The following is a 230,686-nucleotide window of genomic DNA, read 5'->3' on the forward strand; positions in this document are numbered from 1 at the left end:
GCATGGCCATACTGGCCCGCGGGGAAAACCCGAGCATCGATGCCCTGCGCGTCGAGCTGGGCAACACCGGCTCCAAGACCACCATCCATCGCTACCTGAAGGAGCTGGAAGCCGAGGCCGGCGGCACGGCCGGGCATCCCCTCGCCTTCAGCGAAGAGTTGGGCAACCTGGTGGCGCAGCTGGCCGAGCGCCTGCAACAGGAAGCCCGCGACTCGGTGGCCGAGGACCGCGCCCGGCTGTCCCGCGAGCGCCTGGACTACCAGCAGCAGGTCCGCGGCGCCCAGGCGCGCATCGAACAGCTACAGGCGCAGAACCAGGCGCTGGAGGCGCAACTGCGGGAAACCCGCGAGCAGTTGGAACAGACGCGCCAGCAGAAGCATCAGGGCGAGCTGACCAGCGCGCGCCTGCGCCAGGCCGCCGGCGACCTGGAAACCCGCCTGCGCGAGCGTGACGCGCAGATCGCCTCGCTGGAGGAAAAGCACAACCACGCCCGCTTCGCCTTGGAGCAGCAGCGCCAGGCCACGAAGGAACAGCAGGAACAGGAGCAACGCCAGCACCAGGCCCAGTTGCAGCAGCTGACGGAAGAACTGCGCCAGTCCCAGCAGCACCTGGCCGCGCGCCAGGACGAGCTGACGCGGCTGAACCGCGACAACGAGCGCCTGCTCACCGAGGCGCGCCTGCTGCGCGACCAGCAGCAGGAACAGCAGCAACAACTGGCCCGCCACGCCCTGGCGATGGAAGCCCTGCGCCAGGAGCGGGCCCAGGCCGAAGGCGCCCGCTCGGTGCTGGAGCAGCGCAACCTGGCCCAGGGCGAGGAACTGGCGCGCCTGGAACAGCACGGCCGTGAACAGTCCCGGCAACTGCAGGCCCTGCAACAGCGCCTGCAGGAGCTGAGCCTGGCGCTGCGCGACGAAGCGCCGGGCGCGTCCTGAAGGGCCTTCTGCGACTTATTGCCGGTGGCGCCCCGCGTCTTGCCAGCTAGGCTATAGCGACCACCCGGGTTTCTTTCGCAGCGACCAGCAGCCTCCCGCAAGCCGGGACGTCGGCCCTGCCGGCGATTGGTCCAGCGGCTTTCCGGCCCCTTCGGCCGGGGGATTGCCCGGGGCGCTGAACAAGCGTGGACCTATCGCAACCGGCAAGGTATTCCGCAATGCACGATATCGATCCCGTTGAAACCCAGGAGTGGCTGGACGCCCTGGAGTCGGTGCTCGACCGCGAAGGCGAAGAGCGCGCCCACTACCTGATGACGCGCATGGGCGAGCTGGCCAGCCGCACCGGCACCCAGTTGCCCTACGCCATCACCACCCCGTACCGCAACACCATCCCGGTGACCCACGAAGCACGCATGCCCGGCGACCTGTTCATGGAACGGCGCATCCGCTCGCTGGTGCGCTGGAACGCCCTGGCCATGGTGATGCGCGCCAACCACAAGGACCCGTCCCTGGGTGGGCACATCTCCACCTTCGCCTCCTCGGCGACGCTCTACGACATCGGCTTCAACTACTTCTTCCGCGCCCCCACCGAGGAACACGGCGGCGACCTCATCTACTTCCAGGGCCACGCCTCCCCCGGCATCTACGCCCGCGCCTTCATCGAGGGGCGCCTGAGCGAGGAACAGCTGGAGAACTTCCGCCAGGAGGTGGACGGCCACGGCCTGTCGTCCTACCCGCACCCCTGGCTGATGCCGGACTTCTGGCAATTCCCCACGGTGTCCATGGGCCTGGGGCCGATCCAGGCGATCTACCAGGCGCGCTTCATGAAGTACCTGGAAAGCCGCGGCTTCATCCCTGCGGGCCAGCAGCGCGTGTGGTGTTTCCTCGGCGACGGCGAGACCGACGAGCCCGAGTCCCTCGGCGCCATCTCCCTGGCCGGGCGCGAGAAGCTGGACAACCTGATCTTCGTGGTCAACTGCAACCTGCAGCGCCTCGACGGCCCGGTGCGCGGCAACGGCAAGATCATCCAGGAACTGGAAGGCGTGTTCCGCGGCGCCAGCTGGAACGTCATCAAGGTCATCTGGGGCCGCTTCTGGGACCCGCTGTTCGCCAAGGACACCGCCGGCCTGCTGCAGGCGCGCATGGACGAGGCCGTGGATGGCGACTACCAGAACTACAAGGCCAAGGATGGCGCCTACGTGCGCGAACACTTCTTCGGCGCCCGCCCGGAGCTGCTGGAGATGGTCAAGGACCTCTCCGACGAGGAAATCTGGAACCTCAATCGCGGCGGCCACGACCCCTACAAGGTCTACGCGGCCTACCACGCGGCGGTGAACCACAAGGGCCAGCCGAGCGTGATCCTGGCCAAGACCATCAAGGGCTACGGCACCGGCACCGGCGAGGCGAAGAACATCGCCCACAACATCCACGAGATAGACGTGGCCAGCCTGCGCGCCTTCCGCGACCGCTTCGACATCCCGGTCAAGGATGCCGACCTTGAGAAAGTGCCCTTCTACCGGCCCGAACCCGGCAGCGCCGAGGCCAAGTACCTGTCCGAACGCCGCGCCACGCTCGGCGGTTCGGTGCCGCACCGTCCGGGTAACGCCTTCAGCGTGCCGGTGCCGCCGCTGGACACCCTCAAGGCCCTGCTCGACAGCACCGGCGACCGCGAAATCTCCACCACCATGGCCTTCGTGCGGATCATCTCGCAGCTGATCAAGGACAAGGAGATGGGCTCGCGCATCGTCCCCATCATCCCCGACGAGGCACGCACCTTCGGCATGGAGGGCATGTTCCGCCAGCTCGGCATCTACTCCTCGGTGGGCCAGCTGTACGAGCCGGTCGACAAGGAACAGCTGATGTTCTACCGCGAGGACAAGAAGGGCCAGATACTCGAGGAAGGCATCACCGAGGCCGGCGCCATGTCCTCGTTCATCGCCGCCGGCAACGCCTACAGCAACTACCGCCAGCCGATGCTGCCGTTCTACATCTTCTATTCGATGTTCGGCTTCCAGCGCATCGGCGACCTGGCCTGGGCCGCCGGCGACGCCATGGTCCGCGGCTTCCTGCTCGGCGGCACGGCCGGGCGCACCACCCTGAACGGCGAAGGCCTGCAGCACGAGGACGGGCAGAGCCACGTGCTCGCCGGGGTGATCCCGAACATCCGCACCTACGACCCGACCTACGCCTACGAGCTGGCGGTGATCATCCACGATGGCGCGCGGCGCATGCTGCAGGAGCAGGAAAACATCTTCTACTACATCACCGTGATGAACGAGAACTACCCGCACCCGGCGATGCCCGCCGGCGCGGAGGAAGGCATCATCCGCGGCATGTACCTGCTGGAGGAGGACAGGAAGGACGCCGCTCACCATGTGCAACTGCTGGGCTCGGGCACCATCCTGCGCGAGGTGGAAGCCGCGGCGAAGATTTTGCGCGAGGACTTCGGCATCGGCGCCGACGTCTGGTCGGTGCCCAGCTTCAACGAGCTGCGCCGCGACGGCCTGGCCACCGAGCGCTGGAACCGCCTGCACCCGGAGCAGAAGCCCAGGTTGAGCTACGTCGAGCAATGCCTGGAAGGCCGCAAGGGCCCGGTCATCGCCTCCACCGACTACATGAAGCTGTACGCCGAGCAGATCCGCCAGTGGGTGCCGGGCAAGGAATACAAGGTGCTGGGCACCGACGGCTTCGGCCGCAGCGACAGCCGTCGCAAGCTGCGCGACTTCTTCGAGGTGGACCGCCGCTGGATCGTCCTGGCCGCGCTGGAGTCCCTGGCCGACCGCGGCGACATCGAGCCCAAGGTGGTCGCCGAGACCATCGTCAAGCTCGGCCTCGACCCGAACAAGCGCAACCCCCTGGACTGCTGAGGAGAAGCATCGTGAGTGAGCTGATCCGCGTACCCGACATCGGCAACGGCCAGGGTGAAGTCATCGAGTTGCTGGTCAAGGTCGGCGACAAGGTCGAGGCCGAGCAGAGCCTGCTGACCCTCGAATCCGACAAGGCCAGCATGGAAATCCCCGCGCCCAAGGCCGGGGTGGTGAAAAGCATCAAGGTCAAGGTGGGCGACACCCTGAAGGAAGGCGACGAAATCCTCGAACTGGAGGCCGAGGGAGGCGCCGCCGAAACCCAGGCCGAGGCCCCCGCCCCTGCCGCCGAGGAACCCAAGGCAGCGCCGGCCGCAGCGCCCGAGCCGGCGCCCCGGGCAAGCGGCGGTGGCGGCGTGCAGACGGTGCGCGTGCCGGACATCGGCAACGGCCAGGGCGAGATCATCGAGCTGATGGTCAAGGTGGGCGAGCGTATCGAGGCCGACCAGAGCCTGCTGACCCTGGAATCCGACAAGGCCAGCATGGAAATCCCCTCGCCCGCCGCTGGCGTGGTCAAGGCCCTCAAGGTGAAGCTCGGCGACACCCTGAAGGAAGGCGATGAAATCCTCGAACTGGAGGCTGAGGGCGATGCGGCTCCGGCGCCAGCACCCTCGACACCGGCAGCGACGGAAGCACCTGCGGCGGAAGCCAAGCCCGCCGCCGCGCCGGCGAAGGCTGAGGCGCCACCGCCGGTGGGCGCGCCCAGCCGCGACGGTACCAAGGTCCATGCCGGCCCGGCCGTGCGCATGCTGGCCCGCGAGTTCGGCGTCGAGCTGGCCGAAGTGCAGGCCACCGGTCCGAAAGGCCGCATCCTCAAGGAAGACGTGCAGCTCTTCGTCAAGCAGCAGCTGCAACGGCCGAAAGGCGCGGTGGCGGCAGGCGCGGGCATCCCGCCGATCCCGGAAGTCGACTTCAGCAAGTTCGGCGAAGTGGAAGAAGTGGCCATGACCCGCCTGATGCAGGTCGGCGCCGCCAACCTGCACCGCAGTTGGCTGAACGTGCCCCACGTGACCCAGTTCGAGTCGGCCGACATCACCGAGGTGGAAGCCTTCCGCGTGGCGCAGAAGGCAGCGGCGGAAAAGGCCGGCACCAAGCTGACCATCCTGCCGATCCTGCTCAAGGCCTGCGCGCACCTGCTCAGGGAACTGCCGGACTTCAACAGCTCCCTGGCCCCCAGCGGCAAGGCGCTGATCCGCAAGAAGTACGTGCACCTCGGCTTCGCCGTGGACACCCCGGACGGCCTGCTGGTGCCGGTGATCCGCGACGTCGACCAGAAGAGCCTGCTGCAGCTGGCCGCCGAAGCCGCCGAACTGGCGGAGAAGGCCCGCACCAAGAAGCTCTCGGCCGACGCCATGCAGGGCGCCTGCTTCACCATCTCCAGCCTCGGCCACATCGGCGGCACCGGCTTCACGCCGATCGTCAATGCGCCGGAAGTGGCGATCCTGGGCGTGAGCAAGGCCACCCTGCAGCCGGTGTGGGACGGCAAGGCCTTCCAGCCGCGCCTGATGCTGCCGCTGTCGCTGTCCTACGACCACCGCGTGATCAACGGCGCCGCGGCGGCGCGCTTCACCAAACGCCTGGGCGAATTGCTGGGGGACATCCGAACGCTGCTGCTGTGATCCGCGCTGCCGGCTATCAACGCTTTTCGTAGGAGCGAGCTTGCTCGCGAACCGCATGGCAGCGCGTTTGTTCGCGAGCAAGCTCGCTCCTACGAAGAGCCCCCCCGGTGCGGCCTGCGAATCGCGCGCAGGGCGCGCTCCTACATGGGAATGGTGCCCCGCAGGGCGCACAGGCGCCCCAGGACAACTCCGTCCTCGCCAGCCACTCCGAACGGCTCCCTCTCCCTCCGGGAGAGGGCTGGGGTGAGGGCAACGGACTCCGCCGACACACCACTGCCAAACCTCTACTCCGCTCCCCCACCCTAACCCTCCCCTGCAAGCGGGAGAGGGAACCGTTCAGCGTGAAGCGCAATCACCAAACTCCCTGAACCCACGTGCAAAGCACTGGGTTATTTCCCTTCGGGCCAGCGCAAGCGCTGTTGGTGATGGAGCCGCGCCCCGCGTTCGCGGGAATGGCGGGGGTAGTGAGGAGTAGCAGGACAACTCCGAACTCACCCCCCGCTCCAAACGGCCCCCTCTCCCTCCGGGAGAGGGCTGGGGTGAGGGCAACGGACTCCACCAACACACCACTGCCGAACCCGCCCCCTGAACCCCCATGCACCGAGCGAACCGCCCCCATCGACTATGCTTCCCGATAACGAGGCCCCACCGTCATCCGTGCGCGCCACCTGAGCGGGCCGCAAGCCTCAGCCGGAGCCTGTCGACGCCGTGTTAGCCAGCCCTGCCCTGACCGCCTTCATCGCCCCCAGCGGCCCTGCCCTGCGCTTCGCCGGCAAGACACTGCTGGCCGGCGGCATCGCCCTCTGGTTGTCCTTCCGCCTGGACCTGGAACAGCCGCAATGGGCGCTGATGACGGTGTTCATCGTGTCCCAGCCGCTGTCCGGGATGGTCGTCGCCAAGGGCCTGTTCCGCCTGCTCGGCACTTTGGTCGGGACCAGCATGGCGGTGCTCATCATGGCCCTGTTCGCCCAGACGCCCTGGCTGTTCCTGCTGGTGGTCGCGCTATGGATGGGCCTGTGCACCGCCGCCTCGACCCTGCTGCGCAACCACGTTTCCTACGCCTTCGTGCTGTCCGGCTACACGGTGGCGATCATCGCCCTGCCGGCGATCAACGTGCCGCTGCAGGTGTTCGACCAGGCCGTGGCGCGCTGCACGGAAATCTGCCTGGGCATCGTCTGCGCCTCGGTGGTCAGCGCCACCCTGTGGCCGCAGCGGGTCGAGGAAAACCTCGCGCGGGTCGCCCGCGAAACCCTCGACGCCGCTCTGCAGGCGGCGGCCAACGCGCTGCGCGGCCAGGCGCGCGAGCCGGAAGGCATCCTCCAATTGCTCGGCCGGATCGTCGCCGCCGACGCCCAGCGCGACCATGCCTGGTTCGAAGGCCACCAGGGCCAGCGCCGTGCCCTGGCCTTGCGCACCCTGTCACGCGACGTGCTGAGCCTGCTGCGCACCGCCCGCGGGGCGTCGCGCCAGCGGCAGGTGCTATCGCCCGAAGCGCAAGCGCAACTGCAACCCTGGCTCGACGAGCTGCTGGCGCTGCTGCCGCGCCACACCCCCGAACAGTTGCAGGCGTTGCGCGACCGCCTGCTGCAGGCCAGCGCCGACGAGGCCCTGGACAACGACCTGCGCTATTGCCTGGCGCGCTGCGCGGTGCTGCTGATCAAGGTCGAAGCCGCCGAAACGGCCGCCGCCGGGGTGGCCAGCGGCGAGTTCAGCGGCGCCGCCAGCAGCGGCCTGTCCTGGCACCGCGACTGGCTGATGGCGCTGTTCTATGGCCTGCGCAGCGCCCTGGCGCTGCTGGGCATCGCCGCCTTCTGGCTGGCCAGCGCCTGGCCGGCGGCGGTGGGCGGCATGCTCATGGCCGGCATCCTCTGCAGCCTGTTCGCCAACCGCGACAACGCCGTGGAGCTGAGCATGAGCTTCCTGCGCGGCATCCTCTACGCGCTGCTGGCCGCCATAGTGGTGGACCAGTGGCTGCTGCCGCAGTGGAACGGCTTCCCCCTGCTGTGCATGGCCCTGGGCGTGCCGCTGTTCTTCGCCGCCCTGGGCATGGCCGGGCCGCCGGCGCTGATCGGCACCGCCACCACCTTCGCCATCCAGTTCATCACCTTCATCGCGCCGCGCAACGACATGCACTACGACTTCGCCAGCCTGCTCAACTCGGGCCAGGCCACGGTCATCGGCGTGGGCTTCGCCGCCATGGTGTTCCGCCTGCTGGCGCTGCCGCCGGACTGGGTGATCCGCCGTCTGGGCCAGGCCATGGCGCTGGACCTGGGACGCCTCACCCGCTACCCGCTGGAGCAGGCGGAAAGCTGGTTCGGCGGGCGCATGGCCGACCGCCTGATCCGCCTGGCGCGGCACTACGCGCTGCTGCCCCAGGCCATGCAGCGGCGCTGGCTCGACGGCCTGCTGGCGCTGGACATGGGCAGCGAACTGCTGCACCTGCGCCACTGCCTGGCCGGCGCCCGCGGCGTGCTGCGCAAGCGCCGGCAGGCCTTCCTCGGCAGCCTGGGCGACCTCTTCCAGGCCGGCCCGGCCCCGGGGCGCGAGGCGCGCCTTGAAGAACTCTGCGCCGAACTGGACGCCGCCTTGCGCAGCGACCCCAGCCACCTGGCCGAGAACAACCGCCTGGCCCGCGCCGCGCTGCGCCATCTGAGCAACACCTGGCGCACCTGGTGCCACCTGGAGGACGAGCATGGACCTGGTTGAGCTGCCCCTGGGCGGCGTCTACATCAGCCCGATGTTCCTCTACGCGCTGCTCGCCCTGGCCCTGACCATCGTGCTGCGCAAGCTGTTGCAGGCCACGCCAGCGGGGCGCTGGATCTGGCACGAGGCGCTGTTCGACTGCGCGCTGTTCACCCTGCTGCTGGCCGCCGTCACCTGGTGCGCCGGCGTCGTCAACGGATAAAGAGGAGCGTTGCGTGCGAGGCTTCCTGCGAGTGCTGACCACCCTGCTGGTGGTCGCCGCCGCCGTGCTGGCGGGGCTCTGGCTGTGGCGCTACTACATGCTCTCGCCCTGGACGCGGGACGCCCGGGTGCGCGCCGACGTGGTGGTGATTGCCCCGGACGTGTCCGGCTGGGTCACCGAGCTGCCCATCGTCGACAACCAGAAGGTCAAGGCCGGCGACCTGTTGATGCGCATCGACCGCGACCGCTACCAGGCCAACCTCGACCAGGCCCGCGCCCTGGCCGAGACGCGCAAGCAGGAATACCTGCTGCGGCAGAGCGAGGCCAACCGCCGCAAGCGCCTGACCAGCGCGGCGATCAGCGCCGAGGACCGCGAGACCGCGCAGCTCAACGCCAACATTGCCAACAGCCAGTACCAGGAAGCCCTGGCCGCGGCGCACCTGGCCGAGATCAACCTGCAGCGCAGCGAGGTGCGCGCCCCGCGCGACGGCCAGGTGACCAACCTGCGCCTGGCCCAGGGCAACTACGCGCAGACCGGCCAGGCCGCCATGGCCCTGGTGGACCAGGGCTCGTTCTACGTCACCGCCTACTTCGAGGAGACCAAGCTGCCCGGCATCCACGTCGGCCAGCGCGCGCGGGTGACGCTGATGAGCGGCGAACGCATGCTGAAAGGCCGGGTGCAGAGCATCAGCAGCGGCATCACCGACCGCAACGCCCTGCCCGACACCCAGCTGCTGGCCAACGTCGAGCCGACCTTCAACTGGGTGCGCCTGGCCCAGCGCATCCCGGTGCGCATCGAGCTGCTGGAAGTACCGAAGGACATCCACCTCAGCGCCGGCATGACCGCCACGGTCAATATCGAGGCCAGCCCTTAGAGCATCGCGGACGGAGTCCGCTCCTACGGTTCCAGGGAAGCATGATCGTAGGAGACTCTGTCCGCGATAGCCGGAGATTCCGGTGCGATTCGCGGATGAGATCCGCTCCTACGCCGCCCCGCCCGCACCATTCCCTGTAGGAGCGGGCCCTGCCCGCGAATCGCGCGCAGGGCGCGCTCCTACAGTTGTCGTGAGGCATGCGCAGAAGCGGACTCCGTCCGCGATCGAACCCACACGATCAACGCCGCCAGGCACAGCCCAGGGCGCTGAGCGCCAGCACCGCCGCGGCGCCGGCGTAGGCCCAGAAGGCCGGCACCACGGGCAGCAGCACGCCGGCCAGCATCGGCCCCAGGCCTGCGCCTATGTCGCGCCAGATGGCGTTGCCGGCCAGGGCCTGGATGCGGTTCTGCGGGTTGCGCTGGGCCACCAGGGTCATCACCAGCGGCAGTTGCAGGGCGCGCAGCAGCAGGACCAGGAAGGCGCCGGCGAACAGCCAGTGGCTGCCGAAGATCAGCAGCGCCGCCGAGGTCGCCAGGGACAGCGTCACCAGCATGCGCAGCGCGCCGAAGTGGTCGGCCAGGCGGCCGCCGAAGGGGCTGAAGAGCATCTCGCTGAGGTAGCGCACCGCCATCAGGATGCCCGCCACCAGCACGCCGGTGCCGCCCAGGTGGCTTTCCGCGTACAGCGACAGGCCGAAGATGAACAGGCCGTCGAGGGTCACGCCCTCGATGAAGGACCAGGTGGCGATGCTGTCCGGCAGGCGCAGGCGGCGCCCGCTCGGGGTATGCAGGTCGTGCCCCTGGGCCGGTAGCGAGCGCGCCCGCCACAGGCCCAGCAATGCGCTGGCGAAGAGCACGAAGAACACGCTGCGCGGCCCCCAGGCCTGGGCCATCACCGCCGCCAGCGGCAACGCCAGCATCGGCCCGATGGAGATGGTCGCCCGCGAACGCCCGGCGCGGCGCGCGGCGCCCTGGGCCTCGGCGGTGGCCAGGGTCTGGGTGCTGAGGTTGAAGCTGGCGTAGCTCAGGCCCCACATCAGGCGCAGCACCAGCAACGCGGCGACGCCGGAGAGCGTCGCATAGCCCAGCGCGCACAACGCCGAGGCGCAGGCCGCCAGGCTGCAGGTGGCGCGGTCGCCGTGGCGGGCGTAGAAGCGCACCACCCAGCCGTAGCCGACAATGCGCACCAGGCGGTTGGCCGCCAGCAGGATGCCCGCCTGGGCCAGGCTGACGCCGAAGTCGGCGGCGTACATCGGCAGCAGCAGGTAGAGCACCACGTCGCCGGGCAGGCACAGGCCGAGGACCTGGGCGGCGCGGCGGGAATCGTTATCGGCGCGGCGCAGGCGCGGCTGCGCGGGGTCTGACGACATGGTCCCTCCCGGACGACAAGGCGAGCGCGCACCTTACCCGATGCGCGCCCGCCTGCCGAGGGGGAAGTGCCCGGCTCAGCCCGCCGCGGTCGCCTGGGCCTGGCCCTGGGCCGGGCTCGACGAGCGCTCCAGGCCGATGAAGCGCATCACCCGCTCGCCGCATTCGCCGTTGCGGATGGCCGCGGGCGCCGCGTCCACCTGCACCTGGCCGTGCTCCATGAACACCACGCGGTCGGAGATCGACAGGGCGAAGTCCATCTCGTGGGTGACGATGACCATGGTCATGCCCTCCTTCGCCAGGTCGCGGATGACGTTGAGCACGTCGCCCACCAGCTCCGGGTCGAGCGCCGAGGTGGGTTCGTCGAACAGCATGATGTCCGGCTCCATGGCCAGCGCGCGGGCGATGGCCACGCGCTGCTGCTGGCCGCCGGAGAGCTGGTGCGGGTACTTGTGCGCGTGGGCCAGCAGGCCGACCTTGTCGAGCAGCGCCAGGGCCCGCTGCTCGCAGACCTCGGGGCCGTCCAGGCCATGGAAGCGCGGCGCCAGGGTGACGTTGTCGAGGATGGTCCGGTGCGGGAACAGGTTGAAGCCCTGGAACACCATGCCGATGTGCCGCACGCCGCGGCGCAGGCGCGCCGGGTCCGGCTGGCCGGCCTTGATGTAGGACTCGCCGAACAGCACGACCTCGCCGCCGTCGATGCCTTCCAGGCCGTTGACCGTGCGGATCAGCGAGGTCTTGCCGGAGCCCGAGGGGCCGATGATCGACACCACCTCGCCGCTGGCCACCTGGAGGAACACGCCCTTGAGCACCGGGTGGGCACCGTAGCTCTTGCGGATGTCGCGCAGGTGCAGCGCCGGCGGCATGCCCGGCGCGGGTGCCTCGCGGCGCGCGGCGGCCGGCTGCGCCAGGCTGGCGCGCAGTCGCCCGACGGCGGCCTCGCCCAGGGTTTCCGGCTTGCGCGCGTTGAGGTCCAGGCGGTGCTCCAGGTACTGCAGCAGCCAGCCGAACAGGGTGACGATCAGCACGTAGTAGATGGCCACCGCCGAGAGGGTTTCCATCACCAGGAAGTTCTGCGCGTAGAGCTTCTGCCCGACCATCAGCAGCTCGGTGAGGGAGATCACCGAGACCAGCGAGGTCAGCTTGACCACCGTGACGTATTCGTTGATCAGCGTCGGCAGGGCGATGCGGAAGGCCTGGGGAATCACGATCAGGCGCTGGATGCCGAGGGCGCCGACGGCCAGCGCGCGACCGGCCTCTTTCTGCCCCTTGCTCACCGAAAGCAGGCCGCCGCGGTGGATCTCGGCCATGTACGCGGCCTCGGTCAGTACCAGGGCCAGCAGCCCGGAAATGAACGGGTTGGACAGCAGCGCCCCAGTGCTGGGGAACAGTTGCGGCAGGTTGTAGACGAACACCACCAGCACCAGCAGCGGCACGCTGCGGAAGAACCAGATGTACAGCCCCGCCGGCACCCGCAGCCAGCGCGATTCGGCGAGCTTGGCGCTGGCCAGGAGAAAGCCCAGGAGCATGCCGATCAGCCAGGCCAGGGCGCTCAGCTCGACCACCGTGACGCAGGCCTTCCAGAAATCCGGGAGGGAGAACAGGGAAAAGAAATAGGACCAGTCGAACTGCATGGGCACCTCGGCGGACGGGCCCGGCGCCGGGCCCGTCTCTCATCTTGCGTTGAAACGGATTACTCGGCCGCGGCTTCTTCCAGGGCGTACTTCTGCAGGATGGCGGCGAACTCGCCGCTGTCCCTGGTCTTCTGGAAGGCGACCTTGAGCGCGTCGTACAGCGCCTGGTTGCCCTTCTTCACGTACATGCCCAGGGTCTGCTTGTAGATCAGCTCCTTGGAAGTGACCACCACGCGGCCCTTGGAGCGCTCGGCGATCATGTGCGCGGCGCCGGAAATCTCCACCTGGGCCTGCACGTGCCGGGACAGCAGGGCCTGGGTCACTTCCGGGGCGGACGGGTATTCGCTCACCGTGATGGCGCCCTTGCCGTTGGGTTCGCAGTAGCTCTTCGACAGCTCGGCGAACTTGGCCACCCAGGTAGTGCCCTGCTCCAGGCCGACCTTCAGGCCGCAGAGGTCCTCGGGCTTCTCCGGCTTCAGCTCGCTGCCGGCCGGCACCATGATCGCCGCGCCGGTCTGCGCGTAGGGGATGGCCATGGCCTGGGCGGTGCGCTCGGGGGTGATGTACATGCCGGAGATCACCGCGTCGAAGTGCCCGGCGTTGAGCCCGAGGATCAGCCCGGAGAACTTGGTGTTCAGGTAGCTGGGCTCCAGGTCCATGTGCCGGGCCAGGGCCGCGGCCAGCTCGGGGTCGGAACCCACCACCTTGTCGCCGTCGTAGGACTCGAACGGCGGGTAGGTGATTTCCATGCCGATCTTCAGTTGGCCGGGCGTGGCGGTGACGGCGGCGCAGGCACCGTGCACGGTGCCCAGCAGGGCCGCGCCGAGCGCGCCGGCGGCCAGGAGGGTGCGGGTGGTTTTCATCGTGATTGCTCCAGGGTCGAGTGGGAATGCGCAGTTCAGGAAGGCTGCGTCTGCTTTTTCAGGTGGCCGAAGCTGGACGGCTTGCGCGCCCGCTCCGGCAGTTTCAGCTCGCCGTCGGCCACCTTGCGGCGCAGGTAGCTGTAGGTCTGCAATGCCTGGCTCCACATGTGCTCGCCGATGGCGATGGTTTCGTAGCCCTGGCCGCCGTCGTCGAACTGCGGCAGCGGGCGGATCTGCGTGTGGTAGTCGCAGGCGTAGAACAGCGGGAAGGAGTAGCGCTCCTCGCGCACCGTGCGCACGCGATGGGCGGTGGCGACGAAGGCGCCGTTGCTCATCACCTCCAGCATGTCGCCGATGTTCACCACGAAAGCGCCCGGCACCGGCGGCGCGTCGATCCACTGGCCGTCCTCGTTCATCACTTCCAGGCCCGGCTCGGTGGCGTGGAGGATGGTGAAGCACTCGTAGTCGGTGTGCGCGCCTATGCCCGGGGCGTCCTGGGCCTGCCCGTCGAACGGGTAGTGGATCAGCCGCAGCTTGGACGGCGGGCGGCTCACCAGCGGGTCGAAGTAGCCCTCCTCCAGGCCCAGGGCCAGGGCGAAGCCGTCGAACAGCTTGCGGCCGAGGGCGAACACCGCCTGGTAGTAGGCGCTGACCCGCGCCTGGAAGCCGGGCACCTCGGGCCAGCGGTTGGGCCCCAGTAGCGGCGTGCCGGCCAGCACCAGCGGGTCGTCGGCAGGCACTTCGAAACCGACGTCGAAGGCTTCCTTGTGGTCCGGCTTGCCCTTGGAATAGACCTCCTCGCCTTCCGGGACGAAGCCCTTGTGGCTTTCCGAGGCGCCGATGTAGTGGCGCATCTTGGCTTCCAGCGGCTGGGCGAAGTAGTCCCGCGCGGCGGCCTGCAGGCCCTCGATGAGCTCCGGGTCCAGGCCGTGGTTGCGGATGTACAGGAAGCCCACCTCGCGGGCCGCCTTGCCCAGTTCGGCGGCCACCGCCCGGCGGTCCTCCAGCCTGGCGCTGAACAGCCCGGCGATGTCGACGACGGGGATGGATTGGAAGGCCTTGCTTGCATGCTCCTGCATGGGTCGTGCTCCGGCTCAGGATTCGAGGAAGGTCTGGAAATGGCGGCGTTCTTCCGTGGCCATCCAGCGGTTGAGGTCCCACAGGTCGGCGATCGGCGCCCCGGTGAAGGGAAGCCGATGCAAATAGCCGTCCGGGCCGAACTCCGGGGTCAGGGTGGTCACCTGCAGGCCGCGCGCCTGCTGGGCGCGCCACACGGCTTCCCAGTGGCGCTGGTGGAAGGCCAGCGCGGCGGCGTATTCCGGCGCGCCCGGGTGCGGCACCTGCGGGCCCTGGTCGTAGCCGACGCGTGCCTGGATGTGGTGCACGCGCTCGACGAAGGGGCCGAGGTCATCGGCCGCGTCGTCCAGCAGGCGCTCGCAGACCACCACCCAGTGGCTGATGTCGCTGGTGAAGCGCAGCCCGGGCACCTGGCGGATCAGCTCCAGGGTCACCCAGGGGCTGTACAGCGAGCGGGCCCGGTGGATTTCGAAGCAGCAGGTCAGCGCCTGGCCGGCGGCCAGTTCCAGGGCGCGGCCGAAGAAGTCCACCTGCGCCGCCAGCGGCCAGCGGTCGTTGCCGCCGAGCACGTTGACGAAACGCGGCGCCAGCTCCGCGGCCAGGCCCAGCTTGCGCTGCAGGTCGTCGAGGTGGACCTGCGGCGTGGCCGCCTGGTCGGGCAGCACGTCGTGGGCGGTGAACAGGGTGCAGATGTAGGGCACGCCCTCCTCCGCCAGCAGCCGCGCGTAGTCGGCGCGCACGGCGGGGTCGAGCGGCAGGCGCGCCTCCAGGCCGTCGAAACCGGCCTCGCGCAGTTCGGCGATGGCCTGCGGCCAACCATGGGCGTAGCCCCACAGGGTGCGGAAGATATCGAGTCGCATGGACGAACTCCGGGCAGGATGAGCCGCGCCGTCGGGCACGGCGAAAGGCGAGCCGCGTCTTAGCGCGACAGGACGGAATTCAGGGGTATGGAGACGGTTGCCGGTCCAGGGAGTGGCGGCGAAGCGGGGAAGCGGGAAAAGCGCGCAAGCATGGACACGGTGGTATTCCTCTGACAGACCGGCAGCATTGACGGGCTGGTGCCCGCCGATTGTTGTTGTGCGCCTGGCCTGGGGCCGGGCGTGCTTGGGCAGTAAGGAACAGCGCGGCGCGCGGATGTTGTGGGGGCTCCGCTGCGCCGGCGCCAGGGCTGGCCTGGCGTCGGTGCAGTTGTCGCAGGTAGGGGGCGGGGGAAAAATAGCGGCGGGCAAATAATCAGTTCAGAGATTCGTGAACTATCGGAGGGGCGGGTTCGCGAACAGGCTGCTCCTGTAAGAACGGCTAACCCCTTTTCTGGTGCGGGAAGGTTGCCAGGACGCTCAAAAGTGCGATCCGCTCACGCTGGCGAGGCATGAATAAAGGGTTACAAATTTCTCTTGCATCCTATCCATGCGAGCTAGAGGGGAAGCGCGCAAGAAGTTGCGCACTTTAGCTTTGTTACTTTCGCACTCCCTATATTTGCGCACGAAAGTGCGCTCGCCCCACAGGAAGGATGTGTCGTGAATTACACCGTAGAGGAAGCACAACGCCTGGTTTCCGAGTCCATGGCGAAGCTCGCCGCACGGCCCGTGAAGGCCACCTATGACCTTGCCACGCTGGGAGCCCGTACCCGTTTGGGCGGTGAAGTCGCTACGGCCAGCACCAGCGTGAAAATCCATGGCTACCCGATTGCCTGCGTGGGCGACCTGGTGCGCTATCCGGACAACAGCGAAAGCAGGATCGTCTCCGGTGCCGGTGCGGCGCTCTCTCACAACGGCCAACCGATGGCCATCGTGGGTAGCGCCACCGACAACGGCGACACCATCGTCAGCAGCTTGCAAAGCTCCGGGCAGATTCGCGAATACGCCGACGATAACGGCATCCCCGGCCTGCTTCAGCCGGACTACCAGGCTGTAAAGCCCGACTAGCCGACAGCGTTTCACCCTCCATCTCTGGCTATTGCAAGGAATCGCACATGAGTGGGAAACCCGCAGCCCGCGTCACCGATCCAACGGCCTGTCCACTACCAGGCCACGGCACCAACCCCATCGTCAGCGGCTCGCCTGACGTTATCTTCGACGGCCTGTCCGCGGCGCGACAAGGCGATGTCACCGCCTGCGGCAGCCCGATCGTCTCCGGCGTTTCATCGAGCGTGTTCATCAATGGCCAGCCCGCCGCCACACTGGGCAGCCTGGGTGCGCACGGCAACGTCATCATCGGAGGCTCGGGCACCGTCATCATCGGCGATACGTTCACCCCCGCGCCGGTTACTCCCGTGGCGCCGTTCCCTGGCAGCACCGCGCCGTACTCCGGGCGCTTTCAGCTGATCGACCAGGAAACGGGCAAGCCCGTCGCCGGCCGCAGGGTCAAGCTCTGGTCCAGCGCCGGCTGGTCCGCCATCGACACCACGGATGCCGAAGGCATGACGTCATGGGTCAGGCACGAGACGGCGGAAAACATCTACATCGACCTGCTGCCAGGGGGCGAAGCATGAGCGATCAGCCCAGCCTCGCCCAGGGCGGCATGAGCCCGGAAGGCCAGAACAATCCGCTGAACATCCTGGAACCCAAACTCGCCCCGCAGGACAAGAAGGTATTGTGCTCGGCGATCTGCTATTGCAGCAGCACGCCCAACGTCAGCCAGGATGGCAAGAACCTCAAGCAGGCCTGCGTGGCCCAGCGCCTGGGCGAGTTGGACGAAATCCTGCAAGGCCGTAGCCCGTACAAGCCCGAGGTCAGTTACGACATGACCAAGAACCCGCCGCAGCCGATTCTCGACAGTCAGACCGGCAACAGTCCGCATGGCTGGATTCCCGGCTGGATCAGTAAATACTGGGACGAAGACCCGGAGCATCCGCCGTTCAAGCCAGGCCGAGGCATGATTCGTCGGCCTGACGTGGTGATCGTCCAAGACCCGACCAAGCCGCCGTCCCAGGACAATATCAAGCAGGTGGTCGAGATGAAGTTTCCACCGGATCCGCACAACGAAACCCAGGTACTTGCCTACGAGAAGATCGCTGGAGATGAGCGCAAGGTCGTTGAGATGAAGTCCACTGACTGCGACTGTGGCCAGGAAAATCAGCAGTCCAAGGTTCCGGTGGAGCAACTGGGGTGGGCCGCAGCTATCGCCAGTGGCGTGATGCTTATCCTGACCCGCGGCCGCTCTCCTCGACCAATGATTCCAGCCTACTGATTCGGAGAAACATCTTATGGAACCAGAATTCAACCTGGCTGATGAATTGGCCAAGCAGCCGCATCTGCTGGAGGTGCCCGGCAACCTGCTAATGAAGGGTGGCCCCGAGGATTATATCGGCGCCGTGCTCTGCCTGCGGGGCACGCTCTACTTCAAGGAGGCCCATACCCCTTTGGTGCGCGAGGCGCTGTGTCAGTGCTTTGACGAGTTCAAGCGTTTGGCCGAGCCCCATCTCACCTGGCTCTGGCGCGAGGAACCGCCAGAGGGCAAGCCGCTGACTGCGTACAGTGATGCAAAGCCATTGCGTGTGATGCTGGCGGGTATGGATGAGGACTATCCACTGAGCTTCTACTACATCAGCGGTAAGCAACCTAACGATGCTAGCTCTTGGCTTTTCAAGATTTTTGGAAGATCAGCTTGGGAGGCAAGAATAGGAGATGACCTGAGTGTGTTGGAGTTTTCCGTACCACTGCTGTACCAGGAGCAGAACCCTCTGAACTTCCTACGCCTGTTCCTCGACTTCGCACGTCGACTGATTCCGGAGCAGGGCTATGCAGGACATGCCTTCAACCTTTCGGTAACGAGCCGGGACGACAACGAGCCGACCGAAGCCTTTATGGCTGCGCGTATGCCAGGTTTGGATGTGGGAACGGCTGGTTTGCTGGCTAACCGCCCGAAGTTCAAACACGTCAAGATCAAGACCGTCAGTTGGCTGACCTTGCTCGATCAGCAGCGCCTGGACCTGGCCGGAGGCCTGGAGGCTTTGCGTTCGCGATTACCACCCAGTCATTTCGCTTTCTACGACTACGATGGCGGCGTAGTGATCCAGGCCGGTGCCTACCCCTATCTCGGCGGTGATGCCGAAGACCCAAAACCCGCCACCTACGTGCTGCTCAATCACCTGATCAAAGGCATCCGCTACGAAACCGTGGGTTCGCTGCACGGCGGCTCCCATGATGGCGAGTTGCGCCTGGTCGGCTGGTCCGCCGATCAATGGCTCAAGCGCCTGGATGTCGAGGACAGCGAGATACCCGCCTGGCGTGCCAAGTTGCTGGCCAACGAACCCGCTCTGAGCGCGGCCAACACCTTGCCGGAGCGTCTATGAACGAGCGGCAGCGTTTGGCGGATCAACTGCTTGAGTGCCTTGCAAGGCAAGGTGAGAGCATGCAGGCAAAGTACGTAGAGCCGCCGCCGGTGCCCGGCAATCTGCTGATGAAAGGCGGCCCCGAGGACTATATCGGCGCCGTGCTCTGCCTGCGCGGCACGCTCTACTTCAAGGAGGCCCATACCCCTCTGGTACGCGAAGCGCTGTGTCAGTGTTTCGACGAGTTCAGGCGCTGCGCCGAGCCACACTTGACTTGGCTATGGCGTGAAGAGCCTCCGCAAGGAAAGCCACTGACGGCCTACGGTGATGCAAAGTCATTGCGTGAAATGCTGGCCAGCATGGATGAGGATGACCTACTCAGCTTTTGCTACACCAACGGGGCAAAACCTAATGACGCTAGCCCCTGGTTCTTCGATATTTATGGCCCGCGGGCCTGGCAAGCCAACATGGGTGACTCAGTTGGGACACTAGACTTTTCTGTTCCCTTACTCTTTCAAGAACAGAACCCACTGAGTTTCCTCCGCCTATTTCTAGACTTCGCACGTCGATTGGCTCCCGAGCAAGGTTATGCCGGGCATGCCTACAACCTGTCGCCGACCAGCCGGGATGATAACGAGCCCACCGAGGCATTTATGGCTGCGCGCATGCCGGGATTGGATGTGGGGACCGCCGGCCTATTGGCCAATATCCCTGAGTTCAAACATCCTAAGATCAAGACCGTCAGTTGGCTGACCGTGCTCGATCAGCAGCGACTGAACTTGGTTGGCGGGCTGGATACCCTGCGCGACCGACTGCCGTCCAGCCATTTCGCCTTCTACGACTACGGTGCTGGCGTGGTAATCCAGGCTGGTGCCTATCCGTCAGGGGGCGACGGCGACGACCCGAAGCCGGCCGCCTACGTGCTGCTCAATCACCTGCTCAAAGGTATCCGCTACGAAACCGTGGGTTCGCTGCACGGCGGTTCGCACGACGGCGAACTACGCCTGATCGGCTGGTCCGCCGATCAGTGGCTCAAGCGCCTGGATGTCGAGGACAGCGAGATACCGGTCTGGCGCGCCAAGTTGCTGGCCAACGAACCCGCTCTGAGCGCGGCCAACACCCTGGAAGAGCGCCTATAGCCCGGGATGGAGCCTGAAGTCCGGGGAAGACGCACTTAGCTTCCCGGCCAGTCCAAGTGCAGGAAATCGCCGCCCGACTACGCAATCAGCCCATCCCCTGCTCGTACACCGCCAGGTGCACGAAGGCCGCCTGCAGCAGCGGCAGGTCCAACCCGGCCGCCTGGCCGCGGCCGAGCAGGTCGCCGATGATCTGCTCGGCTTCCACCGGGCGGCCGCCGACCAGGTCGCGGTACATCGACGAGGTCTGCGGCGAGCCGTGCAGGGTCAGCTGCCGGCGCGCCTCGGCGAGGAAGGCTTCGCGCGGCTCCAGGCCCACCGCGCGGACCACCGCCACCACCTCGTCCAGCAAGCGGTTGACGAAGGCCTCGCCCTGGGGCGCGGCGGCCACCGAGCCGACGTTGCCGCGCATCAGGCAGGTGATGCCGCCCAGGGCGGCCAGCAGCACCCACTTCTCCCACATCTCGCGGTGGATGTCGGGGCTCAGCCGGGCGTCGAAGCCGGCGTCCTGCAGCAGCGCGTCCAGGCGCAGGATGCGCTCGCTGCGGGCGCCGTCCATTTCGCCGTAGGAGAGTTCGTTGAGGGTGCCGTACTGGACGATGCGGCCGCGCTCGTCCAGGGTGCTGGCGATCTTGCACACGCCGCCCAGCAGCGGCCCGCGGCCGAAGTGATCGACGATGGCGTCGACCTGGTGCATGCCGTTGAGCACCGGCAGGATCATCGTGCCCGGCCCCACCGCCGGGGCGATGTCGCGCAGCGCCGCCTCCAGGGCGTAGGCCTTCACCGTCAGCAGGATGAGGTCGTAGGGCCCGTCCAGGTGCCCGGCGCCGACCAGTTGCGGCGTCAGCACGAAATCGCCGTGGGGGCTGAGCACCTGCAGGCCTTCCTGCTGCAACTGGTGCGCCCGCCCGGCGCGCACCAGGAAGGTCACGTCGCGCCCGGCCCGGGCCAGGCTCGCGCCGAAGAACCCACCCGTGGAACCCGCCCCGACCACCAGAATGCGCATGGCCCACCCTCCTCGGCTGCCCGGCACGATGGCGCCGGCTCATTGCCTGTATATAGACGCAGTGCCGGGAAAATGCATGGCCTAGCCCGCCCGCCGGCGGTACAGGCTGCGCGCCAGGGCGTCGAGGGCGAAGCCCAGGGCGCCGATCAGCAGGACCATGGCCATCAGTTCCGAGTAGGCCAGGCGGTCGCGGGTGTCGAGGATGTAGTAGCCCAGCCCGGCGCTGACGCCGAGCATCTCGCAGGGCACCAGGACGATCCAGAGGATACCGATGGCCAGGCGCACGCCGGTCAGCACGTGGCCGAGCACGCCGGGCAGGATCACCTTGCGCAGCGTCTCCCAGGGCGTGGCGCTGAGGCTGCGGGAGAGCTGCAGCCAGCGCGGGTCGAGCTGGCGCACGCCGGCGGCGGTGTTGAGCAGGATCGGCCAGACCGCGGCGAAGGCCAGCAGGAAGTAGATCGGCTGGTCGCCCACGCCCATCAGCATCACCGCGATGGGCATCCACGACAGCGGCGAGATCATCCGCAGGAACTGGAAGGCCGGCGTGGTGGCCGCCTCCAAATTGCGCGAGGCGCCCACCAGCAGGCCCAGGGGCACGCCCACCGCCAGCGCCAGGAGCAGGCCGAGCAGCACGCGCCTGAGGCTCACCAGCACGTGCTGGTACAGCTCCGCGCGGCCCAGCAGCTCGCCCAGGCTGGCCAGGGTGGCCTGGGGCGAGAACAGCTGCCCCAGGCCGTCGCCGCCGAACAGGCGCACGCTGCTCCACCACAGGCCGAGCAGCGCCAGCAGCCCAGCCAGGCCCAGCAGCCAGTGGCGACGGCCGGAGAGTGCCGGCGCCGTCACGTGGTGATCTCCTCGCTGCGCGCGAAGCCCTCGGGCAGGCCGAAGGCGCCGAGGCCGCCGACCTGGGCCAGGGCGTTGCGCACGAAGCGGTCGTCCACCAGGTCCTGCGCGGTGTGCGCCGGGTCCAGCGCGGCGAGGAAGCCCTTGTCGCCCTGGATCAGGGTGTCCTTCAGGCGCCTGACCAGTTCCTCGGTGTAGCTGGGGAACGGGTACGGCTGGAAGTCGATGCGCTCCTCGTGCCAGTCGGCATGGCGGATGGCGCCGTCGGCCAGGTACTTCTCGCGCTCGCCGGGCGCCGGTGCCAGCACCCTGCCGAGCACTTCCGGCGCGTGCGGGGTGTAGCGGTTGGCGCCGTCCTTGGACAGCAGCTTCGCCGCCTCGGCGCGGTTGTCGCGGGTCCACAGCTGGGCCTTGACGATGGCGTTGACCACCTTCTGCGACCACTCCGGGCGGCCGTTCAGGTCGTGCTCGTGCATGAACACCACGCAGCAGGCGTGGTTGCGCCAGACGTCGCCGGTGAAGCGCTGGATGCGCCCGACCTTGAGGTTCTCCGCCAGGGCGTTGAACGGCTCGGCGACTATGTAGCCGGCGATGCGCCCGCTGGCCAGGGCCGGCGGCATGTCCGAGGGCGGCAGCACCACCAGGTTGACCTCGTTGGCAGCCAGTGCCGCGTCGGCCGGCTTGCTCACCGCCGCCAGGCCGTTGTCGCGCAGCAACTGCTGCAGCACCACGTTGTGGATCGAGTACCAGAACGGGATGGCCAGGGTGCGCCCGCCCAGCTGCTTCACCTCGGTCACGTCCGGCGCCACGGTCAGGCCGGAGCCGCCGACGTGGTTCCAGGCCACCACCTTGGCCGGCACCTTGCTGCCGTAGCGGGCCCAGACGGTCATCGGCGACAGCAGGTGGATGACGTTGACCTGCCCGGAAATGAACGCCTCGATCACCTGCGCCCAGCTGCGCAGCAGCACTGGGCGCTCGGCCTTGATGCCCTCGGCCTCGAACAGGCCGTTGGCGTGGGCCACCAGCAGCGGCGTGGCGTCGGTGATCGGCAGGTAGCCGATGCGCACCGGGGCGTCCGGCTCGCTGGCGGCGCGAGCGCGCAGGCTGGTCAGCAGCGGCAGCGCGCCGGCTGCGGTGAGCAGCGCGCCGAGTTTGAGAATGTCACGTCGAGAATGAGTGGGATCGTCCAGGCACATGGGCAGCCTCCGGCGCAGGGTGGGAATTCGCGTGGGATCGGCTCGCCCGCCGTAGGGTTTTGAGGATCTCGACCCGCAGCGCGCCCAGTTCCTCGACCAGCTCCGCGCGGGGTTGCGGCAGGTCGATGCGCCATTCGCCCAACGTCCGCGCCGGGGTGTCGCCCAGTAGCAGGATGCGTTCGGAGAGCAGCAGGGCCTCGTCGATGTCGTGGGTGATGAGCACGGCGGCGGTGCGCCGTTCGTGGATCACCTGCAGCAGCAGTTGCTGCATGTCGGCGCGGGTCACTTCGTCCAGCGCGCCGAAGGGTTCGTCCAGCAGCAGCACCTGCGGCTGGCGCGCCAGGCAGCGGGCCAGCGCGGCGCGCTGGGCCATGCCGCCGGAAAGCTGCGCCGGCAGGTAGCCGCGCGCCTGTTGCAGGCCGACCGCGGCGATCGCCTGGTCGACGCGCTGGTGCAGCGTGGCCTTGTCCAGCTTCGGCTGGCGGGCGAAGTCCAGGCCGAATGCGACGTTCTTCTCCAGGCTCAGCCAGGGCAGCAGGCTCGGGTCCTGGAAGGCCACGGCGACGCGCGGGTGCGGGCCGTCGATGGCCTCGCCGAGCAGGCGCACGCTGCCCGCCGCCGGCTTCTGCAACCCGGCCAGCACGCGCAGCAGGCTGGACTTGCCGACGCCGCTGGGGCCGAGGATGGACACCACCTCCCCCGGCGCCAGGCTCAGTTCGAAGCCTTCCAGCACGCTGCGCCAGCCCTTGCCCTCGGGGTAGCCCAGGGCGACGCCGGCGGCCTGCAGCAGCACCTCGCTCATGCCCGCGCCTCCTGGCGCTGCAGCTCGGCGCGCAGTTGCACCAGGCTGGGCGTGACGATGGGCACGAAGGCCGACTCGCGCCAGCGCCGGGCGAAGGCCGCGCCGTGCCGGCTGAGGTAGGCCTTGCCGCCGCTGGCCTGCAGCTCCAGCTGCACCGCCGCGGCGGCGCCTTCGGCCAGGCCGATGCGGATGCGGAACAGCCGCGCCGGTTCGGCGCTGAACTCGCCGCTGGAAAGCCCCGCGCGCAGGCGCTCGACCAGGCCGTCCAGTTCGCCGCGCAGGCGTTCCTCTTCCTCGCGCAGCACCGAGCGGCTGCCGCCCAGGTGCTCGCGCACCGCTTCCAGGGCCCGGCGCGCGAGGCCGATGGTCATGGCGCACTGCAGGCCGAGGAAGGCCGGGCGCACCTGCGGCAGGTAGCGCCGGGCGTCGTCGTGCAGCAACCACTCGCGGGGCAGCGCCACGCCGTCGAAGTCCAGGGCGGCGGTGTTGCTCGACTGCAGGCCGAGCAGTTGCAGGTCGTCGGAGCGTTCCAGGCCGGCGCTGGCCGAAGGAATGGCCGCCACCAGCGGCGCCGCGCCCTCGCGCTCGATGGCCGCGGCCACCACGAAGTGGCCCTTGCGCAGGTTGGTCACCCAGGGCAGGCGGCCGTCCAGGGTCCAGCCGTCGCCGGCCGGGGTGGCCCGCACCTGCAGGCTCTCGATGCCGGAGAGGAACTTCATGGCGTTGGACAACCCGGTGGCGCCGGCCAGGCGGCCGTCCAGCAGCTCGCCGAGCAGGCGCTCGCCCAGCGCCTGGTTGGGGCTCTGCAGCAGGTATTCGATGAAGGCGCGCTGGCCCCAGAAGACGAAGGCGGCGGTCAGCGAATGGCCGGCCACCGCGGCGATGGCCTCCACCGCGTCGAGCAGGCTGCCGCCGGCGCCGCCGCGCGCCTCGGGCACGCCGATGCCGAACAGCCCGGCGCTGGCCAGTTGCGGCAGCACCGACTGCGGGTCGGCATGGCCGAGGTCGAGGGCCTCGGCCTGGGCGTCGAGCCAGTGGCTCAGGGTCGGATCGAGCATGGTCGCTCTCCTTTTGGCGGGCAGCCGCGGGGCAGCCACCCGGTCATGCGCAACTCAGGCCTTTTCCCAGCGGTACTTGCCCAGCTCGGGGTTGAGCGGCGTTTGCGCCAGCACGTTGGCGAAGTTGCAGAGGGTCGCCAGGCTGATGCCCAGCAGCACTTCCAGGGCATTGCCGTCGCTGAAGCCGGCGGCGCGGAAGGCCGCGAGCCCCGCGTCGCTGACCGCGCCGCGGCTGGCGATGGCCTCGCGGGCGAAGGCGGCCAGGGCTTCCAGGCGCGGCTCCGGCAGTTCGCGTTGTTCGCGCAGGGCGGCTATCACTTCCTCAGGGAGCTTGGCCTTGTTGGCCGCCACCGCGGTGTGCCCGGCCACGCAGAAGTCGCAGCCGTGGGTGGTGGCGGCGATCAGCTGGACCACCTCGCGCTCGGCCAGGCCCAGCTCGGCCTTGCCGTTGAGGCCGGAGACGGTGACGTAGGTCTCCAGCGCGGCCGGGGCGTTGGCCAGCACGCCGAGCAGGTTGGGAATGAAGCCGGAGTTCTTCAGCGCGTTCTGCAGGAACGGCTTTGCCGCTTCCGGGGCGCTGTCGAGGGTCTGGATGGGCAGGCGGGACATGGGTTCGACTCCGTGTGCGGTAGGTGTCGAAAAAGTCTGTTGGTAATAAGAAAACCGTTCAATATTCTAAAGTCGCTATCACTTGCTCCTGAGTCTTTTCATTAGATGATTTCGTCGAGCCCCCTTGTCGATTGGTTATTAGACAGCCTGGAGCTGGACGCCAGCCTGTTCCACGTGGGCCGCTACTGCGGCGGCTGGCACGCCTCCACCCAGGGCCTGGCCCGGGCCAGCTTCCACCTGGTGGTGCAGGGCCATTGCTGGCTGCACCTGGAGGGCGAGGCGCCGGTGCGCCTGGAGGGCGGCGACGCCGTGTTCCTGCTGCGCGACCTGCCCTACCGGCTGTCCGACGCCGCCAGCGCCGAGGCTGCCGCCTGCCAGCCGCGCCAGGCCATGACCGCCCTGGAGCTGCAGGCCGAGGACGGCGTCGGCCTGGTCTGCGGCTTCTTCCACTTCCACTCCGGGCTCTCGGCGCTGATCATCGAGGCGCTGCCCGCCTATCTGGTGCTGCGCGCCGAGGAACCCTCGCAACGCGCCGCGCGCAGCCTGTTCGAACTCATCCTGGAGGAATGCGCGCGCCAGCCGGCGCCCTCGCAGCAGTTGCTGGAGCGCCTGAGCCACCTGCTGTTCCTCTACGTGCTGCGCCAGCAGGTGCTGGACAACCCCGGCCTCGGCGGCCTGGTGGCGCTGGCCCGGCAGCCGCAGTTCGCCGGCCTGCTGGAAAGGATGATCGAGCAACCGCAACTGCCCTGGACGCTGGAGGACATGGCGGCCTGCGCCGGGCTGTCGCGCTCGGCCTTCTTCAAGCGCTTCAACGAAACCTGCGGGCAGTCCCCCGGCCAGGTGCTGCTGGCCTTGCGCATGGGCCAGGCCTGCCGCCTGCTCAAGGCCGACCAGAGCGTGGCCGAGGTGGCCGCGGCGGTCGGCTACCAGTCGGTGGCGGCCTTCACCCGCGCCTTCCACAAGAGCACCGGGCAGCAGCCGGGGGCGTACCGGCGCAGCCGCGACGGCGGCCAGGGGCGCTGACAGGCCCAACAAACGAGAACAATTCTCATCGCCGTGCTAGCCTTGCGCCTTCCCTCACCCCAAGGAGCCCGCTGTGTCCGATTCCACCGAAGCCGCGCAGCCCGGTACCGCCGACGCCCGTTTCGACCTGCGCCCGCTGCTGTTCTCCACCATGGCCGGGACCATGGCGATGATGGCCTTCGTCTCGCTGGTCGGGCCCATCGCCCGGCTGCTCGGCCTGCAGGCCTGGCAGGCCGGCGCGGCGGTCACCGTGTCCGGCGTGCTCTGGCTGCTGCTGGCACGGCCCTGGGGCAATGCCAGCGACCGCCTGGGGCGACGGCGCATCCTGCTGCTGGGCAGCGCCGGGGTGACCTTGTCCTACGTGCTGTTGGCGGTCTTCGTCGATACCGCGCTGCGCTTGCAGCCTATCGCCGCGCTGTCGTTCCTCGGCCTGCTGCTCGGCCGCGGCGCGGTGGGCGCCTTCTACGCCGCGCTGCCGGCCGCCGGGCAGGCGCTGATCGCCGACAACTACCCGCCGCGCCAGCGCGCCGCCGCCCTGGCCAGCCTGGGCGCTGCCAATGCCGTGGGCATGGTGCTCGGCCCGGCCATCGCCGCCCTGCTCGCCCGGCACAGCCTGAGCCTGCCGCTGTACGCCATGAGCGTGCTGCCGCTGCTGGGGTTCCTGGCGCTGCTCACCCGCCTGCAGCGCCAGGAGCACCACCTGCAGCGCGTCGCGCAGAGCATCCGCCTGGGCGATGCGCGCCTGCGCCGGCCGATGCTGGTGGCCTTCGTCGCCATGTTCTGCGTGGCGGTGGCGCAGATCACCGTGGGCTTCTTCGCCCTCGACCGCCTGGGCCTGGCGCCGGGCGCGGCGGCCCAGGCCGCCGGGGTGGCGCTGACTACCGTGGGCGTGGCGCTGATCCTCGCCCAGTTGCTGGTGCGCCGCCTGGACTGGGCGCCGCAGCGGCTGATCCGCGTTGGCGCGCTGGTGGCCGGCATCGGCTTCGCCGGCACCAGCCTGGCGCTGCAGGCCTGGCAGTTGTGGCTGGCCTTCTTCGTCGCCGCGGCGGGCATGGGCTGGGTGTTCCCGGCCTTCTCGGCGCTGGCGGCCAACGCGGTGAACGCCGACGAGCAAGGCTCCACCGCCGGCTCCATGGGCGCAGCCCAGGGCCTGGGCGTGGTGCTCGGGCCGCTGGCCGGCAGCCTGCTCTATGGCGTCGAGCCGCGCCTGCCGTACCTGTTGGTCGGCGCCCTGCTGGTGCTGGTGGCGCTGTGGCCGGAGCCCGCCGCCGACACCGTTCAGGCCGGGTAGCGGCGCGCCAGGAAGTCCAGCAGCAAGGCGTTGACCTCGGCCGGGCGCTCGTTCTGGACCCAGTGGCCGCAGCCTTCCAGGCGGTGCTGTTCGAGGTCCGCCACCACCTCGGGCATGCGCTTGAGGGTATAGGCCTCCAGGCTCGCCACCGGGTCGCGGTCGCCCACCAGGAACAGCGTCGGCTGGCCGACCTGGCGGCCGGCCAGGGGCTCGCTGAAGCGCCAGTTGCGCTCGAAGTTGCGGTACCAGTTGAGCGCCCCGCGGAAGCCGCGGCCGGCGAAGGTCTCGATGTAGTAGGCCAGGTCCGCCTCGCTGCACCAGGCCGGCAGTTGCCGGGGCGTGGGCTGGCCTTCGAACAGACGGGCGTCAGCGGGCTTGTCCTGGAGGAAGGGGTCGTTGTCGCCGGCATCGCGGAAGAACAGGCGCAGGCTGCGCTCGATGTCGGCGTCCAGTTCGGCCTCGGCCACGCCGGGCTGCTGGAAGTAGAGGATGTAGTTGAAGCGCCCGGCGAAGACCTCGCGGAGGATCTCCGTGGCCGGCCGCTTGGGCCGCCCGGCATAGGGCACCGACAGCGTGGCCAGGGCCGCCACCCGCTCCGGGGCCAGCAGCGCCAGGTGCCAGGCCACCAGGGCGCCCCAGTCGTGCCCGAGCACCGCCGCGCGGCCCTGGCCGAGGGCGTCCATGGCGCCGAGAACGTCGCCGCACAGGCTCTGCAGGTCGTAGGCCTCGATGGGCTCGGGCGCGTCGCTGCGGCCGTAGCCGCGCATCTCCGGCACGTGCACGCGGTAGCCGGCCTGCACCAGCGCCGGAATCTGCGCGCGCCAGGAGTGCCAGCATTCGGGGAAACCGTGCAGCAGCCAGACCGGGCGGCCATCGGCGGGGCCGGCGATGTGTACGCACAGGTGGATGCCGTTGACCGGCAGCAGGCGTCGCTCGATGGAGGGCATGGGGAATCTCCGGGGTTTTGTCGGGACGCTAGCAGTACGGGTGTGACGACGTCATTTCCATTCGTTGGACGAATAGTGGGGCATGGCGCCAAGACGCCCTACTCTCCTGCGCCGAGGCGCTTTTTGTAGGAGCGAGCTTGCTCGCGAATGAACCCCGCTGCGAAATCCGTTCGCGAGCAAGCTCGCTCCTACAGTTCTGGGACACCGGTGTTCCGGCCAACGGTTGAGCCCCGTAGGATGGGTTGAGCGAAGCGATACCCATCCTACGACCGTGCTTCCCTGAAGCCGTAGGAGCAACTGTCTTGCCGGCTGCGCCGGGGCGCTGCTCTTCGTAGGAGCGAGCTTGCTCGCGAACAAGCCCCGCTGCGAAATCCGTTCGCGAGCAAGCTCGCTCCTACGAGAAGCCGTGCCCGCCGGTATGCTGGGAGCGCCCCCATGCCCCGCGCATATCCATATGCAAATCCGGTCTTTCCCACCCGGATTCTTATTCCCCTATAGTCGCCCCACAACTCGTCATAACAAGTCATAGCCATGACCGAACTGCTCCCCCTCTCCCCCGTCCCGCTGTACAGCCAGCTCAAGGAGCTGCTGCGCACGCGCATCCTCGACGGCAGCTACCCGCCGCTCAGCCGCATGCCCTCCGAGGCCGAGCTGGGCAAGGCCCATGGCGTCAGCCGCATCACCGTGCGCCAGGCTCTGGGCGACCTGCAGAAGGAAGGCCTGATCTTCAAGATCCACGGCAAGGGCACCTTCGTCGCCCGGCCCAAGGCGTTCCAGAACGTCAGCACCCTGCAGGGCCTGGCCGAGTCCATGGGCGAGCGCGGTTACGAGGTGATCAACCGCCTGCGCAGCTTCCGCTTCGTGCCGGCCGACGCCCAGGTGGCCGCGCGCCTGCGGGTGGCCGAGGGCGACAGCGTGGCGCAGATCAAGCGCGCGCGCCTGGTCAACCGCGAGCTGGTGTCGCTGGAGGTCACCTACCTGCCCGAGGCCGTCGGCCGCCGGCTGGAGAAGGCCGACCTGGTGAGCCGCGACATCTTCCTGATCCTCGAGAACGACTGCGGCCTGCCCCTGGGGCATGCCGACCTGGCCATCGACGCCATCCTCGCCGACGCCGAGCTGGCCGCCGCCCTGGAGGTGGAGGAAGGCTCGCCGGTGATGCGCATCGAACGCCTCACCCACGGCGCCGACGGCCAGCCGCTGGACTACGAACACCTCTACTACCGCGGCGACGCCTTCCAGTACCGCCTGCGCATCGACCGTCACAAGGGCCCCCGAGCATGAGCCACAGCGACCTCCCCGAAGACAAGCAAAGCGCCTACGACATCGTCGTCATCGGCGGCGGCACCGCCGGCCCCATGGCGGCGATCAAGGCCAAGGAAGCCAACCGCGAGCTGCGCGTGCTGCTGCTGGACAAGGCCAACGTCAAGCGCAGCGGCGCCATCAGCATGGGCATGGACGGCCTGAACAACGCCGTCATCCCCGGCCACGCCACGCCCGAGCAGTACACCAAGGAAATCACCGTGGCCAACGACGGCATCGTCAACCAGGCTGCCGTCTACGCCTACGCCACCCACAGTTTCGAGACCATCGAGCAGCTCGACCGCTGGGGCGTGAAGTTCGAGAAGGACGAGGTGGGCGACTACGCGGTGAAGAAGGTCCACCACATGGGCGCCTACGTGCTGCCGATGCCCGAGGGCCACGACATCAAGAAGGTGCTCTACCGCCAGCTCAAGCGCGCGCGGGTGGAGATCACCAATCGCCTGGTGGCCACCCGGCTGCTCACCGACGCCGAGGGCGCGGTCAACGGCGTGCTCGGCTTCGACTGCCGCACCGCGCAGTTCCAGGTGATCCGCGCCAAGGCGGTGATCCTCGCCTGCGGCGCCGCCGGGCGCCTGGGCTTGCCCGCCTCCGGCTACCTGATGGGCACCTACGAGAACCCGACCAACGCCGGCGACGGCTACGCCATGGCCTACCACGCCGGTGCGGAGCTTTCGAACCTGGAATGCTTCCAGATCAACCCGCTGATCAAGGACTACAACGGCCCGGCCTGCGCCTACGTCACCGGGCCACTGGGCGGCTACACCGCCAACTCCAAGGGCGAGCGCTTCATCGAGTGCGACTACTGGAGCGGGCAGATGATGTGGGAGTTCCACCAGGAGCTGGAAGGCGGCAACGGCCCGGTGTTCCTCAAGCTGGACCACCTGGCCGAGGAGACCATCCAGACCATCGAGGAAATCCTCCACGGCAACGAGCGCCCCAGCCGCGGCCAGTTCCACGCCAACCGCGGCACCGACTACCGCAGCCAGATGGTCGAGATGCACATCTCCGAGATCGGCTTCTGCTCCGGCCATTCGGCCTCGGGGGTGTGGGTCAACGAAAAGGCCGAGACCAGCGTCAAGGGCCTGTACGCCGCCGGCGACATGGCCGCGGTGCCGCACAACTACATGCTCGGCGCCTTCACCTACGGCTGGTTCGCCGGGCAGAACGCCGCGCGGTACGTGGCCGAGCGCGACTTCAGCGAAGTCGACCGCGCCCAGGTGGAGCGCGAGCGTGAACGCGTCTTCGCCCCGCTCAAGCGCGAGCACGGCCTGCCTCCGGCCCAGGTGGAGTACAAGCTGCGGCGCATGGTCAACGACTACCTGCAGCCGCCGAAGGTGACCAAAAAGATGGAGATCGGCCTGCAGCGCTTCGCCGAGATCGGCCGCGACCTGGAGCAGCTGAAGGCGAACAACCCCCACGAGCTGATGCGCGCCATGGAAGTCAGCGTGATCCGCGACTGCGCCGAGATGGCCGCCCGCGCCTCGCTGTTCCGCACCGAGAGCCGCTGGGGCCTGTACCACCACCGCGTGGACTATCCGCAGCGCAACGATGCCGAGTGGTTCTGCCATGCGCATCTGAAGAAGGACGGGAACGGCGAGATGACCAGTTTCAAGAAGCCGGTGGAGCCGTACCTGATCGCCCTGGATGACGAGGAGCAGAAGGCCTATGAGCGGTTGCGGGTGAAGAACGAGGCGGCCTAGGAGCCCTAGGAGCCCCTCTCCCCCCGCCCTCTCCCGCAAGCGGGAGAGGGAGCTGTCCGTGCAGCGGGAACCCACAGCTTTCCGGATGACGCCAAGTTACCAGGCACCTCCGAACGGCCCCCTCTCCCTTCAGGGCGGGGCGCGCAGCCGAGGGCTGGGGAGAGGGTGGTGAGCCGAGCGCCATATCCCGACAGAAACACCGAGCCCGCCGCCATGAAAGCGGGCGGAACCGAACCACGAGGAACCGTGCCATGCCCCACCAACCCCAGGAAATCTTCTTCCGCTCCAGCGCCCCGGTCACCGTGGACGAGGACAAGTGCATCGCCGACAAGGGCTGCACCGTCTGCGTCGAGGTCTGCCCGATGGACCTGCTGGCGATCAACCCGGCCACCCAGAAGGCCTACATGGCCTTCGACGAATGCTGGTACTGCATGCCCTGCGAGAAGGACTGCCCGACCGGCGCGGTGAAGGTGGAGATTCCCTACCTGCTGCGTTGAACCGCTGAAGTCGCTGGTTCCCCGCGTTCGCGGGGATGACGATCAACACACCGAATTTCATCCCGTCACTCCCGCGAACGCGGGAGCCCAGTGCCTTGACTACGACAGCTTCCTGTAGGAACGGGCCCTGCCCGCGATTCGCGAGCAAGCTCGCTCCTACGAAAAGCCACCGGACACGCCACCGGACGCCTGATGCAACGCCCCCTCGTTTCCCACCGCACACCGGCGGCGGAGACGATTCCAACACTCATGATTCGAGGGGAACACCCATGACCTTGCGCACCACCCTGGCCGGCCTCGCGCTGGCCATCGCCAGCCTTTCCGCCCACTCGGAGACCCTCCGCGTCGCCATCGGCACCCAGGACACCACCATCAACTGCGCCGCCGGCGGTCTGCTGGTCCGCGAGCTGAACCTGCTGCCCAAGTACCTGCCCCACGACGGCAAGTACCAGGGCGCGCAGTACGACATCCAGTGGAAGAACTTCACCAGCGGCGCGCCGCTGACCAACGAGATGGTCGCCGGCAAGCTGGACTTCGGCGCCATGGCCGACTTCCCCGGCTCGCTCAACGGCGTGGCCCATGAAGCCGCCGGCAAGCGCAGCCTGTTCATCAGCGTGCTCTCCGGCAGCATCGAGGGCAGCGGCAACGGTATCGTGGTGCCGGCCTCTTCCAAGGTGCAGTCACTGGCCGAGCTGAAGGGCCAGACCATCTCCGTGCCCTTCGCCTCCACCGCCCACGGCCTGCTGCTGCGCGCCATCGCCGCCCAGGGCTGGGACCCGGACAAGGACGTCACCATCATCGCGCAGCCGCCGGAGGTCGCTGGCTCCGCGCTGCAGGCCAACAAGATCGCCGCCCACGCCGACTTCGTGCCCTTCGCCGAGCTGTTCGAGAGCCGCGGCATCGCCCGCAAGATCTACGACGGCTCGCAGGCCAAGGCGCCGACCTTCCACGGCGCCCTGGTGGAGGCGGACTACGCGCAGAAGTACCCGGAGATCGTCGAGGCCTACCTGCGCGCCACCTACGAGGCCAACCAGCTGCTGGCCGCGGAACCGGAGAAGTACAGCGAGTTGATCGAGAAGGTCGCCGGCATCCCCGCCGAGGTGAACTACCTGTTCCACGGCCCGCTCGGCCTGCAGACCCGCGACCTGACCTGGAAGCCGGAGTACCGCCAGGCCGTCACCACCGCCATCGACACCCTGAAGCTGCTGAAGAAGGCCGACCGCGGGCTGAACGTCGAGCAGTTCGTCGACGACCGCTACATCCGCGCCGCCTTCAAGGCCGCCGGCGCCGACTACGACGCCGCATTGAAAAACTATGCCCAGCAGCCGCTAACGGCCACGGACGCGCTGACCGGCAAGGCCATCGCCGACCCGCGCCACGTGGCGCAGGTCTGGGTGCGCGGCGAACCCAAGGTGCGCAGCTACGCCTCGGCGCGGGAAGCCCTGGGCGAAACGGCCAAGCTGAAGCAGCAGGGCAAGGACATCCGCGCCGTCTACGCCCAGGCCAGCGACAGCGGCATCAAGCTGCTGGCCAGCCAGGCCTGGTTCGTCCAGGGCAAGGACGGCGCGCTGGACGCCTTCCTGCTCAAGGAGCAGGCCGAGCGCTACGCGCAGAGCAACGGCGGCGAAGTGCGCGACTTCGCCGGTGCCAGCCAGCAGGCCGTCGCCAGCCGCTGACGTCCACGCCCGGCGCCCTGCGCGCCGGGCCCTTGCGGAGCCACGAAAATGAACCTCACAACCCTGTCCCGCTGGAGCCTGCGCCTGGCCTCGCTGCTGGCCTGCCTGGCGCTCTGGCAGCTGGCCAGCGCCCGGCACCTGAACCTCGGCCTGGTCACCTTCGCCAACGTCCCCGGCCCCGGCGAGGTGCTGGACGCCGCCGTGCAACTGGCACAGTCCAGCAAGCTCGGCCGGCACCTGGGCGCAAGCCTGGCGCGGGTGCTCGCCGGCTACCTGCTGGCCGCCGTCGCCGGCGTGCTCCTGGGCCTGGCCATCGGCCGCGGCCGCTGGGCCCGCGACGGCCTGCTGCCGCCGCTGGAAGTGCTGCGGCCGATCCCGGCGGTGGCCTGGATCCCGCTGGCTATCCTGATGTTCCCCAGCGCCGAGCTGTCGATGATCTTCATCACCTTCACCGGCGCGCTGTTCCCCATCCTGCTCAACACCATCCATGGCGTCGAGGCGGTGGACCCGCGCCTGCTCGCCTCGGCCCGCAGCCTCGGCGCCAACCGCCTGGCGCTGCTGCGCGAGGTGGTGCTGCCCGGCGCCCTGCCGAGCATCGTCACCGGCCTTGCCATCGGCATGGGCACCTCGTGGTTCTGCCTGGTGACCGCCGAGATGATCTCCGGGCAATGGGGCATCGGCTACTACACCTGGGAGTCCTACACCTTGCAGAACTACCCCGACATCGTCGTCGGCATGCTGCTCATCGGCGTGCTCGGCATGGCCAGCAGCCTGCTGGTGCGCCAGCTCGGCGCCCTGGCCACGCCCTGGCAGCGCCAGGCCGGAGGCAAGCCATGAGCCTGCCCGAACAATTGCCCGCCGGGCACGTGCGCGTCGAGGGCCTGTCGATCCACCTGGGCAGCGGCCGCGACGCCTTCGAAGCGGTGCACTCGCTGAGCTTCGCCATCGAGCCGGGGGAATTCGTCTGCGTGCTCGGCCCCTCCGGCTGCGGCAAGTCCACCCTGCTCGGCGCCCTGGCCGGGCACCTGCGCCCCAGCGGCGGGCGCCTGGAAGTGGACGGCCAGCCGGTGGGCGGCCCCTCGCCGCAGCGCGGCATGGTGTTCCAGCAGCACACCCTGCTGCCCTGGCGGCGGGTGCGCGACAACGTCGCCTTCGGCCTGAAGATGCGCGGCGTGCCGCGCGCCGAACGCCACGCCCGGGCCGAGGAAATGCTCCAGCTGGTGGGCCTGCAAGGCTTCGCCAACCGCTGGCCGTCGCAGCTTTCCGGCGGCATGCAGCAGCGCGTGGAGATCGCCCGGGTGCTGATCAACCAGCCGCGCCTGCTGCTGATGGACGAACCCTTCGGCGCCCTCGACGCGCAGACGCGGATGATGATGCAGGAGCTGCTGCTGGACATCTGGACGCGCCTGCGCACCAGCGTGCTGTTCATCACCCATGACATCGACGAGGCGCTGTTCCTCGCCGACCGCATCCTGGTGATGAGCCCGCGGCCGGGACGCATCCTCGAGGAAATCCGCCTGGACTTCCCCCGCCCGCGCCATGCCGAGCTGCTGACCAGCGCCGGCTTCACCCGCCTCAAACGCCACTGCCTGGAACTGCTGCGTCACGAAGACGGCCGCCAACTGCCGCGCCTGACGCCCCTGGGCCTGCCGAACGACGAACACAACCGACCGCGATTCGCCATATGACCGAACTCAGCACAGACAACCCCGACATCCTCGACCTGCAACCGCGCCTGCAGCACGCCGACCCCGGCGTGCGCCGCATCGCCCTGATCGAACTGGCCGACCTGGAGGAGCCCGAGGCCCTGCCCTGGCTGGCCCGGGCGCTGACCATTGATCCGGCCGCCGCCGTGCGGGCCGAGGCCGCGCGCCTGCTGGAAGCCTGGGAGGAACCCGAAGTGGTCCAGACCCTGTGCCAGGCCCTGGCCGACAGCGACGAAACGGTGCGCGAAGCCGCCGCGCAAAGCCTCAGCGAACTGAAGACCGCCGAAGCCGGACGCTTGCTGCTGCCCTGGGCGGCGCACGCCGACACCTTCGTGCGCCGCAGCGCATTGCGCGCCCTGCGCGAACTGCGCCTGGAAGAAAGCGTGACCCCGGCCCTGGCCGCCCTGGACGACGCCGACGCCGGTGTGCGCCGCGAGGCGGTGGGCATCCTCGGCTGGCTCAAGCGCATCGAGGCCCTGCCGCGCCTGGCCGCCCTGGCCAGCGACGATGCCGACAGCGAAGTGCGCCGCGCCGCCGCCGGCGCCCTCGGCCTGGCCAGCGACGCCAGCGTGCTGCCGGCGCTGGGCGCGGCATTGCGCGACAAGGCCTGGAAGGTCCGCGAGGAAGCCGCCGGCACCCTCGGCAAGCTGGGCCTGCAGGAGGCCGGCGAGGCGTTGCTGCAAGCGCTGGAAGACGACTTCTGGCAGGTGCGCCTGCGCGCCGCGCGGGCCCTCGGCAACCTGCGCTACCAGGCTGCCCGCGAAGCCTTGCAGGGCCTGCTCGGCCACGCCATCAGCAACCTGCGCAAGGAAGCCGCCCTGGCCCTGGGCGAGCTGGGCGACATCCGCGCCCTGCCCGCGCTCCAGGCAGCCCAGGCCGACGGCGACCCGGAAGTGCGCAAGGCCGTGCGCATCGCCCTCACCCAACTGGGCGCGCCGGCGTGAACGCGCCCCACGCCCTGCACCGCTGCGGCGGCGAGCGTGAGTTGCGCATCGACTGGGGCGAAGGCGAAGTGCAGCGCATCGCCTTCGCCCGCCTGCGCGGCGCCTGCCCCTGCTCGCAGTGCCGCGCGGCGCGCCTGCAGGGGCACATCACGGTGGTCGGCGCCGAGGTCGGGCTGCGCGCCGTGAACCCCCAGGGCTACGGCGTGCAGCTGGTGTTCGACGACGGCCACGAGCGCGGCATCTATCCCTGGAGCTACCTGCGCGAACTGGGTTGAGCCGCTACCACTCGCCGATGCGCACCAGCTTGCCGCCTTCCGGCTCGCCATAGCGGAAGGCCTGGCCGCGCAGGTCGATCTCCTCGTTGCTGATGGTGGTGCGCCGCTTCAGGCCGCGCAGCCAGTCGAACAGGTAGCGCTGGTGCTGCTCGCGCACGTCCGCGTAGGCCGGCTCGGCGCCCAGGTCGCGTAGCTCGCCCGGGTCCGCCTGCAGGTCGAACAGCTGCGGGCGGAAGCCGTCGTAGGCCAGGTACTTCCAGCGCTCGCTGCGCACCATGTACATGCGGCAGGCGTCGATGGGCCGGCCCAGGCGCTCGCGGGCCGGGGCCTGGAAGGCGTAGTCGTATTCGGCGATGGCGTAGTCGCGCCAGTCCGCCGGCCTTTGCCCATGCAGCAGCGGCTGCAGCGAGCGGCCCTCGACGCGGTGCGCCGCCAGCGGTACCGCGAAGGCGTCGAGCAGGGTCGGCAGCACGTCGATGGATTGCACCAGGGCCTGCTCCACCGTGCCGCGGCTGGCGTCGGCCGCCGCGCGCGGGTCGCGGATCAGCAGCGGCACGCCCACCGCCGGTTCCAGCAGGAACTCCTTCTCGCCCAGGCCGTGGTCGCCCAGGTAGTCGCCATGGTCGCTGGTGAAGACGATCAGGGTGTCGTCCCAGCGGCCGCTGGACTGCATGTGCTCGAACAGCCGGCCGAGCTGGTCGTCGATCTGCCTGATGAGCCCCATGTAGGTGGGGATCACGGTGTTGCGCACCTCCTCGCGGGAGAAGTTCAGGCTCTCCTGGTGCTGCTGGAAGGCCTTGTACACCGGGTGTTCGCTCTCCTCCCCCGGCGCCGCGCGCAGGGCCGGCAGCACCTGCCCGGGGCCGTACAGCGCGTGGTACGGGGCGGGCGCGATATAGGGCCAGTGCGGCTTGATGTACGACAGGTGCAGGCACCAGGGCTCGTCGCCCTGCTCGCGCATGAAGTCGATGGCGCGGCTGGTGGCGTAGACCGTTTCGCTGTGCGGCTCCGGCAGGCGCGTGGGCAGCCCGGCGTTGCGCATCTGCCAGCCGCTGAGCACCTCGCCGTTGGCGCCTTCGGCGGCGTTGGCCCAGTCGTGCCAGGGGTTGTCGCCGGTATAGCCGAGGCCGCGCAGGTAATGGGTGTAGGGCGCGCTTTCGCGCTTGTCGGCGAACGGCTCGCCGTCGGGGTAGATGCCGTCGTTGCGGTCATAGGGCTCGAAGCCGGCCTCGGCCAGCTGCTGGCCGCGCTCGCTTTGCGGGTCCACCCCGAGCGCCTGCATGCCTTCGAGGTTGGCGGTGGCGTGGGTCTTGCCCACCAGCACGGTGCGGATGCCGGCCGGGCGCAGGTAGTCGCCGAGGGTCAGCTCCTCCAGCGGCAGCGGCACGGCGTTCCAGCTCACCTGGTGGCTGCTGACGTAGCGCCCGGTGTACGAGGACATGCGCGACGGCCCGCAGATGGTGCCCTGGGTATAGGCCCGGGCGAAACGCACGCCCTCGGCGGCCAGGCGGTCGATGTTCGGCGTGTGCAGGTGCGGGTGGCCGTAGCAGGACAGGTAATCGCGACGCAGCTGGTCGCACATGATGTAGAGGACGTTGCGGATGGGCTGGGGCTGGCTCATGGGGCGTTCGGGGATGACGGATGGAGCGGTCATTTCGCGGGGCGCGGGGGCGTTCTGGCAAACGCATTTGCAGCAAGATTTGCATGCGTGGAATGCATGGGGTGGGGTAGGGGCGGGCTTGCTCGCGAATGGAGTTCACCGGGAGTTGTGGGTACTGGGGTTGAGAGCGCCCTCTCCCTAGCCCTCTCCCTGAAGGGAGAGGGGACCGTTCGGCGCGGTTTGGTTTTCCTGAGTTAGCCGGCAAGCACGGCGGTTTCCGGCTGGAACCATTCCTTATCTCGGCACGGACAAACCCCCTCTCCCTTCAGGGAGAGGGCTGGGGAGAGGGGGCGGAGTAACCCCGAAACACCGTAGCCAAAGGGAGGCGCCCTTCGCGAGCAAGCTCGCTCCTACGAAAAGAAGAAAGCCCCCCTAAACCGTCTCCTCATCGATCCGCCGCAACTCCCCGATCATCGCCTCCGCCAGCGGCGACAGGCTGTACCCCGCGCGGTGCACGATGCCGTAGCGGGTATGCAGCTCCTCCAGGTCCTCCGGCAGCTCCGCCACCGTCAGCGCCACCAGCGGCTCGCCGGCGCCCTGCCCCGGGCCGCTGGCGATGCCGATGGCGTTGGAGGCCAGCACCACGGCGTTCAGGCCGTGGCCGTTCTCGCATTCGATGTCCGGGCGGAAGTCGGGGCGGCCGCTGAGGTCCACCAGCACCTTGCGGATGTTCGGCGGGCTGAGGTTGGTGGCGATGGGGTAGCTCAGCAGCTGCGCCGCGCTCACCTGCCCCTGGCCGGCCAGCGGGTGGCCGGGGCGGCAGCAGAAGTGCCACTTGCGCGGCTTCAGGCGCAGGGTGCGGTACTCGGGGTTGGCCTCGAAATGGCGGGTGTCGGCGACGAAGAATTCGAAATCCTCGGCCTGCAGGCGCTTGCCCAGCACCTGCCAGTGCTCCACCTGGAAGGCCACCCGCGCCTTGGGGTAGCGCCCGTTGAACGCGGCGATGGCCCGCGGCACCAGCCAGGCCGCCGGCGCGGGGCCCGCGCCGAAGCGCAGTTCGCCCGCCTCCAGGCCGTTGAACAGGGCGATCTCGTTGGCCAGCTTGTGCGCGCCGCTGACCAGCCGGCGCGCGTGCTCCAGGACGATCAGGCCCTGCTTGGTGGGGTTGAGTTCCTTGCTCGCGCGGTCCACCAGGCGGCAGCCGGCGCTGTGCTCCAGGGCCTGGATGCTGCGGCTGAAGGCCGATTGCGACAGGCACACGGCGTCGGCCGCGGCGACGAAGCTGCGGTGCTCGGCAAGGGCGATGAAGTGGCGGAGCTGGCGAAGGTCTATATGCATTTTCTACATAAAAAATATTGGGCAAATGCAATTGTCCGAAGGTGGACGGCCTTCTTATAAAGGCAATCTCTTATTCCGTAAATAAATCGAAATACATAAATAAAGATCGATACGGAATAAAAAGATTGCAGGCCAACCGGTCCTGCGCGACACGACCTCTTCTCCAGGACCTTTCCATGCACCACCGAGATTCCGCGCCCCGTTTCCGCCGCCGGCTGTTGCCGCTGTCCATCCTGCTGGCCACCGGCGGCCTGGCCATGGGCGCCCTGCACGCCGAGGAAGCCACCCCGCAGGAGGCCGCCGCCCAGGCCCGGGGCGAGGCCAGCACCCTGGGCACCGTCACCGTGACCTCGCGGCGCCGCGAGGAGAACTCCCAGGACGTGCCCACCGCCATGAGCGTGCTCGGCGGCGAGACACTGGAAAGCCAGCGCATCTACCGCGTGCAGGACCTGCAGCAGCTGGTGCCCAGCACCAACGTCGCCTACGTCCACGCGCGGCAGTCCAGCGTGTCCATCCGCGGCCTGGGCAACAACCCGGCCAGCGACGGCCTGGAAGGCAGCGTCGGGCTGTACCTGGACAACGTCTACCTGGGCCGCCCCGGCATGGCCTCCTTCGACCTGCTGGACATCGAGCAGCTGGAAGTGCTGCGCGGGCCCCAGGGCACGCTGTTCGGCAAGAACACCACCGCCGGGGTGATCAACATCTCCACCCGCCTACCCAGCTTCACCCCCGAGCGCAGCGTCGAGGTGTCCGGCGGCGAGGACGGCTACTTCCAGGGCAAGGCCACGGTCTCCGGGCCGCTCACCGACGCGCTGGCCGGGCGCTTCTCGGCCTACCGCACCCGCGACGACGGCTACGTGAAGAACGTCTTCGACGGCAACACCCTCAACGGCGGCGCCCGCCAGGGCTTCCGCGGCCAGCTGCTGTACAAGCCCGACGAGGACTTCAGCCTGCGCTGGATCGGCGACTACAACGAGGAGAACTCCAGCAACGGCATCCTCACCCTGTTCAGCACCGGGCCGACCATCAACGGCGTCAACCGCTACGAGCAGCGCGCCCGCGCCGCCGGCGCCACGCTGGTGTACGGCGACGACCGCAAGGTCAACTTCGACGCCGCCCAGCGCGTCACCGTGTTCCAGGGCGGCACTTCGCTGGAGGCCAACTGGAAGCTGGCCAACGACTTCTCGCTGACCTCCATCAGTTCCTACCGCTGGTGGGACTTCACCCCGCGCAACGACGACGGCCTGAACGTGGCGGCGTCCTACAACGCCGGCGTCTCGGTGCGCGACAAGCAGTGGTCGCAGGAGCTGCGCCTGGCCTCGCCCACCGGCGGCTTCTTCGACTACGTGCTGGGCGCCTACTACTTCGGCCAGGACCTGGACAACCACTCCTTCAACCTCTATGGCCCCCAGGCGGACATCTGGAACGGCACCGCCACGGGCGCGCTGGCCAACGTCACCAGCCTGGGCGACGGCCACATCGACACCGACAGCTACGCGCTGTTCGCCCAGGGCACCTGGCACCTCACCGACAGGCTCGACTTCACCGCCGGCCTGCGCGGCACCTACGAGGAGAAATCCGCCTGGGTCAGCCGCGACGCGCCCGTCGGCGGGGCCGCCGTCAGCGGCGCGGCCCTGGCCGCGCGCAACGGCCGGGCCGGCGCCTACGACTCCGGCGACCTCTCGGTGTACAGCTTCTCGCCCTCGGGCCTGCTCAGCCTGAACTACCACTTCAACGACAACCTGATGGGCTACGCCTCGCTGTCCCACGGCGAGAAGTCCGGCGGGGTGAACCTGACCGTGGCCAGCGCCCCCACCGCCGGCGCCGATTCCCTGCTGGTGGGCAGCGAGCGGGCCAACGACGCCGAACTGGGGATCAAGAGCACGCTGTTCGACCACCGCCTGATCCTCAACGCCAACCTGTTCGCCACCGTGGTCCACGGCTACCAGGCCAACGCCTACGACGAGGCCACCCGCACCCAGTACCTGACCAACGCCGGCGACGTGCGCTCGCGCGGGGTGGAGTTCGAGGCCACCGCCCTGCCCGTCCGCGGGCTGACGCTGAACCTCAACGGCTCGTACAACGACGTGCGCTACCTGTCGTACAAGAACGCGCCCTGCCCGCCGGAAGTCTCCTTCCAGAGCGGCGCGCCGGCCTCCTGCGACCTCAGCGGGCACCAGGTGGTGGGCGCCTCCAAGTACATCTTCAACGCCAACGGCGAATACAAGTGGCGCCTGGAAGACAACCTGGAGCCCTACGTCACCGCCAGCTACGCCTTCCGCTCCAAGGCGGTGGGCACCATCGACGACTCCGACTACGGGCAGATCCCCAGCTACGCCATCGTCAACACCGCCCTGGGCCTGCGCGGCGACTACGGCGACGGCCGCTGGGACCTGTCGCTGTGGCTGAAGAACGCCTTCGACAAGACCTACTACACCAGCCTGTGGAACTCGGCCAACGGCGGCTACGCCGGCGTGCTGGGCACCCCGCGCACCCTGGGCGTGACCGCCCGCTACGACTTCTGACCCGAGGACCACTGCCATGAAGCATGCCCGCGCCACCGCCCTGCTCGCCTTCTCCGCCCCGCTGCTGGCCGCCGCCGTCAGCGCCGCGCCCAGCGTCTACCCCACCGGGGTGACGCGCTACGACCCGCAGAAGGCCTTCAACCAGTACGTGATCTTCAGCGGCGCCGACAACAGGACGCACCTGATCGACATGAACGGCAACGAGGTCAAGGGCTGGGACCGCCCCGGCTTCCCCTCGGCCATCCTCGACCCGAAACTCGCCAATGGCGAGCGCGGCCACGTGCTGCTGCAGACCGCCGACCTGGCCGAGCCGGGTAAGCTGTCCTCCGCCGGCAACGGCCTGCGCAACCAGGCCGTGGGCGAGCTGGACTGGGCCGGCAAGACCGTCTGGCAATGGGGCGACCAGGCCCCCGGCGGCGCCGCCCGCCAGCACCACGACCTGCGCCGGCTGGCCAACGGCAACACCCTGGTGCTGGCCAACCGCGTGCATGCGGTGAAGGGCTTCCAGGTGCCGGAAGTGATCGACGACGTGATCTACGAGGTCACTCCGCAGGGCCAGGTGGCCTGGCGCTGGACCGCCTCCGAGCACCTGCACGAGTTCGGCTTCGGCGCCGAGCAGCTCAAGCTGGTGCACGCGACCAAGAACCCGGACTACCTGCACATCAACAACCTGGCGCCGCTGGGCGCGAACCGCTGGCACGCCGCCGGCGACCAGCGCTTCGCCCCGGACAACCTGCTGTTCGATTCGCGCAACGCCAACTTCATCGCCATCATCGACAAGGCCAGCGGCAAGGTGGTCTGGCGCCTGGGCCCGAACCTGCCGCCGATCGACCCGCGCAACGCGCAGAAGCTGCCGCGCCCGGTGGACCAGATCAGCGGCCAGCACGACGCGCACATCATCCCCGAGGGCCTTCCCGGCGCCGGCAACCTGCTGGTGTTCGACAACCAGGGCGACGCCGGCTACCCCTCGGTGCAGCGCGGGGTGATCTCCGGCTCGCGGGTGCTGGAGATCGATCCGCAGAAGAAGCAGATCGTCTGGCAGTACACCGCGGAAAGCTCGAAGCAGCCGGGCTGGGCCTTCTTCAGCTCGTTCATCAGCAGCGCCCGGCGCCTGCCCAACGGCAACACCCTGATCGACGAGGGACAGAACGGCCGCTTCTTCCAGGTCACCCCGGGCGGCGAGATCGTCTGGGAATACGTCAGCCCCTACTTCGGCAAGGCGCCGCTGGGCGACGCCGTGAGCAACTGGGTATACCGCGCCCTGCCGGTGGACTACAGCTGGGTACCGGAAGGCACCCCGCGCGAGGAAAAGGCCGTACAGGCCGCGGTGCCGGGCGCGCAACCGGTGACCGCGGCGCGCTGAACCGCCCATTGCCACCTGTAGGAGCGCGCCCTGCGCGCGATTCGCGGGCAGGGCCCGCTCCTACAAGGGGAATCCTGTGGCGTCACGGAACACCCCGTAGGATGGCGTTGAGCGAAGCGATACCCATCACCCCCGGCTTTTGTAGGAGCGAGCTTGCTCGCGAACGGGCCCCGCTGCGGACTTCGTTCGCGAGCAAGCTCGCTCCTACAAGAGAAGGCAGGCCCTGCTCTCAACCCCGGCTCGCCAGGCGGTACTGCTCCGGCGTGGTGCCGGCCTGGCGGCGGAACATGGCGATGAAGGCCGAGGCGCTGCTGTAGCCCAGGTCGAAGGCGATTTCCTGCACCCCGCGCCCGGCTTCCAGCGCCTCGATGGCGGCGAGGAAGCGCAGGCGCTGGCGCCATTCGCCGAAGCTCATGCCCAGCTCGCGCTGGCACATGCGCGCCAGGGTGCGCTCGGTGCTGTGCACCTGCCTGGCCCAGTCGGCGAGGGAACGGTTGTCGCCGGGCTCGGCCTGCAGCGCGGCGAGCAGTTCGCCCAGCAGCGCACTCTGGGCGAACGGCAGGTAGTCCTCGTGGCGCGGCGAGGCTTGCAGCTGGTCCAGCACCACCTGGGCCAGGCGCTTGTCGGCCGCGCTCTCGGGGATGTTCACCCCGCGCGCGGCGAAGTCCGAGAGGATGGCCTTGAGGATGTCGCCGATCTGCAGCGTGCAGGGCGCCGCCGGCAGCTGGCGGGACAACTCGGCGCTGACGTACAGCGAGCGGTAGACGATGGCCTCGCGGTTGTAGCAGCCGTGCTCCACGCCCGGCGGCACCCACACCGCGTACTGCGGCGGCGAGAGGAAGCGCTGGCCGCCGACGTCCAGCTGCATCACCCCGTGGGAGGCATAGTTGAGCTGGCCCCAGGGGTGGCTGTGGGGCGCCGAATGGGTGTCGGCGCCGAACTCGTCGTAGCGGAAGTACAGCGGCGCCGGCAGGGCCGCATGGTCCGGCAGCGGCAGGGGGATGTATTTCTTCGTGGGCATGTCCGGATGGCGTGGCGAGTTGTCCGGAATGAAGTATAAGCGCCATTCCGGACGGCGGGACAATGGCGCCCGTCCTTCACAGATGTCCGCTGCAATGACCTATTTCTTCCCGCTCTTCGCCGTGCTCGTCTGGGGCGGCAACACCGTGGTCAACAAGCTCGCCGTGGGCCGCATCGCCCCGGCCGAGATCGGCTTCTTCCGCTGGCTGGCGGTGGCCGTGCTGCTCAGCCCCTTGGTGCTGCGCCCGCTGCTGGCCCGGCGCGCGCAGATCGCCCCGCTGCTGCCGAAGATCGTGGTGCTCGGCCTGCTGGGCATGGCCGTGTACCAGAGCCTGGCCTACTACGCCGCGTCCCTGACCAGCGCCACCAACATGGGCATCATCCTCGCGCTGATGCCGCTGATGTCCCTGGGCCTGGCCAGCGCCCTGCTCGGCCAGCGGCTCAACGCCGGCGGCGTGCTCGGCTCGCTGCTGTCGCTGCTGGGCGTGCTGCTGGTGATCGCCCACGGCGACCTGGCCAGCCTGCTGCACCAGGGCATCGGCCTGGGCGACGGCATGATGCTCGTGGCCACCCTCGCCTACGGCCTCTACGGCGTGCTGCTGAAGAAATGGCAGATCCGCCTGCCGGGGCTGCAGCTGCTGTACCTGCAGGTGCTGGTGGCGGTGCTGGCGATGCTGCCGATGTACCTGCTCTCACCGCACCACGGCCTGGACGCCGGCAACCTGCCGCTGGTGGCCTATGCGGGCCTCTTGGCCTCCATCGCCGCGCCCCTGGCGTGGATGCGCGGGGTGCAGGAGATGGGCCCGAACCGCATGGCGCTGTTCTTCAACCTGCTGCCGCTGGTCACCGCGGCCATCGCCGCCGTGCTGCTGGACGAGCGCCTGGGCGTGCACCACCTATACGGCGGCGCGCTGACCCTCGCCGGGGTGCTTCTTGCCGAACGTTGGCGGCCTCGGCCGGCGGCGGGTCTGGCTGCCGACTGAGGCCTATCGCGGATGAATCCGCTCCTACAGGTGCCTCCCGGAAACCTGTAGGAGCGGGCCCTGCCCGCGATTTCGCGCGCAGGGCGCGCTCCTACACGAGGGTTCGGAGTAGGGGCAACTATCTTGCGCGGGGTGCTCTTCGTAGGAGCGAGCTTGCTCGCGAACAGATTCCGCAGCGGGGCTGGTTCGCGAGCAAGCTCGCTCCTACAGGTTGGCCTCCGACACCAACTTGGCTACCAGCTCCGCCGCCGGCAGCTCGCGAGCCAGGGGCGCGCCCTGGCCGGCCCATTGCACGGCGAAGTCGGGGTTGCCCTTGGCCGCGGCGACCAGGGCCTTGGTGGCGTCGTAGACCATGGGGTAGTCCGGCAGCGCCGGGGCGTCGGCGCGCTGCAGGTCGCTGAACAGGCGGTTGGGCAGGCCGCGCGCCGGGCGCCCGGAGATGGCCGCGGTCACTTCGGTGTGCCAGGCCCGCTCGCTGCGCAGCGCCGCGCGGTAGGCGGCGTTGGCCGAGGACTCCGGGCAGGCGACGAAGGCCGTGCCCATCTGCACCGCCTGCGCGCCCAGGGCGAAGGCGGCGCGGATGCCGCGGCCGTCCATGATGCCGCCGGCGGCGATCACCGGCACCTTCAGCGCCGGCGCCAGGCTGCCGACCAGGGCCAGGGTGCCGATGCGCTCATCGTGATCACGCTCGAAGATGCCGCGGTGCCCACCCGCCTCGTAGCCCTGGGCGACCACCGCGTGCAGCCCGGCGGCCTCAACCGCGCGGGCCTCCGCCAGGTTGGTGGCGCAGCCGAGCAGGACGATGCCGGCGGCCTTCAGCCGGTCGATCCAGCCCCGCGCGGGCAGGCCGAAGTGGAAGCTGACCACCGCCGGGCGCTCTTCCAGCAGCACCTCCAGCATCTGCGGATCATCGACGAAGCTGCGGTAGATCTCCCGCAGCGCCGCCGGCGGCTCGCCGCCCAGTTCCTCGAACAGCGGCCGCAGGTGTTCCACCCAGGCGGCCTCGCGGGCGGCTTCGGCCTGCCCCGGGCGGTGGCAGAACAGGTTGAAGTTCACCGGCCTCGCCGTCAGCGCGCGAACCTGGGCGATCAGCTCGCGGGCCTGAGCCGGGCTGCTCGCGCCCAGGCCGATGGAGCCCAGGGCGCCGGCCTCGGACACGGCGGCGGCCAGCGCCGGGGTGGAGACCCCGACCATGGGCGCCTGGATGATGGGGTGTTCGATGCCGAGCAGTTGGCGGAGGGACATGGCGATGATCTCTTGGGCTGATCGATGGTTGACTTAAAATCTCATACAGAGAATATTCTACGCAACACATTCTCCAACAGAGATCATCGATGGACCTGTCCAGCCTGGAAATCTTCCGCTGCGTCGCCGAGGAGCAGAGCGTGACCCGCGCCGCCGCGCGCCTGCAGCGGGTGCAGTCGAACGTCACCACGCGCATCCGCCAGTTGGAGGAAGACCTGGGCGTGGCGCTGTTCCTGCGCGACGGCAAGCGCATGGCGCTGACCGACCAGGGCCGCGAGTTCCTCGCCTACGCCGAGAAGCTCCTGGCCCTGGCCGCCGAGGCGCGGCAGTCGCTGCACCCCCACGAGGCCAGCGGCAGCCTGCGCCTGGGCAGCATGGAGAGCACCGCCGCCAGCCGCCTGCCCGGCCCGCTGGCGGCCTACCACCGCGCCTGCCCGCAGGTGCAGCTGGAAGTCAGCACCGGCACCAGCCAGGCGCTGGTGGACGGCGTGCTGTCGCGGCGCCTGGATTGCGCACTGGTGGCCCATCCGGATGCGCTGCGCGCCGAGCCCGGCTTCGAGGCGGCCCTGGAGCGCGGCCTGCTGGGCCAGGCGGTGTTCCGCGAGGAACTGCTGCTGGCCCTGCCCGGCAACCACCCGCCAGTGCGCGGGCCGGGCGACGTGCAGGTGCGCACCCTGGCCGGCTTCGCCCGCGGCTGCACCTACCGGCAGATCGCCGAGGACTGGCTGAACGCCGAGGGCCCGCGCGTGCAGGTGCAGGAAGTGGGCTCCTACCACGGCATCCTGGCCTGCGTCGCCGCCGGCGCCTGCGTGGGCATCCTGCCGCGCTCGCTGCTCGACCTGCAGCGCGAGCCGCCGGCGCTGCAGTTGCTGCCGATCATGAGCGTGGACATCCTCCTGGTCTGGCGCGAAGGCTACGCCACCGGCGCCTTCGAACGCTTCCGCGAAACCCTGGGGGCCGCCGCGTGAACCAGCGCAGGGAACTCGCCCTGGCGCTGAGCGCCGCCCTCATCCTGGCCATCGGCATGGGCTTCGGCCGTTTCGCCTTCACCGGGCTCTACCCGCTGATGGTCGGCGAAGGCGTGCTCAGCGTGAACGGCGGTTCGCTGGCCGCCTCGGCCAACTACGCCGGCTACCTGCTCGGTGCGCTGGCCCTGGCGCGCTGCCCGGAACGCCTGGCAGCGAGCCTGTGCCGGGTGGCCCTGGTGGGCACCCTGCTGGGGCTGGCGGCCATGGCCGTGCCGGCGTCGGCCGGGTTCGCCATCGGCGTGCGCCTGCTGGCCGGGGTGCTCAGCGCGGTGGCGCTGGTGGGCGCCTCGGGGTGGCTGCTGCACGTGATGCAACGCCACGGCGGCGCGCCGCTGATGTTTTCCGGGGTGGGCCTGGGCATCCTGATTTCCGCCGAGCTGATCGCCGGCGGCCATGGCGCGGGCCTGGGCAGCCCGGCGATCTGGCTGCTGCTGGCCGGCGCCGGGAGCGTTCTCGCCCTGCTGGCCTGGCCGGCGCTGGGCCGTCCCGCGCCCGCACCCGCCAAGACGGCGACGCACGCAGCGCCCGCCGTGCCCATGGCGCCGGCGAGCCTGCTGCTGATCTACGGCCTGGCCGGCTTCGGCTACATCATCACCGCCACCTACCTGCCGCTGCTGATGCGCGGCGGCGCGCTGTCGCCGCTGCAGGCCTGGGCGGTATTCGGCCTGGCGGCGGCGCCGTCGTGCTTCTTCTGGCACTGGCTGCACGGGCGCCTGGGCACGCGCCGGGCGCTGGCGGCGAACCTGCTGGTGCAGGCGCTGGGCGTGATCCTGCCGGTGCTGCAGCACAGCGCCCCGGCCTACCTGGCCAGCGCCCTGCTGGTGGGCGGGACCTTCATGGGCACGCCGACCATCGCCCTGCCCGCCGCGCGCCTGGCGGCGGCGAAAGTGCGCTTCAACATGCTGGCGGCCATGACCGCGGTGTACGGCGTGGGGCAGATCGTCGGGCCGCTGGCCTCCAGCGCGCTCTATCACCTGGACGGCAGCTTCAGCCCGGCGCTGCTGGCGGCCGGCGCCGCCCTGCTGCTGGGAGCGGCCGGCACCTGGCAGCCGGCGCGGGCCGCCGCAAGCTGCCCGCGCTGAGCCTCAGGCGTCGCCCTGGCGCTGGCGCTTGCGGTGTTCGGCGACCTTGTGGCGGTTGCCGCACAGGGCCATGCTGCACCAGCGCCGGCGGTGCGACTTGGTGCGGTCGTAGAACCACAGGGTGCAGTCCGGGTGTTCGCACACGCGGACCAGATCGAAATCCCCCTCGGCGAGCAACTGCGCGCCCTGCTCCGCCAGCGGCGCCAGCAGCCATTCGGCGCCGGGCTTGACGGCCTGGTGGCGCAGATGCGCGCCCTGCCCATCCCAATCCAGCTGCGGGTAGCTCGCGACCTTGCGCAGGAAGGCGTTGAAGCGCGCCGGGTCGGCCGCCTCGCCGCGCTTGCGCTTGCTCACCAGCTCGCGCAGGGTCTCGCGCAATTCGATGGCGGCGGCCAGCAGCTCGCCCTCGGCGAAATCCGCGCCTTCCGCCGGCAAGCCCAGCAGGCGCAGCCAGTGCAGCACGTCGGCGTCGCTGTGCCAGGCATCGGAGACCGACAGGGCCGCGGCATCGGCGCGGCTCAGGCTGTTGAGCAAGTCCAGCACCGGGTGGTCGGCGAGGATGTAGGGCGGCTGGGGGGTGGTTTCGCGCATGCTCGCTCCGGGGTCGTGGGTGTCGAGCCCATGGTAACCCTCGTCCAGGCGTTTTCAAGTTACAGCATCGGGCGACTGGCGAGCCGCGCCAGCCTGGCCAAGACTGTTCAGTCCCCTTCCCTGATCAGGAGCCCTGCCATGTCCATCGACAACGTGCTGTACCGCGCCTACGCCGAAGCCACCGGTGGCCGCGAGGGACGCGCCATTTCCTCCGACGGCGTGCTCGACGTGGAGCTGACCACGCCCAAGGAACTGGGCGGCAACGGCGCCCGCGGCACCAACCCGGAGCAACTGTTCGCCGCCGGCTACTCGGCGTGCTTCCTCGGCGCCATGAAGTTCGTCGCCGCCCGCGACAAGCTGGCGATTCCCAAGGACCCGTCCATCGAGGGCGTGGTCGGCATCGGCCCGGTGCCCACCGGCTTCGCCATCGAGGTGGAGCTGCGCATCTCCCTGCCCGGTCTGCCGCGCGACCAGGCGCAGACCCTGGTGGACCGCGCGCACATCGTCTGCCCGTACTCCAACGCCACCCGCGGCAACATCGACGTCACCCTGACCATCCTCGACTGAGCCCCGTCCCGGCTGCGGCGCCCGCCGCAGCCGACTTTTCCCCTTCCCCGCCAAGGCCTATCCCGGATGCCGGGCTGCGCCTGCCCGGACGAATGGCGCAGTAACTCTTTAAACAGTTATTGACAGGTTACAAGGCGAGCGCAGAATACAATCTTGAGTAACCGTATAAACACACTTAAAGAGTTACAAAGGTGACCGCCATGTTCGCCCGACTGCTGCGCCGACTCTTCCCGCACCCCGCCGAAAAAGACCTGGACCGCTGGGCCGACGACCTCGCCGCCGAACGCCGCTGGCGCGCCAGCCCGGCCGCGCGGGCCCGCTACTACGCCCTGCCCGGCAGCCTGCCGCGGCAACCGCGGCGGCGCTAGAGCGCCGGCAGCTGGCGGAAGCTCACCGCCAGGCGGTTCCAGCAGTTGATGGCGGAAATGGCCACGGTCAGGTCCACCGCCTCGCGCTCGTCGAACTGGCTGCGCAACTGCTGGTAGACCTCGTCGGGCACGTTGGACTGCGACAGCAGCGTGACCGCCTCGCACCAGGCCAGCGCGGCCCGCTCGCGGTCGCTGAAGAAGGGCGAGTCGCGCCATACCGCCACGGCGTACAGGCGCCGCTCGGACTCGCCGCTGCGCCGCGCCTCCAGCGCATGCATGTCGGCGCAGAACGCGCAGTTGTTGACCTGCGAGACGCGCACCTTGACCAGCTCCAGCAGCGGCTTCTCGATGGACAGGTCGAAGGTCGCCGCCTCCAGCGCCAGGATCGCCTTGAGCGCTTCCGGCGAGGCCGTGTAGTAGTCCAGGCGTGGTTCCATGGCGAAGTTCCTCGAAGGTAGATGAAGGCCATTCTGCCGGGCGCGCCATCGCGCCAGGGTGGCCAATCCTACGAAAAACCGCTACGCAACTTCGCGCCCGGCCCGGCCGCTGGCTAATCTTCCGCCAATACACAGCGAGCGCGGAGAGGCATTCATGGAGTTGCACATCGTCATCCAGGGCCAGAAGGACCTTGGCGGGCAACTCTACGCGCAGCTGCGCGAGGCCATCGACAGCGGGCGCCTGGCCGCCGGCGCGCGGCTGCCGCCCAGTCGCCTGCTGGCCGAGCAGTTGGGCCTGTCGCGCAAGACGGTGTCGGACATCTACGCCCAGCTCACCTACGAGGGCGTGCTGGTCGGCCGCGTCGGCAGCGGCACCTTCGTCAACGCCCGGGTGCCGCGCCACGAGCAGCGCCCGCAGGCCATCCGCTACGCCGCCCAGGAGGCCATCGACACCTGGGAGGCGCTGCAGACGCGCATCGTCCACCCCCACGCCGGCGTCACCCTGCGCGCCGACTTCCTCGGCGGCGCCAGCAGCCTCGCCACCTTCCCCCACGAGGACTGGCGCCGCTGCGTGCACTTCGCCCTGCGCCAGATGCAGGGCCCGCGGGCGGTCTACGCGCAGCCCGAGGGCCTGCCCAGCCTGCGCGACGCCATTGCCCGGCACATCGCCTACAGCCGCGGCGTGCAGTGCCGCGACGAGGACGTCATCGTCTGCAACGGCGCGCAACAGGCCCTCGACCTGCTGGCGCGGGTGCTGGTGCGCCCCGGCACCCGGGTGGCCATGGAAGACCCCGGCTACCCGCCGGCGCGCCTGCAGTTCGCCATGCAGGGCGCGGAAATCGTCAGCGTGCCGGTGGACGCCGAGGGTCTGTGCGTGGAGCGCATCCCCGACGGCACCCAACTGATCTACTGCACCCCGGCGCACCAGTTCCCCCTCGGCATGCCGATGAGCGAGGCGCGCCGCCAGGCCCTGCTGGCGCGGGCCGCGGAGCTGGGCGCGGTGATCGTCGAAGACGACTACGACAGCGAATTCCGCTACGAAGGCCGCCCCCACGAGACGCTGCACAGCCTCGACCGCCTGGGCCTGGTGGCCTACGTCGGGACCTTCTCCAAGACGCTGCTGCCGGAGTTGCGCCTGGGCTACCTGGTGGTGCCGCCGGGCCTGCGCCCGGCCCTGCTGCGCGCGCGGCAGCTGAACGACTGGCACAGCTCGACCCTGGCGCAGTGGGCGCTGGCCAAGTTCATCGCCGACGGCTGCCTGCTCAAGCACATCCGCCGCTGCCACGGCATCTACGCCACGCGCCGCGAACGCATCCTGGCGCGCGTCGAGGGCGACCTCTCGCCCTGGCTGCAGGCGGTGCCGTCCAACGCCGGCTTCCACCTGGCGCTGCTGTTCAAGGTGCCGGTGAAGCTGCCGCTGCTGGTGGAGCTGGCGCGCAAGCTGGAAGTCGGCATCTATCCGCTGGACGGCTTCTACGACCGCGAGCCGGTGCGCCAGGGGCTGCTGATGGGCTTCGGCGCCATCGAGAAGCTGGATATCGACCCGGCCCTGGACAAGCTGCGCGACCTGCTCCGGCAGATCGCCTGAAGCCGCGCACCTCAGAAGGCCGAACGGACCACCCCGCCGTCGGCGCGCAGGGCCGCGCCATTGGTGGCCGAGGACGCCTCGGAGCAGACGTACACCACCAGGTTGGCCACCTCCTCCGGCGTGGTGAAGCGCTTGAGCAGCGAGCTGGGCCGCGCGCTGCGGAAGAACTCCGCCTCGAACTCGGCGAACGGCTGGCCGCCGGAGAGCTTGCCGACGAACTCGTCGACGCCCTCGGAATGCGTCGGCCCCGGCAGCACCGCGTTGACCGTCACCCCGGTGCCCGCGCAGTCCTCCGCCAGCCCGCGGGACAGGCCGAGCTGGGCGGTCTTGGTGACGCCGTAGTGGATCATCTCCACCGGAATCTGCACGCCGCTCTCGCTGCTGATGAACACCACCCGCCCCCAGTTGCGCTGCTTCATGCCCGGCAGATAGGCGCGGCTGAGGCGCACGCCGGACAGCAGGTTGACCTGCAGGAAGCGCTCCCAGTCCTCGTCGGGAATCTCCGCGAAGGGCTTGGGATCGAAGATACCCAGGTTGTTCACCAGCACGTCCACCTGCGGGTAGCGGCCCACCAGTTCGGCGATGGCCGAAGGCTGCGACAGGTCGCCGGCGAAACCCTCGACGCGGGCATCGGGCTGCTGCTCGCGCAGCTTGGCCAGGGCGGCGTCCACCGAAGCCTGGCTGCGGCCGTTGAGGACCACCCGCGCGCCCTCGCGCGCCAGGCCCTGAACGATGGCGAAACCGATGCCCTTGGTGGAACCGCTGACCAGGGCGAGCTTGTCTTGCAGATTGAAATTCATGGCACTGCTCTCGGTTGTTTTCGGTTTTCGATTTTCGTAGGAGCGAGCTTGCTCGCGAACGGATTCCGCTGCGGGGTTACACGAACAAGGGCTGGGCGACGATGTGCTGAGTGGACCCAAAGCAGCCTAGGCGCTACCGGCAGCCACGTCCAAGCACTCGGAGGATTGGACTGCCGGTTTTCGCCAGGATTGTCCGTTATTCCCCGCCCGCCGAACGCCTAGTATCCCCTTCACGAATTTTCCCTTCCCAGGAGTCACGCCATGCAACAACGCATCCTCGTCATCGGTTCCGGTTTCGCCGGCATGTGGGCCGCGCTGGGCGCCGCCCGCGTCCTCGACCAGCACGGCCGCGGCGACGTCGAAGTCGCGCTGGTCGCCCCCGAGCCGCTGCTGCACCTGCGCCCGCGCCTGCACGAGGCCGCCCCGCACGCCATGACCACGCCGCTGCTGCCGCTGTTCGAAGCCGCCGGGGTGCGCTACGTGCAGGGCAGCGTCGAGCGCATCCATACCGGCGAGCGCAGCGTCGAAGCCGTGAACGAGCGCGGCGAACGCTTCAGCCTCGCCTACGACCGCCTGGTGCTGACCGCCGGCAGCCGCCTGTTCCGCCCGGCCATCCCCGGCCTGGCCGAGCACGCCTTCAGCATCGACCAGACCGACGAAGCCAGCGCCCTGGACGTGCACCTGGCGCGCCTGGCCGACCTGCCGCCGAGCGACGCGCGCAACACGGTGGTGGTGGCCGGCGGCGGCTTCACCGGCATCGAGATCGCCTGCGAGCTGCCCGCGCGGGTACGCCGCGTGCTGGGCGAAGATGCCGAGGTGCGGGTGGTGATAGTCGAGCGCAGCCACGTCATCGGCCCCGACCTGGGCCCCGGCCCGCGCCCGCAGATCGAGCAGGCCCTGGACGAACTGGGCGTGGTGCGCTTCCTCGGCGCCGCGGTCAACGCCATCGACGCCGACGGTCTGAGCACCACCACCGGCGAGCGCATAGAAGCCAAGACAGTGATCTGGACCGCCGGCATGCAGGCCAGCCCGCTGACCGCCCAGGTGCCCGGCGAACGCGACGCCCTCGGCCGCCTGCACGTGACGCGCGACCTGCGGGTGAAGGGCGTGGACGCGGTATTCGCCGCCGGCGACGTGGCCCTGGCGCAGGTGGACGATGCGGGCAACCACGCGCTGATGTCCTGCCAGCACGCGATGAACATGGGCCGCAGCGCCGGCTACAACGTCGCCGCCGACCTCCTCGGCCTGCCCACCCAGGCCTACGCCCAGCCGGTCTACGTCACCTGCCTCGACCTGGGCCCCTGGGGCGCGGTCTACACCGAGGGCTGGGAACGCCAGGTCAAGCTGCAGGGCGCCGAGGCCAAGGCCCTCAAGCGGCAGATCAACACCCAGTGGATCTACCCGCCCCAACCCAGCCGCAAGGCCGCCCGCGAAGCCGCCGACCCGCAACGGGTGGTGGTGGCGTAACCGTTCACGGTTCTCCGCCGCTACACCTGTGTCATTCCCCAACGCCATGGTCGAACCGGGCTTTGCCTCCGGCCATGGCGATGGGTATCGCTTCGCTCCACCCATCCTACGGGCTGGCCGTCGCAACGGTGTTCCGGGCCAACGGCGTATAACCGCGAACGGTTATACGCCCTACGCTACTGTCTTACAGGCCGCGCCGGGGCGCTCTTCGTAGGAGCGAGCTTGCTCGCGAATGAGCCCCGCAGCGGAGTCTGTTCGCGAGCAAGCTCGCTCCTACGAGAAGCCATCTTTGCGATTGCCGGAACCTCCGGCGGGCCGCCCATGAAAAAACCCGGGCACCTCGCGGTGCCCGGGCTTCTGCCGTTGGCAGCCGTCTGCGTGGTTACGGCATGACCGGCGGCAGGTACTGCAGGGTGGTGCCCAGGGCCCAGAGCAGGAACAGCACCAGGGGCACGTGGACCAGCAGCTGGACGAAGGAGAAGCCGATCAGGTCGCGGGCCTTCAGGCCCAGCACGCCGAGCAGCGGCAGCATGTAGAAGGGGTTGATCAGGTTCGGCAGCGCCTCGGCGGCGTTGTAGATCTGCACCGCCCAGCCCAGGTGGTACTTCAGCTCGGTCGCCACCTGCATCACGTAGGGCGCCTCGATGATCCACTTGCCGCCGCCGGAGGGGATGAAGAAGCCCAGCACCGCGGAATACACGCCCATCAGCAACGCGTAGGTGTCGTGGGAGGCGATCTGCACGAAGAAGGTGGAGATGTGGTGCGCCACGGTGGCGCCGTCGGTGCCTTTCACGGTGGTCATGATGGCGGCGATGGAGCCGTACAGCGGGAACTGGATCAGCACCCCGGTGGTGGTCGGCACCGCGCGGGCCACGGCGTCGAGGAAGTTGCGCGGGCGCCAGTGCAGCAGCGCGCCGACCATCAGGAACAGCAGGTTGTAGGTATTCAGCCCGGAGATGGCGAGGATCGCCGGCTTGGTGGCGAACTCGTGGAACAGCCAGCCGGCGGCCAGGGCCACCAGCAGCAGGATCAGCAGCGGGCTGTGCTCCAGCCACTCGCCGGGGCGGCTGGGCTTGCTCATGTGCGGCGGGGTGAAGCTGACGTCCACGCCACAGGCATCGGCGTCGCGGGCGCTGGATTCGCCCGGCGCGGTCATGTAGGCGATCACCACCGACACCACCACCAGGGCCAGCAGCATCAGGCCGGACTGCCAGAGGAAGATGGTCTCGGTGAAGGGGATCACCCCGGTGATGGCGAGGATCGACGGCGGCAGGCTGCCGGGGTTGGCCTGCAACTGCGCGGCGGAGGACGACAGGCCCAGCGCCCAGACCGCGCCCAGGCCCAGGTAGGCCGCGGCGCCGGCGGCGCGGTAGTCCATCTTCAGGTCCGTGCGGCGGGCCAGGGCGCGCACCAGCAGGCCGCCGAAGACCAGGCTCAGGCCCCAGTTGAGCAGCGAGGCGAGCATCGACACCACGGCCACCCAGGCCACCGCCGAGCGGCCGTTCTTCGGCACCCGCGCCAGCAGCGCGATCAGCCGCGAGGCCGGGCCGGAGCTGGCCACCACGTAGCCGCCGATGACCACGAAGGCCATCTGCATGGTGAAGGGGATCAGGCTCCAGAAGCCGTCGCCGAAGGCCTTGGCGGTGTCGCCGGGGGACGCGCCCATGGCCAGGGTGGCCACGGCCACGATCAGCACCGCCAGGGTGGCGAACACCCAGGAGTCCGGGAACCAGCGCTCGGCCCAGGCCGAGCAGGCCATGGCGAAGCGCGCGGAACGGCTTTCCTGCAGTTGCAGTTTCGCGTTCATTTTTCCTACCTCGATTTCTTGGAGTTATTTTTCTTTGTAACGCCGAACGCCCCGGAGTTCGTCCGGGGCGTCCGTCACACGGGCACGCAGGGCTCGATCAGTCGCGGACCAGGGCCAGGGCCACGCCCTGGCCACCGCCGATGCACAGGGTGGCAAGTCCCTTCTTCGCATCGCGGCGGAGCATTTCATGCAGCAGGCTGACCAGCACGCGGCAGCCGGAGGCGCCGATGGGGTGGCCCAGGGCGATGGCGCCGCCGTTGACGTTGACCTTGGCGGCGTCCCAGCCCAGTTCCTTGCCCACCGCCAGGGACTGCGCGGCGAAGGCTTCGTTGGCCTCGACCAGGTCCAGCTCGGCCAGTTGCCAGCCGGCCTTGTCCAGGCAGCGGCGGGTGGCGGATACCGGGCCGATGCCCATGATCGCCGGGTCGACGCCGGCGCTGGCGTAGGCGGCGATGCGGGCCAGAACCGGCAGGCCCAGTGCCTTGGCCTTGGCGGCGCTCATCAGCAGCACGGCGGCGGCGCCGTCGTTGAGGCTGGAGGCGTTGCCGGCGGTGACGCTGCCGTCCTTCCTGAACGCCGGCTTGAGCTTGGCCAGGGACTCGGCGGTGGTGCCGGCGCGCGGCTGCTCGTCGGTGTCGAAGCTCAGTGCCTCGCCCTTGCGCTGCGGGATGCTCACCGGGACGATCTCGTCACGGAAGCGCCCGGCCTCGATGGCGGCCACGGCCTTCTGCTGCGAGGCGGCGGCGAAGGCGTCCTGCGCCTCGCGGGTGATGCCGTACTTGTCCACCAGGTTCTCGGCGGTGATGCCCATGTGGTAGTCGTTGAAGGCGTCCCACAGACCGTCGACGATCATGCTGTCGACCAGTTGCGCATGGCCCATGCGCAGGCCGGTGCGGGCCTTGGGCAGCACGTAGGGCGACAGGCTCATGTTCTCCTGGCCGCCGGCGATCACCACCTCGGCGTCGCCGCAGCGGATGGCCTGGGCGGCCAGGTGCAGGGCCTTGAGGCCCGAGCCGCAGACCTTGTTCAGCGTCAGCGCCGGCACCGCATGGGGCAGCCCGGCGGCGATGGCGGCCTGGCGCGCGGGGTTCTGCCCGGAGCCGGCAGTGAGCACCTGGCCGAGGATCACCTCGTCCACCTGCTCGGGTTTCACGCCGCTGCGCTGCAGCAGCTCGCGGATGACGATGGCGCCCAGCTCGTGGGCGGGGATGTTCGCCAGGCTGCCCTGGAAGGCGCCGATGGCGGTGCGGGTGGCGGCGACTATCACTACGTCTTGCATGTCTTTCTCCCAAGCGGCTGTTCGTTGGAGCAACTGCCTTGCCGGCTGCGCCGAGGTGCTTTTCGTAGGATGGGTTGAGCTTGCGAAACCCATGCTGTCGGGGTGATGGGTATCGCTTCGCTCAACGCCATCCTACGGGTGCTACTCCTGCGCGCGATCGCGGGCAGGGCCCGCTCCTACAGGGGGTGTCAGAAGGTCATTTCCTTCACGTCATCCGGCACGATCAGCCGCCCGGCGGTCTTCTCGGCGATCTCGGCGACGCTCACCCCCGGCGCGGTCTCGCGCAGGACGAAGGCGCCGTCGATGATCTCCAGGTAGGCCAGGTCGGTGAGCACCTTGCGGATGCAGCCGGCGCCGGTCAGCGGCAGGCTGCAGCGGTCGAGCAGCTTGGACTCGCCGTCCTTGGAGGCGTGGGTCATGGTGACGATGATGTTGTCGGCGCCGGCCACCAGGTCCATCGCGCCGCCCATGCCTTTCACCAGCTTGCCGGGGATCATCCAGGAGGCGATGTTGCCCTGCACGTCCACCTCGAAGGCGCCGAGCACGGTGAGGTCGACGTGGCCGCCGCGGATCATCGCGAAGGATTCGGCGGAGGAGAAGATCGACGCGCCCTTCACGGCGGTCACGGTCTGCTTGCCGGCGTTGATCATGTCGGCGTCGAGGGTTTCCTCGGTGGGGAAGGCGCCCATGCCGAGCAGGCCGTTCTCCGATTGCAGCATCACTTCCATGCCCTCGGGCACGTAGTTGGCCACCAGGGTCGGGATGCCGATGCCGAGGTTCACGTAGTAGCCGTCCTGCAGTTCGCGCGCCACGCGCTGGGCCATCTGTTCGCGGGTCAGTGCCATCTTCTTGTCTCTCTTGTCCGGTGGGCTCAGGAACGCACGGTGCGCTTTTCGATGCGCTTCTCGAAGGTCCCCTGGATGATGCGGTCGACGTAGATGCCGGGGGTGTGGATCTGGGTGGGGTCCAGCTCGCCCGGCTCGACGATCTCTTCCACCTCGACCACGGTGATGCGCCCCGCGGTGGCCACCACCGGGTTGAAGTTCTGCGCGGTGTGGCGGTAGATGACGTTGCCGTAGTGGTCGGCCTTCCAGCCCTTGACGATGGCGAAGTCGCCGGTGATGGCCTGTTCCATGATGTGCGGGCGGCCGTTGAACTCGCGCACTTCCTTGCCCTCGGCGACCGGAGTGCCGTAGCCGGTGGCGGTGAAGAAGGCCGGGATGCCGGCGCCGCCGGCGCGCAGTTTCTCGGCCAGGGTGCCTTGCGGGGTGAGTTCCACTTCCAGTTCGCCGGACAGCAGCTGGCGCTCGAACAGTTCGTTCTCGCCGACGTAGGAGGCGATCATCTTGCGGATCTGCCGGTCCTCCAGCAGCACGCCGAGGCCGAAGCCGTCGACGCCGCAGTTGTTCGACACCACCGTCAGGCCCTTCACGCCCAGGCGGCGGATCTCGGCGATGAGGTTCTCGGGGATGCCGCACAGGCCGAAGCCGCCCGCCAGTACCGTCATGCCGTCGGTGAGCCCGGCCAGGGCCTCCGCGTAACTGCCAACCCGCTTGTCGAGTCCTGCCATCTGCTGCTGCCTCTCTTGTAGTTTGGGTTTCCGACCGGCCGGTCGGAGAGCGTCTGCAGCTTCACCGCTGGGGACTGATTTGTTAAGTTTGTTTTTCCAATCGATTATTCGGCTTTACTTATCAATGACCGTCAAGCAACTGCGCGCCTTCCTCGCCGTGGCGCAGAGCCTGAGCTTCGCCCAGGCCGGCGAGCGCCTGCACCTGTCGCAGCCGGCCCTGAGCCTGGCGATCAAGAACCTGGAGGAATCCCTCGGCGGGCAGTTGCTGGTGCGCACCACCCGCAGCGTAGCCCTCACCCCCGAGGGCGAGACCCTGCTGCCCATCGCCCGGCGCCTGCTGGCCGACTGGGACAACGCCGAGGAGCTGCTGCGCCAGCACTTCACCCTGCAGCTGGGCAAGGTCTCCATCGCCGCCATGCCCTCCTTCGCCGGCAACCTGCTGCCGGGCGCGCTCATGGCCTTCCGCCAGCGCCACCCGAAGGTGAACGTGGCGGTGCACGACGTGATCAACGAACAGGTGCTGGAGATGGTGCGCAACCGCCGCGTCGAGCTGGGCATCGCCTTCGAGCCGGACAGCCTCGACGGCCTGAGCTTCCAGGCCTTCTACAGCGACCGCTTCGTCGCCGTGCTGCCGGCCGGCTCGCCCCTGGCCGGGCAGCGCCGGCTGACCTGGGCGCAGCTGCTGCAGCAGCCCTTCATCACCCTGCAGCGGCCCTCGGCGGTGCGTCTGCTGCTGGAAGACAGCGTGGCGGCCAGCCACGGCAAGCTGGCGGTGGCCTTCGAGAGCCACCAGTTGGTCACCGTCGGGCGCATGGTCGCCCAGGGGCTGGGAGTGAGCGCGGTGCCGCGCCTGTGCGTGAAGCAGATGGAGGAGTTGGGCGCGCGCTGCGTGGACCTCTACGAACCCACGGTGGAACGCCGCGTGGGCCTGTTCAGCCTGGCCGAGCACAAGCTCTCCAGCGCCGCCCAGGCGCTGAGCGACGTGCTCTTGCAGATAGCCGACTGGCCGCGGTTGCAGAAGGAAGGTTGCGAGGAAGGTCGAGCAGAGTGAGGCAGAGTCGCGCGGCGCGGGCGGCGGAAGAACGCCGCCCGTTGCGCTGGGAGGGTCAGATGTCGCTGCACATCTCGGTCTGGCGCAGGTATTCGAGCACGTGGACCTGGCCCTTGGAGTCGGCGTAGGTCATTTTCGCCGGGGCGACTTCGCAACGGTCGTTGGCTTGCTCGATGCTGATCACCTTGGCCACGTCGAGCTGCATGCCGTAGTGGTAGACCACGGGCGCGGCATCGGCGGCATTGGCGGCCAGGGCGGCGCCCATCAGGGGGATGGCGAACAGGCTGAACAGGGTGCGTTTCATGGTGGGATTCTCCGATTTCCGGCGTGCTGGCCATTTGGCCTTGCCGTGTATACAAATTTAGTTGAACGGCCGTTCCGGACACAGAGGCAATACGACAAGGGATTACTGCGCAACACGTAACAATAAGGGCTTGCCAACCCAGCTGAATGGATTGACCGGCCTTTCACTCGCGGTAAAAAGCGTCCGCACTGGCAGGATTCAATTCATTTCCCACTTTGCTGCCACTCGATCAGGGCGTCACAATGGCAAGCCCATTCGTCGCCAGGAATCCGCCATGAAACGCGTGGCCATGCTGCTGTTCCCCGGCGTGCAGGCGCTGGACATCGCCGGCCCGCTGGACGTCTTCGCCGAAGCCAATGCCTTCGTCGCGCCGGGCAGCGGCTACCAGGTGCTGACGCTGGCCGAACGCGGCTTCCCCATCCCCGCCTCCAACGGCCAGTTGCTGGGCGCGCAGCACGAGCTGGACGGCGCCGTCGGTGGCTTCGACATCCTGCTGGTGCCCGGCGGCCCGCAATTGCCCGCCGAGACACCTTCCACCGCCCTCCTCGCCTGGCTGCGTCGGGCCTGCGCCGAGACGCCGCGCTACGGCTCGATCTGCACCGGCGCCTTCCTCCTCGGCCATGCCGGCTTGCTGGACGGCAAGCGCGTCACCACCCACTGGGGCGACGCCGCGCGCCTGGCGCAGCTGTTTCCGCAGGCAAGGGTGGAGCCCGACAGCATCCACGTGCGCGACGGCGCGCTGGTGACCTCCGCCGGCGTGACCGCCGGCATCGACCTGGCCCTGGCGCTGCTGGCCGAGGACCACGGCCCGGCGGTGGCGCTGAGCGTGGCCAAGCGCCTGCTGGTGGTGGCCCAGCGCCAGGGTGGGCAATCGCAGTTCAGCCCCTATCTACAGGCGCCAGCGGATGGCGATTCGCCCATCGCCCGGGTACAGCGCCACGTGCAGGCCCATCTCACCGACGCGCTGTCGGTGACGGAACTGGCGGCGGTGACGACCATGAGCGAACGCACCTTCGCCCGGGTGTTCGTCCGCGAGGCGGGCATCACCCCGGCGGAGTTCGTCCAGCGCGCCCGGCTGGACGCGGCGCGGGGGTTGCTGGAAGGCAGCGGGCTGCCGCTGAAGGTGGTGGCCTGGCGCTGCGGCTTCGGCAGCGCGGCGCGGATGCGGCTGGTGTTCGTGCAGAGGCTGGGGGTGACGCCGACGGAGTATCGGGGGCGGTTTCGGGGGGATGGGTAGGGTTCGAGGTGTCGAGGGTTCGTAGGAGCGAGCTTGCTCGCGAATGGAGTTCGTCGGCAACGCAGGTGCCTGGGCCTGGCTCCGTCCCCTCTCCCCAGCCCTCTCCCTGAAGGGAGAGGGGGCTTATCCGTGCAGAGAAAGGTGATGGTTTCAGTCGGAAACCTTCGGTGCTGCCGGCTGACTCCAGAACATCCAAGCACACCGAACGGTCCCCTCTCCCTTCAGGGAGAGGGTTAGGGAGAGGGCGCTCTTTACAGGCTCCGCGCAATCACCAACCGCTGCACATCGCTGGTGCCCTCATAGATCTGGCACACCCGCACATCCCGATAGATACGCTCCACCGGGTAATCCTGCAGGTAACCATACCCCCCCAGCGTCTGAATCGCCGCCGAGCACACCCGCTCGGCCATCTCCGAGGCGAACAGCTTGGCCATGGAGGCTTCCGTCAGACACGGCAGGCCCGCCTCACGCAGGCTCGCCGCGTGGTGGACCATCTGCCGGGCCACGGCTATCTCGGTGGCCATGTCGCTGAGGCGGAAGGCCACCGCCTGGTGCTGGATGATCGGCTTGCCGAAGGTCTCGCGCTCGTGGGCGTAGTCGCGGGCGTATTCGAAGGCGGCGCGGGCCATGCCCACCGCCTGGGAGGCGATGCCGATACGCCCGCCCTCCAGGTTGGCCAGGGCGATGGCGTAGCCCTGGCCCTCCTCGCCCAGCCGGTAGCTGGCCGGGATGCGCAGGTCATCGAAGGCGATCTGGCAGGTGTCCGAGGCGTGCTGGCCGAGCTTGTCTTCCACCCGCACCACGCGGTAGCCGGGGGTGTCGGTGGGCACGATGAAGGCGCTGATGCCCTTCTTGCCGGCCGCCGCGTCGGTGACGGCGAAGACGATCACCAGTCCGGCGTGGCTGCCGGAAGTGATGAACTGCTTGCTGCCGTTCAGCACGTAGTGGTCGCCGTCGCGGCGTGCGCGGGTCTTCAGGAAGCTGGCGTCGGAGCCGGCCTGGGGCTCGGTGAGGGCGAAGGCGCCGATCATCTCGCCGCGGGCCAGGGGCACCAGGAACTGGCGCTTCTGCTCGTCCGTGCCGAACTTGGCGATGGGCATGCAGCCCACCGAGTTGTGCACGCTCATGATGGTGGAGCAGGCGCCGTCGCCTGCGGCGATTTCCTCCAGGGCCATGGCGTAGGCCAGGTGCCCGGTCTGCGCGCCGCCCCACTCCTCGGCCACCAGCATGCCGAGGAAGCCGAGGTCGGCCATTTCCTTCAGCGCCTCGGCCGGGAAGCGGTGCTCGCGGTCCCACTCGGCGGCGAAGGGTTTCAGCCGCTCCTGGGCGAACTGGCGGGCGACATCACGGATCTGCAGGTCTTCTTCGCTGGGAATCATGCTTCGCTCCTTACAGGCGCTCGACGGCGATGGCCGTGGCTTCGCCGCCGCCGATGCACACCGAGGCGATGCCGCGCTTCAGGTCGTACTGCTGCAGCGCCGAGAGCAGGGTCACCAGGATGCGCGCCGCCGAGGCGCCGATCGGGTGGCCCAGGGCGCAGGCGCCGCCGTGGACGTTGAGCTTGGCGTGGGGGATGTCCAGCTCGCGCATGGCGGCCATGGCCACCACGGCGAAGGCTTCGTTGACCTCGAACAGGTCCACCTCGCCCAGGCCCCAGCCGCTGCGCTGCAGCAGGCGCTGGATGGCGCCCACCGGCGCGGTGGGGAACAGGTTCGGCGCGGCGGCGTAGGACGAGTGTGCGCGGATCGCCGCCAGGGGCTCCAGGCCGCGTTTCTCGGCCTCGGACAGGCGCATCAGCACCAGCGCGGCGGCGCCGTCGGAGATGGAGCTGGAGTTGGCCGCGGTGACGGTGCCGCCCTCGCGGAACGCCGGTTTCAGCGTCGGAATCTTGTCCAGCCTGGCCTTCGGCGGCTGCTCGTCCTGGCTGACCTCGCGGGTTTCCTTGCCGGCCTTGACCGTCACCGGGACGATCTCGGCGGCGAAGCGGCCGTCGCGCATGGCCTGCTGGGCGCGGGTCAGCGAGGCGATGGCGTAGTCGTCCTGCTGCTGGCGGGTGAAGCCGTAGCCCTGCGCGCAGTCCTCGGCGAAGGTGCCCATCAGCCGGCCCCTGTCGTAGGCGTCTTCGAGGCCGTCGAGGAACATGTGGTCGAGCACCTTGCCGTGGCCCATGCGGTAGCCCGTGCGAGCGCGCTCCAGCAGGTAAGGCGCGTTGGACATGCTCTCCATGCCGCCGGCCAGCACCACGCCGGCGCTGCCGGCCAGCAGCGCGTCGTGGCCCTGCATCACGGCCTTCATGCCCGAGCCGCACATCTTGTTGATGGTGGTGCAGGGCGTGCCGCGGTCCAGCCCGGCGCCGAGCACCGCCTGGCGCGCCGGAGCCTGGCCCTGGCCGGCGGAAAGCACGCAGCCGAGGATGGCTTCGTCGATCTGGTCGGCGCCCAGCTGCGCGCGCTCGATGGCGGCGCGCACGGCGGCGGCGCCGAGGGTGGCGGCGCTGGTGTCCTTGAAGTCGCCGAGGAAGCCGCCCATGGGCGTGCGGACGGCGCTGACGATGACTACGGGATCGTTCATTTTCGTTACTCCTGTCACTTGGCGGCCATGCGGATGGCGCCGTCGAGGCGGATCACCTCGCCGTTGAGCATGCTGTTCTCGACGATGTGGCGGACCAGCGCGGCGAATTCGTCGGGGCGGCCCAGGCGCGGCGGGAAGGGCACGCTGGCGCCGAGGGAGTCGCGGACTTCCTGGGGCATGCCGGCCATCATCGGCGTTTCGAAGATGCCGGGGGCGATGGTCATCACGCGGATGCCGTGGCGCGCCAGTTCGCGGGCGATGGGCAGGGTCATGCCGACCACCCCGGCCTTGGACGCCGAATACGCGGCCTGGCCGATCTGCCCGTCGAAGGCCGCCACCGAGGCGGTGTTGACGATGACGCCGCGCTCGCCGCCGGCGTCCGGCTCGTTGCGGGCCATGGCCTCGGCGGCCAGGCGCAGCATGTTGAAGCTGCCCACCAGGTTGATGTTGATGGCCCGGGCGAAGCTGTCCAGGCCGTGCGGGCCATTGCGCCCTAGGACTTTTTCGGCCGGCGCCACGCCGGCGCAGTTGGCCAGCCCGTGCAGCGCGCCGAAGCTTTCCAGCGCGGCTTCCACGGCGGCGCGGCCGTCGGCCTCGCTGGTCACGTCGGTGCGCACGAAGCGCGCCCTGCCCTCGCCCAGCTCGGCCACGCGGGCGGCGCCGGCCTCGGCGTTGACGTCAGCCAGCAGCACGCGGGCGCCGGCCTCCACCAGGGTTTTCGCGGTGGCCGCGCCGAGCCCGGAGCCGCCGCCGGTGATGAGGAATACCTTGTCCTGAATCTGCATGGAATCTCTCCGAATCAGTGCTGCGCGGCCGCGCGTTCGGCCGCCTCTTGTTGCCGGGCTATCTCCTGGTTGCGCAGGAGGAAGCGCTGGATCTTGCCGCTGGGGGTCTTCGGCAGTTCGGCGATGAACTCCACTTCCCGCGGGTAGCTGTGGGCCGACAGGCGCTTGCGCACGTACTGCTGCAGCTCCTCGGCCAGCTCCGGGCTGGGCTGGTGCTGCGGGCAGAGCACCACGTAGGCCTTGACCAGTTCGGTGCGCTCCGGGTCGGGCTTGCCGATCACCGCGGCTTCCATCACCGCCGGGTGCTCGATCAGCGCGCTTTCCACGTCGAACGGGCCGACGCGGTAGCCGGAGGTGGTGATGAGGTCGTCGGAGCGGCCGACGAAGCTGATGCTGCCGTCGGCGTTCAGCTCCACGGTATCGCCACTGAGATAGTAGTCGCCGACGAAGGCCCTGGTTTCCATGCCCTGGTAGCCGGCGAACCACATCAGCGGCGAGCGCTTGCGGTCCATGGCCAGGATGCCGGGCTGGCCGGCGGGCAGTTCCTCGCCGTTCTCGCCCAGCACCACCACGCGGTGGCCGGGGATGGAGTAGCCGGCCGAGCCCAGGTGCACCGGGTGCTGCAGCCCATGGTGGTTGGCCAGGACCATGCCCAGCTCGGTCTGCCCGTAGTGGTCGTGGATGGTCGCCCCCAGGCCCTCGGCGAACCAGCGGATCACCTCCGGGGTCAGCGCCTCGCCAGCGCTGCTCACCGCGCGCAGGCGGCCCTTGAGCTCACGCTCCACCTCGGCGGCCGAGGCCTTGAGCATGCGGTAGGCGGTGGGCGAGCCGGCCAGGTTGGTGATGCCGTACTGGCGGATGATCCGGCAGGTGCTCTCCACCGTGAAGGCGCCTTCGTAGAAGGTGGTGGCGTGGCCCAGGGCCAGCGGGCCGGTGACGGCGTAGTAAAGGCCGTAGGCCCAGCCCGGGTCGGCCAGGTTCCAGAAGCGGTCCTCGGGGCGCAGGTCCACGGCGTCGCGCAGGTAGCCGGTGAACGCCAGGATGGCCTTGAGCGGCACGGCCAGCGGCTTGGCCAGGCCGGTGGTGCCGGAGGTGAACATCAGCAGGAAGGGGTCTTCGCCCGTGCGCAGGACCGGTTCGAATTGCTCGGAGCGGCCTTCCAGGGCACTCCAGAAGTCGAGGTCGCCGGTCGGGATCGCCTGGCCGCCGCTGACGGTGATGATCTGCGGGGCGTTGGGCACTTCGTCGAGCTTGGCGCGGTTGCCGGCGTCGGTGACCAGCACGCGGCTGCCGGCGATGCCCAGGCGGTGCTCGATGGCCTTGGGCCCGAAGGCGGTGAACAGCGGCTGGTAGACCGCGCCGAGGCGCCAGGTGCCGAGGATGGTGACCAGCAGTTCCGGGGTGCGCGGCAGCATGCCGGAGACGCGATCGCCGGGGCGCACGCCCAGGCCATGCAGCAGGTTGGCGAACTGCGCGGACAGGGCCTGCAGCTGGGCGAAGCTGTACTCGGCGCGTTCGCCGTTGCGGCCTTCCCAGTACAGGGCGACGCGCCCGGACGGGGCATGGCGGTCGCAGCATTCGACGCAGGCGTTGAGGGCGTCGAGGCTGCCGGTGAGGGTGTCTCGGGCGGTGGCCGCGTAATCGAATTCGGCAGCGGCGGCGGCATAGGGGCGCATCGCGGAACTCCTGGCTTGTTCTTGTAGGGAGTAGCGGGATGTTCGCGCCGGGCGGTTGCTGCGGCAATGTCGAAAGGGACTTATGTGGATGAGCGGATTGGACAGCGGGGGGATGGGGAGTGGCCGGGGGTGGCGGTGCCTGGGGTTGGCTCCGCCCCCTCACCCCAGCCCTCTCCCGGAGGGAGAGGGAGCCAGTTCGGCGCAAGCTGGAAGTTCTATGTCTGCCGGCCACTCTGGCGCTGCCGGCGAACACCATTCTCACCAACGGCACGGACGGCCCCCTCTCCCTCTGGGAGAGGGCTGGGGTGAGGGAAAGGAATTCCCTCAGCGCCAAAGTTACCGGCAAACACCAAAGCGCCGTTGGAATCAACGCAACCCAGCAACGATCTCCAACGAACGCAAGCGCAGGTCATGGTCGTAGATATCACTAGTGAAGATGATCTCATCCGCCCCAGTCTGCTCGACAAGGATCTCCAGGCGGCTGCGCACCTTCTCCGGGCCGCCGATCACCGCCAGGCCGAAGAAGTTGCCCACCGCCTCCTGCTCGTGGGGCAGCCACAGGCCGGCCATGCGCTCCACCGGCGGCTTCTGCTTCAGGCTTTCGCCGCGGATCAGCGCCAGCACGCGCTGGAACGCGGTGGTCGCCAGGTACTCGGCCTCTTCGTCGGTGGGCGCGGCGATCAGCGGCACGCCGATCATCGCGTAGGGCTGTTCGAGGATGGCCGAGGGCTTGAAGTTCTGCCGGTAGATGCGCAACGCGTCGTGCAGGTAGCGCGGCGCGAAGTGCGAGGCGAAGGCGTAGGGCAGGCCCTTCTCGGCCGCCAGGCGGGCGCTGAACAGGCTGGAACCGAGCAGCCAGATCGGCACCCGCGTGCCCTCGCCGGGGATGGCCAGCAGGCTCTGCTGCGGGCGGCGCGGGCCGAGGAGCATTTCCAGCTCGGCGACCTGCTCGGGGAAGTCTTCGCCGTCGCCGAGCATGCGGTCGCGGCGCAGGGCGCGCATGGTCGCCTGGTCGGCGCCGGGAGCGCGGCCCAGGCCCAGGTCGATGCGCCCCGGGTAGAGGCTGGCGAGGGTGCCGAACTGCTCGGCGATCACCAGCGGCGGGTGGTTGGGCAGCATCACCCCGCCGGAGCCGACGCGGATGCGCGCGGTCTTGCCGGCGATGTGACCGATCAGCACGGCGGTCGCCGAGCTGGCGATGCCGTCCATGTTGTGGTGCTCGGCCAGCCAGTAGCGGGTGAAGCCGAGGCGCTCGACGTGACGAGCCACCTCGACGGCATTGTTCAGCGCTTCGCTGACGGTGCCCTGGTCGCGGATGGGCACCAGGTCGAGCATGGAAAAGGCGGTTTCGGACAGGGACTTCATGGAGGCTCCGGTCAGGGCCCGCGCGGCAGATGCGCGGGCGTGGCTTTGAGCCGGACTCTAACCACATGCCTGGCGCATGACCACGCGTCGGCGTCGATAGTCATCATGCCGCGCAGTGATGAAAGCCCCCTGCCCCGCCCTTCAGGCCGCCGCCGACACGCCGTCCAGGCGGTGGAACAGGCGGTTGAAGTACACCAGGCTGTCGCCCTGCTCGCGCACCGCGGCGCGCTCCAGCTCGACGAACAGCACCGAGTGCGAGCCGACTTCCTTGCACTCGCTGATGCGCCCTTCCAGGGTGACCAGGGCGTCGCGCAGCACCGGCACGCCGGCGCAGCCCTCTTCCCACAGGGCCGAGGCGAAGCGCTCCGCCATCGGCACCTGTGTCATGCCGGCGAAGTGCCGGGCCAGTTCCTCCTGCTCGCCACGCAGCACGTTGATGCACAGGTGGCCGTTGGCGCGGAAGGGTTCGTGGCTGGCGCTGCCGCGGTTGATGCACACCAGCACCGTGGGCGGCGAGTCGGTGACCGAGCAGACCGCGCTGGCGGTGATGCCGCAGCGCCCGCCGGGGCCGTCGCTGGTGATGATGTTCACCGCGGCGGGCAGCCGCGCCATGGCGTTGCGGAAGTCGATCTGGGTCTGGCTCAGGTTGTTCATGGCACGCCCTTGTGGCCGGTTGTCGATGCTTGCCAATCTACGGCGCCGCGGCCAGGCGCGGTATCCAGGCGAATCCCATGGCGGCGGTGGCTGGCCTTTAGTCGACTAGGGGGTTTCTTTATCGCCAGCCCGGCGCCGCCTGGGTATGCTGGCCCCTGGGCGCCTGCGCGCCCGCCCGTGCGTGCCGCAGCGAAGACTGCGAGCCAGACCTAATAAGAAGAACCGTGGCAGTGCCCTGATGGATACCCGCAAACCCGTTGTTTACATCGTCGACGACGACAAGGACCTGCGCACCTCGCTGGCCTGGCTCCTGGAGTCGGTCAGCATCCAGGCGCAGTGCTTCGCCGGCGCCGAGGAATTCCTCGCCCACTACGACCCCGGCAGCCCCGCCTGCCTCGTGCTCGACGTGCGCATGCCGGAAACCAGCGGCTTCCAGCTGCAGGCCATGCTCAACGAGCGCGGCGCGGCGCTGCCGATCATCTTCGTCTCGGCCCACGGCGACATTCCCATGTCGGTGCAGGCGATGAAGAACGGCGCGCTGGATTTCGTCGAGAAGCCCTACAACCCGCAGCAGATGCTGGAGCGCATCCAGGCCGCGCTGAAAGCCGCGGTGCAGGTGCACGCCGGCGCCGAGCAGAAGCGCCAGCTGCAGCAGCGCCTGGACCTGCTCACCGGGCGCGAGCGCGAGGTGCTGGGCATGGTGATCGACGGTAAGGCCAGCAAGGTGATCGCCCGCGAGCTGAACATCAGCGTGAAGACGGTGGATGTGCACCGCACCAAGATCAAGGAGAAGATGGGGGTTTCCAGTATTGCGCTATTGGTGCGGGAGGTTTTGGATCTGGGGGTGCCGTAGGGGGCTTCGGGGCTTTTCCTGTAGGAGCGAGCTTGCTCGCGAACGGGAGGCTGCCGGCGGCATTGGTGCTTTGGGTTGACTCCGCCCCTCTCCCCAGCCCTCTCCCTGAAGGGAGAGGGGGCTAGTCCGTGCCGAGAAAGATGATGGTTTCCGCCGGAAGCCACCGCGCTAGCCGGCTGACTCCAGAACATCCAAGCACACCGAACAGCCCCCTCTCCCTTCAGGGAGAGGGGGCTTGTCCGTGCCGAGAAAGATGATGGTTTCCGGCGGAAATCTCTGCGCTAGCCGGCTAACGCCATAACTTCAAACCCTGCCCAACGGTCCCCTCTCCCTTCAGGGAGAGGGTTAGGGAGAGGGCGCTCTGCGGGACAAACACCATAGGCCCGGTTGAAGCACCGTTCGCGAGCAAGCTCGCTCCTACGAAGAGAAGAGCAGGTGTCAGAGGTCGAGCACCAACCGCGCCGACCTGGCCCGCGAAACGCAGGCGCAAATCTGCCTGTTCGAAGCCTTCTCCTTGCTCGACAGGCAGTTGTCCCGATGCTCCGGCTCGCCTTCCAGCACTTCCACGATGCAGGTGCCGCAGATGCCTTCGCGGCATTCGGTGTCGATGTCGCAGCCGTGGGCCTGGAGCACGTCTACCAGGCTGGCGTCGGCCGGCACTTGCAGCACCACTCCGCTGCTGGCCAGCTCCACCTCGAAGCCGCCAGCCGGGGCGGCGTTGGCAGCCGGGTCGGCCTGGAAGTGTTCCAGGTGGATGGCGTCTTCGCTGCGGCTGCGCTTGGCGACGTCCACCACCTTGTTCATGAACGGCGCCGGGCCGCAGGTGTAGACGTGGGCCGCTGCCGGGGCGCGTGCCAGGCTGGCGGCCAGCTCGGCTTCGAGGTCGGCCGGCTCCACGCCGTAGTGGAATTCCACCTTGCCGGTGAACACCGGGCTGGACAGCAGTTCGACGAAGGCCGCGTGCTCCGGCGAGCGGGCGAAATAGTGCAGCACGTAGGGCTCGCCCCGGGCGTTGAGCTTGTAGGCCATGCTCAGCAGCGGCGTCACGCCGATGCCGGCGGCGAACATCACGTGCTCGCGGGCTTCCGCGGCCAGGCGGAACAGGTTGCGCGGGGCGCCCATTTCCAGCTCCATGCCCTCTTCGACCTGCTCGTGCAGGGCCGCGGAGCCACCGCGGGAGGCGGCTTCCTTCTTCACCGCCACCAGGTAGGCGGCGCGGTCTTCCGGCGGGCTGCACAGGGAGTACTGGCGGGTCACCCCGGTGGGGCCGGTGACGTCGACGTGGGCGCCCGGCTCGTAGGCGTCGAACGGCTGGCCGTCGCTGCGTACGAGGCGGAAGGAACGGATGTCCAGGGCTTCGTCGACGATCCTTTCGATTCTTACCTTCATCATTGTTGTTACCTGCAAGGCGTGGTGTATTGATGGGCTCGGCACCCTCTCCCCGGCCCTCGCCTACGCGGCCTGCCCTGAAGGGAGAGGGGGTTGTACGGTGTGTACTGGGAGTCCTGCGTAAACCTCAGCGCATGAACAGGCCGCCGTTGATGTCCCAGCAGGCGCCGGTCACCGAACTGGCGTTGTCGGCGACCAGCAGCAGCACACTGTCGGCGACGTAGTCCGGATCGCCCAGGCGGCCCACCGGGATGGTCTTGAGGATCTGCTCCAGGCGCTCCGGGGCCACCGTCTCGCGCACCACCGGCAGGTCCAGCGGGCCCGGGGAGATGCTGTTGACGGTGACGCCGGCCGGCGCCAGCTCGCGGGCGAAGACCTTGGTCAGCGTCGCCACGCCGCCCTTGGCCGCGGCGTAGTGGCCGCCGGTGGCGGTGCCGCCGTTCTGCCCGGCCAGCGAGGCGATGTTGACGATGCGGCCGAAGCCGCGCGCGGCAAAGTGCGCGCCGAACACCTGGCAGGCGACGAAGGTGCCGCGCAGGTTCACCGCCAGCGAGGCGTCGAACTCCTCCGGGGTGATATCCATCAGCGCGGCGACCCTGGACACCCCGGCGTTGTTCACCAGGATGTCGCAGCCGCCCCACTTGGCCTGCAACAAGTCGCGGGCGCGTTCGAAGTCGGCCTTCTCGCGCACGTCCAGTTCCACCGCCAGCACGCTGGCGCCGCTGGGGTCGAGTTCATCGGCCAGGCGCTGGGCGTCGCCCAGGCGCACGTCGGCCAGGGCCACGCGGTAGCCGGCGCCGTGCAGGCGCCGGGCGATGCATTCGCCGAGGCCGCGCGAGGCCCCGGTGACGAGTGCGGTACGGGTCATGGCTGCATCCTCAGAGCAGGAAGCCGATGGCGCCCAGGGCGTCCTGGGCGTTGATCAGGCGCACCACCTTGCGCTCCAGGCGCGGGCCTTCGGCGGCGAAGCGGATGCGGTGCTCCAGGTCGGCGACGAAGGGCGTGTGCACGCCGCGCTTATAGGCGTAGAGGATCTGCGCCGAATGCACTTCGACGAGATCGCCGGCGGCCTCCACCAGGCGGAAGCGCGACACCGTGCGCACGGTCTTCGCCGAATCCACCGCCGAGGGCGAGAAACCGGCGCTCAGGCGCTCGATGCGCAGGGCGCGCATGCGCGCGTCGTCGAAGGCGTAGTTGAGGCTGGCAGCGAAGTCGTCGCCCTCGGCGTCGATGGGTACCACGTAGATGCCCTCCTCGCTCCACAATCCGCTCCACTGCGCGTAGTCCTTGCGGTCGAGCAGCTCGGCCTCGCGCCAGATGAATTCGATGGCCTTGGCCAGCGGGCCGGAGAAGCCGTTCAGGGTGTCGTTGCTCATTGGCTCATCATCCTCTTCCACATTTGGTAGGCTTCGCGCATGCCACCTTCGTCAGTGGCGTGGGAAACCTTGTCGCCGTTCTCGGCCACGACTTCGCGGTTCAGCCCGCGGTTGACCAGGATCGGCGCCTCGGGGCCGGCGTAGGAGCCGCGCTGCACGCGGTCCCAGGCCTCGGCGTCGTCCGGGCTGCCGAAGCCGAACGGGCCCTGGAAGTGCTCGTGGATGCGCAGGCGCTCGCGGTTGGCGATCTCCGGGCCGCCGTCCATCCCCAAGGCGACGTGGCGGATTTCCGTCTCGGTGACCGAGACCGGGCGCAGCACGCGGAAGAACGACATGGACATGGCCACGTTGGGGAACAGGTTGAGGTTGAAGCCGGCGCCGTGCAGCGAGCGGACGATGCGCCGTACCTGTGCAGGCTCCATGGTCTTCGACAGTTCCTCGGTGACGTGGGCGAAGCGCTCCTGCAGCTGCTCGGTGCCATCGTCGTGGTCGAGGTCGACGTGCTCGGGGACCATCACCATCACGCTGTGGCCGTTGCCCAGGGCGTGGGTCACCGCCTGCGGGTCGGTCATGAACGAGAGCATCTCGCTGGTCTCGTCGTCCACCGAGGACATCCACGACTTGTGCACGATGGGGAAGTGGTAGCCGTCGGTGGTGTTCTCCAGCTGGATCTTCCAGTTGCCCTTGAAGGTGAACTTGTGTTCGCCCTGGACCTTGATCGGGAAGCCGGCGCCCTGCTTCATGAACAGGTCCATCCAGTGCTTCGCCCCGCCGAGGAAGTCCTCCAGCGGCTCGATGTCGGCGTCGTAGCTGGCGAAGATCATGCCGGCGTAGCTTTCCACCCGCAGGCTGGTCAGCGGCAGCTCGGCCTTGTCGAGGATGTCCTCGTAGCCGTCCGGGTACGGCAGCGCGCGCAGCTTGCCGTCCAGCCCGTAGGACCAGCTGTGGTACGGGCAGGTGAAGCCGGTGGCGTTGCCCTTGTGCTTTTCGCAGACGGTGGCGCCGCGGTGGCGGCAGCGGTTTTCCAGGACGTTGACCTGGCCCTTCTTGTCGCGCACCACGATGACCGGGCGGCGGCCGATCATCGTGGTCTTGAAGTCGCCGGGGTTGCGCACTTCGCTGTCGTGGGCGACCCACACCCAGGTGCGGTAGAAGATTTTCTCCAGCTCGGCCTCGAACAGCGCCGGGTCGTGGTACAGCGATACGTCGACGCGGTCGGATTGGACCAGTTGCTCGGGGCTGCCCGTCTTGGCGATCAGCCGGTATTCAGGGGCGCTCATGGGTGTCTCCTCATGCCATTTTCTTGTTCGTCGGCCGCTCGGCGGCCAATGCCTGTTCCAGCTGCGCGCCGAAGGCGCAGACGCGTTCGTCGTCGCCCTTGCGGCCGACGATCTGCAGGCCGACCTTGAGGCCGCCGTGCTCCAGCTCCACCGGCACGCTCAGCGCCGGGTGGCCGCTGAGGTTGAAGGGGCGGACCAGGGAGGTCAGCGCCGCCACGCTCTTGCCGCTGCGCGCATCGCTGAGCAGCGGCGGCAGGCTGGCCAGGGTCGGCAGCAGCAGGATTTCGTAATCGTCCAGGGCGGAGTCGATGGCGCGGGTGAAGCTCGCGCGCACGCCTTCGGCCTCGGCCAGCTGCGCGGCGCTGGTGCGCCCGGCGGCGAGCAGGCGCTGCTCGACGTCGGCGCCCAGCAGGCCCTTGCCGGTGAATTGCCCCAGCGCCGCCCAGTTCTCGTGGTTGATGACGACGAGGCCGGCCTCGAAGGCCGCCTCGAACTCGCCCAGGTAGAGGCTCGCCCGGCGCCAGCCGGCGCGGTCGGCGGCGGCGCCCAGGCAGGCCTGGATGTGCGGGTCGGCGGGCACTTCGAGGAAGGCCACGCGGGCGTTGGCGCCGGGCAGGTTCACGGCGCCGAAGCCGGGGCAGAGCACCTGCATGGCGGCGACGAGGTCGGCCATGTTCGCGGCGAACGGCCCGACGCAATCCAGGCTGCTGTGTTCCGGGTGTACGCCCGCGCGGCTGACGCGGCCGAAGCTCGGCTTGAGCCCGGCCACGCCGCAGCAGGCCGCCGGCACCCGCACCGAGCCGCCGGTGTCGGTGCCCAGGGCGATATCGGCCAGGCCCGCGCCGACCGCCGCGGCAGAGCCGCTGGACGAGCCGCCGGGCACGCGCTCCGGCGCCTGCGGATTGCGCGGCGTGCCGCTCCAGTCGTTGATGCCGGTGACGCCGAAGGCCAGCTCGTGCAGGTTGGTCTTGCCGACGATGCGCCAGCCGGCGTCCAGCACCCGCTGCACCACTTCGGCGTGGTGTTGCGCGGGCGCGCTGTCGGCCAATGCGCGGCTGCCGCAGCGCGTCGGATGGCCGGCGATGTCGATGGTGTCCTTGACGGCGACGCGCTTGCCGGCGCCGCCCAGCTCGAATTCACTGACGAAGATGCTCATGCCTCGCCCTCCGCGAGTGCGCCCAGCGGCATGGCCAGCAGCCGCCGGGTACGGAAATGGGTGATCTGCCAGGCCTCGCCGACGCGGCGGAAGTCCAGGTTCAGGCGGGTGCCGAACAGCTCGCTGCGGCCGTCGACATAGGTCGACAGTTGCTGCATCAGCCACTGGCCGCGCGCGGTGTCGCCGCCCTCCCCGACCTCGATCGACTCGCTGCCGAGGAAGTGCAGGTTGAGCGCGAAGTGCTCGGCCGGCGGCAGGTAGCCGGCGACGAACGCCGCCACCGCCGCACGCCCTTCATGGCGGCCGAAGCTCTGCCCGGCGCGGGCGCCCAGGCCTTCCCAGACGGCGTCCTCGGCGAACAGACCGGCCAGCTCGGCTTGCAGCGCCAGGCTGTCGCGCGGGACGTCGCAGAGGTCCATGTAGCGCGCCATCAAACGGCGCACCGCAGCCTCGCCTTCAAGGCGCGCCAGGCGTGCTTGCAACTGCTCCAGGGCCTGGCCCATGGCTCAGCTCCGCGCCGCTTCGGGGATGCTCAGCGGGCGGCCGACGCGGGCCTCGATCCGGGCGTACTTCCACAGGCTGTACTGGCCGACCTGCACGGTGCGGAACAGGTTGCAGGCGTCGACCACGGTCTGGTGGCAGTCGACGTCGGCCATGATGTAGACGGTCCAGGGCGCGGTGTTGGAGGCGCCGACCATCAGGCGGTCGTCGTCGAGCACGCCGAGCACGTTCATGCCGGGCAGCGCGCCCAGTTCGCCCAGCATCTGGCTGAAGCCCTTCCAGACGCTGATGCCTTCGCCGGTGGGCAGGTCGAAGAAGTTCTGCGTGATGCCGATGCAGAACAGCACGCGCATGGGTTCGGCGGTGGGTCGGGTCATGGTTTCTTGTCCTTGTGGTCGATCAGAGGTAGCCGGGGAACGGCGGCACATCGAGCAGCACGGAGCCTGCGCCGTCGTACATGCCGTCGCTGAGGAAGGCGTGCTGGGTCACCACCATGGCGTCGCGCAGGTAGCGCTGCAGCGGGTGGCGCAGGTAGATGGCGGTGGTGCCGGCCAGGGCGTAGGCGCGCTGCACCACCTCGGCGCCGGCGCGGGACACGTGCACGGCGGACAGGCGCAGCAGGCTGACCTGCTCGGGCGTCACGGCATTGCCGGCGAGGATCGATTCCCAGACCTGCCCGGTGGCGTCGTAGAAGAAGCCGCGCGCGGCGTGCAGCTGCGCCTCGGCCTTGCCCAGCTCGATGCGCACGTAGGCGCGGTCGGCCAGTCTGGGCGCGCCGGTCACGCCGCTGCCGGAGGCCATGCGGGCGATCTCGTCGAGGGCGGCGCGGGCCAGGCCGAGGTTGACCACCGCCAGCACCTGGGCGGCGTAGGCGATGGTCGGGTAGCGGTACAGCGGCTCGTCGATGCTGCTCTGGCCGCCGCGGATGAAGGTCCAGGCGTCGGGCACGAAGGCCTTGTCCAGGCGCAGATCGTGGCTGCCGGTGCCCTTCAGGCCGACCACCTCCCAGTTCTCGACGATTTCCACGTCGCGGGCCCGCAGCAGCGCGGTGCGCGGCTTGCCGCCGGGGCCGCCGAGGCCGATGCCGACGCCGAGCACGTCGGCGCCCTTGCAGCCGCTGGCGAACTTCCAGGTGCCGCTGACGCGCCAGCCGCCTTCCACCTGCTCGGCCGGCTGGATCGGGAACAGGCCGCCGGCGAACACCAGGTCCGGGCCGTCGGCGTACAGCTCGGCCAGGGTCTCGCGCGGCAGCGCGGTGAGGTAGGTGCTGGCGCTGCCGAAGCTGGCCACCCAGCCGGCGGAGCCGTCGGCCTCGGCGATGCGCTCGATCAGGCGCAGGAACTCGGCCGGCGGCAGCGCGTCGCCGCCGAAGCAGCGCGGGGTGGCGGAGCGGTAGATGCCGGCTTCGATGAAGCGCTCGATCATGTCGCGCGGCACGTGGGAGCGGGCATCGAACTCGTCGCGGCGCTGGCGGACCTCGTCGAGCACCTGCTCGAACAGGCTGGCACGGCTGGCGAGGGGCGAATCTGTGGCGGCGGCGGCTGAACGCGGCATGGGCGTCTCCCTGTGTTCTTGTGGGCCGGCCGTCCGGTGGGAGCCGGCGGCCGTCGATGGGGCCCAGTGTAGGGAGCGTGCCGAGCGGGCCTCTATTGGGGCGTGCCGCCCGCGCGCTAAAGGAATCCCCTAGTGCCCGCCGGGTTGTTTCCTAGCGCCGACGCGCTAGGCTGCGCGCTATAAAAGCCGTGCCCCGCGTCCGGGAACGCGCATCGCCAAGAGTTGCCCGCCATGTTCCAGCCTGCCGAAACCGACTTCCACGCGCTCATCGAGGCCATGCCGCTGTGCATCCTGCTGCACGACGCGCAGACCAAGGAGATCCTCTGGGCCAACAGCGCCGCGCTGCAGGCCCTGGGCTTCAGCCTGGAGGAACTGGTGCCGCTGAAGGCCCCGGACATGACCAACCCGGCGCCCAAGTACCGCCGTTCCATCGGCCTGCGCTGGCTGGAGGGCGCGGCGCGCACCGGGCAGCGCGCCATCGAGTGGTGCTACCGCTCCAAGCAGGGCGTGGACATCCTTTCCGAGGCGACCGCCACCCTGGTCCACCTGGCCGAGCGCGACGTGCTGATGGTGCAGTTCCGCGACATTTCCAAGGAAGACAAGGTCAAGCGCGAGCTGAAGCGCACCGAAAGCCGGCTGAAGGCCTTCATGCAGGACCTGGCCGAAGGCGTGGCGGTGCTCGGCCCCGACGGCGACATCCGCTTCATCAGCGATTCCGCCCTGGCCCTGCTGGGCGCCGCGGACCGCCGTCACCTGGGGCGCAACTTCCTCGACGCCTGCGACGAGAAATCCCGCCAGCGCCTGCTCCAGCACCTCTCGCGCACGCCGCCCAGCCGTGAGCCCTACAGCGTCGGCTACCACCTGCGCCGTTGCGACGGCGACTGGCGCTGGCACCACGCCACCTGCCGCTACATCGAGATCGAGGACGACCTCAAGGGCCACCTGCTGCTGTTCCGTGACGTCAGCGAGCAGGTGCACGCCGAGGAGGCCCGCCGGCAGAGCGAGCAGAAGCTGGAATACCTGGCGCGCTACAACGCCATGGGCGAGATGGCCGTGGCCATCGCCCACGAGCTGAGCCAGCCGCTGGCGGCCACGCGCAACTTCATCGAGGGCTCGGTGATCCGCCTCGGCCAGCAGGGCGAGGTCGAGCCGAACGTGGCCTGGGGCCTGGACAGCGCGGTGCGGCAGATCGAGCACGCCTCTGAGATCATCAAGAGCGTGCGCGAGTACGTGGTGCGCCTGGAGCAGGCCGAGCAGTGCGTCGACCTCAACGAGCTGCTGGCCGACGCCCGCTACTTCATCGACCTCAAGGGCCAGCCGGCCGGCGTGCGCCTGGAGCTGGCGCCCTGCGCCGAGGCGCTGCCGGTGAGCTGCGAGAAGGTGCTGATCGGCCAGGTGATCCTCAACCTGGCCTTCAACGCCATCGAGGAGATGGCCGAGCTGCCCGCCGAGCGCCGCCGGCTGCGCATCCACACCCGCCGCGAGGGCGACAGCGCCCTGCTCTGCGTCGAGGACCGCGGCCGCGGCATCGACGCCGGCGCGCGTGAGCGGCTGTTCGACGGCTTCTTCAGTTCCAAGGTCAGCGGCAACGGCATCGGCCTTGCGCTGTGCCGCAACATCGTCTCGCGCCACCGCGGCGACATCTGGGCGCAGAACGTCGAGCCCCACGGCGCCATGTTCTGCATCGCCCTGCCCTGCGTGAAGCCCGCCGACCAACGGTAGGGCGCGCCGCGCGAATCCCGCCGATGCTTGCCCTGGCACGCCGGCACAAGCCCTGTCAGGGACAGACAAGGGCTTGGCACGCAGAACAAGGCAGCACCGGGCAACGCCGGGCAGACTAGGGCTGCAGTCTTCTGTCCACACCGGTCCGCGGTCCGACCATCCAATAAAATCGAGGGAGCCACCCCCCATGCGAATAACCAGGATCCTTGCTCGTACCACGCTGGCGCTAGGCGTCTCGCTGGCCGCCGTCGGCGGCGCATTCGCCGACCTGCCGCCGGAGACCGTCGGCCAGACGACCCTGCCGTTCCCGCCGGACCCGCACCGCGCCTACGTCGTCGACGTGGAGTTCGACAGCTTCGTGACCGGCCGCGTGACCGTGGTGGACCCGGCGCAGAAGAAGATGCTCGGCATGGTCAGCACCGGCTTCGCCGCGCCCTCGACCCTCAGCCACGACCAGCGCACCCTGTACACCGCCGACCTGTACTACTCGCGCGGCACCCGCGGCACCCGCACCGACGTGCTGACCGCCTGGGACACCTCCACCCTGTCGCCGTCCTGGGAAGTGGTGATCCCCAGCAAGCGTTCCGAATCCCTGACCCAGCGCTACGGCCTGGCGGTCAGCGGCGACGACCGCTTCGCCTACGTCTACAACTTCACCCCGTCCACCTCGGTGACCGTGGTCGACACCCAGGCCAAGGCGGTGACCGCCGAGATCGCCATCCCCGGCTGCGTGCTCAACTACCCGGTGGGCAAGCGCGCCTTCGCCTCGCTGTGCGGCGACGGCAGCGTGCAGCTGGTGACCCTCGGCGAAGACGGCAAGGAAACCGCCCGCAGCCGCACGCCGTTCTTCGACCCGAACAAAGAGAAGCTGGTGGAGCGCGCCATCAACGATGGCGAGACCTACTACTTCACCACCACCGAGGGCGTCATCCACGCCATCGATTTCGCAGGCCCGCAGCCCAAGGTGCTGCCGACCTGGTCGCTGGTCACCGACGCCGAACGCAAGGCCGGCTGGGCCCCCGGCGGCTGGCAGGAACTGGCCCTGGCGCCGAAGCTGAACCGCCTGTACGTGCTGATGCACGACCAGCACGAGCCGATGAAGTGGGAAGACCCGAGCACCGACATCTGGGTCTACGATCTGAAGACGCAGAAGAAGATCGGCACCCTCAGCGCCCCGGCCCCGGTCTGGAGCATGACCGCCACCAGCGACGACGCCCCGCTGCTGTACGGCGCCAACGTCGAAGGCGGCCTGGAGATCTTCGACCTGAAGGCCGGCAAGCACACCGGCACCGTGGAAAAGATCGCCAAGACCGCCACCCAGGTCCTGACCCACTGACAGAGGCACGACCATGCAAGCCGATCCCATCTACGTGATCGCCGGCGCCGTCTCGGTGGCGGTGATCCTGGCCAGCGCCGCCAGCCACAAGTGGCGCGCGCCGGGGCGCTTCGCGCGGCAGCTGGAGGACTACCAGCTGCTGCCGCAGGCCCTGCTCAAGCCGGCCGCCCGCGTGTTGCCGCTGGTAGAAGGCGCCGTCGCCTTCGCCCTGCTGGTGCCGGCCAGCCGTTCGCTGGCGGCCCTGGCCGCCGCCCTGCTGCTGGCGCTGTACGCCGCGGCCATCGGCGTCAACCTGTGGCGCGGCCGCCGCGACATCGACTGCGGCTGCGCCGGGCCCGACCAGGCCCAGCCGCTACGCCCGGTGCTGCTGGCGCGCAACGCCGTGCTCATCGCCCTGGCCCTGCTCGCCAGCCTGCAGCCGCAGGCCCGCGAGCTGGGCCTGTTCGACGGCTTCGTGACGCTGGCCGCCAGCGCCGTCGCCCTGCTCCTCTACGTCTCCGCCGACGGCCTGCTGGCCAACGGCCCCCGTCTGCTCAAACTCATTGGAAGGTGAACCATGGAAGCCATGATCGTTTCCAACATCCTGCTCTGGTGCCTGCTGCTGGCACTGGCATTCGTCGTCATGGGCCTGGTGCGCCAGATCGGCGTGCTGCACGGGCGCATCGCCCCGGCCGGCGCGCTGATGGTCGACAAGGGCGTCGCCGTGAATGAGCCGGCCCCGCAGGTCACCGCCGCCGACCGCCACGGCCGCCCGGTGAACTTCGGCTACGCCGGCGAGAAGGCCCAGCTGCTGTTCTTCCTCTCGCCCACCTGCCCGATCTGCAAGTCGCTGCTGCCGGCGATCAAGTCCATCGCCAAGGAACAGGCGCAGCGCCTGGACGTGGTCTTCGTCAGCGACGGCGAGCCGGCCGCGCAGCAGGCGCTGATCGCCGAGCACAAGCTCGAAGGCGCCACCTACGTGGTCGGCCCGGAAGTGGGCATGACCTACCAGATCGGCAAGCTGCCCTACGCGGCGCTGATCGACCAGAACGGCGTCCTGCGCGCCAAGGGCCTGGTCAACTCCCGCGAGCACCTGGACAGCCTGTTCGAGGCCGAGCACCTGGGCAGCGCCACCCTGCAGCAGTACCTGCAGGCCCAGCAGCCTCAGGTTCACAGCCACGAGCCCGGCCACGCGCACTCGCACAGCGCCCACTGAACAATAAAAAGGGATAACCGATGAAATTCCTCGACCAGCTCTTCGAGCGCTCCTCCCGTCGCATCGCCGACACCACCTCGCGGCGCAAGCTGCTCTCGCGCATGGGTTCGTTGCTGGTGGCCGGCGCCGCCCTGCCGGTGCTGCTGCCCATCGACCGCACCGGCAAGGCCCTGGCCGCCGACAAGCCGATGGCCGGCGACCCGGGCGACCCCAACAGCTGCGACTACTGGCGCTACTGCTCCATCGACGGCTTCCTCTGCTCCTGCTGCGGCGGCAGCGTGTCCAGCTGCCCGCCGGGCACCGAGGTGTCGCAGGTGGCCTGGGTCGGCACCTGCCACAACCCGGCCGACGGCAAGAACTACATCATTTCCTATAACGACTGCTGCGGTAAGCACAGCTGCAACCAGTGCGCCTGCACCCGCAACGACAGCGAGGAGCCGGCCTACCGTCCGTTCAACAACAACGACGTGAACTGGTGCCTGGCGGCCAAGTCGCACATCTACCACTGCACCGTCTCGGTCATCCGCGGCGTCGCGGTATAAGGCAGATGAAGCACTCGCTGCCGACCCTCGCGCTGCTGTGCCTGCTGGCCGCCTCGGCGGCCCAGGCCCGCAGCATCCCCGACCCGCACCAGAAACACGCGCCGGGCAACGAGGCGCCGCAGACGCCGATCGCCGAGGCCGGCTACAGCAACGCCACCAACTACCAACTGCAGTGCGCGGGCTGCCACCTGTCCAACGGCGCCGGCTCCAAGGCCAACGACGTGCCGAGGATGCTCGGCTTCGTCGGCAACTTCCTCAAGGTCGAGGGTGGCCGCCAGTTCCTGGTGCGGGTGCCGGGCATGTCGATGTCGGCGCTCAACGATGCGCAACTGGCGGACATGCTCAACTGGCTGCTGCGCAAGGACGGCATGGCCGGCAACAGCATGCCGGCCAGCTACCAGCCGTACAGCGCGGAGGAAGTAGCGGGGATTCGCCACGAAACCATGCTCAACCTGCCGGGAACCCGCGCCCAGCTGATCGCCGAGATGCGCAAGCAGGGCATCGCCATCGAGGATGGCATGGGCAACTGAAAGACTCCTTTGGTTCCGCTTCGGCCCGCCGTATGGCGGGCTTTTTTTGGGTTGGCTTTTCGTAGGAGCGAGCTTGCTCGCGAACGGTATTCGCCGGCGGCCATGGTGTTTCCGGTTGACTCCGAACCCTCTCCCCAGCCCTCTCCCTGTGTATGGACCGGAGACATGGTAGACACCTGTTCGGAGACAAGGTGAACAGATTAGGGAAGCCGTTTGCCAGCGATGCATAGCTGCTCGCGCAGGTCGATCCTGGCAATACGGTGCGTGCTCCAGTACACGTTGTACTGTCCCTCTTCGGTAGTCGGCCGTATCGCGACCGACTCACCGATGAATGCCTTGCCTACCTGGTACGGCCGCCCCTGACAGTAAATTTCACCTTTGCCCTGGACCTTGCGCACCAGGTCCAGCTCATCGTACTGCGGAGCGGGTGGATGCTCCTGATATTCAAGCGGGCTCGGTTGATAACGCTGTTGCGGAACCTGCATGTCCAGTGCCTGGTGCGGACGCTGCTGATTGTAAAGCCCGCGCCAACGATCAAACGCCGCCTGGGCGTGGATCAAGTCATCAAAAACTCGTCCTTGCAGCAATTCGACCTTGAGCGTGCGGTGGAAGCGCTCGTCCTTGCCTTGGGTTTGCGGGTGGTAAGGGCTGGAGTGGCTGGTCCGGATACCCTGGCGCATCAACCAGACCTCCAGGGCCGTGTAATGGGCTTCGGTATCACCCCAGGGGCTGCCATTGTCCATGGTCATACGCCGCGGTAGCCCATAGCGCCTGAAGGTCGCGATGAGGTGGGCCTGCACGGTTTCCCGTCGCTCATCGCTACAACCCTGTAGGCATAGGGCATAGCGGGAGTGGTCATCAAGGATCGTCAGGGGATAGCAACGCCCTTTGGCGAGGGGAAAGTGCCCCTTGAAGTCCATCTGCCACAGATCGTTCGGGGCAACATGTTCGAAGCGTTGCCACGGCTGGCAGCGCTCGCCAGCCTCCGGTTGAATGCAGCCATGGCGGAGCAGGATCGCATGCACAGTGCTTACCGCTGGAGCATCCACCCCCTGATTGAGCAAGAGCTGCCGCAACTTGCGTGCGCCCCAGCTCGGATGCTCCTGGCGCAGAGCCACGACGTGCGCTTCGAGATCTTCCGGCGAACGGCCCGGAGAGCGCTTTGGACGTCGTGAGCGATCCTCCAGCCCCTCGCCCGCCTGACCTCGCTTCAGCCATTTGTAACCGGTATTCGGACTGATTCCGAAGCGCCGGCAAAGCTGGCGGAGGTTGGCACCCGGCGTGCTGGCCAAGGCAACGAATTCCTCGCGTACCTGCATTTTGGACACCTCCTGCCAGGGCATCTCACGCTCCTCATGCGTTTCGATGCCTCAGCATGATGTGTTCGCCATGTCTCCGAACACCTGTTCACCATGTCTCCGGTCCATACACCCTGAAGGGAGAGGGGGCCAGTCCGTGCCGAGATGAGGAATGGTTTCAGCTGGAAACCGCCGTGCTTGCCGGCTGACTCGGGAAAACCAGACTGCGCCGAACGGTCCCCTCTCCCTTCAGGGAGAGGGTTAGGGAGAGGGCGCTCTCAACCCCTGCACCAGCGCAACCGGCAAACTCCGTTCGCGAGCAAGCTCGCTCCTACAAAAAAACCAGCCCCCTGCTCTACCGCAAGCCTTTACGCACCAAGCGTGAAACCTCCCCAACGGCGTGCGACAATGCCTACATTTTGCGGAACCCATGCTGCTGGAGAACCTATGCAGATCCTCGATAATCAGAACGACCTCGCGGGCTACCTCGGCCAACAGCGCGACAAGAAGATCACGGTCGTCACCGCCTTCGCCGCCGGCACCGAACCCCTGGTGGAAAGCCTGCGCGCCAACGGCAACCGTCTGGACATAGTGGTCGGGACCATCAACTCCTTCACCTCGCCGGACTTCATCGAGTACTGCATCGGCGAGAGCGGCGACGACCTGGCGCTGTCCGTCGACTTCCGCTACCAGCAGAGCATCCACTGGAAGCTCTACCTGATCGAGCCGGACATCGTCATCCTCGGCAGCGCCAACTTCACCGAGATCGGCGTCAGCCTGACCCGCGACAACGCCGTGGTCATCCAGGACGCCGCGCTCTACCAGCAGCACCTGGCCCGCGTCGAACAACTCAAGGCCACCGAGGGCGTGCTGCCCAGCGCCGACAACGAGGCCTTCGACGAGGCCCTGGAAACCTACCGCTGGAACCACCGCCGCATGCAGGCGGGCCTGGCGCGCACCGCGCAGTACCTGGACGGCGAGAGCTGGCTGGGCGAGGAGTCCAACCAGAGCATTCCGCTGTTCATCTGGTACAGCGACCACTCCGAGGACTCCGAGACCACCGCCGAGGGCTTCCTGCGCGCCAGCAGCGGCGTGGACTGGGACGACGTGCGCGAGTTCTTCACCTACGAATGCGCCGAGGGCGCCCTGCCCTACGAGGAAGGCGACGTGGTGCTGACCGCGCGCTGCAACGGCTCGCACATCGGCTTCTACACCTTCGACCGCATCCTCTACCGCGACGGCACCTACTACATCTATTCCTACCGCAAGAAGCGCTACCCGGCGCCGTTCAACCTGGACGACACCAAGGAAGGCCTGAAGGACGTCATCCCGCGCTGGTACGAGGAAGGTCGCACCGAGATGAACCGGGCGGACATCCTGCGCTTCATGATCTGAAGCTCCTCCCCGCCCCTGCGAAAACGCCGCGAACGGTTCCCCGTCGCGGCGTTTTTCATTTGCGCGCCCGCATTCCGTGAAGCCGGGCGTAGGCGGCACCATATTGAGGCCGCGGCGCCCGACTTCCGTGCACTTCTTCCCTCTGGCCACCTCGCTCCATGGCCGCCGCGATGGTCGGGCCCTCGCGCCACGCGGGCCGTGCCGACCAGCGACACCCCTGTATCCAAAAATCCTGACGACCTGGCCAGGTTCTTGCTTCGCTCCGGACAGCGTGCAGGCGGTCGCTTGCGCATTTCTCGGAAGATTATTTTCTCTTTCGAATCAGATAGTTCAGAGTGTCGAAAAAGATTTTGTATACAAGGTAGTAGCCAAACAGGAACAACCGTGTTTACAGTGCTCGGCACAACAAAAACAAGCGAGTCCTCCAGCCATGAATGACCGTTCAGCTGTAGCGTCCTCCAGCTCCCGCCCGGAAGACGAGAACCTCGGTGTCGGCGCCAACCTGGCGTACGGCCTGCAACACGTTCTGACCATGTATGGCGGCATCGTCGCCGTGCCGCTGATCCTCGGCCAGGCCGCCGGCCTGTCGCCCGCCGAGATCGGCACCCTGATCGCCGCGTCGCTGTTCGCCGGCGGCCTTGCCACGCTGCTGCAGACCCTCGGCCTGCCCTTCTTCGGCAGCCAGCTGCCGCTGGTGCAGGGCGTGTCCTTCGCCGGGGTGGCGACCATGCTCGCCATCCTCACCACCGGCTACGAAGGTGGCGGCATCCCCGCGGTGCTGGGGGCAGTGATGGCGGCCTCAGCCATCGGCCTGCTGATCACTCCGGTGTTCTCGCGCATCACCAAGTTCTTCCCGCCGCTGGTCACCGGCGTGGTCATCACCACCATCGGCCTGACGCTGATGCCGGTGGCCGCGCGCTGGGCCATGGGCGGCAACCCCAAGGCGGCGGAATTCGGCAGCACGGCGAACATCGGCCTGGCCGCGGTGACCCTGGTCATCGTGCTATTGCTGAGCAAGCTGGGCAGCGCCGCCATCTCGCGCCTGTCGATCCTGCTGGCCATGGTGATCGGCACCGGCATCGCCTACGCCCTGGGCATGACCGACTTCTCCAAGGTCACCGAAGGCCCGATGCTGGCCATGCCGGAAATCTTCCACTTCGGCATGCCGACCTTCCACCTGGCGGCGATCATCTCCATGTGCATCGTGATCCTGGTGACCCTGGTGGAAACCTCGGCGGACATCCTCGCCGTGGGCGAGATCATCGGCACCAAGGTGGACTCCAAGCGCCTGGGCAACGGCCTGCGCGCCGACATGCTGTCGAGCATCCTGGCGCCGATCTTCGGTTCCTTCACCCAGAGCGCCTTCGCCCAGAACGTCGGCCTGGTGGCCGTGACCGGCGTGAAGAGCCGCTACGTGGTGGCCACCGGCGGGCTGATCCTGGTGACCCTCGGCCTGCTGCCGGTGGTCGGCCGGGTGGTGGCCGCGGTGCCCCCGGCGGTGCTCGGCGGCGCCGGCCTGGTGCTGTTCGGCACCGTGGCGGCCAGCGGCATCCGCACCCTGTCGAAGGTGGACTACCACAACAACATGAACCTGGTGATAGTCGCCACCGCCCTGGGCTTCGGCATGCTGCCGATCGCGGCGCCGAACTTCTACCACAACTTCCCGGGCTGGGTGGAAACCATCTTCCACTCCGGCATCAGCTCCTCGGCCATCATGGCCATTGCCCTGAACCTGCTGTTCAACCACTTCAAGACCGGCAACTCGGACCAGCAGTCGGTGTTCGTCGCCGCCGAGGAGCGCACCCTGCGCTACCGCGACATCGCCGCGCTGAACGAGGGCGACTACTTCCTCAACGGCAAGCTGCACGACAAGGACGGCAACGAGGTGCCGGTGATCGACGAGGAGAACGAGCATGCAGAGCACGCGCCGCCAAGGACGGTGAAGGCTGCGGCGCATTGATGATGGAAACGGCCCCGGTAGGGGTCGTTTTCATTTAGCAGGGGTCGCCATACCTGTAGGAGCGAGCTTGCTCGCGAACAGGATTTCCCGGCGGCTGCGGTGTTGGATGCAAGAGCGCCCTCTCCCCAGCCCTCTCCCGCAAGCGGGAGAGGGGGCTGTCCGGAGCGGCGTCAGACTCGGGCGCAGTCCTCACACCCCGTCATTCCCGCGAACGCGGGACGCGGCTCCATCGCGAACAGCGCTTGCGCTGGCCCGAAGGGGAATAACCCAATGAACAGCACCGTAGGGCGTATAACCGTTCGCGGTTATACGCCGCTTGACCTCACCCCAAGCTCACGCCAAACCCCGCAACGAAGCCCCGCCGCAGAGCGCTCCGGACCCAGCCACGTCGCCCGGGACAGGCCTTGGTGTATCGGCGTACAACCGCGAACGGTTGTACGCCCTACGCCGCCTCGCGCCTTTCCGGTTCCAGCAGGCCGATGAAGGCGCGCAATGCCGGGGTGTCGGTGCCGCGGCGCCAGAACAGCCAGGTAGTGGCTTCGGCATGGCTGGGGGCCAGGTGGTGGATGGTCACGTTGCGCCCGCCGGCCAGGCTGTCGAACATCGCCTTGGGGATGATCGCCACCCCGCCGCCGGCGGCGATGCAGGCCAGCATGCCGTGGTAGGACTCCATCTCCATGATCTTGCCCGGCACCACGCGCTGCTCGGCGAACCAGCCCTCCAGGCGCTTGCGGTAGGAGCAGGTGTCGCGGAAGGCGAACACCGTCTCCCCCGCCACGTCGCGGGCGTCGCGCACCGGCGGGTGGCCCTGGGCGCTCATCAGCACCAGCTCCTCCTGGAACACCGGGCGGCCGTCCAACTGCGGGTGGTTGGCCGGGCCATCGGCGAAGGCGGCGATGAAGCGCCCGGAGAGCACGCCGTCGATCATCTCGCCCGACGGGCCGGTGGACAGGTCCAGCTGCACCTTGGGGAAGCGCTGGTGGTAGCGCGCCAGCAGTTCGGGGATGCGCACCGCCGCGGTGCTTTCCATCGAACCCAGGGAGAAGCTGCCGTGGGGCTCGGCGCCGCTGGCCACCTGGCGCGCCTCCTCCACCAGGTCGAGGATGCGCTCGGCGTAGTCGAGGAAGCTGCGCCCGGTGGGCGACAGGCGCAGGCGCGACTTCTCGCGGATGAACAGCTCGGCGCCCAGCTCGCTTTCCAGCTGCTTGATGCGCGTGGTCAGGTTCGACGGCACGCGGTGCAGACGGCCCGCGGCGGCGGTGATGCTGCCGTCCTGGGCGACGGCGCGGAAGAACTCCAGCTGGGTCAGGTCCACGTTTCTCTCCTGGAGAATGATTCTTTCTGAATTATTCATTTGTCATGAATGAAGCGCCACCTTACTTTCTTCCCCATGCCGGCGCCAGTGACGCCGGCCGGACAACCGACGCCGCCGACCGACGGCGGCCAGCCCCACTGCCGTGCAAGGACCTTCCATGAACCAGATCGCCGCCATCCCCGCTGCCATCTCGCGCAGCCCCGCCACCGGCCAGGAACTGGCCCGCTACCCCTTCGAAGACGCCGCCCAGCTGGAAAGCACCCTGGCCCGCACCGACGCCGCCTTCCGCCAGTGGCGCGAAACCCCGGTGGCCGAACGCGTCGCCGTGCTGCGCAGGATGGCCGAGGTGCTGCGCGCCAGCGTCGAGCCCATGGCCCGCATGGAAGCCCGGGAAATGGGCATGCCGGTCACCCAGGCGCGCGGCGAGATCAACAAGTGCGCCAACCTCTGCGACTGGTACGCCGAGCACGGCCCGGCCATGCTGGAAGACGAGAAGACCAGCATCGAAGGCGCGTACATCTCCTACCTGCCGCTGGGCCCGGTGCTGGCCGTGATGCCGTGGAACTTCCCCACCTGGCAGGTCATGCGCGGCGCGGTGAGCATCATCCTCGGCGGCAACACCTACGTGCTCAAGCACGCGCCGAACGTCATGGGCTGCGCCTACCAGTTGCGCGATGCCTGGCTCCAGGCCGGCCTGCCCGAGGGCGTGTTCGACGTGCTGAACGTGGAGCCACCGCTGGTCTCCAAGGCCATCGCCGATGAGCGCATCGCTTCCATCGCCGTGACCGGCAGCGTGGGCGCGGGCGCGGCCATCGCATCCCAGGCCGGCGCCGCGCTGAAGAAGTGCGTGCTGGAGCTGGGCGGTTCCGACGCCTTCATCGTGCTGGCCGACGCCGACCTGGACGCCGCCGTGAAAGCCGCCGTGGCCAGCCGCTTCGGCAACTGCGGCCAGGTGTGCATCGCCGCCAAGCGCATGATCGTCGAAGAGTCCATCGCCCCGGCCTTCACCGAAAAACTGCTGGCCGCGGTCAAGGCGCTGAAGATCGGCGATCCGCTGGCGGACGACACCTTCGTCGGCCCGATGGCCCGCTTCGACCTGCGCGACGAGCTGCACGGCCAGGTGCAACAGGCCATCGCCGACGGCGCCAGCCTGCTGCTGGGCGGCCACAAGCTGGAAGGCGAAGGCAACTACTACGCGCCGACCGTGCTGGCCGACGTTAAGCCGGGCAACACCGCCTTCGCCAAGGAAATCTTCGGCCCGGTGGCTTCGGTCATAGTCGCGCGCGACGCCGAGCACGCCCTGGAACTGGCCAACGACAGCGAGTTCGGCCTGTCCGGCGCCATCTGGAGCGCCGACAAGGCCAAGGCCCAGCACATGGCGCGGCGCCTGGTCAGCGGCGGCGTGTTCATCAACGGCTTCTCCGCCTCCGATCCGCGCGTGCCGATCGGCGGCGTGAAGAAGAGCGGTTTCGGCCGCGAGCTGTCGCACTTCGGCCTGCGCGAGTTCCTCAACCCGCAGACCGTCTGGATCGACCGCAAGTAAAGCTATAGTCTTGGCTTTTAGCCCGCGCCGCTCTCCTGGGCGCGGGCGTTGCACGCCCCGGCACGGTGCCGGGGCGTCGCCATTTCAGGAGGTCCCATGATCGAGCTGTACTACTGGCCCACCCCCAACGGCCACAAGATCACCCTGTTCCTCGAAGAGGCGGGGCTCGACTACCGCATCCACCCCGTCGATATCAGCGCCGGCGACCAGTTCAAGCCGGAATTCCTCGCCTTCTCGCCGAACAACCGCATGCCTGCCATCATCGACACCGCCCCGGCGGACGGCGGCGAGCCGATCAGCGTGTTCGAGTCCGGCGCCATCCTCGTCTACCTCGCGGAGAAGACCGGCAACTTCATGCCCAGCGACGTGCGCGGGCGCAAGACGGTGCTGGAATGGCTGTTCTGGCAGGTCGGCGGCCTGGGCCCGATGGCCGGGCAGAACCACCACTTCGTGCAATACGCGCCGGAAAAGCTGCCCTACGCCATGCAGCGCTACGTCAACGAGACCAACCGCCTGTACGGCGTGATGGACAAGCGCCTGGCGAAAGTGCCCTATCTCGCCGGCGAGCACTACAGCATCGCCGACATGGCCAGCTACCCCTGGGTGGTGCCGTGGCAGCGCCAGCAGCAGGACCTGGACGATTTCCCCCACCTCAAGCGCTGGTTCGAAGGCATAGCCGCCCGGCCGGCGACCGTGCGCGCCTACGAGAAGGGCCAGCCGTTCGCCTCGCGGCCGTCGGTGACCGAGGAAGGCAAGAAGATCCTCTTCGGGCAGACCGCCGCCAGCGTGAGCAAGGGCTGACGCAGAGGTGCTTTCGTAGGATGGGTTGAGTTTGCGAAACCCATGGGGTGGTGATGATGGGTATCGCTTCGCTCAACGCCATCCTACGGGGGTTGTGTGTGCCGGAGGGCAACGGCGCATAACCGCGAACGGTTATGCGCCCTACGTCGCTGGGTTCCCGCGTTCGCGGGAATGACGAGGTGTGAGGACTGCGCCTGAGTCTGACGCCGCTCAGGACAGCCCCCTCTCCCTTCAGGGAGAGGGTTGGGGAGAGGGCGCTCTTGCATCCAACGCCTCAGCCGCCGGGAAATCCTGTTCGCGAGCAAGCTCGCTCCTTGTATGTCGACGACCCGCCATAACGGCGGGTAGTCTCCGGCTGATCACCGGAAGGAAGACCAGGAAGACGTGTCCGCTCCTAGGCTACGAGCCTGCACTGTAGATAGTCTCCTGCCTTCCCAATCCACTCGTGAGTCCGAACGGTATCTGGAGCCCCACCCCGGTGGTAGCTCGTATAGGCAAGGTTGGATGGAGTGGAGTGCTGATGATGTAAAGCTGTAAGAGGTAGCAGGAGTTATGGCCATCGTAGTTGGCGTGGATATCGCCAAGAAAACTTTCGACATTGCGGTTCTGCAGAGCAATGGCAAATACCGCACCAAAGGCAATCTGAGCAACGATCAGTCGGGCTTCAGCGTCTTTGACCAGTGGCTGCAAAAACATGCCGAGCCAGGGGCGTGGGTGGTGATGGAAGCCACCAACATCTATCACGAAGCTCTGGGCGATTATCTGTTGGCCCGGGGATATCGTGTCTGCGTGATGAATCCGGCACGTATCGCCAGCTATGCGCAAAGCCAGTTGCAACGGGTCAAGACCGACAAGGTCGACGCCAAGTTGATCGCCCTCTACGGCGCTCGGCATGCCGAGGATCTCCAGCTCTGGCAGCCGGACCCGGTGAGCGTGCGGCAACTCCGTGCGCTGGTACGGCGCTACGAAGAGCTCAAGGAGCTGTTCCAGATGGAAATCAACCGCCTGGAAACCGCCAAGAGCGACGTGGTGAAAGAGTCGATCCTGTCGGTCTCGGCCCATCTGGAACAGCAGATTGAACAGACGCTGGAAGCGATTCGCCAACATATCGACAACGATCCTGACTTGCGGGGCAAGCGCGATCTGCTGACGAGTATCGAGGGTATCAGCGACAAAACTGCAGCCCTGTTGCTGGCCGAACTTGGATCAATCAGCCGCTTCGAGAGTGCCCGGGCGGTCGTGGCTTTTGCAGGACTCAATCCGAGGCTCAGGGAATCCGGCCAACACAAGGGCCAGGTGAGGATCTCAAAGATCGGCTCACGCCTCTTGCGGGCAGGCCTGTTCATGCCAGCCATCTGTGCCATGAGCCATAACCAGGCGATACGGGCACTGCGTTTACGGCTCGAGGAGAAAGGCAAAGCGGGTAAACAGATCATCTGTGCTGCCATGCGCAAGCTGCTGCAGATCGCCTATGGCGTCCTCAAGTCGGGCCAGCCATACAATGTGGAACTGGCCCTTGCTCGAGGCTAGGTGACACGGTATCTACAGGGAGGCGCCTTCCACGGTCACACGCGGAACTGCCCCATCAACCCCTGCTGGTGATTCGCCAGGTCATTCAGCGATTGGCTGATCTGCGCCGACTCCTGGGCCTGGCCGGACAGCGATTCGGTCACGTCGCGGATGCCCGCCACGTTGCGGTTGATCTCTTCGGCTACCGCGCTCTGTTCCTCGGCGGCGCTGGCGATCTGCAGGTTCATGTCGTTGATCACCCCCACCGCCTCGCCGATGCGCTGCAGCGCGGCCACTGCCTGCTCGACCTGACTGACGCTGCCCTGGGCCTGCTGGTGGCTGCTGTGCATGGCATGGACCACCTCGCGGGTGCCGTTCTGCAGGCCTTCGATCACCTGGCGGATTTCTTCCACCGAGTCCTGGGTGCGCTTGGCCAGGTTGCGCACTTCGTCGGCCACCACCGCGAAGCCACGGCCGGCCTCGCCGGCACGGGCTGCCTCGATGGCGGCATTGAGCGCCAGCAGGTTGGTCTGCTCGGCGATGGCGCGGATCACCTCCAGCACCGAGCCGATCTGCTCGCTGCTGGCGGCCAGGCCTTCGACCTGGGTCATCGCCTGGCTCATGTCGCGGGCTAGTTCGTCGATGGCGCGGGTGGTCTGGTCGATCACCGCCAGGCCGTCGCGGGTGGCGCCGTCGGCCCCGCGGGCGGCGTCGGCGGCCATGGCCGCGCTGTTGGCCACGTCGTGGGCGGTGGCGCTCATTTCCTGGGAGGCGGTGGCCACCTGCTCGATCTCGCGGAACTGCTGCTGCATGCCGGCGCTGGTCTGGGTCGACAGCGCGGCGGACTGGTCGGCGGTGGCGCGGGCGTCCTGCACCGAGGCTTTCACGTCGCGGATGATCGGCTGCAGCTTGTCGAGGAAGCGGTTGAACCAGCCGGCCAGCTCGCCGAGTTCGTCCTGGCCCTGGTACTTCAGGCGCTGGGTCAGGTCGCCCTCGCCGCTGGCGATGTCGCGCAGCATGCCGGCCACGCCGAGGATGGGGCGCGTTACGCCGCGCGCGGTCAGCCACAGCAGGACCAGCACCACCAGCGCCAGGCCGACGCCGAAGGCGGTTTCCCAGAGCGCGCCGCTGAGGTTGCGCGCATCCAGCTCGCCCTGCAGCTTCAGCGACGGCTCCAGCAGCACCGGGCGCGGCACTTCCAGCAGCACGCCCCAGTTCTTCGAATCGGGGATGGCCTGCAGCGGCTCGACCACCTGCAGCTTGTCCTCGCCCATCAGCGCCCTGGGCGCGCCGGCGGCCTGCACGGCGAGCAGTTCGGCGGCGTTGGCCACCGACTTGGCCAGCGGCTGGCCGAGCTGGTTGGCGTCCTGGCTGTCGCCGGCCAGCAGCCCGGCCGGGCTGAGGATGCGGATGGCGCCCTGGCCGTCGTAGAGCGCGCGGTCACCGTCCAGGGCCAGTTGCTGCAGGCGGCTCAGGCTGATGTCGGCGCCGACCACGGCCAGCAGCTTGCCGTTCTCCATCAGTGGGAACACCAGGGTGGTCATCAGCACGCGCTGGCCGGAGGCGTCGTCGAAGTACGGGTTGAGCACGCAGGGCCGCAGGTTCTGCTTCGGGCACTGGTACCAGGTGTTGAACGGGGTGCCGTCGAGCATCGCGGTGGTGTCGGCGATCATCGCCTCGGTCACCGCCAGGCTGCTGTCGCCGCTGGCCTTCTGCGCCCAGTAGGCGCCGAAGCGGCCCTTCTCGTTGCTGCCCAGGGCCTCCTGGCCGGCGAAGCGGGCGTCCTGGCCGTCGAGGGCCTCGGGCTCGAACACCACGTAGAGGCTGAGCAGCGTCGGGTTGGACTTCAGGCCATCGTGAACCAGCTTCACCAGGTCCTCGCGCAGCACCTGCGCATCGACGCCGTGCCGCGCGCTCTGGGCGCGCAGCTGGGCGACCTGGCGGCTGAACTGGTCGCCGAAGTGGTAGACATCGGTGAAGAAGCGCTGGATGGTCTCCGCCTGCTGCTCGGCCCGCGCCTGCATGCGCGCCTGGGCCGCGTCTTCGAGCATCTGCGCGTTGGCCGTCTTCACCAGTTGCAGGTTGTGGTTCATGCGCAGCAGCGAGCTGCCCACCAGCAAGGCCACGGTGCACAGCAGGCAGAGGCCGGCCAGCAGGGTGATCTTCCACTGGATCGAAAGGCGCGTCAGGAACATGGGCGGAGGTCCTTGGAACGTGGGAGTGCCCCAGGCTATCGGCCTGGCGGGGGATTTCTGGAGGCGTCGGGCCAGTCGTTTTCCTGCTGCATCAGCGCGCGGTACTGGCCGGGTGTGGAGCCGGTCCACTTGCGGAAGGCCTTGTAGAAGGCGCTGGTGTCGGCGAAGCCGAGTTCCTCGGCCAGTTCGGCGAAGTTGCCTTCGCCGGCGTCCAGGCGGGCGATGGCCAGGTCGCGGCGCAGCTGGTCCTTCAGCGCCTGGTACGACTGGCCCTCGGCGGCGAGCTTGCGGCGCAGCGTCGAGGACGCCATGTAGAAGTGGCTGCCCAGCGCCTCCAGGTCCGGCCAGCGCTCGCAGCGCTGGCTGCGCAGGTAGGCCTTGATGCGCGCCGCCAGGCTCTGCGGGTCGCGGTAGCGCACCAGGATGTTGGCCGGGGCGCCGACCAGGAAGCGCCGCAGCTCGCGCTCGTCGCGGCGCACCGGCAGGGCCAGGGCTTCGGCGTTGAACAGCAGGCGCGTCTGCCGACGGGCGAAGCGCAGGTTGTCGCTGAACATCACCCGGTAGTCCTCGATGTAGTCCGGCTGCGGGCTGCGCAGGTCGATGGCGAGGATCGGGATGCGCCGGCCCACCAGCCAGCAGGCCAGGCCGTGGACCATCAGGTACAGGGTGAAGTAGCAGAAGGCCCGTTGCGCCGGCGCCGCGCCCTCGTCGAGCTGGATGGCGGCCACCCCGTCCTGGCTCACCAGGCGTGGCTGCAGGCCGTCGAAGACTAGGCCTAGGAAGGCCAGGGCACGCTCCAGTGCAGCCTCCAGGGTCGCTTCGTGGATCGCCGTGCGGGCCATGAAGTTGAAGCTGCCGGACTTCATTCGCCGCCGGTTCATGGCGAAGAATTCGTCGTCCAGCGCCTTCGCCAAACGCAGCCAGAGCCGCGAATAGGCCTGGATCGGCACCCGCGCGTAGGGCTTGCCGACGAGTTCGCCGGCGATGCCCGCCGCGGCCAGCAGCGCGGACGCGTCGAGGCCCTGGCGAACGGGTTCGGCCAGGGCCTCGTTGACCAGGCGGATGGAGATGGTGCCCTTCTCTACCGGCATGGCGCCTCGCGTCCGTCAGCCACGCAGTTCCTCGATGCTGATCTCGCGCATGCGGAACTTCTGGATCTTGCCGGTCACCGTCATCGGGAACTCGTCGCAGAAGCGGAAGTGCCGGGGCACCTTGAAGTGGGCGATGCGCGCCTTGCAGAAGGCCCGCAGCTCTTCCTCCTCGACGCTGTGGCCGGGGTGGAACTTGACCCAGGCCACCAGCTCCTCGCCGTACTTGGCGTCGGGGATGCCGATCACCTGGGCGTCGGCCACGGCGTGGTGGGTGTAGAGGAATTCCTCGATCTCGCGCGGATAGATGTTCTCGCCGCCGCGGATGATCATGTCCTTGCTGCGCCCGACGATGCGCACGTTGCCCGCCTCGTCCATCAGCGCCAGGTCGCCGGTGAGCATCCAGCGCGCCGGGCTGATGGCCTCGGCCGTGGCCTGGGGGTTGTTCCAGTAGCCGAGCATCACGCTGTAGCCGCGGGTGCACAGCTCGCCGATGGTGCCGCGCGGGACGATGCGGCCGTCGCCGTCGATGATCTTGCTCTCCAGCTGCGGCTGGGTGCGGCCGACGGTGGTCACGCGGATTTCCAGCTCGTCGTCCGGGCCGGTCTGCAGCGACACCGGGCTGGTCTCGGTCATGCCGTAGGCGATCTGCACCTGCGCCATGTGCATCTCGCTGATGACCCGCCGCATCACCTCGATCGGGCAGGTGGCGCCAGCCATGATCCCGGTGCGCAGGCTGGACAGGTCGAATTCGGCGCGGCGCGGGTGGTCCAGCTCGGCGATGAACATGGTGGGCACGCCGTAGAGCGCGGTGGCGCGCTCCTCGGCCACGGCGGCCAGGGTCGCCTCCGGCTCGAAGCTGGGCGCCGGGTAGATCATGGCGGCGCCGTGGGTCATGCAGCCGAGGTTGCCCATCACCATGCCGAAGCAGTGGTACAGCGGCACCGGGATCACCAGGCGGTCGTGCTCGGTGAGGCCGATGCTCTCGCCGACCATGTAGCCGTTGTTGAGGATGTTGTAGTGGCTTAGGGTGGCGCCCTTGGGGAAGCCGGTGGTGCCGGAGGTGTACTGGATGTTGATCGGCTCGTCGAATTGCAGCAGGGCCTGGCGCTGCGCCAGTTCCTCGGCGGATACCGAGGCGCCTATGCCCTCCAACTGGTCCCAGCGGAGGAACCCGGCCGGGACCTGGGCGGCCAGGCTGACCACCCCGCTCAGCTCCGGCAGGCGCGCGCTGTTCAGCTCGCCCGGGCGGCAGTCGCGCAGCTCCGGCAGCAGCTCGGCGAGCATGCCGTGGTAGTCGGAGGTTTTGAAGGCGTCGGCGCACACCAGCCAGCGGCAGCCGGACTGCTTCAGCGCGTACTCCAGCTCGTTGGCGCGGTAGGCCGGGTTGATGTTGACCAGCACCGCGCCGATCTTGGCGCTGGCGAACTGGGTGATGCACCACTGCGCGCAGTTCGGCGCCCAGATGCCCAGGCGGTCGCCCTGGCGCAGGCCCAGGGCGAGGAAGGCGCGGGCCGTGGCGTCCACCGCCTCGGCCAGCTGGGCCCAGGTGTAGCGCAGGTTCTGGTGCCGCACCACCAGCGCCTCGCGGTCGGCGAAACGGCTGGCGGTGTCGTCGAAGGCAGCGCCTATGGTCATGGCCAGCAGCGGCTTGTCCTGGCGGCCACGGGTATAGCTCGGGTGGTTCATGGCGTTCCCTTGTTGTGCTTGTTCTGGGACTGGGCTCACGACCGGGCCCACAGGCATGGGCATGACCGGCCGGTCGGCGGCTCGCGGAGCATCTTTACGTTAACGTAAAGGTAAACGCAACCCCGCGATCCGCCTCGTTCTCTACAGCTTAGCCAGTCAAGCTTCATGCCACAGAAGTACAACACCTTGAGAATCAGACACTTGGAATAATCCGACAGCCGACACCCAGGCCCGGGATTCGCATTTCGCAACACTTGGCGAGACACTTTCTCATTCCCGCCGTTGCGCTTTCAAAGTGATACACGCACTTGTGCCTGCAAGCCCTTGAAATTCTTTCCTCCAGGCCGCTGCCGGGCTGATGCACGGGCCCCGGTCATGGATTAGAATTCTGGGAAATTGCCTACATGGATGTAGACCCTTCCACTTGTGCGAATCACATCCATGAACACTCGTCGTTCGATCCTGGGCCTTTTCTTCACCTGTACCCTTGCCTTCGCCCTGCCCTCCCTCGCCGCCAGCAAGGCGGAAGTCACCCCCGGCCAACTGGTCCTGGCCTCCGGCAGCGCCCTGGTGGTGGACCTGAACTCCGACAAGGTGGTGTATTCCAGCAACCCCGAGGTGGTCCGCCCGATCGCCTCGGTGACCAAGCTGATGACCGCCATGGTGGTGCTCGACGCCAAGCTGCCGCTGGACGAGCAGATCGACGTGGACATCTCCGAGACCGCCGAGATGAAGGGCGTGTTCTCCCGCGTGCACCTGGGCAGCCGCATCGACCGCCGGCAGATGCTGCTGCTGGCGCTGATGTCCTCGGAAAACCGCGCCGCCGCCAGCCTGGCCCACCACTACCCGGGCGGCAGCGTGGCCTTCGTCAAGGCGATGAACGCCAAGGCGAAGTCCCTGGGCATGCTGCACACCCACTACGTGGAACCCACCGGCCTGTCGATCGACAACACCTCCACCGCCCATGACCTGATCCGCCTGGTCAAGGCCGCCTACCAGTACCCGCTGATCCGCGAGCTGAGCACCACGCCGACCAAGGACGCGCGCTTCAGCCACCCGAACTACGCGCTGAGCTTCTTCAACACCAACCCGCTGGTGCGCGCCGGCAAGTGGGACATCCGCCTGACCAAGACCGGCTTCACCAACCAGGCCGGGCACTGCCTGGTGATGGTCACGGTGATGAACGGCCGCCCGGTGGCCCTGGCCCTGCTCGACGCCTTCGGCAAGCGCACCCACGTGGCCGACGCCGCGCGCATCCGCCGCTGGGTGGAAACCGGCAAGGCCTCGCCGGTGCCGGCGGTGGCGCTGCGTTACAAGCAGGCGAAGCAGACGCAGGGGATGCAGGCGGCGGAGTGATGGTGTTTCCCGGGGGCTTGGGTGTTCGGGGTTGAGAGCGCCCTCTCCCTGAAGGGAGAGGGGACTGTTCGGTGTGCTTGGATGCTCATGAGTCAGTCGGCAATCACTGAAGAGTGCAGGCACGGACTGGCTTGGTGTAGGAGCGAGCTTGCTCGCGAACGGGGTTTCCCGATTGTGCTGGGGCTGGGGTTGAGAGCGCCCTCTCCCTAACCCTCTCCCTGAAGGGAGAGGGGACCGTTCGGCGTGCGTTGGTATTTCGGCGTTAGCCGGCTAGCACAGAGACTGCCGGCTGAAACCTGGCCTTCTCTCGGCACGGACTAGCCCCCTCTCCCTTCAGGGAGAGGGCTGGGGAGAGGGTTGCGGGCTCCCCCGTCACACCAGCGCCCAACCCATACTCCGCCCTTCCCTACTGACCCACCCCCCACATCCCGGTACAGTGCCCGCTCAAAGCCCCCAAGCACCAGGCCGCCCATGCACGACAACTCCCCCCTCACGGACTACCAGAGCGTCCGCCAGTTGGCGATCCGTTCGCTGTTCGAGATCTTCGAGCAGTTCAGCGAGGGCACCGTGATCGTCGACCGCGACGCCAATATCGTCTGGATCAACCAGCGCTATGCCCAGCGCTTCGGCCTGGACGAGGCCGAGCAGGCCGTCGGCCGGCCGGTGGAGAGCGTGATCCCCGGCAGCCTGATGCGCGAAGTGGTGCGCAGCGGCCGGCCGATGCTGCTGGACATCCTCGACATGCCGCGCGACCCGCTGGTGGTGATGCGCATGCCGATCCGCGACGACGCCGGGCAGGTCATCGGCGCCATCGGCTTCGCCCTGTTCGACGAGCTGCGCTCGCTGTCGCCGCTGCTCAGCCGCTACCAGCGCATGCGCCAGGAGCTGGCCTCCACCCGCTCGCTGCTGCAGGCGCGCCAGGCCAAGTACAGCCTGGCGCACTTCATCGGCAACGGCAGCGCCAGCCTGGAGGTCAAGCGCCGCGCCCGCCGCGCCGCCACCAGCGAGGCGCCGGTGCTGCTGCTGGGCGAGACCGGCACCGGCAAGGAGCTGCTCGCCCACGCCATCCACAGCGCCTCGGCGCGGGCCGGCAAGGCCTTCGTCAGCATCAACGCCGCGGCCATTCCGGAAACCCTGCTGGAGGCGGAGTTCTTCGGCACCGCGCCGGGCGCCTTCACCGGCGCCGACCGCAAGGGCCGCCCGGGCAAGCTGCAGATCGCCCAGGGCGGCACCCTGTTCCTCGACGAGATCGGCGACATGCCCCTGCCGTTGCAGAGCAAGCTGCTGCGCGTGCTGCAGGAGAAGGAATTCGAGCCGGTGGGCTCCAACGAGGTGCTGCGCAGCGACGTGCGGCTGATCGCGGCCACCTCCATCGACCTGGACAAGGCCGTGCGCGAGGGCCGCTTCCGCGCCGACCTGTACTACCGCATCAACGTGGTGCCCATCGGGATCCCGCCGCTGCGCGCGCGCCTGGAGGACCTGCCGGCGCTGTGCGAGGCGATCCTCGACGACCTGCGCGAGGACAACCACGCCCTCTACGAACTGGACGCCGACGCCCTCGCCCTACTGCGCCGCCACGCCTGGCCGGGCAACGTGCGCGAGCTGCGCAACCTGCTGGAGCGCACCGTGCTGCTCAACGACCGGGCGCAACTGGACGCCCAGGCCCTGCACGCCGCCCTCGGCCCGCTGCAGGCGCCGCCGGCGCAAACGGAGGGCAACCGCGCCAGCCTGGCCGAGGGCCAGGACTTCTACGCCGCGCGCGAGGCCTTCGAACGCGAGCTGATCGGCAACGTGCTGGCCGAACAGGCCGGCAACGTCGAGGCGGCCGCACGGCGCCTGGGGCTGGGCCGCTCGACGCTGTACAAGAAGATGGCCGCCCTCGGCCTTTCGTCCTGAAACAGAGACTTTTCTACGTTTAGAGACAAACCGAATTCCAGGTGCCTTCAGGCACATGGCAATCGCCTTTGTCCACGAATGGAGACAAAGCCCGGCGCACGCTTTCCGCAAATCCAAATAAATCACTTTAAAATCAGCTAGTTAAACATCTGGCACGGTTCTCGCTATCCGGCCCGGGCGGCCATCCGCCGCACGCCGACATAACAACAACCAACGCCGTCCGCGCACGAACGTTACCCACGGGGCCCACGGCCCGCCCCGGTTCGCCGCCGCGCCGTGCCAGGAGTACTAGCAAACATGAGCAGAACCCCGCTCAACCATGCCGTCGCCCTCGCCACCCTGGGCTCCACCCTCGGCATCGCGCTCCCCGTCCAGGCCGATTTCCTCGCCGACAGCAAGGCCAGCCTCGAACTGCGCAACTTCTACTTCAACCGTGACTTCCGCCAGGACGCCGCGCCCCAGTCGAAACAGGAGGAATGGGCGCAGGGCTTCCTGCTGCGCTACGAATCCGGCTTCACCGAGGGGACCATCGGCGTGGGCGTCGACGCCATCGGCCTGCTCGGAGTGAAGCTCGACTCCAGCCCCGACCGCGCCGGCTCCGGCCTGCTGCCGCGCGACCGCGAGAAGGTCCACGGCGCCCAGGACGACTACAGCGAACTGGGCCTGACCGCCAAGCTGCGCGCCTCCCACAGCGTGCTCAAGGTCGGCACCCTGCTGCCCAAGCTGCCCAGCGTGCTGGCCAACGACTCGCGCCTGCTGCCGCAGACCTTCCAGGGCGCGCACCTGAACTCCACGGAGTTCGCCGGCCTGACCTTCGACGCCGGCCGCCTGCGCCAGGTCAGCCAGCGCGATTCCGCCGACAGCGAGGACATGACGCTCACCACCGGCAACGCCCGCGGCATCGTCGCCAGCGCCGACAGCGACCGCTTCGACTTCGCCGGCCTGAGCTACAAGTGGACGCCGCAGCTGACCACCGGCTACAACTACGCCAAGCTCGACGGCCTGTACGACCAGCACATCGTCAACCTGCTGCACGTGCTGCCCATCGCCGACGGCCAATCGCTGAAGACCGACCTGCGCTTCGCCCGCTCCAAGGACGACGGCCACAGCAACGTCGACAACCGCGCCTTCGGCGCCATGCTCACCTACAGCCTCGGCGGCCATGCCTTCGGCGCCGGCTACCAGGTCATGAACGGCGACACCGGCTTCGCCTACATCGGCGGCACCGACGCCTTCCTGGTCAACTTCGTGCAGATCGGCGACTTCGCCAACCGCGACGAAAAGTCCTGGCAGCTACGCTACGACTACGACTTCGCCGCCCTGGGCGTGCCCGGCCTGACCTTCATGACGCGCTACCTGTCCGGCGACGACATCGAGCTGGGCGCCGGCAAGCCGGAGGGCAAGGAGTGGGAGCGCAACACGGACATCGGCTACGTGGTGCAGAGCGGCCCGCTGAAGAACTTCGGCGTCAAATGGCGCAACGCTAGCGTGCGTTCCAGCCACTTCGGCAACGACCTGGACGAGAACCGGCTGATCCTCAGCTACGTGCTGCCGCTCTGGTAACCGCCGGCATTCGCGCCACCATCACAATAATCACGCGCGGCCACGGCGCCGCGCGGCTCCAGGAGAACTGCCCATGAGCGTGGTCATCGCCCTCGCCGCCCTCGTCCTGCTGATGCTGGCCGCCTACCGCGGCTACAGCGTCATCCTCTTCGCCCCCATCGCGGCGCTGCTCGCCGTGTTCCTCACCGACCCGTCGGCGGTGGCGCCGGCCTTCACCGGCGTGTTCATGGAGAAGATGGTCGGCTTCGTCAAACTGTACTTCCCGGTGTTCCTGCTCGGCGCCGTGTTCGGCAAGCTCATCGAGCTGTCGGGCTTCTCGCGCTCCATAGTCGCGGCGGCCATCCGCCTGCTCGGCACCCGCCAGGCCATGCTGGTGATAGTGCTGGTGTGCGCCCTGCTCACCTACGGCGGCGTGTCGCTGTTCGTGGTGGTGTTCGCGGTGTATCCCTTCGCCGCCGAGATGTTCCGCCAGAGCGACATCCCCAAGCGGCTGATCCCGGCGACCATCGCCCTGGGCGCCTTCAGCTTCACCATGGACGCCCTGCCCGGCACCCCGCAGATCCAGAACATCATCCCCACCGCCTTCTTCGGCACCAACGGCTGGGCCGCGCCCTGGCTGGGGCTGATCGGCAGCCTGTTCGTGTTCTTCGTCGGCATGCTGTTCCTGCGCCGCCAGGCCGGGCGCGCCCGCGCCGCCGGCGAGGGCTACGGCCGCGAGCTGCGCAACGAGCCGGAAACCGCCAGCGACATCGCCCTGCCCCACCCGCTGCTGGCGCTGTCGCCGCTGGTGCTGGTGGGCGTGGCCAACCTGCTGTTCACCCACTGGATTCCGCAGCTCTACGGCAAGACCCACAGCCTGCAGCTGGCCGGCATGGCCGCGCCGGTGGCCAGCGACGTGAGCAAGCTCACCGGCATCTGGGCGGTGCAGGCGGCGCTGCTGCTGGGCATCCTGCTGGTGCTGGTCAGCAGCTACCGGGCGATCCGCAGCCGCCTCGCCGAGGGCAGCAAGACCGCGGTGTCCGGCGCCCTGCTGGCGGCCATGAACACCGCCTCGGAATACGGTTTCGGCGCGGTCATCGCCTCGCTGCCGGGCTTCCTGGTGCTGGCCGATGCGCTCAAGAGCATCCCCAACCCGCTGGTCAACGAGGCCATCACCGTCACCACCCTGGCCGGCATCACCGGCTCGGCCTCCGGCGGCATGAGCATCGCCCTGGCGGCCATGTCCGAACAGTTCATCGCCGCCGCCCACGCCGCCAACATCCCCCTGGAGGTGCTGCACCGCGTCGCCGCCATGGCCAGCGGCGGGATGGACACGCTGCCGCACAACGGCGCGGTCATCACCCTGCTGGCGGTCACCGGGCTGACCCACCGCGAGGCCTACAAGGACATCTTCGCCATCACCCTGATCAAGACCCTGGCGGTCTTCGTGGTGATCGCTACCTTCTACGCAACCGGCATCGTTTGATGCCGCGTACCACCCGGTGGCCCGCTGAGGGCCGCCACAGGCAGGAGAAACGACCATGAACCTCAAAGGCAAGATCGCGCTGGTCACCGGCGCCACCAGCGGCATCGGCCTGGGCATCGCCCACAGCCTGGCCGCGGCCGGCGCCCAGGTGGTGATCAACGGCTTCGGCGATGTCGAGGGCGCCCTGACCGAGCTGGGCCGCCACGGCACGCGGATCGGCCACCACCCGGCGGACATGGCCGAGCCGGCGCAGATCGCCGAGATGATCGCCTACGTCGAGCGCGAGTTCGGCGCGCTGGACATCCTGGTCAACAACGCCGGCATCCAGCACGTGGACGCCGTGGAAGACTTCCCGGTGGAACGCTGGAACGCGATCATCGCCATCAACCTCTCCGCGGTGTTCCACAGCACCCGCCTGGCGCTGCCGGGCATGCGCCGGCGCAACTGGGGGCGCATCGTCAACGTCGCCTCCACCCACGGCCTGGTGGCCTCCGCCGGCAAGAGCGCCTACGTCGCCGCCAAGCACGGGGTGATCGGCCTGACCAAGAGCATCGCCCTGGAAACCGCCACCACCCCCATCACCTGCAACGCCATCTGCCCCGGCTGGGTGCTGACGCCGCTGGTGCAGAAGCAGATAGACGCGCGCATAGCCGAGGGCGCCAGCCCAGAGCAGGCGCGCCACGACCTGCTGGCGGAAAAGCAGCCGTCGCTGGAGTTCGTCACCCCCGAACAACTGGGCGAGCTGGCGCTGTTCCTCTGCAGCGAGGCCGCCGCCCAGGTGCGCGGCGCCGCCTGGAACATGGACGGTGGCTGGGTCGCCCAGTGAGCGCCCGCCCCCGCCGCCAGCCGGCGGGGGCCATCGCAGGTTCATCGCTGGGCGGAAGGCGTCGCCATCCCGTGCCACACTGACAGGACAAGCAGTGGATGGACGGACGCCGCTATGAAGCCCTTGTGGACCCCTTCCGCCGAACGCATCACCGCCAGCCGGATGGATGCCTTCCGCCGCCAGGTCAACCAGCGCCACGGCCTGGAACTGGCCGACTACCCCGCCCTGCATGCCTGGAGCATCGAGCACCGCGAGGCCTTCTGGCAGGCCATCGTCGACAGCTTCGACGTGCGCTTCCACAGCCCGCCGCGCACGGTGCTGGAGGAAGGCCCGCGGATGCCCGACGCGCGCTGGTTCCCCGGCGCCACCCTGAACTTCGCCGAGCACCTGCTGCGCCACCGTGACGAGGCCACGGCGGTGGTGGCCATCGGCGAAGACGGCAGCCGCGAAAGCCTCAGCCATGCCGAGCTGGCCGCCCAGGTCGCCGGCCTGCAACGCAGCCTGCGCGCTGCCGGGGTGGGCGTGGGCGACCGCGTGGCGGCCTTCATGCCCAACACCTGGCAGACGCTGGTGGGCATGCTCGCCGCCACCAGCCTGGGCGCCACCTGGTCGAGCTGCTCGCCGGACTTCGGCACCCAGGGGGTGATCGACCGCTTCGGCCAGATCGAGCCCAAGGTGCTGATCGCCTGCGCCGGCTACCGCTACGCCGGCAAGGTGCTGGACCTGACCGACAAGCTCAACGAGATACTGGCGCAGTTACCCTCTCTGCAAGAGCTGGTGCTGGTGCCTTATGCGCGCCCGGAGATCCGTGCGACGGATTGCAAATCCGTTGCGCGAATCACCCTGTGGAACGACTTCTACCAGAGCGGCGGCGAACCCGAATTCACTCCGGTGCCCTTCGCCCATCCGCTGTACATCCTCTACTCCAGCGGCACCACCGGCGTGCCCAAGTGCATCGTCCATTCCACCGGCGGCGTGCTGCTGCAGCACCTCAAGGAACACGCGCTGCACACCGACCTGCACTCCGGCGACGTGCTGTTCTACTACACCACCTGCGGCTGGATGATGTGGAACTGGCTGGTCTCGGGCCTGGCGGTGGGCGCCAGCCTGGTGCTCTACGACGGCTCGCCCTTCCACCCCGGCCCGGAGCGGCTGATGGACCTGGTCGACGCCGAGGCCATCAAGGTCTTCGGCACCAGCGCCAAGTACATCGCAGCGCTGGAAAAAGCCGGCGTGAAGCCAGCGCAGACGCATAGCCTGGACAGCCTGCAAACGCTGCTCTCCACCGGCTCGCCGCTGGCCCACGAGAGCTTCGACTACGTGTACCGCGACATCAAGGCCGACCTGTGCCTGTCGTCCATCTCCGGCGGCACCGACATCGTCTCCTGCTTCGCCTTGGGCAATCCCACGGCGCCGGTGTGGCGCGGCGAGCTGCAATGCAAGGGCCTGGGCATGGCGGTGGAAGTCTGGGACGACGACGGCAGGCGCCTGCGCAGCGGCAAGGGCGAGCTGGTCTGCACCCGGCATTTCCCATCAATCCCGGTGGGCTTCTGGAACGATCCGCAGGGCGAGAAATTCCACGACGCCTACTTCGCCACCTTCCCCGGCATCTGGGCCCACGGCGACTATGCCGAAGAAACCGCCCACGGCGGCCTGGTGATCCACGGCCGCTCCGACGCCGTGCTCAACCCCGGCGGCGTGCGCATCGGCACGGCGGAAATCTACCGCCAGGTGGAAAAGGTCGACGAGGTGCTGGAATCCATCGCCATCGGCCAGGACTGGCAAGGCGACGTGCGCGTGGTGCTGTTCGTGCGCCTGCGCGAAGGCGTGCAGCTGGACGAGGCGCTACAGGAGAAAATCCGCCGGACCATCCGCGCCAACACCACCCCGCGCCACGTGCCAGCGAAGATCATCGCGGTGGCCGACATCCCCCGCACCCTCAGCGGCAAGATAGTCGAGCTGGCGGTACGCAACGTGGTGCACGGCAGGCCGGTGAAGAACACCGACGCCCTGGCCAACCCGCAGGCGCTGGAGTTGTATCGGGAGCTGGAGGCGTTGAAATCCTGAGGCGAGCAATCGACGGTGTTGGCCGGGGCCGCTGAGGTTCGGGGTGATTCCGTTCCCTCACCCCAGCCCTCTCCCAGAGGGAGAGGGGGCCGTTCGGCGCGAACGGAAAACTCGGCGTCAACCTGTAGGAGCGGGCCCTGCCCGCGAATCGCGCGCAGGGCGCGCTCCTACATAGAACCACCGCGGCTGGCACCCCGTAGGATGGGTTGAGCGAAGCGATACCCATCACCAGGGTCCGATGGGTATCGCAAGCTCAACCCATCCTACGAAAAACACCTCGGCGCAGTCGGCAAGACAGTTGCGCCGCCGGAACATCAAGCGCGGAGGAAGGCCAGCACCTTGTCGCTGAAGGCGTCGCCGGCCTGGACGTTGGACAGGTGCGCGGCGTGGAATTCCACCAGCTCGGCGCCCTGGATGCGTTCCTGCATGAAGCGGCCGTGCTCGGTGGTGGTCACCGGGTCGCCGCTGCCGCAGACGACCAGGGTCGGCGCGCGGATGGCGCCCAGCTGTTCGCGGAAGTCGGCGTCGCGCACCGCGGCGCAGTTGGCCGCGTAGCCTTCCGGCGAGGTCTGCGCCAGCATGGCTACTATGGGCTCGACCTTGCCCGGCTGGGCCTCGGCGAAGTCGGCGGTGAACCAGCGCGAGATGGAAGCATCGCGCAGGTCGCGCATGGCCTGGGCGCCGCCGGAGAGCACGGTGTCGATGCGCGGATTCCAGACTTCCGGAGTGCCGATCTTCGCGGCGGTGTTGCACAGCACCAGGCGCTCGATGCGCTCGGGGGCGTTGATCGCCAGCCACTGGCCGATCAGGCCGCCCATGGACAGGCCGCAGAAGCTGGCCTTGGCGATGTTCAGCGCGTCCAGCAGGGCCAGCACGTCGCCACCGAGCTGTTCGATGCTGTAGGGGCCTGCGCTGACCAGCGAGGCGCCGTGGCCGCGGGTGTCGTAGCGCAGCACCTGGAAGTGTTGGGTGAAGGCCGGGATCTGCGCGTCCCACATGTGCAGGTCGGTGCCCAGGGAGTTGGACAGCACCAGCACCGGCGCGCCGGCCGGGCCTTCGAGGAGGTAGTTCAGTTCGCCGTCGGCGAGCTTGACGGTAGGCATCGGGGACTCCCGTTCGTTCATGGCGGCGCCCGCTGGAATGCGGGCGCCGGGATTATTGCAGTTTCAGTCGCTGGGTTCCCGCGTTCGCGGGAATGACGTCGGAAAACACGACTCTCGACCCGTCATTCCCGCGAACGCGGGAAACCAATGGACAGCCTCAGACGCGCTCAACCGCCAGCGCCACACCCTGCCCCACGCCCACGCACATGGTGCACAGGCCGCGCTTGCCGCCGCTTTTCTCCAACTGGTGCACGGCAGTCAGGACCAGACGTGCGCCGCTGGCGCCCAGCGGGTGGCCGAGGGCGATGGCGCCGCCGTTGGGGTTGACCCGCGCGTCGTCGTCGGCGATGCCCAGCTCGCGGGTGACCGCCAGGCCCTGGGCGGCGAAGGCCTCGTTCAGTTCGATGACGTCGAAGTCGCTCACCGCCAGGTTCAGGCGCTCCAGCAGCTTGCGCACCGCCGGCACCGGGCCGATGCCCATGACCCGCGGGGCGACGCCGGCGCTGGCCATGCCCAGCACCTTGGCGCGGGGCTTGAGGCCATGCTTCTTCACCGCCTCGGCGGAAGCCAGGATCAGCGCCACCGAGCCGTCGTTGACGCCCGAGGCGTTGCCGGCGGTGACGGTCTTGTCCGGGCCGTTGACCGGCTTGAGCTTGGCCAGGGCTTCGGCGGTGGTGTCCGGACGCGGGTGCTCGTCGGTATCGACGACGGTCTCGCCCTTGCGGCCCTTGATCACCACCGGGACGATTTCCTCGGCGAAGTAGCCGGCGGCCTGGGCGCGCCCGGCCAGTTGCTGGCTGCGCAGGGCGAAGGCGTCCTGGTCGGCGCGGCTGACCTGGTAGTCGTCGGCGACGTTGTCGGCGGTCTGCGGCATGGCGTCGACGCCGTACTGGGCCTTCATCAGCGGGTTGATGAAGCGCCAGCCGATGGTGGTGTCCTCGATCTTCTGGCCGCGGCCGAAGGCGCTGTCGGCCTTGCCCATCACGTAGGGCGCGCGGGACATGGATTCCACGCCGCCGGCGATGGCCAGTTCGATCTCGCCGCTGGCGATGGCGCGGAAGGCCGTGCCCACCGCGTCCATGCCCGAGGCGCAGAGGCGGTTGAGGGTCACGCCGGGGATGCTCTCCGGCAGGCCGGCCAGCAGCAGCGCCATGCGCGCGACGTTGCGGTTGTCCTCGCCGGCCTGGTTGGCGCAGCCGAGGTAGACCTCGTCCAGCTGCGCCCAGTCGACCTGCGGGTTGCGCTCGACCAGGGCCTTGATCGGGGTGGCCGCCAGGTCGTCGGCGCGCACCGCCGAGAGCGCGCCGCCGAAGCGGCCGATGGGCGTGCGCACGGCGTCGCAGATGTAGACCTCGCGGCTCATTCCTCACCCCCTTGCTGGCCGTGGGCGGCCGCGGTGCGGGCTTCCAGGGCGCGCAGGGCTTCCAGCTCGACCTCGGTGGGCGCCACGGTCTCGACGACCTGCTCGGCGAAGCGGATGGCCCAGCCGGTGTTCTCGATCACCTGCTCGCGGCTCACGCCCGGGTGCAGCGCGGTGACGATGAATTCGTTGCTGCCGGCTTCCGGCTCCATGATGCACAGGTCGGTGATGATCGCCACCGGGCCCTTGCCGGGCAGGCCGAGCTGCTGGCGGTGGTCGCCGCCCTCGCCAAAGCCGACCGAGGTGATGAAGGCCAGCTTGTCGACGAAGGTGCGGTGCGACTGCTTGAGGATGATCAGCACTTCCTTGGCGGAACCGGCGATCTCCGGGGCGCCGCCGGCGCCGGGCAGGCGCACCTTCGGCTTGTCGTAGTCGCCGATGACGGTGGTGTTGATGTTGCCGAAGCGGTCGACCTGGGCGGCGCCGAGGAAGCCGACGTCGATACGCCCGCCCTGCAGCCAGTAGCGGAAGATTTCGCCGGTGGGCACCACGGTGTCGGCGGTTTCGGCCAGCTCGCCGTCGCCGATGGACAGCGGCAGCACGCTGGGCTTGGCGCCGATGGGGCCGGATTCGTAGATCAGGACCACGTCCGGCGAGGAAGTCAGGCGCGCCAGGTTGGCGGCCTTGGACGGCAGGCCGATGCCGACGAAGCAGACCGCGCCGTTCTTCAGGCGGCGGGCGGCGGCCACGGTCATCATTTCATTGGTGCTGTAGGCGCTCATCATTTGCCCTCCGCGATTTTCTTCTGGAACTCGGCGAAATCCTTAGTGCCACGGATGTAGGTGTCGATCCAGGCGGTGAAGGTCTCGCGGTCGCGGGCGATCGGGTCCCAGGCCTGGTAGAAGCGGTTGTCGCGCTCGTAGTAGCCGTGGGCGTAGGACGGGTGCGCGCCGCCGGGCACGTGGCAGACGGCGGACAGCGCCCAGGTCGGCAGCACGCAGGCGTTCATCGGCGCGTTGAGGTCGTCGACGATCTCTTCCACGGTGACGATGCAGCGCTTGGCGGCCAGGGCGGCTTCCTTCTGCACGCCGAGGATGCCCCACAGCAGCACGTTGCCCTTGCGGTCGGCCTTCTGCGCGTGGATCACGGTGACGTCCGGGCGCACCGAGGGCACGGCGGCCAGCTGCTCACCGGTGAACGGGCAGTTGATGAACTTGATGTTCGGGTTGACCTTCGGCAGGTCGGAGCCGGCGTAGGCGCGCAGCACCGCGAACGGCAGGCCGGAGGCGCCGGCCACGTAGGAGTTGGCCAGGTCGGCGTGGCTGTGCTCGTCGATCTCCAGCGGCTGCGGCCAGCCCTTCTCCACCGCGTCGCGCAGGCGGTGCAGCGAACCCACGCCGGGGTTGCCGCCCCAGGAGAAGGTCAGTTTGCGGGCGCAGCCGGCGCCGATCAGCAGGTCGTAGACCAGGTCGGGAGTCATGCGCACCAGGTGCAGGTCTTTCTTGCCCTGGCGGATGAGTTCGTGGGAAGCGGCGGTGGGGATCAGGTGGGTGAAGCCTTCGAGGGCGACGGTATCGCCGTCGTTCACGAAACGCTCGACCGCTTCGCGCAGGGTCAGGAGTTCAGCCATTGTCGGTCTCGTCTTGGGGTCCAGGGCATCCGTGGATGCCGATGGGCAAGACAGTAGCGCCGGGGCCGGGGGCCAAACAATGCGATTATCGACTATCGGTACGATTATCGAACATTTCTGTCAGCCCCACATCCTCCTGTCATGCCCGCCAACCCGCATTCCCTACAGCGCACAGTCATACCATCACGCTGATGAATGTCGTGCTTCGGTGCGATAGGCGCCCGCCCTGCCCGCCGCTATCAATGCCCTCTCCCAGCCCCATGCCGGGCCCGTACCCCAAGCCTTACGGAGAGCCGCGCCATGCAGCGCACACGCAGTTGGTTGCCCCGCCTCGCCCTGGCCGCCGCCTTGGCCGCCACCACCCTGGTCGCCGGCGCGGCGGAGAAACCGAACATCCTGGTGATCTTCGGCGACGACATCGGCCAGTCGAACATCAGCGCCTATTCCATGGGCCTGCTCGGCTACAAGACGCCGAACATCGACCGCATCGCCCACGAAGGCATGCTGTTCACCGACTACTACGCGGAGAACAGCTGCACCGCCGGCCGCGCCAGCTTCATCACCGGGCAGTCGCCGCTGCGCACCGGCCTGACCAAGGTCGGCATCCCCGGCTCGCCGGTGGGCCTGCAGGCGCGCGACATCACCATCGCCCAGGCGCTCAAGGCCGCCGGCTACGCCACCGGGCAGTTCGGCAAGAACCACCTGGGCGACCGCGACGAATACCTGCCGACCAACCACGGCTTCGACGAGTTCTTCGGCAACCTCTACCACCTCAACGTCGAGGAGGCCCCCGAGTCGCCCACCTGGCCGAAGGACCCGAACGACCCGCTGGCCAAGCACTTCATGCCGCGCGGGGTGATCCACTCCTATGCCGACGGCCGCATCGAGGACACCGGCGCGCTGAACAAGAAGCGCATGCAAACCATCGATGACGAGACCACCCAGGCGGCGATCAACTTCATCGACAAGCAGGCCAAGGCCGACAAGCCGTTCTTCGTCTGGATGAACACCACGCGCATGCACGCCAACACCTACGTGCGCGACTCGATGAAGGGCCAGAGCGGCATGCCCGACAACATTTACGCCGACGGCATGCTCGAGCACGACGGCGACGTGGGCAAGCTGCTCAAGGCGCTGGACGACCTGAAGATCAGCGACAACACCATCGTCGTCTACACCACCGACAACGGCCCGAACCGCTACACTTGGCCGGACGCCGCCACCAGCCCGTTCCGCAACGAGAAGAACTCCAACTACGAGGGCGCCTTCCGCGTGCCGGCGATGGTCCGCTGGCCGGGCCACATCCAGGCCGGGCAGGTGTCCAACGAGATGTTCTCCGGGCTGGGCTGGTTCCCCACCCTGCTCGCCGCCGCCGGCGTGCCCGAGGTGAAGCAGAAGCTGCTCAAGGGCTGGGCGCCGCTGAGCGGCGGGCCGAGCTTCAAGGTGCACCTGGACGGCTACGACCAGCTCGCCTACCTCACCGGCAAGGCGCCCAAGGGCGCGCGCGACGACTTCTACTACTTCAACGACGACGGCCTGCTGGTGGCCACGCGCTTCGGCGACTGGAAGCTGGTGTTCTGCGAGCAGCGCAAGCCCGGCGGCTTCGAGGTGTGGAGCGAGCCCTTCGTCTGCCTGCGGGTGCCCAAGCTGTACAACCTGCGCATGGACCCGTACGAGAGCGCCGACGTGGTGTCCAACCAGTACAACAAATGGCTGGTGGACAACGGCCACCTGATCGCCTTCGGCACCCTGCGCGCCGCGCAGTTCCTGCAGAGCTTCGTCGAGTGGCCGCCGAGCCAGCGCCCGGCCAGCTTCAGCATCGACCAGGTGCAGCAGGACGTGGACCAGAAGATCGCCGAACGCCTGAAGCAGCAGGCCCAGGCGGCCGGCAAGCCCTGAGGCCGCGCCATCCGCTGGGCCCGCCTTGGGCAGCGCTCAGCGGTCCTGCTCGCAGTTGACCATCCAGGGCACCCCGAAGCGGTCGGTGAACATGGCGAAGGCGGCGGCCCAGAAGGTCTGCTGCAGTTCCATGGTGACCTGGCCGCCTTCGCTCAGGGCCTCGTAGATGCGCCGGGCCTCGGCCTTGCTGTCCACCTGCAGGGAGACGGACACGCCCTTGGTGCCCTCGTAGGGCATCGGCGGGCAGTTGTCCGAACCCATCAGCACCTGGTCGCCAACCTCCAGGCGCACGTGCATCACGCGGTCGGCGGCGTCGGGTGGAGTCTGCCCCATGTCCGGGGCGTCCTTGAAGCGCATGAGCATCGGCAGCTTGCCGCCGAGCACCTCGGCGTAGCGGGTGAAGGCTTGCTCGCAGTTGCCGTCGAAGATCAGGTAGGCCTGGATTTTCATCTGGAGTCTCCTGCCGGCTCAGTCCTTGCCGGCGATGCGGGCGCGCAGGCGTTCTTCCTGTTCGCGCAGTTCCTCGGTGAATTCGGCGCCGAAGTCCTCGGCTTCGAAGACCTGGCGGATCTCGATCTCCGACGGGCCGTCGAAGGGGCTGGGGCAGCGCTTGATCCAGTCGATGCATTCCTGCAGCGAATCGCACTGCAGCAGCCAGAAGCCGGCGATCAGCTCGCGGGTCTCGGCGAAGGGACCGTCGACGACCGTGCGCGAGGCGCCATCGAAACGCACCCGGGCGCCCTTCGAACTGGGCTGCAGGCCTTCGCCGGCGAGCATCACCCCGGCGGCGACCAGTTCCTCGTTGAACTTGCCCATGGCCGTCAGCAGCTCTTCCGAGGGCATGACGCCGGCCTCCGAATCCGCGGTGGCCTTGACTATCGCCATGAAGCGCATGGTGGTTCTCCTCTTCTCGTGAAGTCGAGTGGGCCCACTGCCCCGCTCTGCCTGGTAGTCGATGCGCGCGGGGCGCGATCGACAACAGCGCAGACCGTTCGTCGGCACCGCCCGGGCGGCGATGGCGGCAAACAGGAAGAACGATAGACAGGCCCGGCGACCGGGCAAGCCGGCGCGACGAACGCACCCGCCAGGCTGGACGCCCGCCGCCCGAGGCCCTAGATTGGCCGGTTCCCGAGAAACCCCGAGCAAGGAGCCCCAGCATGAGCCTGGAATCGGTCCGCGCCTTCTTCGCCGAGAAGGCCCCCGACATCGCCATCATCGAACTGGACACCAGCACCGCCACCGTCGCCCTGGCCGCCGAGGCCCACGGCGTGGAGCCGGGGCGCATCGCCAAGACGCTGTCGCTGCGGGTGGGCGAGCGCACCGTGCTGGTGGTCGCCCGCGGCGACGCCCGCCTGGACAACCGCAAGCTCAAGGAAGCCCTGGGCGGCAAGGCGAAGATGCTCGGCGCCGAGGAAGTGGTGGAACTCACCGGCCACCCGGTGGGCGGCGTCTGCCCCTTCGGCCTGGCCAGCCCGCTGCCGGTGTACTGCGATGTGTCGCTGCGCGCCTTCGATGAGGTGCTGCCGGCGGCCGGAGCCCTGCACAGCGCCGTGCGCATCGCCCCGGAACGCCTGGCGAGCCTGGTCGAGGCCGATTGGGTGGATGTTTGCCAGGAGCCGGTTTGAGGTCATGTGGGGGTTGAGGGGCGGGAGGAATTCGAAGAGCATGAAGAGCGCCCTCTCCCTAGGCCTCTCCCTGAAGGGAGAGGGGACCGTTGGGCAGACGCTGAAGTTCTAGAGTCAGACGGCTAGTACCGTGACTGCTGGCTAAAACCAGGGACTAGCCCCCTCTCCCTTCAGGGAGAGGGTTGGGGAGAGGGTACGGAGTCCACCGAAAGCACCGCAGCCGCCGGGAAACACAGTTCGCGAGCAAGCTCGCTCCTACAAGAGCCCTTGGCGCTCCCGCAGAACCTCTGCACGAGCCCTGCACAGTCACTGGGTTCCCGCGTTCGCGGGAATGACGGGGGGAGTGAGGAGTTTCAGGATGACTCCGAATTCCCCACCCACTCCGAACAGCCCCCTCTCCCTTCAGGGAGAGGGTTGGGGAGAGGGTGCGGAGTCCACCGAAAGCACCGCAGCCGCCGGGAAACACAGTTCGCGAGCAAGCTCGCTCCTACAAGTGCCCTTGGCGCTCCTGCAAAACTTCCGCACGAGCCCTGCACAGTCACGGGGTTCCCGCGTTCGCGGGAATGACGAGGGGAGTGAGGAGTTTCAGGATGACTCCGAATTCCCCACCCACTCCGGACAGCCCCCTCTCCCTTCAGGGAGAGGGTTGGGGAGAGGGAATGGAGTCAACCCGATACACCACAGCCACCGGGGAACTCCGTTCGCGAGCAAGCTCGCTCCTACGAAAATGCCAGCGTCGCCAGCGGTACGCCTCAACGCTCCCGCAAAGCCTCCGCCCGCGCCCGCAGGATGGGCTTGAGCAGGTAGCTGAGGATGCTCTTCTTGCCCGTCATGATGTCCACGCTGGCGACCATCCCGGGGATGATCAGCAGCGGTTTCTCGTCGCTGCCCAGGTGGCTTTTGCGGGTGCGCAGCTTGATCAGGTAGAAGCTGTTGCCGTCTTCGTCGGTGACGGTGTCGGCGCCTATCTGCTCCAGTTCCGCCGGCAGGCCGCCGTAGATGGTGTAGTCGTAGGCGGTGAACTTGACCATGGCCTTCTGTCCGGGATGCAGGAAGGCGATGTCCTGCGGGCGGATGCGCGCTTCCACCAGCAGGGTGTCGTCCAGCGGGACGATTTCCACCAGGTCGCTGCCCGGCTGGATCACCCCGCCGATGGTGTTCACCAGCAGCTGCTTGACGATGCCGCGCACCGGCGAGGTGACCAGGGTGCGGTTGACCCTGTCCTCCAGGGCCCTGCCGGTGGCCTCGGCCTTGCTCAGGTCGGTGCGCGCCTCGTTGAGTTCCTTGAGCGCGTCGCTGCGGAAGCGCGCGCGGGTCTCGGCGACCTTGCGCTCGACTTCCTTGATCGCCGCCTCGGCGCGGGGGATGGCCAGGCTGGTGGCGTCCAGCTGGCCGCGGTTCTCCACCTCGGCGCGCTTGAGGCGCAGCAGCTCCACCTGGGACATGGCGCCCTGCCCCACCAGCGGCGCGGACATGGCGATCTCCTGGCGCAGCAGCTCCAGGCTGTTGCGGTACTGCGCCTGCTTGGAGGCGAACTCGCGCAGCTCCTGCTGCTTCTGCACCAGTTGCTGCTCCAGGCCGGCGACCTCGTCCTTGAGCTGCTGCTGACGGCTCTGGAACAGCGCCTCCTCGCTGCCGGCCTGGCCCGGGACCTTGGCGCGGACGTCGTCGGGGATGCGCAGCTCGCGGTCCCCCACCTCGGCGGAAAGGCGCTCAACGCGCAGGAACATGGCCAGGCGGTCGGCCTCGGTCTCGCCGACGTTGGACTGGAAGCGCGTCGGGTCCAGGCGCATCAGCGATTCGCCGGCCTGCACCACCTGGCCTTCGTGGACGAATATCTGCGAGACGATGCCGCCTTCCAGGTTCTGGATCTTCTGCACCTTGGACGAGGGAATCGCCTTGCCTTCGCCGCGGGTCACCTCGTCGATCTCGGCGAAATGCGCCCACAGGCCGAGGAACAGGGCGAAGCCGACCAGCGCCCAGATGGTCAGGCGCACCACCCGCGGGGCGTCCTCCACCAGGGCCTTGCTGACTTCCGGCAGCGGCTGCCCGGAAAGGTCTTCGCTGCCGCGGAAATAGCCGCGGATGGACTGGCCGAAGAGGCCGAACGGATTAAGCGACACTGATCTGCCCCTTCTTCAATGCGTCCAACACCACGTCCTTCGGCCCGTCGGCGATGATCCGCCCGCGGTCGACGATCACCAGGCGCTCCACCAGGCTGAGCATGGAGGCGCGGTGGGTGACCAGCAGCAGCGTCTTGTCGGCGATGAGCGGCTGCAGGCGCTGCTTCAGGAGTTCTTCGCCGGCGTTGTCCATGGAGCTGGTCGGCTCGTCGAGCAGCAGGATCGGCGGGTCCAGCAGCAGCGCGCGGGCCAGGGCGACGTTCTGCCGCTGGCCGCCGGAGAGGTTCAGGCCGCGCTCGCCCACCTGCAGTTCGTAGCCCTGCGGGTGCAGCCGGGCGAACTCGTGCACCCCGGCCAGTTCGGCGGCGCGCAGCGCCGTCTCGTCGTCGACGTAGCGCGCGCCGGCCACCAGGTTGTCGCGCAGGCTGCCGCTGAACAGGTTGATGTCCTGGGGCAGGTAGCCGATGTTGTGACGCAGGTCGCTGACGTCCAGCTGCCGCGTGTCGACGCCGTCCACCAGCAGGCTGCCTTCGTCGGCGCGGTGCAGGCCGACGATCAGCTTGGCCAGGGAGCTCTTGCCCGAGCCGCTGCGGCCGATGATGCCGACCTTCTCGCCGGGGCGGATCACCAGGTTGACGTCGTGCAGCGCCTCGACCTGCTGGTTCGGGTAGGCGAAGTTCAGCTGGCGCAGCTCGATGCCGCCCTGCAGTTGCTGGCGGCTCAGCGGGCGCTCGCTGCTGCTGCGCTCCTGCTCCAGGGCCATCATCTGGTCGGTGCTGTGCATGGTCAGGCGCGCCTGCTGGTAGCGCTGGATCAGCCCGGAGAGCTGGGTCAGCGGGCCGAGGGCGCGGCCGTTGAGCATGTAGCAGGCGATCAGGCCGCCCATGCTGAGGTCGCCGGCGATGATCAGGTAGACGCCGCCGATGATCATCACCACCCCGGCCAGGGCCTGGATCAGCAGCGTCAGGTTCATCGCCAGGCTGGACAGCAGCTTGACGCGCAGCTCCAGGCGGCCGAGGGTGCCGATGGTCTGCTCCCACAAGTACTGGCGCTCGCTCTCGGCGTTGTTGACCTTGACCGCGTCGAGCCCGGCGAGGGTCTCGATCAGGCTCGACTGGCGCTCGGCGGCCAGGGCCATGGTGCGGTTCATGGTTTCCACCAGCGGCTTCTGCAGCAGCCAGCCGATGCCGGCGGCCAGCGGGAAAGCCAGCAGCGGGACGAACACCAGCGGCCCGCCGATGATGCCGATCACCAGCAGGATCAGCAGGGTGAACGGCAGGTCGATCAGGCTGGTCAGCGTCAGCGAGGCGAGGAAGTCGCGCAGCGTCTGGAACTCGTGGATGTTCTGGGCGAAGCTGCCGACCCGCGCCGGGCGCTGCTTCAGGTCCATGCCGACGATGCGCTCGAAGAGCGTCGCGCTGATGATCAGGTCGGTCTTCTTGCCGGCCAGGTCCAGGCACAGGCCACGCAAGGTCTTGAGCAGCAGGTCGAACAGGTAGGCGCCGCTGATGCCGACGGCCAGCACCCACAGGGTGGCGGCGGCCTGGTTGGGCACCACGCGGTCGTAGACGTTCATCACGAACAGCGGCGCGGCCAGGGCGATGAGGTTGATCAGCAGACTCGCCGCCACCGCATCGACGTACAGCCAGCGCGAGCGCAGCAGCGTGTCGCGGAACCAGCGCCGCGCGCGGGGGATCATCTCGCCGTGCTGCAGGTCATGCTGGTGCTGCGGCTGGGCGAAGAAGGCCTGGCCGGCGTAGTCCTCGGCCAGCAGCTCGCGGGCCACCCGCACTTCGCCGCCGTCGCTTTCGCTGAGCAGCAGGCGCGCCTCGCCGCCGGCCTCCCAGCCCAGCAGCACGGCGCAGCGGCCGTCGCGCAGCAGCAGCATGGCCGGCAGCGCGATGGCCGGGATCCGCTCCAGCGGCCGCCGCAGCAGGCGCCCCTGCAAGCCGGCGCGGGCCGCCGCGCGCGGCAGCAGCTCGGCGGACAGGCGCTGCCCGGGCAGCGGCAGGCCACTGGTGAGCATCGCCCGGCTGGCCGGCTTGCGATGCAGCGCGCAGAGGCTCAGCAGGCTGTCCAGCAGCGGGTCGTCCAGCAGGACGCGCGGATCACGACTCAAGGGGACTTGGCTGGTTTCCTGATCCACGCGGGGCTACTCCGGGGGTTGGGCGCGCGGCCGGCTCAGTTGAGGCCGGGCAGCTGCACCTGGGGTTTGACGTCTTCGCTGGCCACGCTGGCCAGGGGCGCGACCACGCCCTGACTCTTGAGCAGCTCGCCCAGGGTGGCCTTCACCCGGTACTGGGTGAACAGCTCGGTGTAGCGCAGGTCGACCAGACGGCGCGAGGCGTTGAACAGTTCGTTCTCGCTGTCCAGCAGGTCCAGCAGGGTGCGTTCGCCGATGCTGAACTGCTTCTGGTAGGCCTCGCGCACGCGGCTGCTGTAGTCCACGTACTGGCGAGCAATGGGCAGCTGATCGCGGGCGTTGGCCAGGGCGTTCCAGGCCAGGCCGAGTTCCTCGTTGAGCTGGCGCAGGGCGTTGTTGCGCACGTCCAGGGCCTGGTTGGCCAGGTACGACTTGGACTGCAGCTCGGCCTTGTTGCTGCCGCCGGCGAACAGGTTGTAGCGCATGCGCAGCATGGCCTGCCAATCGTTGTTGTGGCCCGGGTCGCCGGAGAGGTTGTTGTCGGCATTGCGCGACAGCTCGGCGTCGAAGCGCGGGTAGAACGGCGCCTTGGCCGCTTCGTACTGCTTCTCGGCGGCGGCCACGTCGGACTCGGCCGAACGCAGGATCGGGCTGTTCTCCAGCAACTGCCGGCGCGCGTCCTGCAGGTCCTGCGGCAGCAGGCCCGGCAGGCCGGCCGGCTCACTCAGCTCCAGCGGCTCGGCGCCGACCACGCTCAGGTAGTTGGTGCGCGCATCGGCCAGGTTGGTCTGCTCGGTGAGCAGGTTGTTGCGCGCCTGGGCCAGGCGCGCCTCGGCCTGGTCCTGGTCGGCCAGGCGGCCGACGCCGCGGGCGCTGCGCAGGCTGATCTGGTCGTAGATGCGCTGGTGGCTCTTCAGGTTCTCCTCGGCCAGGCGGACCATCTCCTGGCGGCGCAGCACGTCGGTGTAGACCTGCGCCACTTCCAGCCCGGTGCGCTCGGCGGTGCCCAGCAGCGCATAGGCGCGGGAATTCACCGTGGCCTTCTGGCGGCCCACCTCGCTGGAGGTGGCGAAGCCGTCGAACACCATCTGCCGCAGGCTCAGCGCCGACTCGCCGCGGTTCATGGTCCGCCAGTGGTCGCCCTCGCCGCGGGTGGTGGGGTTGTCGGCGCCCTCGCGGCCATAGCCGGCGGTGAGGTCGACCGAAGGCAGGTAGCCGCCCTGGGCGGCGCGCAGTTGTTGGTCGGCGGCCAGGCGGCTGTTCACCCCGGCCTGGATTTCCGGGTGCACGTCCATGGCGCGCTGCATGGCTTCGTTCAGGGTGGTGGCATGGGCCGGGGCCGCGCAGTAGAGCGCAAGGGGCAACAGGGGCACGAAACGCAAACGCATGGTTTGAACATCCTTATCGCAGGGATATGGACAGCGATTCGTGTACCCAGGGGTGGCATCGAAGGACCGGCGAATGCGCTGCACGTGAGGAGGTCGCTGGTGCCCGGAATCCCGTGGAAAATTTTTTCGCGGGGCCCTTTGACATCACAGTGACATCGTTTTGCCAATTGTTTAGGATGCCTCGAAAATGGTCAATAGATTGGCATAAACCTAATCGCGAAAACTCATTAAGCCAATTAATTGACGCCGGTTTTCCAGCTTCAGCAGACAAGGGAATGCCACCTGGCGCGCCGCCATCAGGGCCGCGACCCGGCCGGCACGCCAGCAGCAGCCTCAGGGGAGAAGTGCAATGAGCAGCGTCGTCGCAGTGGTGAAAAGCGTCATCGGGCAAGTGCTGGCGGTATCCGCCGAGGGGCAGCGCAGGGTGCTGGTCGAGGGCGACCGCCTGTTCCTCGGCGACCTGGTGCAGACCGGCGACGCCGGCGCGGTGGCCCTGCAATTGCCTGACGGCCGCGTGCTCGACCTGGGCCGCGACAGCCAGCTGAGCGCCAGCGAACTGGCACCCCATGCGCCGGCCCAGCCCGCCGTCACGGCCAGCGCCGAGGAACTGCAGAAAGCCATCGCCGCCGGCGCCGACCCGACCCAGACCCTCGCCCCCACCGCGGCCGGCCCGAGTGCCAGCGCCGGTGGCAGCGGCCCGGCCGGGGGCGGCCACAGCTTCGTGCTGCTGGAGGAAACCGGCGGCCACGTCGACCCGAGCATCGGCTACACCACCAGCGGCCCGGGCGCTGCCGGCCAGGGCGGCGACGAACGCCAGCAGGAGCAGGTGCCGAATCTCGCGCCCAGCTTCATCGACGACCAGGGCAACGCCCTCGCCGGCCTGCAGCTGAGCACCGCCGAGGACACCCTGCTGCAAGGCGCCTTCCAGGCCCGCGACCCGAACGGCGACAGCCTCACCTACTCCCTCGCCCGGGGCCCGGCCAACGGCAGCCTGATCGTCAATGCCGACGGCACCTGGCAGTACCTGCCCAACCCCGACTACAACGGCGCCGACAGCTTCGTGGTGACGGTCACCGACAACCGCGGCGCGTCCAGCAGCCTGACCGTCGACATCGGCGTGAGCGCAGTCAACGACGCCCCGGTGGCCAGCGGCAGCTACGGCGCCACCCTGGTCGACACCGCGGCCAACGACAGCTTCGCCGACATCAAGGGCCAGCTGCAGGCCAGCGACGTCGACGGCGACCAGTTGACCTGGAGCGGCAGCGCCAAGGGCGCCTTCGGCCAGCTCACGGTCAACCCCGACGGCAGCTACGTCTACGTGGTCGACGCCGCCGCGGTGAACGCCCTGCCGGCCGGCCAGCACCCGCAGGACAGCTTTACCGTCACCGTCCGCGACCCGTCCGGGGCCAGCGACACCCGGGTGATCAACATCGACATCCAGGGCGCCAACGACACGCCGCAAGCCAGCAACGCCCAGGCCCAGGCCACCGAGGACGGGCAGCTCACCGGCCAGATCGCCGCCAGCGACCCCGACACCGGCAGCAGCCTGACCTTCAGCGTCGACGGCAATGCACCCGCCGGTTTCACCCTGCAGCCTGACGGCAGCTGGAGCTTCGACGGCAAGGACCCGGCCTACCAGCACCTGGGCGAAGGCCAGACCCAGGTCATCAGCATTCCGGTAGTGGTGACCGACGACCAGGGCGCCAGCAGCTCCAGCACCCTGACCATTACCGTCACCGGCACCAATGACGCGCCGGTTGCCCAGGCGGGCAGCGCGACTACCGCCGAGAACGATGTGCTGAATGGCCAGGTGCCGGCTGCGAGCGATGTCGACGGCAGCATCGCCGGTTACCAATTGGCCAGTGGTGTCGGCACTGGCAACGGCACGCTGACCTTCAACCCCGATGGCAGCTATAGCTTCGATCCGGGCCAGGATTTCGACAGTCTGCCGTCTGGTGTCAGCCGCGACATCACCTTCACCTACCAGGCCAAGGACGACAGCGGCGCACTGAGCGATCCGCAGACCATCACCATCACAGTGACCGGCACCAATGATGCGCCGGTAGCCCAAGCCGCCACTGCCGCAGTCGACGAAGACAGCCAGATCAGTGGCCAACTGCAGGCCAGCGATGCCGACCAAGGGGCGCAGCTGCAGTTCGGTTCCGACAACCCTCTGCCCGCCGGCTTCACCCTGGGCCAGGATGGCAAGTGGAGCTTCGATGCCAGTGACGCGGCCTACCAGCACCTGGCTGCCGGTCAGACGCAGATCATCAGCTTTCCGGTAGTCGTTACCGATGACCAGGGCGCTACCAGCGGCAGTACCCTGACCATTACCGTCACCGGTACCAACGATGCGCCGATAGCACAGGCATCCAGCGCCGCGGCCGACGAAGACCAGGTGAGCACCGGGCAACTGACGGCCACCGACGCCGACGACGGCGCGGTCCTGACCTTCAGCATCGACGGCAATGCGCCGGCCGGCTTCACCCTGAAAGCCGACGGCAGCTGGACGTTCGACGGCAAGGACCCGGCGTACCAGCATCTGGCCAATGGCGAAACCCAGGTCATCAGCATTCCGGTAATCGTCACTGACGACCAGGGAGCCAATACCACCAGCACTCTGACTCTGACCATCACTGGTACCAACGACGCACCGGTGGCCCAGGCGGACAGCGCAACTACTGGCGAGAACGGCGTCCTGAATGGCCAGGTGCCGGCGGCCAGCGATGTCGACGGAAGCATCGTCGGCTACCAGCTGACCAACGATGTCGGCACTGGTAATGGCACGCTCACCTTCAACAGCGACGGTAGCTATCGCTTCGATCCGGGCCAAGACTTCGACAGTCTGCCGGCTGGTGTCAGTCGCGATGTCACCTTCACCTACCAGGCCAAGGATGACAGCGGCGCCCTGAGCGATCCGCAGACCATCACCATCACAGTGACCGGCACCAACGACGCACCGGTCGCTCAGGCAGGCAGCGCTACGACCGAAGAGAACACCATCCTCAACGGCCAGGTCCCGGCGGCCAGTGATGTCGACGGCAGCATCGCCAGCTATCAACTGACCAGCGACGTCGGCACTGGAAACGGCACACTGACCTTCAACAGCGATGGCAGCTACCGCTTCGACCCGGGCCAGGATTTCGACAGCCTGCCGGCTGGTGCCAGTCGCGATGTCACCTTCACCTACCAGGCCAAGGATGACAGCGGTGCGCTGAGCGATCCGCAGACCATCACCATTACCGTGACCGGCAGCAACGATGCGCCGGTCGCCCAAGCTGCCAGTGCCACGGTCAATGAAGACAGCCAGATCAGTGGCCAGCTGCAGGCCAGCGACGCCGACCAAGGGGCGCAACTGCAGTTCGGTTCCGACAATCCTCTGCCCGCCGGCTTTACCCTGGGCCAGGACGGCAAGTGGAGCTTCGACGCCAGCAATGCTGCCTATCAGCACCTTGCCGAAGGCCAGACGCAGGTCATCAGCATTCCCTACCTGGTTACCGACGACCAGGGCGCAGTCGCCGGCAATACCCTGACCATCACCGTCACCGGCACCAATGATGCGCCGATAGCGCAGGCATCCAGCGCAGCGGCCGACGAAGATCAGGTGAGCACCGGGCAACTGACGGCCACCGACGCCGACGACGGTGCTGTCCTGACCTTCAGCATCGACGGCAATGCCCCGGCCGGCTTCACCCTGAAGACCGACGGCAGCTGGGTATTCGACGGCAAGGATCCGGCCTACCAGCACCTGGCCGATGGCGAAACCCAGGTCATCAGCGTGCCGGTACTCGTCACCGACGAGCATGGCGCCACCAGCTCCAGCACCCTGAGCATCACGGTGACCGGCACCAATGATGCACCCGTAGCCCAGGCGGGCAGCGCGACTACCGCCGAGAACGATGTGCTGAATGGCCAGGTTCCGGCTGCGAGCGATGTCGACGGCAGCATCGCCGGCTACCAGTTGGCCAGCGATGTCGGCACTGGCAATGGCACGCTCACCTTCAACAGCGACGGTAGCTATCGCTTCGATCCGGGCCAGGATTTCGACAGCCTGCCGGCTGGTGTCAGCCGTGACGTCACCTTCACCTACCAGGCCAAGGATGACAGTGGCGCACTGAGCGATCCGCAGACCATCACCATTACCGTCACGGGCAGCAATGACGCGCCGGTCGCTCAGGCCGCCACTGCGGCTGTCAACGAGGACAGCCAGATCAGCGGCCAACTGCAGGCTAGCGATGCGGACCAGGGAGCCCAACTGCAATTCGGCTCGGACAGCCCCCTACCCGCCGGCTTCACCCTGGATCAGGACGGCAAGTGGAGCTTCGACGCCAGCGATGCCGCCTACCAGCACCTGGCGGCCGGTCAGACACAGGTCATCAGCATCCCGGTGGTCGTCACCGATGACCAGGGGGCTACCAGCGGCAGTACCCTGACCATCACGGTAACCGGCACCAATGACATCCCCGTCGCTCAGGCTGCCAGCGCGGCGGCCGACGAAGACCAGGTGAGTACCGGGCAACTGGTGGCCACTGACGCCGATGACGGCGCGGTCCTGACCTTCAGCATCGATGGCAATGCCCCGGCCGGGTTCACCCTGAAAACCGATGGCAGCTGGACCTTCGACGGCAAGGACCCGGCCTACCAACATCTGGCGGATGGCGAGACCCAAGTCATCAGCATCCCGGTGATCGTCACCGACGACCAGGGAGCCACCAACACCAGCACTCTGACGCTGACCATTACCGGCACCAACGACGCACCGGTGGCCCTGGCTGGCAACGCGACTACCGCCGAGAACGATGTGCTGAATGGCCAGGTTCCGGCTGCGAGCGATGTCGACGGCACCATCGCCGGCTACCAGTTGGCCAGTGGTGTCGGCACTGGTAACGGCACGCTGACCTTCAACAGCGATGGCAGCTATCGCTTCGATCCGGGCCAGGACTTCGATAGCCTGGCCGTCGGTAGCAGCCGTGACGTCGCCTTCACCTACCAGGCCCGGGATGACAGCGGCGCACTGAGTGCCCCGCAAACCATCACCATTACGGTCACGGGCACCAACGACGCGCCGGTGGCCCAAGCCGCCACTGCCGCAGTCAACGAGGACAGCCAGATCAACGGCCAGTTGCAGGCCACCGATGCCGACCAGGGCGCCCAGTTGCAATTCGGCTCGGACAGCCCCCTCCCCGCCGGCTTCACCCTGGATCAGGACGGCAAGTGGACCTTCAATGCCAGCAATGCCGCCTACCAACACCTGGCGGCGGGACAAACCCAGACCATCAGCATTCCGGTGGTTGTCACCGATGACCAAGGCGCTACCAGCGGCAGCACCCTGACCATTACCGTCACTGGCACCAACGATGCCCCTGTCGCCCAAACTGCCAGCGCTGCGGTCGACGAAGACCAGGTGAGCACCGGGCAACTGGTAGCTACCGACGCCGACGATGGAGCCGTCCTGACCTTCAGCATCAACGGTAATACGCCCGCCGGCCTTACCCTGAAAACCGATGGCAGCTGGACTTTCGACGGCAAGGACCCGGCCTACCAGCACCTGGCCGATGGTGAAACCCAGGTCATCAGCGTTCCGGTAGTCGTCACCGATGACCAAGGTGCTACCAGTAGCAGCACCCTGACCATCACCGTGACTGGTACCAACGACATTCCTGTTGCTCAGGCTGCCAACGCTGCGGTCGACGAAGACCAAGTAAGCACCGGGCAACTGGTAGCTACTGACGCCGACGACGGGGCCGTTCTGACCTTCAGCATCGACGGCAATGCACCCGCCGGATTCACTCTGAAAACCGACGGCAGCTGGACCTTCGATGGCAAGGACTCGGCGTACCAACACTTAGCCGATGGTAAGACGCAGGTCATCAGCATTCCGGTGATCGTCACCGACGAGCATGGCGCCACCAACTCCAGCTCCCTGACGCTGACCATTACCGGCACCAACGACGCACCGGTCGCCCAGGCTGGCAGCGCTACGACCGAAGAGAACACCATCCTCAATGGCCAAGTCCCAGCCGCCAGCGATGTCGACGGCACCATTACCGGCTACCAGCTGACTACCGATGTCGGCGCCGGCAACGGCACGCTGACCTTCAATCCCAATGGCAGCTATAGCTTCGATCCGGGTCAGGACTTCGACAGTCTGCCGGCAGGTTTCAGTCGTGACATCACCTTCACCTATCAGGCCAAGGATGACAGCGGTGCGCTGAGCGATCCGCAGACCATCACCATCACAGTGACCGGCACCAACGACGCACCGGTCGCTCAGGCTGGCAGCGCTACAACCGAAGAGAACACCATCCTCAACGGCCAGGTCCCGGCGGCCAGCGATGTCGACGGCACCATTGCCGGTTACCAGTTGGCCAATGGTGTCGGCACCGGCAACGGCACGCTGACCTTCAATCCCAATGGCGGCTATAGCTTCGATCCGGGCCACGACTTCGACAGCCTGCCGGCTGGTGTCAGCCGCGACGTTACCTTCACCTACCAGGCCAAGGACGACAGCGGCGCACTGAGCGATCCGCAGACCATCACTATCACCGTGACCGGCACCAACGATGCGCCGGTGGCCCAGGCCGCCAATGCCGCCGTCAACGAGGACAGCCAGATCAATGGCCAGTTGCTGGCCACCGATGCAGACCAAGGCGCCCAACTGCAGTTCAGCTCGGACAGCCCCTTGCCCGCTGGCTTCACGCTGGATCAGGACGGCAAATGGACCTTCGACGCCAGCAACGCTGCCTACCAGCACCTGGCCGAGGGCGAAACCCAGGTCATCAGCACTCCGGTGGTCGTCACCGATGACCAGGGCGCTACCAGTGGCAGCACTCTGACTATTACCGTCACCGGCACCAACGACGCGCCAGTGGCCCAGGCCGCCAGTGCCGCGGTCAACGAAGACAGCCAGATCAATGGCCAGTTGCAGGCCACCGATGCGGACCAAGGCGCCCAGCTGCAGTTCGGCTCCGACAGCCCCCTCCCCGCCGGCTTCACCCTGGATCAGGATGGCAAATGGACCTTCGATGCCAGCAATGCCGCCTACCAACACCTGGCGGCCGGTCAGACGCAGGTCATCAGCATCCCGGTAGTCGTCACCGATGACCAGGGCGCTACCAGTGGCAGCACTCTGACTATTACCGTCACCGGCACCAACGACGCACCGATTGCCCAGGCCGGCAGCGCTACGACCGAAGAGAACACCGTTCTTAACGGCCAAGTCCCGGCCGCCAGCGACGTCGACGGCACCATCGCCGGCTACCAGTTGGCCACTGATGTCGGTACCGGCAATGGCACGCTGACCTTCAACCCCAATGGCAGCTATACCTTCGATCCGGGTCACGACTTCGACAGCCTGCCGGCCGGTGTCAGCCGCGACGTCACCTTCACCTACCAGGCCAAGGATGACAGCGGCGCGCTAAGCGATCCGCAGACCATCACCATCACGGTCACGGGTACCAACGATGCGCCGGTGGCCCAGGCTGGCAGCGCTACGACCGAAGAGAACACCATTCTCAACGGCCAAGTCCCGGCCGCCAGCGATGTCGACGGCACCATTGCCGGTTACCAGCTGACTACCGATGTCGGCACCGGCAACGGCACGCTGACCTTCAACTCCAATGGCGGCTATAGCTTCGATCCAGGCCACGACTTCGACAGCCTGCCGGCCGGTGTCAGCCGCGACGTCACCTTCACCTACCAGGCCAAGGACGACAGCGGCGCGCTGAGCGCCCCGCAGACCATCACCATCACGGTCACCGGCACCAACGACGCGCCGGTCGCCCAGGCTGGCAGCGCTGCGACTGAAGAGAACACCGTTCTCAATGGCCAAGTCCCGGCCGCCAGCGATGTCGACGGCACCATTACCGGCTACCAGCTGGCCACCGATGTCGGCACCGGCAACGGCACGCTGACCTTCAACTCCAATGGCGGCTATAGCTTCGATCCAGGCCACGACTTCGACAGCCTGCCGGCCGGTGTCAGCCGCGACGTCACCTTCACCTACCAGGCCAAGGACGACAGCGGCGCGCTGAGCGCCCCGCAGGCCATCACCATTACCGTCACCGGCACCAATGACGCGCCGGTAGCTCAGGCGGCCACTGCGGCGGTCAACGAGGACAGCCAGATCAACGGCCAGTTGCAGGCCACCGATGCCGACCAGGGCGCCCAGCTGCAGTTCGGCTCGGACAGCCCGCTTCCCGCCGGCTTCACCCTGGATCAGGACGGCAAATGGACCTTCGACGCCAGCAATCCCGCCTACCAGCACCTGGCTGAGGGACAAACCCAGGTCATCAGCATTCCGGTGGTCGTCACCGATGACCAGGGCGCGACCAGCGGCAGCACCCTGACCATCACCGTTACCGGCACCAACGATGCCCCTGTCGCCCAAGCTGCCAGCGCCGCAGCCGACGAAGACCAGGTAAGCACCGGCCAACTGACGGCCACCGACGCCGATGACGGCGCGGTCCTGACCTTCAGCATCGACGGCAATGCGCCCGCAGGTTTCACCCTGCAATCCGATGGCAGCTGGACCTTCGATGGCAAGGACTCGGCCTACCAGCACCTGGCCAATGACGAAACCCAGGTCATCAGCATCCCGGTGATCGTCACCGACGATCAGGGCGCCACCAGCTCCAGCACCCTGACGCTGACCATTACCGGCACCAACGACGCACCGGTAGCTCAAGCCGGTAGCGCGACTACCGGTGAAAACACCGTACTCAACAGCCAGGTCCCGGCCGCGAGCGATGTAGACGGCACCATCGCCGGCTACCAACTGACAACCGATGTCGGCACCGGCAACGGCACGCTGACCTTCAACCCCAATGGCAGCTACACCTTCGATCCGGGCCAGGATTTCGACGGCCTGCCGGCCGGTGTCAGCCGCGACGTCACCTTCACCTACCAGGCCAAGGATGACAGCGGCGCGCTGAGCGCCCCGCAAACCATCACCATTACCGTTACCGGCACCAACGACGCACCGGTCGCTCAGGCCGGCAGTGCGGCGACCGAAGAGAACACCATCCTCGACGGCCAAGTCCCGGCAGCCAGCGATGTCGATGGCACCATTGCCAGCTACCAGCTGACTACCGATGTCGGTACCGGCAATGGCACGCTCACCTTCCACGGAGATGGCAGCTATACCTTCGATCCGGGCCAGGACTTCGACAGTCTGCCAGTTGGTGTCAGCCGTGACGTCACCTTCACCTATCAGGCCAAGGATGACAGCGGTGCGCTGAGCGATCCGCAAACCATCACCATCACGGTTACCGGCACCAACGACGCCGCCGTCATCACCGGCGCCCAGGTCAGCATCAACGAGACCAACGCCCCGATCAGCACCGGCGGCCAACTGACCATCACCGACGTCGACAGCCCTGCCACCTTCATCGAGCAGACCAACGTCGCCGGCCAGTACGGCCACTTCACTCTGGCTGCCGACGGCACTTGGAGCTATACCGCCGATTCCGCCTACAACGAGCTGAGCGTCGGCCAATCGCTGACCGATACCTTCACCGTCACCAGCGCCGACGGCACCACCTCCAGCGTCAGCGTGACCATCGACGGCACCAACGACGCCGCCGTCATCACCGGCGCCCAGGTCAGCGTCAACGAGACCAACGCCCCGATCAGCACCGGCGGCCAACTGACCGTCACCGACGTCGACAGCCCGGCCACCTTCATCGAGCAAACCAACGTCGCCGGCCAGTACGGCCACTTCAGCCTGGCTGCCGACGGCACCTGGAGCTACACCGCCGATTCGGCCTACAACCAGCTGAGCGTCGGCCAATCGCTGACCGACACCTTCACCGTGACGAGCGCCGACGGCACCACCTCCAGCGTCAGCGTGACCATCGACGGCACCAACGACGCCGCCGTCATCACCGGCGCCCAGGTCAGCATCAACGAGACCAACGCCCCGATCAGCACCGGCGGCCAACTGACCGTCACCGACGTCGACAGCCCGGCCACCTTCGTCGAGCAAACCAACGTCGCCGGCCAGTACGGCCACTTTAGCCTGGCTGCCGACGGCACCTGGAGCTACACCGCCGATTCGGCCTACAACGAGCTCAAGCTGAACGAAACCCTGACCGACACCTTCACCGTGCAGAGCGCCGACGGCACGCAGTCCAGCGTCACCGTCAACATCGTCGGCAGCAACGATGCACCGGTGGCCCAGGCCGCCAGCGCCAGCGCCGTGGAGGGCGGCAGCCTGCAGCCGGGCGTCGTCGCCGGCGCCACCGATGGTTCGGCGCTGACGCTGACCATCACCACCACCCAGCCGGGCGAAGCCATCAGCTTCAACTGGACCTTCACCACCCAGGACTACGCACCCTACAACGACTTCGCCTTCGTGCAGGTCAACGGCCAGGTCGTCACCCTGCTGAGCAGCGTCGCCGCGGTGGGCGACTACGGCACCTCGGGCCCGCAGACCTTCAGCCACACCTTCGACCAGCCGGGCACCTACACCCTGGTGATCGGCGTGGCGGACAGCGGCGACAGCTCCATCGACTCCACCCTGGTGCTGAGCAACCTGCCGCCGCAAGCCAGCGTCGTCGGCTCGGTCGGCCAGGCGGTACAAGGCAGCTCGGGCTGGACCCTCACCAACAACGGTGCGAACAACCAGGCCCTGGTCGACCAGCTCAAGCCGGTCAGCGAAATCACCGGCCAGTTGCAGGCCAGCGACGTCGACCATGGCGCCCAGCTGAGCTACTCCGTCGACGGCGCCGCGCCGGCCGGCTTCACCCTGCACAGCGACGGCAGCTGGGTCTTCGATGCCAAGGACGCGGCCTACGACAGCCTGGCCGCGAACCAGGTGAAAGTGCTGCAGATCGGCTTCACGGTGACCGATGAACACGGCGCCACCGGCAGCAGCACCCTGACCCTGACCATCACCGGCACCAACGATGCGCCGGTGGCCAACGCCGACCAGGCGCTGACGCCGATCAACGTGGCGTTGCCGAGCATCGACGTGCTCGGCAACGACAGCGACGTCGACGGCGATACGCTCAGCGTCACCAAGGCCGTGCTCGCCGACTCCAGCCAGGGCAGCGTCAGCATCAACCCCGACGGCACCCTGAACTTCGTGCCCGCCGAGAACCTAAGCGGCAGCGTGGTGATCCACTACGAGATCAGCGACAGCCATGGCGCCAGCGCCAGCAGCAGCCTGACCGTGCAGGTGGGCGGCAACACCCCGCCGCAGGGCGCCGATGGCAGCGCCAGCCTGGACGAGGACAGCAGCCACAGCTTCAGCGCCGCCGACTTCGCCTTCAACGACGCCGATGCCGGCCAGCACCTGCAGGCCGTGCGCATCGACAGCCTGCCGGGCGCCGGCAGCCTGACCTTCGACGGCGTCGCCGTCGTCCCGGGCCAGGTGATCGCCGCCGCCGACCTCGGCAAGCTGACATTCACCCCCGACGCCAACGACAGTGGCGCCCCCTACGCCAGCTTCGGCTTCAGCGTGCAGGACAGCGCCGGCGCCTTCGACAGCGCTTCGCACACCTTCACCCTGGACGTCACCCCGGTGGACGATCCCTCGGTGCTGCTCCCGAACGTCGCGAGCATGGACGAGGACGACGGCAGCGTGACCGGCAACGTGCTGGACAACGACAGCGACGTGGACAACACGCTGAGCGTAAGCAGCTACAGCGTCGCCGGCTTCAGCGGCAACATCGCCGCCGGCACAGGCACCACCATCGTCGGCGTCGGCAGCATCGTGATCAAGGCGGACGGCAGCTACAGCTTCACCCCGGACGCCAACTACCACGGCGCCGTGCCGCAGATCACCTACACCACCAACACCGGCGCCAGCTCGACGCTGGACATCACCGTGAACTCGGTGAACGACCTGCCGGTGGCCGAGAACGCCAACAAGACCACACTGGAAGACACTCCGGTTTCCGGCCAGGTCGTCGCCAGCGATGTCGATGGCGATGTCCTCACTTACACCCTGAAGCCGAGTAGCGGACCGGCAAACGGCACCCTGGTGCTGGACGCCGCAACTGGCCACTACACCTATACGCCGAACCCGAACTACAACGGCGACGACAGCTTCACCGTGGTGGTCAGCGACGGCCACAACGGCACCGCCGAGTCCACCGTCACCCTCACCGTCACGGCAGTGAACGATGTCCCGGTGACCTCCGACGACAGCAAGACCACCGCCGAGGACACCGCGGTTTCCGGCCAGGTCGTGGCCAGCGATGTCGATGGCGATGCCCTCACCTACACCCTGAAGTCGGGCGACGAACCGAAGCACGGCACCCTGGTGCTGGACGCCGCAACCGGTCACTACACTTACACCCCGAACCCCAACTACAACGGCCCGGACAGCTTCGTCGTCACCATCGACGACGGCCACAACGGCACCGCCGAGTCCACCGTCAGCCTCAGCGTCACCCCGGTCAACGATGCCCCCGTGGCCGCCAACGACAGCAAGACCACCGGCGAAAACAGCGTGCTCAGCGACCAGGTGCCGGCTGCCAGCGACATCGACAGCCCGGTCAACCCCAATGGCTATGCCCTTGTCAGCGGCCTGGGCGCCGGCAACGGTATCCTGACCTTCAACGCCAACGGCAGCTACGTATTCAACCCGGGCAGCGACTTCGACAGCCTGGCCCCGGGCGAAAGCCGCCAGGTCAGCTTCACCTACACCGCCAAGGACAGTGAAGGCGCCACCAGCGCCCCGGCCACCGTGACCATCACCGTGACCGGCGCCAACGACGCGCCCACCGGCAGCGACGGCACCATCACCCTGGATGAAGACAGCAGCCGCAGCTTCAGCGCCATCGACTTCGGCTTCAACGACGTCGACCACAACGACGCCCTCAGCGCGGTGCGCATCGACAGCCTGCCCGGCGCCGGCAGCCTGACCTTCGACGGCGTCGCCGTCACCCAGGGCCAGGTGATCGCCGCGGCCGACCTGGGCAAGCTGGCCTTCACCCCGGCGGCCAACGCCAATGGCAACAACTACGCCAGCTTCACCTTCTCGGTGAAGGACAGCAACGGCGCCTTCGACAGCACGCCGAACAAGCTCACCGTCAACGTCACCCCGGTCAACGACGACCCTGTGGCGGTCAACGACCACTACCTGGTCGGCGGCCTGCAGGGCAACTACTGGGGCTACCGCGAGGGCACCGACGGCAACAACCTGACCAGCCTGAGCATGATCAGCGCGTTCATCGCCAAGACCGCGCCCAGCGCCACCTTCACTGCCACTGCGCTCAACTACGGCAATGGCGTGAGCACCGACCTGGGCGGCGACAAGCAGCTGCAGAAGTTCCTCGGCAGCGACGCCGCCTCGCTCAACACCGACCCGGCCAATACCTCCGACGCCATCGTCCAGCTCACCGGGCTGGTCAACCTCGCCGCCGGCAACTACACGTTCAGGGTGACGGCGGACGACGGCTTCAGCATCCGCATCGACGGCGTGGAAGTGTTCAAGTACGACGCCAACCAGAGCCCGACGGCCCGCGTCTCGGATAGCTTCAACATCGCCCAGGGCGGCAACCACCAGATCGAGATCCTCTACTGGGACCAGGGCGGCAACGCCCAGCTGAAAGTCGAGCTGGCCCCCGTCGGCGGCAGCTACAGCGTGCTCGGCGGCAGCAGCCTGAGCCACCCCCTGGCCGAACTGGTGACCAACGAAGACACCGCCCTGACCATCGCCGCCAATACCCTGCTGGGCAACGATAGCGACGTCGACGGCGACAGCCTGTCCATCCTCAGCGTGCAGGGCGCGGTCAACGGCACGGTGAAACTGGAGAACGGCAACGTCGTCTTCACCCCGGCCAAGGACGTCAACGGCACCGGCAGCTTCACCTACACCGTCAGCGACGGCCACGGCGGCACCTCCACCGCCACCGTGACCGTTGGCATCAATGCGGTGAACGATGCGCCGGAGGCCAAGCCCGACAGCGCCTCGACCCAGGAAGACAAGCCCGTCACCCTCAACGTGCTGGCCAACGACAGCGACGTCGACGGCGACAGCCTGAGCGTCACCAGCGCCTCCGCCAGCAACGGCAGCGTGACGGTCAATGCCGACGGCACCCTGACCTATACGCCCAAGGCCAACTTCAGCGGCAGCGACAGCATCACCTACACCATCAGCGATGGCCACGGCGGCACCGCCAGCTCCACGGTGGCGGTCAGCGTCACGCCGGTGGCTGACGTGCCGCTGCTCAACAGCGGCAGCATCTTCGCGCTCAACCCCGGCGCCACCAGCATCAGCACCACCCAGGGAATCACCCAGGCCAACCTGGAAACCGAGACCGGCCTGAGTTCCGGAGCCCTGGACGGCATCAACCCGCCGAGCGGCGCCCTCACCCATAACGCTAACGTCAACGTCGTCGACGGCTCGCTGACCAGCTCGGACTACACGCTCAAGGCCGGCACCCAGGTCAACTTCGCCTGGAACTTCACCAACGGCGAAAACTCCAGCAGCGAGATCAGCAATGGCTTCAACGACATAGTCGCGCTGGTGGTCACCGGTCCCGACGGCACCCGCACGCTGATCCAGGTGACCTCCTCCGAGCAGCGTGGCGCCAGCGTCAACGGCAGTGGCGTACAGAGCTACACCGCCAGCAGCAGCGGCAACTACCACTTCGACTGGCTGGTGCTCAACGGCGGCGACGCCGACAAGGACTCCAGCCTGAGCCTGGGCGCGCCGACCTTCACCCTGGGCGGCAAGACCTACGGTGCGCCGATCAACGTCGGCATCAACGCGGCCCTGAGCGATACCGACGGCTCGGAAAGCCTCTCGGTGAAGATCACCGGCGTGCCCAACGACGCCACCTTCACCAGCGGCACCCACAACGCCGACGGCAGCTGGAGCTTCACCCAGGCGCAGCTGCACGACCTGCAACTGCTGCCGGCCAGCGGCTACAACGGCACCCTGACCCTGGGCGTCACCGCCATCGCCACCGAGTCCGACGGCAGCACGGCCAGCGCCACGCAAACGCTGAGCATCACGGTGGCCTCGACCACCACCAACTCGTTCTCCGGCACCACCGGCAACGACCTGATGCACGGCTATGGCAGCACCGACACCCTCAACGGCGGCGACGGCCACGACATCCTCTACGGTGGCGCGGGCAACAGCATCCTCAATGGCGGTACCGGCAACGACACCCTGTACGGCGGCCTGGGCAACGACACCCTCGACGGAGGCAAAGGCAACGACCTGCTGATCGGCGGCAAGGGCAACGACACCCTGACCGGCGGCGATGGCGCCGACACCTTCATCTGGCGCGCAGGCGACACCGGCAACGACACCATCACCGACTTCAAGCCCGGCGACGGCGACCGCATCGACCTGGTGGACCTGCTGCCGGATGCCGCGCACAACGACATCCTCAGCTACCTGAAGGTGGACACCGCGACCTCGACCCTGCAGATCAGCACCACCGGCCAGGTGAACAGTTCGACCGACGTGACCATCAAGCTCACCGGCGTCGACCTCAAGACCTACGGCGCGACCTCGGCGGACATCGTCAAGTCGCTGGTGGCCGGCGCCGACCCGCTGGTGAAGACCGAGCACCACTGAGCCCGCCTGGCGGCGCCCTACGGGGTGCCGCCAGATATCCCGAACACCTGATGGAGACAAGGCGATGCCTTACATCCAGCGTGACGCCGAAGGCCGGCTGATACGCGTCGAAAGCGCCGCCTTCGCCGGCATGAGCGGCAGCCTGGCCGACGACGACGAGGAAGTGCACGCCTGGCGCGAGGCCGAATACAGCCTGCGCCAGCTGCAACGCAGCGACCTGGAGATGATCCGGGTGCTGGAGGACCTGATCTCGGTGTTGATGGCCAAGGGCGTGATCCGCATCACTGACCTGCCCGAGGCGGCGCGCTCCAAGCTGCTCAGCCGCACCCAGGCGCGTGAGGCGCTGGGTGGTCTGCATCGGTTGATCGACGAGGAGGAGGATGGGGGGTTGATCTGACATCGCGAACAGCGCTTGCGCCGGCCCGAAGGGGAATGACCCAGTGACCTTCATGTCGCCTGGTCTCCTGAGCGGGTTTCGCTCGGTCTTCTGAAGAAACGTTCCGATGCGTGCGGATATTTCTGCGTAGGTTCCAGGAAGCACGACTTTTCGTAGGATGGCGTTGAGCGAAGCGATACCCATCAGCGCAACCGCATGGGTTTCGCAAGCTCAACCCATCCTACGAAGAGCACCTCGGCACAAGACAGTTGCTCCTACGGCTCCAGGAAGCGCGGGCGTAGGAGCGGACTTTGTCCGCGATTGGACTCACCGGCCACGCCGGACACCCCGGTGACACGAACACCCGACTGTAGGAGCGCGCCCTGCGCGCGAATCGCGGGCTGGGCCCGCTCGTCGCTAACCCCGCCCCCACGGCCGTGGCGCGCCGAACAGTTGCCCCTGCGCCCCTTCGATGCCCATCCCGCGCAGCACGCGGAATTCCGCTTCGGTCTCGACGCGTTCGGCGATCAGCGGCAGGTCGATGCTGTGCGCCGCGTGCTGCATGGCCTCGATGAACAGGCGCTTGTCGTTCTCCACGTCGATGGCGCGGATGTGGCTGCCGTCGATCTTCAGGTAGGCCAGGCCCAGGCGCGCCAGGTTGCCGATCATGCTGAAGCGCCCGCCGAAGTGCTGCAGCGCCAGGCCGTAGCCCAGCTCGCGCAGGCGGCGAGTCAGTGCCTCCAACGCCGCCTGGTCGGGCAACTGGTCTTCTTCCAGTTCCAGCACTAGGCGGCCGCCGTACTGCGGGTGCTGGCGCAGGCGTTCGAAGGCCCGGGCCAGGGCGCGTTCGTCGCGCAGCAGCGCGCCCGAGAGGTTCAGCGCCAGCACCTGGTCGTGGCCGGCCAGGTGCGCCAGTGTCAGGTCGAGCATCAGCAGGTCCAGCTGCGCCGACCAGCCGAAGCGCTCCAGCCAGGGCAGGAAGCGGCCCGCCGCGAGGCTGCCGCCTTGCCCGTCCGGCAGGCGCGAGAGCACCTTGTGGTGCAGCACCAGCTCCGTGTCCTCGCAGGCCACCACCGGCTGGAAGTACAACTCGAAGCGCTTCTCGCGCAGCGCCCGCTCCAGCAGTTGGTGCCAGCTGTGGCGCGCGTCGGCCACCGGCGCCGCCTCGCTGTCCAGCCGTGCCCAGGCACTGTGCTGCTGGCGCTCGGCCTGGGCCAGTGCCTCGTCGGCGCGCAGCATCAGGCTGGCCGGCGCCTCGCCGGGGTGGAACGGCACCAGGCCGAAGGCCGCTACCCGCGGCTGGTCGCTGGCGCCGGTGCTGGCCAGGCTGGCGAGCATGCCTTCCAGGCGCGTGGCCAGTTGCTCGGCTTCTTCCTCCAGCAGCCCGGGGGCCAGCAGGGCGAACTCGCCGCCGCGGGTGCGCGCCAGGGTGCGCCCGGCGCCCAGGCCCTGGCTGGCGCGCTGCAGTTGTTCGGCTACCGCCTTGAGCAAGGCGTCGGTGTGCTGGGCGCCGAGGCGCAGGTTGAGGCCGGCGAGGTCGAGCACCCGCAGCAACAGCAGGTAGCCGCTGCTGACCTGCTCCTCGGCGCTCAGCCGCGCCTGCAGCTGCAGGTCGAAGAAGCGCCGGTTGCCCAGCCCGGTCAGGCTGTCCTGGTAGGCCTCGTCGCGCAGCCGCTCGCTGCGTTCGGCCTGTTCCTGGAACAGTGCCTTGAGCTTCTCCACCATCTGGTTCATCGCCTGCACCACGCGGCGCAGCTCCGGGGTGCGCGGCAGCTCCGGCAGGCTGAGGAATTCGCGGCGGGCGATAGCGTGGGATTGCGCCACCATGTAGTCCAGCGGGCGCAGCTGGCGGCGCAGCAGCCAGGCGCCGAGCAGCGCGCTGGCCACCCCGCACAGCAGCAGCCAGCCGAGGCTGCCCAGGGCGCTCTGCCAGAGCCTGGCGATGGCGAACATCGGGTGGCTCACCACCTCCACCCGCGCCGCCTGGGTCCAGCCGCGGCTGACCACGGCGTCGCCGCCGGCGGACGGCAGGCCGATCAGCGAAACGAACCACTGCGGCGCGCCCGAGGCCACCGCGTCCGGTACGCCCTGGCGCTCCACCAGCACCTTGCCGGTGGCCAGGTCGACCACGCGGATGCGCTCGAAGTAGCCGCTGTCGAAGATCGAGCTGACCATCAGCTCGACCATCGCCGGGTCGTCGATGTTCGGGGTGAGCGACAGCCCCAGCGCCGTCGCGGCGTCCTGGGCGTGGGAGCGCAACTGGTTGACGTACTGCTCGCGGGAGCTTTCCAGGCCGACCATGAAGCTGCCGCCGAAGGCCACCACCAGGAACAGGCAGATGGCGATCAGGAGTTGTTTGAACAGGGACATCTCGACTCCGCTACTCGCGCGAGGGGAACCCCTCGGCCTCCATTTTCCGCAACAGGTCCTGCCAGCGCGACAGCCGCTTGCTGTCGCCCACCTGCTTGCCTCCGCCGCCGTCGGCCAGCCACAGCCCTTCGCCGTTGAAGGCGTACACCGGCTGCAGGTCGTCGCGCTGCGAGGCCGGCAGGATGCTGCCGATCAGGTTGTCCAGCACCAGCGGCACCGCTTCGGGCCGCGGGTAGTAGGTCAGCACCATGTGCGCCTGGTTCAGGCGCAGCGCCTTGACGTAGGTGATGCGCAATTTCTGCGCCGGCACCCCGAGGTGGCGCAGGCTGACGTACTTGGCGATGGCGAAGTCCTCGCAATCGCCGGCCCCCTTGAGCAGGGCCTCCACCGGCGTGGCCCAGTAGTCCACCTGGTGCCACAGGCCGAGGTCGTCGGTGAAACGCAGCTGGCGATTGAAGAAGTCGTTGACCGCCCGCAGCTGCTCCTGCTCGTCGGCGCCCGCCTCGTCGGCCAGCACCCGCTGCCAGGCCTCGATGCGCGCGCGCCCTGCCCCCAGCGGGCCATACAGCGCCTCGGCGCGGCGGGCGATCAGGGTGAAATCCCAGTCCGCCTCCAGCCACCCGGGGAACCATGCAAAGGTAGCGGTCACGACCACGGCGGCCAGCCACGGCAACCTCCGCCGCGGGCCCCCCATTCGCCCGTTCGACAACATCGTCACTTCCTGCCAGCGGACCATCCGGCGCCCCACGGGGGCCGGCGCCGCATGGTGCGGGCTGGCGCTGGAAAAGGCAATGGCAATATGAAATCACCAAGGCATCACAGCGGGTTTTCCCGCCTGCCCGCCCAGCGTTGTTTTCGTCTTCGAAGCCGGTTGTCACAAAATGAATACATCCGGGCCATGGCTGTTTCCAGAGCGCGGCTGCACAGCAGGAAAAGGCGTTCTAGAGCGTCTGAGGAATCATGACCATTGGGTCATGAAATACTGCCGGGAGCATTAATTCGTACGGTGCATATACCTCAGAAACTTCCTTAAGAAATTGATGTAACAAAACTGAGCAAATTCACGATTCCTGGCTAGGCTAATGGCCAGAGAAAGCTCGCGTTAGAAGTCCGGGCGTTGTTTTTCGATCGCTGATTTCTGATGTGGGTATTCGTATGGAAATGTCGAAACCAAGCCGTCCGATCGCTGCATTCCGCCCCCGCAGCCAGGCCTTGGCACTGGAACCCAGAATCCTCTTCGACGGCGCCGCCGCCTCCGCCGCCGACCAGCAGCACCACGCCACCGACCACGCCGACCAGGCCGACGCCAGCCACACCCCCAGCACCCCGGACGCCGCCGCGGCCAAGGCCCCGGGCCAGCCGCGCACCCTGGTGGTGCTGGACAGCCGCGTGGAGAACCGCGAGCAGTTGACCGCCAACCTCGCCGCCAACGTCACCACCCTGGTGGTGGATGCCGGCCAGGACGCCCTGGCGGCGATCAGCGCGGCGCTGGCGCAGCTGGGCAAGGTCGACTCGATCCAGATCTTCTCCCACGGCGCCTCCGGCCAGTTCACCCTGGGCAACCAGACCTTCACCGCGGCCAACCTCGACCAGTTCGGCAGCACCCTGAACAACTGGCGCGGCGAACTCGACGCCGGCGCCGACATCCAGCTCTACGGTTGCGCCGTGGGCGCCGGCAGCGCCGGCCAGGCCCTGGTCGACCGCCTGGCGCAATGGACCGGCGCCGACGTCGGCGCCTCCAGCAACGCCACGGGCGCCAGCGCCGCCGGCGGCGACTGGAACCTGGAGGTGCGCCACGGCGACCTCGACAAGAGCATCGCCCTGTCCGCCAGCACCCTCGACCATTTCCAGGGCCTGCTGGCCGACGCCGCGCCGACGGTGAGCATCAGCATGCCCGACAGCGACGTGCTGATCGGCGGCCAGTTCACCTTCACCGTCGACCTGAACAACGCCTCCAGTCAGGTCGGCTACGCGCCCTACGTCGACCTGTTCCTGCCGGCCACCGGCAAGGACGGCGACGACGGCATCAGCTTCGTCAGCGCCACCTACCTGGGCCAGACGGTGAAGAGCTACGTCATCACCTTCGACGCCAACGGCAACGCCACCCACCCGCTGGCCAAGGGCCCCGACGGCAACCCGCTGGTGATCACCGCCGCCAGCGTCGGCATGCGCCCGGGCGACCAGATGGTGGTGCTGCAGGTGCCCTACGCCAGCGTGTCCCAGGACCAGCCGACCATCTCCCTGCAGATCACCGCGAGCCTGAGCAACCTGGCCGACACCAGCCTCACCGGCGGCAACCCGGACCTGACCATCGGCGCCCGCGGCGGCTTCGAGTACGGCAACGACTCGCTGAACAACCCCACGGTCGACCCCAGCCTGGTGGAAGCCACGCTGCACCCGCTGGTGATCCACCCGACCCTCGTCGACCTCACCCAGAACCTCGACATGACCGAGGGCGAGACCGCCACCGGCCCCAACTTCACCCACAACCAGACGGTCACCGTCACCCCGGCCAGCGGCCAGACCCTGCACAACGTGGTGGTCACCCAGAACGTGCCGGGCGACGTCCAGGTCACCGCCATCACCCCCGGCGCCGGCGGCACCCTGACCTCCATCACCCTGCGCGACGGCAGCGTGCTGACCGACCCGACGGCGATAGCCGCGGCCATCGCCAACGACAATATCTTCATCACTGCCTACAGCATCACCTACGCGACCCTGAGCGCGCCGGCCACCTCCACCGTGACCTTCTACGTGCCCGAGGTGGGCGCCGACGGCAATGCCGTGCTCGACCCCGCCACCGGCAACGCGGTCAACATCGACTTCGGCGCCCCCAGCGCCACCGGCCAGTGGACGCCGCTGGACCCGCGCGACCTGACGCCGCCGGAAACCGACGTGGACTTCAGCGCCACCGGCGACGGCACCGGCGGCGAGTTCGTCGCCAAGTCCATCACCCTGTACAAGCAGGCGGTGCTGCAGACCGACGTCGGCACCGCCGGCCTGAGCCCGGGCGACACCCTGCGCTACGTGCTCAACGTGGCCCTGTCGGACTACTTCGCCTTCGGCGAGAACATCCTCCAGGAAGGCCAGTTCACCATCACCGACACCCTCGCCGACGGCCAGACGCTGACCGGCCCGCTGACCATGACGCTCAGCCAGAACGGCGCCAGCGGCACCATCAACCTGCTCTACACCGCCACCGCCAACGCCGACGGCACCACCAGCATCGTCATCGACATCGGCGAGTCGCTGCGCCAGGCCTCGGAACTGCTCGGCGCGCTGTTCGGCGACCTGGCCTTCGACAATGTGCAGACCGCCGCCACCACCGCGGTGATCAGCTACAACGCCTTCATCGACCAGGCCTACACCTCCAGCTACCCGCAGAGCGAGATCAACGAAGGCGACAGCTTCGGCAACGACGCCACCGTCACCGCCACCGTACTCGAAGACGTGATCAACCTCGGCGGCATCCAGAGCGACGGCTCCAGCACCAGCAGCAGCATCGCCACCAGCCAGGTGGATATCGACATCGTCCAGGTCAACGGCGGCACCCCGCCGGCTTCCGGCGAACTGCGCCCGGGCGACCTGGTGACCTTCCAGCTGTCCTACGACCTGCTCACCGGCGACTACGAGAACTTCAAGCTCACCGCCTACCTGCCGCTGCCGCTGCTGGACGTCAGCGCCCTGGGCAACCTGGTCCAGGGCAACGGCGTCAACCAGTGGAACTTCGGCGCCGGCGACAGCGACCCGACGCGGGCGGTCACGGTGTCCGTCGGCCCCGGCAACTCGATCGTGTTCGACTTCGGCGACTACGAGATCAGCCAGACCGCCGGCGGGCGCATCGTCGTCACCTTCACCCTGCGCGTCGGCGACCAGCCCTTCGCCGACCAGCGTTCCCTGGACGTGCTCGCGCAGTCCAGCCAGACCACCACCATCGACCAGACGCCGCTGATCTCCTCGGACGTCGAGGAAGTGGTGTCCATCGCCGAGCCGGTGCTGGACATCAAGCACGGCGTGGTCTCCAGCAGCAACGGCACGGTCACCGGCACCAGCGGCACCTGGACCGCGCCGGGCACCGGCGGCAAGCCCTTCAGCGGCAACGTCACCGACCTTGCGGCGATCGATGGCGACGTCAGCGGCATCGACGCCGGCGACACCCTGCGCCTGGCCACCGCCATCGAGAACAGCGGCGGCGGCGGCGCCTTCGACGTGGTCACCAGCATCACCCTGCCGCCGGACCTGGCCTTCGTCGGCGGCAGCCTGGCCGCGGCCAACCTGCAGATCTACCGCGGCGACGGCACCCTGCTGCAGCTGAACGTGGACTACAGCGTCTCCGGCAACACCATCACCTTCCTCGACGCCGGCGCCGTGGCCTCGCTGCTGCCGGGGCGCTCCGGCACCGCCGCCGACAACAGCGGGCAGAACATCGTCGTCATCACCTACGACGTCACCGTCAACACCGCGGTGGCCGCCAGCCGCACCCTGCAGAGCACCGCGAGCCTGTCCCACTACGCCAGCGTCGAGGGCGGCAGCGACTTCCTCCCCGGCGCCGACCTCACCGAACTGGCCAACCAGCAGGTCGCCGCCCCGGTGATCAGCAAGGTCTTCGCCGGCGGCAGCCTGGACGACGGCGACTCCAGCGCCGCCCACACCACCGGCAGCAACCTGGTGGTCGGCGAGAGCATGCTCTACGACATAGTCGTGCGCCTGCCCGAAGGCAGCACCGGCAACCTCAGCATCGACGACCTGATCCCGCCGGGCATGCGCCTGGACACCAGCTTCAACGGCGGCCAGGGCTACCAACTGATCCTCACCGCCGCCGGCAGCGGCGGCAGCCTGGCCCAGGACTTCGCCGGCAACGTGGTGATCAGCGGCGTCGCCGGCGTCGGCGGCACCCTGGGCGCCGACGGCGTCGACGCGCGCTTCAGCTTCAGCGCCTTCGCCACCAGCGCGGACAACAACACCGGCAACAACACCTTCGTCATCCGCGTGCAACTGGTGGTCAGCAACGTCATCGGCAACCAGGCCAACAAGTCGCTGCAGAACAGCGCCAACCTGCACTACCAGGACCCCGACGGCGACACGCCCAACGGCGCCACGCCGCTGGACCGCCAGGTCAACCTCAGCGGCGGCGCGCCGACCATCACGGTGCGCGAACCCACCCTGCAGATCACCCAGACCGTCGACACCGTCCCCGACTTCGTCGGCTTCGAGGAAGGCGACGTGGTGGACTTCACCATCACCCTGCGCAACGGCAACGGCGCCAACGATTACGCCGCCTTCGACATCAGCCTGCTGGACACCCTGCCCAGCGAGCTGGACGGCGTGACCATCACCGGCGTCATCTACTCCGGCGCCACCAACAACGGCGGCGTCGACTTCGTCATCCAGGGCGGCCAACTGGTCACCGCCAGCGGCGCCAACATCGACATCGCCAAGGGCGGCAGCATCGTCCTGCACCTGCGCGGCACGGTGAACGCCAGCGCCGCCGGCCAGGCGGTGTTCAACAACGTCGCCCAGGTGCAGTGGACCAGCCTCGACGGCGCCAACGCCGGCGAGCGCAGCGGCGCCGACGGCGTGCTCGACGGCGGCAGCCTGAACGACTACCGGCTCGACTCCATCCTGCCCTTCCCGGTCAGCAACGGCATCCGCATCTCCCGCGTCGGCGGCGTGCAGGACACCCCGCCGGCCACCAACGGCAGCGGCGCCACGGACACCTCCGGGCTCAGCGAGAACGTCGTGGTGGGCGAAGTGATCCGCTACCGCGTGGTGGTGCTGGTGCCCGCCGGCGACAACCCCGACTACCAGATCCGCATCGAGCTGGCCGCCGGGCTGGAGCTGATTCCCGCCGACCTGAACAACATCCTCATCGCCCTGGTGTCGAGCAACCTCGACGGCCTGTCCAGCGACCGCAGCCTGGTCAGCAGCGGCAGCGTCTGGATGCAGGGCAACCAGAACAGCGCCGTGGCCCAGGCGATCAACGCCGACCTCAGCGGCGTGGTGCCCAGCGGCGTGTTCGACGGCAACCCCGGCAACCTGAGCATCGTCACCAACCCCGACGGCACCCAGACGGTGACCTTCAACCTGGGCAACCTGACCAACACCGAAATCAACGACAACGACATCGAAGGCGTGGTGCTGGAGTTCAACGTGCGCGTCACCAACGTGGCCAGCAACCAGAGCAGCGCCGCCCTCGGCGTGCAGGCCTTCGAGCACGTGGGCCTGCCGGGCCAGGACGTCGACCGCGGCACCAGCGAGATCATCTTCGAACGCGTGGTGGAGCCCGGCTTCAGCGGCCTGGACAAGCAGGTCATCGACATCCAGCCGGGCGTAGGCACCACCGCTACCACGGTATCGGTGAGCTTCACCCAGAACGGCGAGATACCGGCCTACAACGTGCACCTGCAGGACCAGTTCCCCAACGGCAGCAACTACCAGGTGCAGAGCATCCTGATCAACGGCGCGGCGCTGGACCTGGCGAACCTGCCGGCGGGCGTCAGCGTCAGCGCCAACGGCGCCATCTCCGTCGACTTCGAGCGCCTGGCGGTGGGCGACAAGGTGCAGGTGATCTACACCGTCACCGTGCCCAACACCGTGGTCGCGGACGATGCGTCCAGCGCGGCGGTGCTGACCTGGACCAGCCTGCCGACCAGCTTCGAGACCGGCGGCTGGGGCGGCTCGCTGCCCGGCGCCGCCGGCAGCGGCGACGGCGAGCGCACCGGCCAGGACGGCACGGCCGGGCTGAACAACTACGTGCTCAGCGAAGGAGCCGGCCTGGGCCTGGTGCAAGGCACCCTGTGGGACGACACCCCGTCGGCGGACAACAGCACCACGCCCGACGGCACCGGCTTCGCCGGGCTGACCGTGCAACTGACCTGGGCCGGCGCCGACGGCATCTTCGGCAACGGCGACGACCGCGTGTTCAGCACCCTCACCGACGCCAGCGGCCACTACGAGTTCGCCCTGCTGCCGGCCGGCAACTACCTGATCGTGGTGCCGCAGAGCGTCCAGCTCAGCGCCAGCAACCGCTTCCACGTGCGCATCGACACCGACACCGGCACCAGCGCCAGCGGCCTGGGCAACGTCAGCATCGCCCTGGGCGAAGGCGCCAGCGGCACCGCCGACGCCGGCTACGTGCACATCAACGAGGCGCCGATCAACACCATCGCCGGCCAGCACGGCCAGGAAGACACGGTGCTGCACCTGACCGGGCTGGCCGTGGCCGACTCCGACGCCGGCAACGGCATCCTGAGCATCACCCTCAGCGTGCAGCACGGCGTGCTCTGGCAGAGCGCCACCGCGCCGGGGCCGAACGATACGCCGCCCGGCGGCGCCAGCGGCAGCCTGGTGCTCACCGGCACCCTGCAGCAGCTGAACATCCTGCTGTCGCAGGTCTATTACAAGGGCAACCAGGACTTCAACACCTTCCGCGACCGCGAAACCCTGACCATGCTCACCAACGACCAGGGCAACTTCGGCGACGCGAACAACGACGGCATCCCCGGGCAGAACCCGCAGGACGCCCTGAGCGACACCGACCAGGTGCAGATCATCATCGACCCGGTCAACGACGCGCCCATCGCCAACCCCGACACGGCCAGCGCCGTCGAGGCCGGCGGCACCAACAACGAGAATCCCGGCACCAACCCCAGCGGCAACGTGCTGAGCAACGACACCGACGTCGACGTCGCCACCAACAACGATGTCCTGCGGGTGCTCAGCGCCGGGCTGCAGGGCCAAGCCGAGGCCGGGGTGCCGCCGAACAGCTTCCGCATCGTCGAGGGGGCCTATGGCGGGCTGGTCATCTCCAGCACCGGCGGCTTCACCTACATCGTCGACAACGACAACCCCACCGTGCAGGCCCTGCGGCTCAACGGCAACACCCTGACGGAAGTCTTCACCTACACCATCACCGACCTGGCCGGCGCCACCAGCACTGCGACCCTCACCATCACCATCCACGGCGCCAACGACTCCCCGGTGGGCGTCAACGACGAAGCCACCGCGGTGGAAGCCGGCGGAGTGAACAACGGCACCCCGGGGGTGGATCCCAGCGGCAACGTGCTGGACAACGACACCGACGTCGACCAGAACGGCGAGACCAGGACCGTCACCGGCATCCGCAACCTGCGCGAATCGGCCTCCGGCGGCATCACCAACGTCGTCGACGGCACCCCGACGGTCATCACCGGCACCTACGGCACCCTGACCATCAACGCCGACGGCAGCTACACCTACGTGGTCAACAACGACAACACCGCGGTGCAGCGCCTGGTGGTCGGCGACCGACTGTTCGAATACTTCACCTACCGCGTCACCGACGCCGGCGGCCTGAACGACCTGGCCGAGCTGCGCATCACCATCGAGGGCGCCCACGACAACCCGGTGGCCAGCGACGACCAGGCCGTGGCCCAGGCCGCCGCCACCAACGACCCCTCGCTGGAAAGCAACCCCAGCGGCAACGTCATCCTCTTCCCCAGCCGTCCGGGGCCGATCACCCAGCCCGGCGGCAACGGCGTGGACACCGACGTCGACCGCATCGACCGGCCCAGCAGCAACCTGCACGTGACCGGCATCAGCTCGGCCACCGAACTGTCCGCCCCCGGCATGACCGCAGTGGCCGCCGGCAGCACCTCCGGCAGCAACGGCACCGTGATCCAGGCCACCTACGCCGAGCAGAACGGCGCGCAGGTCACCGACCCGGACTCCTTCGGCGCCCTGACCATCGGCGCCGACGGCTCCTTCACCTTCGACGTCAACAGCGACAACGCGACCATCCAGGGCCTGGCCGCCGGGCAGACCATCCAGGTCATCTACACCTACGAGATCACCGACACCGAGGGCCTCACCGACCGCGCCCAGCTGGTCATCACCATCCGCGGGGTGAACGACCCGCCGGTGGCCCAGGTGGTGGTGGCCACCGCCGTGGAAAAAGGCGGGGTGAACAACGCAAGCCCGGGCAGCGACCCCAACGGCGACATCACCACCCTGGCCTTCGACCCGGACGGCGACCCGATCACCGTGGACACGGTCAACGGCACGCCGCTGTCTGATAGCGGTCCCACGGTCATCGTCGGCACCTACGGCACCCTGACCATCAACGTCGACGGCACCTACAGCTATGCGCTGGACAACGCCAACCCGGACGTCGAGGCGCTGCGGCTGGACACCGACCGCCTGTTCGAAGGCTTCACCTACACCCTCACCGACGGCAGGGACGGCTTCTCCGACCCGTCCTTCCTGCTGATCGTCATCCACGGCCAGAACGACAATCCGGTGGCCCTCGACGACAGCGCCGCCGCGGTGGAAGCCGGCGGCATCAACAACAACCAGCCGGGCGTCGACCCCACCGGCAACGTGCTGGTCAACGACAGCGACGTCGACTCCCCCGGCAACGGCGAGACCACCACCGTCAGCGCCGTGCGCACCGGCGCCGAGGGCGGCAGCGGCAGCGCCGGCAGCCTCAGCGTGGAACTGCGCGGCCAGTACGGCTGGCTGACGCTCAACGCCGACGGCAGCTACCGCTACCGCCTGGACAACAGCGACCCGCGGGTGCAGGCCCTGCGCAGCAGCGCCGACCAACTAGTCGACACCTTCACCTACACGGTGATCGACACCGCCCTGGCCACCGACCAGGCTACCCTCAGCATCACCATCAGCGGCGCCAACGACACCCCGGTGGCGCAGAACGACAGCGCCACCGCCATCGAGGCCGGCGGCCTGAACAACGGCACGTCCGGCAGCAACCCCACCGGCAACGTGCTCGGCAACGACAGCGACGTGGACGCCGGCGACGTGCTCAGCGTGGCCGGCTTCCGCCAGGGTTCCAGCATCGGCAGCGTGGGCAGCGCCTTCACCGCCACCTACGGCACCCTGACGCTGAACGCCGACGGCAGCTTCAGCTACGTGCTGGACAACGCCAACCCGCTGGTGCAGGCCCTGCGCACCGCCGGCGACACCCTGCAGGAAACCTTCACCTACACCCTGCGCGACCTGGCCGGCGCCACCACCACCGCCACCCTGACCATCACCATCCAGGGCCGCAACGACAACCCGCTGGCGGTCGACGACGGCACCGAGGCCGTCGAGGCCGGCGGGGTGAACAACGGCACCCCGGGCGTGAACCCCAGCGGCAACGTACTGACCAACGATACCGACGTGGACGCCGGCGACAGCAAGACGGTCGACGGCATCCGCACCGGCACCGAGGCCGCCGGCGGCACCTTCACCACTGTCAGCGGCAGCCAGGTGATCAGCGGCCAGTACGGCACGCTGACCATCGGCGCCAACGGCGCCTTCAGCTACGTGCTGAACAACCAGGATGCCCGGGTGCAGGCGCTGAAGGCCGGCGAGACGCTGGTCGAGACCTTCAGCTACCGCATGCACGACACCGCCGGCGCCAGCGACATCGCCCAGCTCACCCTGACCATCCGCGGCGCCTACGACACCCCGGTGGCCAACGACGACCTGGACCTGGCCCTGGCGGCGAAACCGGACATCAGCGACGGCTTCGACCCCAGCGGCAACGTGCTGGACAACGACACCGACGTCGACGCCGGCGACAGCAAGAACGTCAGCGGCATCCGCAGCGGCCAGGAAAGCGCCGGCGGCACCCTGGTGGCGGTGAGCCCAGGCACCAGCAATGCCAACGGCACCATCATCGACGGCCTCTACGGGCAACTGATCATCGGCGCCGACGGCACCTACACCTACCACGTCGACAACGGCAACCCCATCGTCCAGCAGCTGGGCCTGCTGGAAACCCTCAGCGACTACTTCACCTACGAAGTCCGCGACGGCGGCGGCCTGGTGGACCTGGCCCAGCTGCACATCGTGGTGTTCGGCCTCAACTCGCCGCCCGTGGCCAACCCCGACGGCGCCGACGCCACCGAGGCCGGCGGCCTGAACAACAACGTGCCGGGCGTCGACCCCGGCGGCAACGTGCTGGACAACGACACCGACCTGGAAAACAACCCGCTGACCGTCACCGAAATCCGCACCGGCACCGACACCAGCACCCCGCCCGACGGCGTGGTCGGCACGCCGCTGCAGGGCCGCTACGGCACCCTGACGCTCAACGCCGACGGCAGCTGGAGCTACCGCGTGGACAACGCCAACCCCGAGGTGCAGGCTCTGCGCACCGCGGGCCAGACGCTGACCGACGTGTTCACCTACACCATCGCGGACACCTGGTTCTTCACCAGCAGCACCCAGCTGGTCATCGTCATCCACGGCGCCAACGACACCCCCATCGCCCACGACGACGCCGCCATCGCCGTGGAGGCCGGCGGGGTGAACAACGCCACCCCGGGCGTGAACCCCACCGGCAACGTGCTGGACAACGACACCGACGTCGACAGCCTGGCCAACGGCGAGACGCGCCAGGTGCTCCGGGTGAGCAGCGAGACCGGCGCCGTGGCCGCGGCCGGCAGCGTGCTGCAGGGCCGCTACGGCACCCTGGTGATCAACGCCGACGGCAGCTATCGCTACGAGGTGAACAACGCGGACCCGGTGGTGCAGGCCCTGCGCACCGCCGGCGAGACCCTGCGCGAAGTCTTCACCTACCGCATGCGCGACACCGCCGGCGCCACCTCCGATGCGCGCCTGACCGTGACCATCCAGGGCGCCGACGACAACCCGGTGGCGCGCAACGACAGCAACACCGCCAGCGACCAGGTGGTCGCGCCCCAGGCCAGCGGCAACGTGCTGCCCAACGACAGCGACGTCGACGGCGGCGACCGCCTGACCGTGGTCGGTGTGCGCGTCGGCGCGGAAAACGCCAGCGGCGCGGCCGGCAGCGTCGGCCAGGTGCTGGCCGGGCGCTACGGCTTCCTCACCCTCAACGCCGACGGCAGCTACACCTACAGCATCGACCAGACCAACCCCGAGGTGCTCGCCGCCGCCGGCCTGGGCCGGGTGCTGCAGGACGTCTTCACCTACACCGTCGCCGACCTCGCCGGCGCCACCGACCAGGCCGAGCTGACCATCACCCTGGAGATCGCCTCGCCCTACATCCAGCCGCCGGCCGGCCCCTACTTCGGCCAGCGCCCCGGCGACGGCCAGCGCAATGCCCCCGGCCTGGGCCTGGAGCCGGCGATCTTCGTGCTGCCGGAAGTCGAGAGCATCGAGCAGCGCCTCATGCAATCCATGTGGCACGTGGACGGCAACCGCGCAGACCTGTTCCTCACCCCCGAGGTCGAGGCGGACTCGATCGGCGCGGGCCTGGGCCTGGTGCCCGGCCAGTACGTGGCCCAGGCGGTGGCCGAGAGCCGCGAGGCCAGCGAACGGGAAAGGGCCTGGATCGACGGCCGCCACGGCCGCGCCAACCTCAGCGCCGATGGCCTGCTCAGCGAACCCTCGCTCTGGGCGCCGCGCGCCAGCGACCTGGTGCCGGCCGCCGAGAAGCCCGCGCAGACCGCCCGCGGCTTCCGCCAACAGCTCCGCGATGCCGCGCAACGCAGGGGGAGCGCGAATTGAATCGGGATCGACAGAAAAGAACACGCATGGAACAACAAGGAACGCTTATGCCGGGACAACGCCTCAAGGCCTTGAGTGCCATCATCGCCGTCAGCACCGTGCTTGGCGCCTGCTCCTCGCTGATGGAGTCCAAACCCTACGACGAACAGCAGATGCGCCAGCGCGTCATCGACGACCAGGCGCGCATGTACCGCGAGCAGGAGCCGGTGAACGCGCCCATCACCTTCTACGAGGCCGCGGCGCGGGCCCTGAAATACAACCTCGACTACCGCCTGAAGCTGCTGGAAAGCGCCCTGGCCGCCGACCTGCGCGACGTCACAGCCCACGAGATGCTGCCGCGCCTGGTGGCCTCGGCCGGCTACGCCGGGCGCAACAACGACTCCGGCGGCACCTCCATCGGCATCCAGGACCGCCAGGTGTCCCTGCGTCCGTCCACCTCCGAGGAGCGCTACCGCGACATCGACAGCCTGGGCCTGTCCTGGAGCCTGCTGGACTTCGGCGTGGCCTACTACCGCACCCAGCAGAAGGCCGACCAGATCCACATGGCCGAGGAGCGCCGCGAGCGCGTGGCGCAGAACGTCATGCAGGACGTGCGCAACGCCTACTGGCGGGCCCTGGGCGCCCAGCGCCTGCTGCCGGAGGTGGACAACCTCTTGATGCGCACCCACCGCGCCCTCACCGCCGCCCGCGAGGCCGAGAACCAGGGCCTGCTGCCGCGCCAGGACATCCTCGCCTACCAGCGCGCCCTGCTCGACTCGGTGTACATGCTCACCGTGCGCCGCCAGGACCTGGAGTTCGCCCGCGCCGAGCTGGCCGCGCTGATGTCGCTGCCGCCGAACTCGAAGATGCTCCTGGCCGACACCAGCGAGCCGCCGCTGCCGCTGGTCACCAGCAACGTCGAGAAGCTGGAGCAGCTGTCGCTGCAGCACCGCCCGGAAATCATGGAGGAGTGGTACCGCAAGCGCGTCGACGAGAACGACCTGAAGATCGCCAAGGCCCAGTTGTGGCCCAACGTCAGCGTCAACTACGGCTACCAGTACGACTCCAACAAGTACCTGTACAACAACCACTGGAACGAGACCGGCGTGCAGGTCTCCATCAACCTGCTGCGCCTGCTGCAGTACCCGGCGCTGAACACCGCCCAGCAAACCCAGGCCAAGACCGACGACATGCGCCGCACCGCGCTGTCCATGGCCATCCTCACCCAGGTCCGCGTCGGCCTGCTGCGCTACCAGCTGGCGCGCCAGGAAGTGGAATTCGCCGACGACAGCCTGCGCGTCGACAAGAGCCTGCTGGACTACGCGCAGAAGGCCCGCAGCGCCGCCCTGGGCACCGAGCTGGAACTGATCCGCGCCGAGGGCCGCTACCTGCTCTCGCGCTACCAGCGCGAGGCCGCCTACTCCGACGCCCAGGCCGCCTGGGGCCGGCTGTACAACTCGGTGGGCTTCGCCGTGCTGCCGGACAAGGTGGAGAACCACGATGTGAAGACCCTGGCCCGGGAAATCCAGCGCACCCTCGAACAGGAGAGCGGCAGCAACCTGCTCACCGCCAGCAGCGTGAGCCTGCCCAGCAGCAACCTCTCTGGCAGCAACCTCTCCAGCAACGCCCCCTCCAGCAGCCACGAAGGAAGCGCCAATGCCGCACAGCCGTAAGCCTTGCCTGTCGTTCCTGCCGCTGTTGTTCCTCGCCCTGCTGCCGTCGGCGTTCGCCGCCGACGGCGATCCCGCCCTCCCGCCGCCTGCCGCCGGCGACGAACCCAACGCCATCCGCGTGCTGCTGGTGTCGGACCTGGAAACCACCCTGTCCAGCCAGATGAACGGCACCCTCGACGAACTCAAGGCCAGCCTCGGCCAGAAGGTCGGCAAGGACGCCCTGCTGGCCCAGCTGCAATGCGTCGAAGTGCAGGCCCGCGCCAAGGTCGCCGCCGCCGAGCTGGGCATGGCCCGGCAGAACCTGGCGGCCAAGCGCAACCTGCAGAAGCTCGACGCCGCCGGCGAACTGGAAGTGGCCATGGCCACCACCGAGGTGAGCAAGGCCGAGGGCGCCCTCACCCTGGCCCGCGCCCAGGCCGGCTACTGCCAGGTGCAGGCGCCCTTCGCCGGGCGCGTGGCCAAGGTCTACGTCAAGCCGTACCAGACCGTGCAGGCCGGCGCGCCGCTGTTCGACCTGGTCAGCGACGGCGCGCTCAAGGTACGCCTGAACGTGCCCTCCACCCTGCTGCCGCAGCTCAAGCCCGGCATGCCGGTGGAAGTGGAGATCCACGAGACCGGCAAGCGCTATCCGGCCAAGGTCAGCGCCATCAACGCGCGGGTCGACGCCGTAGCCCAGACCGTCGAGCTGGAGGCGCGCCTGGATGCGGCCTATCCTGAACTGATCGCGGGCATGAGCGGTACCGCGCGCTTCCCCGACGCGCAAGAGTAGGCAGCCATGAGCGAGATGTTTCCGCCACCCCAGCTGCTGCTGAGCCTGGCCAACCTGCGCGACCGCGCCCTGGCCGCGGAGTCGCTGAACGCCCTGGCCTTCTCCATGGCCAACGACCTCTACGCGCTGCTGCGCTTCCACCAGGCGCTGGTGCTGGCCCAGCACGGCCAGCAGCTGGAGCTGCTGTGCATCTCCGGCCTGGCACGGCCCACCGAGGACTCGCCCTACCTGGTCTGGCTGCGCCGCGCCGGGCGCTGGCTGAGCGGCCAGGTGACGGACGCCGCGCCGCGCTGGCTGCCCCGCGAATCCCTGGAAGTGCCCGAGGACATCGCCGAAGGCTGGGCCGAGTGGTGGCCCAGCGGGCTCTGGGTCATCCCCCTGCATGACCGCCACGGCCAGCGCCTGGGGCTGCTGGTGTTCCTCCTCGACGAAGCCCCGGCGCCCTCGGTGGAGAACCTGCTGCTGGGCGTGTTCCAGACCTGGGCGCACTGCTGGGCGGCCTTCGGCAAGCCGCGCTCGCTGCGCTTCTGGCGCCCCAGCCGGCGCCAGCTGCTGCTCGGCGTGGCGGTGCTGGCGGTGATGCTGCTGGTGCCGGTGCGGCAGACCGCGCTGGCCCCGGCCGAAGTGGTGTCGCGCAACGCCCAGGTGATCAGCTCGCCGATCGACGGGGTGATCGCCCGCATGCTGGTGCGGCCGAACCAGAGCGTCGAGGTCGGCACCCCGCTGTTCGCCCTCGACGAAACCACCCTGCGCAGCCGCGCCGAAGTGCTGGCCAAGGAAGTCGCGGTGGCCGACGCCGAGTTGCTGGCCGCCAGCCAGCGCGCCTTCGACAACCCGCAGAGCAAGGGCGAGCTGGCGGTGCTCAACGGCACCGCGCGGCAACGCCGCGCCGAACTGGCCGCGGTGCAGGCGCAGCTGGCGCGCACCACGGTGCTCTCGCCGCGCGCCGGGGTGGCGGTGTACAGCGACCCCAACGACTGGCTGGGCAAGCCGGTGGTCACCGGCGAGCGCATCCTCCAGGTCGCCGATCCCCGCCAGCCGGGCATGCGCATCCAACTGCCGGTGGCCGATGCCATCGCCCTGGACAGCGGCGCGCCGGTCACCCTGTTCCTCACCGCCTACCCGCTCTCGCCGCTGCACGGGGAAATCCTCGAAACCAGCTACGAGGCGCGCCCCGGCGACGACGGCGTGGCCTCCTACCGCCTGCTGGCCAGCGTCGAGGGCGCCCCGGCCCACGCCCGCCTGGGCCTGCACGGCACCGCCAAGCTCTATGGCGAGCGCGTGCCGCTGGGCTACTACCTGCTGCGCCGGCCGCTGGCCGCCGCCCGCGCCTGGACCGGCTGGTGATGGACGCCGCCGCCGAAGACCTGCCCACGCCGCCGCTGCGCGACGACCTCGACATCGCCGAGGCCGGCAGCAATGCCGACGGCGAACCGGCCTGGGTGATCCACGACAACGTCACCAACCGCTTCTTCCGCATCGGCTGGCTGGAATTCGAATGCCTGCTGCGCTGGGAGCAGACGCCGCGGCGCATCGCCGAAGACATCGCCGAGCAGACCGCGCTCAAGCCCGACGTCGAGCAGGTGCTGGGCTTCCGCGCCTTCCTCGAACGCCACCAGCTGGTGCGCCCCGGCGCCCAGGCCCTGGAACGCCTGCGCGAGGCCAGCGAGGGCAACCAGTTCCTGACCTGGAAATGGTGGCTGCACCACTACCTGTTTTTCCGCATCCCGCTGCTGCACCCGCAACGCCACCTGCGGCGCCTGGCCGGCGCCCTGGGCTGGCTGTTCCACCCCTTCATGGGCGTGCTGGTGGTGGGCCTGGGGCTGCTCGGCATCGTCCTGGTGGCGCACCAGTGGGACACCTTCCGCCACGACGTGGTGGAGTCCTTCTCCACCGAGGGCCTGCTCAGCTTCGCTCTGGCCCTGGTGGTGGCCAAGACCCTCCACGAAATGGGCCACGCCCTGGTGGCCACGCGCCTGGGGCTGAAGGTGGCGCACATGGGCATCGCCTTCGTGGTGATGTGGCCGATGCTCTACACCGACACCGGCGAGAGCTGGAAGCTGCGCAACTCGAAACAACGCCTGGCCATCGCCAGCGCCGGCATCCTCACCGAGCTGGGCCTGGCCGGGCTGGCCACCCTGGGCTGGGCGCTGAGCGACCCGGGCCCGCTGCGCAACGCCCTGCTCTACCTGGCCACCACCAGCTGGGCGCTGTCCCTGGCGCTGAACGCCAGCCCCTTCATGCGCTTCGACGGCTACTTCATCCTCTCCGACCTGCTCGACTTCCCCAACCTGCACGAACGCGCCACGGCCCTGGCCAAGGTCACCCTGCGGCGCAACCTGCTGGGGCTCGACGAAGCCTGGCCGGAAGCCTTCCCGGCGCGCCAGCGGCGCCTGCTGGTGGCCTTCGCCATGATCACCTGGGTGTACCGCCTGGTGCTGTTCCTCGGCATCGCGGTGACCGTCTACCTGTTCTTCTTCAAACTGCTCGGGATCTTTCTCTTTGCCGTGGAAATCTCCTGGTTCATCGTGCAGCCGATCTGGCGCGAACTGAAACACTGGTGGCAACACCGCGGCGAAGTGCGCCGCGGCCGCCGCCACCTGTTCCTCCTCCTGCTGGCGGCCGCCCTGCTGCTGGTCGCGGTGCCCTGGCGCAGCCAGATCCACGCCGTGGGCCTGGCCCGCGCCGAGCACCAGGTGCGCCTCTACGCGCCCTTCCCGGCGCTGTTGCAGCAAGTGCGCAAGGCCGGCCCGGTGCAGGCCGGGCAGACCCTGGTGGTGCTCGACCAGCCGGACATCACCATCCGCCTGGCCGGCAACGAAGCCAGCATGCAAGGCTACCGCGCCCGCCTGGCCGGCCTGCTGGCCGACCCCACCGGCCTGGCCGAGGAAGCCGCCACCCGCCAGCGCTACGGCGTGCAATTCCAGGAAGCCCGCGCCGCCCGCTCGGAAATCGCCCGGCTGAACCTGCAGGCGCCCTTCGCCGGCCAGTGGCTGGACCTGAACCCGGACTGGCGCAGCGGCCAGTGGATAGGCACCCGCGAGCCCCTGGGCGTACTCATCGACCCACGCAGCTGGCAGGTAGACGCCTACGTCGGCCCCGACGAAATCCAGCGCCTGGGCGAAGGCAGCGCGGTGCGCTTCTACCCCGAGGGCGTGCCCCGGGCCATCACCGGCAAGGTCCTGCAGATAGGCACCACGCGCATAGGCCAGCTGGGCCAACCGGCCCTGGCCTCCCGCCACGGCGGCCCGCTGGCGGTGCAACCCCACGGCGACCAACTGGTGCCCAGCAGCCCGCTGTTCCACGTGCTGGTGCAACTGGACGAAGCCCCACCGAACCTCCACGAAACCCGCGGCCACCTGCAGATCGAAGGCCAGCGCCGCAGCTTGCTGGCGGACGGGTTGATGCACCTGGCGGCGGTGTTCATGCGGGAGAGCGGGTTCTAGCGCTGCTCTTCGCTTTTCGCTTTTCGCTTTTCGCTTTTCGCTTTTCGCTTTTCGCTTTTCGCTTTTCGCTTTTCGCATTTCGCATTTCGCATTTCGTAGGAGCGAGCTTGCTCGCGAACAGTATTTCCCGGTGGCGTAGGTGCTGGGGGTAAGAGCGCCCTCTCCCCAACCCTCTCCCGCAAGCGGGAGAGGGGGCTGTCCTGAGCGAAGGGAAAATCCTGAGTCATCCTGAAACGCCTAACTCCACCTCGTCATTCCCGCGAACGCGGGAACCCAGTGGCTGTGGGGTTCGCGAGCAAGCTCGCTCCTACGAAAAGCAAAAGCGCGTTCGCTCTTGGGATTTCCAGAGAAACGTCCGAGCGCACCGAAACGCCCCTTCAGAAGGCCGAGCGAAACCGGCGCTCAGGAGGTCATGCGACATGGATGTCGCGAGAGCCCCGCGGGCTACAGGGACGTACCCTCGGGGCGGGCCTCCGTGGCGGGGGAATTCGTGAGGGTAGCCCGGCTTTATCGGGCCCGTATGTCGGGGCAAGCCTTTTTGGTTCCTTTTTGCGGGGGTGGCCTTCCACCGTTTGACAAAAGGGACTCGCCCGAGGGGGCGAAACAAGAAACATCAACGCACTCGGAGCGGCGCGCTACACCAAACCCCCAACCCAAAAGTCTCTGGATTCCCGCGTTCGCGGGAATGACGGGGGTGAGGTTAGGGGTGTGAGGATGGTGCCTGACCGACACGTCGCTCGGGACAGCCCCCTCTCCCTTCAGGGCGGGGCGCACAACCGAGGATTGGGGAGAGGGAACGGAGTTCCCCCAAACACCCACGCTCCCCAGGAAACTCCACTCACAACCAATCCCCTCACAACAAATTGCAACGCCTTCCCCCCCATAACACCCACCCCCTTCAGTTACCCTCCCTCGCTCCCACGAAAAACGACCCGACCCAAGCCCCCTAGGCAAGGTCAGCGTCCGCAAAGAGGAACCCCCGTGACCCAAGCCCGCTACACCCCCACCCAGATCACCCTCCACTGGCTCAGCGCCCTCCTGGTGCTGACCATCATCGCCCTGCCCTACGGCAAAGACCTGTTCGCCGGCCTGCTCGGCGGCGTCGGCGGGGTGTTCATCCTGCACAAATCCCTGGGCCTGACCGTCCTGGCGCTGACCGTCACACGCCTGCTGGTCCGCGCCCGCCATGGCGCGCCGCAGCTGCTGCCGGCCGACGAGCGCCTCACGCTGCTGGCCGCCAAGGCCGGCCATGCCCTGCTCTATGCGCTGCTGATCCTCATGCCGCTCACCGGCCTGCTGTTCGGCAAGCGCCCGGTGAACCTGTTCTGGCTCGTGGAAATCCCGCCGCTGCCGCTGTCCGATGCCGCCCGCGAGGCGGCCAAGGCCTTCCACGTCACTGCCCAGTACCTGCTCTTCGCCCTCATCCTCGGCCACGCCGCCGCGGCCATCTGGCACCACCACGTGCGCCGCGACGGCGTGCTGCGCGCCATGCTGCCGGCCCGCGAGCAGGCCTGAGGCGCCAGCCGGGGCCGGCACGCCACATGCCGGCCCCATCATCCCCATTCATCATCCTGATCGCACTTCCGAGCGATATCGCCCCACCGCCCCGCTGCCTATCCTCGCCTGGCCGGCCCCGCCCTTAGACGCGCCTCCTGATCCGACCGGGGGCGGTGGCCGGCCCCTTTCGCAACCGTTCCCGGAGCAGCCCATGTCCACACCCGCCCCCTTCGACCTCAGCGGCAAGGTCGCCTTCGTTTCCGGCGCCAGCCGCGGCATCGGCGAAGCCATCGCCCACCTGCTGGCCCGCCAGGGCGCCCAGGTCATCGTATCCAGCCGCCGGCTGGAGGGCTGCCAGGCGGTGGCCGAAGCCATCCAGGCCGCCGGCGGCAAGGCCAGCGCCGTGGCCTGCCACATCGGCGAGCCGGAGCAGATCCAGGCCACCTTCGCCTGGATCCGCGAACGCTTCGGGCGCCTCGACATCCTGGTCAACAACGCCGCCACCAACCCGCAGTACGGCAACGTGCTGGACACCGACGTCGCCGCCTTCCAGAAGACCGTGGACGTCAACATCCGCGGCTACTTCTACATGTCGGTGGAAGCCGGCAAGCTGATGCAGGCGCAAGGCGGCGGCAGCATCATCAACGTCGCCTCGGTGAACGGCATCAGCCCCGGCGAGCTGCAGGGCATCTACTCGGTGACCAAGGCCGCGGTGATCAGCATGACCAAGGTCTTCGCCAAGGAATGCGCGCCCTTCGGCATCCGCTGCAACGCGCTGCTGCCGGGGCCCACCGACACCAAGTTCGCCGCCGCCCTGGTGCAGAACCAGGCGGTGCTCGACGGCATCCTGCAGCGGGTGCCGCTCAAGCGCGTGGCCAACCCCGAGGAAATGGCCGGCGCCGTGCTCTACCTGGCCAGCGACGCCTCCAGCTACACCACCGGCATCAGCCTGGCGGTGGACGGCGGCTACCTCATCTGATCCGAGCGCCCGCGGGCGCCCTTCTGACCTGCGAACGCACCGGGCCCTGGCCCGGTGCGCGCGTTGCCACGGGGAATTCCTTCAGACGATTCCCACGCCCCACCGAACCAGTGAATGAAGGACCATTCATCGCATTGCTGAACCCCGCTGAAACCCGCGCCACAGCACGACTCATACCTTCTTCCGACACGCCACTCGTACTTTCGCGCGCTTATCCGCCCCCGGCGCTCCACATAGCTTGTGCCTGCAGTCTTCCACCCCCTGCACTGGAGCGTTTCATGAGAACAATAACAAGACCTGGATTCTTCCAACCGCAGCTGCTCGCGCTGGCCGTCGCCCTGGGCGTGGCCGCCCCCGCCAAGGCTGTCAACTTCAACATCGGCGAGATCGAGGGGCAGTTCGATTCCTCCCTGTCCATCGGCGCCAGCTGGAGTACCCAGAGCCCCCACCAGGACTTCATCGGCTACAACAACGGCGGCAACACCGCCACCCACACCACCGACGACGGCCGCCTGAACTTCGAGAAGGGCGAGACCTTCTCCAAGCTGTTCAAGGGCATCCACGACCTGGAGCTGAAGTACGGCGACACCGGCCTGTTCGTCCGCGGCAAGTACTGGTACGACTTCGAACTCAAGGACGAGAGCCGGCCGTTCAAGGACATCGACGACGACGGCCGCGACAAGGGCGCCCGCTCCTCCGGCGCGCAGCTGCTCGACGCCTTCGTCTACCACAACTACGACATCCAGAACCTGCCGGGCAGCGTGCGCCTGGGCAAGCAGGTGGTGAGCTGGGGCGAGAGCACCTTCATTCCCAACAGCATCAACAGCATCAACCCCATCGACGTCTCCGCCATCCGCCGCCCCGGCGCCGAGATCAAGGAAGCGCTGCTGCCGGTGAACATGTTCTACCTGTCGCAGAGCGTGACCGACAGCCTGTCCGTCGAGGGCTTCTACCAGCTGAAGTGGGAGAAGACGGTACTGGACAACTGCGGCACCTTCTTCGGCACCGACGTGGTCCCCCACGGCTGCAACCTGAACAACGCCAACAACGCAGCCCCCGGCTTCGGCGCGCTGATGGCGCAGTTCGAACCCATTGCCGCGGCCGCCGGCCAGGGCTTCATCGCCAACGACGAAGGGGTGATCCTGCCGCGCAGCGGCGACCGCGAGCCGGGCGACAGCGGCCAGTGGGGCTTGGCCCTGCGCTGGATGACCGACGACGTCGAATACGGCGCCTACGCCATGAACTACCACAGCCGCAACCCCTACTACAGCAGCCAGACCGCCAACGGCGCCACCCTCGCCTCGCTGGGGCGCATCCTGGCCGCCACCGGCGCCGCCTGCGGTGGCCGCCCGGGCTGTTCCTCGCTGGTCCAGGGCATGGCCCTGAGCACCGTGCTGGGCAACAGCAACTACTTCATCGAGTACCCCGAGGACATCCGCCTCTACGGCCTGAGCTTCGCCACCAGCCTGCCCACCGGCACCGCCTGGAACGGCGAGATCAGCTACCGGCCGAACATGCCGCTGCAGATCAGCACGCCGGACGTCACCCTGGCGGTGCTCAACCCGATCGCGGCGACCAGCTCGCCGAACATGCCCAACGTGCCCGGCGGCGACAACCACGGCTACGAACGCAAGCCGATGACCCAGGTGCAAACCACCTTCACCCACTTCTTCGAACAGGTGATGGGCGCCGACCGCCTGACCCTGGTGGGCGAACTGGGCCTGACCCACCTGAGCGACCTGGAACCCACCAGCGCCATGCGCTACGGCCGCTCCCCCGAGTACGGCCAGTGGGCGCCGGGCAACACTCACGGCTTCTACACCAACACCTCCTGGGGCTACCGCGCCCGCGGCATCCTCGACTACGGCAACGCCATCGCCGGCATCAACCTGAAGCCGAACATCGCCTGGTCCCACGACGTGGAAGGCTACGGCCCGACCTTCAACGAAGGCGCCAAGGCCATCAGCCTCGGCCTGGATGCCGACTACCGCAACACCTACACCGCCAGCCTGTCGTACACCAACTTCTTCGGCGGCGACTACAACACCCTGATCGATCGCGACTTCCTCGCGTTCAGCGTCGGCGTGAACTTCTGATCCGCGAGGACTCAACGATGAACAAAGCACTACGAGTGATCGGCGCATTCACCCTGTCCCTGCTGGCCGGCAGCGTGCTGGCCGCGGTATCCCCGGAGGAGGCCGCCAAGCTGGGCGCCAGCCTCACCCCGCTGGGCGCGGAGAAGGCCGGCAACGCCGACGGCAGCATCCCGGCCTGGACCGGCGGCCTGGCGCAGAACGCCGCCGAGGTGGACGCCAAGGGCTTCCCCGGCAACCCCTTCGCCAGCGAGAAGCCGCTGTTCACCATCACTGCGCAGAACGTCGAGCAGTACAAGGCCAAGCTGTCCGAAGGCCAGCTGGCGATGTTCAAGCGCTACCCCGACTACAAGATGAACGTCTACCCGACCCACCGCAGCACCGTGGTCCCCGACTTCATCAACCAAGCGGCCAGGACCAGCGCGCTGAAGACCAGCCTGGTGGAGGGCGGCAACGGCCTGCAGGGCTTCGCCGACAGCCGCTGGGTGGCCTTCCCGATTCCCAAGGACGGACTGGAAGTGGTGTGGAACCACATCACCCGCTTCCGCGGAGTGAACATCCTGCGCGCCTCGGTCACCGCCGCGCCGCAGACCAGCGGCAGCTTCACCGCCATCCGCTACGAGGAAGACCTGGCGGTGCCCAAGGGCATGGCCGACCTGGACGCCAAGGACGCGGAGAACCTCCTGTACTACTACAAGTCGCGGGTGACCGAGCCGGCACGCCTGGCCGGCAACGTGCTGCTGGTGCACGACTCCCTGGACCAGGTGAAGGAACCGCGCATGGCCTGGCAATATAACGCCGGCCAGCGCCGCGTGCGCCGCGCCCCGCAGGTGGCCTACGACAGCCCGACCACCGAAGTGGACGGCCTGCGCACCTCCGACGGCCTGGACATGTACAACGGCGCGCCCAACCGCTACGACTGGAAGCTGGTGGGCAAGAAGGAAATCTACATTCCCTACAACAACTACGAGCTGGCCTCGCCCAAGCACAAGTACGACGAGATCCTCAAGGCCGGCCACATCAACCAGGACCTGGCGCGCTACGAGCTGCACCGCGTCTGGGTGGTGGAAGCCAACCTGAAGCAGGGCGAGCGGCACATCTACGCCAAGCGCCGCTTCTACGTCGACGAGGACTCCTGGAGCATCGCCCTGTCCGACCAGTACGACGGCCGCGGCCAGCTGTGGCGCGTGGGCGAGGCCATGCTGACCCAGGACTACAAGCAGCAGGTGCCCTGGTACGCCCTGGAGTCCCTGTATGACCTGATCTCCGGCCGTTACGCGGTCAGCGGCATGATGAACCAGGAGAAGAGCTGGATCCGCTTCGGCGAACCCTCCTCCGCCGCCAAATTCACCCCGGCTGCCCTGCGCAGCGACGGGGTTCGCTGAGCAGCAGCACCTGTGGTTTTGGGCGACCTTCGGGTCGCCATTTTTTTTGCGGTCCGGGCCGCCCGAACCATGGCGCCTCCAGTGCTCTTCGGAGCGGACCTTGTCCGCGATGACCGGACGTATCAGCGCGGTTCGCGGATGAGATCCGCTCCTACGCAACCCCACCCACACCATAACCCCTGTAGGAGCGAGCTTGCTCGCGAACGAGCCCCGCAGCGGAGTTTGTTCGCGAGCAAGCTCGCTCCTACGAAAAGACTCGCGGAAGAGCGCCCTCTCCCCAGCCCTCTCCCGCAAGCGGGAGAGGGGGCCGTTCGGAGCGGTCAGGTGGTTCAGCGTCAGCCGCCGAGTTCGTAGGGCGTATAACCGTTCGCGGTTATACGCCGCATCTCGGCGCGGGGTGCAGGACAGTCGCACCTACGCCGCCCCACCCACGCCATTCCCATGTAGGAGCGCGCCCTGCGCGCGAAATCGCGGGCAGGGCCCGCTCCTACACAGGTCGCCGTGAAGCCCGGCATTCCTCCCTGTAGGAGCGAGCTTGCTCGCGAACGAGCCCCGCAGCGGAGTTTGTTCGCGAGCAAGCTCGCTCCTACGAAAAGACTCGTGGAAGAACACCCTCTCCCCAGCCCTCTCCCGCAAGCGGGAGAGGGGGCCGTTCGGAGTGGTCGGATAGTTCAGCGTCAGCCGGCGAGTTCGTAGGGCGTATAACCGTTCGCGGTTATCCGCCGCATCTCGGTGCGGGGCGCAGGACAGTCGCACCTACGCCGCCCCACCCGCGCCATTCCCATGTAGGAACGCGCCCTGCGCGCGATATCACGGGCAGGGCCCGCGCCTACAGGTCGCCGTGAAGCCCGGCATTCCTCCCCCCGTAGGAGCGGACCTTGTCCGCGATAGCCGGACGATCCGGCGCGATTCGCGGATGAGATCCGCTCCTACGCCGCCCCACCCGCGCCATTCCCATGTAGGAGCGCGCCCTGCGCGCGAAATCGCGGGCAGGGCCCGCTCCTACACAGGTCGCCGTGAAGCACGGCATTCCTCTCTGTAGGAGCGGACTCCGTCCGCGATCCGCCGCGCCGCTAGCGGGCGCGGGTCACCTGCGGCAGCGCGTAGCTGCCATCGAGGATGCTGGCGGCCGGCTGGTACAGGCGCAGCAGCAGGTAGAAGTCGCCCTTGGGCGCCGGCAGCCAGTTGGCCTTGCCTGCACCGGCCGGCTGGGCGTGCTGGATTGGAATGCTGATCGAGCCGTCCGCGGCGACCTGCAGGCCCGGGGTGTCCGAGCCGACCTTGTAGCGGCCGATGGGGTTGTCCACCAGCATCTTGTCGCCGGCGTTGTAGATCGTCAGCGACCAGAACGCCCCCACCGGCGGCGCCTTGGCGAAGGTCAGGCGGTACGGGTTCTCGCCGTTGAGCGGCTTGCCCTGCTCGTCGGTGAAGCGGATCGGGTAGACCGCCTCCTCCGCCAGGTTGCCGCCCAGGTAGGCGCCGGCCATGACCGAGCGGCCCGGGTAGTCGTAGCCGAACTCCTTGACCAGGGCCACGTTCCAGCCATTGCGCAGCACGGTGGAGGTCATGGTGGCCTTGCCGGCCACCAGCGGGCCGTCGGCCAGGGCGCGCTTGAGCCCGCGCAGTTGCTCGGCGGTCAGCTTGCTGCGGTCGAAGCCGTGCTCGGGGGTGAGGCCGATGCGCGCCAGTTGCCCCACCAGCGCCTGGTCCACGGTCTTCATGCGGTTGTGCTGCATGGCGTAGCCCAGGTGGGTGAAGAAGCCCAGTTCGTCGCCATCGATCGACGGCAGCGCCGGCAGGCTTTGCTTCGCCGGCACGTAGCCGGCCTTGCCCAGCTGGCTCAGCGGGCGCAGGTCGAACTGTTTCTGCAGCGCCAGCACCGGCGCCAGGTCCTCGCCCTGGCGGATGTGCACGCGGCCCCACAGCCAGACCTTGTCGGTGCTCACCGGCAGCGCCTTGACGCCTTCGGGCAGGGTGCCCTTCCAGAGCGGCGGCACCAGGGCGAAGCGCCCGGCCTGGGTGCCGGTGGCGCGACGGCCGATGTAGTGCTCCAGGTCGTGGTACATGTCGAAGACGTTGATCACGTAGTAGCGGTCGGCGGTGTCCGGCACGCTCAGCACGTAGGGCTCGTCCAGCTTGACCACCGCGCTCATGTACAGGGTGTCGTTGTTGGCGGTGGGCATGTCCTTGTCCGCCGGGGTGGACAGCGCCGTGGCCCAGCCGATCTGGTTCAGCGGCCCGCGGTAGCTGGTCGGCGGCTTGTTCGCCGGCACATCGATGTACTCGCGCAGGATCCGCTCCAGGCGCACCAGCGGGTAGCCCCAGGTGTAGGCCATCACCCCCAGGTTGTAGGCGTCGATCTCCTGGGCCTGGGCGACCTTCTGCGGCGTCATCACCAGGCTGACCTGCGGATCGGCATAGCTCGGCGCGGCCAGGCAGTGGCCGGCGACCAGGGCGACGGCCACGCTCAGCGCGGACAGCATCGTGCGTGTGGCTTTCATCATGAACTCCTTGCTCTGGGTTGGAACTGGTGCGGCCCCCGTCTGCGCGTCAGAACGAAGACAGGGGCACGGAAAGCGTCAGGTAGGCCGCGTGGCCCTCCAGGCGGTTGTAGGCGCCCTGCTCCTTGTAGGCCTTCAGGCGCAGCGACCAGGGCCGCGCGCCGGGGAAGTTCCAGGCCAGGGTCGCGCCCAGGGCCCGGGCGCGCCCCCGGAAGGGCCCGAGGCTGGCGCCGCGGCCGCCGTCGCCGGTCAGCTGGCGGTAGTGGTAGCCGACCAGGCCGGCGGAGAAGCGCGGGCCGAAGTGCTGCTCGGCGGCCCACTCCAGGTGCGCCTCGTTGCCGCTGCGGTAGTCGGTGGCGGGGTTGGCGGCGTTGATGGTGACACCGGCGGCGACGGACAGGTCCAGGCCGATGGCCGGGTCGAACCAGGTCAGCGCGGCGAAGGGGTCGGCGCCCCAGTGGTGGAAGGCGATGTTGGCCAGGGCCTGGTCGTCGTAGTCGCCGGCCGGCACGTTCAGCGCCAGCCCGCCCTGCCAGTGGAAGTTGCCGCGGTGCCAGCCGAGGAAGGCCGCCAGCACCGGGTCGCCGTAGGTGTAGTTGGAGGCGTGCACGTCGCTGGCGAAGCGCCCGCCCTGGGGCCCGGTCAGCTCGGCATCGACGTCGAGGCCGGGCCCGCCCAGGGGCTGGCTCCAGGACAGCCCCAGGTTGCCGCCGAGCAGTTGCGCGGGCGTGGACCAGAGCAGCGTCGGCATCGCCAGCCAGGTTTCGACCTGGATGCCGGCCACCACCTTGCCGTTGAGGGGGAAGTCCCGGCTCGCCCCGGCGCTGCCGTCGTAGCGGTAGAGGTCGTTCTGCAGGTACAGCCCCGGCGGCGGCAGCACCCCGGCCATGGGGCCGCGGGAACCGAGCAGGTAGAAGCCGGCGCCGTTCTCCACCGCCCAGCCCTGGCCGGCGCCGAACAGCAGGCAGCCGGCCAGCAGGGTGGATTTACAGCGCATGCCAGGCATCCGTCATGGCAGCAGGTGGCTGCCCATCGCCAGGCCGATGGGCGTGGCGCTGGGCGCGGCCGCGGCGGCCGGTTCGTCGAGTCGCTCGAAGTCGGGCATCTTGAACTGCTTGTCGAACAGCGCGTCGGTGCCGCCGTAGAAGCGCAGGGCCGGCAACGGCCGCTTGCCGCCGGTGGGAATCCAGTTGGACTCCAGGCCCTTGGGCGCCTGCGGGCCGACGTAGAGGGTGACGCTGCCGTCGGCGTTCTTCTTCATCTTGTCCAGGCCGTAGGAGTCCAGCGTGGTGCGGTTCTGCCGGGTGTAGATGAAGGCCATGGTGGCGCGGTCGTAGACGGTCAGCGACCAGAACTGCTTCACCGGCATGTCGGCCGGCACCACCAGCCTGTAGCTGGCGCCCGCCTCCAGCGGGCGGCCCTGGCTGTCGGCCATGGCCATCAGGTAGTAGGCCGCCGGCCGCTCGGGCACCTGCCGCGGCACCAGGGTGCACCAGAAGAACGCCAGGGCGCGGCCGTCCACGTCGAGGCGCCCGGGGTAGTCGAAGCCGAAGCCGCGGTTGGCGTCCGGCAGCAGCAGCGGCACGTACTGGCGGTCGGCCCAGTAGTAATAGTCCCGGGGCAGCTGGTCGAAGCGCTGCTGCAGGTAGTACCAGACGTCCACCACGGCCTGGCGCATGGCCCGGCGGGTCTTCTCGTCCGGCTGGTAGGGCTTGCCCTGCTCGATGCCCAGCGAGGCCAGCAGGCCGAGCATGTGCTTGTCCTCGGGCTGCACCGGCTCGTAGGTGACGGTGTCGTGGAGCAGCTGGAAGTAGCGCTCGTCCTGCGGCAGCAGGGACGAATAGCGCTGTTTCACGGGGTCGGCGAAACGCTGCTGCGGCGGCTTGGCCGCCTGCGACAGGTAGTACATCTTCAAGCGCTTGGCATAGGCGTAGGCGTCCGCCGCGCTCTTGCCCGGCGCGCGCACCGAGCGGAAGGCGAAGACGATCCGCCGCGTCGGCGACACCACCTGGCGGTAGCCGGCCGGCACCGTGCCCTTGAAGTCCGGGCCGGTGAGCAGCAGCTTGTCGCCGCGGCCGGCGTCGATGCCGGAGGGGCCGATGTCGGCGATGGTCCGCTGCCAGGCGTCCACCACCTGGCCGTAGAGGCTGCCGTCCGGGCCGGCCGGCGGCACCTCCAGCACCACCGGCTCGCGCTTGAGGTCGGAATAGGCGAAGACGTAGGGCGTGGAGCTGTTGGCGGTCCAGGTCTCGAACTTGGGCGTGGCCGTGCCGGACATGGCGACTATGTCGTTGTCCTTGATGCCGAGCCCGCCGAGGGTGGCCTCCCGCCCGCCCTGGGTCTGCACCCTGGGCAGCGACCAGAGCACCGCCTCGAAGGCGCGCTGGTACTTCACCTGGTAGTCGAAGTCGCTCACCGAGGGCTTTTCCCCCGCGGCGGGTTGCCCGCCCACCGGTTCCGTGGTGACGGACTCGGCCGCCTGGCCCTGCAGGGCCAGGGCCAGCAACAGCGGCATCATCAGAGTTCTACGCGACATGGGTGGCTCCCCTGGAAATGACGGACGGGTCGCCGGCCACGGCCCCAGCCGCGGCCGGCGCGGCTCAGCGGCGCTCGGCCTGCAGCGCCTTGGCGAGGGTCTGGTCGGTGAGCCAGCGCAGCAGCGAGCTGGTCTTGCGCGCCATGCCCCGCAACAGCCGGGCGCGCAGGCCCGGGGTGATCATGAATTCGCGCTTGCGCAGCCCGGCGAGGATGCCGGCCACGGCTTCCTCCACCGTCAGCACCCCGGCGGTGGCGTTGAGCGCCTCGGTGACCTTGCTGCCGTGCTGGCGCTCGTAGGTCAGCAGCGGCGTGGCGATCTCGCCGGGGCACACCACGGAGACGTCGATGCCGCGCGGCTTCTGCTCCAGGCGCAGGACCTCGGCCAGGCCCACCACGCCGAACTTGGAGGCGCAGTAGGCGGCCTGGGTGTAGCCGCCCATGATTCCCGACAGCGAGGCCACCAGCACCAGGTGGCTGCCCCGCTGCATGTAGCGCAGCGCGCCGGCGGCGAAGTTGCGGCTGCCGATCAGGTTGATGCGCACCACCAGCTCGAAGGTTTCCGCCGGCAGCTCGGTGAACAGCGCGGTGCGCAGGATGCCGGCGGAATTGAAGGCGAAGTCCGGCGCGCCCATTTTGGTGGCGGCGGCGTCCACCGCCGCGTCCACCTCGGCGGCCTTGGTGATGTCGACGATGAAGGCCTCGACCTTCTGCTGCGGCTGCCGGCACAGGGCGCGCAGCTCGGCGAGCACGCCCTCGTCCACCCGCAGGTCGAACAGCGCCACGCTGGCGCCCTCGCCCACCAGGGCCTTGGCGACCTGCAGGCCGATGCCGCTGCCGGCGCCGGAAATGAAGGCGACGCGCGGCGCGCCGTGGATCCACTGACTCATGCCTGGCTCCCCAGTCCTGCTGTTGCACTTGCGGCGCCTGCCGACGCCTGGCGTTGTGTACGGAAATGCTCGGCCAGCTCCGCCATGGCCGCCTCGAAGCTCACCGGCGGCCGGTAGTCGAGCAGGCGCCGGGCCTTGTCGATGGCGAACTCGTTGGGCCCGCCCATCAGGCGGAAGGTCTGCCGCGTCAGGTGCGGGCGCTGCGTCTGCTTGCGCAGGTGCCCCCACCACTCCAGGGCGCTGGCCATGAAGCGCGCCAGCCAGTTCGGCAGGCTTTTCGGCGGCGGCGTCTGCGCGGCCTGGGCCAGGGCCTCCAGGTAGGTCTTCCAGGTCACGCCGAAGCCGTCGGCGGCGATGAACACCTCGCCATGCACGAACGCCGAGCGCGCGGCAGCGATCAGCAGCGCCACCAGGTTGTTCACGTGCACCAGCCCGGCATCCCAGTCGCCGGAACCCAGCAGGCAGGGCGCGCCTTCGCGCAGCACCTGCACCAGCGAGTTCACCCAGGGCATGCTGCCCACGCCGAAGACGTTGGCCGGCCGCACGATGGTGCCCTTGAGCCCGCGCGCCACGCCCTCGCGGGTGACGCGCTCCTGTTCCTGCTTGCAGAACTCGTAGGCCGACGACGGCACGCCGACCGGGCTGTCCTCGCTCAGCCGGCCCTTGGCCAGGGCGCTGGCGAAGGCGCAGACGCTGGTGGTCACCACGAAGTGCGCGCCCCAGCCCAGGGCCAGTTCGATGGCCTGCTCGGTGCCCTTGACGGTCACTTCCACGTGGGACTGGGTGCTGCCCCAGTCGCTGACCACCGCGGCCAGGTGGAAGATGGCGTCCACCGGGCCGATCCGCTCGCGCAGTTCGAGCAGCCGGCGCACGTCGCCGACCACCACCCGGACGTTATCGCCCCACTCCGCCGGCACGGCTTCGCCGGGCATCATCAGGGCGACCACGGCCACCTGCTCGGCCAGCAACTGGCGCACCAGGTGACGGCCGATGAAGCCGCCGGCGCCGGTGACGAATGCGCTCTGCAAGCGGCTCATCTCACTCACCGAGCACGATCAGCTTGTCGCAGCTCTTGCCTTCGGCCGCGCACAGCGCGCGGTAGACGGCCAGCGCGGTCTTGGCGTCGAGGATGCGGATGACGTCGCCCTTCTCGTCGATGTCGACGTTGCTGCCGAAGATGGCGAACCAGACGTCGGCGATCTCCGTGGCGTCCTCGGCCACGCACAGGGTGTGCAGCGAATGCGCCGGCTCGTAGAGGTAGGAACCGGCCTTGTTCACCTTGTCCGGGTATTCGCGGTAGAACCACTCGCCCTGCAGGGTGACGGCGAACACCGGGCCGGTGTGGTAGTGGGTGTCGACGCCGAAGCCCGGCTTCATGCGGGTGCGGTTGATCCACAGGTTCTGGTTCAGGTCCACGTGCAGCAGCTGGATGGTGGAACCGTCGGGCAGGGCGACCCAGGGCAGGTCGTCCTCCAGCAGCAGGATCGCCTCGCGGGCGTGGTCGCGGGACACCACGGGGGCGTTCTGCATGGCGGCGAAGACTTGCATGGCGGCGGGGCTGAGCTGGCTCATCGGGGGTAAAACTCCGGTCTTGTTGTTCTGCGCGCGACGGGCGCGCGGGGGTAAACCTGGCGGCCGTCGGGCGGCCGCCGGGGAATCATTTCTCGGCCTGTTTGGTGATCTGTTCCTTGAGCTGGTCGAAGCTCAGCGACACGCCCTTCTGCGCCGGCGGGAAGTCCCTGAAGGTCTTCAGGTGCGCGACTATGGCGTCGGTCATGCGGTTGAACAGGTAGGTCTTCTTCTGCAGCAGGTTGGCGCGCGGGCCGGGCGCCTGGTCGTAGCTCTCGAAGGGGTCCTGGCGGATGTTGAACAGCCAGGGCATCTCCAGCGTGGTGGTGCTGCCGTAGTAGCCGTCGCGGGTATAGAAGTGCGCCTTCCACTGGTCCAGGCGCACGGCCTGCAGGCGGCTCTCGGCGTAGTAGAAGATCTCGTGGCGCGCCGACTGGTCGGTCTTGCCTTCCCAATAGGCCAGGTTGTCGAGGCCGTCGATATAGTTCTTCTTCACCACGCCGGTGCCCAGGTCGTCGCCCTTGGCCAGGCGCTCGCGCACGTCGGGCATGCCGGCGGCGGCCGCCAGGGTGGTGAACAGGTCCTCGTGGGACTGGATGCCGTTGAGCTCCTCGCCCGCCGGGATGTGCCCCGGCCAGCGCACCATCATCGGCACGCGCACGCCGCCTTCCCAGGTGGTCATCTTGGTGCTGCGGTACGGGCTGGTGCCGCCGAACGGGTAGGTCTCGTGCTCCGGGCCGTTGTCGGTGGAGTAGATGACGATGGTGTTGTCGGTGATGCCCAGGTCGTCGAGCTTCTTCAGCACCGTGCCGACGTCCTCGTCATGCTGCAGCATGCCGGCGCAGTGTTCGTCCTCGCCGCTGGTGAACTGCTTGCAGCGCTCCAGGTACTGGTTCGGCGTGTGGGTGAAGACGTGCATGCGCGTGGTGTTGATCCAGGCGAAGAACGGCTTCTTCTGCGCCACGGCCTTGTCCATGAACTTGAACGAGGCCTGGATCAGTTCCTGGTCGACGGTTTCCATGCGCTTGCGCGTCAGCGCGCCGGTGTCCTCGCAGCGCTGCCTGCCCCATTTGCCGAAGCGCGGGTCCTCGCCGGACGTCTCGCTGTCGGTGGCGTAGCAGTGCAGCACGCCGCGCGGGCCGTAGCGCTTCTTGAAGCCGGGGTCGCTCGGGTAGTCGACGTCCTCCGGCTCTTCCTCGGTGTTGAGGTGGTAGAGGTTGCCGAAGAACTCGTCGAAGCCGTGCACCGTCGGCAGGTGCTCGTTGCGGTCGCCCAGGTGGTTCTTGCCGAACTGGCCGCTGGTGTAGCCCTGGGTCTTGAGCACCTCGGCCAGGGTCACGGTCTGCGGCTTGAGGCCCAGCGGCCCGCCCGGCTGGCTGACGGTGGTCATGCCCGAGCGGATCGGCAGCTGGCCGGTGATGAAGGCGGCGCGCCCGGCGGTGCAGCTGGGCTGCGCGTAGTGGTCGCTGAAGATGGCGCCGCCCTTGGCGATGCTGTCGATGTTCGGCGTGCGGTAGCCCATGGCGCCATGGCTGTAGGCGCTGAGGTTCCACATGCCGACGTCGTCGCCGAAGATCACCACGATGTTGGGCTTGTCCGCCGCCTGGGCGGCGCCGCCCAGCACGGGCAGAACGAGAAACAGCAGGCGCGCGGCCAGGGTCGCGGCGCGGCGTGGCAGGTATTTGCGGGTCATGTTTCTTATTCTCGGTTTATCATCAACGGCGGGGCGTGGCTGGCCGCCAACAGGCAAGGCGGGACAGCACGCTCGAACGGCCACATGAAACGGCAAGAGGACGCTGGCGAACATGCCAGAAAGGGACAAAAACCGAACCAAAGTGGCCACGCCGGTCCAGCCGCGGCACCGCGGCGCCATGGGCCGGGTGCTGGCGCGCTTTCTCAGCGAGCACAGCGAAGCCGAGGAATTCGACCGGACGCAGCTGGAACGCCTGTGGCAACGCGCGGCGCGCATCGACCCGGCCATCGGCCTGCACCTGTTCAGCCACTTCCTGCCCAGGGAGCGCTTCGTGCTGGTGCCCCTCACCCTGTGCTGCGCCAACGTCGGCGAGGCCCTGCAGCACTGGCAGCGCTTCGCCCGCCTGGGCTCGGACCTCGATCGCCTGCGCGTCGTCGAAGCCGCTGGCGAAGTGGCACTGGAGGTGCAGATAGAGGCCTCGGAGCGGCTGCGTCGGCACTACAGCGAACATGCCCTGGTGATGACCATGACGCAGCTGCGCGAAGGCTGCGTGCACTCAGTGCTGCCGCTGCGCGCCGAGTTCGCCTATTCGCGGCCGCCCTACCACGCCGAGTACCGGGAATTGTTCGGCCCGAACCTGCAGTTCGGCTGCGAACGCAGCCGCCTGGTCTTCGACAGGAGCCTGCTGGAAGAGCCGATGCGCGGCCACCACCCGGTGCTGGTGGAGCTGATCGTCAGCGGCCTGGAACAGCGCCTGGCGCGCCTGCAGCAGTTCAGCGGGGCCGCCGCGCGGGTGGCGCAGCACATCCGCGGCGAGCTGGAAAGCGGCGCCGCGCCCAGCCTGGAGAGCGCCGCGGCGGCGCTGCACATGACCCCGCGCACCCTGCGCCGGCGCCTGCTGGAGCAGGACCTGGGCTACCGTCAGGTGCTGGCCGCGGTGCGCACGGAGCTGGAGCAGTACCTGGAGCTGCAGGGCCTGGACCGCGAACGCATCGCCACCCGCCTCGGCTACGCCGACACCGCCGCCTACCTGCGCGCGCGCAAGCGCTGGCAGGAATGCCAGGAAGACTGAAGCCTCACACCCGGGCCAGTTCCTCCAGCCGGCCCTGGTCGAGCAGCACGACGCTGCCGTACTTCTGCGCGATCATGCCGTCCTGGCCCCACTGCTTCAGCAACTGGCTGACCCGCTGGCGGGTGCTGCCCAATAGCAGCGCCAGGGTTTCCTGGGACAGGCGCAGCTCGATGGCCAGCCCGCCCCCGGCGTTGGCCGAGCCGAAGGCCGCGGCCAGCGCCAGCAGGCGGCTGGCCAGGCGCTGCTCCAGCGTCTGGGTGGAAAAGGCCTCGAAACCCACCAGCAGCGCGCGCAGCAGCGAACTCTGCAGGTGCAGCAGGAAGCGCGAGAAGGCGGGATGGCGGCCGATCAGGCCTTCGACGTCCGCCGGGGTGAGCTGCAGCACCAGGGACGGCATGGCCGCCTGGGCATCGTGGATGCGCGGCAGGCCATCGAGCAGCGACACCAGGCCGACCCAGCAGCCCGGCTCGTAGAAGTTCAGCACCGCCTCCAGGCCGTCCCGGGAAGTGCCGCTCAGGCGCAGCGAGCCCTCCAGCACTATGTACAGCCCATCGGCCCTGTCGCCGCGGCGGAACAACCGCTGCCCGGCCGCCAGCCGGCGTTGCCGGCCGTGGGCAAGGACATCGTCGCGCACCTCCGCCGGCAGCAGGGCGAACGAGGGGTTGCCCAGCAGCGTCCGCAGGTGGCTTGCCGATACCTCGGAAGGGGTAGTCATGAGTACTCCTACAGCGTCCTCGCATTGCAAATACCTAACAGTCTCCCGCGGTATCGCGCCGCACTATTTTTCCAACGATCGTCGTGGCGCCACGAGCCGCCCGGCGGGCACGCCCTGCCCGCCCCGCCGCTTGTACCGCGCACAAGGCGCCAGAACAAGAATAAGCAGGAGACACCGTGATGAATGCCCCTCTGCCTCACCAGGGCGTCAGCCTCGACGACAAGTTCGAAATCCGCGACGGCTGGATCTACCTCACCGGCACCCAGGCCCTGTCGCGCCTGCCGTTGCAGCAGCGCTGGCGCGACCAGGCCGCGGGCCTGGACACCGGCGGCTTCATCTCCGGCTACCGCGGCTCGCCGCTGGGCCGCTACGACATGGAGCTGTGGGCCCAGCAGGCGCGCCTGGAGGCCAACAACATCCACTTCATGCCGGGGGTCAACGAGGACCTAGCGCTCACCGCGGTGTGGGGCTCGCAGTACGCAGGCCTGCTGCCCGGCGCCAACGTGGACGGCGTGTTCGGCATCTGGTACGGCAAGGGCCCGGGCACCGACCGCAGCGCCGACGCCATGCGCCACCTGGGCAGCGCCGGCACCCACAGGCACGGTGGCGTGCTGGCCATCGCCGGCGACGACCACGGCGTCAAGTCCTCCTCGGTCATCAACTTCTCCGACCCGATCTTCATCGCCGCCGGCCTGCCGATCCTCTACCCGTCGAACACCCAGGAACTGCTCGACCTGGGCCTGCACGGCTTCGCCATGAGCCGCTTCAGCGGCTGCGCCGTGGGCTTCAAGGTGCACAACGACGTGGTCGAGGGCGGCGGCTCGGTGCGCGTCGGCCCCGACTCGCCGCGCATCGTCCTGCCCGAATTGCAGGTTGCCCCGCACCTCGGCCCGCAGGGCCTGAACATCCGCACCTTCGATATCCCGCTGATGGGCGAGGAACGCCTGGTCAACCACCGGCTGCCGGCGGCCGTGGCCTATGCCCGCGCCAACCGGCTCAACCATCTGCTGCAGGAAGTGCCCGGCGCCCGGCTCGGCGTGCTGTCGGCCGGCAAGTCGTACCAGGACGTGCTGCAGGCCCTGGCCGGGATGGGCCTGGACGAGACGCGCCAGCGCGAGCTGGGCCTGCGCATCGGCAAGGCCGGGCTGATCTGGCCGCTGGACCCGCAGTTCGTCGGCGAATTCGCCGACGGGCTGGACGCCATCCTGGTGGTCGAGGAAAAGCGCGGCATCCTCGAAGACCAGGTCAAGGGCATCCTCTACGACCTGGCGCTGCCCAACCACCCGCGGGTGGCCGGCAAGTACGCGGCGGCCCAGGCCTTCGCGCCCGAGCATGGCGAGGCGGTGCTGCAGGGCTGGGGCGAGCTGTCGCCGACGCAGATCATGCACGCCATCCACGGGCAACTGCGCAAGCTGCACCCCGAGCTGCCCGCCATGGCCCTGCCGCCGGCCACCAACAAACTGCCCGACCCGGCCTCGCCCAACCGCAACCCCGGTTTCTGCTCGGGCTGCCCGCACAACCGCTCGACCCAGGTGCCCGACGGCTCGCGGGCCATGGTCGGCATCGGCTGCCACGCCATGGCCGTGCTGCACGACCCGATCAAGACGCCGCCGATGTTCACCCAGATGGGCGGCGAAGGCATGCACTGGCTGGGCCAGCACCGCTTCACCGGGGAGAAGCACGTATTCGTCAACATCGGCGACGGCACCTACTTCCATTCCGGCTTCCTGGCCATCCGCCAGGCCATCGCGGCCAAGGCCAACATGACCTACAAGGTGCTGTTCAACGGCTTCGTCTCCATGACCGGCGGCCAGCCCATCGACGGCGAGCTGACGGTGCCGCAGGTGGTCAGCGAGCTGATGGCCGAGGGCGTCCGGCACATCTTCGTGCTGACCGACGACCTGGCCAAGCACCCCGCCGGCAGCCTGCCGGCCGGCGTGCCGCTGCTGCACCGCGCCGAGCTGGATGCGGTGATGCTGCGCTGCCGCGAGATCGAAGGGGTGTCGGTGATCGTCTACGACCAACCCTGCGCCACCGAGCGCCGGCGCCTGCGCAAGCGCGGCAAGTGGGCCGATCCGGCCAAGCGCAGCTTCATCAACGCGGCCGTCTGCGAGGGCTGCGGCGACTGCTCCAGGGCCTCCAACTGCCTGTCCATCGAACCGCTGGAAACCCCCTTCGGGCGCAAGCGCAAGATCAACCAGAGCTCGTGCAACAAGGACTACTCCTGCGTCGAGGGCTTCTGCCCGAGCTTCGTCACCGTGCACGGCGGCAAGCTGCGCAAGACGCGCACCGCGGGCGTGGGCGCGGCGGACTTTCCGGCCATCGCGGAACCGGCGCTGCCGGCGCTCGCCGGCGAGTTCTCGCTGCTGATCACCGGCGTCGGCGGCACCGGCGTGGTCACCATCGGCCAGGTGCTCGGCATGGCCGCGCACATCGAGGGGCTGGCGGTCTCGGTGCTGGACGTCACGGGCCTTGCGCAGAAATACGGCGCCGTGATGTCCCACGTGCGCATCGCCGCCGATGCGCAGCGCCTGCATGCCACGCGCATAGCCACGGCCGAAGCCGACACCATAGTGGGCTGCGATCTGGTGGTGACCGCTGGCGACGAGGCGCTGACGCGCGTGCGCCCCGGCCGCACCCGGGTGATAGTGGCGAGCGACCTGGTGCCCACCAGCGACTTCGCGCGCAACCCCGACTGGAAGATGGATGCCGGCGCGCTGGTCGAACGCATCCGCCAGCGCTGCGGCGACGGCCAGCTGCTGGCCATGGAGGGCCTGCGCATCGCCGCGCAGCTGATGGGCGACAGCATCGCCGCCAACATGTTCATGCTCGGCGCGGCCTGGCAGCTGGGCAGCGTGCCGCTGTCCCACGCGGCCATCATGCGCGCGCTGGAACTCAACGCCGTGCAGGTCGATTTCAACAAGGCGAGCTTCCTCTGGGGCCGCCGCGCGGCGGTCGATCTGCAGGCGGTGGAACAGGCCGCCTGCGCCGGCAAGCCGGTCGTGCCCGCGCCACGCCTCGACATGTCCCTCGACGCCATCATCCAGCGCTCCATGGCCTACCTGGCCGAGTACCAGGACAAGGCCTATGCCCGGCGCTACAAGGCCCTGGTGGACCGCGCCATGGCGGCCGAGCGCGGGCTGAACCTGGGTGAGCGCTTCAGCACGGCGGTGGCGCGCTACTACTTCAAGCTGCTGGCGATCAAGGACGCGTTCGAGGTTGCCCGCCTCTACGCTTCCGCCACCTTCAGGCAAGAACTCGATGCCGTGTTCGAGGGCGACTACAAGGTCCACTTCAACGTCGGCGCCTGGCCCTTCGGCGGCCTGGACCAGCACGGCAAGCCGTACAAGCAGGAAGTCGGGCCCTGGCTGCTCAAGGCCTTCGGCCTGCTCAAGCACTGCAAGGGCCTGCGCGGCACCCTCCTCGACCCCTTCCGCAACAGCGCCGAACGCCGGCTCGCATTGCGCCTGCTGGCCGAGTACGAGCGCGAGGTCGACGGCCTGATCGCCAGCCTCGACGCCGGCAACCTCGACACCGCCGTCGCCCTGGCCTCGCTGCCGGAGAAGATCCGCGGCTATGGCCACGTGCGCCAGCGCCATGTCGAGCAGGTGGAAAAGGAACGCGCGCAGCTCAAGGCCTCGCTGCACGACACCGCCCGAGCGCCCGCCGCTCCCCGCTAGGAGACGATCGCATATGGACCCCATAGTCGAGGCGCTGCGCGCCATCGTCGGCGACAACGGCGTGCTCTGCGCGGCCGACCTCGCCAGCCGTTCGGCCGGCGCCTTCCGCGCCGACCATCTGCGGGCGCGGGCGCTGGTGCGCCCGGCCAGCACCGGGGAAGTCGCCGCCGTGCTGCGCTGGTGCCACCAACGGCAGTTGCCGGTAGTACCCCAGGGCGGCCTGACCGGCCTGGTGCGCGGCGCCGATGCCGGGCCCGGCGAGATCATCCTGTCGCTGGAGCGCATGCGCGCCATCGAGGCCATCGACCCGCAACAGCGCACCGCCACCGTGCAGGCCGGCGTCACCCTGCAGGCCCTGCAGGAAGCCGTGGAGGCCCAGGGCCTGGTCTACCCGCTGGACCTGGGCGCGCGCGGCAGCGCCACCCTGGGCGGCACCGCCGCCACCAACGCCGGCGGCACCCGCGTGCTGCGCTACGGCATGACCCGCGACATGGTGCTGGGGCTTGAGGCCGTGCTGGCCGACGGCACCGTGGTGTCGTCCCTGCGTCCGCTGATCAAGAACAACACCGGCTACGACCTCAAGCAGCTGTTCATCGGCAGCGAAGGCACCCTGGGGGTGATCACCCGCCTGGTGCTGCGCCTGCGCGAGAAGCCGCTGGCCAGCCACACCGCGCTGCTGGCGGCGCCGGGCTTCGATGCCGTGGCCGGGCTGCTGCGCCACATGGACCGCGCGCTGGGCGGCTCGCTGTCGTCCTTCGAGGTGATGTGGCAGTCCTTCTACCGCCTGGTGACCACGCCGCCGGCCAGGAGCCTGCCGCCGCTGGGCCAGGAGCACCCCTTCTACGTGCTGGTCGAGGCCCAGGGCAGCCAGCGCGAAGCCGACGGCCAGCGCTTCGAGGCCGCGCTCGAAGCGGCCCTGGAGCAAGGGCTGCTGAGCGACGCGGTGCTCGCCCGCTCCGACGCCGACGCGCAGGCCTTCTGGGCCCTGCGCGACGACGTGGAACAGGTGATGCGGCACGGCATGCCGCTGGGCTTCGACATCTCCCTGCCGATCGCCGAGATGGACGGCTACGTGCGCCAGGTGCAGCGACTGTTGCTCGCGGAAGCCAAGGCGCACTGGCTCTACGTGTTCGGCCACCTGGGCGACGGCAACCTGCACGTGGTCGTCACCCTGCCCCACGCCGACCTCGAACGGTTCAAGCCGCGCATCGAGGCGCTGGTCTACGCGGAACTGCGCGCGCGCGGCGGTTCGGTGTCGGCCGAGCACGGCATCGGGCTGGAGAAGAAGCCCTGGCTGTCGATCACCCGCAGCCCGCAGGAACGCGCGCTGATGGGCGCGATCAAGCGCGCGCTGGACCCCGCCGGCATCCTCAACCCGGGCAAGCTGCTCGACGGCGGCGCGCCATGACCTGCATCACCTGCATCGAGGACCTGCGTGCCCTGGCCCAGCGCCGCGTGCCGCGGATGTTCTACGACTACGCCGACTCGGGCTCCTGGACCGAGAGCACCTACCGCGCCAACCAGGCCGACCTGCAGCAGTTGCTGCTGCGCCAGCGCGTGGCCATCGACATCGACCGGCGCAGCACCGCCACCACCCTGCTCGGCCAGCGCGCCTCCATGCCGCTGGCGCTCGCCCCGGTGGGCGCGCTGGGCATGCAGCATGCCGACGGCGAAATCCTCGCGGCGCGCGCGGCGCGGAGCTTCGGCGTGCCCTTCACGCTGTCCACCATGAGCATCTGCTCCATCGAGGACGTGGCCGAGCACGCCGGCCCCGGCTTCTGGTTCCAGCTCTACGTGATGCGCGACCGCGCCTTCGCCCGGCGCCTGGTCGAGCGCGCCAGGGCGGCCGGCTGCACGGCGCTGGTGCTGACCCTCGACCTGTCGCTGGTGGGCCAGCGCCACAAGGACCTGAAGAACGGCCTGACCGACCCCTCGCGCATGAACCTGCGCCAGTTGCTCGACGTGGCCAGGCACCCGCGCTGGGCGCTGGGCATGGCCGGCACGCCGCGACGGGCGTTCGGCAACGTGGTCGGCCACGCGCCCGGCATCGACAGCATGGCCGACATGGCGCGCTGGCGCGGCGGCGAGCTGGACCCGTCGCTGAACTGGGCCGACGTCGCCGAAATCCGCCGCTGGTGGGACGGCCCGCTGCTGCTCAAGGGCATCCAGGACGTGGACGACGCGCGCAACGCCGTGGCCCGCGGCGCCGACGCCATCGTGGTCAGCAACCACGGCGGGCGCCAGCTCGACGGCACCCAGTCGAGCATCCGCGCGCTGCCGCCGATAGTCGAGGCGGTCGGCGCGCAGACCGAAGTCTGGATGGACGGCGGCATCCGCAGCGGCCAGGACGTGCTCCGCGCCCGCGCCCTGGGCGCGCGCGGCTGCCTGCTGGGGCGCGCCTTCGTCTACGGCCTGGGGGCCCTCGGCGAGGCCGGCGTGAGCCGCGCGCTGGAGATCATCCACAACGAACTGAGCCTGAGCATGGCCTTCTGCGGCCACACCGACATCGACGCCGTCGGCCCGAGCATCTTGCTGCCCCCGTGCCCCTGGCCGGGGGCCAGCGCCCTCCCGCACGGCCCGCTCCATCCGGGACGGGACGCGCGGCTACCCACCGGAGACCTTTCATGACCACGCAAACCCCCATCCAGCGCCTGGAGCGCCTGTTCGCGTTGCAGAAGGCGGCTTTCGCCCAGGACATGTTCCCCAGCGCCGAGACGCGCATCGAGCGCATGTCGCGCATCGTGCCGATGATGTACAGCTACCGCGCCAGGATCCACGAAGCGCTGGCGGCAGACTTCGGCAGCCATCCGGGCGCGGCGGCGGACCTCACCGAAATCCTGCCGATGGTCGAGCGCGTGCGCTTCGACTGCGCCCACGTCCAGCAGTGGATGAAGCCCATCGCCAAGCCGGTCGACCCGGCCACCCAGGGCGAGTCGCGGGCCTACGTGCAGTACAGCCCCAAGGGCGTGGTGTGCAACATGGCGGCGTGGAACTTCCCCTTCGACGTCGGCGTCGGCCCGCTCATCGACATGCTCGGCGCCGGCAACCGGGTGATCCTCAAGCCCTCGGACCTGACGCCCCACAGCGGCGCCCTGCTGCAGGAAATGTTCGCGGCCTACTTCGCCGAGGACGAGGTCGCGGTGGTCAACGGCGACCTGGAGCTGGCCCGGCACTGCGCCACGCTGCCCTGGGACCACCTGCTGTTCACCGGCGGCACGGCGGTGGGCCGCGAGATCATGAAGCGCTGCGCCGAGAACCTGGTGCCGGTCACCCTCGAACTGGGCGGGCGCAACCCCACCATCGTCGGCCGCGACAAGCTCGGCGACGCGCAGACGCTGGCGGCCATCGCCGGCATCAAGGCCATCAAGCGCGGCCAGCTGTGCATCACCGTCGACCACCTGCTGGTGCCCGAGGACGGCCTGCAGGACTTCGTGAAGGCCCTGAGCGAAGTGATGCAGCACAGCTTCGGCCACGACAACGGCGCCAGCAGCGCCAGCGGCATCATCAACCAGCGCCACGTCGAGCGCCTGCAACGCCTGCTGGAGGACGCCCAGGGCAAGAGCGAGCAGGTGATCCGCATCGGCCGCGAGATGGATGCCGGCGCCCGCGACATGCCCTTCCACATCGTGGTCAACCCGCGCGACGACGCCCAGGTGGTGCGCGAGGAAATCTTCGGCCCGATCCTGCCGATCCAGACCTACAAGGACACCGACGACCTCGTCACGCGCATCAACCAGGGCGACACGCCGCTGGGCATCTACCTCTTCAGCGACGACCCGGCGCTGCGCCAGGCGATCGCCACGCGCACCCGCTCGGGCGGCGTGTGCTTCAACATCGCCGTGATGCAGGGCGCGCTGGCCGCCATGGGCTTCGGCGGGGTGGGCGCCAGCGGCATGGGCCGGCACCACGGCGAGGAAGGCTTCCGCGAGTTCTCCAACCCGCGCGGTTTCTACGAGCGCCGCGCCGGCGGCAGCTTCGAGCTGATCACGCCACCCTACGGCGCCGCCACGCGCCAGCTGATCGACACGGTGGCCTACCCGCAGGTGGCGGCTGCGCTGGGGCTCGAACCGTGACCGGCACTGCGCGTCACGCCTGACGGCCGGCCCCGGCGGCGGCCTGCCGCCGGGGCACCGTCCTGCACACCGAGCCTCGCCCGAAACGAGCCGCCGCTGGCGGCGCCATGAGGGAACGAACCATGAAAGCACCTTGGAATACCGGGGCGGCGCTGCTGCTCGCGGCTCCGCTGGCCTGGGCCGGCGGCCCGGCGGCGGTCGACGCCCAGCGCCTGAATGCCGCCGACAGCGAGCCCGGCAACTGGATGAGCACCGGCCGCACCTACGGCGAACAACGCTATTCGCCGCTGGAGCAGGTCAACGAGGGGAACGTGGGGCAGCTCGGCCTGGCCTGGAACTATGGCTTCGGGCTGGACCGCGTGGTCGAGGCCACGCCCCTGGTGGTGGACGGCGTGATGTACACCACCAGCGCCTACAGCATCGTCCACGCGCTGGACGCGCGCACCGGCGAACTGCTGTGGAAGTACGACCCCGGGGTCTACCGCGGCATCCAGGGCTCGGGCTGCTGCGACGCGGCCAACCGCGGCGTGGCGGTGTGGAACGGCAAGGTCTACGTGGGCGTGTACGACGGCCGGCTGGAGGCGCTGGACGCGCACAGCGGGCAGCGCCTGTGGTCGGTGGACACCGTGCTCGACCACGCGCGCAACTACACCATCACCGGCGCCCCGCGCATCATCAAGGGCAAGGTGGTGATCGGCAACGGCGGCAGCGAGTTCGGCGTGCGCGGCTACGTCACCGCCTACGACGCCGAGACCGGCAAGCAGGCCTGGCGCTTCTTCACCGTGCCGGGCGATCCGGCAAAGGGCGACGAGAGCGACACCATCGGCATGATCCGCAAGACCTGGTTCGGCGACCAGTACTGGAAACAGGGCGGCGGTGGCACCGTGTGGGACTCGATGGCCTACGACGCCGAACTCGACCTGCTCTACCTCGGCGTCGGCAACGGCGCCTTCTGGAACTACGGCCAGCGCTCGCAGGGCAAGGGCGACAACCTGTTCCTCTCCTCCATCGTCGCGGTCCGCCCCGACACCGGGCAGTACGTCTGGCACTACCAGACCACGCCGGGCGACGCCTGGGACTACACCGCCACGCAGCACATCATCGTCGCCACCCTGGCCATCGACGGCAAGCCGCGCAAGGTGGTGATGCAGGCGCCGAAGAACGGCTTCTTCTACGTGCTGGACGCGGCGACGGGCAAGCTGCTCTCGGCCGCCCAGTACGCCCCCAAGGTCAACTGGGCCAAGGGCGTGGACCTGGACAGCGGCCGGCCGCTCATCGACCCGGAGGCGGCCGACTACTGGAGCAAGGGAGAGGCCAGGCTGGTGTTCCCCGGCTCCCAGGGCGGGCACAACTGGCACCCGATGAGCTACAGCCCGAAGACCGGCCTGGTCTACATCCCCACGCAATCGACGGCCGACATCCACCAGCCGAAGGCGAAGCTGGATACGCCCGCCAAGGGCCAGTGGAACACCGGGATGGAAATCCCGCCGATGCCCCGGGACAGCAAGAGCATCGACGAATTCGCGCAGATCTATACCGGCAAGCTGCAGGCCTGGGACCCCGTGCGGCAGAAAGAGCTCTGGTCGGTGCCCTACGCGCAGATCGCCAACGGCGGCACCTTGGCCACCGCCGGCAACCTGGTGTTCCAGGGCACCCACGATGGCCGCCTGCTGGCCTACGCGGCCGACAGTGGCAAGCTGCTGTGGCAGCGCGAGGTGAGCAGCGGTGTGGTGGCCGCGCCCATCACCTACAGCGTGGACGGCGAGCAGTACGTGACCTTCAGCAGCGGCTGGGGCGGCGCCTACCCGATCACCTTCGGCGCCCTGTCCGAGCGCACCCGCGGCGTGCCCGACGCCCGGGTGTTCACCTTCAGGCTCGGCGGCAGCGCGCCCATGCCCGCGGTCCGGCGGCGCGCCATCGTACTGCCCGAGCCGCCGCCGCTGAGCGCCGACGCGGCCACGGTGGCGGCCGGCGACCAGCTGTTCCGCCAGCACTGCGGGGTGTGCCACGGCCTGGGCGCCTTCAGCGCGAACGTGATCCCCGACCTGCGCTACATGACGGCGCAGACGCACGAGGACTTCCAGAGCATCGTCGCCGGCGCGCGGGCCGGCCGGGGCATGCCGCCGTTCGCCGGGCGGCTGGCGCCGGAGCAGGTGGAGCAGATCCGCGCCTACCTGATCGAGCGCGCCCACGACCGGCGCGCCGAACTGCAGGCCGCGGGCCAGCCGGCGGCGGGCACCTAGGTTCGCTGGGCTAGCGGTCCGGCCGCTCCTGGGCCAGCGTCTGCAGGGCGTCCGGGCGCAGCAGCAGGAGCTGGCCGTAGCGCTGGCGGATCAGGCCCTGCTGCTCCCACTGCTTGAGCACCTGGTTGACGCGCTGGCGGGTGGCGCCGATGAGCTGCGCCATGGACTCCTGGGACAGCCGCAGGTCCAGGCTCACCCCTTCGGCCTCCTTCGCCCCGAAGGATTCGCTCAGCCCCAGCAGGCGCCCGGCCAGGCGCTGCTCCAGCGACTGCGTGGAAAACGCGGAGAAGGCCACCAGCATGGCGCGCAGGCGCGACACCTCCAGGTCCAGCAGCATGCGCACCAGCGCCGGGTGCCGATCGCACAGCTCGCCCAGCGCCAGCGGGCTGATATGCAGCACCTGGGAGGGCACGTGGGCATGGGCGTCGTGCAGGCGGTTGCTGTGGTCGAGCATCGACACCTCGCCCAGCCAGGTGCCCGGCTCGTAGAAGTTCAGCACCGCCTCCTGGCCATCGCGGGTGGTGTTGCTCAGGCGGATGATGCCCTGCAGCACGATGTACAGGCCATCCGGCGGCTCGCCGCAGCGGAACAGCTGCTGGCCGGTGTTCAGCGCGCGCACGCCGGCGCGGGCCAGCATGTCGTCGCGAACCTGCTCCGGCAGGCCGCCGAACCAGGGGCTGGCCAGCAGCACGGCGAGGTGCGACTCCGACAACATCGAGGGGAAGGTCACGCCTGAAGGCTCCATGGAATCCGGGACGTTGCCGCCATTATTCGGCCGACGGGCGAACCAGCACAAGGCGCATCGGCGGCCTCCCCCAAACGGCCGCGACGGCGGAGCGGGCGCCGGCGTGACGGACGTCAAATTCAGGACAGTCGCCGGCCCCCGCCACGCCTTAGCCTCGGGCGCTCCACCACAACACCTACAAGAAGGAATGCCCCATGGCCCACGAACTCGCCCTCCCCCATGTCCGCGACCAGGTGAGCGACGAAGAATGGCAACTGCGCGTCAACCTCGCCGCGTGCTACCGGCTGGTCGCCCTGTTCGGCTGGACCGACCTGGTCTTCACCCACATCAGCGCCCGCGTCCCCGGCCCCGAGCATCACTTCCTGATCAACCCCTACGGGCTGCTGTTCGACGAGATCACCGCCTCCAACCTGGTGAAGATCGACCAGGACGGCAACAAGGTGATCGACAGCCCCTACGACGCCAACCGCGCCGGCTTCGTCATCCATAGCGCCATCCATGCCGCGCGCCACGACATCCAGTGCGTGCTGCACACCCACACCCGCGCCGGCGTCGCGGTCAGCGCCCAGGAATGCGGCGTGCTGCCGATCAGCCAGCAGTCCACCTTCGTGCTCTCCTCGCTGGCCTACCACGACTACGAGGGCGTGGCCCTGCGCGACGACGAGAAGCCGCGCCTGCAGGCGGACCTGGGCAACAAGCTGTTCTTCATGCTGCGCAACCACGGCCTGCTCACCGTCGGCCGCAGCGTCGCCGACGCCTTCCTCAACATGTACACCTTCGAGACCACCTGCCAGATCCAGCTGGCGGCCCAGGCCGGCGGCCAGCTGGTGCAGGTCGATCCGCAGATCATCGACGGCGTGGCCGAGGTGGTCGACAAGCAGACCGGCGGCCAGGGCGGCGACTTCGTCTGGCCGGCGCTGCTGCGCAAGCTCAACCGCATCGACACCAGCTATCGCGACTGAGGAGCCAGCGATGAACAGCATTCCCTGCATCGCCCTGTCGCGCCAGGTACCCGATGCGCTGTTGGGAAGCCTGCGCGAACGGGCCGAGCTCCGCATGCCCGAACGCGGCCTCCCGGATGACCTGGGCGAGCTGCTGAGCGGGGCCGACTACGCCCTGGTGCTGCCCGCCGACCGCATCGACGCCGCCCTGCTGGAGCGCTGCCCGCGCCTGAAGGTGCTAAGCACCGTCAGCGCCGGCTTCGACCACATCGACGTGGCCGCCTGCACGGCCCGCGGCATCCGCGTCTGCAACACCCCCAAGGCGGTCGCCGCGGCCACCGCCGACCTCGCCTTCGGCCTGCTGCTGGCCGCGGCCCGGCGCATCGTCGAGGCCGACGCCTTCGTCCGCGGCGGCGGCTGGCGCGCCGACTCCTCGCCGCTGTTCGGCCAGGACGTGCACCACAAGCAGCTGGGCATCCTCGGCCTGGGCAGCATCGGCATGGAAGTGGCCAAGCGCGCCCGCGGCTTCGACATGGACGTCACCTACTGCAACCGGCGGCGCCTGCCGGTGGAGGAAGAAGTCCGGCTCGGCGTGCGCTACCTGGACTTCGACAGCCTGCTGGAGCAGAGCGACGCGCTCATCCTGCAACTGCCCTACAGCGCCGCCACCCACCACATCATCGGCGCGCCGCAGCTGGCACGGATGAAGCCCGAGGCCATCCTGATCAACACCGCCCGCGGCGGCCTGGTGGATGAAACCGCCCTGGCCACGGCCCTGCGCGAAGGCCGGCTGGCGGCGGCCGGGCTGGACGTCACCGAAGGCGAGCCGGCGGTGAACCCGGCGCTGCTCGGCCTGCCCAACCTGGTGCTGTCGCCGCACAACGGCGCCTCCACCCGCGAGACGCACAAGCGCATGACCCTCGAGGCCTTCGACAACCTGCTCGACGCCCTGCAGGGCGCGCCGCTGCGCAACTGCATCAACCCGCAAACAACAGAGGAGTGCTGCCCATGAGCGTGCATTGCGTAGTCGTGTCCTGGCTGAAAGAGCCGGGCAACCTGGAACACATCGCCCAACTGACCGCCGCCTGCGAAAGCCTGCGGCAGATCCCCGGCGTCAGCGAAGTCCGCTTCGGCCCCCGGGCCAACCTGGGCAGCGTCGGCTCGGACGACAGCTTCGACTTCGCCATGATCGTCAGTTTCGAGTCGCTCAAGGCGGCCCAGGACTATGGGCCCCATCCCAACCATATGCAGGCGGCGCAACTCACCGTGCAACTGGCGGAGCGGTTCCAGAGTTTCTATTTCGAGACCTGAGTTAATCGCGGACAAGGTCCGCTCCTTGTATGTCGACGACCCGCCATAACGGCGGGTAGTCTCCGGCTGATCACCGGAAGGAAGACCAGGAAGACGTGTCCGCTCCTAGGCTACGAGCCTGCACTGTAGATAGTCTCCTGCCTTCCCAATCCACTCGTGAGTCCGAACGGTATCTGGAGCCCCACCCCGGTGGTAGCTCGTATAGGCAAGGTTGGATGGAGTGGAGTGCTGATGATGTAAAGCTGTAAGAGGTAGCAGGAGTTATGGCCATCGTAGTTGGCGTGGATATCGCCAAGAAAACTTTCGACATTGCGGTTCTGCAGAGCAATGGCAAATACCGCACCAAAGGCAATCTGAGCAACGATCAGTCGGGCTTCAGCGTCTTTGACCAGTGGCTGCAAAAACATGCCGAGCCAGGGGCGTGGGTGGTGATGGAAGCCACCAACATCTATCACGAAGCTCTGGGCGATTATCTGTTGGCCCGGGGATATCGTGTCTGCGTGATGAATCCGGCACGTATCGCCAGCTATGCGCAAAGCCAGTTGCAACGGGTCAAGACCGACAAGGTCGACGCCAAGTTGATCGCCCTCTACGGCGCTCGGCATGCCGAGGATCTCCAGCTCTGGCAGCCGGACCCGGTGAGCGTGCGGCAACTCCGTGCGCTGGTACGGCGCTACGAAGAGCTCAAGGAGCTGTTCCAGATGGAAATCAACCGCCTGGAAACCGCCAAGAGCGACGTGGTGAAAGAGTCGATCCTGTCGGTCTCGGCCCATCTGGAACAGCAGATTGAACAGACGCTGGAAGCGATTCGCCAACATATCGACAACGATCCTGACTTGCGGGGCAAGCGCGATCTGCTGACGAGTATCGAGGGTATCAGCGACAAAACTGCAGCCCTGTTGCTGGCCGAACTTGGATCAATCAGCCGCTTCGAGAGTGCCCGGGCGGTCGTGGCTTTTGCAGGACTCAATCCGAGGCTCAGGGAATCCGGCCAACACAAGGGCCAGGTGAGGATCTCAAAGATCGGCTCACGCCTCTTGCGGGCAGGCCTGTTCATGCCAGCCATCTGTGCCATGAGCCATAACCAGGCGATACGGGCACTGCGTTTACGGCTCGAGGAGAAAGGCAAAGCGGGTAAACAGATCATCTGTGCTGCCATGCGCAAGCTGCTGCAGATCGCCTATGGCGTCCTCAAGTCGGGCCAGCCATACAATGTGGAACTGGCCCTTGCTCGAGGCTAGGTGACACGGTATCTACAGTCCAGGGAGGCATGGTGTCTTTCCTGTAGGAGCGAGCTTGCTCGCGAATGGTGTTTCCCGGATGCATTGATGTTTTAGGGTGACTCCGCTCCCTCTCCCCAACCCTCTCCCTGAAGGGAGAGGGGGCTGTCCTGAGCGACGCGTCGGTCAGGCGCCATCCTCACACCCCTAACCCCACCCCGTCATTCCCGCGAACGCGGGAACCCAGTTGCCTTCTTGCTCGGTGTAGCGCGCCGCTCCGAGTCTGCCCGACCGTCTTGTTTCGCCCCCTCGGGCGAGTCCCTTTTGTCAAACGCCACAAAAGGAACCAAAAAGGCTTGCCCCGCATACGGGCCCGACGGAGTCGGGCTACCCTCACGAATTCCCCCGCCACGGAGGCCCGCCCCGAGGGTACGTCCCTGTAGCCCGCGGGGCTCTCGCGACATCCATGTCGCATGACCTCCTGAGCGGGGGCTTCGTTCGGCCTTCTGAAGGGGCGTTCCGGTGCGCTCGGCTATTCCTCTGGAAATCCAAGAGCAAACGCGCTTTTGCTTTTGCTTTTCGTAGGAGCGAGCTTGCTCGCGAACCAAACCACCCGTCACTGGGTTATTCCCCTTCGGGCCAGCGCAAGCGCTGTTCGCGATGGAGCCGCGTCCCGCATTCGCGGGAATGACGGGGTGAGGTGAGGCGTATCAGGATGACTCAGGATTCTCCCCCCACTCCGAACAGCCCCCTCTCCCGCTTGCGGGAGAGGGTTGGGGAGAGGGCGCTCTTAACCCCAGCACCTACGCCCCCGGCAAACCCCATTCGCGAGCAAGCTCGCTCCTACAGGCCCCCCGCCAACCTGCAGGAGCACATCGCAAACAGGGAACACAGCAACCCCAAACCACAACTGCTTATCCCCCCACACCAACCTGTGGTGGTCAAATAATTTCGGACACTTCGATAGGTTGTCTGGGTGGCCTGCGCTCGTAGCGGGTGGGTGGCAGATAGCCTAGGCTGGAGTGCAGGCGCACGTTGTTGTAGAAGCCGACGATGTAGTCGGCAATGTCGGTCATAGCCTCAGCATGGTTGGCGTAGTCACGTTGCCAGACCCGCTCCATTTTCAGGTTCAGGAAGAAGCGTTCCATGACCGCGTTGTCCCAGCAATTTCCCTTGCGGCTCATGCTCAAGACCAGGCCATGCCGCTTGAGCAGCGCGCGATAAACCTCGCTGGCGTACTGGCTACCACGATCCGAGTGCACGACCAGGCCTGGCGCTGGCTGCCGCTGAGCAATCGCCATCTGTAGCGCCGAACAGACCAGTTCCGCCAGCATGTTCGGCGCCATCGCCCAGCCGACGATCTTGCGCGAATACAGGTCCATCACCGCAGCCAGGTACAGCCAGCCACGGCGGGTACGGATGTAGGTGATATCCGCCACCCAGGCCTGGTTTACGGCCGGAGGATCGAACTGGCGGGCCAGGATATTGGAGGCTATCGGCAGGTCATGCTTGCTGTTGGTCGTGTGCACGAACTTGCGCTTCCAGACTGGCCGAAGCCGGTGCTCGCGCATCAGCCGGCGGACTCGGTAGCGCCCCACATGCATGCCCTCGCCATTGAGCGCGGCTTGCAGGCGACGGCTCCCATAGGTACGCCCGCAGCTCATGAACAGGGCCTTCAAGGAGGTGGCTACCGGGCAGTGCAAGGCTGGGCGCAAGGGGCGGCGCTGCGCGGCGTAGTAGCCCGACCGACTGACACCCAGCAGCCGGCACAACCGCGCAATTCCGGCCTTCTTCTGCTGCTGCGCGATCAATCGGTGAATCACTTCAGTTCGCGGGCGAAGAAGGCCGAGGCCTTTTTTAGCAGGTCGTTGTCCTGCTTCAACTGGCGATTCTCGGCCTCCAACTGACGAATCCGCTGCTGCTCGGGTGTCAACGGCTTACCCACTCCCGCCTGCCCCGACAGCTCGGCTTCGTATTGCTGAACCCAGCGGCGAACTGCCGTCTCTCCCAGGTCCATGTCTCGACAGACCTGCGTAATGCTCAGGCCCTGGTCTTTGATCATCTGGACGACTTGCAGCTTGAAGCTGGCATCGAATGCTCTGCGTTTACGGCTCATGAATGACTCCTCTATTCAGTGGATTTTCCACCTATCGAGGTGTCCGAGGAAATTGAACCACCACAACCACCCCATAACCCCCATGAATCCCCCACCCTCCACGCCGCTGATCACGCCAGAACCCCCGCCCCAGAGCCCCTCCAGCCCCCATCCATCAGCCTTTGGCACGAACGCCAACCCCCACCACCGGCACTTTCTCCAAGCCGCAAATTCCGGACAGTTCATACAAGCGCCGCAGCCTCACCATGCTTGCAAACAATAAGGAGACACCAGCAAGTGCAAACCCCCTGGACTCGCTCATACCCTGCCGGCGTGCGCTGGAACACCGACCTCTCCGGCCTCAGCGTGCTGGACATGCTCGATGACTCGGTGCGCCGCTGGCCCGACCGCCCGGCCATCGACTTCATGGGCCGCAACATCGACTACCGCGAACTCGCCTCGCTGATCGACCGCGCCGCCAAGGGCCTGCAGGACCTGGGCGTCGGCCCCGGCGTCCACGTCGGCCTGTACCTGCCCAACGTGCCGCAGTACGTCATCAGCTTCTTCGCCATCCTGCGCGCCGGCGGCACCGTGGTGAACTACTCGCCGCTGGACGCCGGCGAGGTGCTCGCGCACAAGATCGAGGACAGCCGCACCGACATCCTCGTCACCCTCGACCTCAACAGCCTCTACCCGCTGATGGCCCGCCTGCTCGACAGCACCCGCCTGCACACCCTGGTGGTCGGCTCGCTGGGCGAGTTCGGCGCGCAGCCGCGGGAGATCCGCGCCCGCCTGCAGCAGGAAGGCCAGCTCGCCCAGGTGCACTACAGCGAGCAGTGCCTGCCCTTCGAACAGCTGCTGGACAACGAAGGCGACTGGCAGCCCCACGCCCTGCCGCCGCTGGATGAGGCCCTGGCCGTGCTGCAGTACACCGGCGGCACCACCGGCCTGCCCAAGGGCGCCATGCTGACTCATGCCAACCTCGGCGCCGCCGCGGCCCAGGTGGCGATGATCAACGTCGACAACGACCAGCGCCTGCACGAGGGCCGCGAGAGCATCCTGGTGGTGCTGCCGCTGTTCCACGTCTACGCCATGGTCGGCTGCCTGCTGTTCCCGGTGGCCGCGGGCGCCGAAATGCGCCTGCACACGCGCTTCGACGCCGGCGCCGTATTGCGCGACATCCACGACAACCGGGTGAGCTGCTTCCCCGGCGTGCCGACCATGTTCACCGCCCTGCTCAGCCACCCGCAGGTCAGCGAGTACGACCTGCGCTGCCTGAAGATCTGCGCCTCCGGCGGCGCCCCGCTGCCGGTGGAGCTGATGCAGCAGTTCAAGGCCCTGACCGGTTGCCAGATCACCGAGGGCTGGGGCATGACCGAGACCTGCACCGGCGGCACCTTCACCCCCGCCGAGCGGCCCCAGGCAGGCTCCTGCGGCGTGCCGCACATCGGCGTGGACATCTGCTTCCTCGACCTGGAGGACGCCGGGCGCAAGGTGTCGCCGGGGCAGAACGGCGAGCTGGCCATCCGCGGGCCGAACATCATGCGCGGCTACTGGAACAACCCCCAGGCCAGCGCCGAGTCCTTCACCCACGACGGCTACTTCCGCACCGGCGACGTCGGCTACATGGACGCGGACGGCTACATCTACATCGTCGACCGCACCAAGGACATGCTCCTGTGCGGCGGTTTCAACGTCTACCCGCGGGTGATCGAGGAAGCCATCTACGCCCACCCGGCGGTGGAGGAAGTCATGGTCCTGGGCATTCCCGACGCCTACCGCGGCCAGTCGCCCAAGGCCTACGTCAAGCTGCGCCCCGGCCATGCGGCCTTCGACCTCGACGCGCTCAAGGACTTCCTCAAGGACCGCCTGGGCAAGCACGAGATGGTGCAGGCCCTGGAAATCCGCGCCGACCTGCCCAAGACCGCCGTGGGCAAACTGTCCAAGAAGCTGCTCAAGGACGAAATCGCCGCCGCTCAAGCGAGCGCCGGTAACTGAACCCGTAGTACCCCCGTACAAGGAAACCGCCATCATGCCCGCCGCTTTCTACGAGTCCCTCACCGCCCCCTTCCGCCGGCACCCGGTGGAGCGCCGCCCCTCGCCCATGCTCTGGGCGCTGGAGTCGCGTGCCCTGCTGGAATGGGCCTCGATCCCGGCGGCCATGCCCTGGCTGCTGCTCAACGTGCCGCGCGGCGACGGCCACAGCGTGCTGGTACTGCCCGGGCTGATGGCCCACGACTGCACCACCCTGCCCCTGCGGCGCTTCCTCGACAACCGCGGCTACGACACCCACGGCTGGGGCCAGGGCCTCAACCGCGGCCCGAGCCGCGGCGTGGTGGAGCGCCTGCTGGCGCAACTGCAGGAACTGCACGAGACGTCCGGGCGCAAGGTCAGCCTGATCGGCTGGAGCCTGGGCGGCATCTTCGCCCGCGAGATGGCCCGCGCCATGCCCGCCAGCGTGCGCCAGGTGATCACCCTCGGCAGCCCGCTGTACGGCCCGCCGCAGACCAGCACCAACGCCTGGGAGCTGTACCGCCTGGTGCGCAGCTTCAATCGCGAGAGCGAGGAGCGTGGCGAAGAGGCGCCGCCGGTGCCCACCACCTCCATCTACAGCCGCGCCGACGGCATCGTCGGCTGGGGCGGCAGCGTCGAGCGCCAGGGGCGCCTGACCGACAACATCGAAGTCAACTGCGCCAGCCACATCGGCCTGGGCGTACACCCGCTGGTCTGGTACGCCATCGGCGACCGCCTGGCGCAAGCGCAGGACCAGTGGCAGAAGTTCCGGCCGCGCGGTCTGAAGCGCGCGCTCTACCCCTTCCGCGCCCCCCGGCGCTGAGGGGCACACCGGCCCGGCGGCAATGGGCCTTGCGAGTACTTTCCCTGCAACAACAAGAACGAAGGTTGGTGATGCGATGAAACATTTGAGCGGGATGGACGCCATATTCCTGCACATGGAATCGGCCGAGATGCCCACGCACATCGGTTCGCTGCATGTGCTGCAACTCCCCGAGGGCCATGACGGCGACTTCTTCGAGGAGGTCAAGCAGTACCTGACCGGGCGCCTGCACCTGGCCACGGTCTTCACCCGCAAGCTGGCGTTCATGCCCTTCGACCTGTCCGACCCGGTGTGGGTGGAAGACGAGCAGCTGGACCTGGAGCACCACATCCGCCACATCACCCTGTCCAAGCCCGGCAGCAACCGCCAGCTGCAGCAGGCCGTGGCGCGCAGCCACGCCAGCCTGCTCGACCGCAGCCGGCCGCTGTGGGAAGTCACCATCATCGACGGCCTGCGCAGCGGCGAAGTGGCGCTGTACGCCAAGGTCCACCACGCCAACGTCGACGGCCAGGCCGGCATCGAGCTGGTCCGCGCGTTGTTCGACGACGTGCCCAGCGGCCGCGTCGTCCCGCCGGCGCCGCCCAAGCTGCGGCGCAACCAGTACCAGCTCGGCGTCGCCGAACTGGCCGGGGCGGCCATCGGCAACGCCGGGCGCCAGTACGTCAAGCTGGCGAAGATGCTGCCGGACATGCTCCGCGCCGGGCGCAGCCTGCTGCCGGTGATCGGCGACGGCAACCTGCGCAACTGGCGCAGCCTCGACCCGCGCAAGCTGCTGGCCCCGCGCACCCCGCTGAACGTGGCCATCACCAACCAGCGCAGCTTCGCCGGGCGCACCGTGCCCCTGGCCGAGATCAAGGACATGGCGCGCCAGTTGGACGTGAGCTTCAACGACGTGGTCATGGCCACTGTCTCCGGCGCCCTGCGCCGCTACCTCAAGGCCAGCGGCGAGCTGCCGGAGAAACCCCTGACCGCCGCCGCGCCGGTGAGCCTGCGCGCCCCCGGCGACGACACCGCCAATAACCAGGTGAGCATGCTGGTGGTCGACCTGGCCACCGACGAGGCCGACCCGCTGCAGCGCCTGCAGCGCATCAACGCCTCCTCGACGCAGCGCAAGGCGGCGATGAACAAGTTCCGCTCGGCCATCCCCATGGACTTCCCGATCTTCGCCGCGCCCTGGCTGCTCTCCGGCATGGCCGCCATGTACGGCCGCTCGCGCCTGGCCAACTGGATGCCGCCGCCGGCCAACCTGGTGATCTCCAACGTCACCGGCATCCCCGCCCAGCTGTACTTCGCCGGGGCCAAGGTGCTGTGCTACTACCCGGTGTCCATCCCCTCCCACGGCATGGCGCTGAACGTCACCGTGACCAGCTACCACGACCGCCTGGACTACGGCCTGATCGCCTGCCGCCGGGCCCTGCCGGACCTCAACGACCTGGGCGACCACCTGCTGGCCGAACACCGCCGCCTGCTCGAACTGGCGCGCAACAAGGTTGCCGCGGCGGTGCAGGGCAAGGGCGGCGACAAGCCGGCCAGCCAGAAGCACAGCGCCGCCGCCAAGGCCGTCGCCAGCAAGCAGGGCGAGGCTGCGGACAAGCCGGCAGCCAAGGCCAGGAACCCCGCCAAGGCGCTGCCCAAGGCCCGGCCGGCGGCCCCGCCGCGACGCAAGGTGAACGGCGCCGCGGCGCAACAGCCCAGCCCCGCGCCGCAGCCGGCAGCGGCCGAAGCCACACAGGTCCAGTGATCCCGGCGCCGGCCCGCCGCGCGGCGGCCCCACAAGGGCCCCGTGGCGGCGGCCGGTAACCCGCGGTAGACCCCACCCCGGAGCCTCGCATGTCCACAGTCATCAGCGCCCCCGCCGCGGCACAGGCCGCCCTGGCGCCCCAGGGCGACGCCGAAGCCGTCTACGGCAAGATCACCCGCCGCCTCATTCCCTTCCTGTTCATCTGCTACCTGCTGAACTTCATCGACCGCGCCAACATCGGCTTCGCCCAGTTGCAGATGAAGAGCTCGCTGGGCTTCAGCGACGCCGTCTACGGCCTCGGCGCGGCCATGTTCTTCGTCGGCTACGTGCTCTTCGAAGTGCCCAGCAACATGCTCCTGCAGCGCATCGGCGCGCGCCTGACCATCATGCGCATCATGCTGCTCTGGGGCCTGGCCTCCAGCGCCACCCTGCTGGTCACCACACCCACCCAGTTCTACGTCGTGCGCTTCCTGCTCGGGGTGTTCGAGGCCGGCTTCTTCCCCGGCATCGTCCTCTACCTCACCTTCTGGTACCCGCCGCAGCGCCGCGCCCGGGTGCTGGCGTTCTTCTGCATGGCCCAGGTGGCCGCGGCCTTCATCACCAGCCCGGTGTCGGGCTGGATCCTGAAGAACCTGCACGGCGCCCATGGCTGGGAAGGCTGGCAGTGGATGTTCTTCATCGAGGGCATGCCCACGGTGCTGCTCGGCCTGCTGGTGCTGTGGCTGCTGCCCAACGGCCCGCAGGACGCCAAGTGGCTGACCCCGGACGAGCGCGAACTGGTGCGCCAGGGCGTGCAGGGCACCACCGGCGCCGACGTCGACGGCGGCGGCCATGGCAAGGGCGCACTGGCCGCGGCGCTGCGCGACCCACGCGTCTACCTGCTGGCCTTCGGCGCCTTCGTCTCCGGCTGCGCCGGCTACTTCCTGGCCTTCTGGACGCCGACCATCATCCGCGAACTGGGCGTGGCCGACCTGCAGCTGGTCGGCCTCTACGCGGTCATCCCCAACGTCTTCGCGCTGTTCGCCATGTTCTGGTACGGCCGCCGTTCCGACCGCCGCGACGAACAGCGCCTGCACTGGGCCTGGGCCTTCGTCGCCGCCGCCGCCGGCTTCCTGCTGCTGGCCTGGGCCATCGGCAACGGCAGCCTGGCCTGGACGCTGGTCGCCATCACCACCGGCGGCTCGGCCCTGGTGGCGGCCACCCCGGTGTTCTGGGCCATGGTCACCCGCTACCTGGCGCGCGAACGCGCCGCCGTCGGCATCGCCCTGGTCAACACCCTGGCCAGCGTCGCCGGCATCAGCCCGGCCGTGGTCGGCGCCATCAAGACCCGCACCGGCAGCCTGGACGACGCCATCTACCTGCTCTGCGCGCTGTTCGTGATCGCCGCCGTGGCCATGGCCCTGGGCATGCGCAAGGCCCTGGCGGCGCCGCAGCAGCCGGCCTGAACCGGTCCCGAGGAATAGACATGTCATCGCCAATCCACGCACCCGCCTGCTTCGCCCAGAGCTACGCCCAGGCCCGCGGGCTGTTCCTCGCCGCCACCCGCGCCGCCGGGCTCGACGTGCACAGCCACGCCCACCCCCTGCCGGGGCGCGACGGCGAGCCGCTGGCCACCGACGTGGCGCGCTTCGGCGCCGCCGACGCCGAGGCGCTGCTCATCGTCAGCAGCGCCTGCCATGGGGTCGAGGGCTTCTGCGGCTCCGGCGTGCAGAACGCCCTGCTCGCCGATGCCGAATTCCACCGCCGGGCCGCGGCCGCGGGCGTCGCCGTGCTGTACGTCCACGGCCTCAACCCCTGGGGCTTCTCCTGGTGGCACCGCTGGACCCACGAGAACGTCGACCTGAACCGCAACTTCCAGGACTTCGACGCCACCCCGGCGCTGCCCGCCAACCCCGGCTACGACGCCCTGGCCCAGGCCCTGGTGCCGGACACCTGGCCAGCGCCCGAAGCCGACGCGGTGCTCTATGCCTACCTCGCCGAGCATGGCCCGCGGGCCATCCAACGGGCCATCAGCGGCGGCCAGTACAGCCACCCCGAAGGCCTGTTCTACGGCGGCGCCGCGCCGACCTGGAGCAACCTCACCCTGCGCGCAATACTGCGTGAACACGCCAGCCGCTGCGCACGCCTGGGCTGGATCGACCTGCACACCGCGCTCGGCCCCTGCGGCCATGGCGAGCGCATCGCCCACGCCCGCCCCGGCGACTCCGCGGGCCTGGCCCGGGCCCGCGCCTGGTGGGGCGAGCAGGTGACCTCGCTGTACGGGGACGACTGCGTCTCCGCCGAACTGGCCGGCAACATGTGGCACCTGGCCTACCAGGCCTGCCCGCAGGCCGAATACACCGGCATCGGCCTGGAATACGGCACGGTGCCCTCGGAAGAGGTGCTGATGGCGCTGCGCGGCGACCAGTGGCTGAGCCGCCACCCCGAGGCCGACGCCGGCACCCGCGAAGCCATCAAGCGCCGCCTGCGCGACGCCTTCTACGTCGACACCGACCACTGGAAGGAACGCATCGTCGAACAGGCGCTGGATGCCGCCCACCAGGCGCTCGACGGCCTGGCCGCCCGCACAGGAGCCCCCGCATGAACGATTCGCTGCACCTGCTCGACGCCACCGCCCAGGCCCAACTGGTCTACCGCGGCGAAGTCACCCCGCTGGAGCTGGTGGACGCCGCCATCGCCCGCATCGAAGCACACGACCCGGCGCTCAACTCGGTGATCTGGCGCCAGTTCGAACTGGCCCGCGAGCGCGCCCGCGGCCCGCTGCCCGGCGGTCCCTTCCGTGGCGTGCCCTTCCTGCTCAAGGACCTGGCCGGCGGCGCCGAGAGCGGCCAGCCGCTGTCCTACGGCAGCCGCCTGGGCCTGGGCAACCGCGCCGATCACGACACCGAGCTGGTGCGCCGCTACCGCGGCGCGGGGCTGATCACCGTCGGGCGCAGCAACACCCCGGAATTCGGCATCACCCCCACCACCGAGCCGGCGGCCTTCGGCCCCTGCCTCAACCCCTGGAACCTCGGCCTCTCCGCCGGCGGCTCCAGCGGCGGGGCCGCCGCGGCGGTGGCCGCGCGCCTGGTGCCCATGGCCCACGCCAGCGACATCGGCGGCTCCATCCGCATTCCCGCCTCGGCCTGCGGGGTGTTCGGCCTCAAGCCCAGCCGCGGGCGCAACCCGGTCGGCCCCAAGATCGGCGAAGGCACCGGCGGCCTGCCCGCCGAGCACTGCTGCTCGATCTCGGTACGCGACAGCGCCGCCCTGCTCGACGCCACCTCGGCGCCGGACTACGGCGCGCCCTACGTGGCCCCGTCCAAGGCCCGCCCCTACCTGCAGGAAGTCGACGCACCGCACCGCCGCCTGCGCATCGGCCTGCTGCGCACGCCGCTCACCGGCGTCGCGGTGCACCCCGACTGCCTCGCCGCGCTGGAATCGGCCGCCCTGCTCTGCCGCGGCCTGGGCCACGAGGTCAACGACGAGGCGCCGACGGTGAGCGACATGCCCGCCGTCGGCCAGGCCTTCGCCCGGCTCTTCGTGGTGTCCGCGGCGCTGCACCTGCGCAGCCTGGAACAACAGGTGGGCCGCCAGGCCGGCGAGCACGACATCGAGCCGCTGACCCGCGCGGTGGTCGGCCTGGCCGGCCAGGTCAGCGCCACCGACTACGTGCTGGCCCAGCGCACCCTGCAACGCATGACGCGGGAGATCGCCGCCTTCCACGAGCACTACGACCTGATCCTCAGCCCGACCATGGCCTGCCCGCCGAGCGCCATCGGCGAACTGGCCTTCCGCGAAGGCGAAACCCTGGAAGCCTTCTTCGCCCGTTCAGGCCCCTTCGCCGCCTTCACCTCCGTGTACAACGCCACCGGCCAGCCGGCCATGAGCGTGCCGCTGCACTGGACCGCCGGCAGCACGCCCATCGGCGTGCAGTTCGCCGCGCGCCTGGGCGACGAAGGCACCCTCTTCCGTCTCGCCGCCGAGCTCGAACGCGCCCGCCCCTGGGCCTCGCGCCTGCCGCCGCTGCGCGGCTGAGCCGGCAGCACATCCGCATCAGCGCCCCGGCAGCCCCGGGGCCAGGAGTTCCGCAGATGAATTCGCACCCCAACCTCCACGCCATCGCCAGCCGCCCTGCCCCACGCGCCCTCAGCGGCGCGCTGCCGCTGCTGCCGGCCCGCCACGTCGCGCGGCCGCGCCTGCTGCAGCGCCTGCTCGGCGGGCGCCAGCGGGTGAACCTGCTGCACGCCCCCGCCGGCTTCGGCAAGAGCGTGCTGCTCAACGAATGCGCGCGCCAGGCCGGCCCGCGCGGCCGCGTCGCCTGGCTGGACCTGCGCGGCCGGCCGCTGCAGGAGGGCGACTTCCTCAGCCGCCTGGCCATAGTGCTGGACCTGGACCCCAGCGCGCGGAACTGGCAGGAAGACCTGCAGCGCCTGCTGGAGGGCAGCGCGCAGCCACTGTGGATCGTGCTCGACGACTACCCGCGGCAGAGCGATGCGCGGCTGGACGCCTGCGTGGCCCGCCTGCTGGAGACCAGCGCCATCGACATCCGCTGGTGGATCGGCTCGCGCCGCCGCCCGGACTGGAACCTGCCGCGCCTGCTGCTGCAGGGCGAACTGCTGGAACTCGATGCCAGCGACCTGGCCCTGGACCACGACGAACTGGAGCACCTGCTGCGCAAGCAGCAGGCCGAAGCGAGCGACGGCGACAGCGTCGACCTGCTGTGCTACAGCGCCGGCTGGCCGGCGCTGCTCGGCCTGCTCGCCCTGCAGGGCCGCATGCGCTGGCCCGAGGCCGGCGGCGGCCTGCTGCAGGACTACCTGCGCCGCGAAGTGCTCGCCCCGCTGCCGGCGCAGCTGCGCGGCGCCTTGCGCGTACTCAGCCACCTGCCCCGCTTCAAGGCCGGCCTGTGCCGGCACCTGGGTTCGGTCGGCGAGGCGGCCTTCGCCCAGCTCGGCCAGTTGCAACTGCTCCGGCGCCTGGACGAGAACGCGGGCTGGTTCGCCGTCTGGCCGCCGCTCGCCGAGCTGCTGCGCCAGGAACAGGACGACGCGCCGCCCACCGACGCCCTGCTCGAAGCCAGCCAGTGGTTCGCCGAGCACGGCGACCTGCGCCAGGCCACCCAGCTGGCCCTGGCCGCCGGCTCCATCGAGCGCGCCGTGGCGCTGCTGCAGGACGCCAACAGCGACCAGATGATGGTCGAACACAGCGCCGTGCAGCTGCTGCGCTGGCGCGACGAACTGCCCGCCGGCCTGCTGCAGTCCAGCCCCAAGCTGATCCTCCTGGAGACCTGGGCGCTGATCATCTGCGCCCGCCTGGACGAGGCCATGGACTGCCTGCAGGCGCTGGAGCGCTTCCTGCCGCGGCCGGACGCCCACCGCCAGCGGCTCAGTCTGGCGCACTACCAGGCCATCCTCGGCGTGCTGCAACGCCAGTTCGCCCTGCCCGATGCGCGGCGCAACTGCAGCGACGCCCTGCAGCACCTGGAGGAGCACTACTGGGGCCAGCACATCCTCTGCCACCAGGCCCTGGCCCAGCAGGCCATGGTCGAGGGCGACCTGATCATCGCGCGTCAGCACTGCCAGGCCGGCCTGCGCCTGTCGCGGCGGCACGCCAGCCTGTGCTTCGAGGCCCTGCTCAGCGTCGAACACATCCACCTGCTGGCCCTTTCCGGCGAGCACCACCACGCCCTGGACTACGCCGAGCAGATGCTCGCCGAGCTGCGCAAGGGCACCCACGGCGGCCCCATGAGCGCCCGCCTGCACGTGCTGCGCGGCGAACTGCTGACCCTGCGCGGCGAGGACGTCGCCGCCGAAGCCGCGCTCCAGCAGGGCCTGCGCGAGGCCGAGGAATGCCAGGACGCCTACCTGCTCTATGCCTACCACGCGCTGATCAGCCTGACCTGCGAGCGCGGCGAGGTGGAGCGCGCCCACCAGCTGCTGCTGGCCGCCGAGCGGCGCATGCAGCGCCTGTGCATCCCCGAGATCCGCTACCGCGAAGTGCTGCGCCTGGCCCGCGCCCGCCTGTGGCTGGCCAGCGGCGAACCGGCCAAGGCACGCGACGAGCTGTTCGGCGTGCTCGCCGAGCTGCGCCTCAACCCACTGCTGGCGCCCACCGGCTTCTACGACCTGCAGTACCGCGTGCGCCTGCTGCTGGCCCAGGCCCATGGCGAGCTGGGCGAAACCACCCGCGCCAGCCAGGAGCTGCTGGCCCTGCAGCGCGATTGCCAGCGCCTGGGCCTGCGCAGCCTGGCCTGCGAAAGCCAGCTGCGCCTGGCCGAAGCCCTGCACGGCCTGGACCCGGCCGCCGCCGAGGAACACCTGCGCGAAGCCCTGCAGGACTGCCGCCGGCTGTCCCTGCTGCGCCCCCTGGCAAGGCTGCAGCGCAAGGACGCCAGCTGGTCGCGGCAACTGCTGGCGCAACTGCCCACGGCCCCCCAGGCCCAGCCCACAGCGACCACCGCCCCGGCGCCGACGGAAATGCTCAGCCAGCGCGAACTGGAAGTGCTGGAACTGATCGCCCAGGGCTGCTCCAACCAGGAAATCGCCGAGCAGTTGGAGATCTCGTTGCACACGGTGAAGACTCACGCCCGGCGCATCAACATCAAGCTGGAAGTGGAAAGACGCACCCAGGCGGTGGCGCGGGCCAAGGCGAGTGGGTTGTTGGCTTGATGGGGGGTCTTGGTGGGTGTTTTTCCTGGAGGATCGGCGCACTGGGGTTAGTCCGCACCCTCTCCCCAGCCCTCTCCCTGAAGGGAGAGGGGGCTAGACCGTGCCGAGAGAAGCAATGGTTTCAGCTGGAAACCTCCGGCGTTGCCGGCTAACTCCAGAACACTCAACCCTGCCCAACGGTCCCCTCTCCCTGAAGGGAGAGGGAGCTAGACCGTGCCGAGAGAAGCAATGGTTTCAGCTGGAGACCTCCGGCGTTGCCGGCTAACTCCAGAACACCCAATCCTGCCCAACGGTCCCCTCTCCCTGAAGGGAGAGGGAGCTAGACCGTGCCGAGAGAAGGAATGGTTTCAGCCAGTAATCTCTGTGCCAGCCGGCTAACGCCGAAACACCAACGCACACCGAACGGTCCCCTCTCCCTTCAGGGAGAGGGCGCTCTTAAACCCAACACCGCAGCCACCGACAAACTCCATCGCGGACAAAGTCCGCTCCGTTGTTTCTGGGTTCCCGCGTTCGCGGGAATGACGTCGGAAAACACCATTCTTACCCCGTCATTCCCGCGAACGCGGGAACCCAATAAACCGTTACCCCCACGGCACAGCCAGGCACGGCCTCTCGTAGGAGCGAGCTTGCTCGCGAATGGGCCTCGCTACGGGGTTTGTTCGCGAGCAAGCTCGCTCCTACGAAGAGCCCCGCCCCCTCTGCTCCGCTTTTTCCCACTCCACCTGAACCTACCCCCCCAACCCCGCCCCAGCGCACACTGCCAACCGGATCAGCGGGGCCAACCTCCCCTCTGCCGATCTGCAGCCTCCGCCGCCCCAACCCCGGTCGCACCCGGATGGGTGCGGCGGTCTTTTTTCCCGCAACTGTACTGGTGGCGCCCCGTCGCCCGGCGCTAGAGTGCCTGTTGCGCAACGGGAAAAGAGAACGCCATGGGCCAGCCACTGACCTTCGACGCCACCGACGGCTACCCGCTCCAGGGCCGCCTCTGGCGCCATGCCGAAGCGGCGGCGCAGCCGCGGCCGCTGGTGATCGTCAACCCGGCCACCTCGGTGCGCAGCGATTACTACGCACGCTTCGCCGACTACCTGCACGGCCAGGGCTTCGACGTGCTCTGCTACGACTACCGCGGCATCGGCGGCTCGCGCCCGGCCTCGCTGCGCGGCTTCTCCGCCAGTTGGCTGGACTGGGGCCGCCTGGACTTCGAAGGCGCCCTGCAATGGGCCCTTGCCAACGCCCCGCAGCAACCCATCCAGGTGGTGGCGCACAGCGTCGGCGGCTTCCTCGTCGGCCTGGCCCCTTCCAACCACCTCATCCAGCGCGTGTTCAGCATGGGCGCGCAGTTCGCCCACTGGCGCGACTACGCCCCCCAGCGGCGCCTGCGCATGCTGCTCAAGTGGCACCTGGCGATGCCGGTGCTCAGCGGCCTGTTCGGCTACTTCCCGGCCAAGCGCCTGGGCTGGATGGAAGACACGCCCCACGGCGTGGTGCGCGACTGGACGCACCGCGCCCCGCGCTTCGAGGACGCCTACCGGCGCGGCCCGCGGGCCATGCCGGCGGAGGAACGCAGGCGCCTGGCCGAAGGCTTCGCCGGGCTGCGCGGCGACACCCTGGCCCTGAGCGTCACCGACGACGAATTCGGCACCGGCCCGGCCATCCAGCGCCTGCTCGACTACTACCGCAACAGCCGCTGCCTGCACCTGCGCCTGCCGCCCCGGGCCATGGGCTTCGCCAGCATCGGCCACTTCGCCTTCTTCCACAGCCGCTTCCAGGACAGCCTCTGGCCCATCGCCCTGCGCTGGCTGCGCGACGGCGAGCTGGACGACAGCCTCGCCGCCTACCTGGTGCACCCGGCCCGGCGCCATCCGACGCCCGCCTGACAGCGAAATTCCCCAGGCAAATCAAGGCACTGCCCGACCGAAGGCAGTGATATCCCTTGGCCATTACACAAGACTGTCACATGGTTTTCATATGCTCTGCGCGTCCGAAACCCGCTCGCCAGAGCATCACAGCAGTCCGTGGTAGCCCGTGATGAAGACACTCCAAGCCCTCCTCGGCCGATTCGCCCGCTGGGAGCCCCTGCGGCGCCTGCGCATCGGCCAGCGTACCCTGCTCTGCTTCCTCTTCAGCGCGGTGCTGCTGGGAGGCGTCGGCGCCTATTGCCTGTACCAGATGGCGGCCATCCGCGCCCAGGGCGAGGCCATCGACGGCGACCAGCTGCCGAGCATCGCCCTGGCCGACAGCATCGCCCTCAACCTCGCCCAGCTGCGCGTGCGCTCCATGCAGCAGGTGGCCAACCCCGATCCCATGGTGCGCAGCGGCAACAAGGTGATCATCGAGCAGCTGGCCCTGGACATCGAACAGGAATTCCGCGACTACCAGGCGCTGATCAGCGACGACACCGAGCGCGGCGCCATCGAGGCGCTGCACCAGGCCTTCGGCCAGTTCATCCAGACCATCCGCGACGAACAGCAACTGCTGGAGCAGCAGAAGCTGGACGAGGCGCGTACCCTGCTCATCGCCAACATCGACCAGCAGGGCGAAGCCATCGACACCCAGGTGCAGCTGCTGCGCGAGCTCAACCGCCAGGCCGCGGACAGCGCCACCAGCGCGGCCGCCAGCGCCTACGCCCAGGCCCTGCGCATCGTCTGGGCGGCCCTGGGCGGCGCCCTGCTGGTCACCCTGCTGCTGGCCTGGCGCCTGACGCGCAGCCTGGTGCGGCCGCTGGCCGAGGCGCTGCAGGTGGCCGAGCGTATCGCCGGCGGTGACCTCAGCCAAGGCGTGCACAGCCGCGGCCGCGACGAGGCGGCACAGCTGCTGGAGCGCCTGGGGCGCATGCGCGACAACCTGCAGGGCACCATCCGCCAGATCGGCGAGGCCGCCGAACAGCTGGCCACCTCCAGCGAGCAGATGAGCATGGTGATGGACGAAGGCAGCCGCGGCCTGCACCAGCAGCACGGCGAGATCGACAACGTCAGCCGCGCCATGAGCCAGATGAGCGCGGCGGTGGGCGACGTCGCCGAGCACGCGCAGAGCACCGCCGCGGTGGCCCGGCGCTCCAACGACGAGGCCCTGGACGGCCAGCAGCAGCTGGCCACCACCCTGGGTTCGCTGCGCGAGCTGGGCGAAGGCGTGCGCCACGCGGCGCAGCAGGCCCAGGGCCTGGCCGAGCAGACGCTGAACATCAGCAAGGTGCTGGACGTGATCCGCAACGTCGCCGAGCAGACCAACCTGCTGGCGCTCAACGCCGCCATCGAGGCGGCCCGCGCCGGCGAGGCCGGGCGCGGCTTCTCGGTGGTGGCCGACGAAGTGCGCGCGCTGGCCAAGCGCACCGGCGACTCCACCCGCGAGATCGAACAGCTGATCGGCGCCATCCAGCAAGGCACCGGGCGCACGGTCGAAGCGCTGCAGCAAAGCGCAGAGCAGGCCGAGCACACCCAGGGCCAGGCCAGCGCCGCCGACCGCGCCCTGGCGCAGATCATCGAGGCCGCGCGCAGCATCGACGAGCGCAACCGGCGCATCGCCGAGTCGGTGGAACACCAGGCCGCCATGGCCCGCGACATCGAGACCAACCTGGGCAACATCCGCGACCTGTCCAACCAGAGCGCCGCCGGCTCGCAGCAGACCAGCAGCGCCAGCCACGAACTGTCGCGCCTGGCCGTGGACCTCAGCGGCCTGGTGCAGCGCTTCCGCCTGTAGAAACGACCGTGCGCCGACCTGCTCTTCGTAGGAGCGAGCTTGCTCGCGAACGGACGGTACCGGTGACTTCGGCGTGTTCGGCTGACTCCGCTCCCTCTCCCTAACCCTCTCCCTTCAGGGCGGGGCGCGCAGCCGAGGGCTGGGGAGAGGGCGCTCTTGCACCCAACACCGTAGCCACCGGTAAACCCCGTTCGCGAGCAAGCTCGCTCCTACGAGAAGCCATGCTCGCCTGCAACGTAACCCGTAGGATGGGTTGAGCGAAGCGATACCCATCACCGCAACCGCATGGGTTTCGCAAACTCAACCCATCCTACGAGAAGCGCCTCGGCGCGGTCGGCAAGACCCTTGCGCCTGGGGTATGCCCATCTGTAGGAGCGCGCCCTGCGCGCGAATCGCGGGCAGGGCCCGCTCCTACACAGGAAGACCACGTGCCATGACGCCGGATTTGCCCCGGATCAACCCCTTTCGAGCCGCAGCTGGCCTAGACTTGTTCCAACGACACAATGGATAAGACCCACCCATGGATTCCTTCGGCGTCACCCTCGCAGTCATCATCTTCGGCATGTTCATGCTCGGCATCGGCTTCACCATCCGTGAGCGGGGCGCGGGCGTGCTGCTGATGTGGGTCGGCGTGCTGAGCATGCTGTCGATCATCACCTACCGCATCTACCTCGCCACCTCGGCGGTCTGAGCGCCGCGCCAGCCGTGCATCGCCCGGGCATAGCCGGCCGGGGCGAAGCGCAGGGTCACCCCCAGCATCAGCAGCACCGACAATGCCAGCAGCGTCCAGGAGGCCTGGAAGCTGCCGGTGGCGTCGCGCAGCCAGCCGGTGACGTAGGGAATGATCCCGGTGATGATGAAGCCGATGCCCTGCACGAAGGCCGCCAGGCTGCCCGCCGGGCCGGGTTCGGCCAGGTGGTCGAGGGTCAGCGTCAGGCTCAGCGCGAAGCAGGCGCCCAGGCCGTAGCCGATCAGCGCCACCCAGGCCGCCGGCAGCCCCAGGGGCGACAGCAGCAGGCCGGCGAAGCCACCGAGCTGGATCAGCAGGCACAGGCACAGCCAGGGCCGGCGGTCCGCCGAGCCGCGGCTCAGGGCCGGCATGCTCAGTGCGCCGAGCACTTGGAAGAGGGTCATCAGGCCGATCAGTTGGCCGCTGCCCTGGGCGCTCCAGCCCAGTTGCCGGTAGAACATCGGCAGCCAGGCCACCATGCTGGTGTAGCCGCCGTTGATCAGCCCGAAGTACAGCGCCAGCAGCCAGGCCCGGCGGCTGCCGAAGAAGTGTTCGCCACGCCGCGCCACGCTGGGCACCGCCGCCTCGCGCGGGCGCACCAGGGCCCACAGCGCCAAGCCCAGCACCGCCAGCGCCACCCAGGCGCCCAGGCCCAGTTGCCAGTGCCCGGAGCCACCGGCCAGCACCGGCGCCAGTACCGCGGCGGTGCCGCCGCCGGCCATCAGCGAGGCCGAGTACAGGCCCATGGCCGCCGGCACCCGCTGCGGGAACCAGCGCTTGACCACCCCCGGCACCAGGGCCTGGATGATCGCCACGCCGGTGCCGGCCAGCACCGCGCTGGCGATCAGCGCCAGGCCGCTGTCCAGCAGCAGGCGCCAGGCGCAGGCCACGGCGATGGCCAGCAGCCCGGCGAGCATGCCGCGGCTCTCGCCCAGGCGCGGGCCCACCCAGGGCAGCGCCAGGGCGAACAGGCCCATGCACAGCACCGGCAGCACGGTCAGCAGCGACGCGCCCTGGAAGCCCAGGCCGGTGGCCTGGCGGATTTCCGCGAGCAAGGGGCCGATGGAAGTGAGGATCGGCCGCAGGTTGATGCCCAGCGCGACTATGACCAGCAGGCCGATCCAGCCGACCCGCGCCTTGTCGCCGCTCACGCCTGGTGCTCCCGCCAAAAGCCGTAGAGCCCCTCCTCGTCTTCCGGGCGCAGCGCCTGCAGCGGCAGCGACTGCCACTCCACCGGCTGCGCCATCTGCGCGTACACCGCCGCGGTGGACAGCCCGTAGGGCTCGCCGTCGGCGTTGGAATAGGCGTAGTAGGCGGCGCTGACGCCGCTCAGGTGCATGGCCGCCAGGCACATCGGGCACGGGTGGCCGCTGGCGTAGATCACGCAGCCGTCCAGGCGCGGGCTGCCCAGGGCGCGGCCGGCCTCGCGCATGGCCAGCAGCTCGGCGTGGGCGGTGGGGTCGTGGTCCAGGTGGATGCCGTTGGCGGCTCGGGCGAGCACCTCGCCGTCGCGCACCAGCACGGCGCCGAACGGACGGCCGCCGGCCTCGACGTTGGCCCGCGCCAGGGCCAGGGCTTCGCGCATGAATGCCAGGTGTTGCATGGGGAATCCTCCTCAGCGGGGCCCGTGTGGCGCCCCTTTCGTCGAAAGGGATTATCCCGGCATGACCTTCCATGGTGAAATTAAATGGAAAAATGACTTCCAGTGGATTTCCAAATGCTAGACCCGACCCTGCTGCGCAGCTTCGTCATGGTGGTGGACGCCGGCAACTTCACCCGCGCCGGCGAGTGGCTGCACCTCACTCAGTCCACCGTCAGCCAGCAGATCCTGCGCCTGGAGGAACAGCTCGGCTGCCGCCTGCTGGAACGCGGCCGCCGCCAGGTGCTGCCCACCGAGGCCGGCGAACGCCTGCTGGGCTACGCCCGGCGCATCCTCCAGCTCGGCGAGGAGGCCCGCGCCGCCCTCGGCGAGGAACACAGCGAGGGCGTACTGCGCCTGGGCATGCCCGAGGACTTCGCCGGTGAGCGCATGATGCCGCTGCTGGCGGCCTTCGCCGCGCAGCGCCCGCGCCTGCGCCTGGAAGTCTCCAGCGGGCTCAGCCACGAGCTGCTGCGCCAGTACCGCAACGGCGAACTGGACCTGGCCCTGGTCAAGCAATGGGGCGCCGACAGCGACTGCCTGGCGCGCTGGCCCGAGCCGCTGTGCTGGCTGGACAGCGCCGCCAACCCGGCGGCCGCCCGCGAGCCGCTGCCACTGGTGGCCTTCCCGCTCGGCGCGCTGTACCGCCAGGAGATGATCCACGCCCTGGAGGCCCAGGGCCGGCGCTGGCGCATCGCCTACGGCAGCGCCGCCCTGGCCAGCCTGTCGGCGGCGGTGGCGGCGGGCCTGGGCGTCAGCCTGCTACCACAGCGCTGCCGGTCGCCAGCGCACCGCGTGCTCGCCGCCGCCGAGGGCTTCGCGGAAATCACCGGCCTGGAACTGGCGCTCTACGCCCGCGCCGACCTGCCCAGCGCCGGCCGCAGCCTGTGCGAGCAACTGCGCGAGCTGTGCGCGCAGCTCAGCCTCACACCGGCTGGGTGAGCCGGCCCAGGAACTGCTCGGCCGGGCACGGCTGGCCGAGCAGGTAGCCCTGCAGCGAGTCGCAGCCCAGGCGGGTGAGGAAGTCCTGCTGGCGCGGCGTCTCCACGCCCTCGGCGACGATGCGCAGGTCCAGCGCCTGGCCCAGCGCGACTATGGCCGAGACGATCGCCGCATCGTCGCTGTCCTGCTCCAGGTCGCGGACGAAACCGCGGTCGATCTTCAGCTCGTTGGCCGGCAGGCGCTTGAGGTAGAGCAGGCTGGAATAGCCGGTGCCGAAGTCGTCGATGGACAGGTCCACGCCCATGTCGGCCAGTTGGCGGAGGATCGCCAGGCTGTTGTCGGCATCGCGCATGGCGGTGGTCTCGGTGATCTCCAGGGTCAGGCAATTGGCCGGCAGCGAATGCCGGCGCAGGGTCGCGGCGACGTTCTCCACCAGCGCGGCATGGCAGAACTGCAGCGCCGAGAGGTTCACCGCCACGCGCCAGTCGGTGTAGCCCTGCGCGTACCACTGGCGCATCTGCCGACAGGCCTCGTCCAGCACCCACTCGCCGATGGGGATGATCAGCCCGGTGCGTTCGGCCAGGGCGATGAAGGCGTCGGGCATCAGCAGGCCGCGCTGCGGGTGCTGCCAGCGCAGCAGCGCCTCGGCGCCGACCAGACGCTGGCTGGCGGCGTCGAACTTGGGCTGGTAGTGCAGCACGAACTGGCGCAGCTCCAGGGCCGCGCGCAGGTCCTGGAGCATCTGCAGGTGGTTGCGCGCGTTGGTGTTCATCGACTGCTCGAAGAAGCTGTAGGCGTTCTTGCCGCTGCCCTTGGCGTGATACATGGCGGCGTCGGCGTTCATCAGCAGTTCCTGCTGGGTGGCGCCATTGCCCGGGTAGAGGGCGATGCCGATGCTGCCGGAGATGCGCAGCTCCTGATCGTTGACGTGGAACGCCTCTGCCAGCAGGCCGATCTGCTGCCCGGCCAGGCCCGCGGCGTCCTCCGGCGCCTTCAGCTCGACCAGCAGGACGAACTCGTCGCCGCCGATGCGCGCCAGGGTGTCCTCGCCGCGCAGGCTCTCGCGCAGGCGCCGGGCCACAGCCTGCAGCAGCTGGTCGCCGATGTGGTGGCCGAAGGCGTCGTTGACCGGCTTGAAGCCGTCCAGATCGAGGAACATCAGTGCGAAACAGCCGCCGTGGCGCTGCACCTTGGCGATCAGTTGGCCGATGCGGTCCTCCAGCAGCAGGCGGTTAGGCAGGCGCGTCAGGTTGTCGTGCAGGGCCAGTTGGGTGAGTTCCTGGTTGGCCTGCGCCAGGGAGTCGGTGAGCTGCGCGGTGCGCGCCTCCAGGCGGGCGTCGAGCACCGAGGTGAGCAGCGCGATGGCGAGGATGGCCAGGGTCACGAGGATCACCAGCAGCGCCAGCCAGCCGTTGTCCAGCCCGGACGGCGCGGCGCCGCAGAAGCTGCCCAGGGGGAAGCGCGCGGCGGCCATGCCGGTGTAGTGCATGCCGACGATGGCCAGGCCCATCAACAGCGCCGCGCCGCCGCGCACCAGGCGCACATAAGGCGTATTGCGGCGCAGGCGGAAGGCGATCCACAACGCCGCGCCCGAGGCGACGCCGGCGACCACCAGGGACAGGCCGAACAGCAGCGGGTCGTAGTCGATGCCCGGCTGCATGAGCATGGCGTACATGCCCAGGTAGTGCATGCCGGCGATGCCGCAGCCCATCACCAGGGCGCCGGCCAGCAATTGCCAGGTGGGCAGCTGCCGCTGGCCGACCAGGGCCAGGGCGAAGCCGGAGCTGAGCACCGCCAGGGCCAGCGACAGCAGCGTCAGGCTCAGGTCATAGCCCAGCGGGATGGGCAGGCTGAAGGCGAGCATGCCGATGAAGTGCATCGACCACACGCCGATGCCCATGGCCACGGCACCGCCGCCGATCCACAGCCAGGCACTGGCGCCCCGGGCCCTGGCGATGCGCCCGGCGAGATCGAGGGCTGTGTAGGAGGCCAGAACGGCGACGAAGAGGGAAATCAGCACCAGCGCGAGGTCGTAGCGGCCTGTCAGCATGTCGAATCTCTGGAGCGCGGCCCGTGGCGCGCGCAAAAGCGCAGATTCTAGCCAAGCGCCGGCACCTTCAACCAGATGCATTTCGGTTGCGGGGCGCCGCCGGGTTTGCCGCTCGTCGGCCACAGCACCTAAGCTGAGCGGATTCACTCCACGAGGAGCCCCCTTGGCGAACATCCTGCAATCCCTGGCCCTGCCCTGGCGCCGCCTGGCCAACCCCTACACGCGCTACCGCTACGCTGCCTGGATCCACTGCGTGCGCGTCGGCCTGGCGCTGCTGGCCTCCATCCTGCTGACCACCGGCATCGACATCCCCCACGGCCTCTGGGCCTCGGTCACGGTGCTGGTGGTGATGGGCGGGCTGGTGCACCAGGGCACCATCCGCGGCAAGTCCCGCGACCGTATCCTGGGCACCCTGCTGGGCGCCGCCGTGGGCCTGGCGATCATCCTGGTGCACAACCTCAGCGGCTCCAACGCGCTGGTCTACCTGCTGATGTCGCTGGCCGGCGCCGTCGCCGCCTTCTACGCCATCCGCCGCCCCGGCTACGTGGCGCTGCTGGCGGGCATCACCATGTGCACGGTGGCCGGGCATGGCGACAACAGCATGACCGAGGGCCTCTGGCGCATGCTCAACGTGCTGATCGGCGTGGCCCTGGCGCTGGTCTTCGCGCAGATCTACCCGCTGCGCGCGGTCTACGTCTGGCGCTACCTGCTGTCGGACAACCTGCGCGCCTGCGCCCGCCTGTTCGGCCAGCTGAGCAGCAATGCCGACCTGCGCGCCGAGCACTTTGCCAGCCAGTTGGAGGAGCTGGACCAGCGCCTGGTGGCCTCCCGCGCGCACCTGGCGCCGGTGGCGCGGGAAACCGGCATGCCGCTGCGCGAACTGGAACTGATCCAGCGCGCCCACCGGGCCATCATGGGCACCCTGGAATCGCTGCTGGCCTCGCGCCAGTTCGCCGCCCAGGCCGGCGACATCGCCCCGCCGCCCGCCGACCTGGAGTCCATGCGCCAGGCCATCGGCCGCCTGCTGCTGCAATCGGCCCACGCCCTGAAGTTCAGCCGCACCTCGCGCCTGGTGCAGGAATGCCAGGGCAGCGGCCACCTGCCGCCGCGCCCGCAGAGCCTGGCCGGCTCCTTCGAGGTGCAGGGCTTCTACTGGCTGACCCTGCGCCTGTACGAGCAGGTGGAACAGCTCTCCGCACAACTGGCCGGCAGCGCCGCGCACTGGAACATCCAGAGCCGCGACCGGGTGCCGGCGCGGTGAGCCTTCGGGCGCTCGGTGCGGGTGCCGGGAAACTACAGCTCCAATTGCGCCGGCGCTATGCCGAGCGCACTGGCAATGCGCGCCCGGGTGGCTTTCCTCGGCCGCGTCGACGCCTCCTGCTGCGCATAGGCGGACTGCGTCACGCCCAGGCGTTCGGCCACCTCCAGCTGCGTCAGCCCCAGGTGCTCGCGCCAGGCCCGGATGGCGCTGGCGCCGTCCACCATGCGGCTGACCACGTCATGGGGAATCAGGTTCTCATCCAGGCGATGCTGCGCCACATAGTCGGCATAGGGGATCACCACGAAGGCCGGCTTACCGTCCGTGTCATTGATGATCTGCACCTTAGTAGGTTCGCTCATCGCGCTTCTTCACCTCTTGCACCGCAACGATCCTGATTTCACCGTCCCAATCGAACAGTACCCGGTAGTTGCCGACGCGAAGCCGGTAACCGTAAGTGTGATTGTTCAGCGCCTTCACATGCCGGCAATCAGGCATCCGGCTCAACTCGCCAACGGCATCGCGAATCTGTGCCTGGTGGCGCCCGTCCAACCTGAGCAACTGCTTGACCGCCTTCCGCGTCCAGTTGACGGAGTTCATCGGATATTAGCCTTTTATTAGAATTCCGATAAATACCTTATATCCATGCCAGCCCCTGGGATTGCGCTTCTCAATGCGAGTCATGCCCTCTGGCTTTGGCGGGATGATGGGTAAGGCGCGTGGCGGCATCCCCTGCCGCCACGCGCCTCCATGAAAGGTCTCAAGCCGCGAAGCCGCCGTCGATCAGCAGGTTGGCGCCGGTGATGTAGGCCGCTTCCGGGCCTGCCAGGTAGGCCACGAAGGAGGCGATTTCCTCGGCGCGGCCGTAGCGCTCCAGGGCCATCAGGCCTTTCAGCGACTCGGCGAACTCGCCGCTGTCGGGGTTCATGTCGGTGTCCACCGGGCCGGGCTGCACGTTGTTCACGGTGATGCCGCGCGGGCCCAGGTCGCGGGCGAAGCCGCGGGTCAGGCCGGTCACCGCGGCCTTGCTCATGGCGTAGACGCCGCCGCCGGCGAAGGGCATGCGCTCGGCGTTGGTGCTGCCGATGGTGATGATGCGGCCGCCCTCGCCCATGTGCCGGGCCGCGGCCTGGGTGGCGACGAACACGCTGCGCACGTTGACCGCCAGGGTGCGGTCGAAGTCCTCCAGGGTGAACTCGTCCAGCGGCGCCACGGCCAGCACGCCGGCGTTGTTCACCAGGATGTCGAGGCGGCCGAAGTGCGCGGCGGCGCGTTCGATGGCGGCCGTGAGCGAGTCGGCGTCGGCGCTGTCGGCCTGGATGGCCAGGGCGCGGCCGCCGGCGGCCTGCACGGTGGCGGCCAGGTCTTCGGCCTTCTGCGCCGAGCTGACGTAGGTGAAGGCCACGGCGGCGCCGTCACGGGCCAGGCGCTGGACGATGGCCGCGCCTATGCCGCGCGAGCCGCCCTGGACGAAGGCGACCTTGCCGGCGAGGGAGGTGTTGGGGGTGCTGGTGCTCATGTCGGTGCTCCGGGAAAGGGTGGGAAGTGAAGCGACAGGCACAGTCTCCTCCTGCCATTCTCTACCCGGTAGCCGGTAATCGCTATATTCAGTCGATCCGATTGGTTTATGCGAGCCTGGCCATGGAAACCCTCAACAGCATCGAATGCTTCGTCCGCAGCGCCGAGGCCGGCAGCTTCGCCGCGGCGGCCAGGCGCCTGGGCCTGACGCCGGCGGCGGTGGGCAAGAACGTCGCCCGCCTGGAGGCCGGCCTGGGCGTGCGCCTGTTCCAGCGCAGCACCCGCAGCCTGAGCCTGACCGAGGCCGGCGAGCGCTTCCTGGCCGAGGTGGCGCCCGGCCTGGGCAGCATCCGCAACGCCCTGGCCAACCTGGCCGGCGCCGACGGCCAGCCCAGCGGCACCCTGAAGGTGAGCATGGGCCTGGTGTTCGGCCGCGACTACATCCTGCCGCTGCTGGGCGAGTTCCTCGGCCGCTACCCGGCGATCCGCCCGGACTGGCACTTCGACAACCGCCAGGTGGACCTCATCGCCGAGGGCTTCGACGCCGCCATCGGCGGGGGTTTCGAGCTGCCGCCGGGGGTGGTGGCGCGGCGCCTGTCGCCGGCGCACCTGGTGCTGCTGGCCAGCCCCGCCTACCTCGACGCCCGCCCGCCGATCCGCACGCCGGAGGACCTGGCGCAGCACGACGGCATCCGTATCCGCTCGCCGCAGACCGGCCGCGTGCGCCCCTGGGGCCTGAGCCACCGTGGCGGCAAGGGCCAGGCGCCCATCGAACTGGGCGAGCGCATGTACATGAGCGACCCGGAGGCGGCCTGCCACGCCGCCCTGCAAGGGCTGGGCATCACCCTGGTGAGCATGCAGCACGCCGTGCCCTACCTGGACGATGGCCGTCTGCTGCGGGTATTGCCGGACTGGTACGTGGACGCCGGCATCACCAGCCTCTACTACACCGCCCACAAGCTGCTGCCGGCGAAGACCCGCGCCTTCGTCGACTTCGTTCTCGAGCAGTTCCGCGCGCGGCAGCTGGACCGGCGGTTTTCCGCGCTGTAACGCGAAAAAAATGACACGTCCGGCAGAAGGCAAGGTCGAAACAGGCGTCAGGTATTCCTGACCGCCCCGATCGGCATCGGGTGAAGCGCCATCCACGGACCCGCAGGCTCGCCCTGCCAAGGCCCTGCGCCCCAGGTTCATGGTGAACCCATCCAGGAGACAGCCCCATGAAGAAGATCGCCCTCGTCCTCGCCGCCACCCTTGCCCTGCCGCTGGCAGCCATGGCCGACAGCAAGCTCTGCGACGCCAACCTGACGCAGTTGAAGGACTTCATCGCCACGGCCAGCAAGAACGCCACCGGCGTGAAGGTCAACGTGGTGCAGGAGCATATCGACCAGGCCGAGAAGGCCCGCGCCGCCGGCGACTACGAGTCCTGCGTGAGCCACACCACCCAGGCGCTGCGCATCATCCGCAAACCGGCCAACCGCTGACCGGGTACCCAGGGTGCGGGAGCCCTCGCCGGGCTCCCGTCACCCCGCGCCCGGGCATTGCACGCCGGGCGCGGTTTCGCCGCCTCAACCGCAGTTGAGCCCGCGCACTATTTCGCTGTCGTCGACATTGATGTTCAGGCGCTGCGAGTTGTATTCCAGGGTCACCGCATCATGGGGGTGCAGCGCGCGTGCGCTCTGCGCGCCGGAGTCGCGCCGGGCCTGCTCCACCAGCGCCTGGGACAGCGGCTTGCCGACCAGCGACTGCACCGCCCCGGCATTGCAGCGGCCGGTTTCGGGCGCGGCGGCGGCCGGGGATTCGGCGGGCTTGTCGGCGCTGCTGCAACCGGCCAGCAGGATGGCGCCGAACAGCATGGCCGGCAGGGCTCGATTCAAGGGCATAAAGCCTCCTTGGCTTGAGGGAAAACCGCAACCATAACAAGCCGCGCCGCAGCCGGCCCGGTTTTTGTGTTGCCGGCTGCATCGAAGCAGCCCCGGAACGACCGTACGGCGCCCTTTACACAGGATTTACACAGCGCCGGTTACACTTTGCGGGAACAGAATGTCTTAGAAGTATCCGGCCCCCAGGCCGGGAATTTCAGGAGGTAAGACAGATGATTCGCCGGATCCCGCAACTCGCCCTGGTGTTGTGCGCGTCCTTCGCCCTGGCCGGGCAGGCATCGGCCAACAGCAATACCGATGCGGCGGCCATCGGCGCGGTGGTCGGCGCCGTCGTGGGTGGCGCTGTCGTCGCCGGCGCCTCTGCGCCGCCTGCCCCGGTCTACGTGCAGCCTGCCCCGCCGCCGGCGGCCTACTATCCGCCGGCCCCGGTGTACTACGCTCCGCCGCCGCCTCCGGTGGCCGTGGTGGTGGCGCCGCCGGTGCGCTATTACCGGCCGGTCTATTATGGGCCGGCGTACTATGGGCCGCGTTATTATGGGCCGCCCCATGGTTACTACCGTGGGTATCGGCACTGGTGATGGATGGATAGTGCCTGGGTCTGGAAGAGCGCCGTTTCCTGTTGAGGGGAACGGCGTTTTTTCTGGGGCATGTTTTGTTTGATTGCGAGCCTTTATCTCACGCGCCGATCCTCCTCCCCCGTCATTCCCGCGAACGCGGGAATCCAGTGACTGGCGGGTTCGCGAGCAAGCTCGCTCCTACGAAAAGCAAAAGCGCGTCCGCTCTTGGGACTTCCAGAGAAACCTCCGCGCACTCCGAAACGCCCCTTCAGAAGGCCGAGCGAAACCGGCGCTCAGGAGGTCATGCGACATGGATGTCGCGAGAGCCCCGATGGGCTACAGGGACGTACCCTCGGGGCGGGCCTCCGTGGCGGGGGAATTCGTGAGGGTAGCCCGGCTTCATCGGGCCCGTATGTCGGGGCAAGCCTTTTTGGTTCCTTTTTGCGGGGGTGGCCTTCCACCGTTTGACAAAAGGGACTCGCCCGAGGGGGCGAAACAAAAAATCTCCGCAGACTCGGAGCGGCGCGCTACACCAAGCCCCCAAGCCACTGGGTTCCCGCGTTCGCGGGAATGACGGGGTTGGGGTTAGGAGTATCAGGATGACTCCGAACTCCCCACCCACTCCAAACAGCCCCCTCTCCCTTCAGGGCGGGGCGCGCAGCCGAGGGCTGGGAAGAGGGTTACGGACTCCACCCACACACCTCTGCCAACCCTGACTCCGCTCCCCCTCCCTAACCCTCCCCCGCAAGCGGGAGAGGGGACCGTTCGGCGTGAAGCGCATTCACGAAGCTCCCTGCCCCCTCATCCGTCTAGTCAAACCAATCGCGGACGGAGTCCGCTCCTACGGGGCCAGAATCGTCAGGCATCGGCGCGCCGGCCAACGGCGTATAACCGCGAACGGTTATACGCCCTACGCGCTCACAGGATGACTCCGAACTTTCCGCCCGCTCCGAACGGCCCCCTCTCCCTCCGGGAGAGGGCTGGGGTGAGGGCAACGGACTTCACCGCCACTCCGCTGCCAACCCTGTACTCCACTCCCCCGCAAATGCCACCCCAATCCCATTCCTGAAAAACACCCCGCCACTCGATGGCCGCCCCGCCAGGCCATGCCTATTCTTTGAGCATTCCGCCGCTTCGCTCACCGCCCCAGGAGGCCTGCATGGCCGCGACCAGGAAGATGGGCCTCACCGGGCTGACCACCCTGGTGATGGTCAACATGATGGGCTCGGGGATCATCATGCTGCCCTCCAGCATGGCCCAGCTGGGCGCGGTCTCGCTGCTGTCGTGGGTGTTCACCGCCGTGGGTTCCATGGCCATCGCCTATTGCTTCGCCCAATGCGGCATCTACTGCCCGCGCTCCGGCGGCATGTCCGCCTACAGCGAGGAGGCCCATGGCAAGTCGGCGTTCTTCCTCTGCTCGTACCTGTATTTCCTGTCCCTGGTGATCAGCAACGTCGCCATCAGCCTTTCCGCGGTGGGCTACCTGACGCCCTTCTTCCCCTGGCTGGGCAGCGGCTCGGTGCCCCTGCTCCTCGGGACCCTGGGGCTGATCTGGCTGACCACCCTGGCCAACTTCGGCGGCCCGCGGATCACCGGGCGGCTGGGCTCGGTCACCGTCTGGGGGGTGATCATCCCGGTGGCCGGGCTGGGCTTCTTCGGCTGGTTCTGGTTCCGCCCGGAGGTCTTCGCCGCCGCCTGGAACCCAAACGACCTGCCGGTCAGCCAGGCGATCACCGACAGCATCCCACTCACGCTCTGGGCCTTCCTCGGCATGGAGTCGGCGGCGCAGAACTCCGACGCGGTGGACAACCCCAAGCGCAACGTGCCGCTGGCCTGCCTGCTGGGCACCCTGGGCGCGGCGGTGGTGTACGTGCTGTCCACCACCGTGATCCAGGGCCTGGTGCCGAACCCGGAGCTGGCCAACTCCAGCGCGCCCTTCGCCCTGGCCTATGCGCGCCTGTTCAACGACGGCGTGGGCAACCTGGTCATGGCCCTGGCGGTGATGGCCTGCGTCGGTTCGCTGCTGGGCTGGCAGTTCACCCTGGCCGAGACGGCCAAGGTCACCGCCGCCCAGGGCCTGTTCCCGCAGCTGTTCACCCGCGTCACCAACGCCGGCGCGCCCCTGGCCGGGCTGGTCACCTGCGCGGTGCTGCAGAGCCTGATCGCCCTCTCGACCATCTCGCCCAACGCCACCGCGCAGTTCAACAAGCTGGTGAGCCTGGCGGCGGTCACCAACATCATCCCCTACATCACCTCGCTGACCGGGCTGGTGGTGATCCTCTACAAGGCCGGCGTCGGCATGGACCTGGTGCGCCGCAACACCGCCGTGATGCTGGTCGCCGCCTGCTACTGCTTCTACGCGCTCTACGCCTCGGGGCTGGAAGCGGTGTTCGGCGCGGCCCTGGTGATGGTGGTCGGCTACCTGCTGTTCGGCTTCATCGCCAAGCGCTTCGTCAAGGCCTACGAGCGCCTCGCCGCGCCGCCGGAGTCGCCATGAACCGCCTGCTCGCTCCTCTGCTCGTGCTGCTGTTGCTGGTGCCTGCCGCCCAGGCCGACACCCTGGCGCGCATCCAGGCCAGCCATACTCTGACGCTGGGCTTTCTGGCCGACAACGCGCCCTTCTCCGAGGGCGACGAGCGCACGGCCAGCGGCTACGCCATCGACCTGTGCCAGGCGCTGGTCGCCCGCCTACGCAGCCAGCCGGGCCTGGGCGAGCTGCAGGTGCGCTACCGGCCGCTGCCCCTGGAGCAGGCCCTGGAAGCCGTGCACGGCGGCCAGGTCGACCTGTTCTGCAGCCCGCTGGTGGAAACCCTGCAGCGCCGCGAGAGCGTCAGCTTCTCGCTGCCGGTGTTCACCGCCGGCCTCGGGGTGATCCTCCGCCGCGACGCCGACCCCACCCTGCTGGCCGCGCTCAGCGGCGCCCCGCGCGAACGCACCCCGACCTGGCGGGCGACCATCAACCAGGGGCTGAACAAGCGCAGCTTCGCCGTGCTGCGCGGCAGCACCAACGTGCAATGGGCGCAGCAGCAGGCCCGCGCCCTGGGCCTGCAGTCGCGCCTGGAGGAAGTCGGCAGCTACCAGGAAGGCGTCGAGCGCGTCCTGCACCGCCAGGTGGACGCCTTCTTCGGCGAGCGACTGTCGCTGCTCAACTACCAGGCCCGTTCGGCCGAAGGCGACCGCCTGCAGGTCTCCGAGCACCTGTTCGAAGTGGCCCGCGTCGCCCTGGCCCTGCCCCGCGACGACGACGCTTTCCGCCTGCTGGTGGACCGCGCCATCAGCGAAACCCTGCGCGGCCCCGGCGGCGAGGCGCTGTACAGCCGCTACTTCGGCCGCCCCTCGGAGCAGCAACGCATGCTGCTGCGCCTGTACACCCTGCCCTGAGGCGGCGGAAGGTCCAGGGGACAAGGCCTCGCCTAGCGCTATATACTTTTGTAAATAGCGATAGCAGTCCCCGGATACCCCATGAGCGACCAGGCCACCCGCCCTGCCCGTACCCCCGCCAACCGCCGCAAGGCGGCCGTCGATGACAGCGAAGCCCTGGGCATCCGCGAGCGCAACCTGCGCCTGATCCTCAAGGCCGCCAGCCAGGAATTCGCCGCCAAGGGCTTCCAGGCCGCGCGCACCGAAGACATCGCCGCCCGCGTCGGGCTGCCCAAGGCCAACGTCTACTACTACTTCCAGAACAAGCGGAACCTCTACGCGCGGGTGCTGGAAACCCTGGTCGAACCGCTGCTGCAAGCCGCCGCCCTGCTGCGCGCCGAACTGCCCCCGGAGCAGGCGCTGCCCGCCTACATCGAGGCGCGGATGCGCGTGGCCCACGAGCACCCGCACACCTACAAAGCCGTGCTCGGCGAAATGCTGCTGGGCGCTCGGCAACTGCCGGCCCCCTGCGGCGAACGCCTGCGCCAGGCCGCCCAGGACAACCTCGCCTGCCTGCGCAGCTGGATGGAACGCGGCCTGATCGCCACGGCCGACCCGCAGCACCTGCTGCTGTTCCTCTGGTCGGCCACCCAGGCGCACACCCACTTCGGCTGGCAGGCGTCGCTGATCACCGGCAAGACACGGCCGGCGGAGGCGGACTACCGGGCGGTGGCTGAAAGCGTGAGTCGGTTGGTGCTGGGTGCCCTTGCGGTGGATGGCCCGCGGGGGCGGTTGCGGCCTTTTCCGCTTTAGTGGGCAGCGGGCTTTCGTAGGCCGCTCCGGGGCGCTCTTCGTAGGAGCGAGCTTGCTCGCGAATGGGATTTACCGGTGGCTACGGTGTTGGGTGCAAGAGCGCCCTCTCCCCAGCCCTCTCCCTGAAGGGAGAGGGGGCTTGTCCGTGCCGAGAGAAGGAATGGTTTCAGCTGGTAATCACTGTGCTAGCCGGCTGACTCCAGAACATCAACCTCTGCCCAACGGCCCCCTCTCCCTTCAGGGAGAGGGGGCTTATCCGTGCCGAGAGAAGGAATGGTTTCAGCCGGTAATCACTGTGCTAGCCGGCTAACGCCGAACTATCAGCATCTGCCCAACGGTCCCCTCTCCCTTCAGGGAGAGGGTTAGGGAGAGGGAGCGGAGTCAGCCGAACACGCCGAAGTCACCAGTACCGTCCGTTCGCGAGCAAGAACTAGGCGTCCCCCTCGCTCCTACAAAAAGCCACCAGGCGCTACACGTCCCCCAGCAAAGCGCGACACCGCACAAAGCACAGCCTGAATCGACGCGCTGACGATGTTGGCATGGCAACCGGCACCGAAGCGCGTGCCCGCCTCGCCCGGCCAGGCCACTTCCACCAGCGCCAGGGCCTGGGCGTCGGCGCCGCTGCCGAGGCTGCGTTCCTCGTAGCCGTCGATGCGGATCGGCAGGCCCAGGGCCGCCACGCTGGCGTCGATCGGGCCGTTGCCCACACCTTGTAGTTGCCGGCGGCGGCCGTCGGCCAGTTCCACCTCCAGCACTATGCCCTGCCCACCCTCGGCCTCGAACAGCCGGTGGCCGACGTAGACCAGGGCGCCGCCGGGTCGCGCCGGGGCCAGGTAGGTCTGGGCGAACAGTTGCCACAGCGCCTCGCTGCTCAGCTCGGTCTCGCTGCTGTCGGCCTGGCGCTGCACGATGGCGCTGAATTCCACCTGCATCCGCCTCGGCATCACCACGCCGTGGTCGCGCTGCAGCAGGTAGGCGATGCCGCCCTTGCCCGACTGGCTGTTGACCCGCACGATGCTGTCGTAGGTGCGCCCCAGGTCCCGGGGGTCGATCGGCAGATAGGGCACTTCCCAGAAACCGTCCGCGGCCTGGGCGGCGAAGCCCTTGGCGATGGCGTCCTGGTGCGAACCGGAGAAGGCGGTGAACACCAGGTCGCCGACGTAGGGATGCCGTGGGTGGATCGGCAGCCCCGTGCAGGCCTCGGCCACCCGCGCCACGCCGGCGATGTCGGAAAAGTCCAGGCCCGGGTGGATGCCCTGGGTGTAGAGGTTCAGCGCCAGGGTCACCAGGTCGAGGTTGCCGCTGCGCTCGCCGTTGCCGAACAGGCAGCCCTCCACCCGCTGCGCGCCGGCCAGCAGCGCTTGCTCGGCGCAGGCCACGCCGGTGCCGCGGTCGTTGTGCGGGTGCACCGACAGCACCACGTGCTCGCGGCGTTCCAGGCGCTGGTGCATCCACTCGATCTGGTCGGCGAAGACGTTGGGCGTGGCCACTTCCACGGTGGTCGGCAGGTTGATGATGATCGGCCGTCCAGGGCCGGCATCCCAGGTGCAGATGGCGGCGTTGCACATGCGCAGCGACACCTCCAGCTCGGCCATGCAGAAGGTCTCCGGCGAGTACTGCAGCACCCATTCGGTCTGCGGGTGCGCCGCCACCTTCTCCTTCAACAGCTGCACGTGGCGCACCACCAGTTGCTCTACCTCGTCCACCGACAGGCCGAACACCACGCGCCGCCACACCGGGGCGATGGCGTTGTACAGGTGCACGATCACTCGACGCGCGCCCGCCACGGCACGCACGGTCTCGTCGATCAGGTCCTCGCGCAGTTGGGTCATCACCATGGGCGTGACGTCGTCGGGGATGCCGCCCTCGTCGATCAACTGGCGGATGATCTCGAAGTCGGTGCGCGAGGCGGCCGGGAAGCCCACCTCGATCTCCTTGAAGCCCAGCCGCACCAGCTCGGCGAACAGGCGCAGCTTGCGCTCGCGGTTCATGGGTTCGAACAGCGCCTGGTTGCCGTCGCGCAGGTCGGTGGACAGCCACACCGGGGCCTGGGCGATGGTCTGCGACGGCCAGCGGCGGTTGGGCAGGTCGATGGTGGGGAATGGGCGGTACTTGGCTTGCGGGTTCGCGTGCATGGTCTGGCCTCGAACGGGTGTTCGGGCCCAGCATAGGCCGGGCGCAGCCGTCCAACTCGCGCCAAAGGGTCCATCGTTGTCGCAAAAGGGTCATCCTGCGCTAAGCTCGCCCTTCCCCCGCAACGGACGCGCCCCATGGTCGACCACGCCAGCCTGCCCTACGAATCCCTGGAGATGCCGGTCACCGGCGTCGCCATCGACTACCCCAGCGGCCATGTGGTGCCGCCCCACAGTCACCCGCGCGCACAGCTGATCTACGCCATCGAAGGCGTGCTGGTGGTGGAGACCCCGGCCGGGCGCTGGGTGACGCCGCCGACCCGCGGCGTCTGGCTGCAGGCGGGCGTCGAACACTCGCTGCGCATGCGCGGCGTGACGCGGGTGCGCAGCCTGTTCGTCAACCCCGACGCCATCGACGGCCTGCCGGTCGGCGACTGCGTGATCGACGTATCGCCGCTGCTGCGCGAACTCATCCAGGCTGCCACCCAGGTTCCCGGGCGCTACGCAAGCGACAGCCGCGACGGCCGCCTGATGCGCTTCCTGCTCGACGAACTGCGCAGCCTGCCGGTGCTGCCCTTCCACCTGCCCTGGCCGGACGACGAACGCATCGCCCGGGTCTGCCGCGCCCTGGCGGAAAACCCGGCGCAAGGCAGCAGCGCCGAGCACTGGGCCGAACAGTTGGCAATGAGCCCGAAGACCTTCCACCGCCGCTTCCAGCGCAGCACCGGCATCACCTTCGGCCGCTGGCGCCAGCAGGCGCGCCTGCTGCTCTCCCTGGAGGCCCTGGCCCAGGGCCTGCCGGTGCTGGAAGTGGCGCTGCAGCACGGCTACGACAGCCAGAGCGCCTTCGCCGCGGCCTTCCGCCGGCAGTTCGGCGTGGCGCCTTCGGCGTTCTACCGCTGAGCGCCTGGACGTAGGGCGCATAACCGTTCGCGGTTATCCGCCGATACACCGCGGCCACAGTCAACGCCCAGGTCAACCCCGGAGCCGCCGGGAATCAAGGCCAAACGGCAGATAACGCCGTAGGCGTTATGCGCCCTACGCCCCGGTACCGGCGTTGCCCGATGTGCGGACCCGCGCGGATGACGCCATCGGCCCCGGCGGGTAAGCTGCCGCCCCTCGTCCCACCCGCAGAAAGAGGCCCCATGGCTAACAACGACCTCAGCTTCCTCCCCGACGCCGACCCGCAGTCGATCTCCTCCGACGTCGCCGGCTTCGGCGGCCTGCTGGTCTCCACCCAAATACCCACCCGCGAGGACGGCAGCCTGGAGCTGGGCGGCATCGTCGAGCAGAGCGAGTGCACCCTGCGCGCGCTGAAAACCGCCCTGGAGCGCGCCGGCAGCTCCATGGAGCGCGTCCTGCACCTGACCATCTACCTCACCGACATGGCCGACCGCGCCGCCTTCAACGAGGTCTACCAGCGCTTCTTCGCCAAACCCTGGCCGGTGCGCGCCGCCGTCGGCGTGGCCGCCCTGGCCGTGGAAGGCATGCGCGTGGAAGTCACCGCGCTGGCCGCCAAGGCCTGACCGGGCCCCTTCGCCGTCCGGCGCCCTGCCGGGCGGCGCCACCACCGGGCAGCGCACGGGTGCCCGGCGGGCGTTTCGCCGCTACAATGCGCGCCTTGCCGTGTCACGCCTGATGAAGAAGAAACCATGTCCCTGCCCAAGAACCATCTGGAACTGCTCAGCCCTGCCCGCGATGTGAGCATCGCCCGCGAGGCCATCCTGCATGGAGCCGATGCCGTGTACATCGGCGGCCCGAGCTTCGGCGCCCGGCACAACGCCTGCAACGAGGTGGGCGACATCGCCCGGCTGGTGGAATTCGCCCACCGCTACCACGCACGCATCTTCGTCACCATCAACACCATCCTCCACGACGACGAGCTGGAGCCGGCCCGCGCGCTGATTCACCAGCTCTACGACGCCGGCGTCGACGCGCTGATCGTGCAGGACCTGGGCGTGCTCGACCTGGACATCCCGCCGATCGAACTGCACGCCAGCACCCAGACCGACATCCGCACCCTGGGCCGGGCCAGGTTCCTCGATCAGGCCGGCTTCTCCCAACTGGTGCTGGCCCGCGAGCTGAACCTGAAGGAAATCCGCGCCATCGCCGACGAAACCGACGCGGCCATCGAGTTCTTCATCCACGGCGCGCTCTGCGTGGCCTTCTCCGGCCAGTGCAACATCTCCCACGCGCAGACCGGGCGCAGCGCCAACCGCGGCGACTGCTCCCAGGCCTGCCGCCTGCCCTACACCCTGAAGGACGACCAGGGCCGCGTGGTGGCCTTCGAGAAACACCTGCTGTCGATGAAGGACAACAACCAGAGCGCCAACCTCAGCGCCCTGGTCGACGCCGGCGTGCGCTCGTTCAAGATCGAAGGGCGCTACAAGGATATGGGCTACGTGAAGAACATCACCGCCTACTACCGCCAGCGCCTGGACGGCATCCTCGCCGAGCGCCCGGACCTGGCCCGCGCCTCCAGCGGCCGCACCGAGCACTTCTTCCTGCCCGACCCGGACAAGACCTTCCACCGCGGTAGCACCGACTACTTCGTCAACGAGCGCAAGGTGGACATCGGTGCCTTCGACTCGCCGACCTTCACCGGCCTGCCGGTGGGCGTGGTGGAAAAGGTCGGCAAGCGCGACCTGATCGTCGCCACCGAGCAGCCGCTGTCCAACGGCGACGGCCTCAACGTGCTGGTCAAGCGCGAGGTGGTGGGCTTCCGCGCCAACATCGCCGAGCCCAAAGGCGAATTCGAGGAAGACGGCGAGAAACGCTACCGCTACCGCGTCGAGCCCAACGAAATGCCCGAGGGCCTGTACCGCCTGCGCCCCAACCACCCGCTGTCGCGCAACCTCGACCACAACTGGCAGCAGGCCCTGCTCAAGACCTCCGCCGAGCGCCGCGTCGGCCTGGACTGGCAGGCCCGCCTGCGCGAGGAACGCCTGGAGCTGAGCGCCACCAGCGAGGAAGGCGTGAGCGTCAGCGTCGCCCTGGACGGCCCCTTCGGCGCGGCCAACAAGCCGGAGCAGGCCCTGGAGCAACTGCACGACCTGCTCGGCCAGCTGGGCACCACCCAGTACCACGCCGAGCGCGTCGAGCTGGACGCGCCGCAGGCATTCTTCATCCCCAACTCGCAGCTCAAGGCCCTGCGCCGCGAGGCCATCGAGGCGCTCACCGCCGCCCGCGTCGCCGCCCACCCGCGCGGCAGCCGCAAGGCCGAGACGAACCCGCCGCCGGTGTACCCTGAGGCGCACCTGTCGTTCCTGGCCAACGTGTACAACCACAAGGCCCGCGAGTTCTACCACCGCCACGGCGTGCAGCTGATCGATGCGGCCTACGAGGCCCACGAGGAAGCCGGCGAGGTGCCGGTGATGATCACCAAGCACTGCCTGCGCTTCTCCTTCAACCTGTGCCCGAAGCAGGCCAAGGGCGTCACCGGCGTGCGCACCAAGGTCGCGCCCATGCAACTGGTGCACGGCGACGAGGTGCTGACGCTGAAGTTCGACTGCAAGCCCTGTGAGATGCACGTGATCGGCAAGATGAAGGGCCACATCCTCGACCTGCCGCAGCCGGGCAGCGCGGTCAGCCAGGTGGTCGGCCAGATCAGCCCGGAAGACCTGCTCAAGACCATCCGCCGCGCGCCGCACTGAGGCGCCGACACGACAGCGCGGGGCGGCCCCATGACCGCCCCGCCGCTGTTCAGCCCGCCGGCTGTTCGCGCTCCTGGAGCAACTGGCGGATGATCGCCTCCTGCCCCTGGTAGTCGCCCTCGCCCACGTGCTGGTAGCGCACGTGGCCCTTGGCGTCGATGAAGTAATGCGCCGGCCAGTACTGATTGGCGAAGGCGTTCCAGATGCGGTACTGGTTGTCCAGCGCCACCGGGTAGTGGATGTCGTTGCGCGCCACGGCCTTCGCCACGTTCGCCGGGATGCGCTCGTAGGGATACTCCGGGGTGTGCACGCCGATCACCACCAGGCCCTGGTCGGCATACCGCTTCGCCCACTGGTTGACGTACGGCAGCGTGTGCTGGCAGTTGATGCAGTCATAGGTCCAGAAATCCACCAGCACCACCTTGCCGCGCAGCTCTTCGCTGGTCAGCGGTGCGCTGTTGAGCCACTGCACGGCGCCATCCAGGCTGGGCATGGCGCCCAGGTCGGCCAGGTCGGCGGCGCTGGCACTGGGCATCAGTTTGTCGAGCAGCTTGGGCACGCCATCCAGCACCTTGTGCTCCAGGCCGGCCAGGGTGCGCGAGGCGCCGGAGCCCAGCAGTTGCGCGCTGGCGCCGCTACCGATGACCACCACCGCCAGCAGGGCCAAGGCCCCTGCCCCACGCCGTAGCCATTCCAGCGCACCCAGCGACGGGCGCAGGCGCTGGTACAAGCCACGACCGAGGAACAGCGCGGCGCCCAGGGCGACGGCGCTGCCCAGCCCATAGGCGAACAGCAGCAGGCTGGTGGACGCATTGGGCCCCTGGAGCATGGCCCCGGAGAGGATCAGCCCGAGAATGGGCCCTGCGCAGGGCGCCCACAGCAGGCCGGCGGCGAAGCCCAGCAGCCAGGCGGAAAGCGCTGGCGGCAGGCCACGTGCCTGGCCGTGCAGGCGGTCGCCGAGCCAGGCCCAGGGCCGCGAAATCCAGGTGCCGAAGCGTGGCGACAGCAAGGCCAGGGCGGAAAGCCCGAGCAGCCCCAGGGCCAGGTAGCGGCCGACCTCGCTGGCCTCCACCACCCAGGCGCTGGACACCGCCGCCAGGCTGGCCAGCACGGCGAAGCCGCTGGCCAGGCCCGCCAGGGTCAGCAGCGGCGACCAAACCGGGCCACCAGCGCGCTGCAGCAACAACGGCAATACGGGAAGGATGCAGGGGCTGAGCAGGGTCAGCACCCCGCCGAGAAAGGCGACGATCAGCATGGGAATCTCCTTTTGAAGGGGGCTGGAGCGGCAGGGCCATCCCTGGCCGGGGCGGCGTGCATCAACCGCCTTCGTTGCAGTCGCTGGAGAACTTCTGGTAGGCCAGGCTATGGGGCTGGCCGTTGGAGTCCAGGTAGTCCATGCGCGCCTGCACCACCTGGCAGCTGCCGGGGTCTTCATGCAGGGCCAGGACCTTCTTCACGTCCAGGTGCTGGCCGTAGTGGTATTGCTCCACCGGCGCGGGGGCGCTGGCGGCGAAGCTGGCCAGGGGCGCGGCGAAGGCAAACAGGGCGGCGGCAAGGGTCAGGGTTTTCATGGCGGTGTCCTCGGGTGTGGGTTCGTGACGCGGAGGCCGTGTGCCTTCCGCTTGGTGCCCATTTCACCCGCCGCGGGTATCCCGCCTGTGTCCGCCACGGCCTGCGAATGCCGCCCCAGGTATCGGCGCGGCGAATAGATACACTGGTATACAAACCCTGGCGGGAATGCGCCGCCTTGCTCTATACACTTGCCCCAACGAACGAACCGATTGGGGAACCACCATGGAACACGTCGATCACGTCCTGATCGTCGACGACGACCGCGAGATCCGCGAGCTGGTCGGCAACTACCTGAAGAAGAGCGGCCTGCGCGTCAGCCTGGCCGCGGACGGCCGGCAGATGCGCGCCTTCCTCGACGGCAACGCGGTGGACCTGATAGTGCTGGACATCATGATGCCCGGCGACGACGGCCTGAAGCTGTGCCGCGAGCTGCGCGTGGGCAAGCACAAGGCCACCCCGGTGCTGATGCTCACCGCGCGCAACGACGAGACCGACCGCATCATCGGCCTGGAAATGGGCGCCGACGACTACCTGACCAAGCCCTTCTCCGCCCGCGAGCTGCTGGCGCGGATCAACGCCGTGCTGCGCCGCACGCGCATGCTGCCGCCGAACCTGTCGATCACCGAGAGCAGCCGGCTGATCGGCTTCGGCCCCTGGCGCCTGGACACCAGCGCGCGCCACCTGCTGGACGCCGAGGGCACCCTGGTCGCCCTGAGCGGCGCCGAGTACCGCCTGCTGCGGGTGTTCCTCGACCATCCGCAGCGGGTGCTCAGCCGCGAGCAACTGCTGAACCTGACCCAGGGCCGCGAGGCGGACGTCTTCGACCGCTCTATCGACCTGCTGGTCAGCCGCCTGCGCCAGCGCCTGCGCGACGACGCCCGCGAGCCGGACTGCATCAAGACGGTGCGCAACGAAGGCTACGTCTTCTCGCTGCCGGTGCAGCTCATCGAACCCGCCGAGTGACCGCCATGCCCCGCACCCTGGCAGCGCGCCTGGCGCTGATCTTCCTCACCGGGCTGGTGCTGGCCTACGGCCTGTCCTTCAGCTCGCAGTTCTACGAACGCTACGTCAGCGCTCGGAGCATGATGCTCGGCAACCTGGAAAGCGACGTGAGCACCGCCGTGGCCCTGCTCGACCGCCTGCCGGCGAACGAGCGCGAGCAATGGCTGCCCATGGTCGACCGGCCCAACTACCGCTACCGTCTGGACGAAGGCGAACCCGGCCAGGCCATGGACATGGCCCAGGCGCCCATGGCCGCGACCAGCATCGAGAGCGCCATCGGCTCGCGCTACGCCCTGCGCTTCGAAACCCTCCCCGGCCCGGACGCGCACTTCCAGGCGCACCTGCGCCTGGCCGACGGCAGGCCGCTGAGCATAGACGTCACTCCCCGCGGAGTGGCGGCGGTGGCGCGCTGGCTGCCGGTGGTGCTGGTGCTGCAGCTGGCCGTGCTGCTGGTCTGCACCTGGCTGGCGGTGCGCACCGCGATCCGCCCGCTGACGCGCCTGGCCCAGGCCGTCGACCACCTCGACCCGGACACCCCGGCCGCGCCGCTGGACGAGAACGGCCCCAACGAAGTGGCCTACGCCGCCCGCGCCTTCAACGCCCTGCAAGGCCGCATCGGCGACTACCTGAAAGAACGCATGCAGCTGCTCGCGGCCATCTCCCACGACCTGCAGACGCCCATCACGCGCATGAAACTGCGCGTCGAACAGATGGACCCATCGCCGGAAAGCGAACGCCTGTGGAGCGACCTGGAAGAAATGCAGCACCTGGTCCGCGAAGGCGTGGCCTACGCCCGCAGCATGGACGGCGCCAGCGAGGCACAACGCCGCGTCGACCTCGACGCCTTCCTCGACAGCCTGGTGCTCGACTACCAGGACGCCGGCCAGCAGGTCAGCCTGCAAGGCCGCGCCGGCGTACCCCTGGAAACCCGCCCCCACGCCCTGCGCCGGGTGCTGGGCAACCTGCTGGACAACGCCGTGAAATTCTCCGGCGCCGCGCAACTGGAGGTGGGCCGCGAAGACGGCAAGCTGTGCATCCGCGTACTCGACCGCGGCCCGGGTATCGCCGAGGAAGAACTGGAAGAAGTCCTCAAACCCTTCTACCGCGTGGAAAGCTCGCGCAACCGCAGCACCGGCGGCACCGGCCTGGGCCTGGCCATCGCCCACCAACTGAGCCAGGCCCTGGGCGGCCGCCTGACCCTGGCCAACCGCGACGGCGGCGGCCTGTGCGCGCAACTGGAATTGCCGCTCCCGGCCTGAGCGACCGTACAAGCCGATACAAGGCGGCCCCCGGCGGGACACATCCGGGACAAGCCGCCTTGCCAGCATGGCTCCACCAGCCGACTCCCCAGCCCAAGGAAACATCGCCATGCAAAGCACCCTCGCCACCACCCTGCGCCCCCTCGACCGCCTCGGCGCCTGGGGCGCCGATATCCCCCTGCGGCTGTTCCTGGCCTGGGAATTCCTCGAATCCGGCCTGGAGAAGTGGAACGGCGAAAACTGGTTCGCACAAATCCACGACGCCTTCCCCTTCCCCTTCGACCGCCTGCCGGTGAGCCTGGACTGGCAAATCTCCCTGTGGGCCGAACTGATAGCCCCGGCGCTCCTGCTGCTGGGCCTGGGCACCCGCTTCGCCTCGGCGGTGCTGATGGTGCTGACACTGGTGGCCATCGCTGCCGTGCACTGGCCGGCGCACTGGTCCAGCCTGGGCGAACTGGCCATGGGGTATTCGATCAGCGATAACGGCTATGGCAACTACAAGCTGCCGTTGATCTACCTGGTGGCGCTGGTGCCGCTGCTGCTCAAGGGGGCCGGGCGGTTGAGCCTGGATGCGTGGTTGGGGCGGCGGTTTGCGTAGGCTGCCGCACAGAACTGACGAACCCGCCGTGTGGCGGGTTCTTTTTTTCCTGGTGTCGTTGGTGCTGGGTTTAAGAATGCCCTCTCCCCAACCCTCTCCCTGAAGGGAGAGGGGGCGGTCCTGAGTGGCCGGAAGATTCGGAGTCATCCTGATACTCCTCACCATCCCCGTCATTCCCGCGAACGCGGGAACCCAGTGACTAGCTGTTGGTGCTGGGTTTAAGAGCACCCTCACCCCAGCCCTCTCCCAAAGGGAGAGGGGGCTGTCCTGGGTGGCCGGAGGGTTCGGAGTCATCCTGATACGCCTCACCATCCCTGTCATTCCCGCGAACGCGGGAACCCAGTGACTGGCGCTTCGCGAGCAAGCTCGCTCCTACGAAGAGCATTTCGGAGCAGCCTGCTAGACAGCTGACAGCAAGTAGGGCGCATAACCGTTCGCGGTTATCCGCCGTACGAACTAAAAGGACAGCGCCGAGCTTCCAAAGCGCACGGGACAGCTCCCTCTCCCTTCAGGGAGAGGGCTGGGGAGAGGGGCTCTTCTTCACCGGTAGCGCCCCCCTCCGCCCCCACAAAAAACGAGCCCAAACGAAAAAGCCCGCACACCTGACCAGGCACGCGGGCTTTCCAATCATCACCTCACCCCATCACGGAACCTCGAAAGTCACCTCGATATTCCCCCGGGTAGCCCGGGAATACGGGCAGATCCGGTGCGCCGTCTCCACCAGCTTCGCCTTGTCCCCGGCAGCCAGCCCCGGCAATTCCACCGTCAGCCTGGCCGCCAGGGCGAAGCCGCTGCCGTTGTCGGTGGTGCCCAGGGTCACGTCGGCGGCCACCGCCACGTCGGCCGGCAGGCGGATGTCCAGTTTCTGCCCGGCGCGGCGCAGGGCGCCGATGAAGCAGGCGGACCAGCCCACGCCGAACAGCTGCTCGGGGTTGCTGCCGGGGCGGCCGGAGCCGGGTGGGCTCAGGCGCACGTCCAGTTCGCCGTCGCTGGAGCTGCCGCGGCCGTCGCGGCCGCCGGTGGTGCGGGTGTGGGCGGTGTAGAGGATGCTGTCCAGGATGTCGGTCATCAGGGTGTCTCCTTGGGGGCTGGGGAATGCTGTCGGCGGTGGATGGCACACAGGTTGCGCGTGCCGAGCACCACGCCTCGTGCGTGAAGGTCCCGCAGCAGGGCCAGGCCCTGCTGCAGGATGGGTTCGGGGTCGGCGCCGATGGCCTCGGCCAGCATCTGCAGGTGCTCGCGGCCGCTCAGTTGGCGGTCGCGCACGGACTCCAGCAGCGCATGGGCCAGCGGCGCCAGGCGGGCAAAATGCATCTGCTGGTCGTCGCCGCGGTGGGCCAGCAGCAGGGTCGGCTGCTCCGGCGGTTGCTCGGGCAGGTGGCCGGGGCCCAGCTCGCTCACCGGCCAGGCGTAGGCCAGCGGCCAGGCCAGGGACGACAGCAGCGGCACGCCGTGCAGCAGGTCGCCCTGGGGATCGTGGGCCGGCTCCCGGCTGTCGCTGAGCAACAGGGCGGTCTCCA

171 protein-coding genes and 4 pseudogenes (2 of these 175 cut by a window edge) are annotated in these 230,686 nt (G+C 68.6%); 98 read left to right on the forward strand and 77 right to left on the reverse strand.

What is annotated here, in order from left to right; translation table 11 throughout:
* The 6 genes from ACTWJ5_RS17095 to ACTWJ5_RS17120 all read left to right on the forward strand — a co-directional run.
* Positions 1-932, forward strand: partial view of a DNA-binding protein gene (locus tag ACTWJ5_RS17095; RefSeq protein WP_444436164.1) — the 3' portion only. The gene continues 43 nt to the left of window position 1, outside the view; 932 of the gene's 975 nt are visible here — the last part of the coding sequence; its start codon lies off the left edge, out of view; the stop codon is at positions 930-932.
* Positions 933-1,150: 218 nt separating this feature from the next.
* Entirely contained in the window at positions 1,151-3,799 is a 2,649-nt protein-coding gene (gene aceE, locus ACTWJ5_RS17100) for a pyruvate dehydrogenase (acetyl-transferring), homodimeric type (RefSeq protein ID WP_444436165.1), read from the forward strand.
* A gap of 11 nt (positions 3,800-3,810) precedes the next feature.
* Complete coding sequence (gene aceF / locus ACTWJ5_RS17105; RefSeq protein WP_444436166.1) at positions 3,811-5,415, forward strand: dihydrolipoyllysine-residue acetyltransferase; 1,605 nt, start codon at positions 3,811-3,813, stop codon at positions 5,413-5,415.
* 708 nt (positions 5,416-6,123) lie between these two features.
* Positions 6,124-8,121, forward strand: coding sequence for an FUSC family protein (locus ACTWJ5_RS17110; protein WP_444436167.1), 1,998 nt, complete (start codon positions 6,124-6,126; stop codon positions 8,119-8,121).
* Positions 8,108-8,320, forward strand: coding sequence for a DUF1656 domain-containing protein (locus ACTWJ5_RS17115; protein ID WP_249916705.1), 213 nt, complete (start codon positions 8,108-8,110; stop codon positions 8,318-8,320). The genes ACTWJ5_RS17110 and ACTWJ5_RS17115 overlap by 14 nt, the downstream gene beginning before the upstream one ends.
* A gap of 13 nt (positions 8,321-8,333) precedes the next feature.
* Positions 8,334-9,194 (forward strand): efflux RND transporter periplasmic adaptor subunit, encoded by an 861-nt coding sequence (locus ACTWJ5_RS17120; protein WP_444436168.1) that lies wholly within the window; start codon positions 8,334-8,336, stop codon positions 9,192-9,194.
* A gap of 238 nt (positions 9,195-9,432) precedes the next feature.
* Here ACTWJ5_RS17120 and ACTWJ5_RS17125 read toward each other — a convergent pair whose 3' ends face one another.
* From ACTWJ5_RS17125 to ACTWJ5_RS17145, 5 genes are all read right to left on the reverse strand, one after another.
* Positions 9,433-10,563: an MFS transporter gene (locus tag ACTWJ5_RS17125; RefSeq protein ID WP_444436169.1), complete on the reverse strand. Its 1,131-nt coding sequence runs from the start codon at positions 10,561-10,563 to the stop codon at positions 9,433-9,435.
* Positions 10,564-10,638: 75 nt separating this feature from the next.
* Positions 10,639-12,195: an amino acid ABC transporter permease/ATP-binding protein gene (locus ACTWJ5_RS17130; RefSeq protein WP_444436170.1), complete on the reverse strand. Its 1,557-nt coding sequence runs from the start codon at positions 12,193-12,195 to the stop codon at positions 10,639-10,641.
* Positions 12,196-12,254: 59 nt separating this feature from the next.
* The gene (locus ACTWJ5_RS17135; RefSeq protein WP_083426741.1) at positions 12,255-13,058 is read right to left on the reverse strand and encodes an ABC transporter substrate-binding protein; all 804 of its coding nucleotides are present in this window, start codon (positions 13,056-13,058) and stop codon (positions 12,255-12,257) included.
* Between the two features lie 35 nt (positions 13,059-13,093).
* Entirely contained in the window at positions 13,094-14,137 is a 1,044-nt protein-coding gene (locus ACTWJ5_RS17140) for an isopenicillin N synthase family dioxygenase (protein WP_074979173.1), read from the reverse strand.
* A 15-nt stretch (positions 14,138-14,152) separates the two neighbouring features.
* Positions 14,153-14,995, reverse strand: coding sequence for a sugar phosphate isomerase/epimerase family protein (locus tag ACTWJ5_RS17145; RefSeq protein ID WP_074979176.1), 843 nt, complete (start codon positions 14,993-14,995; stop codon positions 14,153-14,155).
* Between the two features lie 702 nt (positions 14,996-15,697).
* Here ACTWJ5_RS17145 and ACTWJ5_RS17150 point away from each other — a divergent pair.
* The 5 genes from ACTWJ5_RS17150 to ACTWJ5_RS17170 are packed head-to-tail and all read left to right on the forward strand — an operon-like array spanning position 15,698 to position 19,547.
* Complete coding sequence (locus ACTWJ5_RS17150; protein WP_370311606.1) at positions 15,698-16,060, forward strand: PAAR domain-containing protein; 363 nt, start codon at positions 15,698-15,700, stop codon at positions 16,058-16,060.
* Positions 16,061-16,107: 47 nt separating this feature from the next.
* Complete coding sequence (locus ACTWJ5_RS17155; protein ID WP_256511337.1) at positions 16,108-16,626, forward strand: PAAR domain-containing protein; 519 nt, start codon at positions 16,108-16,110, stop codon at positions 16,624-16,626.
* On the forward strand, positions 16,623-17,324 hold the full coding sequence (locus tag ACTWJ5_RS17160; protein WP_253409348.1) for a VRR-NUC domain-containing protein: 702 nt from the start codon (positions 16,623-16,625) through the stop codon (positions 17,322-17,324). Before ACTWJ5_RS17155 ends, ACTWJ5_RS17160 begins: the two co-directional genes overlap by 4 nt.
* 16 nt (positions 17,325-17,340) lie before the next feature.
* On the forward strand, positions 17,341-18,429 hold the full coding sequence (locus tag ACTWJ5_RS17165; RefSeq protein ID WP_444436171.1) for a DUF3396 domain-containing protein: 1,089 nt from the start codon (positions 17,341-17,343) through the stop codon (positions 18,427-18,429).
* Between the two features lie 59 nt (positions 18,430-18,488).
* Positions 18,489-19,547 carry a DUF3396 domain-containing protein gene (locus tag ACTWJ5_RS17170; RefSeq protein ID WP_444439612.1) on the forward strand — a complete coding sequence of 353 codons (1,059 nt, stop codon included), beginning with the start codon at positions 18,489-18,491 and terminating at the stop codon, positions 19,545-19,547.
* Between the two features lie 85 nt (positions 19,548-19,632).
* Here ACTWJ5_RS17170 and ACTWJ5_RS17175 read toward each other — a convergent pair whose 3' ends face one another.
* From ACTWJ5_RS17175 to ACTWJ5_RS17200, 6 genes are all read right to left on the reverse strand, one after another.
* On the reverse strand, positions 19,633-20,550 hold the full coding sequence (locus tag ACTWJ5_RS17175) for a ketopantoate reductase family protein (protein ID WP_444436172.1): 918 nt from the start codon (positions 20,548-20,550) through the stop codon (positions 19,633-19,635).
* Positions 20,551-20,631: 81 nt separating this feature from the next.
* Positions 20,632-21,393: an ABC transporter permease gene (locus ACTWJ5_RS17180; RefSeq protein WP_436278234.1), complete on the reverse strand. Its 762-nt coding sequence runs from the start codon at positions 21,391-21,393 to the stop codon at positions 20,632-20,634.
* Positions 21,390-22,589, reverse strand: coding sequence for an ABC transporter substrate-binding protein (locus tag ACTWJ5_RS17185; RefSeq protein ID WP_444436173.1), 1,200 nt, complete (start codon positions 22,587-22,589; stop codon positions 21,390-21,392). The genes ACTWJ5_RS17180 and ACTWJ5_RS17185 overlap by 4 nt, the downstream gene beginning before the upstream one ends.
* Complete coding sequence (locus tag ACTWJ5_RS17190) at positions 22,555-23,391, reverse strand: ABC transporter ATP-binding protein (protein WP_061561722.1); 837 nt, start codon at positions 23,389-23,391, stop codon at positions 22,555-22,557. Before ACTWJ5_RS17190 ends, ACTWJ5_RS17185 begins: the two co-directional genes overlap by 35 nt.
* The gene (locus ACTWJ5_RS17195; protein ID WP_444436174.1) at positions 23,388-24,449 is read right to left on the reverse strand and encodes an acyl-CoA dehydrogenase family protein; all 1,062 of its coding nucleotides are present in this window, start codon (positions 24,447-24,449) and stop codon (positions 23,388-23,390) included. The genes ACTWJ5_RS17190 and ACTWJ5_RS17195 overlap by 4 nt, the downstream gene beginning before the upstream one ends.
* 54 nt (positions 24,450-24,503) lie before the next feature.
* Positions 24,504-25,058 carry a carboxymuconolactone decarboxylase family protein gene (locus tag ACTWJ5_RS17200; RefSeq protein ID WP_074979191.1) on the reverse strand — a complete coding sequence of 185 codons (555 nt, stop codon included), beginning with the start codon at positions 25,056-25,058 and terminating at the stop codon, positions 24,504-24,506.
* A 105-nt stretch (positions 25,059-25,163) separates the two neighbouring features.
* Between ACTWJ5_RS17200 and ACTWJ5_RS17205 the strand changes: the two genes are divergently transcribed.
* The gene (locus tag ACTWJ5_RS17205; RefSeq protein WP_444436175.1) at positions 25,164-26,081 is read left to right on the forward strand and encodes an AraC family transcriptional regulator; all 918 of its coding nucleotides are present in this window, start codon (positions 25,164-25,166) and stop codon (positions 26,079-26,081) included.
* A 73-nt stretch (positions 26,082-26,154) separates the two neighbouring features.
* Entirely contained in the window at positions 26,155-27,372 is a 1,218-nt protein-coding gene (locus ACTWJ5_RS17210) for an MFS transporter (RefSeq protein ID WP_444436176.1), read from the forward strand.
* On the opposite strand, the gene ACTWJ5_RS17215 is transcribed toward ACTWJ5_RS17210, so the two are convergent.
* A complete protein-coding gene (locus ACTWJ5_RS17215) occupies positions 27,360-28,319 on the reverse strand; it encodes an alpha/beta fold hydrolase (protein WP_301502589.1) in 960 nt (319 codons plus the stop codon). The genes ACTWJ5_RS17210 and ACTWJ5_RS17215 overlap by 13 nt on opposite strands.
* A gap of 531 nt (positions 28,320-28,850) precedes the next feature.
* Between ACTWJ5_RS17215 and ACTWJ5_RS17220 the strand changes: the two genes are divergently transcribed.
* The 8 genes from ACTWJ5_RS17220 (at position 28,851) to ACTWJ5_RS17255 (ending at position 36,437) form a co-directional block, all read left to right on the forward strand.
* Positions 28,851-29,600, forward strand: a complete 750-nt coding sequence (locus ACTWJ5_RS17220; RefSeq protein ID WP_074979219.1) for a GntR family transcriptional regulator — start codon at positions 28,851-28,853, stop codon at positions 29,598-29,600.
* Entirely contained in the window at positions 29,597-31,339 is a 1,743-nt protein-coding gene (locus ACTWJ5_RS17225; RefSeq protein ID WP_444436177.1) for a fumarate reductase/succinate dehydrogenase flavoprotein subunit, read from the forward strand. Before ACTWJ5_RS17220 ends, ACTWJ5_RS17225 begins: the two co-directional genes overlap by 4 nt.
* Positions 31,340-31,590: 251 nt before the next feature.
* The gene (locus ACTWJ5_RS17230; RefSeq protein ID WP_009622146.1) at positions 31,591-31,836 is read left to right on the forward strand and encodes a 4Fe-4S dicluster domain-containing protein; all 246 of its coding nucleotides are present in this window, start codon (positions 31,591-31,593) and stop codon (positions 31,834-31,836) included.
* A gap of 269 nt (positions 31,837-32,105) precedes the next feature.
* Positions 32,106-33,512, forward strand: a complete 1,407-nt coding sequence (locus ACTWJ5_RS17235; protein ID WP_444436178.1) for an ABC transporter substrate-binding protein — start codon at positions 32,106-32,108, stop codon at positions 33,510-33,512.
* A gap of 48 nt (positions 33,513-33,560) precedes the next feature.
* The gene (locus tag ACTWJ5_RS17240; protein WP_061561714.1) at positions 33,561-34,349 is read left to right on the forward strand and encodes an ABC transporter permease; all 789 of its coding nucleotides are present in this window, start codon (positions 33,561-33,563) and stop codon (positions 34,347-34,349) included.
* Positions 34,346-35,200 (forward strand): ABC transporter ATP-binding protein, encoded by an 855-nt coding sequence (locus ACTWJ5_RS17245; RefSeq protein WP_444436179.1) that lies wholly within the window; start codon positions 34,346-34,348, stop codon positions 35,198-35,200. Before ACTWJ5_RS17240 ends, ACTWJ5_RS17245 begins: the two co-directional genes overlap by 4 nt.
* Positions 35,197-36,162 (forward strand): HEAT repeat domain-containing protein, encoded by a 966-nt coding sequence (locus ACTWJ5_RS17250; protein WP_444436180.1) that lies wholly within the window; start codon positions 35,197-35,199, stop codon positions 36,160-36,162. The genes ACTWJ5_RS17245 and ACTWJ5_RS17250 overlap by 4 nt, the downstream gene beginning before the upstream one ends.
* The gene (locus tag ACTWJ5_RS17255; protein ID WP_444436181.1) at positions 36,159-36,437 is read left to right on the forward strand and encodes a gamma-butyrobetaine hydroxylase-like domain-containing protein; all 279 of its coding nucleotides are present in this window, start codon (positions 36,159-36,161) and stop codon (positions 36,435-36,437) included. Before ACTWJ5_RS17250 ends, ACTWJ5_RS17255 begins: the two co-directional genes overlap by 4 nt.
* Before the next feature lie 4 nt (positions 36,438-36,441).
* Here the strand turns inward: ACTWJ5_RS17255 and ACTWJ5_RS17260 are convergent, their stop codons facing one another.
* Together ACTWJ5_RS17260 and ACTWJ5_RS17265 are read right to left on the reverse strand one after the other, a co-directional pair.
* Positions 36,442-38,058 carry an alkaline phosphatase family protein gene (locus ACTWJ5_RS17260; RefSeq protein WP_444436182.1) on the reverse strand — a complete coding sequence of 539 codons (1,617 nt, stop codon included), beginning with the start codon at positions 38,056-38,058 and terminating at the stop codon, positions 36,442-36,444.
* Positions 38,059-38,469: 411 nt separating this feature from the next.
* On the reverse strand, positions 38,470-39,375 hold the full coding sequence (locus ACTWJ5_RS17265; RefSeq protein WP_116423454.1) for a LysR family transcriptional regulator: 906 nt from the start codon (positions 39,373-39,375) through the stop codon (positions 38,470-38,472).
* 176 nt (positions 39,376-39,551) lie between these two features.
* On the opposite strand from ACTWJ5_RS17265, the gene ACTWJ5_RS17270 reads away from it, so the two are divergent.
* Positions 39,552-41,900 carry a TonB-dependent receptor gene (locus tag ACTWJ5_RS17270; protein ID WP_444436183.1) on the forward strand — a complete coding sequence of 783 codons (2,349 nt, stop codon included), beginning with the start codon at positions 39,552-39,554 and terminating at the stop codon, positions 41,898-41,900.
* A gap of 16 nt (positions 41,901-41,916) precedes the next feature.
* The gene (locus ACTWJ5_RS17275; RefSeq protein WP_444436184.1) at positions 41,917-43,263 is read left to right on the forward strand and encodes an aryl-sulfate sulfotransferase; all 1,347 of its coding nucleotides are present in this window, start codon (positions 41,917-41,919) and stop codon (positions 43,261-43,263) included.
* A 229-nt stretch (positions 43,264-43,492) separates the two neighbouring features.
* Here the strand turns inward: ACTWJ5_RS17275 and ACTWJ5_RS17280 are convergent, their stop codons facing one another.
* The gene (locus tag ACTWJ5_RS17280) at positions 43,493-44,284 is read right to left on the reverse strand and encodes an AraC family transcriptional regulator (protein ID WP_301502607.1); all 792 of its coding nucleotides are present in this window, start codon (positions 44,282-44,284) and stop codon (positions 43,493-43,495) included.
* A 94-nt stretch (positions 44,285-44,378) separates the two neighbouring features.
* Here ACTWJ5_RS17280 and ACTWJ5_RS17285 point away from each other — a divergent pair, with 94 nt between their 5' ends.
* Positions 44,379-45,266, forward strand: a complete 888-nt coding sequence (locus tag ACTWJ5_RS17285) for a DMT family transporter (RefSeq protein WP_444436185.1) — start codon at positions 44,379-44,381, stop codon at positions 45,264-45,266.
* 204 nt (positions 45,267-45,470) lie between these two features.
* On the opposite strand, the gene ACTWJ5_RS17290 is transcribed toward ACTWJ5_RS17285, so the two are convergent.
* On the reverse strand, positions 45,471-46,511 hold the full coding sequence (locus tag ACTWJ5_RS17290; protein ID WP_444436186.1) for an NAD(P)H-dependent flavin oxidoreductase: 1,041 nt from the start codon (positions 46,509-46,511) through the stop codon (positions 45,471-45,473).
* A gap of 89 nt (positions 46,512-46,600) precedes the next feature.
* Between ACTWJ5_RS17290 and ACTWJ5_RS17295 the strand changes: the two genes are divergently transcribed.
* A complete protein-coding gene (locus tag ACTWJ5_RS17295) occupies positions 46,601-47,479 on the forward strand; it encodes a LysR substrate-binding domain-containing protein (protein WP_444436187.1) in 879 nt (292 codons plus the stop codon).
* Positions 47,476-48,621, forward strand: a complete 1,146-nt coding sequence (locus ACTWJ5_RS17300) for a YbfB/YjiJ family MFS transporter (protein WP_444436188.1) — start codon at positions 47,476-47,478, stop codon at positions 48,619-48,621. The genes ACTWJ5_RS17295 and ACTWJ5_RS17300 overlap by 4 nt, the downstream gene beginning before the upstream one ends.
* 3 nt (positions 48,622-48,624) lie before the next feature.
* Here the strand turns inward: ACTWJ5_RS17300 and ACTWJ5_RS17305 are convergent, their stop codons facing one another.
* Positions 48,625-49,212 carry a CGNR zinc finger domain-containing protein gene (locus tag ACTWJ5_RS17305; RefSeq protein ID WP_276214905.1) on the reverse strand — a complete coding sequence of 196 codons (588 nt, stop codon included), beginning with the start codon at positions 49,210-49,212 and terminating at the stop codon, positions 48,625-48,627.
* Positions 49,213-49,350: 138 nt separating this feature from the next.
* Here ACTWJ5_RS17305 and ACTWJ5_RS17310 point away from each other — a divergent pair, with 138 nt between their 5' ends.
* Both ACTWJ5_RS17310 and ACTWJ5_RS17315 read left to right on the forward strand, forming a co-directional pair.
* Positions 49,351-49,779, forward strand: coding sequence for an organic hydroperoxide resistance protein (locus tag ACTWJ5_RS17310; RefSeq protein ID WP_009622165.1), 429 nt, complete (start codon positions 49,351-49,353; stop codon positions 49,777-49,779).
* Positions 49,780-49,979: 200 nt separating this feature from the next.
* Positions 49,980-50,147: a hypothetical protein gene (locus ACTWJ5_RS17315; RefSeq protein WP_009622166.1), complete on the forward strand. Its 168-nt coding sequence runs from the start codon at positions 49,980-49,982 to the stop codon at positions 50,145-50,147.
* Here the strand turns inward: ACTWJ5_RS17315 and ACTWJ5_RS17320 are convergent.
* Entirely contained in the window at positions 50,144-50,584 is a 441-nt protein-coding gene (locus tag ACTWJ5_RS17320; RefSeq protein WP_043272695.1) for a carboxymuconolactone decarboxylase family protein, read from the reverse strand. The two genes, ACTWJ5_RS17315 and ACTWJ5_RS17320, sit on opposite strands and share 4 nt — an antisense overlap.
* Before the next feature lie 154 nt (positions 50,585-50,738).
* Here ACTWJ5_RS17320 and pdxR point away from each other — a divergent pair, with 154 nt between their 5' ends.
* The gene (pdxR, locus tag ACTWJ5_RS17325) at positions 50,739-52,172 is read left to right on the forward strand and encodes a MocR-like pyridoxine biosynthesis transcription factor PdxR (protein ID WP_301502613.1); all 1,434 of its coding nucleotides are present in this window, start codon (positions 50,739-50,741) and stop codon (positions 52,170-52,172) included.
* 11 nt (positions 52,173-52,183) lie between these two features.
* Here the strand turns inward: pdxR and ACTWJ5_RS17330 are convergent, their stop codons facing one another.
* Positions 52,184-52,972 (reverse strand): SDR family NAD(P)-dependent oxidoreductase, encoded by a 789-nt coding sequence (locus ACTWJ5_RS17330; RefSeq protein WP_074979254.1) that lies wholly within the window; start codon positions 52,970-52,972, stop codon positions 52,184-52,186.
* 261 nt (positions 52,973-53,233) lie between these two features.
* On the opposite strand from ACTWJ5_RS17330, the gene ACTWJ5_RS17335 reads away from it, so the two are divergent.
* Complete coding sequence (locus ACTWJ5_RS17335; RefSeq protein ID WP_043272690.1) at positions 53,234-54,439, forward strand: NAD(P)/FAD-dependent oxidoreductase; 1,206 nt, start codon at positions 53,234-53,236, stop codon at positions 54,437-54,439.
* 382 nt (positions 54,440-54,821) lie between these two features.
* Here the strand turns inward: ACTWJ5_RS17335 and ACTWJ5_RS17340 are convergent, their stop codons facing one another.
* The 4 genes from ACTWJ5_RS17340 to ACTWJ5_RS17355 all read right to left on the reverse strand — a co-directional run bounded on the left by ACTWJ5_RS17340 (position 54,822) and on the right by ACTWJ5_RS17355 (position 59,095).
* On the reverse strand, positions 54,822-56,246 hold the full coding sequence (locus tag ACTWJ5_RS17340; RefSeq protein WP_074979259.1) for a short-chain fatty acid transporter: 1,425 nt from the start codon (positions 56,244-56,246) through the stop codon (positions 54,822-54,824).
* Positions 56,247-56,343: 97 nt separating this feature from the next.
* Positions 56,344-57,525 (reverse strand): acetyl-CoA C-acetyltransferase, encoded by a 1,182-nt coding sequence (locus ACTWJ5_RS17345; RefSeq protein ID WP_444436189.1) that lies wholly within the window; start codon positions 57,523-57,525, stop codon positions 56,344-56,346.
* Between the two features lie 188 nt (positions 57,526-57,713).
* Complete coding sequence (locus ACTWJ5_RS17350; protein ID WP_061561698.1) at positions 57,714-58,370, reverse strand: CoA transferase subunit B; 657 nt, start codon at positions 58,368-58,370, stop codon at positions 57,714-57,716.
* A gap of 26 nt (positions 58,371-58,396) precedes the next feature.
* The gene (locus ACTWJ5_RS17355) at positions 58,397-59,095 is read right to left on the reverse strand and encodes a CoA transferase subunit A (RefSeq protein WP_009622180.1); all 699 of its coding nucleotides are present in this window, start codon (positions 59,093-59,095) and stop codon (positions 58,397-58,399) included.
* Between the two features lie 124 nt (positions 59,096-59,219).
* Here ACTWJ5_RS17355 and ACTWJ5_RS17360 point away from each other — a divergent pair, with 124 nt between their 5' ends.
* Complete coding sequence (locus ACTWJ5_RS17360; RefSeq protein ID WP_249916744.1) at positions 59,220-60,146, forward strand: LysR family transcriptional regulator; 927 nt, start codon at positions 59,220-59,222, stop codon at positions 60,144-60,146.
* A gap of 55 nt (positions 60,147-60,201) precedes the next feature.
* Here ACTWJ5_RS17360 and ACTWJ5_RS17365 read toward each other — a convergent pair whose 3' ends face one another.
* Positions 60,202-60,450, reverse strand: a complete 249-nt coding sequence (locus tag ACTWJ5_RS17365; protein ID WP_009622183.1) for a DUF2790 domain-containing protein — start codon at positions 60,448-60,450, stop codon at positions 60,202-60,204.
* 274 nt (positions 60,451-60,724) lie between these two features.
* Between ACTWJ5_RS17365 and ACTWJ5_RS17370 the strand changes: the two genes are divergently transcribed.
* On the forward strand, positions 60,725-61,687 hold the full coding sequence (locus ACTWJ5_RS17370) for a GlxA family transcriptional regulator (RefSeq protein WP_444436190.1): 963 nt from the start codon (positions 60,725-60,727) through the stop codon (positions 61,685-61,687).
* A 251-nt stretch (positions 61,688-61,938) separates the two neighbouring features.
* On the opposite strand, the gene ACTWJ5_RS17375 is transcribed toward ACTWJ5_RS17370, so the two are convergent.
* The 6 genes from ACTWJ5_RS17375 to hpaC form a co-directional block, all read right to left on the reverse strand.
* Positions 61,939-63,066 carry an acyl-CoA dehydrogenase family protein gene (locus tag ACTWJ5_RS17375; protein ID WP_058072454.1) on the reverse strand — a complete coding sequence of 376 codons (1,128 nt, stop codon included), beginning with the start codon at positions 63,064-63,066 and terminating at the stop codon, positions 61,939-61,941.
* 10 nt (positions 63,067-63,076) lie between these two features.
* The gene (locus tag ACTWJ5_RS17380) at positions 63,077-64,258 is read right to left on the reverse strand and encodes an acetyl-CoA C-acyltransferase (RefSeq protein WP_444436191.1); all 1,182 of its coding nucleotides are present in this window, start codon (positions 64,256-64,258) and stop codon (positions 63,077-63,079) included.
* Between the two features lie 14 nt (positions 64,259-64,272).
* Positions 64,273-65,043, reverse strand: coding sequence for a 3-hydroxyacyl-CoA dehydrogenase (locus ACTWJ5_RS17385; RefSeq protein ID WP_301502625.1), 771 nt, complete (start codon positions 65,041-65,043; stop codon positions 64,273-64,275).
* 14 nt (positions 65,044-65,057) lie between these two features.
* Positions 65,058-66,719: an acyl-CoA synthetase gene (locus ACTWJ5_RS17390; protein WP_444436192.1), complete on the reverse strand. Its 1,662-nt coding sequence runs from the start codon at positions 66,717-66,719 to the stop codon at positions 65,058-65,060.
* Between the two features lie 366 nt (positions 66,720-67,085).
* Positions 67,086-68,084, reverse strand: coding sequence for an LLM class flavin-dependent oxidoreductase (locus tag ACTWJ5_RS17395; RefSeq protein ID WP_444436193.1), 999 nt, complete (start codon positions 68,082-68,084; stop codon positions 67,086-67,088).
* 141 nt (positions 68,085-68,225) lie between these two features.
* A complete protein-coding gene (hpaC, locus tag ACTWJ5_RS17400) occupies positions 68,226-68,738 on the reverse strand; it encodes a 4-hydroxyphenylacetate 3-monooxygenase, reductase component (protein WP_043314882.1) in 513 nt (170 codons plus the stop codon).
* Between the two features lie 238 nt (positions 68,739-68,976).
* On the opposite strand from hpaC, the gene ACTWJ5_RS17405 reads away from it, so the two are divergent.
* Positions 68,977-69,591: a response regulator transcription factor gene (locus ACTWJ5_RS17405; RefSeq protein ID WP_058489551.1), complete on the forward strand. Its 615-nt coding sequence runs from the start codon at positions 68,977-68,979 to the stop codon at positions 69,589-69,591.
* A gap of 438 nt (positions 69,592-70,029) precedes the next feature.
* Here ACTWJ5_RS17405 and ACTWJ5_RS17410 read toward each other — a convergent pair whose 3' ends face one another.
* From ACTWJ5_RS17410 to ACTWJ5_RS17445, 8 genes are all read right to left on the reverse strand, one after another.
* The gene (locus ACTWJ5_RS17410) at positions 70,030-70,983 is read right to left on the reverse strand and encodes a PDR/VanB family oxidoreductase (protein ID WP_444436194.1); all 954 of its coding nucleotides are present in this window, start codon (positions 70,981-70,983) and stop codon (positions 70,030-70,032) included.
* Between the two features lie 124 nt (positions 70,984-71,107).
* Positions 71,108-71,848, reverse strand: coding sequence for an SDR family NAD(P)-dependent oxidoreductase (locus tag ACTWJ5_RS17415; RefSeq protein WP_074979275.1), 741 nt, complete (start codon positions 71,846-71,848; stop codon positions 71,108-71,110).
* A gap of 10 nt (positions 71,849-71,858) precedes the next feature.
* Positions 71,859-72,356: an aromatic-ring-hydroxylating dioxygenase subunit beta gene (locus tag ACTWJ5_RS17420; RefSeq protein WP_043272669.1), complete on the reverse strand. Its 498-nt coding sequence runs from the start codon at positions 72,354-72,356 to the stop codon at positions 71,859-71,861.
* Positions 72,353-73,636 carry an aromatic ring-hydroxylating oxygenase subunit alpha gene (locus ACTWJ5_RS17425; protein WP_249916749.1) on the reverse strand — a complete coding sequence of 428 codons (1,284 nt, stop codon included), beginning with the start codon at positions 73,634-73,636 and terminating at the stop codon, positions 72,353-72,355. Before ACTWJ5_RS17425 ends, ACTWJ5_RS17420 begins: the two co-directional genes overlap by 4 nt.
* 10 nt (positions 73,637-73,646) lie before the next feature.
* The gene (locus ACTWJ5_RS17430; RefSeq protein WP_444436195.1) at positions 73,647-74,792 is read right to left on the reverse strand and encodes an amidase; all 1,146 of its coding nucleotides are present in this window, start codon (positions 74,790-74,792) and stop codon (positions 73,647-73,649) included.
* On the reverse strand, positions 74,789-75,295 hold the full coding sequence (locus ACTWJ5_RS17435; RefSeq protein WP_301502637.1) for a nuclear transport factor 2 family protein: 507 nt from the start codon (positions 75,293-75,295) through the stop codon (positions 74,789-74,791). Before ACTWJ5_RS17435 ends, ACTWJ5_RS17430 begins: the two co-directional genes overlap by 4 nt.
* A 3-nt stretch (positions 75,296-75,298) precedes the next feature.
* Positions 75,299-75,670 carry a hypothetical protein gene (locus ACTWJ5_RS17440; protein WP_009622212.1) on the reverse strand — a complete coding sequence of 124 codons (372 nt, stop codon included), beginning with the start codon at positions 75,668-75,670 and terminating at the stop codon, positions 75,299-75,301.
* Between the two features lie 22 nt (positions 75,671-75,692).
* Complete coding sequence (locus ACTWJ5_RS17445; RefSeq protein WP_058072464.1) at positions 75,693-76,847, reverse strand: acyl-CoA dehydrogenase family protein; 1,155 nt, start codon at positions 76,845-76,847, stop codon at positions 75,693-75,695.
* 231 nt (positions 76,848-77,078) lie between these two features.
* Here ACTWJ5_RS17445 and ACTWJ5_RS17450 point away from each other — a divergent pair, with 231 nt between their 5' ends.
* The 6 genes from ACTWJ5_RS17450 (at position 77,079) to ACTWJ5_RS17475 (ending at position 82,172) form a co-directional block, all read left to right on the forward strand.
* A complete protein-coding gene (locus ACTWJ5_RS17450; RefSeq protein ID WP_444436196.1) occupies positions 77,079-78,569 on the forward strand; it encodes an ATP-binding protein in 1,491 nt (496 codons plus the stop codon).
* Positions 78,570-78,756: 187 nt separating this feature from the next.
* A complete protein-coding gene (locus ACTWJ5_RS17455) occupies positions 78,757-79,905 on the forward strand; it encodes an amine dehydrogenase large subunit (RefSeq protein WP_116423429.1) in 1,149 nt (382 codons plus the stop codon).
* A 13-nt stretch (positions 79,906-79,918) separates the two neighbouring features.
* On the forward strand, positions 79,919-80,458 hold the full coding sequence (locus ACTWJ5_RS17460; RefSeq protein ID WP_253390308.1) for a MauE/DoxX family redox-associated membrane protein: 540 nt from the start codon (positions 79,919-79,921) through the stop codon (positions 80,456-80,458).
* Between the two features lie 3 nt (positions 80,459-80,461).
* Complete coding sequence (mauD, locus tag ACTWJ5_RS17465; RefSeq protein ID WP_074979292.1) at positions 80,462-81,100, forward strand: methylamine dehydrogenase accessory protein MauD; 639 nt, start codon at positions 80,462-80,464, stop codon at positions 81,098-81,100.
* Positions 81,101-81,120: 20 nt separating this feature from the next.
* The gene (locus ACTWJ5_RS17470; RefSeq protein ID WP_009622218.1) at positions 81,121-81,642 is read left to right on the forward strand and encodes a methylamine dehydrogenase light chain; all 522 of its coding nucleotides are present in this window, start codon (positions 81,121-81,123) and stop codon (positions 81,640-81,642) included.
* 5 nt (positions 81,643-81,647) lie between these two features.
* A complete protein-coding gene (locus ACTWJ5_RS17475; RefSeq protein ID WP_444436197.1) occupies positions 81,648-82,172 on the forward strand; it encodes a cytochrome C in 525 nt (174 codons plus the stop codon).
* 200 nt (positions 82,173-82,372) lie between these two features.
* Here the strand turns inward: ACTWJ5_RS17475 and ACTWJ5_RS17480 are convergent, their stop codons facing one another.
* The gene (locus ACTWJ5_RS17480) at positions 82,373-83,515 is read right to left on the reverse strand and encodes an IS481 family transposase (RefSeq protein WP_444436198.1); all 1,143 of its coding nucleotides are present in this window, start codon (positions 83,513-83,515) and stop codon (positions 82,373-82,375) included.
* Between the two features lie 402 nt (positions 83,516-83,917).
* Here ACTWJ5_RS17480 and ACTWJ5_RS17485 point away from each other — a divergent pair, with 402 nt between their 5' ends.
* On the forward strand, positions 83,918-84,865 hold the full coding sequence (locus tag ACTWJ5_RS17485; RefSeq protein ID WP_116423425.1) for a phospholipase D family protein: 948 nt from the start codon (positions 83,918-83,920) through the stop codon (positions 84,863-84,865).
* A gap of 430 nt (positions 84,866-85,295) precedes the next feature.
* Entirely contained in the window at positions 85,296-86,825 is a 1,530-nt protein-coding gene (locus ACTWJ5_RS17490; RefSeq protein WP_444436199.1) for a nucleobase:cation symporter-2 family protein, read from the forward strand.
* A gap of 442 nt (positions 86,826-87,267) precedes the next feature.
* Here ACTWJ5_RS17490 and ptrR read toward each other — a convergent pair whose 3' ends face one another.
* Positions 87,268-88,140 carry a putrescine utilization regulator PtrR gene (ptrR, locus tag ACTWJ5_RS17495; protein ID WP_074979300.1) on the reverse strand — a complete coding sequence of 291 codons (873 nt, stop codon included), beginning with the start codon at positions 88,138-88,140 and terminating at the stop codon, positions 87,268-87,270.
* Positions 88,141-88,297: 157 nt separating this feature from the next.
* Between ptrR and ACTWJ5_RS17500 the strand changes: the two genes are divergently transcribed.
* The 3 genes from ACTWJ5_RS17500 to ACTWJ5_RS17510 all read left to right on the forward strand — a co-directional run bounded on the left by ACTWJ5_RS17500 (position 88,298) and on the right by ACTWJ5_RS17510 (position 92,014).
* Positions 88,298-89,683, forward strand: a complete 1,386-nt coding sequence (locus ACTWJ5_RS17500) for an NAD-dependent succinate-semialdehyde dehydrogenase (protein WP_116423423.1) — start codon at positions 88,298-88,300, stop codon at positions 89,681-89,683.
* A 96-nt stretch (positions 89,684-89,779) separates the two neighbouring features.
* Positions 89,780-90,484, forward strand: coding sequence for a glutathione binding-like protein (locus tag ACTWJ5_RS17505; protein WP_116423422.1), 705 nt, complete (start codon positions 89,780-89,782; stop codon positions 90,482-90,484).
* 552 nt (positions 90,485-91,036) lie between these two features.
* Positions 91,037-92,014: an IS110 family transposase gene (locus ACTWJ5_RS17510; RefSeq protein ID WP_444436200.1), complete on the forward strand. Its 978-nt coding sequence runs from the start codon at positions 91,037-91,039 to the stop codon at positions 92,012-92,014.
* A gap of 35 nt (positions 92,015-92,049) precedes the next feature.
* On the opposite strand, the gene ACTWJ5_RS17515 is transcribed toward ACTWJ5_RS17510, so the two are convergent.
* From ACTWJ5_RS17515 to ACTWJ5_RS17530, 4 genes and pseudogenes are all read right to left on the reverse strand, one after another.
* Positions 92,050-92,805 carry a methyl-accepting chemotaxis protein gene (locus ACTWJ5_RS17515; RefSeq protein WP_370686620.1) on the reverse strand — a complete coding sequence of 252 codons (756 nt, stop codon included), beginning with the start codon at positions 92,803-92,805 and terminating at the stop codon, positions 92,050-92,052.
* Positions 92,806-92,955: 150 nt separating this feature from the next.
* Positions 92,956-94,188 (reverse strand): annotated as a pseudogene (locus tag ACTWJ5_RS17520) (PDC sensor domain-containing protein); the annotation flags it as partial.
* Positions 94,189-94,223: 35 nt separating this feature from the next.
* Positions 94,224-95,279 carry an AraC family transcriptional regulator gene (locus ACTWJ5_RS17525; RefSeq protein ID WP_116423420.1) on the reverse strand — a complete coding sequence of 352 codons (1,056 nt, stop codon included), beginning with the start codon at positions 95,277-95,279 and terminating at the stop codon, positions 94,224-94,226.
* 15 nt (positions 95,280-95,294) lie between these two features.
* A complete protein-coding gene (locus ACTWJ5_RS17530) occupies positions 95,295-96,965 on the reverse strand; it encodes an AMP-binding protein (RefSeq protein ID WP_444436201.1) in 1,671 nt (556 codons plus the stop codon).
* 441 nt (positions 96,966-97,406) lie between these two features.
* Between ACTWJ5_RS17530 and pbpG the strand changes: the two genes are divergently transcribed.
* The 6 genes and pseudogenes from pbpG (at position 97,407) to ACTWJ5_RS17560 (ending at position 106,138) form a co-directional block, all read left to right on the forward strand.
* Positions 97,407-98,321, forward strand: coding sequence for a D-alanyl-D-alanine endopeptidase (gene pbpG, locus ACTWJ5_RS17535; protein ID WP_074979313.1), 915 nt, complete (start codon positions 97,407-97,409; stop codon positions 98,319-98,321).
* A 471-nt stretch (positions 98,322-98,792) separates the two neighbouring features.
* Positions 98,793-100,248: pseudogene (locus ACTWJ5_RS17540) on the forward strand (sigma-54 interaction domain-containing protein); the annotation flags it as partial.
* Positions 100,249-100,514: 266 nt separating this feature from the next.
* Positions 100,515-101,780, forward strand: coding sequence for an OprD family porin (locus ACTWJ5_RS17545; RefSeq protein ID WP_444436202.1), 1,266 nt, complete (start codon positions 100,515-100,517; stop codon positions 101,778-101,780).
* Positions 101,781-101,853: 73 nt separating this feature from the next.
* Entirely contained in the window at positions 101,854-103,245 is a 1,392-nt protein-coding gene (locus ACTWJ5_RS17550) for a GntP family permease (protein ID WP_444436203.1), read from the forward strand.
* 55 nt (positions 103,246-103,300) lie between these two features.
* The gene (locus ACTWJ5_RS17555) at positions 103,301-104,071 is read left to right on the forward strand and encodes a 3-hydroxybutyrate dehydrogenase (RefSeq protein ID WP_261748633.1); all 771 of its coding nucleotides are present in this window, start codon (positions 103,301-103,303) and stop codon (positions 104,069-104,071) included.
* A gap of 114 nt (positions 104,072-104,185) precedes the next feature.
* Positions 104,186-106,138 (forward strand): acetoacetate--CoA ligase, encoded by a 1,953-nt coding sequence (locus tag ACTWJ5_RS17560; RefSeq protein ID WP_444436204.1) that lies wholly within the window; start codon positions 104,186-104,188, stop codon positions 106,136-106,138.
* Positions 106,139-106,452: 314 nt separating this feature from the next.
* Here ACTWJ5_RS17560 and pcaD read toward each other — a convergent pair whose 3' ends face one another.
* From pcaD to ACTWJ5_RS17580, 4 genes are all read right to left on the reverse strand, one after another.
* On the reverse strand, positions 106,453-107,241 hold the full coding sequence (gene pcaD, locus ACTWJ5_RS17565; RefSeq protein ID WP_116423415.1) for a 3-oxoadipate enol-lactonase: 789 nt from the start codon (positions 107,239-107,241) through the stop codon (positions 106,453-106,455).
* A gap of 157 nt (positions 107,242-107,398) precedes the next feature.
* Positions 107,399-108,604, reverse strand: coding sequence for a 3-oxoadipyl-CoA thiolase (gene pcaF / locus ACTWJ5_RS17570; RefSeq protein ID WP_444436205.1), 1,206 nt, complete (start codon positions 108,602-108,604; stop codon positions 107,399-107,401).
* On the reverse strand, positions 108,601-109,383 hold the full coding sequence (locus ACTWJ5_RS17575; RefSeq protein ID WP_253390317.1) for a CoA-transferase subunit beta: 783 nt from the start codon (positions 109,381-109,383) through the stop codon (positions 108,601-108,603). The genes pcaF and ACTWJ5_RS17575 overlap by 4 nt, the downstream gene beginning before the upstream one ends.
* Entirely contained in the window at positions 109,383-110,231 is an 849-nt protein-coding gene (locus tag ACTWJ5_RS17580) for a CoA transferase subunit A (RefSeq protein WP_009622241.1), read from the reverse strand. The genes ACTWJ5_RS17575 and ACTWJ5_RS17580 overlap by 1 nt, the downstream gene beginning before the upstream one ends.
* 300 nt (positions 110,232-110,531) lie before the next feature.
* Between ACTWJ5_RS17580 and ACTWJ5_RS17585 the strand changes: the two genes are divergently transcribed.
* Positions 110,532-112,130, forward strand: coding sequence for an arylsulfatase (locus ACTWJ5_RS17585; protein ID WP_444436206.1), 1,599 nt, complete (start codon positions 110,532-110,534; stop codon positions 112,128-112,130).
* A 36-nt stretch (positions 112,131-112,166) separates the two neighbouring features.
* Here ACTWJ5_RS17585 and ACTWJ5_RS17590 read toward each other — a convergent pair whose 3' ends face one another.
* Positions 112,167-112,580, reverse strand: coding sequence for a VOC family protein (locus ACTWJ5_RS17590; protein ID WP_253390319.1), 414 nt, complete (start codon positions 112,578-112,580; stop codon positions 112,167-112,169).
* An 18-nt stretch (positions 112,581-112,598) separates the two neighbouring features.
* Positions 112,599-113,024 carry a YciI family protein gene (locus ACTWJ5_RS17595; RefSeq protein ID WP_009622245.1) on the reverse strand — a complete coding sequence of 142 codons (426 nt, stop codon included), beginning with the start codon at positions 113,022-113,024 and terminating at the stop codon, positions 112,599-112,601.
* Positions 113,025-113,287: 263 nt separating this feature from the next.
* On the opposite strand from ACTWJ5_RS17595, the gene ACTWJ5_RS17600 reads away from it, so the two are divergent.
* The gene (locus tag ACTWJ5_RS17600) at positions 113,288-113,755 is read left to right on the forward strand and encodes a YbaK/EbsC family protein (protein WP_009622248.1); all 468 of its coding nucleotides are present in this window, start codon (positions 113,288-113,290) and stop codon (positions 113,753-113,755) included.
* 752 nt (positions 113,756-114,507) lie between these two features.
* Here the strand turns inward: ACTWJ5_RS17600 and ACTWJ5_RS17605 are convergent.
* Genes ACTWJ5_RS17605 through ACTWJ5_RS17615 form a run of 3 tightly spaced genes read right to left on the reverse strand, consistent with a single transcriptional unit; the run spans position 114,508 to position 119,409 of the window.
* Complete coding sequence (locus ACTWJ5_RS17605; RefSeq protein ID WP_444436207.1) at positions 114,508-115,878, reverse strand: HlyD family type I secretion periplasmic adaptor subunit; 1,371 nt, start codon at positions 115,876-115,878, stop codon at positions 114,508-114,510.
* On the reverse strand, positions 115,868-118,024 hold the full coding sequence (locus tag ACTWJ5_RS17610) for a type I secretion system permease/ATPase (RefSeq protein ID WP_444436208.1): 2,157 nt from the start codon (positions 118,022-118,024) through the stop codon (positions 115,868-115,870). The genes ACTWJ5_RS17605 and ACTWJ5_RS17610 overlap by 11 nt, the downstream gene beginning before the upstream one ends.
* Positions 118,025-118,059: 35 nt before the next feature.
* On the reverse strand, positions 118,060-119,409 hold the full coding sequence (locus tag ACTWJ5_RS17615) for a TolC family outer membrane protein (RefSeq protein WP_043272926.1): 1,350 nt from the start codon (positions 119,407-119,409) through the stop codon (positions 118,060-118,062).
* Positions 119,410-119,758: 349 nt separating this feature from the next.
* On the opposite strand from ACTWJ5_RS17615, the gene ACTWJ5_RS17620 reads away from it, so the two are divergent.
* Positions 119,759-134,953 carry a retention module-containing protein gene (locus tag ACTWJ5_RS17620; RefSeq protein ID WP_444436209.1) on the forward strand — a complete coding sequence of 5,065 codons (15,195 nt, stop codon included), beginning with the start codon at positions 119,759-119,761 and terminating at the stop codon, positions 134,951-134,953.
* 64 nt (positions 134,954-135,017) lie between these two features.
* Positions 135,018-135,350, forward strand: a complete 333-nt coding sequence (locus ACTWJ5_RS17625) for a hypothetical protein (RefSeq protein WP_009622277.1) — start codon at positions 135,018-135,020, stop codon at positions 135,348-135,350.
* A 396-nt stretch (positions 135,351-135,746) separates the two neighbouring features.
* Here the strand turns inward: ACTWJ5_RS17625 and lapD are convergent, their stop codons facing one another.
* Together lapD and lapG are read right to left on the reverse strand one after the other, a co-directional pair.
* Positions 135,747-137,699, reverse strand: coding sequence for a cyclic di-GMP receptor LapD (gene lapD, locus ACTWJ5_RS17630; protein WP_444436210.1), 1,953 nt, complete (start codon positions 137,697-137,699; stop codon positions 135,747-135,749).
* 10 nt (positions 137,700-137,709) lie between these two features.
* Positions 137,710-138,411, reverse strand: a complete 702-nt coding sequence (gene lapG / locus ACTWJ5_RS17635; protein ID WP_135499930.1) for a cysteine protease LapG — start codon at positions 138,409-138,411, stop codon at positions 137,710-137,712.
* 443 nt (positions 138,412-138,854) lie between these two features.
* Here lapG and ACTWJ5_RS17640 point away from each other — a divergent pair, with 443 nt between their 5' ends.
* The 9 genes from ACTWJ5_RS17640 to ACTWJ5_RS17680 all read left to right on the forward strand — a co-directional run bounded on the left by ACTWJ5_RS17640 (position 138,855) and on the right by ACTWJ5_RS17680 (position 161,997).
* Positions 138,855-150,176, forward strand: a complete 11,322-nt coding sequence (locus tag ACTWJ5_RS17640; protein ID WP_444436211.1) for a VCBS domain-containing protein — start codon at positions 138,855-138,857, stop codon at positions 150,174-150,176.
* Positions 150,177-150,223: 47 nt separating this feature from the next.
* On the forward strand, positions 150,224-151,828 hold the full coding sequence (locus tag ACTWJ5_RS17645) for a TolC family protein (protein ID WP_256511448.1): 1,605 nt from the start codon (positions 150,224-150,226) through the stop codon (positions 151,826-151,828).
* Complete coding sequence (locus ACTWJ5_RS17650; protein ID WP_444436212.1) at positions 151,812-152,597, forward strand: efflux RND transporter periplasmic adaptor subunit; 786 nt, start codon at positions 151,812-151,814, stop codon at positions 152,595-152,597. The genes ACTWJ5_RS17645 and ACTWJ5_RS17650 overlap by 17 nt, the downstream gene beginning before the upstream one ends.
* A gap of 6 nt (positions 152,598-152,603) precedes the next feature.
* Positions 152,604-153,944, forward strand: coding sequence for an efflux RND transporter periplasmic adaptor subunit (locus ACTWJ5_RS17655; protein WP_444436213.1), 1,341 nt, complete (start codon positions 152,604-152,606; stop codon positions 153,942-153,944).
* Positions 153,944-156,043, forward strand: coding sequence for an HlyD family efflux transporter periplasmic adaptor subunit (locus tag ACTWJ5_RS17660; RefSeq protein ID WP_444436214.1), 2,100 nt, complete (start codon positions 153,944-153,946; stop codon positions 156,041-156,043). The genes ACTWJ5_RS17655 and ACTWJ5_RS17660 overlap by 1 nt, the downstream gene beginning before the upstream one ends.
* Positions 156,044-157,024: 981 nt before the next feature.
* Positions 157,025-157,558, forward strand: a complete 534-nt coding sequence (locus ACTWJ5_RS17665) for a cytochrome b (protein ID WP_253409230.1) — start codon at positions 157,025-157,027, stop codon at positions 157,556-157,558.
* Positions 157,559-157,751: 193 nt separating this feature from the next.
* Positions 157,752-158,519 carry an SDR family oxidoreductase gene (locus tag ACTWJ5_RS17670; protein ID WP_043271625.1) on the forward strand — a complete coding sequence of 256 codons (768 nt, stop codon included), beginning with the start codon at positions 157,752-157,754 and terminating at the stop codon, positions 158,517-158,519.
* Between the two features lie 278 nt (positions 158,520-158,797).
* Positions 158,798-160,615: a DUF1302 domain-containing protein gene (locus ACTWJ5_RS17675; RefSeq protein WP_074979358.1), complete on the forward strand. Its 1,818-nt coding sequence runs from the start codon at positions 158,798-158,800 to the stop codon at positions 160,613-160,615.
* A gap of 17 nt (positions 160,616-160,632) precedes the next feature.
* On the forward strand, positions 160,633-161,997 hold the full coding sequence (locus ACTWJ5_RS17680) for a DUF1329 domain-containing protein (protein ID WP_074979360.1): 1,365 nt from the start codon (positions 160,633-160,635) through the stop codon (positions 161,995-161,997).
* A gap of 1,073 nt (positions 161,998-163,070) precedes the next feature.
* Here the strand turns inward: ACTWJ5_RS17680 and ACTWJ5_RS17685 are convergent.
* The 7 genes from ACTWJ5_RS17685 to ACTWJ5_RS17715 all read right to left on the reverse strand — a co-directional run bounded on the left by ACTWJ5_RS17685 (position 163,071) and on the right by ACTWJ5_RS17715 (position 171,185).
* On the reverse strand, positions 163,071-164,498 hold the full coding sequence (locus tag ACTWJ5_RS17685) for a DUF1254 domain-containing protein (protein WP_444436215.1): 1,428 nt from the start codon (positions 164,496-164,498) through the stop codon (positions 163,071-163,073).
* Positions 164,499-164,547: 49 nt separating this feature from the next.
* Complete coding sequence (locus ACTWJ5_RS17690) at positions 164,548-165,495, reverse strand: SphA family protein (protein ID WP_197886880.1); 948 nt, start codon at positions 165,493-165,495, stop codon at positions 164,548-164,550.
* Positions 165,496-165,507: 12 nt separating this feature from the next.
* A complete protein-coding gene (locus ACTWJ5_RS17695) occupies positions 165,508-167,034 on the reverse strand; it encodes a DUF1254 domain-containing protein (protein ID WP_135499929.1) in 1,527 nt (508 codons plus the stop codon).
* A 64-nt stretch (positions 167,035-167,098) separates the two neighbouring features.
* A complete protein-coding gene (locus tag ACTWJ5_RS17700; protein WP_074979367.1) occupies positions 167,099-167,923 on the reverse strand; it encodes an SDR family NAD(P)-dependent oxidoreductase in 825 nt (274 codons plus the stop codon).
* Positions 167,920-168,960: an NAD-dependent epimerase/dehydratase family protein gene (locus ACTWJ5_RS17705; protein ID WP_051879013.1), complete on the reverse strand. Its 1,041-nt coding sequence runs from the start codon at positions 168,958-168,960 to the stop codon at positions 167,920-167,922. The genes ACTWJ5_RS17700 and ACTWJ5_RS17705 overlap by 4 nt, the downstream gene beginning before the upstream one ends.
* 1 nt (position 168,961) lies before the next feature.
* On the reverse strand, positions 168,962-169,495 hold the full coding sequence (locus ACTWJ5_RS17710; RefSeq protein ID WP_051879015.1) for a 2,4'-dihydroxyacetophenone dioxygenase family protein: 534 nt from the start codon (positions 169,493-169,495) through the stop codon (positions 168,962-168,964).
* Between the two features lie 85 nt (positions 169,496-169,580).
* The gene (locus ACTWJ5_RS17715) at positions 169,581-171,185 is read right to left on the reverse strand and encodes an arylsulfatase (protein ID WP_444436216.1); all 1,605 of its coding nucleotides are present in this window, start codon (positions 171,183-171,185) and stop codon (positions 169,581-169,583) included.
* 142 nt (positions 171,186-171,327) lie between these two features.
* Between ACTWJ5_RS17715 and ACTWJ5_RS17720 the strand changes: the two genes are divergently transcribed.
* Positions 171,328-172,257: an AraC family transcriptional regulator ligand-binding domain-containing protein gene (locus tag ACTWJ5_RS17720; RefSeq protein ID WP_249916783.1), complete on the forward strand. Its 930-nt coding sequence runs from the start codon at positions 171,328-171,330 to the stop codon at positions 172,255-172,257.
* A 4-nt stretch (positions 172,258-172,261) separates the two neighbouring features.
* Here the strand turns inward: ACTWJ5_RS17720 and ACTWJ5_RS17725 are convergent, their stop codons facing one another.
* The gene (locus ACTWJ5_RS17725) at positions 172,262-172,972 is read right to left on the reverse strand and encodes a Crp/Fnr family transcriptional regulator (RefSeq protein ID WP_249916784.1); all 711 of its coding nucleotides are present in this window, start codon (positions 172,970-172,972) and stop codon (positions 172,262-172,264) included.
* Between the two features lie 179 nt (positions 172,973-173,151).
* Here ACTWJ5_RS17725 and ACTWJ5_RS17730 point away from each other — a divergent pair, with 179 nt between their 5' ends.
* The 5 genes from ACTWJ5_RS17730 (at position 173,152) to ACTWJ5_RS17750 (ending at position 182,968) form a co-directional block, all read left to right on the forward strand.
* On the forward strand, positions 173,152-176,652 hold the full coding sequence (locus ACTWJ5_RS17730; protein WP_444436217.1) for an indolepyruvate ferredoxin oxidoreductase family protein: 3,501 nt from the start codon (positions 173,152-173,154) through the stop codon (positions 176,650-176,652).
* 13 nt (positions 176,653-176,665) lie between these two features.
* Positions 176,666-178,060: an FAD-binding oxidoreductase gene (locus ACTWJ5_RS17735; RefSeq protein WP_116423391.1), complete on the forward strand. Its 1,395-nt coding sequence runs from the start codon at positions 176,666-176,668 to the stop codon at positions 178,058-178,060.
* Positions 178,057-179,280, forward strand: a complete 1,224-nt coding sequence (locus tag ACTWJ5_RS17740; protein ID WP_444436218.1) for an alpha-hydroxy acid oxidase — start codon at positions 178,057-178,059, stop codon at positions 179,278-179,280. The genes ACTWJ5_RS17735 and ACTWJ5_RS17740 overlap by 4 nt, the downstream gene beginning before the upstream one ends.
* On the forward strand, positions 179,277-180,725 hold the full coding sequence (locus tag ACTWJ5_RS17745) for an aldehyde dehydrogenase family protein (RefSeq protein WP_116423389.1): 1,449 nt from the start codon (positions 179,277-179,279) through the stop codon (positions 180,723-180,725). The genes ACTWJ5_RS17740 and ACTWJ5_RS17745 overlap by 4 nt, the downstream gene beginning before the upstream one ends.
* Before the next feature lie 122 nt (positions 180,726-180,847).
* Entirely contained in the window at positions 180,848-182,968 is a 2,121-nt protein-coding gene (locus ACTWJ5_RS17750) for a PQQ-dependent dehydrogenase, methanol/ethanol family (protein WP_444436219.1), read from the forward strand.
* Between the two features lie 10 nt (positions 182,969-182,978).
* On the opposite strand, the gene ACTWJ5_RS17755 is transcribed toward ACTWJ5_RS17750, so the two are convergent.
* A complete protein-coding gene (locus tag ACTWJ5_RS17755; RefSeq protein ID WP_081884662.1) occupies positions 182,979-183,698 on the reverse strand; it encodes a Crp/Fnr family transcriptional regulator in 720 nt (239 codons plus the stop codon).
* 209 nt (positions 183,699-183,907) lie between these two features.
* Between ACTWJ5_RS17755 and ACTWJ5_RS17760 the strand changes: the two genes are divergently transcribed.
* The 4 genes from ACTWJ5_RS17760 (at position 183,908) to ACTWJ5_RS17775 (ending at position 187,206) form a co-directional block, all read left to right on the forward strand.
* On the forward strand, positions 183,908-184,675 hold the full coding sequence (locus tag ACTWJ5_RS17760; RefSeq protein ID WP_058070924.1) for a class II aldolase/adducin family protein: 768 nt from the start codon (positions 183,908-183,910) through the stop codon (positions 184,673-184,675).
* A gap of 10 nt (positions 184,676-184,685) precedes the next feature.
* Positions 184,686-185,666: a 2-hydroxyacid dehydrogenase gene (locus ACTWJ5_RS17765; RefSeq protein ID WP_249916787.1), complete on the forward strand. Its 981-nt coding sequence runs from the start codon at positions 184,686-184,688 to the stop codon at positions 185,664-185,666.
* Positions 185,663-185,965 carry a Dabb family protein gene (locus ACTWJ5_RS17770; protein WP_116423384.1) on the forward strand — a complete coding sequence of 101 codons (303 nt, stop codon included), beginning with the start codon at positions 185,663-185,665 and terminating at the stop codon, positions 185,963-185,965. The genes ACTWJ5_RS17765 and ACTWJ5_RS17770 overlap by 4 nt, the downstream gene beginning before the upstream one ends.
* A gap of 263 nt (positions 185,966-186,228) precedes the next feature.
* On the forward strand, positions 186,229-187,206 hold the full coding sequence (locus ACTWJ5_RS17775; protein ID WP_444436200.1) for an IS110 family transposase: 978 nt from the start codon (positions 186,229-186,231) through the stop codon (positions 187,204-187,206).
* A 920-nt stretch (positions 187,207-188,126) separates the two neighbouring features.
* On the opposite strand, the gene ACTWJ5_RS17780 is transcribed toward ACTWJ5_RS17775, so the two are convergent.
* Positions 188,127-189,301, reverse strand: a protein-coding gene (locus ACTWJ5_RS17780) for an IS3 family transposase (protein WP_444436220.1) whose coding sequence is annotated in 2 segments (ribosomal slippage) — positions 188,127-189,034 and positions 189,034-189,301 — 1,176 coding nt in all. Because the reading frame shifts where the segments join, the coding sequence is not laid out codon by codon here.
* Positions 189,302-189,577: 276 nt separating this feature from the next.
* On the opposite strand from ACTWJ5_RS17780, the gene ACTWJ5_RS17785 reads away from it, so the two are divergent.
* The 11 genes and pseudogenes from ACTWJ5_RS17785 to ACTWJ5_RS17835 all read left to right on the forward strand — a co-directional run bounded on the left by ACTWJ5_RS17785 (position 189,578) and on the right by ACTWJ5_RS17835 (position 204,894).
* Positions 189,578-191,278 carry a long-chain-fatty-acid--CoA ligase gene (locus ACTWJ5_RS17785; protein ID WP_256511466.1) on the forward strand — a complete coding sequence of 567 codons (1,701 nt, stop codon included), beginning with the start codon at positions 189,578-189,580 and terminating at the stop codon, positions 191,276-191,278.
* A gap of 34 nt (positions 191,279-191,312) precedes the next feature.
* Positions 191,313-192,116, forward strand: a complete 804-nt coding sequence (locus ACTWJ5_RS17790; RefSeq protein WP_051879030.1) for a lipase family alpha/beta hydrolase — start codon at positions 191,313-191,315, stop codon at positions 192,114-192,116.
* Between the two features lie 76 nt (positions 192,117-192,192).
* The gene (locus ACTWJ5_RS17795) at positions 192,193-193,857 is read left to right on the forward strand and encodes a WS/DGAT/MGAT family O-acyltransferase (RefSeq protein ID WP_444436221.1); all 1,665 of its coding nucleotides are present in this window, start codon (positions 192,193-192,195) and stop codon (positions 193,855-193,857) included.
* A gap of 89 nt (positions 193,858-193,946) precedes the next feature.
* Positions 193,947-195,302 (forward strand): MFS transporter, encoded by a 1,356-nt coding sequence (locus tag ACTWJ5_RS17800; protein WP_444436222.1) that lies wholly within the window; start codon positions 193,947-193,949, stop codon positions 195,300-195,302.
* Between the two features lie 20 nt (positions 195,303-195,322).
* On the forward strand, positions 195,323-196,441 hold the full coding sequence (locus ACTWJ5_RS17805) for a M14 family metallopeptidase (RefSeq protein WP_074986314.1): 1,119 nt from the start codon (positions 195,323-195,325) through the stop codon (positions 196,439-196,441).
* Positions 196,438-197,874 (forward strand): amidase, encoded by a 1,437-nt coding sequence (locus tag ACTWJ5_RS17810; RefSeq protein WP_444436223.1) that lies wholly within the window; start codon positions 196,438-196,440, stop codon positions 197,872-197,874. Before ACTWJ5_RS17805 ends, ACTWJ5_RS17810 begins: the two co-directional genes overlap by 4 nt.
* A 56-nt stretch (positions 197,875-197,930) precedes the next feature.
* The gene (locus ACTWJ5_RS17815) at positions 197,931-200,507 is read left to right on the forward strand and encodes a LuxR C-terminal-related transcriptional regulator (protein ID WP_305880424.1); all 2,577 of its coding nucleotides are present in this window, start codon (positions 197,931-197,933) and stop codon (positions 200,505-200,507) included.
* A gap of 929 nt (positions 200,508-201,436) precedes the next feature.
* Entirely contained in the window at positions 201,437-202,384 is a 948-nt protein-coding gene (locus tag ACTWJ5_RS17820; protein ID WP_444436224.1) for an alpha/beta hydrolase family protein, read from the forward strand.
* A 151-nt stretch (positions 202,385-202,535) separates the two neighbouring features.
* Positions 202,536-203,297: pseudogene (locus tag ACTWJ5_RS17825) on the forward strand (MCP four helix bundle domain-containing protein); the annotation flags it as partial.
* A gap of 312 nt (positions 203,298-203,609) precedes the next feature.
* Positions 203,610-204,203 (forward strand): annotated as a pseudogene (locus ACTWJ5_RS17830) (methyl-accepting chemotaxis protein); the annotation flags it as partial.
* Positions 204,204-204,723: 520 nt separating this feature from the next.
* Positions 204,724-204,894 carry a hypothetical protein gene (locus ACTWJ5_RS17835; RefSeq protein ID WP_009622326.1) on the forward strand — a complete coding sequence of 57 codons (171 nt, stop codon included), beginning with the start codon at positions 204,724-204,726 and terminating at the stop codon, positions 204,892-204,894.
* Here ACTWJ5_RS17835 and ACTWJ5_RS17840 read toward each other — a convergent pair.
* Both ACTWJ5_RS17840 and ACTWJ5_RS17845 read right to left on the reverse strand, forming a co-directional pair.
* Entirely contained in the window at positions 204,870-206,102 is a 1,233-nt protein-coding gene (locus ACTWJ5_RS17840) for a CynX/NimT family MFS transporter (RefSeq protein ID WP_370310834.1), read from the reverse strand. The two genes, ACTWJ5_RS17835 and ACTWJ5_RS17840, sit on opposite strands and share 25 nt — an antisense overlap.
* The gene (locus tag ACTWJ5_RS17845) at positions 206,081-206,536 is read right to left on the reverse strand and encodes a nucleoside deaminase (RefSeq protein WP_256511476.1); all 456 of its coding nucleotides are present in this window, start codon (positions 206,534-206,536) and stop codon (positions 206,081-206,083) included. The genes ACTWJ5_RS17840 and ACTWJ5_RS17845 overlap by 22 nt, the downstream gene beginning before the upstream one ends.
* A gap of 114 nt (positions 206,537-206,650) precedes the next feature.
* Between ACTWJ5_RS17845 and ACTWJ5_RS17850 the strand changes: the two genes are divergently transcribed.
* A complete protein-coding gene (locus tag ACTWJ5_RS17850) occupies positions 206,651-207,514 on the forward strand; it encodes a LysR family transcriptional regulator (RefSeq protein ID WP_444436225.1) in 864 nt (287 codons plus the stop codon).
* Here ACTWJ5_RS17850 and ACTWJ5_RS17855 read toward each other — a convergent pair.
* Positions 207,498-209,564, reverse strand: a complete 2,067-nt coding sequence (locus tag ACTWJ5_RS17855) for a putative bifunctional diguanylate cyclase/phosphodiesterase (RefSeq protein WP_444436226.1) — start codon at positions 209,562-209,564, stop codon at positions 207,498-207,500. The genes ACTWJ5_RS17850 and ACTWJ5_RS17855 overlap by 17 nt on opposite strands.
* 163 nt (positions 209,565-209,727) lie before the next feature.
* Between ACTWJ5_RS17855 and ACTWJ5_RS17860 the strand changes: the two genes are divergently transcribed.
* On the forward strand, positions 209,728-210,825 hold the full coding sequence (locus ACTWJ5_RS17860) for an FUSC family protein (RefSeq protein WP_444436227.1): 1,098 nt from the start codon (positions 209,728-209,730) through the stop codon (positions 210,823-210,825).
* A gap of 32 nt (positions 210,826-210,857) precedes the next feature.
* Here ACTWJ5_RS17860 and ACTWJ5_RS17865 read toward each other — a convergent pair whose 3' ends face one another.
* The 3 genes from ACTWJ5_RS17865 to ACTWJ5_RS17875 all read right to left on the reverse strand — a co-directional run bounded on the left by ACTWJ5_RS17865 (position 210,858) and on the right by ACTWJ5_RS17875 (position 212,341).
* Positions 210,858-211,184 carry a helix-turn-helix domain-containing protein gene (locus ACTWJ5_RS17865; RefSeq protein ID WP_074986332.1) on the reverse strand — a complete coding sequence of 109 codons (327 nt, stop codon included), beginning with the start codon at positions 211,182-211,184 and terminating at the stop codon, positions 210,858-210,860.
* Positions 211,168-211,422: a type II toxin-antitoxin system RelE family toxin gene (locus ACTWJ5_RS17870; protein ID WP_074986334.1), complete on the reverse strand. Its 255-nt coding sequence runs from the start codon at positions 211,420-211,422 to the stop codon at positions 211,168-211,170. Before ACTWJ5_RS17870 ends, ACTWJ5_RS17865 begins: the two co-directional genes overlap by 17 nt.
* A gap of 160 nt (positions 211,423-211,582) precedes the next feature.
* Positions 211,583-212,341 (reverse strand): 3-oxoacyl-ACP reductase family protein, encoded by a 759-nt coding sequence (locus tag ACTWJ5_RS17875; RefSeq protein WP_074986337.1) that lies wholly within the window; start codon positions 212,339-212,341, stop codon positions 211,583-211,585.
* 122 nt (positions 212,342-212,463) lie between these two features.
* Between ACTWJ5_RS17875 and ACTWJ5_RS17880 the strand changes: the two genes are divergently transcribed.
* Positions 212,464-213,390 (forward strand): LysR family transcriptional regulator, encoded by a 927-nt coding sequence (locus ACTWJ5_RS17880; protein WP_253410488.1) that lies wholly within the window; start codon positions 212,464-212,466, stop codon positions 213,388-213,390.
* A 167-nt stretch (positions 213,391-213,557) separates the two neighbouring features.
* Positions 213,558-213,821, forward strand: a complete 264-nt coding sequence (locus tag ACTWJ5_RS17885; protein ID WP_444436228.1) for a hypothetical protein — start codon at positions 213,558-213,560, stop codon at positions 213,819-213,821.
* Between the two features lie 84 nt (positions 213,822-213,905).
* On the opposite strand, the gene ACTWJ5_RS17890 is transcribed toward ACTWJ5_RS17885, so the two are convergent.
* Positions 213,906-214,220 carry an I78 family peptidase inhibitor gene (locus ACTWJ5_RS17890; protein WP_009622335.1) on the reverse strand — a complete coding sequence of 105 codons (315 nt, stop codon included), beginning with the start codon at positions 214,218-214,220 and terminating at the stop codon, positions 213,906-213,908.
* 212 nt (positions 214,221-214,432) lie between these two features.
* Here ACTWJ5_RS17890 and ACTWJ5_RS17895 point away from each other — a divergent pair, with 212 nt between their 5' ends.
* From ACTWJ5_RS17895 to ACTWJ5_RS17910, 4 genes are all read left to right on the forward strand, one after another.
* Positions 214,433-214,798 (forward strand): hypothetical protein, encoded by a 366-nt coding sequence (locus ACTWJ5_RS17895; protein WP_009622337.1) that lies wholly within the window; start codon positions 214,433-214,435, stop codon positions 214,796-214,798.
* A 1,138-nt stretch (positions 214,799-215,936) separates the two neighbouring features.
* Positions 215,937-217,274, forward strand: coding sequence for a putrescine-ornithine antiporter (gene potE, locus ACTWJ5_RS17900; RefSeq protein ID WP_301502967.1), 1,338 nt, complete (start codon positions 215,937-215,939; stop codon positions 217,272-217,274).
* Positions 217,271-218,158, forward strand: coding sequence for an amino acid ABC transporter substrate-binding protein (locus tag ACTWJ5_RS17905; RefSeq protein WP_444436229.1), 888 nt, complete (start codon positions 217,271-217,273; stop codon positions 218,156-218,158). The genes potE and ACTWJ5_RS17905 overlap by 4 nt, the downstream gene beginning before the upstream one ends.
* Before the next feature lie 81 nt (positions 218,159-218,239).
* Positions 218,240-218,950, forward strand: a complete 711-nt coding sequence (locus tag ACTWJ5_RS17910; RefSeq protein WP_444436230.1) for a TetR/AcrR family transcriptional regulator — start codon at positions 218,240-218,242, stop codon at positions 218,948-218,950.
* A gap of 449 nt (positions 218,951-219,399) precedes the next feature.
* Here the strand turns inward: ACTWJ5_RS17910 and ACTWJ5_RS17915 are convergent, their stop codons facing one another.
* Positions 219,400-221,085, reverse strand: coding sequence for a 2-isopropylmalate synthase (locus ACTWJ5_RS17915; RefSeq protein WP_444436231.1), 1,686 nt, complete (start codon positions 221,083-221,085; stop codon positions 219,400-219,402).
* A 135-nt stretch (positions 221,086-221,220) separates the two neighbouring features.
* On the opposite strand from ACTWJ5_RS17915, the gene ACTWJ5_RS17920 reads away from it, so the two are divergent.
* The 3 genes from ACTWJ5_RS17920 (at position 221,221) to ACTWJ5_RS17930 (ending at position 224,735) form a co-directional block, all read left to right on the forward strand.
* Positions 221,221-221,985 carry an AraC family transcriptional regulator gene (locus tag ACTWJ5_RS17920; protein ID WP_043271673.1) on the forward strand — a complete coding sequence of 255 codons (765 nt, stop codon included), beginning with the start codon at positions 221,221-221,223 and terminating at the stop codon, positions 221,983-221,985.
* A 242-nt stretch (positions 221,986-222,227) separates the two neighbouring features.
* Complete coding sequence (locus tag ACTWJ5_RS17925) at positions 222,228-222,608, forward strand: RidA family protein (protein WP_074978711.1); 381 nt, start codon at positions 222,228-222,230, stop codon at positions 222,606-222,608.
* Positions 222,609-222,734: 126 nt separating this feature from the next.
* On the forward strand, positions 222,735-224,735 hold the full coding sequence (locus ACTWJ5_RS17930; RefSeq protein ID WP_444436232.1) for a peptidase U32 family protein: 2,001 nt from the start codon (positions 222,735-222,737) through the stop codon (positions 224,733-224,735).
* 49 nt (positions 224,736-224,784) lie between these two features.
* On the opposite strand, the gene ACTWJ5_RS17935 is transcribed toward ACTWJ5_RS17930, so the two are convergent.
* Positions 224,785-225,990: a cytochrome c biogenesis protein DipZ gene (locus ACTWJ5_RS17935; RefSeq protein ID WP_444436233.1), complete on the reverse strand. Its 1,206-nt coding sequence runs from the start codon at positions 225,988-225,990 to the stop codon at positions 224,785-224,787.
* A gap of 61 nt (positions 225,991-226,051) precedes the next feature.
* The gene (locus ACTWJ5_RS17940; RefSeq protein ID WP_074978701.1) at positions 226,052-226,306 is read right to left on the reverse strand and encodes a DUF2790 domain-containing protein; all 255 of its coding nucleotides are present in this window, start codon (positions 226,304-226,306) and stop codon (positions 226,052-226,054) included.
* A gap of 223 nt (positions 226,307-226,529) precedes the next feature.
* Between ACTWJ5_RS17940 and ACTWJ5_RS17945 the strand changes: the two genes are divergently transcribed.
* The 3 genes from ACTWJ5_RS17945 (at position 226,530) to ACTWJ5_RS17955 (ending at position 229,166) form a co-directional block, all read left to right on the forward strand.
* Positions 226,530-227,270, forward strand: a complete 741-nt coding sequence (locus tag ACTWJ5_RS17945) for a response regulator (protein WP_043314521.1) — start codon at positions 226,530-226,532, stop codon at positions 227,268-227,270.
* Between the two features lie 5 nt (positions 227,271-227,275).
* The gene (locus ACTWJ5_RS17950; protein ID WP_444436234.1) at positions 227,276-228,568 is read left to right on the forward strand and encodes a sensor histidine kinase; all 1,293 of its coding nucleotides are present in this window, start codon (positions 227,276-227,278) and stop codon (positions 228,566-228,568) included.
* Between the two features lie 109 nt (positions 228,569-228,677).
* A complete protein-coding gene (locus ACTWJ5_RS17955) occupies positions 228,678-229,166 on the forward strand; it encodes an HvfX family Cu-binding RiPP maturation protein (protein WP_261748602.1) in 489 nt (162 codons plus the stop codon).
* A 643-nt stretch (positions 229,167-229,809) separates the two neighbouring features.
* On the opposite strand, the gene ACTWJ5_RS17960 is transcribed toward ACTWJ5_RS17955, so the two are convergent.
* The gene (locus ACTWJ5_RS17960; protein ID WP_116423359.1) at positions 229,810-230,235 is read right to left on the reverse strand and encodes an organic hydroperoxide resistance protein; all 426 of its coding nucleotides are present in this window, start codon (positions 230,233-230,235) and stop codon (positions 229,810-229,812) included.
* Positions 230,235-230,686 carry the 3' portion of an HvfC family RiPP maturation protein gene (locus ACTWJ5_RS17965; RefSeq protein WP_444436235.1) on the reverse strand. Its footprint extends 337 nt past the window's final position, so 452 of the gene's 789 nt are visible here — the last part of the coding sequence; its start codon lies beyond the right edge, outside the window — the gene reads right to left on this strand; the stop codon is at positions 230,235-230,237. The genes ACTWJ5_RS17960 and ACTWJ5_RS17965 overlap by 1 nt, the downstream gene beginning before the upstream one ends.

It is taken from the genome of Pseudomonas sp. A6 (assembly GCF_052367875.1).
Lineage (GTDB): Bacteria > Pseudomonadota > Gammaproteobacteria > Pseudomonadales > Pseudomonadaceae > Pseudomonas > Pseudomonas citronellolis.

Excerpts from the sequence above, each read along its gene's own strand:
- ACTWJ5_RS17690 (WP_197886880.1), bottom strand. The coding sequence starts at position 165,495 with ATGCGCTGTAAATCCACCCTGCTGGCCGGCTGCCTGCTGTTCGGCGCC.
- pbpG (WP_074979313.1), top strand. The coding sequence starts at position 97,407 with ATGAACACTCGTCGTTCGATCCTGGGCCTTTTCTTCACCTGTACCCTT.
- ACTWJ5_RS17545 (WP_444436202.1), top strand. The coding sequence starts at position 100,515 with ATGAGCAGAACCCCGCTCAACCATGCCGTCGCCCTCGCCACCCTGGGC.
- ACTWJ5_RS17265 (WP_116423454.1), bottom strand. The coding sequence starts at position 39,375 with ATGCATATAGACCTTCGCCAGCTCCGCCACTTCATCGCCCTTGCCGAG.
- ACTWJ5_RS17735 (WP_116423391.1), top strand. The coding sequence starts at position 176,666 with ATGGACCCCATAGTCGAGGCGCTGCGCGCCATCGTCGGCGACAACGGC.
- ACTWJ5_RS17235 (WP_444436178.1), top strand. The coding sequence starts at position 32,106 with ATGACCTTGCGCACCACCCTGGCCGGCCTCGCGCTGGCCATCGCCAGC.
- ACTWJ5_RS17275 (WP_444436184.1), top strand. The coding sequence starts at position 41,917 with ATGAAGCATGCCCGCGCCACCGCCCTGCTCGCCTTCTCCGCCCCGCTG.
- lapD (WP_444436210.1), bottom strand. The coding sequence starts at position 137,699 with ATGTCCCTGTTCAAACAACTCCTGATCGCCATCTGCCTGTTCCTGGTG.
- ACTWJ5_RS17725 (WP_249916784.1), bottom strand. The coding sequence starts at position 172,972 with ATGACTACCCCTTCCGAGGTATCGGCAAGCCACCTGCGGACGCTGCTG.
- ACTWJ5_RS17140 (WP_074979173.1), bottom strand. The coding sequence starts at position 14,137 with ATGCAGGAGCATGCAAGCAAGGCCTTCCAATCCATCCCCGTCGTCGAC.
- ACTWJ5_RS17430 (WP_444436195.1), bottom strand. The coding sequence starts at position 74,792 with ATGAGCATCTTCGTCAGTGAATTCGAGCTGGGCGGCGCCGGCAAGCGC.
- ACTWJ5_RS17700 (WP_074979367.1), bottom strand. The coding sequence starts at position 167,923 with ATGAGTCAGTGGATCCACGGCGCGCCGCGCGTCGCCTTCATTTCCGGC.
- ACTWJ5_RS17290 (WP_444436186.1), bottom strand. The coding sequence starts at position 46,511 with ATGTCCCTCCGCCAACTGCTCGGCATCGAACACCCCATCATCCAGGCG.
- ACTWJ5_RS17595 (WP_009622245.1), bottom strand. The coding sequence starts at position 113,024 with ATGCGCTTCATGGCGATAGTCAAGGCCACCGCGGATTCGGAGGCCGGC.
- ACTWJ5_RS17475 (WP_444436197.1), top strand. The coding sequence starts at position 81,648 with ATGAAGCACTCGCTGCCGACCCTCGCGCTGCTGTGCCTGCTGGCCGCC.
- ACTWJ5_RS17145 (WP_074979176.1), bottom strand. The coding sequence starts at position 14,995 with ATGCGACTCGATATCTTCCGCACCCTGTGGGGCTACGCCCATGGTTGG.
- ACTWJ5_RS17770 (WP_116423384.1), top strand. The coding sequence starts at position 185,663 with ATGAGCGTGCATTGCGTAGTCGTGTCCTGGCTGAAAGAGCCGGGCAAC.
- ACTWJ5_RS17190 (WP_061561722.1), bottom strand. The coding sequence starts at position 23,391 with ATGAGCGAGGTGCTGCTGCAGGCCGCCGGCGTCGCCCTGGGCTACCCC.
- potE (WP_301502967.1), top strand. The coding sequence starts at position 215,937 with ATGGCCGCGACCAGGAAGATGGGCCTCACCGGGCTGACCACCCTGGTG.
- ACTWJ5_RS17335 (WP_043272690.1), top strand. The coding sequence starts at position 53,234 with ATGCAACAACGCATCCTCGTCATCGGTTCCGGTTTCGCCGGCATGTGG.
- ACTWJ5_RS17950 (WP_444436234.1), top strand. The coding sequence starts at position 227,276 with ATGCCCCGCACCCTGGCAGCGCGCCTGGCGCTGATCTTCCTCACCGGG.
- ACTWJ5_RS17160 (WP_253409348.1), top strand. The coding sequence starts at position 16,623 with ATGAGCGATCAGCCCAGCCTCGCCCAGGGCGGCATGAGCCCGGAAGGC.
- ACTWJ5_RS17490 (WP_444436199.1), top strand. The coding sequence starts at position 85,296 with ATGAATGACCGTTCAGCTGTAGCGTCCTCCAGCTCCCGCCCGGAAGAC.
- ACTWJ5_RS17640 (WP_444436211.1), top strand. The coding sequence starts at position 138,855 with ATGGAAATGTCGAAACCAAGCCGTCCGATCGCTGCATTCCGCCCCCGC.
- ACTWJ5_RS17940 (WP_074978701.1), bottom strand. The coding sequence starts at position 226,306 with ATGAAAACCCTGACCCTTGCCGCCGCCCTGTTTGCCTTCGCCGCGCCC.
- ACTWJ5_RS17750 (WP_444436219.1), top strand. The coding sequence starts at position 180,848 with ATGAAAGCACCTTGGAATACCGGGGCGGCGCTGCTGCTCGCGGCTCCG.
- ACTWJ5_RS17585 (WP_444436206.1), top strand. The coding sequence starts at position 110,532 with ATGCAGCGCACACGCAGTTGGTTGCCCCGCCTCGCCCTGGCCGCCGCC.
- pcaD (WP_116423415.1), bottom strand. The coding sequence starts at position 107,241 with ATGCCTACCGTCAAGCTCGCCGACGGCGAACTGAACTACCTCCTCGAA.
- ACTWJ5_RS17810 (WP_444436223.1), top strand. The coding sequence starts at position 196,438 with ATGAACGATTCGCTGCACCTGCTCGACGCCACCGCCCAGGCCCAACTG.
- ACTWJ5_RS17365 (WP_009622183.1), bottom strand. The coding sequence starts at position 60,450 with ATGAAACGCACCCTGTTCAGCCTGTTCGCCATCCCCCTGATGGGCGCC.
- ACTWJ5_RS17415 (WP_074979275.1), bottom strand. The coding sequence starts at position 71,848 with ATGACCCGTACCGCACTCGTCACCGGGGCCTCGCGCGGCCTCGGCGAA.
- ACTWJ5_RS17345 (WP_444436189.1), bottom strand. The coding sequence starts at position 57,525 with ATGCAAGACGTAGTGATAGTCGCCGCCACCCGCACCGCCATCGGCGCC.
- ACTWJ5_RS17555 (WP_261748633.1), top strand. The coding sequence starts at position 103,301 with ATGAACCTCAAAGGCAAGATCGCGCTGGTCACCGGCGCCACCAGCGGC.
- ACTWJ5_RS17895 (WP_009622337.1), top strand. The coding sequence starts at position 214,433 with ATGATTCGCCGGATCCCGCAACTCGCCCTGGTGTTGTGCGCGTCCTTC.
- ACTWJ5_RS17460 (WP_253390308.1), top strand. The coding sequence starts at position 79,919 with ATGCAAGCCGATCCCATCTACGTGATCGCCGGCGCCGTCTCGGTGGCG.
- ACTWJ5_RS17790 (WP_051879030.1), top strand. The coding sequence starts at position 191,313 with ATGCCCGCCGCTTTCTACGAGTCCCTCACCGCCCCCTTCCGCCGGCAC.
- ACTWJ5_RS17485 (WP_116423425.1), top strand. The coding sequence starts at position 83,918 with ATGCAGATCCTCGATAATCAGAACGACCTCGCGGGCTACCTCGGCCAA.
- ACTWJ5_RS17890 (WP_009622335.1), bottom strand. The coding sequence starts at position 214,220 with ATGCCCTTGAATCGAGCCCTGCCGGCCATGCTGTTCGGCGCCATCCTG.
- ACTWJ5_RS17875 (WP_074986337.1), bottom strand. The coding sequence starts at position 212,341 with ATGAGCACCAGCACCCCCAACACCTCCCTCGCCGGCAAGGTCGCCTTC.
- ACTWJ5_RS17480 (WP_444436198.1), bottom strand. The coding sequence starts at position 83,515 with ATGCCCTGGCAGGAGGTGTCCAAAATGCAGGTACGCGAGGAATTCGTT.
- ACTWJ5_RS17855 (WP_444436226.1), bottom strand. The coding sequence starts at position 209,564 with ATGCTGACAGGCCGCTACGACCTCGCGCTGGTGCTGATTTCCCTCTTC.
- ACTWJ5_RS17805 (WP_074986314.1), top strand. The coding sequence starts at position 195,323 with ATGTCATCGCCAATCCACGCACCCGCCTGCTTCGCCCAGAGCTACGCC.
- ACTWJ5_RS17320 (WP_043272695.1), bottom strand. The coding sequence starts at position 50,584 with ATGGAACCACGCCTGGACTACTACACGGCCTCGCCGGAAGCGCTCAAG.
- ACTWJ5_RS17675 (WP_074979358.1), top strand. The coding sequence starts at position 158,798 with ATGAGAACAATAACAAGACCTGGATTCTTCCAACCGCAGCTGCTCGCG.
- ACTWJ5_RS17680 (WP_074979360.1), top strand. The coding sequence starts at position 160,633 with ATGAACAAAGCACTACGAGTGATCGGCGCATTCACCCTGTCCCTGCTG.
- ACTWJ5_RS17370 (WP_444436190.1), top strand. The coding sequence starts at position 60,725 with ATGAAACGCGTGGCCATGCTGCTGTTCCCCGGCGTGCAGGCGCTGGAC.
- ACTWJ5_RS17200 (WP_074979191.1), bottom strand. The coding sequence starts at position 25,058 with ATGTCCCGCCTGCCCATCCAGACCCTCGACAGCGCCCCGGAAGCGGCA.
- ACTWJ5_RS17435 (WP_301502637.1), bottom strand. The coding sequence starts at position 75,295 with ATGGGCCAGGCCCTGGAGCAGTTGCAAGCACGCCTGGCGCGCCTTGAA.
- ACTWJ5_RS17215 (WP_301502589.1), bottom strand. The coding sequence starts at position 28,319 with ATGCCCTCCATCGAGCGACGCCTGCTGCCGGTCAACGGCATCCACCTG.
- aceE (WP_444436165.1), top strand. The coding sequence starts at position 1,151 with ATGCACGATATCGATCCCGTTGAAACCCAGGAGTGGCTGGACGCCCTG.
- pdxR (WP_301502613.1), top strand. The coding sequence starts at position 50,739 with ATGGAGTTGCACATCGTCATCCAGGGCCAGAAGGACCTTGGCGGGCAA.
- ACTWJ5_RS17505 (WP_116423422.1), top strand. The coding sequence starts at position 89,780 with ATGATCGAGCTGTACTACTGGCCCACCCCCAACGGCCACAAGATCACC.
- ACTWJ5_RS17945 (WP_043314521.1), top strand. The coding sequence starts at position 226,530 with ATGGAACACGTCGATCACGTCCTGATCGTCGACGACGACCGCGAGATC.
- ACTWJ5_RS17695 (WP_135499929.1), bottom strand. The coding sequence starts at position 167,034 with ATGTCGCGTAGAACTCTGATGATGCCGCTGTTGCTGGCCCTGGCCCTG.
- ACTWJ5_RS17910 (WP_444436230.1), top strand. The coding sequence starts at position 218,240 with ATGAGCGACCAGGCCACCCGCCCTGCCCGTACCCCCGCCAACCGCCGC.
- ACTWJ5_RS17450 (WP_444436196.1), top strand. The coding sequence starts at position 77,079 with ATGTTCCAGCCTGCCGAAACCGACTTCCACGCGCTCATCGAGGCCATG.
- ACTWJ5_RS17470 (WP_009622218.1), top strand. The coding sequence starts at position 81,121 with ATGAAATTCCTCGACCAGCTCTTCGAGCGCTCCTCCCGTCGCATCGCC.
- ACTWJ5_RS17155 (WP_256511337.1), top strand. The coding sequence starts at position 16,108 with ATGAGTGGGAAACCCGCAGCCCGCGTCACCGATCCAACGGCCTGTCCA.
- ACTWJ5_RS17395 (WP_444436193.1), bottom strand. The coding sequence starts at position 68,084 with ATGAAGTCCCTGTCCGAAACCGCCTTTTCCATGCTCGACCTGGTGCCC.
- ACTWJ5_RS17800 (WP_444436222.1), top strand. The coding sequence starts at position 193,947 with ATGTCCACAGTCATCAGCGCCCCCGCCGCGGCACAGGCCGCCCTGGCG.
- ACTWJ5_RS17350 (WP_061561698.1), bottom strand. The coding sequence starts at position 58,370 with ATGGCACTGACCCGCGAACAGATGGCCCAGCGCGTGGCGCGCGAACTG.
- ACTWJ5_RS17745 (WP_116423389.1), top strand. The coding sequence starts at position 179,277 with ATGACCACGCAAACCCCCATCCAGCGCCTGGAGCGCCTGTTCGCGTTG.
- ACTWJ5_RS17195 (WP_444436174.1), bottom strand. The coding sequence starts at position 24,449 with ATGCTCGATCCGACCCTGAGCCACTGGCTCGACGCCCAGGCCGAGGCC.
- ACTWJ5_RS17530 (WP_444436201.1), bottom strand. The coding sequence starts at position 96,965 with ATGAACCACCCGAGCTATACCCGTGGCCGCCAGGACAAGCCGCTGCTG.
- ACTWJ5_RS17525 (WP_116423420.1), bottom strand. The coding sequence starts at position 95,279 with ATGCCGGTAGAGAAGGGCACCATCTCCATCCGCCTGGTCAACGAGGCC.
- ACTWJ5_RS17660 (WP_444436214.1), top strand. The coding sequence starts at position 153,944 with ATGGACGCCGCCGCCGAAGACCTGCCCACGCCGCCGCTGCGCGACGAC.
- ACTWJ5_RS17250 (WP_444436180.1), top strand. The coding sequence starts at position 35,197 with ATGACCGAACTCAGCACAGACAACCCCGACATCCTCGACCTGCAACCG.
- ACTWJ5_RS17870 (WP_074986334.1), bottom strand. The coding sequence starts at position 211,422 with ATGAACTCCGTCAACTGGACGCGGAAGGCGGTCAAGCAGTTGCTCAGG.
- ACTWJ5_RS17915 (WP_444436231.1), bottom strand. The coding sequence starts at position 221,085 with ATGCACGCGAACCCGCAAGCCAAGTACCGCCCATTCCCCACCATCGAC.
- ACTWJ5_RS17760 (WP_058070924.1), top strand. The coding sequence starts at position 183,908 with ATGGCCCACGAACTCGCCCTCCCCCATGTCCGCGACCAGGTGAGCGAC.
- ACTWJ5_RS17315 (WP_009622166.1), top strand. The coding sequence starts at position 49,980 with ATGTTCGCCCGACTGCTGCGCCGACTCTTCCCGCACCCCGCCGAAAAA.
- ACTWJ5_RS17130 (WP_444436170.1), bottom strand. The coding sequence starts at position 12,195 with ATGCAGTTCGACTGGTCCTATTTCTTTTCCCTGTTCTCCCTCCCGGAT.
- ACTWJ5_RS17245 (WP_444436179.1), top strand. The coding sequence starts at position 34,346 with ATGAGCCTGCCCGAACAATTGCCCGCCGGGCACGTGCGCGTCGAGGGC.
- ACTWJ5_RS17815 (WP_305880424.1), top strand. The coding sequence starts at position 197,931 with ATGAATTCGCACCCCAACCTCCACGCCATCGCCAGCCGCCCTGCCCCA.
- ACTWJ5_RS17820 (WP_444436224.1), top strand. The coding sequence starts at position 201,437 with ATGGGCCAGCCACTGACCTTCGACGCCACCGACGGCTACCCGCTCCAG.
- ACTWJ5_RS17220 (WP_074979219.1), top strand. The coding sequence starts at position 28,851 with ATGACCGAACTGCTCCCCCTCTCCCCCGTCCCGCTGTACAGCCAGCTC.
- ACTWJ5_RS17170 (WP_444439612.1), top strand. The coding sequence starts at position 18,489 with ATGCAGGCAAAGTACGTAGAGCCGCCGCCGGTGCCCGGCAATCTGCTG.
- ACTWJ5_RS17385 (WP_301502625.1), bottom strand. The coding sequence starts at position 65,043 with ATGCAGATTCAGGACAAGGTATTCCTCATCACCGGCGGCGGCTCCGGG.
- ACTWJ5_RS17135 (WP_083426741.1), bottom strand. The coding sequence starts at position 13,058 with ATGAAAACCACCCGCACCCTCCTGGCCGCCGGCGCGCTCGGCGCGGCC.
- ACTWJ5_RS17185 (WP_444436173.1), bottom strand. The coding sequence starts at position 22,589 with ATGTGCCTGGACGATCCCACTCATTCTCGACGTGACATTCTCAAACTC.
- ACTWJ5_RS17240 (WP_061561714.1), top strand. The coding sequence starts at position 33,561 with ATGAACCTCACAACCCTGTCCCGCTGGAGCCTGCGCCTGGCCTCGCTG.
- ACTWJ5_RS17590 (WP_253390319.1), bottom strand. The coding sequence starts at position 112,580 with ATGAAAATCCAGGCCTACCTGATCTTCGACGGCAACTGCGAGCAAGCC.
- ACTWJ5_RS17795 (WP_444436221.1), top strand. The coding sequence starts at position 192,193 with ATGAAACATTTGAGCGGGATGGACGCCATATTCCTGCACATGGAATCG.
- ACTWJ5_RS17355 (WP_009622180.1), bottom strand. The coding sequence starts at position 59,095 with ATGGCAGGACTCGACAAGCGGGTTGGCAGTTACGCGGAGGCCCTGGCC.
- ACTWJ5_RS17580 (WP_009622241.1), bottom strand. The coding sequence starts at position 110,231 with ATGGCTGAACTCCTGACCCTGCGCGAAGCGGTCGAGCGTTTCGTGAAC.
- ACTWJ5_RS17655 (WP_444436213.1), top strand. The coding sequence starts at position 152,604 with ATGAGCGAGATGTTTCCGCCACCCCAGCTGCTGCTGAGCCTGGCCAAC.
- ACTWJ5_RS17510 (WP_444436200.1), top strand. The coding sequence starts at position 91,037 with ATGGCCATCGTAGTTGGCGTGGATATCGCCAAGAAAACTTTCGACATT.
- ACTWJ5_RS17445 (WP_058072464.1), bottom strand. The coding sequence starts at position 76,847 with ATGCCGCGTTCAGCCGCCGCCGCCACAGATTCGCCCCTCGCCAGCCGT.
- ACTWJ5_RS17165 (WP_444436171.1), top strand. The coding sequence starts at position 17,341 with ATGGAACCAGAATTCAACCTGGCTGATGAATTGGCCAAGCAGCCGCAT.
- ACTWJ5_RS17375 (WP_058072454.1), bottom strand. The coding sequence starts at position 63,066 with ATGATTCCCAGCGAAGAAGACCTGCAGATCCGTGATGTCGCCCGCCAG.
- ACTWJ5_RS17935 (WP_444436233.1), bottom strand. The coding sequence starts at position 225,990 with ATGCTGATCGTCGCCTTTCTCGGCGGGGTGCTGACCCTGCTCAGCCCC.
- ACTWJ5_RS17500 (WP_116423423.1), top strand. The coding sequence starts at position 88,298 with ATGAACCAGATCGCCGCCATCCCCGCTGCCATCTCGCGCAGCCCCGCC.
- ACTWJ5_RS17550 (WP_444436203.1), top strand. The coding sequence starts at position 101,854 with ATGAGCGTGGTCATCGCCCTCGCCGCCCTCGTCCTGCTGATGCTGGCC.
- ACTWJ5_RS17280 (WP_301502607.1), bottom strand. The coding sequence starts at position 44,284 with ATGCCCACGAAGAAATACATCCCCCTGCCGCTGCCGGACCATGCGGCC.
- ACTWJ5_RS17905 (WP_444436229.1), top strand. The coding sequence starts at position 217,271 with ATGAACCGCCTGCTCGCTCCTCTGCTCGTGCTGCTGTTGCTGGTGCCT.
- ACTWJ5_RS17880 (WP_253410488.1), top strand. The coding sequence starts at position 212,464 with ATGGAAACCCTCAACAGCATCGAATGCTTCGTCCGCAGCGCCGAGGCC.
- ACTWJ5_RS17620 (WP_444436209.1), top strand. The coding sequence starts at position 119,759 with ATGAGCAGCGTCGTCGCAGTGGTGAAAAGCGTCATCGGGCAAGTGCTG.
- ACTWJ5_RS17175 (WP_444436172.1), bottom strand. The coding sequence starts at position 20,550 with ATGCGCATTCTGGTGGTCGGGGCGGGTTCCACGGGTGGGTTCTTCGGC.
- ACTWJ5_RS17715 (WP_444436216.1), bottom strand. The coding sequence starts at position 171,185 with ATGACCCGCAAATACCTGCCACGCCGCGCCGCGACCCTGGCCGCGCGC.
- ACTWJ5_RS17260 (WP_444436182.1), bottom strand. The coding sequence starts at position 38,058 with ATGAGCCAGCCCCAGCCCATCCGCAACGTCCTCTACATCATGTGCGAC.
- ACTWJ5_RS17625 (WP_009622277.1), top strand. The coding sequence starts at position 135,018 with ATGCCTTACATCCAGCGTGACGCCGAAGGCCGGCTGATACGCGTCGAA.
- ACTWJ5_RS17425 (WP_249916749.1), bottom strand. The coding sequence starts at position 73,636 with ATGAGCGCCCCTGAATACCGGCTGATCGCCAAGACGGGCAGCCCCGAG.
- ACTWJ5_RS17420 (WP_043272669.1), bottom strand. The coding sequence starts at position 72,356 with ATGAGCAACGACACCCTGAACGGCTTCTCCGGCCCGCTGGCCAAGGCC.
- ACTWJ5_RS17710 (WP_051879015.1), bottom strand. The coding sequence starts at position 169,495 with ATGAGCCAGCTCAGCCCCGCCGCCATGCAAGTCTTCGCCGCCATGCAG.
- hpaC (WP_043314882.1), bottom strand. The coding sequence starts at position 68,738 with ATGAACAACCTGAGCCAGACCCAGATCGACTTCCGCAACGCCATGGCG.
- ACTWJ5_RS17405 (WP_058489551.1), top strand. The coding sequence starts at position 68,977 with ATGGATACCCGCAAACCCGTTGTTTACATCGTCGACGACGACAAGGAC.
- ACTWJ5_RS17685 (WP_444436215.1), bottom strand. The coding sequence starts at position 164,498 with ATGAAAGCCACACGCACGATGCTGTCCGCGCTGAGCGTGGCCGTCGCC.
- ACTWJ5_RS17115 (WP_249916705.1), top strand. The coding sequence starts at position 8,108 with ATGGACCTGGTTGAGCTGCCCCTGGGCGGCGTCTACATCAGCCCGATG.
- ACTWJ5_RS17310 (WP_009622165.1), top strand. The coding sequence starts at position 49,351 with ATGTCCATCGACAACGTGCTGTACCGCGCCTACGCCGAAGCCACCGGT.
- ACTWJ5_RS17865 (WP_074986332.1), bottom strand. The coding sequence starts at position 211,184 with ATGAGCGAACCTACTAAGGTGCAGATCATCAATGACACGGACGGTAAG.
- ACTWJ5_RS17885 (WP_444436228.1), top strand. The coding sequence starts at position 213,558 with ATGAAGAAGATCGCCCTCGTCCTCGCCGCCACCCTTGCCCTGCCGCTG.
- ACTWJ5_RS17730 (WP_444436217.1), top strand. The coding sequence starts at position 173,152 with ATGAATGCCCCTCTGCCTCACCAGGGCGTCAGCCTCGACGACAAGTTC.
- ACTWJ5_RS17615 (WP_043272926.1), bottom strand. The coding sequence starts at position 119,409 with ATGCGTTTGCGTTTCGTGCCCCTGTTGCCCCTTGCGCTCTACTGCGCG.
- ACTWJ5_RS17515 (WP_370686620.1), bottom strand. The coding sequence starts at position 92,805 with ATGCAGCAGCAGTTCCGCGAGATCGAGCAGGTGGCCACCGCCTCCCAG.
- ACTWJ5_RS17705 (WP_051879013.1), bottom strand. The coding sequence starts at position 168,960 with ATGAGCCGCTTGCAGAGCGCATTCGTCACCGGCGCCGGCGGCTTCATC.
- mauD (WP_074979292.1), top strand. The coding sequence starts at position 80,462 with ATGGAAGCCATGATCGTTTCCAACATCCTGCTCTGGTGCCTGCTGCTG.
- ACTWJ5_RS17600 (WP_009622248.1), top strand. The coding sequence starts at position 113,288 with ATGAGCCTGGAATCGGTCCGCGCCTTCTTCGCCGAGAAGGCCCCCGAC.
- ACTWJ5_RS17650 (WP_444436212.1), top strand. The coding sequence starts at position 151,812 with ATGCCGCACAGCCGTAAGCCTTGCCTGTCGTTCCTGCCGCTGTTGTTC.
- ACTWJ5_RS17270 (WP_444436183.1), top strand. The coding sequence starts at position 39,552 with ATGCACCACCGAGATTCCGCGCCCCGTTTCCGCCGCCGGCTGTTGCCG.
- ACTWJ5_RS17850 (WP_444436225.1), top strand. The coding sequence starts at position 206,651 with ATGCTAGACCCGACCCTGCTGCGCAGCTTCGTCATGGTGGTGGACGCC.
- ACTWJ5_RS17835 (WP_009622326.1), top strand. The coding sequence starts at position 204,724 with ATGGATTCCTTCGGCGTCACCCTCGCAGTCATCATCTTCGGCATGTTC.
- ACTWJ5_RS17560 (WP_444436204.1), top strand. The coding sequence starts at position 104,186 with ATGAAGCCCTTGTGGACCCCTTCCGCCGAACGCATCACCGCCAGCCGG.
- lapG (WP_135499930.1), bottom strand. The coding sequence starts at position 138,411 with ATGTTGTCGAACGGGCGAATGGGGGGCCCGCGGCGGAGGTTGCCGTGG.
- ACTWJ5_RS17765 (WP_249916787.1), top strand. The coding sequence starts at position 184,686 with ATGAACAGCATTCCCTGCATCGCCCTGTCGCGCCAGGTACCCGATGCG.
- ACTWJ5_RS17410 (WP_444436194.1), bottom strand. The coding sequence starts at position 70,983 with ATGATGAAGGTAAGAATCGAAAGGATCGTCGACGAAGCCCTGGACATC.
- ACTWJ5_RS17845 (WP_256511476.1), bottom strand. The coding sequence starts at position 206,536 with ATGCAACACCTGGCATTCATGCGCGAAGCCCTGGCCCTGGCGCGGGCC.
- ACTWJ5_RS17230 (WP_009622146.1), top strand. The coding sequence starts at position 31,591 with ATGCCCCACCAACCCCAGGAAATCTTCTTCCGCTCCAGCGCCCCGGTC.
- ACTWJ5_RS17225 (WP_444436177.1), top strand. The coding sequence starts at position 29,597 with ATGAGCCACAGCGACCTCCCCGAAGACAAGCAAAGCGCCTACGACATC.
- ACTWJ5_RS17380 (WP_444436191.1), bottom strand. The coding sequence starts at position 64,258 with ATGAACGATCCCGTAGTCATCGTCAGCGCCGTCCGCACGCCCATGGGC.
- ACTWJ5_RS17645 (WP_256511448.1), top strand. The coding sequence starts at position 150,224 with ATGCCGGGACAACGCCTCAAGGCCTTGAGTGCCATCATCGCCGTCAGC.
- ACTWJ5_RS17360 (WP_249916744.1), top strand. The coding sequence starts at position 59,220 with ATGACCGTCAAGCAACTGCGCGCCTTCCTCGCCGTGGCGCAGAGCCTG.
- ACTWJ5_RS17775 (WP_444436200.1), top strand. The coding sequence starts at position 186,229 with ATGGCCATCGTAGTTGGCGTGGATATCGCCAAGAAAACTTTCGACATT.
- ACTWJ5_RS17670 (WP_043271625.1), top strand. The coding sequence starts at position 157,752 with ATGTCCACACCCGCCCCCTTCGACCTCAGCGGCAAGGTCGCCTTCGTT.
- ACTWJ5_RS17285 (WP_444436185.1), top strand. The coding sequence starts at position 44,379 with ATGACCTATTTCTTCCCGCTCTTCGCCGTGCTCGTCTGGGGCGGCAAC.
- ACTWJ5_RS17920 (WP_043271673.1), top strand. The coding sequence starts at position 221,221 with ATGGTCGACCACGCCAGCCTGCCCTACGAATCCCTGGAGATGCCGGTC.
- ACTWJ5_RS17455 (WP_116423429.1), top strand. The coding sequence starts at position 78,757 with ATGCGAATAACCAGGATCCTTGCTCGTACCACGCTGGCGCTAGGCGTC.
- ACTWJ5_RS17575 (WP_253390317.1), bottom strand. The coding sequence starts at position 109,383 with ATGAGCGCCTACAGCACCAATGAAATGATGACCGTGGCCGCCGCCCGC.
- ACTWJ5_RS17440 (WP_009622212.1), bottom strand. The coding sequence starts at position 75,670 with ATGACCCGACCCACCGCCGAACCCATGCGCGTGCTGTTCTGCATCGGC.
- ACTWJ5_RS17960 (WP_116423359.1), bottom strand. The coding sequence starts at position 230,235 with ATGACCGACATCCTGGACAGCATCCTCTACACCGCCCACACCCGCACC.
- ACTWJ5_RS17305 (WP_276214905.1), bottom strand. The coding sequence starts at position 49,212 with ATGCGCGAAACCACCCCCCAGCCGCCCTACATCCTCGCCGACCACCCG.
- ACTWJ5_RS17930 (WP_444436232.1), top strand. The coding sequence starts at position 222,735 with ATGTCCCTGCCCAAGAACCATCTGGAACTGCTCAGCCCTGCCCGCGAT.
- ACTWJ5_RS17340 (WP_074979259.1), bottom strand. The coding sequence starts at position 56,246 with ATGAACGCGAAACTGCAACTGCAGGAAAGCCGTTCCGCGCGCTTCGCC.
- ACTWJ5_RS17125 (WP_444436169.1), bottom strand. The coding sequence starts at position 10,563 with ATGTCGTCAGACCCCGCGCAGCCGCGCCTGCGCCGCGCCGATAACGAT.
- ACTWJ5_RS17740 (WP_444436218.1), top strand. The coding sequence starts at position 178,057 with ATGACCTGCATCACCTGCATCGAGGACCTGCGTGCCCTGGCCCAGCGC.
- ACTWJ5_RS17150 (WP_370311606.1), top strand. The coding sequence starts at position 15,698 with ATGGCGAAGCTCGCCGCACGGCCCGTGAAGGCCACCTATGACCTTGCC.
- ACTWJ5_RS17330 (WP_074979254.1), bottom strand. The coding sequence starts at position 52,972 with ATGAATTTCAATCTGCAAGACAAGCTCGCCCTGGTCAGCGGTTCCACC.
- ACTWJ5_RS17295 (WP_444436187.1), top strand. The coding sequence starts at position 46,601 with ATGGACCTGTCCAGCCTGGAAATCTTCCGCTGCGTCGCCGAGGAGCAG.
- pcaF (WP_444436205.1), bottom strand. The coding sequence starts at position 108,604 with ATGAGCCGCGAGGTCTACATCTGCGACGCCGTGCGCACGCCCATCGGC.
- ACTWJ5_RS17390 (WP_444436192.1), bottom strand. The coding sequence starts at position 66,719 with ATGCGCCCCTATGCCGCCGCCGCTGCCGAATTCGATTACGCGGCCACC.
- ACTWJ5_RS17205 (WP_444436175.1), top strand. The coding sequence starts at position 25,164 with ATGATTTCGTCGAGCCCCCTTGTCGATTGGTTATTAGACAGCCTGGAG.
- ACTWJ5_RS17955 (WP_261748602.1), top strand. The coding sequence starts at position 228,678 with ATGCAAAGCACCCTCGCCACCACCCTGCGCCCCCTCGACCGCCTCGGC.
- ACTWJ5_RS17925 (WP_074978711.1), top strand. The coding sequence starts at position 222,228 with ATGGCTAACAACGACCTCAGCTTCCTCCCCGACGCCGACCCGCAGTCG.